The organism is Bacteroides sp. CACC 737, from assembly GCF_013874375.1.
In the GTDB taxonomy this organism is placed as follows: domain Bacteria; phylum Bacteroidota; class Bacteroidia; order Bacteroidales; family Bacteroidaceae; genus Bacteroides; species Bacteroides uniformis.
Map to the genome: position 1 here is coordinate 3400003 of NZ_CP059408.1, position 230686 is coordinate 3630688.

184 protein-coding genes, 5 tRNA genes and 3 pseudogenes (2 of these 192 running past the window's edge) are annotated in these 230686 nt (G+C 46.5%); 120 read left to right on the forward strand and 72 right to left on the reverse strand.

Features of this window, described 5'->3' with window-relative positions; all coding sequences use genetic code 11:
* Positions 1-8 carry the final stretch of a cell division protein FtsZ gene (gene ftsZ / locus H1A11_RS14315; RefSeq protein ID WP_117600200.1) on the forward strand. The gene continues 1306 nt to the left of window position 1, outside the view, so only the last 8 of its 1314 coding nucleotides appear in the window; its start codon lies beyond the left edge, outside the window; its stop codon occupies positions 6-8.
* A gap of 69 nt (positions 9-77) precedes the next feature.
* Entirely contained in the window at positions 78-527 is a 450-nt protein-coding gene (locus H1A11_RS14320; protein ID WP_005830410.1) for a GatB/YqeY domain-containing protein, read from the forward strand.
* A gap of 150 nt (positions 528-677) precedes the next feature.
* Here H1A11_RS14320 and recO read toward each other — a convergent pair whose 3' ends face one another.
* Positions 678-1406 carry a DNA repair protein RecO gene (recO, locus tag H1A11_RS14325; protein WP_138344667.1) on the reverse strand — a complete coding sequence of 243 codons (729 nt, stop codon included), beginning with the start codon at positions 1404-1406 and terminating at the stop codon, positions 678-680.
* A 288-nt stretch (positions 1407-1694) separates the two neighbouring features.
* On the opposite strand from recO, the gene H1A11_RS14330 reads away from it, so the two are divergent.
* The 3 genes from H1A11_RS14330 to gyrB all read left to right on the forward strand — a co-directional run bounded on the left by H1A11_RS14330 (position 1695) and on the right by gyrB (position 4230).
* Positions 1695-1766, forward strand: a tRNA-Glu gene (locus tag H1A11_RS14330).
* 41 nt (positions 1767-1807) lie between these two features.
* On the forward strand, positions 1808-2062 hold the full coding sequence (rpsT, locus tag H1A11_RS14335; RefSeq protein WP_005830420.1) for a 30S ribosomal protein S20: 255 nt from the start codon (positions 1808-1810) through the stop codon (positions 2060-2062).
* Positions 2063-2268: 206 nt separating this feature from the next.
* On the forward strand, positions 2269-4230 hold the full coding sequence (gene gyrB, locus H1A11_RS14340; protein ID WP_181757365.1) for a DNA topoisomerase (ATP-hydrolyzing) subunit B: 1962 nt from the start codon (positions 2269-2271) through the stop codon (positions 4228-4230).
* A 129-nt stretch (positions 4231-4359) separates the two neighbouring features.
* On the opposite strand, the gene H1A11_RS14345 is transcribed toward gyrB, so the two are convergent.
* A complete protein-coding gene (locus tag H1A11_RS14345; protein WP_008662683.1) occupies positions 4360-4941 on the reverse strand; it encodes a DUF3109 family protein in 582 nt (193 codons plus the stop codon).
* A gap of 112 nt (positions 4942-5053) precedes the next feature.
* Complete coding sequence (gene gpmI, locus H1A11_RS14350; RefSeq protein WP_005834542.1) at positions 5054-6568, reverse strand: 2,3-bisphosphoglycerate-independent phosphoglycerate mutase; 1515 nt, start codon at positions 6566-6568, stop codon at positions 5054-5056.
* 266 nt (positions 6569-6834) lie between these two features.
* Between gpmI and H1A11_RS14355 the strand changes: the two genes are divergently transcribed.
* Positions 6835-7761: a magnesium transporter CorA family protein gene (locus tag H1A11_RS14355; RefSeq protein ID WP_005834540.1), complete on the forward strand. Its 927-nt coding sequence runs from the start codon at positions 6835-6837 to the stop codon at positions 7759-7761.
* A gap of 6 nt (positions 7762-7767) precedes the next feature.
* Here the strand turns inward: H1A11_RS14355 and H1A11_RS14360 are convergent, their stop codons facing one another.
* The gene (locus H1A11_RS14360) at positions 7768-8376 is read right to left on the reverse strand and encodes a ribonuclease HII (protein ID WP_005834538.1); all 609 of its coding nucleotides are present in this window, start codon (positions 8374-8376) and stop codon (positions 7768-7770) included.
* A gap of 97 nt (positions 8377-8473) precedes the next feature.
* On the opposite strand from H1A11_RS14360, the gene H1A11_RS14365 reads away from it, so the two are divergent.
* The 7 genes from H1A11_RS14365 (at position 8474) to H1A11_RS14395 (ending at position 21158) form a co-directional block, all read left to right on the forward strand.
* Entirely contained in the window at positions 8474-10096 is a 1623-nt protein-coding gene (locus tag H1A11_RS14365; RefSeq protein WP_119961449.1) for a tetratricopeptide repeat protein, read from the forward strand.
* Between the two features lie 219 nt (positions 10097-10315).
* Positions 10316-13435, forward strand: coding sequence for a TonB-dependent receptor (locus tag H1A11_RS14370; RefSeq protein WP_174646652.1), 3120 nt, complete (start codon positions 10316-10318; stop codon positions 13433-13435).
* Positions 13436-13458: 23 nt separating this feature from the next.
* On the forward strand, positions 13459-14979 hold the full coding sequence (locus H1A11_RS14375) for a RagB/SusD family nutrient uptake outer membrane protein (protein ID WP_117974443.1): 1521 nt from the start codon (positions 13459-13461) through the stop codon (positions 14977-14979).
* Between the two features lie 130 nt (positions 14980-15109).
* Complete coding sequence (locus H1A11_RS14380) at positions 15110-15388, forward strand: LysO family transporter (protein ID WP_117600194.1); 279 nt, start codon at positions 15110-15112, stop codon at positions 15386-15388.
* Positions 15385-15987, forward strand: coding sequence for a lysine exporter LysO family protein (locus H1A11_RS14385; RefSeq protein ID WP_005830487.1), 603 nt, complete (start codon positions 15385-15387; stop codon positions 15985-15987). Before H1A11_RS14380 ends, H1A11_RS14385 begins: the two co-directional genes overlap by 4 nt.
* A 78-nt stretch (positions 15988-16065) precedes the next feature.
* Positions 16066-19209 carry a glycoside hydrolase family 2 TIM barrel-domain containing protein gene (locus H1A11_RS14390; RefSeq protein ID WP_181757366.1) on the forward strand — a complete coding sequence of 1048 codons (3144 nt, stop codon included), beginning with the start codon at positions 16066-16068 and terminating at the stop codon, positions 19207-19209.
* A gap of 20 nt (positions 19210-19229) precedes the next feature.
* Positions 19230-21158: a trehalase family glycosidase gene (locus H1A11_RS14395; protein WP_181757367.1), complete on the forward strand. Its 1929-nt coding sequence runs from the start codon at positions 19230-19232 to the stop codon at positions 21156-21158.
* 150 nt (positions 21159-21308) lie between these two features.
* Here the strand turns inward: H1A11_RS14395 and buk are convergent, their stop codons facing one another.
* Entirely contained in the window at positions 21309-22370 is a 1062-nt protein-coding gene (buk, locus tag H1A11_RS14400) for a butyrate kinase (protein ID WP_117600191.1), read from the reverse strand.
* 44 nt (positions 22371-22414) lie between these two features.
* On the reverse strand, positions 22415-23335 hold the full coding sequence (locus H1A11_RS14405; RefSeq protein WP_117600190.1) for a phosphate acyltransferase: 921 nt from the start codon (positions 23333-23335) through the stop codon (positions 22415-22417).
* A gap of 226 nt (positions 23336-23561) precedes the next feature.
* Between H1A11_RS14405 and H1A11_RS14410 the strand changes: the two genes are divergently transcribed.
* From H1A11_RS14410 to H1A11_RS14420, 3 genes are read left to right on the forward strand one after another with little or no spacing between them, the layout of a single operon-like run.
* Positions 23562-24500, forward strand: coding sequence for an LD-carboxypeptidase (locus H1A11_RS14410; protein WP_181757368.1), 939 nt, complete (start codon positions 23562-23564; stop codon positions 24498-24500).
* Positions 24497-25510: a M28 family peptidase gene (locus H1A11_RS14415; RefSeq protein ID WP_130080317.1), complete on the forward strand. Its 1014-nt coding sequence runs from the start codon at positions 24497-24499 to the stop codon at positions 25508-25510. The genes H1A11_RS14410 and H1A11_RS14415 overlap by 4 nt, the downstream gene beginning before the upstream one ends.
* Positions 25511-25555: 45 nt before the next feature.
* Positions 25556-25978, forward strand: coding sequence for a SufE family protein (locus H1A11_RS14420; protein ID WP_181758098.1), 423 nt, complete (start codon positions 25556-25558; stop codon positions 25976-25978).
* Between the two features lie 218 nt (positions 25979-26196).
* On the opposite strand, the gene H1A11_RS14425 is transcribed toward H1A11_RS14420, so the two are convergent.
* The 10 genes and pseudogenes from H1A11_RS14425 to H1A11_RS14470 all read right to left on the reverse strand — a co-directional run.
* Entirely contained in the window at positions 26197-26400 is a 204-nt protein-coding gene (locus tag H1A11_RS14425; RefSeq protein WP_005830522.1) for a helix-turn-helix transcriptional regulator, read from the reverse strand.
* 43 nt (positions 26401-26443) lie between these two features.
* Positions 26444-27085 carry a DUF2975 domain-containing protein gene (locus tag H1A11_RS14430; protein ID WP_119961391.1) on the reverse strand — a complete coding sequence of 214 codons (642 nt, stop codon included), beginning with the start codon at positions 27083-27085 and terminating at the stop codon, positions 26444-26446.
* A gap of 15 nt (positions 27086-27100) precedes the next feature.
* A complete protein-coding gene (locus H1A11_RS14435; RefSeq protein WP_034529397.1) occupies positions 27101-27703 on the reverse strand; it encodes a DUF2975 domain-containing protein in 603 nt (200 codons plus the stop codon).
* A 17-nt stretch (positions 27704-27720) separates the two neighbouring features.
* Complete coding sequence (locus H1A11_RS14440) at positions 27721-28389, reverse strand: DUF2975 domain-containing protein (RefSeq protein ID WP_005830532.1); 669 nt, start codon at positions 28387-28389, stop codon at positions 27721-27723.
* Positions 28386-29180 (reverse strand): CPBP family intramembrane glutamic endopeptidase, encoded by a 795-nt coding sequence (locus H1A11_RS14445; protein ID WP_181757369.1) that lies wholly within the window; start codon positions 29178-29180, stop codon positions 28386-28388. Before H1A11_RS14445 ends, H1A11_RS14440 begins: the two co-directional genes overlap by 4 nt.
* 179 nt (positions 29181-29359) lie before the next feature.
* The gene (locus H1A11_RS14450; RefSeq protein WP_181757370.1) at positions 29360-29845 is read right to left on the reverse strand and encodes a DUF3836 domain-containing protein; all 486 of its coding nucleotides are present in this window, start codon (positions 29843-29845) and stop codon (positions 29360-29362) included.
* A 225-nt stretch (positions 29846-30070) separates the two neighbouring features.
* Positions 30071-31012, reverse strand: coding sequence for a bifunctional riboflavin kinase/FAD synthetase (locus H1A11_RS14455; RefSeq protein ID WP_181757371.1), 942 nt, complete (start codon positions 31010-31012; stop codon positions 30071-30073).
* Positions 30996-31616: an HAD family phosphatase gene (locus H1A11_RS14460; protein ID WP_005830542.1), complete on the reverse strand. Its 621-nt coding sequence runs from the start codon at positions 31614-31616 to the stop codon at positions 30996-30998. The genes H1A11_RS14455 and H1A11_RS14460 overlap by 17 nt, the downstream gene beginning before the upstream one ends.
* A gap of 2 nt (positions 31617-31618) precedes the next feature.
* A complete protein-coding gene (locus tag H1A11_RS14465; protein ID WP_181757372.1) occupies positions 31619-34303 on the reverse strand; it encodes a calcium-translocating P-type ATPase, PMCA-type in 2685 nt (894 codons plus the stop codon).
* A 90-nt stretch (positions 34304-34393) separates the two neighbouring features.
* Positions 34394-34812: pseudogene (locus H1A11_RS14470) on the reverse strand (sensor histidine kinase); the annotation flags it as partial.
* A gap of 141 nt (positions 34813-34953) precedes the next feature.
* Here H1A11_RS14470 and rd point away from each other — a divergent pair.
* A complete protein-coding gene (gene rd / locus H1A11_RS14475) occupies positions 34954-35115 on the forward strand; it encodes a rubredoxin (protein WP_181757373.1) in 162 nt (53 codons plus the stop codon).
* Here the strand turns inward: rd and H1A11_RS14480 are convergent.
* Positions 35112-36809, reverse strand: a complete 1698-nt coding sequence (locus H1A11_RS14480) for a Na/Pi cotransporter family protein (RefSeq protein WP_005834507.1) — start codon at positions 36807-36809, stop codon at positions 35112-35114. The genes rd and H1A11_RS14480 overlap by 4 nt on opposite strands.
* An 83-nt stretch (positions 36810-36892) precedes the next feature.
* On the opposite strand from H1A11_RS14480, the gene H1A11_RS14485 reads away from it, so the two are divergent.
* Together H1A11_RS14485 and H1A11_RS14490 are read left to right on the forward strand one after the other, a co-directional pair.
* Positions 36893-38566: a nucleoside kinase gene (locus tag H1A11_RS14485; protein ID WP_005834505.1), complete on the forward strand. Its 1674-nt coding sequence runs from the start codon at positions 36893-36895 to the stop codon at positions 38564-38566.
* A 42-nt stretch (positions 38567-38608) separates the two neighbouring features.
* The gene (locus tag H1A11_RS14490; protein WP_117600184.1) at positions 38609-40114 is read left to right on the forward strand and encodes a HAMP domain-containing sensor histidine kinase; all 1506 of its coding nucleotides are present in this window, start codon (positions 38609-38611) and stop codon (positions 40112-40114) included.
* Between the two features lie 83 nt (positions 40115-40197).
* Here H1A11_RS14490 and H1A11_RS14495 read toward each other — a convergent pair whose 3' ends face one another.
* Positions 40198-41571 (reverse strand): aminopeptidase P family protein, encoded by a 1374-nt coding sequence (locus H1A11_RS14495; RefSeq protein ID WP_117600183.1) that lies wholly within the window; start codon positions 41569-41571, stop codon positions 40198-40200.
* 305 nt (positions 41572-41876) lie between these two features.
* Here H1A11_RS14495 and rpoN point away from each other — a divergent pair, with 305 nt between their 5' ends.
* From rpoN to H1A11_RS14525, 6 genes are all read left to right on the forward strand, one after another.
* Complete coding sequence (gene rpoN / locus H1A11_RS14500) at positions 41877-43367, forward strand: RNA polymerase factor sigma-54 (protein ID WP_117600181.1); 1491 nt, start codon at positions 41877-41879, stop codon at positions 43365-43367.
* A 93-nt stretch (positions 43368-43460) separates the two neighbouring features.
* Positions 43461-44123 (forward strand): hypothetical protein, encoded by a 663-nt coding sequence (locus H1A11_RS14505; protein WP_117600180.1) that lies wholly within the window; start codon positions 43461-43463, stop codon positions 44121-44123.
* A 68-nt stretch (positions 44124-44191) separates the two neighbouring features.
* Positions 44192-44572 (forward strand): glycine cleavage system protein GcvH, encoded by a 381-nt coding sequence (gene gcvH / locus H1A11_RS14510; RefSeq protein WP_117600283.1) that lies wholly within the window; start codon positions 44192-44194, stop codon positions 44570-44572.
* Positions 44573-44674: 102 nt separating this feature from the next.
* Positions 44675-45184 carry a 5-(carboxyamino)imidazole ribonucleotide mutase gene (gene purE / locus H1A11_RS14515; protein WP_008662630.1) on the forward strand — a complete coding sequence of 170 codons (510 nt, stop codon included), beginning with the start codon at positions 44675-44677 and terminating at the stop codon, positions 45182-45184.
* A 91-nt stretch (positions 45185-45275) separates the two neighbouring features.
* Complete coding sequence (locus H1A11_RS14520) at positions 45276-47141, forward strand: 4-hydroxy-3-methylbut-2-en-1-yl diphosphate synthase (RefSeq protein ID WP_117964677.1); 1866 nt, start codon at positions 45276-45278, stop codon at positions 47139-47141.
* 12 nt (positions 47142-47153) lie between these two features.
* Positions 47154-48068 (forward strand): glutaminase, encoded by a 915-nt coding sequence (locus H1A11_RS14525; protein ID WP_005834492.1) that lies wholly within the window; start codon positions 47154-47156, stop codon positions 48066-48068.
* A gap of 6 nt (positions 48069-48074) precedes the next feature.
* Here H1A11_RS14525 and H1A11_RS14530 read toward each other — a convergent pair whose 3' ends face one another.
* From H1A11_RS14530 to H1A11_RS14605, 16 genes are all read right to left on the reverse strand, one after another.
* A complete protein-coding gene (locus tag H1A11_RS14530; RefSeq protein WP_005834489.1) occupies positions 48075-49076 on the reverse strand; it encodes a metallophosphoesterase in 1002 nt (333 codons plus the stop codon).
* A complete protein-coding gene (locus tag H1A11_RS14535) occupies positions 49073-49843 on the reverse strand; it encodes a prolyl oligopeptidase family serine peptidase (protein WP_005834487.1) in 771 nt (256 codons plus the stop codon). Before H1A11_RS14535 ends, H1A11_RS14530 begins: the two co-directional genes overlap by 4 nt.
* An 8-nt stretch (positions 49844-49851) precedes the next feature.
* On the reverse strand, positions 49852-51576 hold the full coding sequence (locus H1A11_RS14540; protein ID WP_117964764.1) for a family 43 glycosylhydrolase: 1725 nt from the start codon (positions 51574-51576) through the stop codon (positions 49852-49854).
* Between the two features lie 44 nt (positions 51577-51620).
* Positions 51621-53351, reverse strand: a complete 1731-nt coding sequence (locus H1A11_RS19220) for an alpha-L-fucosidase (RefSeq protein WP_171030404.1) — start codon at positions 53349-53351, stop codon at positions 51621-51623.
* 37 nt (positions 53352-53388) lie between these two features.
* Positions 53389-54963: a sulfatase gene (locus tag H1A11_RS14550; RefSeq protein WP_005834483.1), complete on the reverse strand. Its 1575-nt coding sequence runs from the start codon at positions 54961-54963 to the stop codon at positions 53389-53391.
* Between the two features lie 222 nt (positions 54964-55185).
* Complete coding sequence (locus H1A11_RS14555; protein ID WP_117600177.1) at positions 55186-56037, reverse strand: endonuclease/exonuclease/phosphatase family protein; 852 nt, start codon at positions 56035-56037, stop codon at positions 55186-55188.
* A 55-nt stretch (positions 56038-56092) separates the two neighbouring features.
* Positions 56093-57409: a glucoamylase family protein gene (locus tag H1A11_RS14560; RefSeq protein ID WP_181757374.1), complete on the reverse strand. Its 1317-nt coding sequence runs from the start codon at positions 57407-57409 to the stop codon at positions 56093-56095.
* A gap of 10 nt (positions 57410-57419) precedes the next feature.
* On the reverse strand, positions 57420-59060 hold the full coding sequence (locus H1A11_RS14565; RefSeq protein WP_117600176.1) for a glucoamylase family protein: 1641 nt from the start codon (positions 59058-59060) through the stop codon (positions 57420-57422).
* Positions 59061-59085: 25 nt separating this feature from the next.
* Positions 59086-59922, reverse strand: a complete 837-nt coding sequence (locus tag H1A11_RS14570; RefSeq protein ID WP_117600175.1) for a LamG domain-containing protein — start codon at positions 59920-59922, stop codon at positions 59086-59088.
* Positions 59923-59944: 22 nt separating this feature from the next.
* Positions 59945-61465 carry a RagB/SusD family nutrient uptake outer membrane protein gene (locus tag H1A11_RS14575; RefSeq protein WP_117600174.1) on the reverse strand — a complete coding sequence of 507 codons (1521 nt, stop codon included), beginning with the start codon at positions 61463-61465 and terminating at the stop codon, positions 59945-59947.
* A gap of 19 nt (positions 61466-61484) precedes the next feature.
* Complete coding sequence (locus H1A11_RS14580; protein ID WP_165491363.1) at positions 61485-64487, reverse strand: TonB-dependent receptor; 3003 nt, start codon at positions 64485-64487, stop codon at positions 61485-61487.
* Between the two features lie 438 nt (positions 64488-64925).
* Positions 64926-67217, reverse strand: a complete 2292-nt coding sequence (bglX, locus tag H1A11_RS14585) for a beta-glucosidase BglX (protein WP_119961447.1) — start codon at positions 67215-67217, stop codon at positions 64926-64928.
* A 167-nt stretch (positions 67218-67384) separates the two neighbouring features.
* Positions 67385-70219: a hypothetical protein gene (locus H1A11_RS14590; protein ID WP_119961378.1), complete on the reverse strand. Its 2835-nt coding sequence runs from the start codon at positions 70217-70219 to the stop codon at positions 67385-67387.
* Positions 70220-70336: 117 nt separating this feature from the next.
* Complete coding sequence (locus H1A11_RS14595; RefSeq protein ID WP_171030405.1) at positions 70337-71737, reverse strand: DUF5723 family protein; 1401 nt, start codon at positions 71735-71737, stop codon at positions 70337-70339.
* Between the two features lie 229 nt (positions 71738-71966).
* Positions 71967-73658 (reverse strand): S41 family peptidase, encoded by a 1692-nt coding sequence (locus tag H1A11_RS14600; RefSeq protein WP_138344678.1) that lies wholly within the window; start codon positions 73656-73658, stop codon positions 71967-71969.
* A gap of 22 nt (positions 73659-73680) precedes the next feature.
* Positions 73681-74664 (reverse strand): adenosine kinase, encoded by a 984-nt coding sequence (locus H1A11_RS14605; RefSeq protein WP_119961375.1) that lies wholly within the window; start codon positions 74662-74664, stop codon positions 73681-73683.
* Positions 74665-74745: 81 nt separating this feature from the next.
* On the opposite strand from H1A11_RS14605, the gene H1A11_RS14610 reads away from it, so the two are divergent.
* The 3 genes from H1A11_RS14610 (at position 74746) to H1A11_RS14620 (ending at position 75706) form a co-directional block, all read left to right on the forward strand.
* Positions 74746-74819: transfer RNA gene (locus H1A11_RS14610), tRNA-Asn, on the forward strand.
* A 21-nt stretch (positions 74820-74840) separates the two neighbouring features.
* Positions 74841-74914, forward strand: a tRNA-Asn gene (locus H1A11_RS14615).
* A 186-nt stretch (positions 74915-75100) separates the two neighbouring features.
* Positions 75101-75706 carry an outer membrane beta-barrel protein gene (locus H1A11_RS14620; RefSeq protein WP_119961374.1) on the forward strand — a complete coding sequence of 202 codons (606 nt, stop codon included), beginning with the start codon at positions 75101-75103 and terminating at the stop codon, positions 75704-75706.
* A 1-nt stretch (position 75707) separates the two neighbouring features.
* Here the strand turns inward: H1A11_RS14620 and H1A11_RS14625 are convergent, their stop codons facing one another.
* Genes H1A11_RS14625 through H1A11_RS14635 form a run of 3 tightly spaced genes read right to left on the reverse strand, consistent with a single transcriptional unit; the run spans position 75708 to position 77748 of the window.
* Entirely contained in the window at positions 75708-76412 is a 705-nt protein-coding gene (locus H1A11_RS14625) for a ComF family protein (RefSeq protein ID WP_119961373.1), read from the reverse strand.
* Between the two features lie 53 nt (positions 76413-76465).
* The gene (locus tag H1A11_RS14630) at positions 76466-77263 is read right to left on the reverse strand and encodes an inositol monophosphatase family protein (protein ID WP_181757375.1); all 798 of its coding nucleotides are present in this window, start codon (positions 77261-77263) and stop codon (positions 76466-76468) included.
* Between the two features lie 11 nt (positions 77264-77274).
* Positions 77275-77748: a hypothetical protein gene (locus H1A11_RS14635; protein ID WP_138344680.1), complete on the reverse strand. Its 474-nt coding sequence runs from the start codon at positions 77746-77748 to the stop codon at positions 77275-77277.
* A gap of 792 nt (positions 77749-78540) precedes the next feature.
* Here H1A11_RS14635 and H1A11_RS14640 point away from each other — a divergent pair.
* The 9 genes from H1A11_RS14640 to H1A11_RS14680 all read left to right on the forward strand — a co-directional run bounded on the left by H1A11_RS14640 (position 78541) and on the right by H1A11_RS14680 (position 89598).
* Positions 78541-80448: a serine/threonine-protein kinase gene (locus H1A11_RS14640; protein WP_181757376.1), complete on the forward strand. Its 1908-nt coding sequence runs from the start codon at positions 78541-78543 to the stop codon at positions 80446-80448.
* A gap of 6 nt (positions 80449-80454) precedes the next feature.
* A complete protein-coding gene (locus H1A11_RS14645) occupies positions 80455-80829 on the forward strand; it encodes a LytTR family DNA-binding domain-containing protein (protein ID WP_009037653.1) in 375 nt (124 codons plus the stop codon).
* Positions 80830-80845: 16 nt separating this feature from the next.
* Complete coding sequence (locus tag H1A11_RS14650) at positions 80846-81556, forward strand: FHA domain-containing protein (protein WP_119961369.1); 711 nt, start codon at positions 80846-80848, stop codon at positions 81554-81556.
* A gap of 136 nt (positions 81557-81692) precedes the next feature.
* Positions 81693-82337: a hypothetical protein gene (locus H1A11_RS14655; RefSeq protein ID WP_117958803.1), complete on the forward strand. Its 645-nt coding sequence runs from the start codon at positions 81693-81695 to the stop codon at positions 82335-82337.
* 31 nt (positions 82338-82368) lie between these two features.
* Positions 82369-83469, forward strand: coding sequence for a leucine-rich repeat domain-containing protein (locus tag H1A11_RS14660; RefSeq protein WP_131225583.1), 1101 nt, complete (start codon positions 82369-82371; stop codon positions 83467-83469).
* Positions 83470-83482: 13 nt separating this feature from the next.
* Positions 83483-83851, forward strand: coding sequence for a hypothetical protein (locus tag H1A11_RS14665; RefSeq protein ID WP_129643329.1), 369 nt, complete (start codon positions 83483-83485; stop codon positions 83849-83851).
* Positions 83852-83856: 5 nt separating this feature from the next.
* On the forward strand, positions 83857-85446 hold the full coding sequence (locus tag H1A11_RS14670; RefSeq protein ID WP_226791250.1) for a serine/threonine-protein kinase: 1590 nt from the start codon (positions 83857-83859) through the stop codon (positions 85444-85446).
* A gap of 52 nt (positions 85447-85498) precedes the next feature.
* Positions 85499-87418 carry a serine/threonine-protein kinase gene (locus H1A11_RS14675; protein ID WP_138344686.1) on the forward strand — a complete coding sequence of 640 codons (1920 nt, stop codon included), beginning with the start codon at positions 85499-85501 and terminating at the stop codon, positions 87416-87418.
* The gene (locus H1A11_RS14680; protein WP_181757377.1) at positions 87415-89598 is read left to right on the forward strand and encodes a serine/threonine-protein kinase; all 2184 of its coding nucleotides are present in this window, start codon (positions 87415-87417) and stop codon (positions 89596-89598) included. The genes H1A11_RS14675 and H1A11_RS14680 overlap by 4 nt, the downstream gene beginning before the upstream one ends.
* 81 nt (positions 89599-89679) lie before the next feature.
* Here H1A11_RS14680 and H1A11_RS14685 read toward each other — a convergent pair whose 3' ends face one another.
* Complete coding sequence (locus tag H1A11_RS14685; protein WP_094582489.1) at positions 89680-90819, reverse strand: IS481 family transposase; 1140 nt, start codon at positions 90817-90819, stop codon at positions 89680-89682.
* 141 nt (positions 90820-90960) lie between these two features.
* Here H1A11_RS14685 and H1A11_RS14690 point away from each other — a divergent pair, with 141 nt between their 5' ends.
* The 10 genes from H1A11_RS14690 to H1A11_RS14735 all read left to right on the forward strand — a co-directional run bounded on the left by H1A11_RS14690 (position 90961) and on the right by H1A11_RS14735 (position 100555).
* Positions 90961-92595 (forward strand): serine/threonine-protein kinase, encoded by a 1635-nt coding sequence (locus H1A11_RS14690; protein WP_138344689.1) that lies wholly within the window; start codon positions 90961-90963, stop codon positions 92593-92595.
* 30 nt (positions 92596-92625) lie between these two features.
* Complete coding sequence (locus H1A11_RS14695) at positions 92626-94287, forward strand: serine/threonine-protein kinase (protein ID WP_138344691.1); 1662 nt, start codon at positions 92626-92628, stop codon at positions 94285-94287.
* Between the two features lie 12 nt (positions 94288-94299).
* Positions 94300-95004 carry a DUF3298 domain-containing protein gene (locus tag H1A11_RS14700; RefSeq protein WP_171030406.1) on the forward strand — a complete coding sequence of 235 codons (705 nt, stop codon included), beginning with the start codon at positions 94300-94302 and terminating at the stop codon, positions 95002-95004.
* Positions 95005-95145: 141 nt separating this feature from the next.
* Complete coding sequence (locus tag H1A11_RS14705) at positions 95146-95631, forward strand: hypothetical protein (protein WP_119961491.1); 486 nt, start codon at positions 95146-95148, stop codon at positions 95629-95631.
* A gap of 34 nt (positions 95632-95665) precedes the next feature.
* Positions 95666-96574: a hypothetical protein gene (locus tag H1A11_RS14710; RefSeq protein WP_119961490.1), complete on the forward strand. Its 909-nt coding sequence runs from the start codon at positions 95666-95668 to the stop codon at positions 96572-96574.
* Positions 96575-96586: 12 nt separating this feature from the next.
* Positions 96587-97030 (forward strand): caspase family protein, encoded by a 444-nt coding sequence (locus tag H1A11_RS14715; protein WP_181757378.1) that lies wholly within the window; start codon positions 96587-96589, stop codon positions 97028-97030.
* Positions 97014-97313, forward strand: a complete 300-nt coding sequence (locus tag H1A11_RS14720; protein ID WP_181757379.1) for a caspase family protein — start codon at positions 97014-97016, stop codon at positions 97311-97313. The genes H1A11_RS14715 and H1A11_RS14720 overlap by 17 nt, the downstream gene beginning before the upstream one ends.
* Before the next feature lie 19 nt (positions 97314-97332).
* Positions 97333-97896: an FHA domain-containing protein gene (locus H1A11_RS14725; protein WP_117600149.1), complete on the forward strand. Its 564-nt coding sequence runs from the start codon at positions 97333-97335 to the stop codon at positions 97894-97896.
* Between the two features lie 19 nt (positions 97897-97915).
* Positions 97916-98968 (forward strand): PP2C family serine/threonine-protein phosphatase, encoded by a 1053-nt coding sequence (locus H1A11_RS14730; protein WP_165491365.1) that lies wholly within the window; start codon positions 97916-97918, stop codon positions 98966-98968.
* A gap of 9 nt (positions 98969-98977) precedes the next feature.
* Positions 98978-100555, forward strand: coding sequence for a bifunctional serine/threonine-protein kinase/formylglycine-generating enzyme family protein (locus H1A11_RS14735; protein ID WP_165491366.1), 1578 nt, complete (start codon positions 98978-98980; stop codon positions 100553-100555).
* A gap of 37 nt (positions 100556-100592) precedes the next feature.
* Here H1A11_RS14735 and H1A11_RS14740 read toward each other — a convergent pair whose 3' ends face one another.
* Positions 100593-101084, reverse strand: a complete 492-nt coding sequence (locus H1A11_RS14740) for a 3'-5' exonuclease (protein ID WP_131225589.1) — start codon at positions 101082-101084, stop codon at positions 100593-100595.
* Positions 101085-101190: 106 nt separating this feature from the next.
* Here H1A11_RS14740 and H1A11_RS14745 point away from each other — a divergent pair, with 106 nt between their 5' ends.
* The 4 genes from H1A11_RS14745 (at position 101191) to topA (ending at position 109074) form a co-directional block, all read left to right on the forward strand.
* Complete coding sequence (locus H1A11_RS14745) at positions 101191-101730, forward strand: NUDIX domain-containing protein (protein ID WP_131225590.1); 540 nt, start codon at positions 101191-101193, stop codon at positions 101728-101730.
* 104 nt (positions 101731-101834) lie between these two features.
* Positions 101835-104879, forward strand: a complete 3045-nt coding sequence (locus tag H1A11_RS14750; RefSeq protein WP_138344695.1) for a tetratricopeptide repeat protein — start codon at positions 101835-101837, stop codon at positions 104877-104879.
* A gap of 15 nt (positions 104880-104894) precedes the next feature.
* Positions 104895-106526, forward strand: coding sequence for a TonB-dependent receptor (locus H1A11_RS14755; RefSeq protein ID WP_131225592.1), 1632 nt, complete (start codon positions 104895-104897; stop codon positions 106524-106526).
* A gap of 145 nt (positions 106527-106671) precedes the next feature.
* Positions 106672-109074: a type I DNA topoisomerase gene (gene topA / locus H1A11_RS14760; RefSeq protein ID WP_005834437.1), complete on the forward strand. Its 2403-nt coding sequence runs from the start codon at positions 106672-106674 to the stop codon at positions 109072-109074.
* A gap of 141 nt (positions 109075-109215) precedes the next feature.
* On the opposite strand, the gene argS is transcribed toward topA, so the two are convergent.
* Positions 109216-111033 (reverse strand): arginine--tRNA ligase, encoded by a 1818-nt coding sequence (gene argS / locus H1A11_RS14765; RefSeq protein ID WP_117703823.1) that lies wholly within the window; start codon positions 111031-111033, stop codon positions 109216-109218.
* Between the two features lie 155 nt (positions 111034-111188).
* Positions 111189-111455 (reverse strand): HU family DNA-binding protein, encoded by a 267-nt coding sequence (locus H1A11_RS14770; protein ID WP_117878811.1) that lies wholly within the window; start codon positions 111453-111455, stop codon positions 111189-111191.
* Between the two features lie 246 nt (positions 111456-111701).
* On the opposite strand from H1A11_RS14770, the gene H1A11_RS14775 reads away from it, so the two are divergent.
* The 5 genes from H1A11_RS14775 (at position 111702) to secDF (ending at position 119658) form a co-directional block, all read left to right on the forward strand.
* Positions 111702-112385, forward strand: coding sequence for a rhomboid family intramembrane serine protease (locus H1A11_RS14775; RefSeq protein WP_171030407.1), 684 nt, complete (start codon positions 111702-111704; stop codon positions 112383-112385).
* Positions 112366-113256: a rhomboid family intramembrane serine protease gene (locus H1A11_RS14780; protein WP_117964656.1), complete on the forward strand. Its 891-nt coding sequence runs from the start codon at positions 112366-112368 to the stop codon at positions 113254-113256. The genes H1A11_RS14775 and H1A11_RS14780 overlap by 20 nt, the downstream gene beginning before the upstream one ends.
* A gap of 92 nt (positions 113257-113348) precedes the next feature.
* A complete protein-coding gene (locus H1A11_RS14785) occupies positions 113349-114449 on the forward strand; it encodes an endonuclease/exonuclease/phosphatase family protein (RefSeq protein WP_117600125.1) in 1101 nt (366 codons plus the stop codon).
* Between the two features lie 41 nt (positions 114450-114490).
* Positions 114491-116575, forward strand: a complete 2085-nt coding sequence (locus H1A11_RS14790) for a M3 family metallopeptidase (RefSeq protein WP_181757380.1) — start codon at positions 114491-114493, stop codon at positions 116573-116575.
* An 83-nt stretch (positions 116576-116658) separates the two neighbouring features.
* Entirely contained in the window at positions 116659-119658 is a 3000-nt protein-coding gene (gene secDF, locus H1A11_RS14795; protein ID WP_129643589.1) for a protein translocase subunit SecDF, read from the forward strand.
* A gap of 65 nt (positions 119659-119723) precedes the next feature.
* On the opposite strand, the gene H1A11_RS14800 is transcribed toward secDF, so the two are convergent.
* Positions 119724-119795 (reverse strand) — tRNA-Arg (locus H1A11_RS14800).
* A 165-nt stretch (positions 119796-119960) separates the two neighbouring features.
* Between H1A11_RS14800 and H1A11_RS14805 the strand changes: the two genes are divergently transcribed.
* The 8 genes from H1A11_RS14805 (at position 119961) to H1A11_RS14840 (ending at position 133224) form a co-directional block, all read left to right on the forward strand.
* Positions 119961-121808, forward strand: coding sequence for a 2-oxoacid:acceptor oxidoreductase subunit alpha (locus H1A11_RS14805; protein WP_131225596.1), 1848 nt, complete (start codon positions 119961-119963; stop codon positions 121806-121808).
* Between the two features lie 113 nt (positions 121809-121921).
* A complete protein-coding gene (locus H1A11_RS14810) occupies positions 121922-122926 on the forward strand; it encodes a 2-oxoacid:ferredoxin oxidoreductase subunit beta (RefSeq protein WP_131225597.1) in 1005 nt (334 codons plus the stop codon).
* Positions 122927-123575: 649 nt separating this feature from the next.
* Positions 123576-126956 (forward strand): SusC/RagA family TonB-linked outer membrane protein, encoded by a 3381-nt coding sequence (locus H1A11_RS14815; protein ID WP_370528672.1) that lies wholly within the window; start codon positions 123576-123578, stop codon positions 126954-126956.
* Positions 126957-126987: 31 nt separating this feature from the next.
* Positions 126988-128670, forward strand: a complete 1683-nt coding sequence (locus H1A11_RS14820; RefSeq protein WP_181757381.1) for a SusD/RagB family nutrient-binding outer membrane lipoprotein — start codon at positions 126988-126990, stop codon at positions 128668-128670.
* 301 nt (positions 128671-128971) lie between these two features.
* Positions 128972-130480, forward strand: a complete 1509-nt coding sequence (locus H1A11_RS14825; protein WP_138346263.1) for an amino acid adenylation domain-containing protein — start codon at positions 128972-128974, stop codon at positions 130478-130480.
* 8 nt (positions 130481-130488) lie between these two features.
* On the forward strand, positions 130489-130731 hold the full coding sequence (locus H1A11_RS14830; RefSeq protein WP_005830717.1) for an acyl carrier protein: 243 nt from the start codon (positions 130489-130491) through the stop codon (positions 130729-130731).
* A gap of 3 nt (positions 130732-130734) precedes the next feature.
* On the forward strand, positions 130735-132123 hold the full coding sequence (locus H1A11_RS14835) for an MBOAT family protein (protein ID WP_174646624.1): 1389 nt from the start codon (positions 130735-130737) through the stop codon (positions 132121-132123).
* A gap of 12 nt (positions 132124-132135) precedes the next feature.
* On the forward strand, positions 132136-133224 hold the full coding sequence (locus tag H1A11_RS14840; protein WP_174646623.1) for a histidine kinase: 1089 nt from the start codon (positions 132136-132138) through the stop codon (positions 133222-133224).
* On the opposite strand, the gene upp is transcribed toward H1A11_RS14840, so the two are convergent.
* Positions 133167-133826 carry a uracil phosphoribosyltransferase gene (gene upp, locus H1A11_RS14845; protein ID WP_009037624.1) on the reverse strand — a complete coding sequence of 220 codons (660 nt, stop codon included), beginning with the start codon at positions 133824-133826 and terminating at the stop codon, positions 133167-133169. The two genes, H1A11_RS14840 and upp, sit on opposite strands and share 58 nt — an antisense overlap.
* A gap of 384 nt (positions 133827-134210) precedes the next feature.
* Here upp and pckA point away from each other — a divergent pair, with 384 nt between their 5' ends.
* Together pckA and H1A11_RS14855 are read left to right on the forward strand one after the other, a co-directional pair.
* Positions 134211-135818: a phosphoenolpyruvate carboxykinase (ATP) gene (pckA, locus tag H1A11_RS14850; protein WP_008662559.1), complete on the forward strand. Its 1608-nt coding sequence runs from the start codon at positions 134211-134213 to the stop codon at positions 135816-135818.
* A 137-nt stretch (positions 135819-135955) separates the two neighbouring features.
* On the forward strand, positions 135956-136603 hold the full coding sequence (locus H1A11_RS14855; protein ID WP_181757382.1) for a nitroreductase: 648 nt from the start codon (positions 135956-135958) through the stop codon (positions 136601-136603).
* Between the two features lie 91 nt (positions 136604-136694).
* On the opposite strand, the gene typA is transcribed toward H1A11_RS14855, so the two are convergent.
* On the reverse strand, positions 136695-138494 hold the full coding sequence (gene typA, locus H1A11_RS14860; RefSeq protein WP_005830735.1) for a translational GTPase TypA: 1800 nt from the start codon (positions 138492-138494) through the stop codon (positions 136695-136697).
* A gap of 158 nt (positions 138495-138652) precedes the next feature.
* Between typA and rpsO the strand changes: the two genes are divergently transcribed.
* From rpsO to H1A11_RS14890, 6 genes are all read left to right on the forward strand, one after another.
* Positions 138653-138922 (forward strand): 30S ribosomal protein S15, encoded by a 270-nt coding sequence (gene rpsO, locus H1A11_RS14865; protein WP_005830737.1) that lies wholly within the window; start codon positions 138653-138655, stop codon positions 138920-138922.
* A gap of 92 nt (positions 138923-139014) precedes the next feature.
* Positions 139015-139902, forward strand: coding sequence for a helix-turn-helix domain-containing protein (locus H1A11_RS14870; protein ID WP_181757383.1), 888 nt, complete (start codon positions 139015-139017; stop codon positions 139900-139902).
* Between the two features lie 13 nt (positions 139903-139915).
* On the forward strand, positions 139916-140404 hold the full coding sequence (locus tag H1A11_RS14875; RefSeq protein WP_181757384.1) for a DUF4251 domain-containing protein: 489 nt from the start codon (positions 139916-139918) through the stop codon (positions 140402-140404).
* 56 nt (positions 140405-140460) lie between these two features.
* Positions 140461-142872 carry an outer membrane beta-barrel family protein gene (locus tag H1A11_RS14880; RefSeq protein WP_255461459.1) on the forward strand — a complete coding sequence of 804 codons (2412 nt, stop codon included), beginning with the start codon at positions 140461-140463 and terminating at the stop codon, positions 142870-142872.
* A gap of 177 nt (positions 142873-143049) precedes the next feature.
* Positions 143050-143625 carry a helix-turn-helix domain-containing protein gene (locus H1A11_RS14885; protein ID WP_005830747.1) on the forward strand — a complete coding sequence of 192 codons (576 nt, stop codon included), beginning with the start codon at positions 143050-143052 and terminating at the stop codon, positions 143623-143625.
* 80 nt (positions 143626-143705) lie between these two features.
* Positions 143706-145352 (forward strand): AMP-binding protein, encoded by a 1647-nt coding sequence (locus H1A11_RS14890; protein ID WP_034523303.1) that lies wholly within the window; start codon positions 143706-143708, stop codon positions 145350-145352.
* A 110-nt stretch (positions 145353-145462) separates the two neighbouring features.
* Here the strand turns inward: H1A11_RS14890 and H1A11_RS14895 are convergent, their stop codons facing one another.
* Both H1A11_RS14895 and H1A11_RS14900 read right to left on the reverse strand, forming a co-directional pair.
* Positions 145463-145954 carry an S-ribosylhomocysteine lyase gene (locus tag H1A11_RS14895; RefSeq protein WP_008662549.1) on the reverse strand — a complete coding sequence of 164 codons (492 nt, stop codon included), beginning with the start codon at positions 145952-145954 and terminating at the stop codon, positions 145463-145465.
* Positions 145955-145978: 24 nt separating this feature from the next.
* Entirely contained in the window at positions 145979-146683 is a 705-nt protein-coding gene (locus tag H1A11_RS14900; RefSeq protein WP_005830756.1) for a 5'-methylthioadenosine/adenosylhomocysteine nucleosidase, read from the reverse strand.
* A 244-nt stretch (positions 146684-146927) separates the two neighbouring features.
* Here H1A11_RS14900 and H1A11_RS14905 point away from each other — a divergent pair, with 244 nt between their 5' ends.
* From H1A11_RS14905 to H1A11_RS14915, 3 genes are all read left to right on the forward strand, one after another.
* Positions 146928-149438 carry a YfhO family protein gene (locus tag H1A11_RS14905; RefSeq protein WP_181757385.1) on the forward strand — a complete coding sequence of 837 codons (2511 nt, stop codon included), beginning with the start codon at positions 146928-146930 and terminating at the stop codon, positions 149436-149438.
* Positions 149439-150109: 671 nt separating this feature from the next.
* Positions 150110-150442 (forward strand): 30S ribosome-binding factor RbfA, encoded by a 333-nt coding sequence (gene rbfA / locus H1A11_RS14910; RefSeq protein WP_005834378.1) that lies wholly within the window; start codon positions 150110-150112, stop codon positions 150440-150442.
* A complete protein-coding gene (locus tag H1A11_RS14915) occupies positions 150442-151677 on the forward strand; it encodes an FtsX-like permease family protein (RefSeq protein ID WP_117601397.1) in 1236 nt (411 codons plus the stop codon). Before rbfA ends, H1A11_RS14915 begins: the two co-directional genes overlap by 1 nt.
* Before the next feature lie 8 nt (positions 151678-151685).
* Here the strand turns inward: H1A11_RS14915 and H1A11_RS14920 are convergent, their stop codons facing one another.
* The 3 genes from H1A11_RS14920 to aroQ all read right to left on the reverse strand — a co-directional run bounded on the left by H1A11_RS14920 (position 151686) and on the right by aroQ (position 154331).
* Positions 151686-152315: an O-methyltransferase gene (locus H1A11_RS14920; RefSeq protein ID WP_005834376.1), complete on the reverse strand. Its 630-nt coding sequence runs from the start codon at positions 152313-152315 to the stop codon at positions 151686-151688.
* A gap of 118 nt (positions 152316-152433) precedes the next feature.
* Complete coding sequence (gene pyk, locus H1A11_RS14925; protein ID WP_005834375.1) at positions 152434-153891, reverse strand: pyruvate kinase; 1458 nt, start codon at positions 153889-153891, stop codon at positions 152434-152436.
* A 20-nt stretch (positions 153892-153911) separates the two neighbouring features.
* Positions 153912-154331, reverse strand: coding sequence for a type II 3-dehydroquinate dehydratase (aroQ, locus tag H1A11_RS14930; protein ID WP_005834372.1), 420 nt, complete (start codon positions 154329-154331; stop codon positions 153912-153914).
* 118 nt (positions 154332-154449) lie between these two features.
* On the opposite strand from aroQ, the gene xerD reads away from it, so the two are divergent.
* The 4 genes from xerD (at position 154450) to H1A11_RS14950 (ending at position 159994) form a co-directional block, all read left to right on the forward strand.
* Entirely contained in the window at positions 154450-155403 is a 954-nt protein-coding gene (xerD, locus tag H1A11_RS14935) for a site-specific tyrosine recombinase XerD (RefSeq protein ID WP_117601398.1), read from the forward strand.
* Between the two features lie 136 nt (positions 155404-155539).
* A complete protein-coding gene (locus H1A11_RS14940; protein ID WP_117601399.1) occupies positions 155540-157234 on the forward strand; it encodes a tetratricopeptide repeat protein in 1695 nt (564 codons plus the stop codon).
* Positions 157235-157345: 111 nt separating this feature from the next.
* Positions 157346-158419, forward strand: coding sequence for a TlpA disulfide reductase family protein (locus H1A11_RS14945; protein WP_117713748.1), 1074 nt, complete (start codon positions 157346-157348; stop codon positions 158417-158419).
* A gap of 36 nt (positions 158420-158455) precedes the next feature.
* Positions 158456-159994 carry a YifB family Mg chelatase-like AAA ATPase gene (locus tag H1A11_RS14950; protein ID WP_117713747.1) on the forward strand — a complete coding sequence of 513 codons (1539 nt, stop codon included), beginning with the start codon at positions 158456-158458 and terminating at the stop codon, positions 159992-159994.
* 73 nt (positions 159995-160067) lie between these two features.
* Here the strand turns inward: H1A11_RS14950 and H1A11_RS14955 are convergent, their stop codons facing one another.
* Positions 160068-162128 carry an acetate--CoA ligase family protein gene (locus H1A11_RS14955; RefSeq protein ID WP_117601402.1) on the reverse strand — a complete coding sequence of 687 codons (2061 nt, stop codon included), beginning with the start codon at positions 162126-162128 and terminating at the stop codon, positions 160068-160070.
* A 167-nt stretch (positions 162129-162295) separates the two neighbouring features.
* On the opposite strand from H1A11_RS14955, the gene H1A11_RS14960 reads away from it, so the two are divergent.
* Positions 162296-163228 carry an acyltransferase gene (locus H1A11_RS14960; protein ID WP_117601403.1) on the forward strand — a complete coding sequence of 311 codons (933 nt, stop codon included), beginning with the start codon at positions 162296-162298 and terminating at the stop codon, positions 163226-163228.
* Positions 163229-164072: 844 nt separating this feature from the next.
* On the opposite strand, the gene H1A11_RS14965 is transcribed toward H1A11_RS14960, so the two are convergent.
* Positions 164073-164924 carry a PepSY-like domain-containing protein gene (locus H1A11_RS14965; protein WP_181757386.1) on the reverse strand — a complete coding sequence of 284 codons (852 nt, stop codon included), beginning with the start codon at positions 164922-164924 and terminating at the stop codon, positions 164073-164075.
* A gap of 166 nt (positions 164925-165090) precedes the next feature.
* On the opposite strand from H1A11_RS14965, the gene metG reads away from it, so the two are divergent.
* From metG to H1A11_RS15000, 7 genes are all read left to right on the forward strand, one after another.
* A complete protein-coding gene (metG, locus tag H1A11_RS14970) occupies positions 165091-167133 on the forward strand; it encodes a methionine--tRNA ligase (protein ID WP_009037611.1) in 2043 nt (680 codons plus the stop codon).
* Positions 167134-167225: 92 nt separating this feature from the next.
* Complete coding sequence (locus tag H1A11_RS14975) at positions 167226-168671, forward strand: lipopolysaccharide biosynthesis protein (protein WP_117713744.1); 1446 nt, start codon at positions 167226-167228, stop codon at positions 168669-168671.
* Positions 168668-169579 carry a beta-1,6-N-acetylglucosaminyltransferase gene (locus H1A11_RS14980; protein WP_087333210.1) on the forward strand — a complete coding sequence of 304 codons (912 nt, stop codon included), beginning with the start codon at positions 168668-168670 and terminating at the stop codon, positions 169577-169579. The genes H1A11_RS14975 and H1A11_RS14980 overlap by 4 nt, the downstream gene beginning before the upstream one ends.
* A gap of 64 nt (positions 169580-169643) precedes the next feature.
* The gene (locus H1A11_RS14985; RefSeq protein WP_005834345.1) at positions 169644-170513 is read left to right on the forward strand and encodes a phosphorylcholine transferase LicD; all 870 of its coding nucleotides are present in this window, start codon (positions 169644-169646) and stop codon (positions 170511-170513) included.
* 15 nt (positions 170514-170528) lie between these two features.
* A complete protein-coding gene (locus H1A11_RS14990) occupies positions 170529-171545 on the forward strand; it encodes a hemolysin activation protein (protein ID WP_181757387.1) in 1017 nt (338 codons plus the stop codon).
* 40 nt (positions 171546-171585) lie between these two features.
* Positions 171586-172851, forward strand: coding sequence for a glycosyltransferase family 4 protein (locus tag H1A11_RS14995; RefSeq protein WP_008662500.1), 1266 nt, complete (start codon positions 171586-171588; stop codon positions 172849-172851).
* A complete protein-coding gene (locus H1A11_RS15000) occupies positions 172844-173590 on the forward strand; it encodes a glycosyltransferase family 2 protein (protein ID WP_117964630.1) in 747 nt (248 codons plus the stop codon). Before H1A11_RS14995 ends, H1A11_RS15000 begins: the two co-directional genes overlap by 8 nt.
* 198 nt (positions 173591-173788) lie before the next feature.
* Here the strand turns inward: H1A11_RS15000 and H1A11_RS15005 are convergent, their stop codons facing one another.
* Positions 173789-174505 (reverse strand): NAD-dependent deacylase, encoded by a 717-nt coding sequence (locus tag H1A11_RS15005; RefSeq protein WP_117601410.1) that lies wholly within the window; start codon positions 174503-174505, stop codon positions 173789-173791.
* Positions 174506-174687: 182 nt separating this feature from the next.
* Between H1A11_RS15005 and H1A11_RS15010 the strand changes: the two genes are divergently transcribed.
* The 5 genes from H1A11_RS15010 (at position 174688) to H1A11_RS15030 (ending at position 177347) form a co-directional block, all read left to right on the forward strand.
* Entirely contained in the window at positions 174688-175281 is a 594-nt protein-coding gene (locus tag H1A11_RS15010) for an FKBP-type peptidyl-prolyl cis-trans isomerase (protein ID WP_138346247.1), read from the forward strand.
* An 18-nt stretch (positions 175282-175299) separates the two neighbouring features.
* Positions 175300-176166 carry an FKBP-type peptidyl-prolyl cis-trans isomerase gene (locus H1A11_RS15015; RefSeq protein WP_138346245.1) on the forward strand — a complete coding sequence of 289 codons (867 nt, stop codon included), beginning with the start codon at positions 175300-175302 and terminating at the stop codon, positions 176164-176166.
* 229 nt (positions 176167-176395) lie between these two features.
* Positions 176396-176860 carry an Lrp/AsnC family transcriptional regulator gene (locus H1A11_RS15020; RefSeq protein ID WP_005830846.1) on the forward strand — a complete coding sequence of 155 codons (465 nt, stop codon included), beginning with the start codon at positions 176396-176398 and terminating at the stop codon, positions 176858-176860.
* A 9-nt stretch (positions 176861-176869) separates the two neighbouring features.
* Positions 176870-177181, forward strand: a complete 312-nt coding sequence (locus H1A11_RS15025; RefSeq protein ID WP_005830847.1) for a DUF4491 family protein — start codon at positions 176870-176872, stop codon at positions 177179-177181.
* 92 nt (positions 177182-177273) lie between these two features.
* Positions 177274-177347 (forward strand) — tRNA-Ile (locus H1A11_RS15030).
* A 496-nt stretch (positions 177348-177843) separates the two neighbouring features.
* On the opposite strand, the gene H1A11_RS15035 is transcribed toward H1A11_RS15030, so the two are convergent.
* From H1A11_RS15035 to H1A11_RS15050, 4 genes are read right to left on the reverse strand one after another with little or no spacing between them, the layout of a single operon-like run.
* Positions 177844-178758 carry a BT4734/BF3469 family protein gene (locus H1A11_RS15035; protein ID WP_149882456.1) on the reverse strand — a complete coding sequence of 305 codons (915 nt, stop codon included), beginning with the start codon at positions 178756-178758 and terminating at the stop codon, positions 177844-177846.
* Positions 178755-180359, reverse strand: a complete 1605-nt coding sequence (locus H1A11_RS15040) for a phage/plasmid primase, P4 family (protein WP_149883138.1) — start codon at positions 180357-180359, stop codon at positions 178755-178757. The genes H1A11_RS15035 and H1A11_RS15040 overlap by 4 nt, the downstream gene beginning before the upstream one ends.
* Position 180360: 1 nt before the next feature.
* Positions 180361-180729, reverse strand: coding sequence for a helix-turn-helix domain-containing protein (locus tag H1A11_RS15045; RefSeq protein WP_025076447.1), 369 nt, complete (start codon positions 180727-180729; stop codon positions 180361-180363).
* A 7-nt stretch (positions 180730-180736) separates the two neighbouring features.
* A complete protein-coding gene (locus H1A11_RS15050) occupies positions 180737-180991 on the reverse strand; it encodes a hypothetical protein (protein ID WP_025076448.1) in 255 nt (84 codons plus the stop codon).
* Positions 180992-181109: 118 nt separating this feature from the next.
* On the opposite strand from H1A11_RS15050, the gene H1A11_RS15055 reads away from it, so the two are divergent.
* Positions 181110-181766 carry a hypothetical protein gene (locus tag H1A11_RS15055; protein ID WP_149883060.1) on the forward strand — a complete coding sequence of 219 codons (657 nt, stop codon included), beginning with the start codon at positions 181110-181112 and terminating at the stop codon, positions 181764-181766.
* A 431-nt stretch (positions 181767-182197) separates the two neighbouring features.
* Here the strand turns inward: H1A11_RS15055 and H1A11_RS15060 are convergent, their stop codons facing one another.
* From H1A11_RS15060 to H1A11_RS15070, 3 genes are all read right to left on the reverse strand, one after another.
* The gene (locus H1A11_RS15060) at positions 182198-183439 is read right to left on the reverse strand and encodes a hypothetical protein (protein WP_149883139.1); all 1242 of its coding nucleotides are present in this window, start codon (positions 183437-183439) and stop codon (positions 182198-182200) included.
* 352 nt (positions 183440-183791) lie between these two features.
* Positions 183792-184298: a hypothetical protein gene (locus H1A11_RS15065; protein WP_149882668.1), complete on the reverse strand. Its 507-nt coding sequence runs from the start codon at positions 184296-184298 to the stop codon at positions 183792-183794.
* A gap of 225 nt (positions 184299-184523) precedes the next feature.
* Positions 184524-185747 carry a site-specific integrase gene (locus tag H1A11_RS15070; RefSeq protein WP_149882669.1) on the reverse strand — a complete coding sequence of 408 codons (1224 nt, stop codon included), beginning with the start codon at positions 185745-185747 and terminating at the stop codon, positions 184524-184526.
* Positions 185748-186334: 587 nt separating this feature from the next.
* Here H1A11_RS15070 and H1A11_RS15075 point away from each other — a divergent pair.
* From H1A11_RS15075 to H1A11_RS15135, 12 genes and pseudogenes are all read left to right on the forward strand, one after another.
* Complete coding sequence (locus H1A11_RS15075; RefSeq protein WP_005798232.1) at positions 186335-186658, forward strand: type II toxin-antitoxin system RelE/ParE family toxin; 324 nt, start codon at positions 186335-186337, stop codon at positions 186656-186658.
* Entirely contained in the window at positions 186648-187763 is a 1116-nt protein-coding gene (locus H1A11_RS15080; protein WP_025076463.1) for a HigA family addiction module antitoxin, read from the forward strand. The genes H1A11_RS15075 and H1A11_RS15080 overlap by 11 nt, the downstream gene beginning before the upstream one ends.
* Positions 187764-188197: 434 nt before the next feature.
* Positions 188198-188614 (forward strand): hypothetical protein, encoded by a 417-nt coding sequence (locus H1A11_RS15085; protein ID WP_005834337.1) that lies wholly within the window; start codon positions 188198-188200, stop codon positions 188612-188614.
* Positions 188615-188736: 122 nt separating this feature from the next.
* A complete protein-coding gene (locus H1A11_RS15090) occupies positions 188737-189516 on the forward strand; it encodes a LiaF domain-containing protein (RefSeq protein WP_181757388.1) in 780 nt (259 codons plus the stop codon).
* A 14-nt stretch (positions 189517-189530) separates the two neighbouring features.
* A pseudogene (locus tag H1A11_RS19225) lies at positions 189531-189994 on the forward strand (LytR/AlgR family response regulator transcription factor); the annotation flags it as partial.
* Between the two features lie 537 nt (positions 189995-190531).
* Positions 190532-190969 carry a LapA family protein gene (locus H1A11_RS15105; RefSeq protein ID WP_181757389.1) on the forward strand — a complete coding sequence of 146 codons (438 nt, stop codon included), beginning with the start codon at positions 190532-190534 and terminating at the stop codon, positions 190967-190969.
* A gap of 2 nt (positions 190970-190971) precedes the next feature.
* Positions 190972-192186, forward strand: coding sequence for a sodium ion-translocating decarboxylase subunit beta (locus H1A11_RS15110; RefSeq protein WP_181757390.1), 1215 nt, complete (start codon positions 190972-190974; stop codon positions 192184-192186).
* A gap of 139 nt (positions 192187-192325) precedes the next feature.
* Complete coding sequence (locus H1A11_RS15115; RefSeq protein ID WP_255461460.1) at positions 192326-193477, forward strand: hypothetical protein; 1152 nt, start codon at positions 192326-192328, stop codon at positions 193475-193477.
* A 1-nt stretch (position 193478) separates the two neighbouring features.
* Positions 193479-194246: a M15 family metallopeptidase gene (locus H1A11_RS15120; RefSeq protein ID WP_138346086.1), complete on the forward strand. Its 768-nt coding sequence runs from the start codon at positions 193479-193481 to the stop codon at positions 194244-194246.
* A 191-nt stretch (positions 194247-194437) separates the two neighbouring features.
* Entirely contained in the window at positions 194438-195685 is a 1248-nt protein-coding gene (locus H1A11_RS15125) for a class I SAM-dependent methyltransferase (protein ID WP_181757392.1), read from the forward strand.
* A gap of 273 nt (positions 195686-195958) precedes the next feature.
* Positions 195959-198727, forward strand: coding sequence for a TonB-dependent receptor (locus H1A11_RS15130; protein WP_181757393.1), 2769 nt, complete (start codon positions 195959-195961; stop codon positions 198725-198727).
* A 12-nt stretch (positions 198728-198739) separates the two neighbouring features.
* Positions 198740-199672, forward strand: a complete 933-nt coding sequence (locus H1A11_RS15135; RefSeq protein ID WP_165491369.1) for a metallophosphoesterase — start codon at positions 198740-198742, stop codon at positions 199670-199672.
* A 177-nt stretch (positions 199673-199849) separates the two neighbouring features.
* Here H1A11_RS15135 and H1A11_RS15140 read toward each other — a convergent pair whose 3' ends face one another.
* Positions 199850-201658, reverse strand: a complete 1809-nt coding sequence (locus H1A11_RS15140; protein WP_117964966.1) for a mechanosensitive ion channel family protein — start codon at positions 201656-201658, stop codon at positions 199850-199852.
* Between the two features lie 168 nt (positions 201659-201826).
* Between H1A11_RS15140 and H1A11_RS15145 the strand changes: the two genes are divergently transcribed.
* From H1A11_RS15145 to H1A11_RS15165, 5 genes are all read left to right on the forward strand, one after another.
* Complete coding sequence (locus H1A11_RS15145; RefSeq protein ID WP_117964968.1) at positions 201827-202807, forward strand: calcium/sodium antiporter; 981 nt, start codon at positions 201827-201829, stop codon at positions 202805-202807.
* 150 nt (positions 202808-202957) lie between these two features.
* Entirely contained in the window at positions 202958-204094 is a 1137-nt protein-coding gene (locus H1A11_RS15150; protein ID WP_117964970.1) for an N-acetyltransferase, read from the forward strand.
* A 117-nt stretch (positions 204095-204211) separates the two neighbouring features.
* Positions 204212-206146, forward strand: coding sequence for a DNA topoisomerase IV subunit B (locus H1A11_RS15155; RefSeq protein WP_370528673.1), 1935 nt, complete (start codon positions 204212-204214; stop codon positions 206144-206146).
* The gene (gene coaD / locus H1A11_RS15160; protein ID WP_005830918.1) at positions 206143-206601 is read left to right on the forward strand and encodes a pantetheine-phosphate adenylyltransferase; all 459 of its coding nucleotides are present in this window, start codon (positions 206143-206145) and stop codon (positions 206599-206601) included. The genes H1A11_RS15155 and coaD overlap by 4 nt, the downstream gene beginning before the upstream one ends.
* Before the next feature lie 24 nt (positions 206602-206625).
* A complete protein-coding gene (locus H1A11_RS15165) occupies positions 206626-208239 on the forward strand; it encodes a S41 family peptidase (protein WP_171030461.1) in 1614 nt (537 codons plus the stop codon).
* A gap of 73 nt (positions 208240-208312) precedes the next feature.
* Here the strand turns inward: H1A11_RS15165 and H1A11_RS15170 are convergent, their stop codons facing one another.
* Entirely contained in the window at positions 208313-208915 is a 603-nt protein-coding gene (locus H1A11_RS15170; protein ID WP_117601081.1) for a phosphatase PAP2 family protein, read from the reverse strand.
* A gap of 105 nt (positions 208916-209020) precedes the next feature.
* On the opposite strand from H1A11_RS15170, the gene H1A11_RS15175 reads away from it, so the two are divergent.
* The 4 genes from H1A11_RS15175 to H1A11_RS15190 all read left to right on the forward strand — a co-directional run bounded on the left by H1A11_RS15175 (position 209021) and on the right by H1A11_RS15190 (position 213556).
* Positions 209021-209923 carry an AraC family transcriptional regulator gene (locus H1A11_RS15175; protein ID WP_117601080.1) on the forward strand — a complete coding sequence of 301 codons (903 nt, stop codon included), beginning with the start codon at positions 209021-209023 and terminating at the stop codon, positions 209921-209923.
* Between the two features lie 162 nt (positions 209924-210085).
* Positions 210086-210784, forward strand: a complete 699-nt coding sequence (locus H1A11_RS15180) for a succinate dehydrogenase/fumarate reductase cytochrome b subunit (protein ID WP_005830923.1) — start codon at positions 210086-210088, stop codon at positions 210782-210784.
* Between the two features lie 36 nt (positions 210785-210820).
* On the forward strand, positions 210821-212767 hold the full coding sequence (locus tag H1A11_RS15185) for a fumarate reductase/succinate dehydrogenase flavoprotein subunit (RefSeq protein WP_117601079.1): 1947 nt from the start codon (positions 210821-210823) through the stop codon (positions 212765-212767).
* A 33-nt stretch (positions 212768-212800) separates the two neighbouring features.
* Positions 212801-213556, forward strand: coding sequence for a succinate dehydrogenase/fumarate reductase iron-sulfur subunit (locus tag H1A11_RS15190; RefSeq protein ID WP_005830925.1), 756 nt, complete (start codon positions 212801-212803; stop codon positions 213554-213556).
* A 138-nt stretch (positions 213557-213694) separates the two neighbouring features.
* Here H1A11_RS15190 and H1A11_RS15195 read toward each other — a convergent pair whose 3' ends face one another.
* The 4 genes and pseudogenes from H1A11_RS15195 to H1A11_RS15210 form a co-directional block, all read right to left on the reverse strand.
* On the reverse strand, positions 213695-214558 hold the full coding sequence (locus H1A11_RS15195) for an AraC family transcriptional regulator (RefSeq protein WP_117601097.1): 864 nt from the start codon (positions 214556-214558) through the stop codon (positions 213695-213697).
* A 175-nt stretch (positions 214559-214733) separates the two neighbouring features.
* Complete coding sequence (locus H1A11_RS15200; protein ID WP_117601078.1) at positions 214734-215702, reverse strand: fimbrillin family protein; 969 nt, start codon at positions 215700-215702, stop codon at positions 214734-214736.
* A 45-nt stretch (positions 215703-215747) separates the two neighbouring features.
* Entirely contained in the window at positions 215748-216731 is a 984-nt protein-coding gene (locus tag H1A11_RS15205; RefSeq protein WP_117601077.1) for a DUF5119 domain-containing protein, read from the reverse strand.
* A pseudogene (locus H1A11_RS15210) lies at positions 216728-217267 on the reverse strand (DUF3575 domain-containing protein); the annotation flags it as partial. The pseudogene H1A11_RS15210 and the gene H1A11_RS15205, both read right to left, overlap by 4 nt.
* A 518-nt stretch (positions 217268-217785) precedes the next feature.
* Between H1A11_RS15210 and H1A11_RS15215 the strand changes: the two are divergent.
* On the forward strand, positions 217786-218586 hold the full coding sequence (locus H1A11_RS15215; RefSeq protein WP_117601075.1) for a glycerophosphodiester phosphodiesterase family protein: 801 nt from the start codon (positions 217786-217788) through the stop codon (positions 218584-218586).
* Positions 218587-218605: 19 nt separating this feature from the next.
* Here H1A11_RS15215 and dprA read toward each other — a convergent pair whose 3' ends face one another.
* Genes dprA through H1A11_RS15230 form a run of 3 tightly spaced genes read right to left on the reverse strand, consistent with a single transcriptional unit; the run spans position 218606 to position 221476 of the window.
* A complete protein-coding gene (gene dprA, locus H1A11_RS15220; RefSeq protein WP_117601074.1) occupies positions 218606-219724 on the reverse strand; it encodes a DNA-processing protein DprA in 1119 nt (372 codons plus the stop codon).
* A gap of 11 nt (positions 219725-219735) precedes the next feature.
* A complete protein-coding gene (locus H1A11_RS15225; RefSeq protein WP_117601073.1) occupies positions 219736-220152 on the reverse strand; it encodes a thioesterase family protein in 417 nt (138 codons plus the stop codon).
* Between the two features lie 31 nt (positions 220153-220183).
* On the reverse strand, positions 220184-221476 hold the full coding sequence (locus H1A11_RS15230) for a peptidase U32 family protein (RefSeq protein ID WP_138346096.1): 1293 nt from the start codon (positions 221474-221476) through the stop codon (positions 220184-220186).
* A gap of 69 nt (positions 221477-221545) precedes the next feature.
* On the opposite strand from H1A11_RS15230, the gene dusB reads away from it, so the two are divergent.
* Positions 221546-222526 carry a tRNA dihydrouridine synthase DusB gene (dusB, locus tag H1A11_RS15235; protein WP_117601071.1) on the forward strand — a complete coding sequence of 327 codons (981 nt, stop codon included), beginning with the start codon at positions 221546-221548 and terminating at the stop codon, positions 222524-222526.
* Between the two features lie 336 nt (positions 222527-222862).
* Positions 222863-222988, forward strand: coding sequence for a hypothetical protein (locus H1A11_RS19230; RefSeq protein WP_005834280.1), 126 nt, complete (start codon positions 222863-222865; stop codon positions 222986-222988).
* On the opposite strand, the gene H1A11_RS15240 is transcribed toward H1A11_RS19230, so the two are convergent.
* From H1A11_RS15240 to H1A11_RS15250, 3 genes are all read right to left on the reverse strand, one after another.
* The gene (locus tag H1A11_RS15240; RefSeq protein ID WP_005830954.1) at positions 222985-223950 is read right to left on the reverse strand and encodes a phosphatase PAP2 family protein; all 966 of its coding nucleotides are present in this window, start codon (positions 223948-223950) and stop codon (positions 222985-222987) included. The genes H1A11_RS19230 and H1A11_RS15240 overlap by 4 nt on opposite strands.
* Complete coding sequence (locus H1A11_RS15245; protein ID WP_044468321.1) at positions 223941-224948, reverse strand: NAD(P)-dependent oxidoreductase; 1008 nt, start codon at positions 224946-224948, stop codon at positions 223941-223943. Before H1A11_RS15245 ends, H1A11_RS15240 begins: the two co-directional genes overlap by 10 nt.
* Positions 224949-225023: 75 nt before the next feature.
* A complete protein-coding gene (locus tag H1A11_RS15250) occupies positions 225024-225962 on the reverse strand; it encodes a cation diffusion facilitator family transporter (protein ID WP_117601096.1) in 939 nt (312 codons plus the stop codon).
* Between the two features lie 189 nt (positions 225963-226151).
* On the opposite strand from H1A11_RS15250, the gene rnr reads away from it, so the two are divergent.
* Both rnr and H1A11_RS15260 read left to right on the forward strand, forming a co-directional pair.
* Entirely contained in the window at positions 226152-228296 is a 2145-nt protein-coding gene (rnr, locus tag H1A11_RS15255) for a ribonuclease R (RefSeq protein WP_131225623.1), read from the forward strand.
* A gap of 71 nt (positions 228297-228367) precedes the next feature.
* Positions 228368-228844: a pyridoxamine 5'-phosphate oxidase family protein gene (locus tag H1A11_RS15260; protein ID WP_117601069.1), complete on the forward strand. Its 477-nt coding sequence runs from the start codon at positions 228368-228370 to the stop codon at positions 228842-228844.
* Positions 228845-228907: 63 nt separating this feature from the next.
* On the opposite strand, the gene cysK is transcribed toward H1A11_RS15260, so the two are convergent.
* A complete protein-coding gene (gene cysK, locus H1A11_RS15265) occupies positions 228908-229855 on the reverse strand; it encodes a cysteine synthase A (protein WP_117601068.1) in 948 nt (315 codons plus the stop codon).
* A 220-nt stretch (positions 229856-230075) separates the two neighbouring features.
* Between cysK and epsC the strand changes: the two genes are divergently transcribed.
* Positions 230076-230686 carry the 5' portion of a serine O-acetyltransferase EpsC gene (gene epsC, locus H1A11_RS15270; RefSeq protein WP_117601067.1) on the forward strand. 289 nt of this gene lie beyond the right edge of the window, so 611 of the gene's 900 nt are visible here — the first part of the coding sequence; its start codon is at positions 230076-230078; the stop codon falls past the right edge of the window.

Here is a 230686-nt window from a genome sequence, read left to right on the forward strand (position 1 = left end):
CCTTCTGATTTTTCCGTTCCCGATATGTAAAACCATCCTCCTCCCCTTCAGGAGAACAGGAGTAAACCTATAACAATATGGATTTATTTGAAAAAGTCAGCGAAGACATTAAAACAGCCATGAAAGCCAAAGACAAAGTGGCTCTCGAAACATTGAGAAACGTAAAGAAAGTATTCCTTGAAGCCAAAACCGCTCCCGGAGCCAACGATACCCTGAGCGATGCAGATGCTTTGAAGATTATCCAAAAACTGACCAAGCAAGGCAAAGACGCCGCTGAAATCTATGTACAGCAAGGTCGCCAGGACTTGGCAGACGATGAGCTGGCACAAGTAAAGGTGCTTGAAACCTATCTGCCCAAGCAAATGAGCGCCGAAGAACTGGAAGCAGCCTTGAAGGAAATCATAGCCGAGGTCGGTGCCACCAGCGGCAAGGACATGGGCAAAGTGATGGGTGTAGCCAGCAAGAAACTTGCCGGACTTGCCGAAGGCCGCGCCATCTCAGCCAAAGTAAAGGAACTGCTGGGATAAAGTATAGCGAAGGAGATAAGGAATATTCGGATTCAATTGCATGAGATGGGCATCTCGTGTTGTATGAGATATACATCTCATGCAGCATAAGATGCCCATCTCGCGCAATCAGGAGCTATTGTTTCATCCGACAAGCAAGATTGGCGCTCCTCAATCAAACAATTCTTTCAAGACTTCAAGAGACTTCAGCACCGGGAAATCCGGCAGGTGCAGACGATAATATTCATTCATAATGTTCAGGCAGCGGGTACGCTCCAACCGACTCATGGTGAAAAGATGCATCGTTTCATAATTCATGCGCATCAGCTGTGTCAGGCGGGCCGCCTCCTCGGGAGCGATGTAATTGGAATGAAGCTGCGGACGCAAGGGAGTGAAACAAGCATTCTGCAAATCGAAGTAATCTCCGGCATGATAATCCTCCAGGTTGGGATACAAACCGAGAAAACGGGAAAGGCGCATCAGGAAGACCAGATGGAAATTGGCAAACCCCTCCCTGCATTCATCCAGCCAGATGACGGAATGATACAGATAAGCAAACAGCGGACGGTTCTCCGCCTCCTCCCGGACGGCGCGATAAAGGAATTCCGAAAGAAACAAAGCGATGGCGGATTTGTAGGGATCGTAGGGAAGCGTGGCAAAAGGATAAAGAGACTTCGCCTCCTTCACCTTATATATAGTGGCATTAGGACGGAAATCGGCTTCAAGTTCCACCAATGCCAGCGGCTGGAAGAGTACCGGCTTCACCGCCGCCTTGCGCGAACGGGGTATGGACACCATGAAGGAAGCCCTGCCAGCCACCTCTGTATAGATGTCTGCAATGAGAGATGTATCCTTATATTTCAAGGTATGCAGTACAATTCCCTGTGTTTTCTGTAACATTCCCGATTTCTTTATCTGGTTTCAATCTGATAACAAAGCTACAAAAAAAGCCCGAAAGAAGAGAAACAAAAGGAGAAGAATAAAAAAACAAGGTAAGGAGTGTAAAAAAATAAAAGCATATATTACACTGATTTTCAATAGATAACGCTCCATTCTAAGACAAAAGACAACAAAAAGCTATATTTTTTTCTTGCGAATGTTTTGGTAATTCAAAAATAGTTTCTACCTTTGCATCCGCAAACGAGAAATAAAGACTCTTTGCAAGAGCGGAAACGCTCACCAAAGGATGGCCCGTTCGTCTATCGGTTAGGACGCAAGATTTTCATTCTTGAAAGGGGGGTTCGATTCCCCCACGGGCTACAAAATAAAAAAATAAACGAATTAAAAAAAGATTAGTCGAGATGGCAAATCATAAATCATCACTGAAGAGAATCAGACAAGAAGAAACAAGAAGACTTCACAACAGATATTATGGCAAGACCATGAGAAACGCTGTTCGTAAGCTTCGTGCTACTACAGACAAAGCTGCAGCAACAGCAATGTATCCGGGTATCACAAAACTGTTGGATAAATTGGCTAAGACTAATGTAATCCACAAGAACAAGGCTAACAACTTGAAATCAAAGTTGGCTATCTATATCAACAAGCTGGCTTAAGTTGACTGTTACACAAAAGATATTACAAGGCTGGACTTTTTTAGTCCGGCCTTTCTCATTTATACCTCTCTATTTACCTGCTTCCACACAAGTTTCTTTTCTGTGCTAAAAAGCTGTAAACTACCCGAATTTATCCGTTTGTTTAGCACCATATCCCGAGGATTTTCACTATATTTGCTCTGTTATTACAATAAGGAAAAAAGATTATGACTGAAGAACAGATTCACTCCAATAACGGGAGCTATTCTGCCGAAAACATCCAGGTACTGGAAGGTTTGGAAGCAGTGAGAAAGCGTCCCGCGATGTATATTGGCGACATTAGCAGCAAAGGACTTCACCATCTGGTGTACGAGGTTGTGGACAACTCCATCGATGAGGCACTTGCCGGCTATTGCGACCACATCGAAGTCACCATTAACGAGGACAACTCCATCACCGTACAAGACAACGGACGTGGTATCCCGGTAGACTATCACGAAAAGGAAAAGAAATCCGCGCTGGAAGTTGTAATGACCGTACTGCATGCCGGAGGAAAGTTCGACAAAGGTTCCTATAAGGTATCGGGAGGTCTGCATGGTGTAGGTGTATCTTGCGTAAATGCCTTGTCTACACACATGACTACCCAGGTTTTCCGTAACGGAAAAATCTATCAGCAGGAATATTCCTGCGGACATCCGCTCTACTCCGTCAAAGAAGTGGGCACAACAGACATTACCGGTACACGCCAACAGTTCTGGCCGGACGGTACCATCTTTACGGAGACAGTCTACAACTATGATATTCTTGCCACCCGCATGCGCGAGCTGGCGTATCTGAACGCAGGCATCAAGATTTCACTGACCGACCTTCGCGTAAAGGACGAAGGAGGAAATGCCAAGAAGGAAATCTTCTACTCGGAAGAAGGCCTGAAGGAATTTGTGCGCTACGTGGACTCCTCACGCGAACACTTCATGAACGATGTAATCTACATCAACACCGAGAAGCAAGGCACACCGGTGGAAGTAGCCATCATGTACAACACTTCTTATAACGAAAATGTACACTCTTACGTAAACAACATCAATACCATTGAAGGGGGTACCCACTTGGCAGGTTTCCGCCGTGCACTGACCCGTACGTTGAAAAAATACGCCGAAGACAACAAGATGCTGGAGAAAGCCAAGGTAGAGATTGCAGGCGACGACTTCCGCGAAGGACTGACTGCCGTTATCTCCATCAAGGTGGCAGAGCCTCAGTTCGAAGGACAGACCAAGACAAAGCTGGGTAACAACGAAGTGATGGGCGCCGTAGACCAGGCTGTGGGCGAGGCCCTCACCTACTACTTGGAGGAACACCCGAAGGAAGCCAAGCTGATTGTAGACAAGGTGATTCTTGCCGCCCAGGCACGTATCGCCGCACGTAAGGCACGCGAATCCGTACAACGCAAATCGCCGATGTCGGGTGGCGGCATGCCGGGCAAACTGGCCGACTGCTCCAGCAAGGACCCGGAAGAATGCGAATTGTTCCTCGTCGAGGGTGACTCGGCAGGCGGTTCAGCAAAGCAAGGCCGTAACCGTGCGTTCCAAGCTATCCTGCCGCTTCGCGGTAAGATTCTGAATGTGGAAAAGGCCATGTGGCACAAGGCATTCGAGAGCGACGAAGTAAACAATATCATCCAGGCGCTGGGCATCCGTTTCGGCGTGGACGGTGAAGACAGCAAAGAAGCGAACATTGACAAGCTGCGCTACAAGAAGATTATCATCATGACCGATGCCGACGTCGATGGTTCTCACATCGACACGCTGATTATGACGCTTTTCTTCCGCTACTTCCCGCAAGTTATCCAGCAGGGTTGCTTGTACATCGCCACTCCTCCCCTTTACCTTTGCACCAAAGGCAAGGCGAAAGAGTATTGCTGGACAGACCAGCAGCGCCAGAAGTTCATCGACACTTACGGCGGCGGTTCGGAAAACGCAGTACACACCCAACGCTACAAAGGTTTGGGTGAAATGAACCCGGAACAGTTGTGGGAAACCACCATGAATCCGGAAAACCGCATGCTGAAGCAGGTGCATCTTGAAAATGCAGCTGAAGCCGACTATATCTTCTCCATGCTGATGGGTGAAGACGTGGGCCCGCGCCGCGATTTCATCGAAAAGAATGCAACGTATGCAAATATTGACGCTTAATTAATTTAATAACCAACCTCACATCTTACAACGAGGAAGCCCCGGACGGGCAGGATAATCCTGCTGACCGGGGCTTTTCCTTTATCCCTCTTCTCTTCCAAAGAAGAGACCCGTCTCCATACAGAAGAACTATAGGATTCCTTGTTTCTTCATCTCTTCCACTACCAATTCCAACTCTGCATACCAGTCCTCACCAAACTTACGGATAAGCGGCTCTTTCAGGAACTTGTACACGGGCAGATTTTCCTTTTGTCCCAACAACATAGCGGCTTTGCAGACATCCCAACGATGATAGTTCACTGCCTTATAGAGTCCGTAGTTCCCCACCCTTATCGGATAGAGATGACAGGATATGGGTTTGTAGAAGTTGGTCCTACCTTCACGATAAGCCTTTTCGATGGCGCAATAGCAACAGCCTTTATCATCATAGCAGGTAAAGACGCAATCCTTGTTGTTCACAATAGAAGTCACCAGGTCACCTTCACAATCGGTATAGACCACACCTTGCTCCTCTATCACGGTGCGGGCTTCGGGAGAAAGCTCGTCCCAAATCAGCGGAAGCACCTCTTCCAGTTTCTCCACCTCGTCCAGCTCTACGGGAGCACCGGCATCGCCCTCAATGCAACAAATCCCCTGACAGGCACCCAAGTCACACAAGAACTTCTCGCGCAAGACATCGAAAGAAACCACAACATCACCAATCTGTATCATAATCATTCTATTAAAAAAAGACGCGGATTATCCGGATTGCACAGACTCAACTTTAAGAGCATCCGTGGAATCCGTATAATCCGCGTCTAAATATTGTTACGGCCTTGACGCCTTACTTAATCAAATCCTTACCAGTCATTTCGGCCGGCTGTTCCATACCCAAGATATGCAGGATAGAAGGAGCTACGTCAGCCAATACACCGTTCTCAACCTTGGCGTCCTTGTTTGCAGTAACGTAAACGAAAGGAACGGGATTCAGAGAGTGGGCAGTATTCGGAGTACCATCCTCATTCAGAGCATGGTCGGCATTACCGTGGTCGGCGATGATGATTACTTCATAATCGTTTGCCTTGGCAGCTTCAACAGTATCTTTCACACATTCGTCGATGGCTTTCACTGCCTTCTCAATAGCTTCGTAGATACCGGTATGTCCCACCATATCACCATTGGCGTAGTTCACCACGATGAAATCGAACTTCTGGGTCTTGATAGCTTCAACCAGCTTGTCCTTCACCTCGTACGCACTCATTTCGGGCTTCAAGTCGTAAGTGGCAACCTTCGGAGAAGGAACCAAGATGCGCTCTTCAGCATCGTAGGGAGTCTCGCGGCCACCGTTGAAGAAGAAAGTCACGTGTGCATACTTCTCTGTTTCGGCAATGTGCAGCTGGGTCTTGCCATTGGCAGCGAGGTATTCGCCCAAGGTATTCTGTACGTTCTCCTTATCAAAAAGGATATGCACACCCTTGAAGCTGGCATCGTACGGAGTCATGCAGTAGAACTGCAGGCCCGGAATGGTCTGCATGCCTTGTTCGGGCATATCTTGCTGGGTGAGGACAACGGTCAATTCCTTGGCACGGTCATTGCGGTAGTTGAAGAAGATTACAACATCACCTTCCTTGATGGTACCGTCGAAGCCACCGTTCACAATCGGCTTGATGAATTCATCCGTAACGCCTTCGTCGTAGGACTCCTGCATAGCCTGGACCATATCCGTAGCAACCTTGCCTTCACCGTTTACCAATAAATCGTAAGCAACCTTCACACGTTCCCAACGTTTGTCGCGGTCCATGGCATAGAAACGTCCCACGATGGAAGCAATCTTGCCGGCAGACTTCTCGCAATGAGCAGTCAACTGCTCAATGAAACCTTTACCACTCTTCGGGTCGGTATCACGACCGTCCATAAAACAGTGGATGAAGGTATTCTCGATACCGTATTCCTTGGAAATATCGCAGAGTTTGAACAAATGGTCAAAAGAGCTGTGCACGCCACCGTTGCTGGTCAGTCCCATAAAGTGGATATTCTTGCCGTTTTCCTTTGCATATGAGAAAGCAGAAACAATTTCCTTGTTCTTCAGAATGCTGCCATCGGCACAAGCACGGTTAATCTTCACCAAATCCTGGTAAACGATACGTCCGGCACCGATATTGAGGTGACCTACTTCAGAATTACCCATCTGTCCGTCGGGCAAACCAACGTTTTCACCGCTTGCTTGAAGCTCGGAATGCGGATAAGTTGCCAACAGACTGTCCCAATACGGAGTAGGTGTATTGAAAATCACATCATCTTTGCCTTGATCGCCGATGCCCCAGCCATCAAGAATCATTAAAAGGGCTTTCTTACTCATAATATTAATCGAATTTAATTGTATAATCTTTTTGTATGATACAAACGTTCTTTATAGTAGGAACCTGTTTTTGCGCTGCAAAGGTACAAAAAACAGCTGTTAAAGCGTACTGTTTCAAATGATTTATGTACTTTTGCCACGCTTAAAAAATAAAAAACAAGAAATATGGACGATTCAAACCCACGAACGTGCAATAGTATTCACCAATAAAACGAACGGAGACGTTGACTGCAATGCCTCTGTTCCAACCTGAAAGGAGGCAAACAATGAGAAAGTATCTCTACAGTGAAAACGGCTTCACTGAAAAGGCCGAATGGCAACCCAACTGCTGGGTCAACGTAGAATGCCCGGACAACGATGATTTCAAATTCCTAACCGAAGAGCTGAAAGTTCCCGAATCATTCCTGGAAGACATAGCCGACGTGGACGAGCGCCCACGTACGGAAACAGAAGACAACTGGCTGCTGACCATCCTCCGCATCCCGATGCAGAGCAACCAACGCGGCGTGCCGTTCATCACTGTGCCCATCGGCATTATCACCAATGACGGAATCATCGTTTCTGTCTGCTATCACCACACGGAGCTGATACCGGACTTCATTCAGCACACCCGCCGGAAGAACATAGTCGTCAACAATAAACTGGATTTGATTCTGCGAATCATCTACTCTTCCGCCGTCTGGTTCCTGAAGTATCTGAAACAGATAAACAACGATGTGGCCACCGCCGAAAAAGAGCTGGAGAAAAGCATCCGCAACGAAGATCTCCTGCAACTGATGAAGCTGCAAAAGACGCTGGTCTACTTCAACACTTCCATCCGTGGCAATGAAGTGATGATAGGACGGCTGAAAAACATCTTTCAAGACACCAATTATCTGGATTTGGAATTATTGGAAGACGTGGTCATCGAGTTGAAGCAGGCATACAATACCGTAAACATCTACAGTGATATCCTGACGGGAACCATGGATGCCTTCGCCTCCATCATCTCCAACAATGTGAATGCCATCATGAAACGTATGACAAGCCTCAGCATTACACTGATGATTCCCACGTTGATAGCCAGTTTCTACGGCATGAATGTGGACATCCACCTGGAGAGTTTTCCGCACGCGTTTATTTTCATCATACTTTTGTCGGCAATATTATCAGCAGTGACATTCGTATGGTTCAGAAGGATTAAGTGGTTCTAAACAGCATCATTGTCCGAAGTTCAGCGACAACTGCCCATCCCCCAAGAGATTGAACGTCAAGCGATGATAGGGTGTAGTGCCCCGCTCAGCAATGGCGGCACGATGTTTCTTGGTGGGATACCCCTTGTTACGATTCCAGTCATAATACGGATATTCCTCGTGAAGGCGGTTCATGTAGTCATCACGATAGGTCTTTGCCAAAATGGAGGCGGCAGCGATGGAAAGGTACTTCCCGTCTCCTTTCACTACGGTAGTATGCGGCAAGTCCCGATATTTTTTAAAGCGGTTGCCGTCTATCAGCAGATGTTGCGGACGGACATTCAGTTGGTCAACAGCACGGTGCATGGCAAGAAAGGAGGCATTAAGAATATTGATTTTGTCAATTTCTTCGGGAGAGACGACGCCCACCGCCCATGCCAGAGCCTCTTTCTCAATCACTTCACGCAAGGCATAGCGTTGTTTTTCCGTCAGCTGCTTGGAGTCATTCAGAAGTTCATTCTTAAAGTCCGTTGGCAGAATAACGGCAGCGGCATAGACCGCACCGGCCAGACAGCCGCGACCGGCCTCATCGCATCCCGCCTCTATCAAGTCTTTATTCAAATAAGGTAATAACATATATATCGCTATCTTTGAGGCACAAAGATAAATCTTTTTGGAGGGAAACCTGACTTCTAAGAAGAATTAATTAAATTTGCAGAAACAAGACGATGCCATGAAGAAAAACCTATGTCTACTACTCGTATGTCTTCTGTCAGCACTTGCCCCACTGCAAGCTCAAGACATGCAGCAAGCACAGAAATTGATTGACCAAGCACAGAAATGCCTATACAACACCCCCAAACAAGCTTCCTACTATGCTGCTCAGGCTTCTGCCTTGTTTCCCGAAGATGAGCCCAGTGAGGTCCGTGCGCAGGCCATGTTCCTTTATTGCCAGGCAGAACAGCTATTGGGCAACTTTGACCTGAGTATCAAGAATCTATATGATACTCAGAAATACATCACCCCCGCAAACAAGCAACAAAGTGCCCAACTATACTCCCTCATGGGACGTGTCTACAGCAAACTGGGAGACTACAACAAAGCCATAGAACTAAACGACAAGGCAACCTCCATATTCAAAGCCATTGGTGATTCCACTTCTGTGGCCGGATGCTATAACGAACGTGGAGTTATGCACCACTTCATGAACGAATTTACCGTTGCCGAGCGTTTCTTCCAACGTGCGCTGGCCATCAACCGTGCCCAACGAAACCTGAAAGAGATTGCAACCAACCTGAACAACCTTTGTCTGTACCAGGGAAATACGGAAGAGAAACTTTCTTTCATCCAGGAAGCCATCACCATCAACAAGAATCTGGACGCCCAATGGTCTCTTGGCGAAAACTACAACAACATGGGGAAACAGTATTACTATGACAAGCAATACTCCAAAGCCCTGGAAGCCTTGCATAAAGCCTACGAGTATGCCCATAATATCGGGGCCCGCGAACTGATTTGCGACAATTACGAATATTCGTCCATGGTATATGCAGCTATAGGTGACTATGCCCAAGCCTATAAATACCTGGAGAAAATGCAGCACCTGAGCAAAGAGCTGCAAAGCAGCAACAAGCTGCGTAACATCGAGCAGGAAATTTCCTATAAAAGATACCAGGACCAGAAGCATGCCACTGAAATGCAGGAACAAACCTATGAAATAGAATTGCTGAAACGCAATCTATGGCTCTTGGGCAGCATACTTATTCTCGGTTTAGCTGTCAGTATCTTCCTATATAAATGGTATAAACGCAGAAAAGACCTGCAACTGATTGAAACCCGCTATCAGTTGGAACTCTCCGAACGCGAAGTATCCGAACTGAAACTACAACAGCAAGAAATGGAACTGAAAAACGTGCAGAGTGCTTTGGATGACAGCCGCCAGGAGGTCACCAGCTTTGCCGTATTCCTAAGAAGCCGCAATGAGCTACTCGACAAGATACGTGGGATGATTAAAGAGGGTTATAAGATGGATAACCAAACACTCATTCCCCACCTAAAAAAAGTGAATGCCTTCATCAGCCAATATCAAAGCGGAGATAAGACAAACAGCAGCTTATTGCTGAATATAGAAGAAAAGAACAAAGAATTTCTGGACCGACTTGCATTAAAACACCCTAATCTGACGCAAGGCGAAAAATACTTGGCAACTCTATTGCGCGTCAATCTGTCAACCAAAGAAATCTCCATGATAACCGGCACCATTCCCAAAACAATCAATATGAACCGGTATCGTTTACGCAAATCCTTGAACTTATCCACAGAAGAAGACTTGGTTGAATACCTCCAGAGCTTCTAAAAACGAAGCCGAAGAGAAAAGCTCTCTTGTAGATATATTATATTACAATAAAATATTATTATTCAACGTTTTATCAATCATCTTGTAGATTAAATAATAGTGCTTTCAGCCTCCTTTGTAGATATTTTATAGATAAAGGTCATAGTCAACCTTATAATTATATCACTTCCTTTGCCCTTGTGAAAAACAAAGTATTAACCTTAAAAAACTTTATCACACATGGGTAAAATTAAACAGTATTTGCAAAGAGCATTACTACTTGCTTTGCTCTTTGTATGTCTAGCGCCGCTAAGTGCATTAGCGCAAACCATCCAGCTAACCGGTACCGTAACCGATACCAAAGGAGAATCTCTTATCGGTGCCAGTATCTTGGAGAAAGGAACCGGCAATGGTTGCATCACCGACGTTGACGGCAACTTTACGTTGACAGTCTCTCCTAAAGCAACTATGGTAATCTCTTATGTGGGTTATGTAACCCAGGAAATTCCCCTCAACGGGCAGAAGAACATCAAAATAGCATTGAAAGATGATTCTGAAATGCTGGATGAAGTCGTAGTCGTAGGTTACGGTACGATGAAGAAGAGCGACATGACCGGTGCCATTTCTTCGGTGAAAGCGGAAGATTTGATGAAACGTGCCACTACCAGCGCAACCGAAGCACTGCAAGGTAAAATTGCCGGTGTAAGCGTATTGAAATCGGGAGGTAATGCAGGTGCAAGCATTTCCGTAAAAATCCGTGGTATCAAGACTATGGGTGACAATGAGCCGCTTTACATCATCGACGGGTATCCTGGCGACATCAACACCATCAATCCGCAGGATATCGAATCCATGGAAATCCTGAAAGATGGTGCCGCCGCTGCCATCTACGGTTCTGTGGCCGCCAATGGTGTAGTCATCGTTTCTACCAAGAACGGAAAGGAAGGAGAACTGAAAGTTTCCTTTAATACATATATGACGGTCAACTCGGTAGCCAAGAAGTTCGACATGCTCAATGCAGACGGCTACTTGAAAGTGCACAACATGATGTACGAGAATGCAGGGACAAACAAGCCCGCTTATCTTACGTACAAGAATGGACAGAACCCTACCGGTGCCGATACAAACTGGCAGGATGAAATGCTCCGTACCGGCATCGCACAGAACTATTATGTAAACCTCATCGGAGGTTCTGAAGTTGCTAAATATTCACTTTCTTATGGCCATGCCGACGAGAAGGGTATCTTTAAAGGTAACTCTTACATCCAGGACAATGCCCGTCTGAAACTGAATGCACACAAATATATCTTTGATTTCGATGCGAGCTTGAACTTCAAGGTCACACAAAGCAAACAGCCTCAGTATTCCTTAAAAGAAATGTACTCCATTTCGCCACTGGTGCCCGTTTACGACGAAAACCAGACATACGGATACGGTCTGACCGACATGTCGGTAGACGGTACCAAGATGGAATTCCCAACCAACCGTAATGTCATGGCAGACGACCATTACAAAGACAGAAAATATACGGGTTACGACATTACCGGCAATATCGGTCTGACCATGAACCTCGCCCCGTGGCTTACATTCAAAACAAGCTATACGTACGACGGTTACTACTACAACGACCGTTATCATCGTGCCAAATACGAAGCCAATGCACAAGAGCCGAGCCTCTATCCTTATAACTACGAGTACAACTCATACTATCGCAAGCAAACATTCGAGAATGTATTGACCTTCATGAAAGACTTCGGCAAGCATTCCGTTACTGCCATGATAGGTAACTCCATCATTTCCGCCCATCAGGATAAAAGTTCTGTCAGCGTGGAAGGCAAGAAAACCGAATATGATGTAGTAGGCGGCAGTCTGAGTTCCAGCGAGGTTCCCGGCGGATTCTTCGACCCGACATCTCCCACAATCGATGCTGGTATCGGCGGTACATTTGCCGGCACAGGTACTTTCTACGATTACAACCGCGCTTCTTTCTTCGGACGCTTCAACTATTCATACGCCAGCCGTTACTTGCTGCAAGTGACTGTACGTTCCGACGGCTCTTCCAAGTTCGGTAAAAACAACCGTTGGGGTACCTTCCCTTCCGTAGCAGTGGGATGGAGAATCAGTGAGGAAGATTTCTTCCCCAAAAACACCCCTATCAGCAACTTGAAGTTCCGCGCCAGCTGGGGACGCCTGGGTAGCGAGAGTGCACTGGGCTACTATTATGCGCCAACAATGAGTAACAGCAATACCCAATGGATGAGCTACATACAAGGTGGCAATCCTTGGGCCGGCATGTCCAACCTCTATCTGGTAAACGACGATTTGCGTTGGGAAACTACCGATACCAAAAACATCGGTTTCGACTTCGGTCTTTTCAACAATAAGTTGAGCGGTAGCCTTAACTACTATTACAACACAACGGAAGACTTACTGATTGAAAAAGTCATGCCGCCTTCTGCAGGTATCTACAATCCTACTGTCAACGTAGGAAAGATGGTAAACAAAGGTTTCGAGCTTGAATTGAACTATGGAGACAACATCAACGGTTTCGACTATAATATCGGTTTCAACCTTTCTACCATCCACAACGAAATGTTGAAGGCAGACCCGAACCAGATACTTTATGGTTCTGCCTGGAAGGGTGACGGCCACTTCGTAACCCAAACACTGAAAGGTTATCCGGTAGCCAGCTTCTGGCTGTATCAGACTGACGGCATATTCCAGACTGATGCAGAAGCTGCTGCTTACGTAAACAGTGCAGGCGAACGTCTCCAGCCGAGTGCCAAAGCTGGTGATATCCGCTTCAAGGATGTAAACGGCAATGGAAGCATCGACTCCGGCGACAAGGTATATTCCGGTTCCGGTATTCCCAAGGTGGAAGCCAACTTGTCATTCAGCGGTTCCTATAAGAACTTTGACCTTTCCTTCCAGTTCGGCAGTGCATGGGGGCACAAACTCTACAACGTAAACCGTCTGTATTATGAAGGAATGGACGCCGGTAGAAACTACTTCACAAGCACCATGAATGCATGGACACCGCAAAACGCAGGAACAAGCATGCCAAGAGCTGTACTGGGTGACCCGAATGAAAATACCCGTGAATCCGATCGCTTCCTCGAAAACGGTAACTTCGTCCGCCTTCGCCAGTTGCAGTTAGGATACAGCTTGTCCAGAGCTTTAGCTAAGAAAATGTATCTTGAAAAATGCCGCCTCTATGTCAGTGGAGAGAATCTCTTTACCATCACCAAATATTCCGGTATCGACCCTGAATTCTCTTCAAGCATTCTGGACACCGGTGTAGACTCCTTTGTATACCCGTTCACCCGCTCATTTGTAGTAGGTCTGCAAGTTACATTCTAATCACCATTAAAAACAAGAAGACAATGAAAAAAATTATATATATAGCCTCTTTCTTATGCGCCGCCTTACTGGCAGGATGCGATGATTTCCTGACGACAGAGTCTCCCGACTTTTCTACAGACAAATACTGGAGAGATAAAGCCGATGTAGAGGCAGGTCTATCAGCGGTATATGGCCAGCTGGATAACCGCACCGGCTCTTACACGGTTGCAGAAGTCAAGTTTGTTGTGGAAACCTTCCGTAGCGATGAGATGGTAAAAGGCCAGGACGTCAACAACTATCCGGAATGGGCTGCATTGTACGGGTTCACCTACAACAATGAGAACTCCAGCATCAAAGAATACTGGATGAACAATTACAATGGCATCAACTACGCCAACAACGTATTATACGGTATTGACAAAGTACAGACCAGCGGTGAGAAGATGAGTGCCGATGACGAGAACCATCTTACGGGCGAAGCTCTGTTCCTGCGTGCCTACTATCATTTCAAACTGATTATGAGCTGGGAGAAAATCATTATCCGCAATGAATATCTGACCGGAGAATCCCAGACTCACAAAGCATTGTCTACCAGAACGGAAGCATGGGACTTTATCTGTGCTGAACTGGACAAAGCAGGCAGCATGCTGCCACAAGACCGCCCTTCTTCCGAAGCGGGACGTGTAACCAAAGGAGCAGCCTACTCTTACCTGGGATGGGCTTACTTAACCCGTGCTTATGAAGAAAGTGACAAAAAGGCCGAATACCTGGGGCTGGCAGAAGCCGCTTTCAACAAAGTGACCGGCTACGAACTGGAGTCCGACTACGGAAGCATGTTCGACGGAACCAACAAGAATTGCAAAGAGTCCATTCTGGAACTTCAGTTTACCAACAGTACGGCCGACGGTACTTTCCACAAGCACGTACTCCACTTCTGGGTAGCTCCGGGCAGCATGTCCGGTTGGGACGAAATCCGTGTCAGCGACATGATGTACAACGAATTCCTGAAAGAAGGACGCATTGCCGAAGGTAACATGTACGATGCCCGTGCCTATGGTTCCATGATGTTTGATGATCCGTATTACTATGAAGGCGGGCACATTCTGGGGTACAATTACGATGACATCTATGATGAGAATTCTGCCACCCGATATAATTACCGTAAATACATGCCTTCAACTTGGAGCGACTATGCACAAAACTACGTAGGTACCAACATGCCATTGATGCGTTATGCCAATGTACTGCTGATGAAGGCTGAAATCTACAATGAACAAGGCCATCCAGAAAAAGCCATTCCATTGATTAACGAAGTACGTAGCGTGCACGGCAAACTGCCTGCCATGACCGGAAGTGACCAAGCTGCTGTTAAAGCACAGATTGAACATGAACGTCTGGTGGAATTCACACTGGAAAACTCACGCTTCTATGACCTCCGTCGTTGGGGCAAACTGGACGAAGCCATGAAGGCTGACGGCAGAACCGGATTCAGTGCATCTACCCATTCCTTCCTGCCCATTCCTCTGATGGAGATTCAGACCAACAATAAAATAAACGAATAATCCTTTTCCCAAATAGTATATCAAGGCGGCATTCGCCCCCGGCAATGCCGCCTTGTTTGCTTTGAAAGCTTTATCTTTGCACCTGCAAAAATAGACCATACTATCTTTGCCACTAAAAAACGACATAGATATGTTTACAATCATCGGACTAATGCTCACGGGAATGCTGCTGGGCTATCTCTTACGGAAACGGGACTTAAAGAAAATCCACCAAATCATCACCCTGCTCATCTGGTTGCTGCTGTTTATCCTCGGCATCGAGGTCGGAAGCAACGAGCAAATCATCAAGGGACTCCATACCATAGGCCTTGAAGCTGTGATACTCACCCTGGGAGGAACCTTGGGAAGCGTCATCGCCGCCTGGGCATTGTGGAGAGCCTTGTATAACAAGAAAGGAGGAAGGGCATGAAAGGAAGTCTTATCATAGTGGGCTTTTTCGTACTGGGTACGATTTGTGGCGTATGCCATCTGTTGCCCTTTGATATTGCAGAAACCAACATCAGCTACTACGCGCTTTGTGCGCTGATGTTCAGTGTAGGGCTGAGCGTGGGTAACGACCCGCAAACCCTGAAGAATTTCCGTTCACTCAATCCGCGACTGGTATTCCTGCCCATCATGACGATACTGGGAACGCTAGCAGGCTCCGCAGCCGTCAGCCTGATTCTGACACACCGTTCTATAACGGACTGTCTGGCCGTAGGTTCCGGATTCGGCTATTACTCGCTCTCCAGTATCTTCATTACCGAATACAAGGGAGCCGAGCTGGGCACCATCGCCCTGCTTGCCAATATCAGCCGGGAGATTCTGACACTGCTAGCCGCTCCGTTGCTGGTACGATGGTTCGGAAACCTTGCTCCCATCTCTGCCGGAGGAGCCACGACGATGGACACCACACTGCCCATCATCACACGGACAGCCGGACAGCAGTTTGTAGTAGTTTCCATTTTCCATGGATTTGTAGTAGACTTCAGCGTCCCATTCTTAGTGACATTGTTTTGTTCTATTTAGCTGAAAATGGAAAGGTGAAAGGTGAAAATTTTCCGTTTCCCATTTTCCATTTTCAACTTCCAATTAATCATTAATAATATGAAGACCAAACTTTATACCTTTCTTCTCTCTTCGCTGCTTTGCACCGGTGCCCTGGCAGACAATGAGCCGTGGCAAAACCCGCAAGTCAACGAAATGAACAGAGAACCGATGCACGCCCACTTCACTCCGTTTACGAATGAAGCCAACGCATTGAAACAACGTGCCTTGCCCGCCGACGTACGGTTCGACGTTAATTCTGCAACGGAACGCCGTATCACTCTGGACGGCACCTGGAAATTTCTTTTTTCAAAGAACAATGACCTCTGCCCCAAAGACTTTCACAAGCCCGGATTCAGTACCCGCAAGTGGAGTAAAATTGAAGTTCCGGGAAGCTGGGAACTGCAAGGCTTCGATGCACCTATCTATACAGATACCCGTTATCCGTTCCCGCCCAATCCGCCCTACGTGCCTACCGACTACAATCCCGTAGGTGCTTATATCCGCGAGTTCACCGTCCCGGCTAGCTGGGGAGGCATGGACATCTTTCTTGATTTCGAAGGGGTGGAGTCTGCCTACTATGTATGGGTAAACGGCGAATTGGCAGGATATGCAGAAGACAGCCGCCTACCGTCGCACTTCAACATCACCCACCTGCTGAAGAAGGGCAACAATAAACTGGCAGTAAAAGTATTCCGTTATAGCGACGGTTCCTACCTGGAAGGCCAGGACTACTGGAAATACAGCGGCATCGAACGGAGTGTTTATCTCTACGCCCGCCCCCAGAGCCGCGTCAAGGACTTCCGGATGACAGCGGAACTGATAAACAACTACAAGGATGGCGAACTAAAGCTGGACGTATTCCTCCATCGGCCTAAAGCCGGAGAAACGGTGGAAGTCAAGGTAATGGACAAGGACAAGGTTATCTATGACCGGAAAAAGTCCATAACCTCTGCCACAGACACTTTGTTTACCCAGCAGCAAGTGTTCCCGAATGCACGAGCCTGGAATGCCGAAACACCGAACACCTACACGCTGGTAGTCAGCACCTTTGATGCACAAGGAAAACCGCAGGAATCCTTTACGCACCTTTTCGGCTTCCGTACCGTGGAAATGATGAACGGCATGCAGATGATTAACGGCCAGGCCGTCCTCTTCAAGGGGGTGAACCGTCACGAGCACGACCCGCACAAGGGACGTACCATCACCGTAGCTTCCATGATACACGACATCCAGCTGATGAAGCAGTTCAACCTGAACGGTGTACGCAACTGCCACTACCCGAACAACTATGCGTGGTACGAGCTTTGCACGGAATTCGGACTCTATATGGTAGACGAAGCCAACATCGAGAGCCATGGCATGATGTTCCACAAAGATGAGACCCTTGCCAACTACCCCGCCTGGGAGGTGCCTTTCATGCAGCGGATGAGTCGTATGATTGCGCGCGACCGCAACTACTCCGCCATCGTGACTTGGTCCATGGGCAACGAGTCGGGCTACGGCAAGCACTTCGAAACGCTGTATGACTATACCAAGAAGATAGATCCTACTCGTCCCATACAATACGAAGGGGGTGGCTACAACTCCAAGAGCGACATCTATTGCCCCATGTACGCACGCATCTGGAGGTTGCGCCAACACGTGAACCAACGTGATGCCCGCCCCATGATTCTTTGCGAATATGCCCATGCCATGGGTAACAGCGTAGGTAACTTCCAGGACTACTGGGACTTGATTTACAAGTACGACCAGCTGCAAGGCGGTTTCATTTGGGACTGGGTGGACCAGACGTTTGCCATCAAGGACGAGAACCAGCACGACATCTGGGCTTTTGGCGGCGACATGGGATTTGTAGGCGTCGTCAACGACTCCAACTTCTGTGCCAACGGCTTGATTGCTGCCGACCGCACCCCGCACCCGCACATCTACGAAGTGAAGAAGGTATTGCAATACATCCATTTCGAACCGCTCGCCTTCACCCCGAACAAGATAAAGGTCACCAACTGGCACGATTTCATCGGATTGGAAGGATATACCCTCCGCTGGGCAGTGGAATGCGACGGCAAGACCGTTCAGAACGGTGAGATGGATTTCCCCAAGATTACTCCCAGAAACTCTGCCAACATAGAATTGCCACTGAAAGCGCTGCCTGCCGACGGCAAGGAGTATTTCCTCACACTTCGTGCATTCACCAAGCACGAAGCGCCATTAGTACCGAAAGGACACGAGGTTGCCATCGAACAATGGGAACTGCCTTCCGTCCCGTCAGCCAAAACCGTTCAGCCGGTGGAGGGAACGTTGACCGTAAACCGCAACAACGAAGCATTGACCGTGAAAGGCAATAACTTCCAGGTAGCTTTCTCTACCCGAAACGGTGAAATGACAGAGCTGAACTACAACGGAAAGAATCTGATTAAGGAAGGGCTGCAACCCAACTTCTGGCGCCCGTTGACTGACAATGACATTCCAAACAGACATCTGATACGCTGCGGCACTTGGAAAAACGCTGGACGCGATGCCAAACTACAGCATATCGAAGTTGCGGAAGCCGGACAAACGGCTACTGTCACTGCGACCTACCGCATGGAAGAACAAGATGCTGATTTGCAGACTCTCTACAAAATCACTCCCGACGGCAAGGTTCAAGTAACCATGCACTTCACCCCCGGCAAGAAGCCATTGAGTGAAATGCCGCGCCTGGGCATGCGCATGATACTCCCTGCCGAATATGAAATGATGACCTGGCTGGGCCGTGGTCCGCAAGAGACGTATGCCGACCGCAAGACGGGAGCATTGATAGGCCTCTACAACGCCACGGTGTGGGAACAATTCCATCCGTATGTACGTGCCCAAGAGACGGCCAATCATTGTGACGTACGCTGGGTGGCCCTGCGCAATGCTGCCGGTGAAGGTCTGCTGGTAGTGGGCGAAGAACCGTTAAGCGTCAGCGCCTGGAACTTCCCTATGGAGGACATTGAATACCGTCCCTCGCAGATGGAGCGCCGCCACGGTGGAAGCATCCAGAAGAAAGATATGGTATGGCTCAACATCGACCACAAGCAGATGGGCGTAGGCGGTGACAATACCTGGGGAGCACAAGTTCATCCCGAGTACACCATCACTCCGCACGAATGGAAATACAACTTCACGCTCGCCCCTCTCGCACCGGAGGATGATGCGGCGGAACAAGCGCACAAATAACCGTTAAATACCTCATTCATATGAAATACAAATTTATACGCATACTCTGCTTCACATTGTTGGCCGCAGGCATCGCAGCCTGCACCCCCGGCATGAAAAGCACTACGGAGAAACGGTATACCTTCGCCGACATACTGGACATCTCCTACACTCCCGACACCCTGCACCGCTGCTACGGTTGGTTCACCGACGCCGGCTCGTGGATGGGCTTCACGCTGCCCGAACGGCAACAATGGGTCAACGGCTTCTGCGGCCCCTTCAGCCTCGATATGTTCCGCCGCCAGTGGATGGCACAGTCAGCCGCCGTCGTAAGCTTTGCCAAAGATACACAAGAGATTTTTGTTCCGGATTCCACTTGCTATTACCCCGGCGAGCTCTATATGTCAGCACATTCCACCCACGGGAGCATCACGCAACGGCTCAACTTCACAAGTGCCTCGACCGCCTTGCTGCGCATCGAAGCCGACACGGCTGAAGACCTGCTGCTCTCCGGTAGCCAATGGGGCAAAGACATCACCGTCAGCGTAGAACAGAACTCCGTCATCGCCCGTCATCCCAGTGGCGAAACCGTGACCGTGACCTTCACTCCTAATGTAGAGCTGGCCAAGACCGACAATAACTATACAGCCCTCGTCCGCTCTCCGCGCTACCCCGTCAACGTAGCCATCTCTTTCTTCACTTCCGAAAAAGAGATGACTGCCGGCCTGCAAAACCTGCCGGGCCTGCTCAACAATCCCGCCCCCGCCCTGCAAGCCAATGCCGAACGTTGGGAAGGTTACCTCACCAAGATACTGCGCAAGGACATGAAGCCCGAATATGACCGTATCGCCGTGAAAGCCGTCACCACGCTCATCTCCAATTGGCGGACACACCGCGGCGGATTGCTTCACGAAGGCATCATCCCGAGCCATGCCGTAGGCTATTTCGTCGGCTTTTGGGCATGGGATAGCTGGCGCTTCAGTGCCGGAACCGCCAAATTCGACCCCGAACTGGCCAAGAACAACATCCGAGCCATGTTCGACTACCAGCAACCGGACGGCATGATTATCGACTGTATCTACACTGACCCCTCCGAGAACAATGCCCGTGACAGCAAACCTCCCTTGGTATGCTGGGCTGTCGATGAAATATTTACCCATACGGGTGACACCGCCTTCGTTGCCGAGATGTATCCGCAACTGCTCTCCTATTATAAATGGTGGTACGAGAAGCGCGACCACAACCGCAATGGCATGTGCGAATACGGTGCTACCGACGGAACACTGGAAGCTGCCGCCTGGGAAAGCGGCATGGACAACGCCATCCGTTTTGACGGCGCCGTGATGCTGAAAAACGAAGGCTACGAGGATGCCTGGAGTATGGATCAGGAGAGTGTGGACTTGAACGCTTATCTGGCACTGGAATGCAAACTGCTGAAGAAGTTCTCCAGCCTGCTGAAGATACCTTTCGACGCACCGGACTACAGTAGCCAGGTAGCCGACTATTTCTTTGACAAGAACATCAACTTCTTCTGCGACCGCCGTCTGAAGGACGGTTCATTCATCGAAGAGCCGGGCTGCGAAGCCTACACTCCGTTGTGGACCCGGATTGCCACACAGGCGCAAGTGGACAGCATGCTGCCCATACTTCAAGATACGGCAAAGTTCTCCACGTATATCCCCTTCCCTACCATTGCCGCCGACAATCCCAAATACAATCCGCGCGGCTACTGGCGTGGCCCCATCTGGCTGGACCAAACCTACTTTGCCATTCGCGGACTGCGCAACTACGGCTACAACCAGCTGGCAGATGAATATACGCTGCAAGTCTTCGACCGCCTAAGCGGGCTGAAAGAGGGTGCTCCCATCCACGAGAACTACGGAACCCATACCGGCGGACGCCTGAAAGCTCCCCATTTCAGCTGGAGCTCCTCACATCTGTTGATGATGTACGACGATTACGGTAAATAAACCGAGTCTCTATATAACGGAACGGTTTGTTTCCATACAGCAAGACACTTTGTTTCAAGAGAAAGAAACAAAGTGTCTTGCTGTATGGAAACAAACTATTTTGTACGCTGAGGCAAAGTGTTCCGCTAAAGAGCACAAAAAATATGCTTATTACCGATAAACCTGCACCGGAAGCTCTCCACGCAAAGCTCCCAGCGCATTCAGTACCAATGCTTCCAATTCGTCTTCTCCGGGATAGACGTGAACAGGAGCAAGGAAAGACACGCGCTCCTGCAATCGTGAAGTGATGTACTCGGAATGTGCCATACCTCCCGTAAGCAGAATGGCGTCCACCTTACCATAAAGCACAACAGCAGCAGCGCCCACACACTTGGCTATCTGATAAATCATTGCATTCAGCACCAGTTCCGCGTGCTTGTCCCCCTCCTCTATCCGCTTTACGATGGCAGGAACATCTGTCGTACCCAAATGTGCCGTCAAACCGGCACGACCGGAAATACGCTTCTTCAGTTCCTCTTTGGTAAAACGACCGGAGCTGCAAACGTCTATCAGCTGCCCGGCAGGCAAGGTCCCGGCACGTTCCGGCGAGAAAGGACCTTCACCGTCCAGTGCATTGTTCACGTCGACGGCACGCCCCTTGCAGTGTGTCCCCACAGAAATGCCGCCACCCAGATGGCAGATAACCAGGTTCAAGTTTTCGTATCGGGTGTTGTGCTCGGCAGCATATCTCCGGGCGATGGCACGCTGGTTCAGGGCATGCCAAATGGTGATACGTGGCATCAAAGGCGAACCCGTAATGCGGGCTATTTCATCCAACTCATCCACTACACCGGGATCTGCAATAAAAGCCTGGCAACCGGGAAGCAGAGCTGCCAGTTCGGAAGCAATCAGGCATCCCAAGTTACATGCATGGCTGCGCATCGCATGGGCAATATCATCCAACATGGCGTCATTCACTACATAAACACCACCCGGAATGGGTTTCAATAATCCTCCACGCCCCACGATAGCGTCAAATTCAAAAGGGATTCCATTGTTGTCCAAAGCTTCCAGTACCAACTTCTTGCGGAATTCGAACTGGTCGATGATGCGGGGAAATTGGGAAAGTTCCTCCACCGAATGCCGGATGTTGAGTACCAGACGGGGAGTTTCATCCTCATAGACAGCAATTTTTGTCGAGGTGGAACCGGGATTTACTGCCAGTATTTTCATTGATTACGATTTACAAATTACGAACTACAAATTACTAATTACAATTAAGACTCTTTCACCCCGCTGGTCAGGCAAGCCATGGCAATGCTGTAATATTTGGACAAACCAGAATCGCTACGCGACGGTAATACCACCGGACATGAGGGTCCTTGCAGCAACCCGGCCATATCGGCATGAGAAAACAGAGATACAGCCTTATAAAAAGCATTTCCCGATTCGATGTTTGGGAATATCAACACATCCGCCTCCCCGTCAATCGGTGATACAATGCCTTTGATGTTACCGCTCGTCTTCTCACAAGAGGTCTTCACATCCAGCGGACCGTCGATGATGACATTGCCGAACTCTCCGGCTTCCGCCAGTTCCACAATATTCACATAGTCCAAAGAATGGGGGAATTTGGCGCTGACCTTCTCCGTGCAATGAATCAGCGCGATACGTGGCTGCTCTATCCCGAAATGGCGGCAAGTATGAATGGCATACCAAATCATTTCAATGCGCTGTTGAAGCGTCGGGCGGGGAATGACCGCAGCATCGGAGAAAAAGAGCAGTTTATCGTAAGTAGGTATCTGCATCACGGCCAGATGGGTCAGAATCTTTCCTTTAGGCAACAAACCATGCTCCTTGTCCAGAATGGCACGTAGCAAATTGTCGGTATTGATGATGCCTTTCATCAGGATATCTGCTCCACCCTCGCGTACGATACGCACCGCCTCACGTGCAGCCTCATCAGAATCTTCTATATGCAAGGTACTGACATATTGAGGATATTTCTTCAAGGTGGGATATTTTTCCAATATGGCAGAATCGCCAATCATCAGAAATTCCGCAATCCCCTCCTCCAAGGCACGGGATATGGCATATTCTGTATTAGGGTCATTGGCACAGACTACCGCAATACGTTTCCTCTTATTCAAGGTTTTCAGGTGGGCTGTTAACTGGGCAAAGTTCCGTATTGGTTCCATAACGTTAGATTTTTAGCAAATATCTAAAAAAATGTCGAGAAATGCAGCATTTATCCCGTTGAAATTTTATATGTTTAATATCATTTTGATATATTCACTACAGATGACACGAATTTGCACAGAACATATTCCCCTCTCCTCGCTCTCTTCTGTTAAAAATCCGTGTTAATCTGTGATATCTGTGGTGAATTATGTACTTTTGCCCAAAATAGATTGATAATATAGTATGGGTAGTCTTATTTTCCCTCCGTATCTGCAGGAAGGTGACCGTGTCATTATTCTCTCCCCTTCCAGCAAGATTGACAAATCTTTCCTGAAAGGCGCCTACAAACGTTTGAAGTCCTGGGGGCTGGAAGTCGTATTCGCAAAGCATGCGGGGAGTTCCAACGGAACGTATGCAGGAAGTATCCGGCAACGCCTCGAAGACCTGCAGGAAGCCATGGACGATGAAGAAGCCAAAGTCATATTCTGTAGCCGGGGCGGTTACGGAGCCGTGCATCTGATAGGCAAACTGGATTTTACCAAGTTCAGGCAGCATCCCAAATGGCTCATCGGATTCAGTGACATCACCGCCCTCCATAATCTGTTCCAGCAGAACGGCTTCGCGTCGTTGCACGCCCCCATGGCGCGCCATCTCACAGTAGAACCGGAAGACGACTTCTGCACACAAGCACTGAAGGATGTACTGTTCGGGCAGGCATTGGGAGGAACGGAAGCATTCAGTTATGTCTGCCCGGGGCACAAACTAAATCATAAAGGAAAGGGAAAAGGCGTGTTGCGCGGCGGCAATTTGTCAGTGTTCTACGGGCTGCGCGGCACTCCGTACGACATTCCCGCCGAAGGCACCATTCTCTTCATCGAAGATGTGGGAGAACGCCCGCATGCGGTGGAACGCATGATGTACAATCTCAAACTGGGCGGTGTCCTCGACAAGCTTTCCGGCCTCATCATCGGACAATTCACCGAATACGAGGAGAACAAGTCCCTGGGAAAAGACCTATATGGTGCATTGGCCGATTTGGTGAAGGAATACGATTATCCGATATGTTTCGATTTTCCCGTCGGACATGTCAGCATGAACGTACCGTTGATAAACGGTGCTGCGGTAACATTGGAAGTTGGAAAGAAAGAAGTGAAACTAAGTTTTAATACAGAAAGAGAATGAAACGGAATTATACATTCATCCCGTTGCTGCTGTTGCTGATTGTAGCGATAGTGGCATGCAGCAACAACAGCAGCAAGTCTGCAGCCGATAATAACAGTGAGGGCGATGCGACCCAAGCGACTGTCCAAGTGCCTCAGTTCAGTGCAGACAGTGCATACCAATACATACAGACCCAAGCGGATTTTGGTCCGCGCGTGCCCAACACCGCCGCCCACAAAGCCTGCGGAGAATTCCTTGCCAAGAAGCTGGAGGAATTCGGCGCCAAAGTATACAACCAGTATGCCGACCTGGTGGCTTACGACAACACCATCCTGAAGGCGCGCAATGTTATCGGCGCCTATAATCCGGAAAGCAAAAGGCGTGTACTGCTCTGTGCCCATTGGGACAGCCGCCCTTATGCCGACCAGGATGCTGACAAGACGAAGCATCACAGCCCCATCCTGGGTGTGAACGATGGAGCCAGCGGTGTAGGCGTATTGCTCGAAGTGGCCCGCCAACTGCAACAGCAGGCTCCAGCCATCGGTATCGACATCATCTTCTTTGACGCCGAAGACTATGGCATCCCCTACTTCTATCAAGGTGCATACAAGAACGACACTTGGTGCCTGGGCTCGCAATATTGGGGACGAGTACCCCATGTAGACGGTTATAATGCCCGCTACGGCATCCTGCTTGACATGGTGGGCGGAAAGAATGCCACCTTCTACAAAGAACAGTTCTCTCAAAGAACCGCCGGTAAGTACGTGAACAAGATATGGAACACAGCCCACCGCCTGGGCTTCGGCAACTTCTTCCCCAAAGAAAAAGGCACCGAAGTGACGGACGACCATATGTATGTATACAACCTGCGGCAGATTCCCTGCGTGGACATCATCAACTATGACCCGAACTGCGACACCGGCTTCGGTGACTTCTGGCACACGATAGACGACACCATGGACATCATCGATAAGGGCACTCTCAACGCCGTGGGACAGACCTTGCTGGAAGTCATCTACAATGAGAAATAGACCATCAAATAGTAAATCGTAAATAGTAAAATAGTAAATCCCATGATAAGTATCAACGAAGTACAAGATGAAGTAATTGCCGAATTCAATGATTTCGACGATTGGATGGACCGGTACCAACTTCTTATTGATTTAGGAAACGAGCAGGAACCGCTCGACGAAAAATACAAGACGGAACAAAACCTGATTGAAGGTTGCCAGAGCCGCGTATGGCTGCAGGCAGACGAAGTGGACGGAAAAATTATTTTCCAGGCCGAAAGCGACGCACTGATTGTGAAAGGAATCATTTCACTGCTTATCAAAGTACTCTCCGGGCACACACCGGATGAGATACTGAATGCCGACCTCTATTTCATTGATAAAATAGGACTGAAGGAACACTTGTCGCCCACCCGTAGCAACGGACTGCTGTCCATGGTAAAGCAGATGCGAATATATGCGTTGGCCTTCAAAGCGAAAGGCATCTAAAGGTTACGACCGACAATATATAAACTAATAATCAGCAGATTATATTTACCGGATGTTTACCCTATAATGTAAAAGCCGTTACTCCAGAATGTAACGGCTTTTACATTATGAAGTAACGACGTTTACCATAGTATGTAAAGGCGTTTACTGTAGTATGTAAACGGAGTTTCTTAAGGCGGTAAGCATTTCAACCTCTACTTGCGCCTTCTTCTCCCCATTTATCCCTCCTTAAACTCCAGTATATCCCCCGGCTGGCAATCGAGTTCCTTGCAGATTGCTTCCAGTGTAGAGAAACGGATGGCCTTAGCCTTTCCGGTTTTGAGAATAGAGAGATTGGCAGGCGTAATATCAATCTTCTCCGCCAGTTCGCCCAAAGATATCTTTCTTCGGGCCATCATTATGTCAAGGTTTACTATAATCATATAATTGTGTTCTATTTATCAATTATTCTTTTCCCACTCACACCTAAATAGTCAAGTCCTGTTCTTCCTTTATCTTCACCCCGGCGGCAAATATCTCGGTGAAAAGAATTATAATAACCAGAGATGTGAAATCCGTATCATGCGATGCAACCACTTCATAGCCCAGCAGAGCCACTTGCTTCACTGCTTCAAGATGATTCAGCCAATCGTGCAAAGTCATCAAGCCGTACAATGCAGCAAACGAATAAGTAAAGAAACGCAACCGGGCTACATTATCCGAAGTAAACACTTCTCGCTTTGAGATGGATACCAGCAAACGTATCAGGCAATAGATTCCTACAAAGAAAGGAATGATGGCAAACATGGCAAAGAAGTTCACTATGGAACTCCAGACAGTGGGGACAATCACAGTGCCTATTCTCTTTACCTGATAAGGTACTGACTTATCGGCAAAACGATTCGTCAAGGAATCGACTGCTGTCGTTTCCAAAGGTCTTACATCCACATATACCTTATCAAATAGACCGGAATACTCCGGCTGTGGAGTTCCCGAATGCACACTTACACTATTGTAACCCTCAAGAAAACTATTCTTCATATCCACCCAGCCCGCTATCATCGCATAAGCAAACTCTGCAACAATGACCAATATAGCCAGGATACCCAATATACTTATCTTTTTCATAATCCTCCCCCCACATTAAACCGTTAAATCCTGCTCTTCCTTTATCTTCACGCCGATGGCGAATATCTCGGTGAAAAGAGCTAATATCAAAAAATAAAACCAAGGATATTTAAGCCAATAAGACTCTATTTCATAACCGGCCAAATGAATCTGAGAAACGACATCACAATATTGACAATACTGTTTCAGTTCAAGAAGTATTCCCATAAGAATGATTGTATAAATAAAAACACGCATACGAAATACATTATCACGAATAAACACTTCCCGACGGGTTACAGCCATAACCATCTTTATCAAACAGAAAAAACCATACAAGCCGGCAAATGCCACAGGAAACATCAGAATATTCAATACAACACCCCAAACGGACTCTTCCACTTGTGTCTCCAGGGTTTCAATACAATACGGAATATTCCGCTTTGCCACACTATTAAAAAGAGAATCTGCTATCAAAGTCTCATCAGCCTTCACTGCAACATTTACAGTAGAGAAGTCAAACTCCCGACTGTCTCCTGCTTGATTCCAGCCATCAACCGCACCTTCAATTCCACCTTTCAAACCAGTAAATACTAATGCTACAATAACTAATATTGCCAATATCTGAATCTTTTTCATTATTGTATCTCCTTTCATTAAATCGTCAAGTCCTGCTCTTCCTTCATCTTCAACCCAATGGCAAACACTTCACCTACAATCAGCGAACAAAGCCCAAGTACCAGCGTGGTAGTGCTCACCAATTCTGAGAGGCTCAGCTCGTAACCATGCAGCGAGAATACGGTATCGATACCTATAAAATCAAGATATGATGACGCAAAGGTACAGCAGAAGCTGACAACCAGTGCCATTCCCAACCGACGCAGCCGACGTACATTCCGCCAGTTGAAGATGTCGGACTTGTTGATAGAGATTATCAAGCGGATAAACAATACTACCGCCCAAAGGGAAAAGCCCAAATGCAGATATATCAGCAAATACTTTGCCACCACTTTCCCGACAGAATCATGAGAATCTACGCTGACCATCAACGAAGAGTAGGCTGCAGGCACATAACTCCTGCTTTTCTCATTGTAGACGGAATCCCTGAAGAAATCAAACGACTCCATGGAAGAAGGTATCAGGTTGACAACCTTCAGGTTCATCAGTTCCTTGTAGGCAGCAATGTCACTCCCTTTCTTTCCCAGCTCCAGTCCGGTCTGCGCCCCCATCTTGGCTCCCAGAAAGATATAGTACCCCTGCTCCAATACCGAGTAACTCAGTACAAGCATTACCACCAGGCAGAGAATGTTCAATCTTCTTTTCATAATTCAGTTGTTGTTGTATTAGTATCAGATATATTATATTTATTCAGTTGTTTCAAGGAGAGTAGAAGCAACAATATGAAAACCACTGCCCCAACCAGTACATACGGGTTACTCAGCAGATGTGTCACATCCTCCATTTCAGGATGTTTCAGGCTCAGATAGACAGACAAGCCATTGTTCATGATGTGTATCAGAATACATGCCATCAGACTCCGTGTCTTATAATAAAGCCAGGCAAGCAAGAAACCGATGAAGCAAGCACCTATTATCTGAGCCGGATTCAGATGAAAGATACCAAATATCAACCCGGAAAACAAGATAGCCTTTGCCGGGCTATATCTGCGAAGCAGCTCCTTGGTAATGGCACCACGGAAAAGCAGTTCTTCCAGTACGGGTCCCAAAACAGAAATACAGAGAATACCCAGCCAACCGGATTGCAGTATATCAAATGTCTGGTCCAACAAATTGGGCAAAAAAGTAAGTTCGGACATCAGAAGACCTATTATACATATGGAAGTCATTCCGGCAAGCAGGCTCCATGCCAGATAAGGGACTGACACCGGAGAATACAGATGCTTGTCTCCCGTCAGGTAGTTCTTACGCCACAAGTACAACCCCATGAAAACGAAACCCAGCAACATGGTAGGTGCCACAGCAATCTCTCCCGCCTTGCCCGCGTCAAAAGCACCATAAGCGAAATACGTATACAGCAGACAGAAAGGTCCTGCAAACAGTGCTCCTACAATCTGCATCAAAAAGTAAATCAATACTAGTTTTATTGCCGTTTTCATTGTTCTATTCGTCTAAAAGTTCGCAAAGATACACATTTTCTCTGTCAATCCGTCAAGCTGTGGCAACAAGTCCCATCAGCAGCACCATCACTGTAGAAAGTGACAATACCAATAGTGTAATACTCATGAATGCTCTTCTCATAACCTAAACCCCTCCCTCATTCTATATTGTTCTTCATTTATTTCACTGCCAGAAGCAATACGTCTTCCTCCGCAGTGGCATGTTCCACCAACAGATTCCAGTCGTTGTCCTTCTTACTCCATTTGTAACTCAAGTAGTTGATGTCATCTCCCGCCTGCAGATAAACAGCTTTTTCTTTCACATCGGAGTAGGCATTCGTCTTGTTGTCCCACAAGGCATATTCCACATCCGTACCGGCTTCCGTATAATTGTAGTTCAAGCAATAGAAGCGTTCAAACGCCTGCTCAATCTCGTTCCATTTCAACGCTTCCTTCTGTATCGTACGCCCTTGGGCATCATAGTTGAAATTGTATTTCAAATGGTTCTGCAGAAACTTACCGTTCTCTACTTTATATACAATCTGGGACTCCACCTGATTTCCGTTCATCACTTCATTATAGGCAAAGTTTTCCTGGATATTACCACCAAAAGCATTTATCACTACTGTCACTACAAAAATTGTTGTCATTACTAAAGTTTTCATACCGTTATTGTTTTATTAATTCTTTATTTTGTTTTTCGATAATCATTTATCGTTTTTCGATATGCAAATAAAAGACCTTTTTTTGATATGACAAAGAAAAACAGAAAATATTTATCGAAAAACAATAAAAAAAACGTGTTTTACGATAAATATACAGAAAACAAACACTTCAAACGGGAAAATACATAGAACTGCAAGGGGATAAATGACCTTATCGCCTTATACTTATAAAGAAAGAATGGATTTAATCTCCACCTCGTCACGGTGAAGCTGGGCAACAAGTTCTTCTATACTGTCGAATTTCAGTTCAGGACGGGTGCGGCGCACAAAGGAAAGACGCATCGGCTGCTGATAAATGTCAGCATCAAACCGGAATATATGGACCTCAATACTGCGATCGGGGCCGTTCTCCAACGTAGGCCGGTAGCCAATGCTTAACATACCGCCGTACTCCTTGCCTTCAACACAGACACGGACGGCATACACACCATCGCAGGGAATCAGCTTGTCAGGATCGGAAACACGGAGATTAGCCGTAGGAAAACCTATCTTACGCCCCACCTGATAGCCGCCGACAACCGTACCGTCCAAAAAGAAATCATATCCCAGATACTCGGCAGCTTCCGAAACGTTTCCCTCCTGCAACAGACCGCGAATAGCCGAGGAGCTGACAGTAACCTCCGTTACCGATGCTTCCTTACTATAAGCATACGCGCGCGCAAGAAGCACCTCCATACCCAATTCGCGACCATAGTGCACATAGTCCTCAAAACCCTCGCTGCGGTTATGCCCGAAACGATGGTCGTACCCCACTACCAAAGCTTGTATCTGATAGCGTTCCTTCAGTATGAACATGAATTCCCGTGCCGAAAGCCGGGCTATTTCAGGAGTGAAATCAAGCATCATGCAATAATCCACCCCAGTCTTGGCTAGTAGGGAAACTTTCTCATCACAGGTGGTCAATAACTTCAGATGATAATCGGCCTGCATCACTTTACGCGGATGTACCGGAAAAGTCACGACCGACGAAGCAAGCCCATGCCCGGCAGCTACCGCACACACTTGCTCTATCAGGTAGCGGTGTCCCCGATGTACTCCGTCAAAGAAACCGATAGTGGCTACACTTGGACGGGAACCAATGTCCGATGTTTCACAAAACAACTGCATGTCTCCAATCCTCGTGGGCCTTTGGCGTATAGGTAGAAATACCCAACGCCTCCGCTGTCCGGCAATTGGCCTCAGAATCGTCAATGAAAAGAGTCTCGTTGGGAAGAATACCAGTCTCATCCAGTACTTTCTGAAATATATCGGCATCCGGTTTTGCCATCTTCATCTCATAAGAGAGATAGATATGCTCAAAAAAGTCCTCCGCACGGAAAGCCTTGTAGCGAAACGCGTGCAGACACGACCATTGCCAATGGATTTCATTGGTGTTGCTCAGCAGATAGACCACATATTTTTTGCGCAGTTCCAACAGTAAATCCAATTTAAAAGTAGGAATACTCACTAGGAAACTGTTCCAGGCGTCATCTATCTGGGCATCAGTCACCGGTTTCCCTATCTTTCCACGAATCACTTCCCGGAACTCCGCACTGGTAATCAACCCTTTTTCATATTTCTGGAAGAAATCCTGCTGGTGATAGAGGTCCAACATGACTTCCACGTCCGGCAATCCCAGCTTTCTGAAATTCTCTAAACAGCGCTGGCGGTCCAAATCAATCAGAACTCCGCCAAAATCAATAATAAGGTTCTTGATTCCTCTTCTTTTCATCACTATTTCTGTGTTAAACGTCGGATAAGGCGAACCAGTTCACCTATCCACAAAACAAACGAAGTAGAAACGACAATCGTCATCCAAGTCATAAAATCGAGCGGCACTGTGCGGAATACAGCTCCACCAAACTGTACAATCAGTATCTGTCCGCCCAAAATGGCAAGTATAATCAGCTCCATGCCATAAGATTTAGAAATGCCCTTGAACGCCGAGTCCGAAGTGCCGAACACACGTGCATTGAACAAGTTCCAGAACTGAAGCATAACAAAGAACGTGAAGAACACAGTCAACCGATAGGTAGTCATCCCCCCCTCTTCACTGTTAAACCAGAAGAGCATTCCCATAAGTAATACCAGAAAGGCAAAGCCCATTCCCAGAATGTAATACCTCATGGACTTGGTTATAATGAAATCCGTACTCTTACGCGGCTTTTCCTTCATCACGCTCTCACTGGGTGGAATGGACGCCAGGGCCAGGGCCGCAAACGTATCCATAATCAGGTTCACCCACAACATCTGCGTGACAGTCAAAGGAAGCGTCGTACCCACCAGTGAACCCAGGAGAACGATAAACAAAGCCACAAAATTGATAGTCAGTTGAAAAACAATGAAACGCTGTATATTCTTATATAAAGAACGTCCCCACATCACGGCCGTACCTATACTGTTGAAAGAGTCATCCAGCAACGTGATGTCGCTGGCCTCCTTGGCAACGGAGGTTCCGGTACCCATCGAAAGTCCCACTTGCGCATGGTTCAACGCAGGAGCATCATTCGTGCCGTCACCCGTCACAGCCACTACCGCACCTTTCTGCTGCAACAGTTGCACCAGACGCTGTTTGTCTGTGGGGCGTGCACGCGACATTATCTTCAGGTCCATCACACGGTCCAATGCCTCCTCATCCGTCAATTCGGCAAATGCAGCTCCCGTAATGCGGTTCTTTTCCGTATCCTCCGGTTTCCACAGACCAATCTGGCGTGCTATCTCGGTAGCTGTACCCGGTGTATCTCCCGTCACAATCTTCACTCCGATACCTGCCGACTGGCATTTGGCAACGGCCGCAGGCACATCCGGGCGGATAGGATCACTGATGGCAACCACACCCAGGAATGACAAGTCATTTTCAGCAACCAATGACACACAATCAGACGCTTCCGCATCATCCACAATCTTGAATGCAAAGCCAAGTGTACGCATAGCCATATTCTGGTAGTTGAGCAACTGAGCCTCCACTGTAGAACGGTATTCCACCGCATCCACACGCTTGCCGTCCAACATGACCTCCTTGCATTTACCCAAAACAATCTCGGGAGCTCCCTTCACATACAGCACCTTCTTCCCAATCAAGGGAGATTGCACCAGAGTAGCCATGAATTTTCTTTCCGTAGAGAAAGTCAGCTGGTCGATAACCGTAGCTTTCTCACGCAACGCCAGATAGTCGCATCCTTGGCTGTTCAGCCAAAGCAGCAGTGCCACCTCCGTGGGGTTACCCACCCCTTTCGGCTTCTCGCCAGGCACCTCTTCTTCCAGGAAAGCAGTGGAGTTAGCACTGATACCTTCCATTACCAGCTTGCTGAGGTCATCATTCCCCAACTGCCCGTTATTCTTCAAACCATAGAAATTGGGTTCATGCACCTGCATCAGATTTTGGGTCAATGTACCGGTCTTGTCGGTACAAATCACTGTAATGGCTCCCATCGTCTCGCATGCATGCATCTTGCGCACCAGATTGTTGGTGGAGAGCATACGGCGCATGTTCAACGCCAGACTGAGTGTTACGCTCATCGGCAATCCTTCGGGCACAGCCACCACAATCAGGGTAACTGCCATCATAAAGTATTGCAAAGTAGCCTGCAAGGCCGGCAGCCAATCACGGAAGGTGTGGAATGAAGAAAAGTCATAGACCAGTACCACATCCTTTACAAAGAAAATGAGAAAAGCCAGACCCGCTACGGAAAAGCCAATCTTTCCAATCAGATTGGCTAATTTGGTCAACTGAATATTCAGTGGAGTAGGTTCCGTATTCTGTTCGGTACTTTGACGTGCCACTTTACCGATTTCCGTAGCATCGCCCACAGCCTCCACACGCATGGCGCCATGTCCATCCACCACCGTTGTACCGCGTAAAATGCGGTTGGAAGCATACGTAGCCTCTTCGTCAAAGTCGGCTTCTACGGTAGTTTTCGTCACTACCGGCTCACCGGTCAGATTCGATTCGTTCACTTGCAGGGAAATGGCTTCCAGCAATTCACCGTCCGCCGGAACCTCTTCACCGGTTTCCAGCACCACGATATCACCCACCACTACATCTTTACGGGGAATCTCCTGCACATGTCCGTTACGAATTACTTTCACCAAAGTTTCTTCGTTCACTGCATTCAGCAGGTCAAACTTCTTTCCGGCATCATATTCAAAGAAGAAACCGATACCGGTAGCCAGCAGAATGGCTACTATAATGCCGATAGTCTCGGCATATTCATTCTCTACAATGGAAATAATCAAAGAAAACAGAGCGGCAACCAGCAATACCCTTACTACGGGGTCCTCAAACTTCTCCAGATACAATTTCCATAAAGAAGGCCGTTTAGGAGGCGTCAATAAATTTACTCCATGTTCCTCGCGGCTCTTCCGCACTTGTTCGTCGGTCAGCCCGACATGATAATAATCATCCTTTATTGCAGTCATGCAAGTCTTTAGGTTTAATTTTGGAACGCAAAAATACAATAATAATCCGGGAAAACAATACCTATATAATGATTAGTGATTAATTGACTGTCATCGATTCTCTTTTTCCCTTACCAGTTTCGGTCCGGTTGCAGGCTCCCACGGCAATGTGAACCAGAAAGTCGAACCTGCCCCTTCTTCCGATTCCACGCCTATTTCGCCTCCCTCAATTTGCGGACAATGGTCTGGCAAATGGAGAGCCCCAGTCCGGTACCTTCCTTTCCCTGCTTCAGCTTGACGAAACGTTCAAAAACATGTGGCAACTTCTCCTAAGGAATACCGGTTCCCGTGTCTTTTACGTAGAAATAACTTTGCACAATTTCCAGTAACAGTATCTCCTCCTCGCCCGTCGATGCAGAGGCCAGCAATTCCGAGAATCCGACAATTACGTTCAACGGAGTACAGACTTCATGGCTCATATTCGCCAGAAACACCGATTTGGAACAGCCGGCATTCTCTATGGCATCCCGCATAATCGCCCAGAACAGCTTGTCGGCCATTTTCATAAATGTTGTTTTAATAAGAAACAAAAATAGACTATTTTGTTCAACAATAAAACAAAAAGGGCTTTTAAACGTTATTATAGAAGAATAAACCTAAAAAAGAAATTTATGGAAAAGTACATTTGCACTGTATGCGATTATGTCTATGACCCTGAATTAGGCGACCCTGAAAATGGAATAGAACCGGGAAGATCTTTCGAAGACCTTCCCGAAGATTGGGTTTGCCCCTTGTGCGGAGTAGGCAAAGAAGAATTTGAGAAAGCGTCCTAAGACGCTTTCTTTTCTTTTATATCGCTGCTGGCTTCCACTACATTCACCACATAGTCGCCCAGCTTTTCACATTCTGCAATGATGTCCATATAGTAAACACCCATCTGGTAATCATATTCCTTGTTATTCACATCCAAGATATTCTGATTCTTCAGCTGATTGCGGTAATTATTGATTTCGTTCTCTAAATTAAAGGACTTGTTCACATCCGCGCCCGCATGCTCCGGATGTTCCACCACGACAATCATCTGCTCCAAGGCATCATCCGTCAGCTTCATCATGAAATGGATATGCTCGTACTGCTTCTCAGTGAAATCCTGGTTGGTCTGGCGCTTGCGGTTGATGGTACGTGCCAGATTATAGCAGCTGTCGCCGATGCTCTCTATCTCCGTCACTTCACGCAGCATGGCACGTATCTGCAACTTACTTTCCGAACTCAGGCGCCCTTCGGACACTTGATTCAGATAATTGGCAATCTCCAGCTCCATGCTGTCACTGATATTCTCGTACTTCTCCACACGGCTGAACACTTTGTTGAAATCATCATCCTTCTCCGTATGCAGCAAGTCCTGCACCATTCCGAACATACGGCGGGTACGTTCGGCAAAGAGATGTATTTCCTTGCTTGCCTGCAGGATGGACAGCTCTGCCGTAGAAAGCATACCGCCCGAGATAAAACGCAAGCGATATTCCTCGTCCTGCTCCTTCATTGGAATAATGGCACAGACCGTACGTTCGATAAACTTCACGAACCATATCAATATCAGCACGTTGCAGATATTGAAGCAAGTATGGAATGCCGAAAGCTTGAAGGATACGGCCACAGCCGGATCTTTAGTACCCATCACGTTCTCTACGAACCATGACACAGCCTCGGTAAAGGGGGTGAAAAGACACAACACCCATATCACACCAAACACATTGAATACCAAATGAGCCAAAGCAGCCCTCCTCGCCTGCGTATTACCGGTCAGCGCCGCAAGGTTTGCCGTGATGGTTGTACCGATATTCTCTCCCAAAACCAGTGCTGCCCCCAATTCGAAACTAATCCAGCCGTTGGCGCACATAATAAGCGTAATGGCCATAGTTGCCGCAGATGCCTGCACAATCATGGTCAACACCGTACCGATACCCACAAAAAGGAGTATGGAGATAAAGCCCATGTCGGTATAGTCCTGCACAAATGACAGCATATCAGGATTCTGGCTCAAGTCAGGAGCATTGTTTTTCAAATAGGAAAGCCCCATGAACAAGAATGAGAAACCGAAAATAAATTCACCGACAGACTTGCGGTTACTTTTTTGAGAGAAGAGGAGAGGAATGCCGAAAGCAAGAAGAGGAAGAGCAAAGGCGGCAATGTCCACCTTGAAACCTAAAGCTGAAATAATCCATGCCGTAACAGTCGTACCGATATTAGCACCCATTATGACACCTATGGACTGTGAAAGCGTTAACAACCCCGCATTGACAAAACTTACAACCATCACCGTGGTTGCAGAGGAAGATTGTACAAGTGCTGTAATCAGCACGCCCGTCAACACACCGGTCACTCTGTTGGTTGTCATTGCGGTCAATATTTTCCGCAGTCTGTCACCGGCAAATTTTTGAAGCCCCTCACTCATAATCTTCATTCCGTAAAGAAACAGTGCCAATGAGCCGAGTAGCTTTAAAAAATCATAAAAAGAATATTCCATCTTTAATTATTTAAGGTGTTTCATTCCTTCACGTGTTATAATGTCCTATATTTAACGTGTCAACCCACTAAAAACGAGACATCATGAAACACATGTTACAAATTTGTTGCAAAAATAATAATATTTCTAAAGAATTCCCTATAGGGAGCTCACTTTTGGATATTTATTACGGTTTTAATCTAAATTTCCCCTATCAGGTAGTCAGTGCAAAAGTCAACAACCGTTCCGAAGGACTGAATTTCCGTGTATACAACAATAAGGATGTAGAGTTTCTCGACATACGTGACTCCTCAGGCATGCGCACCTATGTCCGTTCCCTCTGCTTCATTCTTTACAAAGCTGTCAGCGAGCTGTTTCCGGAAGGAAAACTGTTCGTAGAGCATCCGGTATCCAAAGGTTACTTCTGTAACTTGCGCATCGGCCGTTCCATAGAGCTGGAAGATGTGACCGCCATCAAGAAACGGATGCAGGAAATCATCGCCGAAAACATCCCCTACCATCGTGTAGAATGCCACACCACCGAGGCTGTGCGTATCTTTAGCGAACGGGGCATGAACGACAAGGTTAAGCTGCTGGAAACCTCCGGCTCGCTATATACCTATTATTACACATTGGGCGATACCGTAGACTACTACTACGGCAACCTGCTGCCCAGTACCGGGTTCATCTGGCTGTTCGACATCGTGAAGTATTACGACGGCCTGCTGCTGCGTATCCCCAACAAGGAGAACCCGAATGTACTGGAAGAAGTGGTGAAACAGGAGAAGATGCTCGACGTATTCAAGGAACACCTGCGCTGGAACTACATCATGGGGCTGAGTAACGTGGGCGACTTCAACCTGGCTTGCGAGACAGGCCATGCCACCGACCTCATCAACGTAGCCGAAGCCCTGCAGGAGAAAAAGATAGCCCAAATAGCTGACGACATCTACCACCGCGGCGAAAACGGAAACCGGGTGAAGCTCGTACTCATCTCCGGTCCATCGTCCTCCGGAAAGACGACTTTCAGCAAGCGGCTCAGCGTGCAGTTGATGACCAACGGCCTGCGTCCCTATCCCATCTCGCTGGACAACTACTTCGTAGACCGTGAAGACACCCCACGCGACGAAAACGGAAACTACGACTACGAATCACTCTATGCCCTCGACCTCGAACTCTTCAACACCCAGCTGCAGGCATTGCTCCGTGGCGAAGAAGTGGAGCTGCCCCGTTTCAACTTCAACCTCGGGAAGAAAGAGTACAAGGGCGACAAACTACGCATCGACGAGCATACCATCCTCATCCTGGAAGGAATTCATGCCCTGAACCCTGAACTGACACCACAGATTCCCGCCGCCAGCAAATACAAGATTTATGTATCCGCCCTGACCACCATCTCGCTGGACGACCACAACTGGATTCCCACCACGGACAACCGCCTGCTGCGCCGCATCATCCGCGACTTCAACTACCGCGGCTACTCGGCACAAGAGACCATTTCACGCTGGCCCAGTGTACGTGCCGGCGAGGACAAATGGATATTCCCCTACCAGGAAAATGCCGACGTTATGTTCAACTCCGCCCTCTTGTTCGAATTCGCCGTGCTCCGCTGCCACGCAGAGCCCATCCTTACCAGTGTTCCACGGAACTGTCCGGAATACGCAGAAGCCTACCGGTTGCTGAAATTCATCAAATATTTCACCCCCGTGCAGGACAAAGAAATTCCACCGACATCCTTATTGAGAGAATTTTTAGGAGGCAGTAGCTTCAAATACTAAGTTTTTATTCTAACTTTGTGAGTAAATAAAACAAACGTACATATGAAAAAAATTATTTCGATACTTCTCTTAGCGACTTTCTGCATCTTTACTCAACTCCATGCGCAAAACCGCGCGGACGAATTGATGAAACAAGCGCAAGAAAATCTTACGAAAAGGGAATACATCAAAGCCCGCTATCTTTTTTTGCAAGCCTACAATGCCTTTGCCACGCAAGACAAATATGCCCAGGCAGTGGAATGCGGCGTCAATGCCAGCGCCCTCTACCACCGGGAAAATTACTATAAAGAAGCTTTTGAGCTGTTGCGCGGTGCCGAGCAAGTAGTGGCAACCGGCGAACAGAAAACAGGAAAGGCCATGCCCAACCTGCGCTTCCGCATCAACAAGGAGCGCCTACAAATGTATATCAACTTGAAGAATCCCACACGCGCCAAGGAACAGCTGGCCAAACTGGAAGAGACCGCCAAAGCTTCTCACAACGACTCTCTGAGTAACGACCTGCTTTATACACAAGCCAATTATTACTACACCTTCGGTATGACCACACAAGGTGATGTGGCTAGCAACCGCCTGATAGGGCAATATAAGGAACAAAAGAACTACGCCAAAGTAGACGAATACTACAAGACTCTCATCAGCATTGCCCGCAAGGCAAACAATGCCGGACTGGTGGCACGCACATACGACAAGTATATCATTTGGGCCGACTCTGTAAAAGCGCTTACCTCCCAAGAGGAACTGAACGCCCTAAAGAAGAAATACGATGAAAGCCTGGCTACTATCCAGGAGAAGGACGATTCCCTGAGCGCCAAGCAGTACATCATCATCGGGCTTTGCATACTCGCCGCCATCCTTGCCGCCGCACTGGTATTCGGCGCCATCGTATTGCTGCGTTTCATCATCCTCACCCGTAAACAGAAGAAGGCCATCAGCATTGCCAATGAGCACAATGAACTGAAAACCAAATTCATCCAGAACATTTCCGCCCAGATGGAACCGACACTGGACACGCTCGACGCCTCACTGCCGGGCATAAAAGCCCTGCATGCATTCTCCAACCATATCCAGGAACTGTCCGAGTTGGAAACTACCTTGTCCGAACCCTACGAAATGCAGGAAAAGAATATCTCCACTTTCTGTGAAGGCATCATGGACAAAATCAAAGGGATGACACAAGAGGATGTCACCTTGACCGTGAACGCTCCAAAACTGAATGTGAAAATCAACCCTGAGCAACTGGAACGCGTCTTGTTGCATTTGTTGGAAAACGCCGCCGAGCACACCCCTGCCGGAGGGAAAATATGGCTGGACTTCAAGAAACGCGGTGCGCACACCCACCAGTTCATCATCAGCGACACCGGTTGCGGTATCCCCGAGGAGCAACGCGAAAACATCTTCAAGCCTTTCACCGAAGTAAAGGACTTGACGCAAGGCGACGGTCTGGGACTACCCATCTGCTCACTGATTGCCACCAAGATGAACGGCAGCCTGACACTGGACAGCAGCTACAACAAGGGAGCACGGTTCGTTCTGGAACTACACGCATAAACCATACATATTGTATTTGAAAGCCGCTTGTCACCGGCATTACCGGGACAAACGGCTTTCTGTATATATTAAAAATGTGGTTGTCAACGTAATGCCTCCACCTCTTCCGGCGTCAGCGGAATTTTCTTACCCAAACGGTGCGCTCCCGTTTCGGTAATCAGATAATCCTCCTCATTGCGGATGCCACCGAAATTACGGTATTCTTCCACCTTATCATAGTCAATGAAGTCCATAAACTTCTTCTCTCCTCTCCACAAATCAATCAACTCGGGAATGAAATAAATGCCCGGCTCAACCGTATGCACAAAGCCCGGTTCCAGAGGGATAGCAAGGCGCTGGCTCTTGCGACCGAACTGCGTACTCTTGGGCTGGCCGTCATAGCCTACCCAAAGCTCACCCAGGTTCTCCATATCGTGCACGTCCAGGCCCATCATGTGTCCCAGTCCGTGGGGATAGAACAAAGCATGCGCCCCTTCGCGTACGGCATCTTCAGCATTGCCCTTCATCAAGCCCAGCTCTTTCAGCCCTTCCACCATCACTTGGGCGGAAAGCTCGTACACCTTCATATAAGGAATGCCCGGACGGAGGGCTTTGACAGACTCTAAGTGCATGGCGTTCTGGATTTCGTAAACGGCACGCTGGCGTGGAGTAAAAGCTTTGTCCGCAGGCACGGTGGACGACATGTCGCCACAGTAACCCGAAGGAAGCTCGGCGCCGGCATCAATCAGGAAGAGGTCACCCGGCTTTACTTTATTTCCATGATAGTGGTTGTGCAAAGTCTGCCCGTTGATAGTAGCAATCGTGGCAAAAGACAGCTCGCAGTTGTTCATCTCGGCGATACGGTTCATTTCGGCCACAACCTCGTATTCGTACATGCCCGGACGAAGCACCTTCATTGCGGTGATGTGCATGTCAGCAGTCACGTCGCATGCCTTTTCTATTTCCGCTATTTCTTCTGCCGACTTGTAGTTGCGCTGTGCCACCACCGCACGGATAAACGGTACAGACCCTTCCTGACGTGCCGGAGGAACACCCAGCCAGTCCATCAGTTTCAACTTATGCTCGGCACGATAAGGGGGCAAATAATGGATGGTCTGTCCCTTCTGTACAGCCTTGTGCAGATAACCGACGATGTCGGCAAAAGGACGGGTTTCGGAAATTCCCACAGCAGAAGCCTTTTCGTGAAGGGTGGGCTGGGTACCCATCCAGACAATATGGTCGATGGTCAGCTCATCGCCAAAAATGATTTCTTTATCTTCATCTATGTCGATGAGAGCTGACAGCCCGGCAAATGACAAGCCAAAATAGTAGAGAAAAGTGGAATCCTGGCGGTAACGGAAAGTATTGTCCTCATAGTTCAAACCTTGTTCATCGTTACCCAAAAACAGTAACACTCCGGAGCCTATCGTTTTTTTCAGCTGGGCCCTGCGCTGCACATACGTTTCTTTAGCAAACATAACATTCCTTGTTTTAGTAGTTATAGGACAAAGATATAGATAATCTTTGAAAGAAGATAATACAAAAAGGAGATTAATCTATATAGTTCATAATCAGAAGACTATTTTGCCAACGTTTTTCAAGCCTTTGGCAAAGTCTTGCCATAGGCATGGCAAAAGTTTGCCAAGCTATTGGCAAAAGCTTGTTTTCTCTTTTCTTGTTAAATATCATCAGAGAGGTTTCGTGTTATCGAACTATTCACTATTTTTGCGGTAAATATCTGAAAGAAGATGCACAATGAGTGCATAGAATAATTTATAAAAATATGGCACAAGGCTCCCGACAAGTACAGACCCAAGCGCAACAGCAGATACAAACGCTGTCGCCGCAACAAATTCTGGTGGTAAAGCTGCTGGAACTTCCCGCCGTGGAACTAGAGGACCGCGTACGTGCCGAACTTCTGGAAAATCCGGCACTGGAAGAGGGTAAGGAGGATACTCCCAGCGACGAATACCCCGACACACCCGATGCGGAAACCGGCTCAGAAGATGGTGGAGACACCAGCTATGATTCTTTAAGCGATTATCTGAACGAAGACGATATCCCCGACTACAAGCTGCAGGAGAACAACCGCAGCAAAGGGGAGCAGGCAGAAGAAATTCCTTTCTCCGACGCCACCTCCTTCTATGAAACCTTGCGCCAGCAGCTCGGCGAGCAGGACTTGACTCCGCACCAGCGCGAACTGGCCGAATATCTCATCGGCTCGCTGGACGACGATGGCCTGCTGCGCAAATCGCTGGACAGTATCAGCGACGAACTCGCCATCTACGCCGGTATCGACGCTTCTCCCGAAGAGCTGGAAGAAGTATTGAAGATTATACAAGACTTCGACCCCGCCGGTCTGGGCGCCCGCACCCTACAAGAGTGCCTGCTCATCCAGATTCGACGTAAGGAAGCGCAACGGCCCATGCCCTCGCCTCCACAATACTATATAGAAGAAGATATTCTTACCCAGTGCTACGAAGAGTTCACCCGCAAGCATTGGGACAAGATTATGCAGAAATTAGGTATCAGCGAAGATACCCTGCAACAAGCCGTTAAGGAAATCTGCAAGCTGAATCCCCGCCCCGGTGCCTCGCTCGGCGAAGCCATCGGCAAGAACATGCAGCAGATTGTGCCCGACTTCCTGGTAGACACTTATGACGACGGCACCATCAACCTGACACTGAACAACCGCAACGTGCCGGAACTGCGCATGAGCCGCGACTTCACCGAGATGGTGGAAGAACACACCAAGAACCGGGCCAACCAGTCTAAGGAATCCCGCGAAACCATGATGTTCCTCAAACAAAAAATGGATGCCGCACAAGGTTTCATCGACGCTGTGAAGCAACGCCAGAATACGCTGATGACTACCATGCAGGCCATCATAGACCTGCAACGTCCTTTCTTCCTCGAAGGAGACGAGTCATTGCTCCGCCCCATGATTCTGAAAGATGTTGCCGAACGCACCGGGTTGGACATCTCGACCATCTCCCGTGTGAGCAACAGCAAGTATGTACAGACCAACTACGGCATCTACCCGCTGAAATTCTTCTTCAACGACGGCTACACAACCGAAGACGGCGAAGAGATGTCTGTACGCGAAATACGCAAGATACTCAAAGAGTGCATTGACAACGAGGACAAGAAAAAGCCTCTGACCGATGACGAACTGACCGAGCTGCTGAAGGAGAAAGGCTATCCCATAGCCCGCCGCACGGTGGCAAAGTATCGCCAACAGATGAATATCCCCGTGGCAAGACTGAGAAGATGAGAGAAAAGGATGAGCGATTAGGGATTAAGGTTTAAAGATTAGTGCATTCAAATAGTAAATTGTAAATAGTCAAATCGTAAATAAAATTAGGTTGTGGAAGAGCATATTATAGCAGATAAAACTTTAATCAGAACAGCGAAAGTGATTTCGGCGGTATTCACACCGTTCTCCATCCCTTTCCTGGCATTTCTGGTTCTGTTTATATTCTCGTACCTGCGCATCATGCCGTTGCAGTACAAGTTGATAGTATTGGGTGTGGTGTATTGCTTCACCATCCTGATGCCTACACTGACTATCTTCATCTTCCGCAAAATCAACGGTTTCAGTCCGGAAGAACTGGTGGAACGAAAAAGGAGATACATTCCCTTTATTCTGACCATCACTTCTTATGTATTCTGCCTGCTCATGATGCACCGGCTCAATATCCCGTGGTACATGACCGGTATCATACTCTCCGCCCTGGTAGTGATGATAATCTGCGTCATTGTCAACTTAAAATGGAAACTGAGCGAACACATGGCAGGCGCCGGAGCCGTAATTGGCGGACTGGTAGCTTTCAGTGCCTTGTTCAGCTACAATCCCGTATGGTGGCTATGCCTCTTTATACTGGTGGCTGGCGTGCTGGGCACCGCCCGCATCATCCTACGACACCACACCCTGGGCGAAGTTATGGGAGGCTTTGCCGTAGGGCTTGTCTGCTCGCTGCTGGTACTCCACCCGCTGAGCAACATATTGTTCCGAATCTTCCTTTTTTAAGAGCCTTGTTTAATTTTTAATTTTCAACTTTTAATTTACATAGTATCAACCCTTAAAAACTAATGATCATGAATTTCCCGACTAATGTAAAGTACACCAAAGAACACGAATGGATTCGCCTGGAAGGTGATGTAGCCTATGTAGGTATTACCGATTACGCACAAGAGCAACTGGGCGACATTGTGTTTGTCGACATCCCAACCGAAGGTGAAACGTTGGCCGCCAACGAAGTGTTCGGCACCATTGAAGTAGTAAAAACCATTTCAGACCTCTTCCTGCCCGTAAGCGGAGAAATTCTGGAACAGAACGAAGCGCTTGCTGACCAACCGGAACTGGTAAACCAGGACCCGTACGGCGAAGGCTGGCTCATCAAAATCAAACCCGCCGCTGATGCCGACTTCGACAGCCTGCTGGATGCCGAAGCCTACAAAGCGCTGATAAACGAATGAAATGAAAGGATTAGCACCGGACGGAATGATAGCGCAGTCCCTAACCCCTAATCGTTAATCCCTAACCCTTATAAAATTAACCCTTTAATAATTTAAAGATTCATGTCTCCAATCGTTAGCATCATCATGGGCAGCACTTCCGACCTCCCCGTTATGGAGAAGGCCGCGCAATTGCTCAATGACCTGCATGTACCGTTCGAAATGAACGCTCTCTCTGCTCACCGCACACCGGAAGCAGTGGAGGAATTTGCCAAGAATGCCCGCCAACGCGGCATTAAAGTGATTATTGCCGCTGCCGGTATGGCTGCCGCACTGCCCGGCGTCATTGCTGCCAATACCACACTGCCGGTAATCGGGGTTCCCGTAAAAGGGTCTGTACTCGATGGCGTAGACGCCCTCTACTCTATCATCCAGATGCCTCCGGGCATACCGGTAGCCACCGTTGCCATTAATGGTGCCATGAACGCTGCCATCCTTGCCGTACAGATGCTGGCACTGAGCGATTCCTCATTGGCTGAAACATTCGCCGCCTATAAAGAAGGGCTGAAAAAGAAAATAGTTAAGGCAAATGAGGACTTGAAGGAGGTGAAGTACGAATACAAGACTAATTGAGGGATTAGGGATAAGGGATTAGTAAGATGATATGTAGTCACTGATCCCTTATCACTAATCATTTATCACTAAACGCTAATCACTTATTACCGTGGATTTATTCAACTATTCCCGACGGGAAACATCAGAAGTAAACATTGGAGCCACCCCTATGGGCGGCTCCAATCCTATCCGCATACAAAGTATGACGAACACCGCTACGCAGGACACAGAAGCCAGTGTGGCGCAAGCCAAACGTATTGTCGACGCCGGAGGAGAGTATGTACGCCTCACGGCCCAAGGCATCAAAGAGGCTGAAAACCTGATGAATATCAACATAGGCCTACGCCAGGACGGATATATGGTGCCGCTTGTGGCCGACATTCACTTCAACCCGAAGGTAGCGGACGTGGCAGCACAGTATGTAGAAAAAGTACGCATCAATCCGGGAAACTATGTGGATGCAGCACGTACTTTCAAACATTTGGAGTATACCGATGAAGAGTATGCCCAGGAGTTGCAGAAGATACACGACCGCTTTGTCCCCTTCCTTAATATCTGCAAGGAGAACCATACTGCCATCCGCATCGGCGTGAACCACGGTTCATTATCCGACCGCATCATGTCGCGCTATGGCGATACACCGGAAGGCATGGTGGAATCTTGTATGGAGTTTCTGCGCATCTGCGTGCAAGAGAATTTCACGGATGTAGTCATTTCCATCAAGGCGTCCAATACAGTGGTCATGGTAAAGACAGTGCGCTTGCTGGCAGCCGTAATGGAACAAGAAGGCATGCGATTCCCGCTGCATCTCGGTGTAACGGAAGCCGGAGACGGAGAAGACGGGCGCATCAAGTCAGCCCTGGGCATCGGTGCCCTGCTGGCAGATGGTTTGGGTGACACTATCCGGGTTTCCCTGAGTGAAGCTCCGGAGGCAGAAATCCCCGTAGCCCGCAAACTGGTGGATTACATTGTACAACGACACGACCACCCCTACATCCCCGGAGCAGATGTACCGGAATTCAATTATCTCTCTCCCACCCGCCGCAAGACCGGTGCCGTACACCATATCGGTGGAGACAATCTGCCTGTGGTCATCGCTGCACGCCTGGACGGAGATATGGACTTCAACCCGCAATTCATGCCGGACTATATCTATACGGGGCGCTCCATCCCCCGGCAACTTCCGGAAGGCATGCAATGCATCATCGATGCCGATGTCTGGATGGAGCACAGTAACGGCGGAACGGAACCGGACAATGCCTGGCCCGCCTTCAAAGGAGACCAGCTTCCTTTCCTAAGCAGCTGCGGCGCTTCTTTGAAATTCCTCTTCATCACGTACATGGGGCTGAATGACGAAGCCATCGCCTGCCTGAAGTATCATCCGGAAGTCGTATTAGTTTCACAAAGCAATCACCCCAACCGATTGGGAGAACAACGCGCCCTGGTACACCAAATGATGAAGGAAGACCTGAAAAACCCGGTAGTATTCTTTGAACACTACGCAGAAAGCGAACTGGAAAATCTGCAAATCAAAGCGGCTGCAGACATGGGAGCACTTATCTTCGACGGTCTGTGCGACGGTATCCTTCTCTTCAACCAAGGAGAAACCATAAGCGGCAAAGTAGTGGATGCCACTGCTTTCGGTATCCTGCAAGCCGGACGTGTACGTACCAGCAAGACCGAATACATCTCTTGTCCCGGCTGCGGACGCACCCTCTACGACCTGGAAAGTACCATTGCCCGTATCAAGGCAGCCACCGGCCATCTGAAAGGACTCAAGATAGGAATCATGGGATGCATTGTCAACGGTCCCGGAGAAATGGCCGATGCTGATTATGGCTATGTAGGCGCCGGACGAGGCAAAATCAGCCTCTACAAGAAGAAGGAGTGCATCGAAAAGAACATTCCCGAAGAAGAGGCGGTGGAAAAGCTGATAGAACTCATTAGGGACAATGGCGACTATATAGAGAAATAAAAGAACTATAATATGGATTATCAGAAAATACTGAAAGGTATTCATCAAGAAATAGAGCCTTATGCCACTATTGGCAAGCAAGCTGATTACATTCCGGCACTCGCCAAAATCAATCCGGACCAGTTCGGAATGTGCATTCACACCATACAAGGCGAAACCTTCATGCATGGAGAAGCTACTACCGGCTTCTCCATACAAAGTATTTCGAAAGTATTTTCCCTTGCCATGTGCCTAAGCCTTGAAGGAGACAATCTATGGAAAAGAGTGGGTAAAGAACCCTCGGGCACTGCTTTCAACTCGCTAGTGCAACTAGAGGTAGAAAAAGGTATTCCCCGAAATCCATTTATCAATGCCGGCGCCATTGTGATGACCGACATTCTATTGAGCCATTTAAAGCATCCAAAAGAGGAATATATCCGTTTTGTCCGTTCACTCAGCAGAAACAACCAGATTGATTATAATGAAGAAGTAGCCCTATCCGAACGCGAAAACGGCTACCTGAATGCGGCAATTACCAATCTGTTGAAATATCATCATAACATAAACAATGACATAGAACGCGTACTCCGCTTCTATTTCCTGCAATGCTCCATAGAGATGAGCTGTTATGATTTGTCTAAGGCATTTTTACCTTTCGCCAACCATAAACAAGCCTTTGCGTTCGAAAACATCACTCTGACCTCCTCTCAGGTAAAAAGGATCAATGCCATCATGCAAACATGTGGTTTTTATGACGAAGCCGGAGAGTTCTCTTATCTAGTAGGCCTTCCTGGAAAAAGTGGTGTAGGAGGCGGCATAGCTGCAGTTTATCCACTGCGTTATTCAGTCGCAGTATGGAGCCCAAGACTGAACCAGAAAGGGAATTCCGTTATGGGCATCAAGGCTTTGGAACTGCTGACCACACAGACACAGGAATCTATTTTCTGAAAAATTTCAGCGTAGATATTTATCAAAGTCCACCTCTTTGAACTTAAAGTTATGATGTTCGGAGGGGTGGTAGGCTTTATTCCAAGTAGAATAGGTTTTCACATCTATCTCCCTTGTCTTCCGGTTAAAAGTTACAATACGTAAGTAGCCTTCACCTCCCAATCTACTACCTTCCACACCACGCTGATAGTTTGCCAGCATCTGATACACTTTATTTCCCTCTTTCCCTATAGAGACCAGCGTGCCGACTCCGCTTTTCAAGACATGCCCACAAAAGACAGCTATCACATTGCGATGTTTGAGAAGCAATTTCTCCCAGATTCCAGCACCATCGTTCACTGTGCGCCCAGACTCTTTGCCGATGCCATATCCTTGAGGGCGCCACCAGTCTTTCCCGTCATGCAACGTACTGTCACAATACAAATAGGCGTGTGTATTCAATATGACAAGCTTATCCGGATGAATACCCACTATGGAATCGGCCCATTGCAGAGCCTCATCAGAAGGCCCGAATTCCAGATTCAAGACCAGCCAATCGGTATCGCCCGACCTGAAATTTATGAAATAGTTATCCAATGTCTTTCCATCTGCACTACCTCCCCAATAGCTCTTCCGCTTATAGCCGGAAAGAGGAAAATACTTGTTGGCCATTGCAGTGTTATGTATGTCCGAAAACTTACCGGGTTTACTGCCAATATCGTGATTTCCCCATACGACAGAATAAGGTATTCCTGCTTGGCTGACACGATGAAAAGCTTTCTGCATATATGCCCATTCCACCGGAGAATTATCTTGTGTCAAATCTCCCACTTGGAACACGGCATCTATTTTCTTACGGTTGGCAACCAACCAGTCCACTTGCGAATCGAAGACCTCCGGACATTGCTCCAGATAAGTCTGCGTATCCGGCAATACCACAAAAGTACTTACCCGACCGGAAGTGGTGCAAGAAGTTAAAAAAGCGCCCCCTAAAAAGAGCGCTCCGATAACAGACAATATTCTCATCATTTTTTCTTCTGATTAAACAGCCACTCCATAAAATCAGGATAGTTGAAAGCCGGATTCCAACTACCATGATTACAACCAGGAAATTCAATATATTCCACATCGGCACCAATAGCTTTCAAGGCCCGATATGCTGCACGCGATCCTTCAGGAGTTACTACATTATCCGCATCTCCATGAAAAATACGGAACTTGACCGATTTGCCAGCCTTCAACCGTGCCGGATTCACTGTTCCACAAATAGGTATTGCTGCCGCAAAAATCTCCGGATAGCGGACAGCCATGTCAAATGTACCCATTCCTCCCATAGAAAGTCCCATAACATAGATACGGTCTTTGTCTATCTGCGGCATGGCCAGATAGAAATCCAACAACTCTTTCAACGTACGGAAAATAGGAGAAACAGGCACTTCCAACGGCATATCTGCCGGAGCAAAAGATGAAGGGCGCTCCGTATATGCCCAATATCCGGTTTCAGGACACTGCGGAGCCAAAATAAACGCCGGATACTTTTCGCGGTTTACAGGATTAAGCCACATCTGCCCACCATGAACCAATTGTTTCTCATTATCATTGCCACGCTCTCCGGCACCATGCAGGAAAAGCACCAAAGGATACTTTTCATCAGGTTTCATCACCTCTGGACGCAACAAACGATACAACAATGTATCTCCACGGGAAGAGATATAAGTTTCCTTTTGAAAGGTTTCTTGTGCAAACGAAAACAAGAAAAAGAATAATCCACAAAGGATGCCGATTATACGTTTCATCTTATTATTTATTTTACATGTTTAACTTCCGAACGTAAAGATACACCATTTTCATTGAAAGCCTCCACACAAAAATAATAATCCTGATCAGCAGTAAGGGTTTTCATCAATAAATCAGTCTTATCATAGACCATCCAAGAGCTGTAAAGTTTGTCCGGTGCAATGCCCCAAAGTATGTTGTAACCTTGTGCACCTTTCACAGCCTCCCAACGGATGGAGATGTCACGACGGTCTGCTTGGCGGTCAAGTACCAACTTTTTGGGTTGTTGCGGTGCCTTCCCCGTACCCAATCCAAAGACGCGAAGTTCAGATATAGCCAGATTCGGTGTCGGTATATCTATATTTTTATAACGGATATAACGGGCAGACTTGGGTAATGCCAGTTCAACATAATCATTCGGAGTATCCCTATAACTTTCCTTACGGTCCACCAATATATCCCAATTCTCACCATCAAGAGAACCTTCGATGAGATAACGGTGATGGAGTCCTTCGTAGCGACCGTACATATTACTTTGATAATCGTGATAGTTTATCTGAACAGCATACACATCAGCAGGTTTCTCTAAATCAATCATCACCCACTGCCGTTCGTCATTAGCCTCGGCAAGCCAAAAAGTTTTAGTCAGTTCATCCGTTAGGGCATCTGCCTTAAATTCGTCTTTTGTAGTAAAAGCCGTCACCGGCTTGCCATACGAGAGCAACATCCAGCCACGGAACTGTCCAGCCTTGCCCGGTACGGCAGGTGCATAACGGGGATAGTCTCCGAAACGGGTATCTACATACATAATGCCATCTTTATCAAACCCTGCCGGAAACATACAAAGGCGACGTTCCCAATTCACATTGATAGAGAGTGACATCGAAGCAAAATGCCAATACTGCCCCCCAGGACCAAGCACGGTACTTCCATGTCCGGCACCGTTCATATAACCACCCGGCTTGTAGGACACCGGATTATGCTTTTGGTAAGTATAAGGCCCCATCGGATAATCGGCCACATAAACACCATCGGCATAGACATTGAATTCCGTTCCCGGAGCACCGTATTGCATATAGTATTTCCCATTATGCTTCGTCAGCCAAGGCCCCTCAATATATCCGCCCAATACAGTATCCGTATGGTTTTCACCGAAACGTTCCCAGCCATGTTTAGGCATATCCAAATTGAAGAGTTCTTTCGTTTCTCCCTTCTTGATGAAACGCCGGTTCTTGTCCAGTTCCATTCCCCTGATAGGATACACATTGGAAGAACCCCAGAACATATACGCTTTACCGTCATCGTCAATAAACAAATCGGGATCTTGCAGATTATGCAAAATTGCCGGAACAGCTTCCCAGTTTCCTGAAGCCGGATTATCCGTATAAAGGATACTCATGGAACCGGAAGGATCACCGGTCACATAAAGTACCGAATCTTTGTAATTATGTGCCGCCGGAGCATTACACCCTTGCGGATACCAGTTCCTGCCCGGACGTACAAACTCCCAGTTCAGCAAATCCCTGGAACGCCAATAACCGTGTGAACGGGTAACAAACATATAATATTCACCCCGGAACTCCACCACAGCAGGATCGGCACCAGAACGGTAGGAGATATTCTTATCCGAATTATAAATCATGTACGTGTAATCGATATTTAAAGGATTACAATAAGTATCCATATGCATGTCTTGTGCAGAAAGGAAATTCGCCAAACACAACAGCAGCACCAAACCACTTAATCTTTTCATCATATTATCCATATTTATATTATTATACTACAGCCCTACCTACGTCACAAAGTTTCTACAACAATGGTCGTACTGATTTTATCAGGAGCGTCTAAAGGTAAAGAAAATATATGATTGTCTCCCATTTTGTCTATAGGTAAAGAAGTTTTCTTCGCATCAATCAATAAATAGGCCCGTTTTATCCCAGAGCCAAAATCCGGGACAAGAAGTTTGCCGTCTTTCGGCCAATATTGAGTAAAAACATGCAAATAAAGAAACTGTTTACCGTCCACTTCTTTTCTGGTAGCTCTTCCCCAATCGAGTTGGCTAACAAACGGACTCGGTATTGTACCATAAATAGCTTCACTGTTCACCTTCATCCAACTGCCGACTTCCTCCAAGCAATTGATGCTTTCAGCAGGGAAAGTACCATCTGCTTTCGGACCGATATTCAATAGATAATTCCCCCCTTTACTGGTAATATCAATCAATTTTTGAAGAACATCCTCTGTAGTCTTCCAGCGTATATCATGGGCAGCATATCCCCAATTGTCATTCAAGGTCATACAAGTCTCCCAATCTGTACCATCTCCATTGGAAGGCATATCAGGTATGCTTTGTTCCGGAGTTTTAAAATCACCCGTCAGCTTATCCTCCATTCGGTCATTAAAAATTAAACGTTCCGTACCAGGTATGTTCTTGATAGCTTTCATCATACGATATTTAAATTCGGGAGCGCTGCTTGCTCCCATATCCCACCAAATAAGATCAACTTTATAATCATTTATGATAGTGTGTAAATGAGGGATAACTATTTCATCCGTATATTTTGCTTTGTCTGCATAGGAAGCTTCCCGATTAGGCGCGTCATTTTGCGGAATCCATCCCATCCCCCCCGGATTATTCCAGTCCAACGCCTGCGAATAATAAAAACCTATTTTCAGACCGGCCTTCCTCGCTTCATTCACCAGTTCTTTCAATATATCCCTGCGGATATCTGTATCTTTAAAAATAGTATGCCCCACAGGTGTATTTAAAAGTGCAATGCCATCATGGTGCTTTGAAGTAATGACAATATATTTCATCCCTGCCTCTTTAGCCATCCTTACCCATTCTTTAGCATCGAATTTTTCTGCTTTGAAATCCTCCTTTGCCCGCTTCAGATACTCATCCCTGGGTATTTGAGCCGCAAACATTATCCATTCGGCATATTGCCCTCTTTTATAAGGTTTGCCTGTAGTTGGGTCTGTCTTTATACTCCCATCGGAAGATACCCATTCAGGACGATAGCATGAATAGTAATCTTTTATCATGCCGTCAGCCTCTATCCAAGGATGTTTTTCATTTGTCTGCAGAAACGTGGGTCCTGTATAATGCCCACCTAATGCAGAATAAGGGCCCCAATGGACAAACATCCCAAAACGGGCTTCACGCCACCACGCCATCCGCTTATCCTTTTGCCTTTTTGTCTCAGCGGTAGCTACATAAAGTTTCTCGCTCTCGCGACTGAACTCTCCATGACTATTCCTAGCCTTCACTGAGAAGAAGTAAATATCAAACGAATTCAGCCCTTCCACTGTAATGCGATTTTCTTTAACAGTCTTATATAAAGTATCTTCCTTGTAAACCTCATAACTTACAGCCTCTACTACATTCTCCCAAATAAGTTCTACGCTATTTGTACCTACACGACTAGCCTTCAAATGACAAGGTATGCGATTGGTAAATGGATCTTGTTGAGCAGACAACATTACACAGCCTACTACTAAAATGATTAATAAATAGATTCTTTTCATTCTAAACTTCATTTATACGTCATAATAATATGCACTATTATTTGCACAGAGATTCAGGAACATCATATTCTTCCTGCAGGCGGGCAAGTTCCGCTTTCAATTCTGCAGCAACCTTCTCCATCCCTTTTTCACCATACAAATTATGCATTTCTGCCGGGTCCTCCTTCAAATCATAAAGTTCCCACTTGTCATCCACATAAAAATGCATCAATTTATAGCGCTCCATCTTGACACCGTAATGTGCACGGACACTATGAAAACCGGGGAATTCATAATAGTGATAGTAAAGTGACTTCCTCCAGTTTCGTGGAGTATTTTCTCCCTCTACCAACCGACGAAATGACACTCCCTGCATGTCTTCAGGAATCTCAATTCCACACATATCGAGAAAAGTGGGAGCGAAATCAATATTTTGAGTTAATCCTGTTACCTGCGTTCCAGGCTTAATATGTCCCGGCCAGCTCATTACCATCGGCATACCGAAAGACTCCTCGTACATAAAACGTTTATCAAACCAACCGTGCTCGCCCAGATAGAACCCCTGGTCTGTAGTATAAACGACAATCGTATTTTTATCCAATCCGGTACGCTTCAAATAATCCAATATTTCTCCTACACTCTCGTCCACGCTTGCCACACAAGCCATATAATCCTGCAAATAACGCTGATATTTCCATTCTGCCACCTCTTTGAAAGTACGCTGTTTCGAATAAAATTCATTGTTCCGTTCACGATAGGCATCCATAAAACGGCGGCGCTCATCCGGCTCCATCGTACCAAGAAAAGCATGAGGCCACGGGTCGAATAGCAGACTGTCGCTATTCATACCCGCAACCATCTTCAAGTCGTGACCTTCGTACATATCACGGTATATATTCATCTTCTGCATTTGTGCCGCATAACGTCCTTCGTATGCATCATAATAATTGTCGGGTAAAGGGAACTGCGTGTGTTCGTACAAATGATAATGCCGTTCGGCAGGCACCCAATTACGGTGAATGGCTTTGTGATGCATCATCAGGAAAAAAGGTTTATTCTTATCCTCGCGCCCACTCATCCAGTCTTCACAATATTGAGTGATGAGGTCAGTTACATATCCTTTATGCCGAGTGGTATCTCCCTCGGTAATAAAATACGGATTATAATAATCTCCCTGATCATTCAAAATCATCCAATGGTCAAACCCGGTAGGCTTTGAAACAAGATGCCACTTGCCGATAATGGCTGTTTCATAACCGTTTGCTTGCAATATCTTCGGCAGTGTCTGCTGCGAACCGTCAAATCCTTTATTTCCATTCCTCATAAAACCATTCTTATGACTATGCTTACCAGTCAGTATGGCTGCACGACTGGGACCGGAAATGGAATTGCAACAGTAATTATTCTGAAATACCGCCCCTTCATGCCCAATACGGTCAATATGGGGAGTAGGAGCTATTTTACCTATGGGATGTCCATATATACTCATTGCTTGTCGGGCATGGTCATCACTCATGATAAAAATAATGTTAGGACGCCTGTTTCCTATTCCTTGTTTCTGTTCTTGTCCTTGCATCCAAACCGAAGGAACAAAGGGCAACAAGGCAATTCCCCAGGATAGTTTATTTTTCATGTATTCATTATTTGTTGTAATTTATCAAAGGCGTAACACCGTTTTATAATTTATTGATTATCAGCACAGTTAGAATGCAGTGCATTCAATATACAACTGAACCCTATTCAGTATACGACTGAATGGCATTCACTATACGACTGAATTAGGTTCAGTATACAAGTGTTTCTTGAGCCCTTATGATTTGTAAATAATGCAGAATAGAATTAGACGAGTGCCTCTTTACAGTTTCAAAGTAACCAATACGGGAGCATGGTCGGAAAGATAGCCATTGTCCGGCTTATCGCCAACTGTGCGGTAACGCTCCACCTCTACAGAAGCATTTACGAATATAAAATCTATCAGCCTGCGCTTCTCCACCGGAATACGTCCGAAGTCATGAAAGCTCCATGTCGGTCCGTAAACGACCTTTGCCGTGGAACAAGCGTTCCTCATTCCACCTTCCGTCAATATAGTAACCGGCTCGGAGTCTACCGTTCCATTAAAGTCTCCAGTGATAACTACCGGAAGCTCTCCCGCTATTTGCTTTATCTTCTCGAGTATTAACTTAGCGCTTTCTCGACGTGCCACCTCACCTACATGGTCAAAGTGGGTGTTGAAAGCAGCTATTTTCCTGCCACTCACCTTGTCTTTCAACACAGCCCAAGTCACGATACGTTCGCATGCCGCATCCCAACCTTTCTTTCCGATGGAATCGGGAGTCTCGCTCAGTCCGAAATCTCCGTTCTTCAAAAGCTCAAAACGATCTGTCTTATAAAAAAGGGAGCAATATTCGCCTTTCTCTTTTCCATCTGCACGACCTACGCCAAGGGCAGTATATTGAGGAAGGCGCTCCTTCAGGTCATCGAGTTGATTCTTTACCACCTCCTGCATGCCCACAATGTCCGGAGCATAATAAGCAATCATCTGTGCTGCATTATCCTTACGGTATTTCCAGTTATTCATACTGTCCGCTACATGATCCAGACGGATATTAAACGACATCACCTCCACCTTAGCTTCCGGTTGCTTGCCGCACGAGGCGACAAGCAATACGAAAGCAACCAATACACTATTGAAAAGCACGTTTTTCATGGTTATAATCCTTTTTAATCTATATAAAATTCACCAAAATCAAATCCAGCCAAACCTAATCAGCCTTATTCAAATAAGGAGACGTAAAGCCTAATCTCTTCAATCCCTTCTGTACATCGGGATGACTCATGAAAAGCTTCCAAATCAAACCGGTGCGATAGTTCTCTATCATCACGATAATCGGTCCCTGGTCAATGGCAAGATACGAAGGCGCAAACCAATCCTCAGTCAGATTAAATGCATCCTTGAAACCATATTCACCCCAAAGACGGTCACCCAGTTCTTCATAGAAATAGCGCATGGCCTCCAAAGAATATTCCGGTGCATAAGGGATGGATGAAAGGGCCGCAGTAGGCGTAATCACGCCGCGATCATTTCCGGGACTATGGGCAGAATAGCCTTTATCACCGTCACTAGCTGTCAATCCCCAGCATTTCTCACCGTAACCCTTATATCCCTTCGGATTGTCAATACAATAGGCACGGTTAATCAAGGTATGAGCCTTCATTTGTTCCTCGTAATTGGCATAGCGGTCCTTCAAACCATGCGGATCAAGCCCCATATAGGAGTAATGAGTAAAGAACAAAGGACCGCCCTTGCCGTTATTGTCCCCGAGAGGAAGCCTGATGCCATAATACTCCCGACCGTTCAGAAAAGTATTCGCACTGGCCCAGCCTTTATGATAAACGCTCCCAGCAATCGGATAAGTAGGAGAAGACGCACCCAAGATATACACAATGTGGCACTCATTATGACCTTTAATCTGGTGATTCATCGCCCATCCGTTATTGGGTGACCAATGCCAGTACATCACATCCTGCCCCTGAGTGAAAAAATTCCACTCTGCTTGGCGCCACAGATTATTAATCATTCCCCTGATACGGTTTTCCGTCGGATTATCCTTTATAAAATACTGATGGGCAGCCAACAAGCCTTCGAACATGAAAGCGGATTCTACAATATCCGCTCCATCGTCTTTACGGCTGAAAGGAATGGTCTTACCGGTTTTACCGTTCATCCAATGTGCCCACATGCCGTGATAACTGTCGGTATTCTTGTCGCTCAAGAAACGAACAATCTTCAGTATACGTTCAGCACCTTGTTCACGGGTGATAAACCCACGTTCTATGCCGACAATGATAGCCATCACTCCGAATCCCGACCCACCAATGATAGCTGTCTCGGCACCACCGTTACTCCGTTCATGCGCCAATCCGGATTCAGGATGGGCAAAATCCCAAAAATAACGGAAAGTTTGCTTCTGGACGAGGGTCATAAGTTCGTCGTCAGAAAGCTGCTTCTGCGTTTTCTGTCCCGAAATCAAATTAAAAGGATATAGCAAAAGTATCAAATATAGCAATATTCTCATCATAATCATTCTTTTAGTTTAAGCACGGACTCTGAAAGCCAAGCTTCTTCAGTCCTTGTTGGATTTCCGGTATAGACATAAATAAATTCCAAAGGAGACCTGTTCTATAATTCTCTATCATACAGATTATCGGCCCTTGGTCAATGGCTATGTACTGAGTATCGTACCAATCTGCCGTCAAATTAAAGGCATCTATAAAACCATAATCCTTCCAAAGTTTGTCTCCCATCTTATAATAGAAAAAATGCAGCGCTTCCATTGACTCCTCCGGAGTATAAGGAAATGCAGACAAAGCGGCTGTTGGAGCAATGACCCCTTTATCATTAGTAGGTGAATGAGCTGAATATCCCGTATCGCCGTCACTTGCCGTCAATCCCCAACAAGAAGCGCTATAACCCGTATATCCTTTAGGATTTTCCTTACAATAATTGTAATTAATCAATGTATGATTACGATTTTGCATCCAGTAATCGGCATATTGGTCTTCCAGTCCTTGCGGGTTAATGCCCAGAAAAGAATATTGAGATAAGAACAGCGGTCCCCCTTTATCCGAACCTAAAGGAAGAGTGATGCCATAATAAGATTTTCCATTCCTGATTCCTCCATTTTTAGCCCAGCCCGCTTCATATACAACTTTATTGATAGCATGTGTTGGAGACGAAGCAGCAAGTATATAAGTAATCAGACATTCATTCCATCCTCTTATTGCCAGGTTCTTCTCAAAACCGTAATCGGGACTCCAATGCCAATATAGTACATCTTCACCATTTTTCTGGAACCAAGTCCAGTCAATAGCTTCCCAAAGACGGGTTATGTCGGCACGCAACCTGCTTTCTACTTCCATATTTTCCTTGAAATAGGCTCGAGCGGCAAGCAAACCTTGAAATAACAAGGAGGTTTCAACCAAATCGGCACCGTTGTCTTTCTCACTGAAAGGTTTGGTTGCTCCCGTTGCGCCATTTATCCAATGTGCATAAGCACCATGATAAGCCGTACATTCCTTATCAAGAAAAGTAACTATCTTCTGCACCCGTTCAACAGCTTGCTGACGGGTAATAAAACCCCGTTCAGCAGCTACCAGCATGGCCATCACGCCAAAGCCAGTACCACCGGTAGTAACGACATCGCCCGAAGTAGTACGTTCGCGCGCCATTCCGGAATATTCATGCCCAAAGTCCCAGAAGTACTTGAAGGTCTGCTTCTGTACCAATGTCAACAAGTCCTCATCAGGAATACGCTCAAACTTATCAGTATCATCCATTCCTGTCTTAATCATACAAACCTTGCCATTGGAAAGCAGTACCCCGGAGGTGGACTTCACCCCCGGATTGACAATCAATTTATACGATGACAAGATTTTAAACCCCTCCTTAGGAGTCACCGATACTTTTTTCTCTTGCAGGAACTCATAATCGCAGCTTATAGGAAGCTCCTCATGTTTCAAAGCAATATTGTTACGGGCTGAAGCCTCATCTACAGCATCCGAGAACTCCAAAACAATGGCTACATTGGGAGCAACATTCTCAAATGTCTGTTGGTTTTGTTGGTCACCCACAATGATATTCTTCAACTCGAAAGGCTGATTCACCTCAGGTTGATTATCACCACCGCACGCAACCAACAAAAGACATACTATGAAATATAATACTTTCATCTTAGCATCAGATTAAAGTGTAGCTTCATTCTTTTCCAGAGTAAATACTCTGAATTTCGGTTGCCGTCAACACCTTGTCATATAAGCGGAACTGATCAAGCTGACCGGGAAAGTTCTTTGCCCAGGTTTGTGCTCCTGCACCCGAAGTAAGACTCGGAGTAGTGCTGAACTGAAATGCACCAACAGCCAAAGAAGCGCCTACATTATTAAACTTCAATTTCCCACAATCAGGCAATTCTTTGGTAAAGACCCCCTCACCATTACGATAAACAGTAATGGTAGAAGTATTGCCATCATACACAAAAGCCAGATGCACCCATTCGCTACCAAAAATATCATCTATTTTTGCCTCAACCCATCTTTCATCATTCTCTTTTGCTGTCTGATTGAAGATATGAACCTTGAAAAATGCCTGAGTCTCGCTATTATTATTCTCCAAGAAGATGTCGAAGTTGCCCCAGAATTTAATAGAGTTAGGGATAGAGAACAAACCTTGCGCAGAAGTATTCTTAGTGGTTCTCATCCAAAAAGCTACAGTCAAATCACCGATAGTGGGTATGTTATTTTCCAAAATAGAAGGAGTCTTGGCCAAAATGTAAGCATTTTCAGCACCTTGATAGGCCATGCCAGCGATTCCGTCTTCCACAAACTTGGCATTCCCGTTATCTGCTACCAAAAATCCCCATTCACCTTTATCCCGAATGTCCTCTTCATCAAAAGGAAGATACATCTTCAAAGGAGTAGTAGGTACTTCACCGGTACTCTCAGGGTAGTCGAAAGCAGGATGATCCATATCCTGAAAACAAGACTGCATACACAATGCAAACAGGCAAGAAGCCACAGATACTATATATTTTTTCATAAGTAGTTAGTACATTTATAGATTAATAATTGGGATTTTGAACCAATACACCATTCGACTTGTCAATTTCGTCTTGCGGGATGGGCAACAAAGCATGTCTGTCTTGATAACCGGTCTTGCCTGCAGCATGAAGTACCTCTTTAGCAATACCCCAACGAACCAAGTCGTAGAAACGGTCGAACTCCATACCTAACTCAACACGTCTTTCATGACGAATGGCCTCACGCAGTTCATTCTGATTGTTGGTCGTCACTTCCGGTAGGATTCCGATATTATTGCCACGAGCACGAGCGCGCACCATCTCCAAATAGTTACGGGCAGAAGATAAATCACCCAATTCACAAGCAGCTTCGGAAGCCATTAATACCACATCAGCATAACGTATCAAACGAATATTCACCCAATAACCTCCTTTTGTGAATTTCAAACGCATTGCCGGATCTGTATATACTTTTTTGTTAAAGTATTTAGCTATAACATCGGCATTCGAAACTGGTTTCTCGCCATAAGGCTTGTTAGCAGGTATGGACTCCGGATCGTCCTTGCCGTTGCGTATAAAATAAAGCAGGGTTTCGTCTTTTCTCGGATCACCTTCTTCAAAAGCATCTGCCAATTCTTGAGTAGCGGTGTGTTGCCCCCAACCGAGATTCCACTCGCCTGCGCCACGTACACCCTGAACGGAAGCAAACTGGCTTCCTATATCATTAGAACCTGGTTGTGATTCTGTTGCCGTACATTGCAATTCAAAAACAGATTCACTACAGTTTTCACCTTTTTCCCGGAATATGTCTTCATAAGGTGTTTTCAGATTATATAAACCGGAGTTAATCACTTCTTCAGCGGCAGCCTTCATATTCCCCCAGTCATTACGCATCATGTATGTGCGTGCATGAAGAGAACGAGCAGCTCCCCAAGTGAGACGACCTACATAAAGTTGCTCCCACGTTCTGGGCAGACTGTTTTCGGCTTCCGTAAGGTCAGAATCTATTAATTCATATATCTTTGCCACAGAAGACTTTGGAACATTTGCCTCAGCTGCATCATAAACTTTAAAGTCAATCAAAGGCACTTCACCAAAAGCGCGTACAAGGTTAAAATAACAGAAAGCACGTACAAACAAAGCTTCCCCCTTATTGACGAGGTCACCTTCTGTCAATGACGGGTTTTGGCTCATTTCATCAAGCAAATCATTTACCTTATGTATCAATGAATAGTTTTCATTCCAGTAGCTCTTAATCATCCCATTACTTGCCAAATATTCAAAGTCATCGAACATCTTGCCAGTGGCTGCTCCATCGGACAATGTGCTTCCTTTCTCTGCGTCCTCAGAACGCATACCGTGGATTGCCAATGCAGTATTGCCGCTTGTCAAATGAAAACCGCGCAACTTGGCATACATATTAAACACCTGCGTTTCATAAGTACCACCAGTCAAATCATCCTCTGTCTGCTGTCCAAGCGGTTTTCTATCAAACATATCCTCACACGAAGTTAGTGCAAAGCTTACTGCTAAAAATGCTATATAATAAAATATCTTCTTCATAGTCTGCCTTTATATAATTTTAGAAAGTCAAATTAAAACCAATCGTATAAACTGTAGGCATAGGATAGCCTCCACCATCAATACCAAACGAAATAGCACTTCCGCCCACTTCCGGCGTATATCCGCCGTTACGGCTCCAGGTCTTGGGATTCTGCACATTGGTATAAAGACGCAGTGACTGTACCTTGATACGATTCAACAGTCGTTTGTCAAAGTTATATCCCAATTCGATATTACGGATTCTGAAGAAACTGCCATCTTCGATGAAATACGTGGAAGCCTCCTGATTTATTTTGTGTGAAGGGTCGAGCAAGGGCTCCCAATTGGAAGTGCCCTCTCCATGCCAACGATTCAATTGCTCTGTGCGATAATTCAGTTGTGCATAGCTACTGCTTCCCCAATTACGGTAAATTTCATTTCCATAAACACCCATCATGTCAACAGTCAGGTCCAGATTCTTCCATCCCAAATTAACATTAAAACCGTAAGTAAAATCAGGAGTTGGATTACCTATCATTGTACGGTCATTATCAGTAATTTTGCCATTACCGTCAACATCAGCAAATTTCAAATCACCCGGTGTTACCGAACCAACCGAGTTAATCGGAGAGAAACGGATGTCGTCTTCGTTCTGATATACACCCTCAACCTTGTAACCATAGAAATAGCCAATCGGATAACCTTCGGAAACACGTGAGGGACCACTGATAATATTATAGTCTTTGTTTACCAGTGAAAGCACCTTGTTATCAATAGTGCTCAAATTAGCACCTAATCCATATCTCCAATCTTCCCCAATCTTGTCGTTCCAAGAAGCACTAAGTTCAAAACCGCGATTGCGAATCTCACCCACATTCTGTAATCCGGGAACAGTACCTGCAATACCCGGAATGGAAGTCAACATATCTTTTGTTGTTTTGTTATAATAAACCGGAGAAAGCTGCAAACGATCATTGAACATATGCATGTCAAAACCTACTTCCCATGAATAATTACGTTCCCATCCCAAAGTAGGTGAAATCAGTTTGTTGGGGCCTTTACCCGCAATGATATTGTCACCGAACACAGCTGAACCCGAACTAACAATGGTGGCGTATGCCGGATAACTGGAACCGGTATTCTGGCTGCCCAACACACCCCAAGAGCCTTTCAACTTCAAGAAGTTAATTACATTTTGGTTCTGCATAAACTTCTCTTCGGTCATTACCCAACCGGCACCGAAAGAGTAAAAGTTGTCCCAAGTATTACCTGTCTTATAGAAAACAGATGAACCGTCCCTACGGAAAGAAGCATTAAGTAAATAACGATTCTTGTAGTTATACAATGCTCTGAACAAATAAGACATGGTAAATCTGTCACTCTGAGAACCGCCATTAGTTGCCGTAGATACATCGTCGATGGTAGAGAGCCACCATCTGTCCGGGTCGTCGCCCACCAAAATGCCGTAGCCCGCAAGCTGGCTGCGTCCACCACTCAAACTGGAAGACTCATTGTAATTGGTGGTAAGACCGGCAGTCAATGTCAATCCATGATTACCAAACTGTCCGAGATAAGTCAACACATAGTCAGACTGTGCAGCAAGAGAGGTAGACTTGCTTTGGTTCACACTTTCTCTTTCAGTCAACCGTTCTTCCCCCCCCTCCACATCGGGATTATAAACATAAATCAGCGGAGAATATGAACGTCCCTGGCTAGAAGCATAGTCCATAGAGAAAGTCGCTTTGAACGTAAGGTTCTTTAGAATATCTATCTCTCCGAACACATTACCTGCCACGCGATAGTTTTCAGACTTGTTGTGAGCACCGCGCAACTCTGTTTCAATAAGAGGATTCCACACTTGTGCACGCTGGAAGTCGGGCAGCGTATGTATCAGTCCCGATTCAAGGTCATGAGTAGGAGCAATAGGAGCAGCCTTCAAAGCACCATCCACACCCTTTGCATCAGGATACTTAGCACGAACTCCATTAAGTTGGAAACCAAAACGCAGGAAATCGGTTACACTATATTCACTGTTCAAGTTTACGGTAAACTTATTGAGCTTTTCCGTTTTAATGGAACCTTCTTCCATGACGTAACCCAAACCCAAATAAAACTTGCTCTTATCCGTTGCACCTGTAATGCTCACATTGTTATTGGTCAGAAAACCTGTCTGGAATATCTCATCCTGCCAATCTGTGTTACCAGTCCATTGAGTATAATCATAAGGGTCGCTTCCTTGAGATATCAACTGCTCGTTGTACAGCATCTTAAACTCTTCGGCATTCGTCACACCTACACGGTCATAAATAACCTTCCAACCCACTGAGGAGTTGATGTTGACCATCGTCTTCCCTATTTTTGCCCTTTTAGTGGTAATGATGATTACACCATTGGCACCACGCACACCGAAAATAGCCAAAGAAGAAGGGTCTTTCAAGATTTCCATAGATTCAATATCCGCAGTGTTCAGATAATTGATATTGTCCGTGAACAGTCCATCTACCACATAAAGGGGTTTGAAACCGTTAATGGAGTTCGTACCGCGAACACGGATTTCAGGGTCTTGTCCTGCACGGCCCGTATTCACTACCTGTACACCGGCAACCTTACCCTGTATGGATGCCAGTGGATTGGTAGAAGGCTTAGAGGCAATCTCATCCGCTTTCACAGTAACGATAGAACCGGTCAAGTCGCGTTTCTTGGCACTACCATAACCAACTACAACCACCTCATCAATGAGCTGGCTGTCCTCTTCCATCTTCACATTGATAGTTGAACGCCCATTTACGGCAATCTCCTGCTCACGCATACCTATATAACTAAAAATCAAGGTAGCATTAGATGCCACATCAACAATCTGATATTTACCATTTATATCAGTAATACTACCTTTACTCTCCTGCCCTTTTACACGAACAGAAGCGCCGATAACAGTTTCGCCTGTCTTGTCCGTAACGACACCCGAAATCGTAATTTTGTTCTGTGCCATCGAAGTAATGGCAAACAATAACATCACACATGTAATTAGTAGATTTTTCTTCATTTTGTATTGATTTAAAATTCTTTTGCAAACATACCGGAGAAGTTGATATATGTCAAAAAACAAGCTACCACAAGAGTACCACAGTTCACCGGAGGGGTACATCATTGCTACTACTGCATAACATAAACAACAGATTATAAGGAATATAAAAGTATAATAAATATTTAGGTACTATTCATATAATAGAGCAAGAAGATAGAAAAGCAAAGGGGGCTTTTATCCTATTCTGAAGTTTTTTATCCCATATTCAAGAACGTCATACCTTTCACTGCCTCAAAGCCGACCATAAGATTTCCATAACCGATTGCCATTATACGATAGATTATATATCAAGTAAAAACTGCAAAACGTTTGCAGTGAAGATGTAGACAATATGCAGCAACAATGCCATCTCAACGCAGTGGCTTGAATGCTGCATATTGCCGTCTTGAGAATCAGTTAGAGTAACTTGAACGCTGCTTTCTTTACGTCCTGGCTATTTCTGCCAATCATCACCTCAAAATCACCGGACTCGCATACAAAATCAAGATTGTAGTTGTAGAACTTCAGCAATTCGGGAGTAATCTTGAAAGATACTTTTTTAGATTCGCCGGCTTTCAGAAAAATCTTCTCAAAGCCTTTCAACTCTTTCACCGGACGGGTTACACTTCCCACAAGGTCACGAATATAAAGTTGAACCACTTCCGCACCGTCTCTCTTGCCGGTATTGGTCACAGTCACGGTAGCAGTCAGTTCGCCCTTATCCGTCATGCTAGTCTTGTCCAAAGCCACGTCGCTATAAGAGAATGTGGTATAGCTCAAGCCGAAACCAAAAGGATAAAGCGGTTCATTGTCTATGTCTATATAGTTGCTGCGGAATTTCTGGAACCATGCACCGTCGGCAAGAGGGCGTCCCGTGTTCTTGTGGTTGTAGAACAAAGGAATCTGTCCCACGTTCTTCGGGAAAGTCGTAGTCAGCTTCCCACTCGGATTCACATCACCAAACAGTACATCACCGATGGCAAAACCTGCCTCACTGCCTGCAAACCATACATTCAGAATGGCCGGCACGTTTGCCTGCTCCCAGTTCAGTACCAGCGGACGACCGGTAAACAGCACCAGTACCACTGGTTTTCCTGTTTTCAATAATTCTTGTAACAGCATGCGTTGGGTGTCGGTCATTTCAAGATTCGTGCGGCAACTGCTCTCTCCACTCATTTCCGAAGACTCACCGAGCGCAGCCACAATAACATCCGATTTGGCAGCCACAGCAAGAGCCTCGTCCAGCAACTCCTTGTCCGAACGATTGTCACGGTGTAAAGAACGTCCGAACATAGTGGCACGTTTCTCATATTCGGCATCACTCATCAAATTACAGCCTTTCGCAGTCAATATTTCGGCTTTATCGCCTGCTACCGCCTTCAAACCTTCAGCCAAAGAAGTTGCATTCTTCAATACAGCAGCCACACTCCAAGTACCCGGCATATTACTGCGGCTGTCTGCCAACGGACCTACCACAGCAATAGTGCCTTTTTTGGCCAGCGGAAGCACATTACCCTCGTTCTTCAGCAACACCAAACTCTCCGAAGCAATCTTACGCGCAACGGCACGATGCTCTTTGGTAAAGATTTGCTTCTTGGCACGCTTCACATCACAGTATTTATAAGGATTATCGAACAAGCCCAACTTGTACTTAGCTTCCAGAATACGGCGACAAGCCGCATTAATTACTTCTTCTGTCACTTTTCCTTCTGTCAATGACTTCTTGAGCGTACCTACAAATGCATCGCTCACCATATCCATATCCACACCTGCATTCAGTGCCAACGCGGCAACAGTCTGCGTATCGCCCATGCCATGGTCGGTCATTTCTGTAATTCCGGTATAATCTGTCACTACAAAACCGCCAAACCCCCACTGCTTACGCAATACATCCGTCATCAACCACTTGTTTCCAGTAGCGGGAATGCCATCGACCTCATTGAAAGAGGCCATCGCACTTCCCACACCGGCATCAACCGCCGCTTGATAGGGTAACATGTATTCATTGAACATGCGCTGATGACTCATATCTACTGTATTATAGTCACGTCCTGCCTCACCGGCACCATACAAGGCAAAATGCTTTACACAAGCCATAATCTCATCATTACGGCTCATATCTTTTCCCTGATAACCACGTACCATGGCCTGCGCAATGGCTGCTCCCAGAAACGGGTCTTCACCGTTGCCCTCGGACACACGCCCCCAACGGGCATCACGGCAAATATCCACCATCGGACTGAATGTCCAGCAAATACCGTCGGCACTGGACTCAATGGCTGCAATACGTGCCGATTCTTCAATCGCCTTCATATCCCATGTACACGACAATCCCAAAGGGATGGGAAACACCGTTTCATATCCATGAATAACATCCATACCAAATAAGAGAGGAATACCCAAACGACTTTCTTCAACCGCCTGCTTCTGTACATCGCGGATACGTTCCACGCCTTTCAGATTGAAAAGCCCGCCCACTTCACCGGCACGAATACGTTTGGCCACATTACTACTTTTAGCCTGACCGGTCGTAATCTCACCGGTAACCGGCAGATTCAACTGACCTATTTTCTCTTCCAGGGTCATCTTCTTCATTAAATCGTCGATGAAACGATTCATATCGACCGGAGATTTCTGCGCATACGCACTAACGGCAGTAAACACCAACAAGACTAAAAATGATTGTAACTTGAAAAGTAAATACTTCATGTCTTTCATGCTTTTAATTTATAGAAATATTATTTTGCTGCAAATAAAAGAAAAGCATACGACAACCTCCACATCCCGCACTACAACAAAAGTACACCCATCACTAAAAAACAAAAGAGGGAGTACAATATTAATACTTCCCCCATTAATATTCCACTGTAAAACAGTTATTTAAAATTTATAAGGAAATCAGTCAGACTTTCTTCCGGAAGCAGATTGAATTTCTTGCGCAACCGGTATCTTGCAGCATCAACCCCACGTGTAGAAATGTTGAGCAACTTCGCTATCTCCTTTGTCGGCATATTCAAGCGGAGCAATGCACAAAAGCGTAAATCTCCTGAAGTCAAATCAGTATATTGAAGTTTCAGGTTTCGGAAGAAATTTTCATGTATACGGTCAAAATTAGCTTGAAACATTATCCAGTTCTCTTCATCAGACACTATATTATTGTTGACCAAAACAAGAAGTTTATCCAAATTCTTACGACTATGCTGTCCGGACAACTTTTGCTTCTGTATCTCCTCTTTCAATGAAGTCAAAAACTCCTGATGAGCGATATTCATCATTACCACGCTGGACAATTCTTTACTTTTAAAACGCAAATCGGCCTCAAGCTGCTCCTTTTCCAACTCAATAATCTTCTTCTCTTGCCGTTCAAGCTCTGCCTGATGGACTACACGCTGCTGCTCAATCACACGGTCCTTCTTTTTCTTCACAAAGCGATAAACAATATATTGCAGCAAGGCCAGCAGGCACAACCCTATCAGAATGTAGCTTCCCACAGCCCAATAAGACAAATACCACGGAGACAAAATCTCAAAGGGAAACTCCACCGATGCCAAAACTCTACCAGTATCATATATCTCCGCCCGAAAAACATAACTTCCATAAGGAAGACGGGCATACTTTTTCTGCAAATTGCGTCCATCAGGTATCCACTGATCAGAATACCCTTCCAACCGGTATCTTACTTTATAAGTATAATCGTTATAAACCGGATAGCACAATGTAAAACTCACTGTATTAAACTCATGTTCGACCTTGACTCCCGACTGCACGACCAATGTCTTCCGTTTATCACTGAATTCCTCAGTAACCTGCATCTCTGAAATCCATAAAGAACGCCTGGTCTGAGATTTATATAACGAGGAACTATCTGTTTCAATACGGGCAATGGCATTATTCAAGCAAAGATAGGAATGATTATTTCTCTTGTCATAAACCACGCTTCCTCGTTCTTCCACAGCCAGACCGTCAAACAAAGAATATGGAATCCGAAGTTCGATATTGAAAGTATTTATCGCACACTTCACCAAAAACACAGTCCTGTCGCCCACAAACCAATAGTAATCTCCGTTCGCATGACTCACAGTCTTGATTCCTTTCAATTCCATCAATTGCTCATTCATTGTTTCATAAGGAACAATCGAATCAGTCATATCTTCGTAAGTATAGAAATATTCCCCATTAGAAAAAACTACCCGACCATTGATTTTGAACAAAGTAAAACTCCCACCTTTCACTTCTCCCAAGCTCTCATACTTCCGCACATCCTTTACCTGCTTCATATCCGAATCAATCCGAAAGCGATACAAACCATTCCTTAAATGTTTCGCCCAAATATTCCCTTGATGGTCCACTTCTATATGACGAATCATGTGGCTGAACCCACGTAAGGACCGAGTAAAGCAATACTCTCCCGAAGCAGTCTCCGTATATAAATTCAGAAGCGCATAAGCTCCCTCCAACAAAAAAGATTGTTCCTTCAATTCAATCTTTTCCATACACATCCCTCCTTTTACATCAGATACCAGCTTTGATTTCAGTCCTGATATAAAGAAAGTCCCCTTGTTGTGCCCGCAGAAAATCTGTTTTCCCCATTCATCGACGAACCACGCTTGTTCTTCCAAACCCGGAACTAATTCAGTCTTTCCATCCTTAAGCCAATAAAGTCCCTGATTAGAAGCAATATAAGCTTCATTTTCCCTTACCAAGACATCATATACCATGCCTATTTTACGAAATGGAGGTTCATAATAATAGATTAAAGAATTGTTGTGTATATAGGCAATACCTTCATCCAAAGCTGTCCATATATTGTTGTCATCATCACAATACAATCTCAAAACAGTATTGTTCTGTAGTTTATTATCCGTATTGACCTTCCAAATCAGCTTTCCCTTTTTATCCAACGCATATATGCCATCAGATATTGTGCCAACAACGTAGCAACTGTCTTTGGTCATCACCGCACGATTAATGGTATGCTTCCTGAATATATCATCACATTCAGTTTCCCATTTTTCTACCCTCCCATCTCGATACAGGAAACCTCCCTGATTACGGGTAAACATTAAAACCGCATCATCATAAGGGAGCCCGGCCAGGACATCACTATCTCCAAATGCTTTTCTGGGAATAAGTTCTTTCATTTCCCTACCGGCAAAGACATAAAGTCCGCCGTTTATTCTTTGAGAATAAAAAGTATTTCCAACCTGGAACAAATTCAGTGGAAGGTTCTTCATTCGAATACCTTCTACCGAATTTCCATTATAAAAAAAGAGAGAACCGAATGATTGAAATACAATTTCTCCTTGAACGCAAGCAATATCCCAGATTTCGTCATTATGAAACACAAAATCTTTCACCTTATTTTTCAATGAATGATATTGAAGAGTGTCATAAGGAGTACGGACAAAATAACCGAATTCTTCGTAAGAGCCTACATAAATTCTTCCATCTTCACTGATATATATAGCACGCACAATTCCTTTTGTCGGTAATTCATACAGCCGCCAAGCACTTCCATCAAATTCCAACAGCCCACTGTTATTACCGAAATACATCACTCCTCTTTCGTCCTGAGCAATGGCCCAATTCTGAATACCAGCATTATAATCCGACACTGAATAGCTCCTCACTATAGGAGAAAAAGGTATGGGTGAAGCTTGCAGCAAACTACTGAAAACCAAAAACAAGAGAAACGTTATTGCAATTCTCATGAGTACTGTTTATAGGTATTTACCAGCAAAGATAAAGCTTTTTGCGTTTTCGTAAAAACAAAATCGCAGATTATCCTCTTTTATAGAAAGATAACCCACGACAACTGACAACTCACTTTATAAGATTTCAGCAGCTTTCTGTTTTCCCAAAGGAATAGAAACACCCAAATAAGCATTGACATTCTTCGTATTCTTGCCAAAGAACATATAGTCTGTTCCCGCAAAGAAAGGCCCCAGTTTCAGTGCCAGACCGAAGGTTTTACCGGCTCCTTGAAGTACGGAATAGCTGGCAGCTACATTGAAAGCATTCGTCGGACGGATGCAGGCAGAGAAAGTCAGCTCATTCAAAGTTTTCGGCTTGGCAAAACGACCGGTATACAAGGCACCCACTACCAGCCAATCATTCAGCAAGGCATATTCAGCGCCAAGAACCATTGTAGAAGTCAATCCACGGGTACGGCTCTTCTCAGAAGCTTCCTCTGTCTTGAGCTGCAACATGTCATAGTTAAGAATCTCGCCGCTGTTCACAATATTTATGAACTCCTGCTGCGAGGCCGGGTCAAGAAGATCATAAGTCTGCTCTGCATTGGCTCGCGCTATACTGGTATTCGATTTAGACCATTTGATAAAGCCCAAATCAAGAACTGAAGCAGAAAGTGTCAATTTATCCAGTAACTTGTAAGATATTCCCAAATCAATAGCCCCACCATATCCGGCAAAACCGAAACTGCCAAAATCGATTTCATCGATATAATCACCATTCTCGTTCTCGGGAAGTTCTAACAGCTTTGACGAGTTCTCCAAAGTTGCATCCACTTGAATGGAAGCTTTACTCGTCACTCCTGAAGAGCCCACAGAAGGAGTTTCCACATGAATCTGGTTAATGTTCAGCTTTAAGTTACCGATACCCAGCAGCATCTTCACCTTACCGCCTACAGCCAGTCGGTCTGTTATATTCCTTGCAAAGCCAACGCCGACTTCTGCATAGGAATTTATCTCAAGCTTCTGTCCATTAATGGTTTCGTTAATGCCCAAATAGTCAGAAATATTGTCACCAAACTCCAGGTTACTCATGTTATTCATAAACTGGAACATGGTTTTCGGTATGGCAGCACCGATATCATTACGCAACCCCACATTGACTGACCAGAAGTTCTTTCCTTTATACCACCCGGCAGACAGAATGTCGGTACTCAAATTCACATTCAAGTTATTGATAGCATCCAGTCGGTTCATAAAGTCATTGCTCATGAAATAGTCGCTATCATCACTGTTCTCAATAATGTCCATAATATCCCTATACCCCAGGGAACTGGAGTTGACGGTAGCATTCAACGAACCTATCGCGGGAATATTCAGATAACCGCGTCCCGGCATCAAGGCCGGATTGAGCTGCATACGCTGGCTACTTCCTTCCATAAAGTAGGAAGTGCGCAGAAACTGGGCTTGTCCGGAAAGAGAGAAGCAAAGCAACAATACCACAGACAGCCATACTTTCAGAGAATTCAATCGTTTCATAACCTTGTCAATATTTTCATTATCACCTGCAAAAATATAAAACAAGTTAATACCCTACAAACAACTTAACCGAATAGCCGTGTATAAAAGGCTTATACAGAGACTATCCGGTATAAATTAAGGAGCAAATAAAAGAATCCTCTTAAGAATGCCCTTATACTATTTCATCATAAACATTCTCATTTGCTCTCGTAGCGGTACTCAGAAAAACCGGGGCTGCCTCCTTTCTTTATTGCAGAGACATTGACGTCACTGTCGGAGCACTCAACATTTCCTTGTATTTTGCCGGAGCAGTCAGTATCTTTACAGCCTCTTTCAAGTCATCATCATCTTTCAACTGCTGGATAATGCTTCCACGCTGGAAATAATAACGCTTGATGATTTCTACCGCAATCATGCTCTTGATGTCCTTGGAGAAATGGTCAAGGTCACGGTCCAGATTATGCGACAATTTTTTCTCCAGCGCTTCAAACTCTTTCGAAGCATCAGTCAGATAGCCCTCAAATTCGGCCATCTCCTTCAGGTTCTTCAGCATCTTCTCTGTCTGTTGGTCGTATTTGAAGTCCGCCTTCTTCACCATCGCCTTGAAGTCCGCATAATCGGCATCTGTAATTTCAAACTTCTCTGCTGAAGGGATGGTAGGATGTTTCAGGCAATAGTCCGTTGCATAATTGAAAATAAGATTGTCATTGACAAGATAGAACAGAATGTTGGGCAGCTTCTCCTGCTTCACCGCAATGTCCGGAGTCACGCCTCCGCCATCACGCACTTCACGTCCGGCAGCCGTATGGAACACGGTAGTAAGGCTGTCCGGAATACGTCCCACACTGCCGTCCTCATTCCGGTGCTTGTAGTCGATAGCCTGCACACAACGGCCGCTGGGAATATAATATTTAGAAGTCGTCAGCTTCATGGTACCACCGTATGGCAACGGACGGGTGGTCTGCACCAATCCCTTACCGAAAGTACGGTTACCGATAATGACCGCACGGTCAAGGTCCTGCAAAGAACCCGCAAGGATTTCTGACGAGGAAGCCGTTCCGCCATTGACCAGAACAGCCAAAGGAATTTCCAAATCCAACGGTTCACGCAATGTCTTGTAGGTATTGCTGGCTTGCTTAATCTTACCCTTTGTCGTCACAAGTGTTTTTCCGCGAGGCAGAAAGAAATTGGCTATCTCTATGGACTCATCCAGCAAGCCACCCCCATTGTTCCGCAAGTCAATCACCAACGAAGTCATCCCCCGCTTCTTCAAGTCCAGAAAAGCCTGCTTGAACTCCTTGGAAGGATTCCCCGAGAAGGTGCTGAGATTGATATAACCTATATTATTATCCAGCACCGTATAATAAGGTATGAACGGCAATTGGATGGAACGGCGCACAATGTCGAAATCCAACGGTTTCTCTGTACCGGGACGTTGCACTTTCAGCTTGAAGCTGGTACCCACTTGTCCGCGAAGCATCTCGCTGACTTCCTGGTTGTTCTTTCCGGCAAGGTCTTTTCCGTCAATTTCCATCAAAATATCTCCGGCTTTCAGGCCTACATCGGCAGCAGGCATATTCTCGTATGGCTCAGATATCATGGAACGTTTCAGTTTCGGGTTCCAAGTAATCACAGAACCTATACCGCCATAGGAATTCTTCAGCATCTGCTCCAGTTCGCTTTGGTCATCTTCCGGATAATACTCCGTGTAGGGGTCCAGCGAGTAAAGCATGGCATCAATACCTTCACGGATAGTCTTGTTCGGATCAATCGTATCCACGTAAAACATATCCAACTCTTTCACAATGGAATTGAATATATCCAGATTCTTTGCTATTTGGAAACTACGGCTATCACCACTCTTAAACCCCCAAAAACAAACGGCTCCCGCTACAATCAGCAAGGCAACCATCCAGCGTATCTTTAAAATTCTTCTCATAATATGTCTATGTGATAATATGCTAATTAATTAATAAAATTTCTTCCTTGATTTTTTCCCATTGTGCTGCCTGAAGCTCCGTACCCACCACTTGTATCACATCTTTGGAGAGAAGGGAGCCTATCTTGCCACATTTCTCCAGCGAATAGCCACACGTCAGTCCATACAAGAAACCTGCTGCAAAATAGTCGCCCGCTCCTGTAGTGTCCACCACTTTCTCTACCGGAGCCGCTTGTACCTGCACCATCTCTGTACCTTTACGAATCAGAGAACCACGGGCACCCACCTTTACAATGGCTATGCTACACATTTTGGCAATGATGTCCAATGCTTCCTCCGGTTCCTTACCTGTAAAGGCCTTTGCCTCTTCTTCATTGGCAAAAACAATATCCACATATTTGTTGACCAACAGAGAGAAAAATTCAAGGTCTCCTTCTACTATATTGTAGCTCGCCATGTCCAAACATACTTGTAAACCAGCCTCTTTAGCCAGCTCAATGGCACGGAGAATCATATCATGGTCTTGCACCAGATACCCCTCTATAAACAAATAAGCATATCCTTTGAACATATCCAGCGAAAGATCTTCCGCCTTCAATGTAGAAGCCGCCCCCAAATAAGTGCCGAAAGTACGCTCTCCATCAGGAGAAATGAACGTAGAGGCTACACCGGACGGAAGGGTAGTGGAAAGCAATAAATCCGCCTCTGTCCCATGTTCCAGCAGACTATCCCGAAAAAAGTTACCGTAAAAATCATTGTTTACTTTTCCGATAAATCCCGTACCTGCACCAAGGCATGCCATTGCCCGAATCGCATTTCCGGCAGAACCTCCGTTAGCCAGATGCGTCTTTATCCGGCTGAAATATTCACTAATTTTCAAGAACTTATCTTCATCAATCAGAGTCATACTTCCTTTCGGGAGCTGCATCTCCGTCAAAATATTATCATCCTCAATGATTGCCAGTGCATCAACCAAAGCATTGCCCAACCCAATTATTTTATCCATCTTCGATATTTTTTTTGCAAAGATATTGCATATTTCAAAATATCCTATTACTTTTGCAGCGCATTTGAGAAAAAACAACATTCTTCCTTAGCTCAGTCGGTTAGAGCATCTGACTGTTAATCAGAGGGTCCTTGGTTCAAGTCCAAGAGGAAGAGCGAAAAAACTTGAATGCATATTCTTCCTTAGCTCAGTCGGTTAGAGCATCTGACTGTTAATCAGAGGGTCCTTGGTTCAAGTCCAAGAGGAAGAGCGAAAAGGTTCGTCAATCAGGCGAACCTTTTTTGTTTTCCCACATTATCCCACACAAAAGACAAACACTTCTATTTCATTTTCAAAGATTTAACATACATTTGCCAAATGTAAAGTAAGGAATTTCATAAAAGCACCTGTCTTTATTTATTAGAAAGACATATCTTAATCCAAGCACCAAACTACAATGAAAACTCTTTTATTCTTTTTAGTCATAGGATTCAACCTATGTACCGCAGGTAAAGCACAAACCTCTCTTGTTTCTGCGCGGGAAAAATTCCGCCACCATGAAATATCCGTCAGTTACGGCTTCCTCCCCATTACCGATGCTAATAGTATAGCCGAAGAGTTTATTGCTCCGACAGCAAGTTTTGGAATCTATACACGCGAGAAGACCAGCTATTACGGTGCTCTGAACATCAGTTATATTTATAGATTCAACCGCAAAATCAGCCTGGGCGTAACCGGAGGAATAACCGGTAATAGAGGAACGGCCAGTAGCCTTTATGAAGTTTTGGATGAAAACACCAAAGACAACCGAAGGTATCTGTATGTTCTTCCCACCTTCCGGTGGCACTGGTTTACCCGCCCCAAATTCTCTCTGTATACCTCAGCAGGGCTCGGTGCCTATTTCCTCCGGAACAGTTTTGGAGGAGAAGTCTTTCACAAGACAAAATTCTCTTATCAATTCAGTTTCCTAGGCATCGAATACGGAAGCCGGTTTGCCTTCTTCACAGAATTCGGAGTAGGATATACCGGAACAATCGTAGCAGGCGGCCGTTATCGTTTCTGACTTATGAGGCCGCCACCGCCAGTGTCAATACACTGATGCGCACGCCCTCCACTTCCTTGAGCGCATCGGCACAAGCCGTAGTGGTGGCACCGGTAGTCAATACGTCATCTATAATCAGTACATGCTTCCCTGCAAAAGCATCAGCACGACGCAGACAGAAGATACCGTCCACATTCTCCCACCGTTCATAAGAGGATTTACGGGTCTGCGTTTCCGTATGCTTCATACGGGCAACGGAAGCAGTATCTACGGGAATACCGGTGACAGCGGAAATGCCGCGAGCTATACATTCGCTCTGATTGTACCCGCGCATTTTCTGCTTACGCGGATGCAGAGGAACGGGGACAATGACATCCACATCACCGAAGAAACCGGCAGTCGACAACTCCGCCGCCATAAACCGCCCCATCACTTCGCCAAGGTCTTTCCTCCCTCCATATTTCAACTGATGGAGAATGCGGCGGAAATCACTCCCTTTATGGTAAAAGAAACAAGATGTGGCATATTCCAGAGGTATCTTCCCCCAAAACATACGTTCCACCGGATTGTCCTTACGAAGATGATAGTTTGTCCGGGGCATATCCATATTGCACTTCATGCAGATGCCCTCTTCACCCTCTTGCAAGATAGCACCACACACGGCACACTGACGCGGAAAGAAGAGATGGACAAAAGAAAAGAACCAGGTTTTAACTATGTTTTTCATCGTATAGTATTAAAAAAACGGCAACAGAGCAATACACTCCATCGCCTTGTTTGCTATAATGGCGAGACCTCACCTGCCAGCTTCAAGAACAACGGATGCAGCGGTCCGTTAGTGGCAATGATATGATGTCCGTCCAAAAAGGCGTCACTACCGCAAAAGTCAGTGACTCTTCCACCAGCCTCCAGCACCATCAGCGCAGCCGCAGAAAAGTCCCATTTGCCGATAAACGCCTCAAGCCAGGCATCAAAACGTCCGGCAGCCACATAGCAGATGGCAAGCGCAGCGGAACCGGTCATGCGGATGCCTGCCACACGCCCGTAAAGTTCATGAATCAAATGCTCACCGGTACGTGCATACCGGTCGGAATTATAAGGAAGTTCCGTCACTACAAAGGCATCCTCCACCTGCTGGACAGACGAGACCTCCATCCGTTCTCCATTCACATAAGCGCCACCTCCCTGCCAGGCATAAAAACATTCATCCCGGCAAGGGTCATAAACAACTCCCAGCAGCAGAGAATCTTTGTCGCGCAAAGCGATGCTGACACAATAGGGGACATTATCATGAATATAATTCGTTGTCCCATCCAACGGGTCCACTACCCAACAGTAGGGTTCATCGTGATAGACAGCAGAACCTTCCTCAGCTATAAATCCAGCCTCGGGAAGAAGCTCCCGAAGCGCAGCCACCACCCGTCTCTCCGACTCCTTGTCTACATAAGAGACATAATCATGGGCTTGTTTCTTCTGTACCGCTTCCCGGCTGAAGTTTTTCCACTCTTCTTTCAAGAAATATCCGGCTTCACGGGCTATGCAGCAGACAGACTCTGTCAATATCTTCAAATCCTCCATTTCTCTACATATTAGTTCCCCGCAGCCTCTTCCGCCTGCCGGTAAATAAGCCGACCGCGCTGGCTGACCGTCCATCTTCCATCTTCCAAACGCACATTCTTTGTATCATCATCTTCCACATTCCAAGCATATCCCCCCGAAGGAAGACCACGGCGCTCCAGAATCTCGTTCGGCATTTCCTCTTCCGAAAAGAACAGTTCCACTTGGGTAGAATCGGGACTGAACACCAGAAACAACACCTTCTCCGCATCATCCACAGCGTTCATACGGACTCCTTTTTCCCACAGACGGATACAGTCTTTCTGAACCTCACTCCAGGTATATCCGGCAGATGCAATGCAACCATGCTTATCCTTATCACCACCAACGACATGTACCGTATCGGCTTGTTCAGCAACTTCCACAGTCTTTCCCCTCTTGCTACCACAAGCCACAAACAGCGCTCCGGCACATAGCAAGCATATAGATATTCCTCTTACATTCATCTTTTCTCTTTTTAATTGCTTTTTGCTTGACAAAGTTAAGAACAAATCGGCAATTTAAAAAGTTTCTTTTCCATTATCATCAGTGCTCCGGCAGTATATTCCAAGACTTTGCAAAAGATAAATCCACAAACAAGAATCTATTCAAGTTCTATACTATAACTTTATCGCACATTCTACTTGCATGCTTGCATAGACACATATAGCAACCTACTGCACAGAGCATTAAGTTATGTAAGCAACCACCATGCAAGTATGTAAGCAGATTTTGCTTACATAACCGTGTCCTCTTACAAAAAAGCAGGCTTCTCTTATACAAGAAGCAGGTCCTCCTTGCACAGAGAAGAGTACTTTCCTACGCCAACACCACATCAAAAACAGTTGCGCACAGTTGTGATACGCCTTCTTCACATTAATGAGAAAGTTATTCCACAACTGTGAAGAAAGCGTTCCACAACTGTGCGCAACTATAAACTACAAATATCCGGATGACAAACAGCAGGTATTTCAGCCAAGAAGTGCCCGTCCCTTTTACTCCAGCTTACAGTCCTCTTGTGTTCAACTGTAGGAAATATCCGTCCCAGAAGAGTAGAGCAGAAAAGTTTGTCACACTTAACATCATATTACAGCCACATAACCGGAAAATATGCATAATAGTACAGTTCCCACATTTCTTGCTTTTGAATTCATTAACAAGTTCTATAACTTTGAACGGCTAAGACTCTGCCCAATCATATGTTTTCACAGTGAAATAAGAGGCAAGTATCAGCAACAATTAGACAGACATATAGATTCATGCAAAGCAGCATTCACACTTTATCTTGTGGAACTATACTCCATGGCCATTCCTACAACTACCAAATTAAAGGTGTATTAGGTCATGGAGCATTCGGTATAACCTATTTGGCTTCAATTTGCCTGAAAGGCGAATTAGGCATCTTGAATAGCAATGTATCCGTAGCCATCAAAGAATTTTTTCTACAAGATGTAAGTGCCAGAAGTTCATCAGGAGATATTTATGAGCCATCTCCCAATAGCATTGCATACAAATATGGAAAGAAATTTCAAAAAGAGGCCTTAAACCTAGCTCGCCTCAACCATCAAAACATCGTTAAGGTTTTAGAGTCTTTTGAAGAGAACAACACCTACTACTATGTAATGGAGTATATCGAAGGGAGCAGTCTGGATGCATATATATTGGAGAAAGGAGGGTTGCCGGAAAAAGAAGCGCTACAATATGTAGAGGAGATAGGAAAAGCATTGCAATATATGCATTCCCAAAAGATGCTGCACCTTGACTTAAAGCCTAAAAATATCATGCGACGTACTGATAACACTTTGTTTCTGATAGATTTTGGGCTATCCAAACAAATCGACAAAAACGGAGAACCGGAATCAAGCACTACTATTGGCCTTGGTACTCCCGGTTATGCCCCCTTAGAGCAAGGTTCGCAAGAATATGGGAAAATACTCGCACCCACATTGGATATCTACGCTTTAGGGGCCACTCTCTTTAAAATGCTGACAGGAAAGACCCCGCCCAAAGCCTCTGAAATACTAAATGAAGGATTTGCAGAAGAAGAGCTACGGCAAAAGCACATAAGCGCGCAAACAATATCGGCCATAAAAAAAGCAATGGCTCCCATGAGGATAAAGCGCCCTCAAACAGTAAATGAGTTCGTGGCTTTAACCCATAGCACTACGAACTCCCATACTGATGAAAGTGCCAAACACACTTCCTACAATAAGCAGCATGCCACATATCAAGGCATTGCCTTTTATTACGTCCAAGACGACAAACTGGTTTATTTTCTGAATGACAATATTTATGAACTGCCCCTGGAAGGAAAAACACAGGTAGAAGAGATAATAGAAAAGCCTATAAATCCGGTAATTGTACATTTCAACACCTCACTGGATGCATTCATCAAGAAAAATCGCCAGTTTATACAAGACAGCCGTTTCAAGGTCATAACATATAGGAAAAGTCTGTGCCATTATTTTAATGTATTAAGATTTATCAACAAGTACTTTGACAACGATAAAACATCAAAGATACGGGTTACTGAAGAAATCCATATCGCCTCAGCGGTACCTTGCATCATCCATTCAAATGACATGCCTATCTGCATCTGCTCCAAAGAGGAATACTGCATTGCCGAATACGGAGAAGGCCTTTATGAGGCCGAATACTCCGGAGTGGGAACTGCTGAAGAGCACATCTTACAAGAATATGATGTAACATCTCCCGCCATACCTATGACCGATTTAGAACTATACTGGAAATTCTTGCCTAAAGCCCTATCTATATGGTATTCATCTGTTATTGGCCAGATAAGTTCATTTGCCTTCCTTGATTGTCTGCCTTTTAAAGTATTGGCGGGGTATACACTAGAGAATCATGTCAGAGAATGCTCTTTTTTATGCAATTTCTGCAGCTTCCCTTTAAGGCGCAGCGCCACATTTCCCGGAGACGGTGACTCCTACTTTATGGAAATAGACAGTAGACGTTTTATCATTCCGCTAAAGGATTATTTAGGATATTCTCCTGAAACAATAGAAATCACCATCGATATAAGTTACTTTTTATGTGACATCATTATCGAAGATGTAAAGTACAAAAAGCGAGTAAAAATTCCTCTAATCGGATTAATATCAAACAGCTATACAGAAGAGGATACATTAAAAACAAATAATAAATAAGTTACAATGGATACGACAACCAACTTCTTGTTTTTCAATTCACGCGATGAGCTTCTTAGATTGGACATTTCCAAGATTGTATATTTTGAGTCTGATGGAAATTACACCAATATAATACTTACGAACAAGCTACGCGGTATTATTTGCTTGAATTTAGCCCAGACCGAAAAAGTCCTTGAAGAGCGACTGAAAGAAAAGGCACGCTGCTTTGCCCGTATCGGCAAACGGTTCATCATTAATCTGAACTATGTTTACCAGATAAATGTCATCAAACAGCGACTCGTTTTAAGTGACTATTCATCATTTGCATTTCAACTGGAGATTTCCAAAGAAGCACTGAAAAAACTGAAAGAAATATTCCTCAATATAAAATCTGCATAATAAAAACAATAATGCCATGGAACTTATCATAGGAAGAGAAGCCGGTGCATCCCGCCTGCGTATCAGCATAAACAACCAAGACCGTTTTTGGGGGAACGCCAACAGCGTACCCAAATCCGTCAGCCGCCAGCACTGTAAAGTGGTGACCGATGACAAAGGAGGCTATATCATTACCAATCTGAAACCCGAAAACGTCACTTACGTCAATGGTGTGCAAATCGAGTCCAAGCACATTTCCGGAAAAGACCGCATAGAGCTGGGGTCAGACCGTTACTTCATGGATATAGCGGCCATTATAAAAGGGCTGGGAGCATCAATACCCAAATCGTTCTCTATCCGTCACCTACAAGAAGTATGGGACGAATTTCACGACACCAAACTCCAGATACAGATAAAAGAAAAGAAGTCTGCAGCAATCCGTTCTGTAACAGGCGTATTTTCCATGTCTGCCATTTTCTGCGGATTTATTCCGGGCATTGCCGACCTGCCGGCTTTGCGTGTCATTCTATATTCTGCAGGACTTTTATTGGCCATCTATTTCTTTGTGATAACCTACCGGTCATCTTCTACACTTCCCAGGTTTCTGGACGACCTTGATAAGAAATTTCATAAGGACTATGTGTGCCCCAACCCGGAATGCCATCATTTCATGGGATATCAACAGTATGACGACCTGAAAAAGATGACGAGCTGTCCCTATTGCAAATCCAAATTTACCGAGAAGTAAGAATCCCTTGAAAAATGAGGGATTGATACCTTAAACCGCAGGGTTTATGTAGTATACTTTTTGAAATTTGCCATTGTATGCCTCTCTTTATATTTTTGTTGCAGAATAAGTTATAAACCATTAAAAATGAGCAACTATGAAGACTAAAAAAACAAACCAGGAAAGCACTAATTCCACACAGAAAAATGTGGAACAGAAAAGTTACAATTGGCAAAATGGCGCCAGCTCATCCATCGGAGCTGCAATAGGCGTAGCGGCCGGTTCAATGGCCCAGACAGCTTTTGCAACAGAGCCAGTCACCGAAGGACCGGTACAGCCTCCCCACACTGATACCCCTACAGTAACTTCGGAAGTACCTTTAACCAATGAGCCAATTGCCCCTCAGAAGCCTGATACCCCTGCCACACCTATCATGCCCGGAAACAGCAACGATGAACCGCATAACGAAGATACCATCAGTGTGGTCTCCTATGAAACGGTTACGTGCGAAGACGGCTCGCAAATGGATATAGCCGGTGTTATTGTCAACGGACAAGAAACTCTTGTCGTTGACATCGACCGGGATGGAATAGCAGATGCCATGGTGGCAGATATGGACAATAATGGAATAATTACAGACAATGAGGTCATCAATATAGAAGAGGCAGGCATTCGCATGGAAGGATTGTCTATGGCAACCACACAAGCAACCGGCGTAAACGAGGATGCTACATTGCTGGCAGACAATGACCCAATACCCGACTATATAAATGATGCCGACGTAACCGGCTACATGGCCTAATTCTATTCATCACACTATATTTACTAAAGCTATGAAACGAACAAATATAATCACATTCATCCTATTATTGGGAAGCACCTCCCTGCTCTACGCACACGATTTCACCGTCACCGGAAAAAGTGGAGAGAAATTCTTCTTCAACATTGTAGATGCAAAGAAACAACATGTGGAAGTTACCTACCAAGGGAACATCTCTGCCCCCCAACCCTCTCTGTATACCGGTGAGATATCCGTTCCGGCAAGGGTAAAGCACAACAACACGATATACCGTGTTGTCGGCATTGGCAAGAAGGCATTCAGTAATGCAGCTTCCCTAAAAGGCATTGTACTGCCTTCCGGGCTTTCGTCCATAGGCGATTTTGCCTTTGAAGGTTGCAGCGGATTAGAGAAAATCGTATTTCCCGGCAACAGCGTCCGCTTTGGTGAAGGAGTATTCTTCCGGTGTACAGCAATCGGGCAGGTAACGTTGGGCAGCGACTGGACACAAGTGAACCTCAAAATGTTCCGCTGGAGTGACCGTTTGACCTCCATCGTCATCCCGGCAAAGCTCATCAGCCTGCAGAATTTGAAATCATTGAAACAGTTGCAAAGCATAGAAGTGGATGCCAATAATCCAAACTTTACTTCCATAGACGGAATGCTCTATAACAAAGACAAAACAATTCTGTTAGGTTGCCCCCGCGGACGCTCAGGAAAGATACGTATTCCCGACGGCACCACCGCTATACGCTGGAAGGCTTTAATCGATTGTCCCAATATAACCCAAATCGATTTGCCTGCTTCATTACAGATACTCTCGTACCGGGAGTTCTCCCAGATGGAACACCTGGAGCAAATCATCATGCGCAGAACAGAACCGATATCCACCGCAGAGCTCAACGGACAAAAAGTATTCCTGATAAAAATTGCCGGCAAGCTGAAAATCAAACTGCTCATCCCCCAAACAGCACTAAGTTCCTATAAAGAGGCACTTTGCTCCACAGAAGGAGAATATGCTGAAGTTTCGGCCAACACTCCCGAAGGATTCCCACCCGAATATGCCCTGATACCCTCAATAGTGGAACCCACTAATATGCTGGGGAAAAGCATGTTATCCGGAGTAAAAGATTTTTCAAAATATGATAAACCCTAAATATACAGAAACAATGAAGCCGCAAAATATTATAATCGCCTCGTGCCTATTACTGATGTGTTGTATCATGAGTAATCTGCACGCATCCACATTCCACCCCCAAAATGTACGCAGTAATAACGACACAATTCAGGCCGTCAGGCTAAAAGCTTTGAGTGCTCAGGAAAAGTCTCTTCAGAAGAAGATACAGGAACAAGACAAAAAGCGGAATGCCACCTACAATGATGTCTCCACTGAGACAATGGAGAGATTAAATGACCGGCAAGACTCTATCTGCCTGGATTTACGTTCCCAACTCGTAACGATACAATTAGAAATGGCAGAAATAAAGAAAGAGAACTTGAAAAAAGTACTGAATAACTGGGAAAAGAAAGGGAATTGATTGATATGCAGTTGATAGAGGGCACCCTTCTACAAGAGGGTAAATACAGAATAGAGGGAATACTTGGGCAAGGCGGCTTTGGCATCACCTATTTAGGATGGCAAACAAGACTAAACCGTAGGATAGCCATCAAAGAGTTTTTTATGAAAGAGTATTGCAACCGCAACGCCGATACGTCACACATTACCATCGGGACGGAAGGAAGCCGTGAACTCGTAGCTCGTTTTCAGCAAAAATTCATAAAAGAAGCACAATCCATTGCCGGACTTAACCATCCTAATATTATCCGTATACATGATGTGTTCGAAGAAAACGACACAGCTTACTATGTGATGGAATATATAGAAGGAGGTTCTCTGCAAGAATATGTGACGCGATACGGTGCACTACAAGAAACGGAAGCGCTGCATTACATCCATCAAATAGCAGGAGCATTGAACTATATCCACCAACGGCAGATGAGCCATCTGGATGTGAAACCTGGAAACATTTTGCGGAGAGAAGAGGGAGAAGTAGTGTTGATAGACTTCGGACTATCCAAGCGATACGATGAAAGCGGGCAACAGACCAGTACTACTCCGGTAAGTATCAGTACCGGATATGCACCAATGGAACAATATGTAGCTGGAGGAGTGCAAATATTCACACCAACTACAGATATTTATTCATTAGGTGCTACACTCTATAAATTGCTGACCGGAACGACACCGCCGGCTGCCAACATTGTGTTCGATGACGGACTACCAGCCTTACCCGCAAACATATCGGCAACTACCGAACGAGCGATTCGTGCTGCCATGCAACCCAAAAGACAACGTCCACAAAGCATAAAAGATTTTTTAGAATTGTTGAATAAACCGGAAAGAGAGGATATTACCATCATTGCCAAGAAAGAAAAGTTGCCTCCCCAAAAACAGCCCTCCAGCAGTAACAAGTTACCCATATTTATAGGGGTTGTCGTCGCACTTTTGTTAGCAACAGTTGTCTGGTTTACTCAAAAACCAAGTGATACCACTCCTCTTAAAGAAGAAGCCTTTGCTACGGAAGTAATTCCAACTGAAAACAATCCGGTAGATCTTGGCTTGAGTGTGAAATGGGCAGCCTATAATGTCGGAGCATCTTCTCCCGAAGAATACGGAGGACTATATGGATGGGCGGACCCGACCGGAGAAAAAAAAGCAACAAATAGTAACGATTCTCTCAGTGGCACTCCCCCTTTCAACATTAGCGGCACTCAATATGACATTGCTCGTGCTAAATGGGGAGAGAAATGGAGGCTACCTACACAGCAAGAATTAAAAGAATTATCTGATAAATGTATATGGAAATGGACTGAATACAAAAAAGTTGCAGGCTATATGGTAACAGGACCGAATGGAAATCGAATCTTCCTCCCTGCATCAGGATACTGCTACGCTTACGGTGGAACGGTATATGGTCGAGGAAGAAATGGCCGCTATTGGTCAGGAACACGAAAGACAGCTAATAGCACTTCTAGTAGCGCCTCCAGCCTCGTCTTCAGTATTAACGGCTGGAGTCCGTTGTACAGCGACTATTGTAAGGAGGGAAATTCCGTTCGCCCCGTATCAGAATAAACTGTTATAGTTTGCATTATTTTAATTTTAAATTCCGCCAAAATAAAAAACTATGCAATTACAATCAGGTTCTTTCCTTCAAGGAGGAAAATACAAGATAGAGTCCATATTGGGACAAGGTGGCTTTGGAATTACTTACCAAGCCCTTCAGACCGGATTGAACCGTCAAGTAGCCATCAAAGAATTCTTCATGAAAGACTACTGCGAACGCAATGAGAAGACTTCACATATCATTATGGGTACCCAAAGTAGCCGGGAGTTAGTAGAACGATTCCGCCAAAAGTTTATCAAAGAAGCCCAAATCATTGCAGGATTGGCGCATACACACATTATATCCATCTATGATGTATTTGAAGAAAATGACACAGCTTATTACGTAATGGAGTATATAGATGGCGGTTCTTTAAAAGAACGGATTGAAACCAATGGAGCAATGTCCGATTCTGAAGCATTAAGTTATGTCCTCCAGATAGCTGATGCGTTGGAATATCTTCATCACCGTAAAACCATGCACCTGGACGTAAAGCCATCCAACATTCTGCTTCGGAACAATGGAGAAGCTGTACTAATAGACTTCGGTATATCCAAACGTTATGATGACACCGGTAACCAAACAAGTAGTACGCCAATCGGTATCAGCAAAGGATATGCACCTTTGGAACAATATAAGCAAGGTGGAGTAAAAACATTCTCACCAGGTACAGACATTTACTCTCTCGGAGCAACATTGTTTTATTTGTTGACAAGCCAACAACCGCCAGAGGCCAGTGATGTGAATGACGAGGGACTGCCAGCATTGCCAACAAAGATAAGTCCATTGATAAGAAAGGCCATACAAGGTGCAATGCAACCTCGATGCAAAGATAGACCGCAAAACATTAATGAATTTCTCACATTATTGAATGAAGGGATAAAACCTGGTTTGGAAAATGAAACTACAATATTAGATACCCCTAAAAATGAATTTGTAGCAAAAGAGCATCCTTCTTCCATTCCAAAGCCTCAACGAATTTTCTTATTCAAAAAAGAATGGCTTTGGGGAGTTATAGCTCTAATCCTTATATTATGTACTATTTGGCTCAGCAGAACCAACAAGACGAGTAATATCGCACAAGACAACTCTTTAGCTATTGGGCTTGACAGTACTGTATCCGACAGTGCTATACTTACATCGCCTATATCTATGAATAATTCGGCTCTGCATGATTCATCTATTCGGTATGAGAACTCTAATACAGAAATTGGGCAAACAAGAACCAATGTTCAACACAATGAAATCTCAACAGATCAAATTGTAGATTTAGGTTTAAGTGTAAGATGGGCCGGGTGGAATCTCGGTGCCTCAACTCCTGAAGAATATGGGAATTTATACTACTGGGGAGATTCCACGGGAACAGCCAGCAGTGGACCTACCTCTATTAACATTTATGATTTTGATGATATTTGTGGCTCGGAGTATGATATTGCCCGAACTCAATTAGGGAAATATTGGCGTATGCCAACAGCAAAAGAATTCATGGAACTTAGAGATAAGTGCAAGATAACATGGACCACTTACCAAAAAATAGGGGGATACAAAATTACCGGACCCAACGGCAACAATATATTTCTGCCTGCTGTCGGTATCAAAAACGGACAAAATATAGAAAATCGCGGTTCCATAGCATATTATTGGACTGGTTCCGTAGCTTTAATAGGAGGGGGATTTGTCAAATTCAAAAGAGGACGCGCTTTCCTATTGAAAGATTCAGTTAGGGTTATGCCCAATAATGTTGCACTCCCCATTCGCCCTGTTATCCCCAAAGAAGAAAAACAAAAGAAAGAAGAGCAACAAAGAAAGAAAAAAAGAAAGAGCCTTGAAGAACGAGTTCCCAAATTTGCATCTTCTCCAGCAGATAGATTTAATTCAGAGATTTGTTACAATTGTAACATAAATAATAACAAACAAACAATCAACTACTTAATAATATGAGTAATATAAATAATTATGCACTTAAACAAAATACCATTTTATATGGTAAATCACATACCTATACCATAGAAAAGATATTGGGTCAAGGCTCTTTCGGCATCACCTACTTGGCTATGACCCAAGTCAAAGTTTCCGGAGCATTGGGTGAACTCGAAACAACCATACAAGTTGCCATCAAGGAGTTCTTCATGAAAGACATCAATGGACGAGAAGAAAATACTGTTACTTGTGGAAGCAGAGGAGGGGTCTATTATGACTACAAAAAGAAGTTTTCGCGCGAAGCCGAAAACCTGAGTAAGCTGAACCATCCCCATATCGTTAAAGTGCTGGAATACTTCGAGGCCAACAACACAGTCTACTACGCCATGGAATATGTAGATGGAGGAAATCTGGATACATACATCACACAACAAAAAGGCTTGACGGAAGCAGAAAGCATTATGTATGCCAAACAGATAGGAGACGCTCTATCTTACATGCACGCTCATAAGATGCTTCATCTGGACTTGAAACCTGGAAATATTATGCTCCGTAAGAATCAGGAAGCCGTACTTATCGATTTTGGCTTGTCCAAGCAATATGACGAAAATGGGAAACCGGAAACAAGCACTACAGTGGGAAGTGGTACCCCCGGATATGCACCGATAGAACAGAGTAATTATCATGAAGGTAAAGACTTCCCGGCAACGATGGACGTGTATGCGCTTGGTGCAACTATGTATAAGATGTTGACGGGAATCCGTCCACCAGAGGCTTCAGAAATATTGAATAACGGTTTTCCTGCATATGAGCTACAAAAACATCAAGTAAGCGATTCGTTAATAGCCAGTATCGCAAAAGTCATGTCGGCTATGAAAAAAGACAGACCGCAAAGTGTAGCCGCATTTTTAAGTATATTGGAAAATAAGGATACGGAAACAACTCCCAAAGAAGATATAGGAATAACGCTGGAGGAAGCTACGGTTATCCAAACATCCGCCAATGAAGAACAGACTATGCCTTCAAGTGACGACATATCTTCCCAGCCCCACCCCAAAAATCTAAAATATATTATTCTTGTCCTAATAGCTGTTCTGTCTATTGGAGGAATTATAGCCTATATTACTTCCAGAACAGGTTCCAACTCCGATACAGATACAGAAACAGAATGGCTGTCCGCAACAGACACTGTAACAAATTCTGAACCGAATAACGCATCATCAGTAACAGTACATGCAAGCACATCTGCTGAAAATATAAACCCGAATTCTCATGTAAAAGAAAATGCAGCGACCGGGAATGTAGAACGCCCTGCGCAACAAAACACCGAAACAGCAAACCTGAGTGCCATGAGTGCCAATATGCCTCCAAAGAAAAAGAACGGCTTTAAGGAAACAGCCAAAGCAGCAGAGCAAGGGAATACAGAGGCCCAATATGAGTTAGGAAGAATGTACTTTCTTGGTCGGGATGTCGCAAAGAATGCTACTGAAGCTGAAAAATGGTATCAAAAAGCAGCAAATCAAGGAAATGCAAAAGCCCAAAATGAACTGGGGAACTTGTATTATACGGGACTTAATGTTACGCGAAATTATTCGGAAGCAATAAAATGGTATCAAAAAGCAGCAGAACAAGGCATTGCAAGTGCCCAATATAAATTGGGATATATGTACGATTATGGGCAAGGTATTTCTCAAAATAGGGTAGAAGCTGCAAAATGGTATAAGAAAGCGGCAGAACAAGGAAATGTGGATGCACAGTATAGACTAGGCAATATGTTTTTCTACAAGGTAGGCATTCCAGAAGATATAGACGAAGCTATAAAGTGGTATAAGAAAGCTGCAGAACAAGGAGATATTAAAGCCCAAAAAAAATTAGGAGAGATATATTCCAATGGAGCCAGAAAAAAAGACCCAGAAGCTATAAAATGGTATAAAATGGCTGCAGAGAGAGGGGATGCTGAAGCCTTAAAACGACTAGGAGATATATACGAGAAAGAAAATGCCTTGGAAGCAGTAAAGTGGTATAAAATGGCAGTAGAACAAGGCAATGCTAGTGCATCTTTTTATTTAGGGCTAATATACGAATATGGAAAACCCGGTATTCCTAAGAACAAGGCAGAAGCAATAAAATGGTATAGGAAAGCAGCAGAACAAGGAAGTGAAACTGCCCAAAAAAATCTACGCAAACTTGAGAATGAGTAATAGAGTTCGCGTAGAGATAGCAGGTACTTCCTTCTATACGATTATTTGTAATAGTCAAGACTTGTTCTGACATTTGTTTTACTATCGGACAAAAAAACTGTCAGATGTTTGTTGCGAAGTTACACAAGTTTCATCATCCTCACAACCGAATGAGATTTTATCCTGCTCATTCGGTTTTATCATTTCCTGATTTTGCAGTTGATACTTTCTTGCCACAGCGATTCCTTCGATAAAAGTTTGCATGGGCGTTTTCCCGAAACAGTACTTTCCAGAGTGTGTTCTTTGGGTATTGTAGGAGTTCATCCACATATCAAGGTCTGCTTGCAGCTGTTCGATAGAGGTATAGATTTTCTTTCTGAATGCAATAGCATAGAACTCATTCTGCACGGTTCTGTTAAATCGCTCACATATACCGTTTGTCTGAGGGCTTTTCGCCTTAATCTTAGAATGATCAATGTCTTCCACAGCCAAATACAATTCATACTCATGATTTTCTCTGTTTCCGCAGTATTCTGTTCCTCTATCTGTTAGCATACGCATCAGTTTCAAGTCATGCTGCTCGAAAAAAGGAATAACCCTATCGTTAAGCATATCGGCAGCAACAAGCGCATTCTTTCTGTCATACAACTTGGCAAATCCGATTTTGGAGTAAGTATCAATGACGGTCTGCTGATAAATGTGTCCCACACCTTTGATATATCCTACATAATAAGTGTCTTGGGCAAGTAGAAAACCGGGATAATAAGTTTCTATCTCTCCATGAGCCTGCTTTTCTTCTTTTGCTTTTTCCAATGCCGCCACTTGGTTCTCATCAAGGATAATGCCCTCTTGTTCCACTTTGGCTGACAATGCTTTCAGGCGTTTCTGGAAGGTCTCCATATCGTGCCGTAGCCAAATGGAACGCACTCCGCCCGGCGAAATAAGAATACCTTTCTTACGTAGCTCATTGGATACACGGACTTGCCCCAATGCAGGATTGTCTATCGCCATCTGTACGACTGCCTGCTCGATGTGTTCTTCCACACGGTTCTTTATGACAGGCTTACGGCGAGAAATCTCCTGCAAGGCGACTTCACCGCCTTGTTCATACAACTCTTTGAAACGATAAAAACTGTCACGACTGTAGCCCATAACCTTACAAGCACGTGATACGTTTCCTAACTGTTGGGAGAGTTCAAGCAATCCCAGTTTGTTCTTGATGACCTTTTCTGATGTTGTCATAACTTAATCTGTTTTCTGTTACAAATTTATTCTTTTTATACGTAACTGTCAGATTAAGTCTTGACTAATTCAGATTATTTCATACAAGAATCGCCATCTGTATATAGATTACCATTTCAATTTCCACCAAAATAAAAAGCTATGCAATTACAATCCGGCACTCTCCTCCAAGGAGGAAAATATAAAATAGAAACAGTCTTGGGACAAGGCGGCTTTGGCATCACCTATCTTGCCACACAAGTGGCCTTAGAACGCAAGGTAGCTATTAAAGAATTCTTCATGAAGGAACATTGCAACCGTGACGTTGCAACTTCCCATGTATCAGTCGGTTCACAAGGCAGTCAAGAATTAGTAGCACGTTTCCGCCAGAAGTTCGTAAAGGAAGCCCGGATGATAGCCGGGCTGAATCATCCTCACATCATTCGTATCATTGATGTGTTCGAAGAAAATGAGACAGCCTACTATGTAATGGAATACATGGGAAATGGCTCTCTTGCAGAATATCTAAAAAGGAATGGAGCAGTCAGAGAGTCTAAGGCCCTCCATTATATCTACCAGCTGGCTGATGCCTTAAAGTTTATTCATCAGCACCAAATGAACCACCTTGACATAAAGCCAGGGAATGTATTGTTAGACAATAATAACAACGCCACCCTTATAGACTTTGGACTATCCAAACGCTATGACGGTGAAGGGCATCAAACCAGTACAACCCCTATAGGCATCAGTGCCGGGTATGCTCCAATGGAACAATATAAGCAAGGAGGCGTCAGCACCTTTTCTCCTGCAACAGATATCTATTCTTTGGGAGCAACTTTATACAAGCTCTTGACAAATGAGACTCCACCTGATGCCAGTGATGTGAATGACGACGGGCTTCCTCCACTTCCACCGAGTATATCCCAATCAACGGCCTATACAATTGAGAAAGCCATGCAACCGCGCCGTAGAGACCGTCCACAAAGCATTGATGAATTTTTATCGTTATTGACTAATAACAATAAGCCATCAATGCAGTATAATGAAGAAGAATCTGAAACAACTATAATTCCCTCTATCTCCCCAAAGGCAGAAGAAGAACCGGGTTCACCCAACATTCCTCCCAAACGAGCCAATCATCTTTCAAACCGGGAAATATGGTTGATTGCAATATTAATATTGTTGGTAACCTCTATTTTTGTAATAAACAAAACAAGCTACAATGTGCCTGCTCAGAACTCTGATACAGCAGTTGCAATAGAAAATCCAATCCCTAATCTTCCGGCCCAACCAATTGATTTAGGATTAAGTGTAAAATGGGCAAGTTGGAATGTAGGTGCAAGTTCTCCGGAAGATTATGGAGGCTTATATGGCTGGGCAGACCCAACAGGAAACAATACATCTACAAATAATACTGATTATCCCAACAACAATCCACCCTCCAATATATGCGGCACCAATTATGATATAGCTCACATTAAATGGGGAGAAAACTGGCGTTTACCCACAAAAAATGAAGTGTTGGAATTATGCGAGAAATGTTCATGGAAATGGACTTCATATAAAGGGAGCAATGGGTATATGATAACAGGCCCCAGTGGAAATTACATTTTCTTACCAGCAGTAGGTCAACGCTATGGCACTAACATTGGCAGTCAAAAAAACTTTGGCTATTATTGGTCAGGGACTTTATACTCCACGGGATATTCAAACTACCTTTCTTTCAGCAACACCCAATATCAGCTAAGCTTCACCCTTCGCTATCTTGGATGTTCTGTCCGTCCCGTTTCAAAGTGACCAACATTTAAAACAAAATTCAAAGTTAATATGCAAGGAACTCAACAATCATTAAGAAAAGGTACTATTCTATCTGGTAATTCCTACAATTACAAGATTGAAGGTATTTTAGGCCAGGGGGCTTCCGGTATAGCCTATCTTGCTTCAATACAACTTCAAGGAGAGTTAGGTTGCCTAAATACCCATACACAAGTAGCCATAAAAGAATTTTTTCAGAAGAATTTCAATGGTAGGGAGGGCACTACTGTAACTTGTTCCAATGAAAAGGCTTTTAAAGAATATAAAACAAAATTCCTTCGGGAAGCCAAGAATCTTTCAAAACTCAAACATCCACATATTGTAGACATTCTGGAAGCTTTTGAAGCAAACAATACTTGCTATTACGTAATGGAATATTTAGAAGGCGGGAGTTTTGATTCTTATATAAAAACAGAAAACGGTCTCTCCGAATCAGAAGCTTTGACATGCATCCGTCAAATAGGGGAAGCACTGCAATTCATGCATAACAATAGGATGTTGCATCTTGATCTAAAACCGAAGAATATAATGCGGCGTAAAGATGGTTCTATAGTATTAATCGATTTCGGCCTTTCCAAACAATACAATTCACAAGGAGAACCTGAAACAAGTACTGCCATCGGATATGGCACCCCAGGCTATGCCCCAATTGAACAAAGCTGTTATCGCGATGGAGAAGGTTTTCCTATAACAATCGATATTTATGCCTTAGGAGCTACATTATTTAAAACATTGACCGGAAAAACGCCTCCCAACGCTTCTAATATTATGAACTATGGCTTTCCGGAAGCCGAATTGCAAGAAAGAAACATCAGTAACAAGACCATTACTGCCATACAGCATGCAATGAAACCAGAAAAGAATGCAAGAACACAAACTGTAGAAACTTTTATCCAGGAAATTGAAGGAGGTCATGCAGAAGACACCATTCTTATTGAAGATAATTCATTGATAGTTTTGCCGGAAACAAACAAAATAACCCTATCATTAGAAAAGGTATTCATGGGAAGTGATAGAAATTTTTCTACAGATATTATAATCACCGCAAACTCTATTGCACTTACCGTAAAAGTATTCACTATACCAGAAACCAAGATACAGACTTATACTTATCCATATACCTCTCAAAAATTCAAAAAACTATTATCAAACCTACGAGAGTTAAGTTTACAAACAGCTTATGACTCATTCAATTATGAAGTGGATAATGCACCAGATATTTTTTACCGCATGCGATTCTCCCTCTTCTCTACAAAAAAATCCTATGCAGATATAAAGGTGGAGTATGAGGCTTTAGATGAATTACGCACCAATGAATTGCCCAAAAACTGGCATGGCATATTCTCAAGGCTTCAAAGGGCCATCACTTCCCAAATTCCTTCTTTCAACGAAACTGTTCTCACAGTAGTTTCTAATAAAACGCCCCCTGAAGAGGGAGCAAAGGTCATAAGCATAGCAAAAGAAAGCTTTATGGCCATCTTTGCTGGAGTCATGACTCTAATGCTAATAATTGGACCCAACATAGGAGTAGGAGGAATTATCACCATAACAAGCCTTGTCATCTTACCAGACTTGCTCATATTTTGGTTATCACCTCGAAAGAAGCTTCATGCGATTTTATTTTCTGCAACAATCATACTACTACTCGCAATCAACCATATAACACATCAATAAATCTTATAGATTATGCAATTACAAAACGGAACTCTTCTGCAAGGAGGAAAATATAAAATAGAAACAGTCTTAGGACAAGGAGGGTTCGGCATCACCTATTTGGCCACCCAAACGCTAACCGACAAAAAAGTCGCTATAAAGGAGTTTTTCTTTAAAGAATATTGTGAGCGTGACAATGTGTCGGGCACAGTAACAGTGCCAACAACCAGTAAGAAAAAATTTGTAGAGAAGTTTCAAAAGAAATTTCTAAAAGAGGCTAAGATTAGCTCAGACCTCAATCACAAGAATATTATACGAGTGCTTGACGTATTTCAGGAGAATGACACTTCCTACTATAGCATGGAATATATCATTGGAAAATCGTTGGCACAAGAAATTAATGCCAAAGGGAAAATTGATGGAAAAAAATTCTCAAAAGACATGATTATGCGCCCTTATGCGATACAAAACGACATAAAAGCTGGTTTGAAAAAATATTTCGGGGTGGTGACCGATGACGAGCTGATGGACAACCTTCAACTGAACAACGAATTATACAATATCAACAACCTCCCTCTGCCCGAAACAGACCCATGGATTACAAAAGATGGTGTTTTCTTCTCGTATGCTCCCTATGAAATTGCCAGTTACGCAGCAGGCGCTCCCTCCATTGTGATACCCATCAGCAAAGTCAAGAACCACGTCACTTCTACAGCAAAAACATTCTTTGATGAATAAAACGACCTCATCAGCTTGAGAATGACCACCTATACGGTTATTTCATACAAGAATCACCGCATTTCATGTAATATACACAAATCCTTATATAGGTTATCATTTCAAATCAATATCTTTGAAACATAAAAGAAAACATTGGTTATGGAAAAGAAGCAGTTAAAAGTCTCAGAATCAGAATACGCTAAGAATCTTGGAGTAGCTGCAAGCGCGGGAGCAGCAATAGGAGGAGCGGCTTTTGCAGCAGCAGCTTATTCAACAAGAGCATGGGAAACTGACTCTAATGAAGACAACGAGACACTGGAAATTGCAGAGGAAAGCAGCACTGATGAGATGATACAACCAGAAACTGTATCTATAGAAATATCAGATCCCGTCACTGCAGACATAGCCTACACCATAGACCCTCTTTCTCCGGCTGAAAGTGAAGCGATAGACATGGCCAGTACGGAGAATGATGAAATTGTCATCGAAGACATTGAATATCCAGACGAAGGAGATATCTTTCAATCAGATATGCAAGACGTCATGGACTGGGTAGCAGGAGAAACGATGGATATTCCTTTGCTGGACAATGCTATATACAGTGATGATACCATTGTAGAAGACAGTCAACTGTTTTCTATATGAAAAGACATTATTAATACTAAAAAATATCAGCCTTATGAACTCAGAAGACACCATTCTTAACCAGCAACAGAACGACAACGAAGAAACATTGCCGAACAACAATCAGAGCACCTCAAAGGAACAGCCTGCGAAAAAAGCCAGTTCATGGAAACATGTAACAATAGGTGGCATATCTGGAATTTTATTAGGTGGCGCCAGTACCTTTTTCACCAGCTCTTCCAGTGCCGCCAATGACAGTGACGCTCCCAGCCACGGCAGCCAGTCAGCAACAAGCCATGGCTCTACTCCCGTTTCTCCAGACTCACACATCTCTGTAGAAGGGTTACCGGTTGCAACAGTCAGTGACGATATGTCTTTCAGCGAAGCCTTTGCAGCAGCGCGCCAGGAGGTAGGACCGGGAGGAGTCTTTGAATGGCACGGTGACGTATACGGTACATATTACGCCAATGAATGGAGTGACATGACACCAGAACAGCGGGCAGAATTCGGAAGTCGCGTTTCCTATGGAGCAAGTGGTTCGGGAAATCACGAGACAGCAGAACACGCTACAGAAGAGAGCCATAATGTAGCGGAACATCATGCAACGGAAGAACCGGAAATAGTCAATGTGGAACATGAAAATGCACACGTTGAAGATGAAGTTCAGATTGTAGGAATCAGTGATGAAACCATGGATGACGGCTCGATGGTTACCATCGGACAACTGGAAATAAACGGACAAGAAGTTTATGTGGTAGATGTGGATCATAACGGCACTTTCGACCTGATGGGAGCCGATGTAAATGGAGATGGAGTAATCAGCGAAAATGAAGTCTACAACATACAAGACCAAGGACTGGAAGTTGCCGATTTGCAGCAGCAGATGGATGCAATACCCTCGGATGATTATCTGGCAGATATGCCTGATTATATTAATGATGCTGACTCCAGCGGATTTGCCTAATCAACGGACAAGATGAGAATGAAGCGGATATTATTTTCACTGATATGCATATGCTTGTTTAGCCTGCAAAGCCTGGCACAGAATATATATTTAGTTTCCGTAGGCATTGCAGACTATCCCGGCACAGAGAATGATTTAACATTGCCTGCCAAAGATGCAGAGACCATACAATGGATATATCAGAAAAATCAGAAAGCAGAAACAATATTATTAATCGATGCACAAGCCACCCGAAGTAATGTATTAAGCAGTATGACGCGAATTTTCAATAAAGCCTCAGCCAAAGACATCATTGTCCTTTTTTTTAGTGGTCATGGATATAAAGGTGGATTTGTGGGCTATGATGCAATGATTACTTATCAAGACATCAAGAAAACAATGGCAAAAAAGTGCAGCCAAGAACAAAATGATATTTGCAGATGCATGTTTCTCTGGAAAGATGAGAGAACCACGTAGAAACTCATCGAATATATCCCCCTCTTCATTAAAAGTAATGCTGTTCCTTTCTTCCCGTGAAAATGAAGTCTCTATAGAGTCTCCTTCCATGAAAAACGGGTTCTTCACAACATGCCTGCAACGGGGACTACGAGGCGGAGCCGACGTAAACCGTGATCGGATCATCACAGCTAAAGAGCTTTTCGAATTTGTCAGCCAAGGGGTAAAAAAGCTGTCAAGGGACAAGCAGCACCCTGTCATGTGGGGTAAGTTCAGCGATTCTATGCCGGTAATGATATGGTAACAATAATAGAATAGAACAAATGGAATCAGAATTATTAAGAATCAAGTGTCCGAACTGCGGTGCCGTTCTGACTATAAAAAAGATAGCAGGCCTGGAAACCAAGAGTATTCCATGCCCAGTATGCAAAAAGGCATCAAAGTACATTGACTACAAAGTTCCCAAACAACAATATACTCCACCGAATGAAAATGATGACACCACCATGGGAGATGAAACCCACATTGACCATTCAAAAAATCAGAGTATCGGCAAACTTCAGAAAATTGGCACAAGTCATATGTATACTTTATCCCTAGGGATAAATACAATCGGACGAAAGGCACAAACATCAAACGCCACTGTACAGATTGATACAGATGACCTTACAATGAGCCGTTCACATTCCATTATTGAGGTACGCAAACTGAAAACCGGTGGTTATATACACTATTTTTCGAATGCTCAAAACAAAAATGCCACTTATATCAATTCTGGATTAATTGAAAATGGTGACCGTATCATACTGCATGGAGGTGAAATCATAAAAATGTCGAATACGACATTGAAATTCATACTTCTTTCTGAAGATGATACAATCATTTAAACCTAAAACAAAATTGGATATGAAATATGTTTTAAACCCCTTAACTATCTACGAATTGGGACAACGGAGCAATCAGGAAGATTCCATCTTCCCCGTATCAGGTGAAGTAACGGCAGAAGACCGCCTGTTTATCGTATGCGATGGAATGGGTGGTCATGAGTCGGGTGAGGTTGCCAGCCAGACAGTATGCCAAACGATGAGTGAATACATCTTGTCACAAACTTCACCGGAAGGGGCTTTCACAGACGAGCAATTTAACGAGGCGCTCAATGCAGCCTATGATTCATTAGACCAAAAGGATAATGGTGCCGCCAAAAAGATGGGGACCACCATGACTCTTCTGAAATTTCATAGTGGCGGATGCCTGCTTGCCCATATCGGTGACAGCCGCATCTATCATATCCGACCTTCTGAAAGATACATTTTCCACACAAGAGATCACTCGTTGATAAACGACCTATATGACATCGGTGAAATCACCCTTGAAGAGATGAAAACCTCAAAGCAGAAGAATGTCATTACCCGTGCCATGCAACCCAACCTGGAAAGACGTCCTAAAGCAGACATAAAACATATTACAGACATCCGCCCCGGTGACTATTTCTTCATGTGCTCGGATGGCATGTTAGAGGAAACTGACGATAGTGACTTGCTGAATATCCTCTCTGACCCTGACACAACAGATGATGAAAAAATACAAATCCTGACCAAGGTCAGTGAAAACAACCGGGATAATCATTCTGCATTTCTTATTCATATTTTAGACTTAATTCCGGATAATTATACAAAAGAAGAAAAAGGCAAAGAAGAAAGTCCTATAGAATCCGTTCCGGACAACCGTGTCATGACTGCTGGAACAAGGACAATCGAAAGAGAGGGGAAAAAGAGCGCTGAAACTAAAGAGGATAAGAGACAAAAGCGCAGGCTGCCGATTGTCAAGATTCTTGCATTCGCCATATTACTTTTTATCGTTATCTACGCCGCTTCTTTCGTTCTGTTGAAAGCTATAAAGGGGGAGAAAGAGCATTCCAAAACAAATCACCAAATAGAAAACACTATATTACAAAAATAATCCAAGAATATGCAGCTACTATCGGAAACATCTCTGCAAGGAGGCAAATATAAAATAGAAAAAGTACTTGGCCAAGGTGGTTTTGGCATTACTTACTTAGGGCTTCAGACGGGACTGAACCGGTCTGTCGCCATTAAAGAGTTCTTTATGAAAGAATACTGTGAACGCGAAGAGACTACTTCCAAAGTTCTTCTGGGCTCACAAGGTAGTCGAGATATAGTGGACCGTTTCCGAATAAAATTCATAAAAGAAGCTCAAACCATTGCCCAGATGGACAATCCGCATATCATCCGCATTCATGACATTTTTGAGGAAAATGCAACTGCATATTATGTAATGGAATATATTGACGGAGACTCTTTGGACAGGTTAATACAGAAGCAAGGGAAGTTAGACACCGCGGTAGCATTAAACTACATCTGCCAAACAGCTAAAGCATTACAGTATATCCATCAAAAGAAGATTTTACACTTAGACATCAAACCTTCCAACATTCTGCTCAGAGGTGAGGAAGATGCTGTATTAATAGATTTCGGAATTTCCAAACGATATGATATAGACGGAAGTCAAACGAGCACCACTCCTACAGGAATCAGTAAAGGTTATGCCCCCATAGAACAATATAGACAAGGTGGTACAAGCATGTTCATGCCCAGCACAGACATTTATTCATTAGGCGCTACCATGTATAAGTTACTGACAGGAGAAACACCGCCCGAAGCTTCTGACATTGTAGACGAAGGATTAACAATTCCAGATTATATAGCTCCCAGAATAGCAACTGCAATAGAAAAGTGTATGGCTCCAGCACGCAAACAAAGGCCACAATCTATTACAGAATTTCTGTCCCTGATAGCAATGGAGCCTCATGAACATCCTCAAGACGGTACATCTTCTTCTAAGGAAAACACGGTTATACAAAAAAGGACAGACCACCAATATCTATCAATTGACGTAAAAGGAATTTTATTCAAAATGTGTTTCGTTGAAGCAGGAACTTTCATGATGGGAGCTACTTCAGAACAAGAGCACGAAGCCTATAGTGACGAAAAAAGCAACAAAAGAGTGGATATACAGAACTTCTACTTGGGAGAAACCACTGTTACCCGGAAATTATGGAATGCGATTATGGGAAACTATCAATCGGAATCCAAAGAGGAGAATCTTCCTATCGAGAATATATCATGGATTGACTGCATAGATTTTATTCAAAGACTAAACAATGTTACCGGACGCAAGTTCCGTCTTCCAACCGAAGAAGAATGGGAGTATGCGGCACGAGGAGGAAATCAAAGCAAAGGGTATAAATACGCCGGTTCAAATTCTATTGATGAAGTTGCATGGTATGATGAGAACAGCGAACATCACACCCATCCCGTGGCTTTAAAAAGACCGAATGAATTGGGATTGTATGACATGAGCGGAAACATTCAAGAATGGTGTTCCTCTTTCTACGAATATGGCTCAAATCGGACTCTACGAGGCGGATGCTATTTATCATCACCACGAAGATGCCGTGTTTCATGTAGAAACAACAATAGCCAAGTGTATCATGATGCAAGCATAGGATTACGATTGGCTTTATAAACAGCTACGGAGCGGGATTCCACATGAACTTCCTCCTTTATATGACTTGTTTGGCTATCCATGCACAAGCCTCCGCATCCGCCAATGCATGGTGGTGTTGCTCCAGTTGGTAGCCACAACAAGCTGCCACTGTGTGCAACTGATAGTTGGGCAATCCTTTCAGGACGCGACGTGATGCCTGCAAAGTACAATGAAACTCATAATCCGGATAATCCATGCAGTAAGTACGGAAAACAGCTTTCAGGCAGCTTTCATCAAAGGCCTTGTTGTGCGCTACCAATGGCAAGCCTTCAATGCGAGGAGCTATTTCCTGCCACACAACGGGAAAGATAGGAGCATCCCGGGTATCTGCCAACGTCAGACCATGCACGCGGGTATTCCAATAAGTGTAATACTCCGGTTCGGGACGGATGAGGTTATAATAATGGTCCACAATCTCTCCATCACGTACGATAACCACTCCTACACTACAAACGCTGGTACGCTGTTCGTTGGCCGTTTCAAAATCAATGGCAGCAAAATCTTTCATCCGATATGGTTTTATAGTCGCCAAAGATACGAAAAATTCACTCTGTTCCTTTCATTCTACACCTGGTTTCCATTATCTTTGTCCCCCGGACAAAGGCTAAAATATCATGGAACATCCACTTTCGCAATTCAAATATTGTCCGAAATGCGGTTCAGCCCATTTCGAAGTTCATAACGGGAAGTCAAAGCAATGCGCCGACTGCGGTTTCGTCTACTACTTCAACCCCTCTTCCGCCACCGTCGCCTTAATACTGAACGAATGCGACGAACTGCTGGTTTGCCGCCGTGCCAAAGAGCCTGCCAAAGGGACGCTGGACCTTCCCGGAGGCTTCATCGACATGACCGAGACCGGCGAGGAAGGCGTTGCCCGCGAAGTGAAGGAAGAAACCGGCATGAAGGTGGCAAAGGCCGAATATCTCTTCTCCCTGCCCAACATCTACATCTATTCCGGCTTCCCCGTACACACGCTGGATATGTTTTTCCGTTGTACGGTGGAGGACACCTTGCACTTCAAGGCGATGGACGACGCGGCAGACCTCTTCTTCCTCCCCTTGAAAGATATCCGTACGGAAGAGTTCGGGCTCGGCTCCATCCGCAAAGGAGTGGGTATCTTCCTGGAAGACATGCGAAAGAACAAAAGCGAATGATTATTCGTTCCTATTATGGTATATATCCTAAAAAAGCCAAACAAGTGTAACATTTCCGGGTTAAAACCCGTATTTTTGTAAAATACCTATTCTAACAAAAGAAGATGAAACATAAAATCTCCCGAATATTGTGCACAGCACTCTGTTGCGCACCTTTACTCGCCTCAGCACAAACAAGCGAGAAGAGTACTTCTCCCAAGCGACTCTACCAGGAAGGACAGACGTTGTTCCAACAAAAGGCCTATGCCGCCGCCATCTCCCCGTTGCAAGCCTATGTACGCCAGATGAATGCAGACGGCAAGCCTCTGCCCGACACGGGCGAGCGACAGGAAGCGGAATACATGCTGGTATGCGCCGCATACGAACTCAGAGACCCCAAAAGCATAGACCTGCTCCGTGCCTTCCTGGACGAATATCCCGATACTCCCCATGCCAACCGCATCTACGCACTGATTGCCTCCGCCTACTTCTTCGAAGGCAATTATGACGATGCCCTCGCCATGTTCAACTCCGCCCGCCTCGACCTGCTGGGTTCCGAGGAGCGAGACGACATGACCTACCGCCTTGCCACCTGCTACCTGAAAACGGGCAACGTAAAGGAAGCAGCCATCTGGTTCGAGACTCTGCGTAGCACCAGCCGCAAGTATGCAGCGGACTGTGCTTACTACATCTCTTATATCCGATATACCCAAGGACGGTATGACGAAGCGCTCAGCGGTTTCCTGCCTTTGCAGGACAATGCCAAATACAAGGACTTGGTTCCCTATTACATCGCCGAAATCTATCTGTTGAAGAAGCAGTACGACAAGGCGGAAATCGTGGCGCAGAATGCACTGTCAGCCCATCCCGACGGTCTGAGCTACACCCACACGGCGGAGCTGAACCGTATCCTCGGTACAGCCGAATACCATTTCGGGAAGTATCACGAAGCCGTAAAGTCCTTCGGACAATATATAGAACACAATGCCGAATCTGCCGCTCATAGAAGGGATGCCCTTTACATGCTGGGAATGTCCTATTATCAATGCGGCGTGTATTCGCAAGTCCCCTCCGTCCTCGGCAGAGTGACTGCCGAAAACGACGCCCTTTCGCAGAACGCATACCTGCACATGGGACTGTCTTATCTGCAACTGGCAGACAAGACCAAAGCGCGTATGGCTTTCGAGCAGGCTGCCGCCTCCAACGCCGATATGAAAGTCAAGGAACAAGCCGCCTATAACTACGCCTTATGCATCCACGAGACCTCCTATTCCGCTTTCGGCGAATCGGTGACCGTCTTTGAGAAATTCCTGAACGAGTTCCCGAACTCTCCTTATGCCGAGAAAGTCAGCAACTACCTGGTGGAAGTGTACATGAATACACGCAGCTACGATGCCGCACTCAAATCCATCGACCGCATCTCCCATCCCAGCAAAGCCATTCTGGAAGCCAAGCAGAAGATTCTGTTCCAACTCGGGACCCAGTCTTTTGCCAACACACAGTTCGAGCAAGCCATCGGTTACTTCAACCAAAGCGTCACGCTGGGACAATACAACCTCCAGACCAAGGCAGACGCCCTCTACTGGCTCGGCGAGTCTTATTACCGCCTGAACCGGATGAGAGAAGCCGCCCGCAATTTCAACGAATATCTGTCACTCACCCGGCAGAGGGATACGGAAATGTTTGCCCTTGCCTACTATAACCTGGGCTACATCGCTTTCCACCAGAAAGACTATTCGACGGCAGAGAACCGTTTCCGCAACTTTGTCCAACTGGAGAAAGGCGAAAACCCGACCGCATTGGCAGATGCCTACAACCGCATCGGTGACTGTAACCTGCACGTCCGCCGTTTCGAGGAAGCCAAGCAATACTACGCCAAAGCTGAGAACCTGAACACTCCCGCCGGAGACTATGCCGTCTATCAATTAGCACTGGTATATGGCATGCAGAAAAACTATACGGAAAAGGTGAGCATGCTGGACCGACTTGCAGCCAAATATCCCAACTCGCCCTACGCCATCAATGCCCTCTACGAGAAGGGACGCTCCTACGTACAGAGCAACAACAGCCGCCAGGCTATCGCCACCTTCCGCGAGCTGCTTGCCAAATACCCCGAAAGCCCCGTCAGCCGTAAAGCCGCCGCCGAAATCGGCCTGCTTTACTACCAGAACGACGACTATGACCGTGCCATAGAAGCCTACAAACATGTAGTCACCCAATATCCCGGAAGCGAGGAAGCCCGCCTTGCCATGCGCGACTTAAAGTCCATCTACGTAGATGCCAACCGCGTGGATGAGTTTGCCGCCCTTGCCGCCCAAATGCCGGGAGAAATCCGCTTCGAACCCAGTGAGCAAGACTCGCTGACTTACATCGCTGCCGAAAAAGTATATATGAAAGGCGAAGCCGCACCTGCCAAAGAGAGCTTCACCCGCTATCTGCAAAGTTATCCGGGAGGCGCTTTCAGCCTGAATGCACACTACTACCTCTGCGTCATAGGCAAAGAGCAGAAAGATGACGAGGCGGTATTGGAACATGCCGGAAAACTGCTGGAATACCCCGATAACCCATATTCTGAAGAGGCTTTGCTGATGCATGGAGAAATTCTGTTCAACCGCCAGCAATATGACCTGGCATTGGCCGACTACAAGAAATTGCAAGCCAAAGCCACCACGGCAGAGCGCCGCCAGCTTGGCGCTATCGGTGTACTGCGCTGTGGAGCACTGATGCATGATGATGCGGAAGTCATCAACGCCGCCACAGCCTTGCTTGCCGAAGCCAAGCTGTCTCCGGAGCTCCGGAACGAGGCATTGTACTACCGTGCCAAGGCATACCTCAACCAGAAAGCCGACAAGAAGGCAATGGATGACCTTCAACTGCTGGCCAAAGACACCCGTACCCTTTATGGAGCCGAAGCCAAATATCTGGTGGCATTACAATGGTACAACACCGGTAATTATGCCTCTGCAGAAAAGGAAATCCTTAATTTCATCGACCAGAGCACACCGCATGCCTACTGGCTGGCACGCAGTTTCATCCTTCTGTCTGATGTATATGTAGCCATGGACAAAAAGCTTGATGCACGCCAATACCTATTGAGCCTGCAGCAGAACTACCAGGCCGACGACGATATAGCAAGTATGATTGACGAAAGACTGGAGAAATTGAAGTAAGAAATATAGCACATTATGAAAAAGAAACAATATATCCTCGCAGGAACTATGCTTGTCTCCCTCTCTTGGGGAGCACAAGCCCAGACACAACCCCAAGACACCACCATGAACCGTACGGTAGTCGTGGAACAAGAATATAATCCGGACATCATGGACGCCTCCAAAGTGAACGTGCTTCCCAAGGTGGAACCTCCTACCGTCAGCAAAAAGCCGGTGGAATATGACGCCACCCTGATGCCGGCAACCCATATCCCGGCAGGTATCATGCAAGCCTATACCGGAAAAGAGACGCAGGCGAAAGCGCTGCCCGGATATGTACGCTTGGGATACGGTAACTACGGTAACCTCGATGTACGCGCCAACTACCTCTTCTCCTTATCCCCCAAAGACCGCCTCAACCTGACATTCACAATGGATGGCATGGATGGCAAACTGGACTTGCCGGATAATGGCGGGACGTGGAATTCATTCTACTACCGTACCCATGCTGCCATGGATTATGTACATGCCTTCAGCAAAGTCGATTTGAATATTGCCGGAAAGTTCAACCAAAGCAATTTCAACTTCCTGCCCGACTTCGTCAGCAACAAGCAGAAATTCGTTTCGGGTGATGTACATTTCGGGGTAAGTTCCATGAGCGACGATATGCCTCTCCAATTCCGCGCCGAAACCAATTTGTTGGTCTACCAGCGCCAACACGACCTCATGGTGAGCAATATCAAAGAAAATATCGTGCGTACCAAAGCCGATGTCACCGGTTCCATCTCCGATGAGCAGACCATCGGCATCGCTTTTGCCATGGACAATACATTCTACAGCGACGGACGTTTCGAGAATCACACCGACGTAGACTTCAATCCATACTATCTCTTTCAGAATGACGACTGGAAAATACGTCTCGGCGCACACGTCGACCTGGCTTTCGGTTTCGGCAAGAAGTTCTGCGCCGCTCCCGACGTAGAAATACAATACATCTTCTCGGACAGCTACATCCTCTACGCACAAGGTAAGGGAGGACGGCTACAGAACGATTTCCGCCGTCTGGAAACCATTACGCCTTATGGCATTACAAACCAGCAGCTTGACAATACCTACGAACAGCTCAACGCAGCCATCGGCTTCAAGGCAAGCCCGGTCAGCGGATTGTGGTTCAACCTATACGGCGGGTATCAAGATTTGAAAAACGACCTGATTGACACTCCGACTGTCAAGTACGACGGGATAAGCAATGTTTTCCTCACAGAAGACACCAAGAACCTCTACGCCGGAGCCGACCTGAGCTACAACTACAAGGATGTTTTCTATCTCGCCGCCAATGCCGTCTATCGCCATTGGACAACAGACTCAGACGGTCCTGATGTCGTAGTAAGCTTCAAACCGGCCGTAGAAGGCAATCTCAATCTCAAGGTACGCCCCATCTCCCCACTGCTTGTCGGCATCGGCTATCAGCACATCTCACGCCAAGGCGTGGAGGGCAACAAGGCAGACCCCGTCAGCAATCTCTATCTAAACGGCAGTTACGAACTCTTCAAAGGAATCTCCGTGTATGCGCGCGTGAACAACTTGCTGAACAAAGATTACCAGTACTACTGGGGATACCCTTCAGAAGGTCTCAGTTTCTTAGGTGGAGTAAGCTTCCTCTTTTAATAGGGGCAGCACAAGCCGGAGCTCTAATTTGAACAAAAAAGGTCATTTTTGCTAAATTCTCCTTATATTATAAGGTGGGAAGAATCTTTTTTTCCTACTTTTGCGGGCGAATTCAGTGGCGGGAGTCACTAAAAAACAGAAATTTATGCAGAAAAACCTTGTCATAGTCGAGTCTCCGGCGAAAGCAAAAACCATCGAGAAATTCCTTGGAAAAGATTTCAAAGTCCTTTCCAGCTACGGCCATATACGTGATTTGAAGAAAAAAGAATTCAGTATTGATGTAGACAAAGACTTCAAACCGCATTACGAGATACCGGCGGATAAAAAGAAACTCGTAACCCAGTTGAAAGAAGAAGCCGAGCAGGCAGAAACCGTATGGCTGGCTTCCGATGAGGACCGCGAAGGGGAAGCCATCGCATGGCACTTGTACGAAGTGCTGAAACTGAAACCGGAACACACCAGACGTATCGTCTTCCATGAAATCACCAAAGGTGCCATCCTGAAAGCGATAGAAAATCCCCGTGACATTGACATCAACCTGGTCGATGCCCAGCAAGCCCGACGTATCCTGGACCGTATCGTAGGTTTTGAACTTTCACCGGTATTGTGGAAGAAAGTGAAACCTGCCCTTTCTGCAGGCCGTGTACAGTCCGTAGCCGTCCGTCTCATTGTAGAGCGCGAACGCGAGATACATGCATTCCAAACCGAAGCATCCTACCGTGTTACCGCCGTATTCCTCGTTCCGGACACTGACGGCAAAACAGTGGAAATGAAAGCCGAACTGGCGCACCGGCTCAAGACAAAGGCAGAAGCCCGGAAATTGCTGGAGAGCTGTAAAGCAGCCACGTTTACCATCAGCGACATCACTACCCGTCCGCTGAAGAAAACTCCCGCCGCCCCGTTCACCACCTCTACCTTGCAGCAGGAGGCTGCCCGCAAACTGGGATTCACCGTGGCACAGACCATGATGGTGGCGCAACGTCTGTACGAATCCGGATTGATAACCTACATGCGTACCGACTCCGTCAACCTTTCCGAACTTGCCGTCAACGCCAGCCGTGAAACCATCTCCAACCTGATGGGCGAACGTTACGTACACAACCGTCACTTCGCCACCAAGACCAAAGGAGCGCAAGAAGCCCACGAAGCTATCCGCCCCACCTATATGGAGAATGCCAAGATAGAAGGTACCCCGCAGGAAAGAAAGCTGTACGACCTCATCTGGAAACGTACCATCGCCTCGCAGATGGCAGATGCCGAAGTGGAAAAGACAACCGTAACCATTGCTATCAGCAACGAGACGGAGACTTTCACTGCAACCGGCGAAGTGGTGAAATTTGACGGTTTCCTCCGTGTCTACCGCGAATCATACGATGATGACGTAGAAACCCAGGAAGATGAGGCACGCCTACTGCCCCCTCTGAAAAAAGGACAGAAGCTCGAACATGAAGGTATCACCGCTACCGAACGTTTCACCCAACACCCTCCCCGCTACACGGAAGCAAGCCTTGTGCGCAAATTGGAGGAACTGGGTATCGGACGTCCGTCTACCTATGCTCCGACCATTTCCACCATCCAGCAACGCGAATACGTGATAAAAGGAGAAAAAGCAGGTGAAGAACGCACCTACAATGTGCTTAACTTGCAGGGTAATGAAATAACGGACAACAACCATACAGAAATCACCGGAGCTGAAAAGTCAAAACTGATGCCGACAGACACCGGTATTGTGGTCAATGACTTCCTGATAGAGTACTTCCCGGACATCCTTGACTACAACTTCACTGCGAGCGTCGAAAAGCAATTCGACGAAATAGCCGAAGGTGACAAGCAATGGACCGCCATTCTGAAAACATTCTATAAGAAATTCCATCCTTCAGTAGAAAACACACTTGCCGCGAAAACCGCCCACAAGGCAGGCGAACGGATTCTAGGAACAGACCCCGTCAGCGGAAAACAAGTGTCTGTAAAAATCGGACGTTTCGGCCCAGTAGCACAGATAGGTACTGCCGAAGATGAGGAAAAGCCCCGTTTCGCCCAGGTAAAAAAAGAAATGTCCATCGAGACCATTACGCTGGAAGAAGCGCTGGAGCTGTTCAAACTTCCCCGTACTCTCGGAGAGTATGAAGGCAAGAATGTAGTCGTAGGTGCGGGACGTTTCGGACCTTATATCCAGAACAACGGCTTGTATGCCTCGTTACCCAAGACAATGGACCCGATGACCGTTACGCTGGAAGAAGCTATTGAACTTTTGCAAAAGAAACAAGAAGCAGAAGCCCAGAAACATATCAAGAAGTTTGAGGAAGAACCGGAACTGGAAATCCTGAATGGACGCTATGGCCCTTACATCGCTTATAAAGGCAGCAACTACAAGATTCCTAAAGACATCATCCCTCAAGACCTGAACCTTCAGGCTTGTCTGGAAATTGTGAAACTGCAAAGCGACAAGGATACGGGCAAGTCTAAGCGGACTGCAAAGGCGGTGAAAGCAACGAAAACGACTAAAACAACCGCCAAGGCAACTGCCAAAACAAGCAAGACAAAATAGGACTTAGTCTACACGTATAAAATGGGAGAAAGGAGGCGATAATTTAAACTTCTATTATTTATACCACAAGAATAAAAATTGTACTATAAAAGAATAAGCCCGAAGAAGTATCCCCGGGCTTATTCTTTTATAGTGCGATGTTTACATCCTATCCGGCACCTCAATTCCCAGTAAGCCCATACCTAAGCGTACCACTTTGGCTACATTCTCGGACAATGCAAGGCGGAATACCTTCACTGCTTCGTTCTCCTCACGCAAAATGCTGAAGTCATGGTAGAACTGGTTATATTCCTTCACAAGGTCATACGTATAGTTTGCAATGATGGACGGGCTGTAATCCTCACCTGCCTGCTTCACAATAGCGGCAAAGTCGGCAACCATCTGTATCAATCCCTCTTCCTTCTCACTCAGTTCAATGCCGGCAGGCAACTGAGCAGGGATTTCGATACCGGCCTCTTTTGCCTTGCGGAGAACAGACTGGATACGTGCATAAGTATATTGGATGAACGGTCCCGTATTACCATTAAAGTCGATGGACTCTTTTGGATTGAATGTCATGTTCTTGCGGGCATCCACTTTCAGGATGAAGTACTTCAAGGCACCCAGACCAACGATACGGGCGATATTGTCCGCCTCTTCCTTTGTCAGACCATCCAGCTTACCCAGTTCATTGCTGGTTTCCTTGGCTGTATCAATCATCTCCGCCATCAAGTCGTCAGCATCAACTACTGTACCTTCGCGGCTCTTCATCTTGCCCTCGGGAAGTTCCACCATACCGTAAGAGAAGTGCACCAACCCTTTACCCCATTCGAAGCCCAGTTTGTCGAGCAGGATGGACAATACCTGGAAATGGTAATTCTGTTCGTTGCCTACCACATAAATCATCTTGTCGATGGGATAATCTGCAAAGCGGAGTTTGGCAGTACCTATATCCTGCGTCATGTAGACGGATGTACCGTCCGCACGCAGCAGCAGCTTGTGGTCCAGCCCCTCCCCCGTGAGGTCCGCCCATACAGAGCCATCTTCTTTCCGGTAGAAAAAGCCTTTCTCCAGGCCTTCCATCACCTTCTCCTTACCTTCGAGGTACGTGTTTGATTCGTAATATATCTTATCAAAAGTTACACCCATCATACGGTAAGTCTCGTCGAAGCCTGCATACACCCAGTCGTTCATCTTCTTCCAGAGCGCACGTACTTCCGGGTCATTGGCCTCCCACTTTACCAGCATTTCACGAGCCTCCTTCATCAAAGGAGATTCAGCTTCTGCCTTGGCTTTGGCTTCTTCCTCATTCATGCCTTCGCTTTGGAACTTGGCCATCAGTTCTTTCACTTCCGCTTTATAATGCTTGTCGAAGGAAACATAGTAATCGCCAATCAAGTGGTCTCCCTTCTTGCCGGATGATTCGGGAGTTTCACCATTCCCGTACTTCTGCCATGCCAACATGGACTTGCAGATATGAATTCCACGGTCATTGACAATATTTGTCTTTACTACCTTATTACCGTTGGCAGCCACTATATTAGCCAGCGCATTTCCCAAAAGATTGTTGCGTACATGGCCCAAATGAAGCGGTTTGTTGGTGTTGGGAGAAGAATACTCAATCATCACCAATGGAGAGTTGTCAGTAGCAGCCACGATACCGTACTGCTTGTCCGCATGAATGCCATTCAACAATTCTATCCACGCAGAGGAGGCAATGGTCAGGTTCAGGAAGCCCTTAATGACATTAAATGCTGCAACCGAAGACTCGTTTGCCTGCAAGTATTCACCGATTTCCTGGGCCGTCTGCTCCGGTCCTTTCTTGGACATACGGAGGAAAGGGAATACAACCAGCGTGAGGTGTCCCTCAAATTCTTTCTTGGTTTTCTGCAACTGCACTTGTGCGGCAGGAACATCCTGTCCGTAAAGCGCTTTCAGTCCGCCGATGACGGACGATACCAGTTTCTGTTCTATATTCATGATTCAAATGTATTTTCCTGCGTGCAAAGATAGCGTAAACCGAAATCAGTACAAAACAAGCAGGCTTGTTTTTATTGACTCACAAGATATTCAACATACAAAGAGGGGACGCTCCTTGTAAAACGTCCCCTCTTTGTATGTTGAGTATACTGTTCTTATTCAGCTGTCAATTCCGCACCTGGTTTGAATTTAACAACTTTCTTTGCAGCAATCTCGATAGGCTTTTTAGTAGAGGGGTTGATACCCATACGCGCTCCTCTTTCCACCACACTGAAAGTTCCAAAACCAACCAATGATACTTTATCACCGGCCTTCATTGCCTTAGTGACTGATGCGATAAATGCATCCAATGCTTTCTTTGAATCAGTCTTTGACAAACCAGACTCCGCTGCCATAGCGCTAATAAGTTCCGCCTTATTCATAATGCTTAAAATTAATTAATATGTTACACAAAAGATATTTTTACTTTTCATCACAAACCTCCACAAAAATAGAGCAATATTTCTGAATATCAAATAAAAACATTAAAAAAATATTGGAAAACAACGAAAAAGAAGGAATAGAATCTGCTTTTTCTGTTATAGAACAGAATTTATTCGTATTTTTGCCGGAGAAAGCAAAAACAGGCAACTGTTTTTGAACTGTAAAATGAATTGAAACAACAGATTATGAATACTATACCTACTGTAACCAAGAACCTTTTAATCATTAATGTGCTGATGTTTCTGGGTAGCATTGTCGCCCAAAGCTACGGCATCGACCTCGCCCAATATCTGGGATTGCATTTTTTCCTTGCCGAAGATTTCAATGCAGCACAATTGATAACATATATGTTCATGCATGCCGGATTCGCGCACATATTTTTCAACATGTTTGCCGTATGGATGTTCGGACGTATTTTAGAGCAGGTATGGGGGCCTAAACGATTTCTGTTCTACTATCTGGCATGCGGTATAGGAGCCGGAATTATTCAGGAGGTGGTACAGTATATTCATTATGAGACAGTGCTTTCCGCCTATGACAGCGTGAATACCGGCATGGCCATCATCCCGATGGAGGAATATCTCAATATGATGACTACCGTGGGAGCTTCGGGAGCAGTATACGCCATTCTGCTGGCATTCGGCATGTTGTTCCCCAACCAGCAAATGTTCATCTTCCCGTTACCGGTTCCCATCAAGGCCAAATATTTTGTTATCGGATATGCCCTGATTGAGCTATATGCCGGATTTGCAAATAACGCAGGAGACAATGTGGCACACTTTGCACATCTGGGCGGTATGGTATTCGGTTTTATCTTGATTATGTATTGGAGAAAAAAGAACAGAGGAAATGGCTACTATTATAACTGATTTGAAAGAAAACTTTCGCAGAGGAAATATCTATATCCAGTTGATTTACATCAATGCAGCGGTATTCATATTCACCACTCTGACTGAAGTCATGCTCCAATTGTTCAATCGGAGTATGATGGGAATATTCGAATGGCTGGAATTACCGGCATCACTTTCACGCTTCATTCTGCAACCGTGGTCACTGCTGACGTACATGTTCATGCATGCAGGATTCATGCACATTCTTTTCAACATGCTGTGGCTTTATTGGTTCGGAGCACTATTCCTGAACTTCTTTTCTGCAAAGCATCTGCGTGGTGTGTACATTTTGGGAGGAATCTGCGGTGGTTTGCTCTATATTGCCGCCTATCATATTTTCCCGTACTTCCACCCCATGATAAATTACTCTTTCATGCTGGGTGCCTCTGCTTCCGTGCTTGCCATCGTAGCTGCCACAGCCTATCGTGAGCCCAACTATCCGATACATCTATTTCTTTTCGGAACCATCCGACTGAAGTATCTGGCGCTTATCGTTATAGGCACCGATTTGCTATTCATTACCTCCAGCAATGCCGGTGGACACATCGCACATTTGGGAGGTGCGCTGGCAGGGTTATGGTTTGCTGCCAGCCTCAGCAAAGGCAGTGACCTGACCTCATGTATAAACAAATGTCTGGATGCTTTAGTTTCCATCGTCAGCTTTAAACCCCGAAAGCCGAAAATGAAAGTACATTACGGTACCAGTAAACAAAAAGATTATGATTACAACGCACGGAAAAAAGCCCAATCCGACGAAATAGACCGCATTCTCGACAAATTAAAGAAATCGGGATACGAAAGCCTTACTACGGAGGAAAAGAAAAGCTTGTTCGACGCAAGTAAACGTTAAACAAATGGAAAACGGAAAGTGGAATATGGAGAATGAGAAAATAGCCGCCACTCTTATTTTCAGTTTTCACCTTTCAATTTTCAATTATTATAATGAAGTATTTAGGTAATTTTGTCGCCCTCCTGATTTTGGCGGTCAATGCCTTGTTTACGGGCTTGCTACTGTTTACCGCCTATAGTCCGCACATACAGCCGGTCACACATCCGGTGCAGTCGTGCCTGGGACTGACATTTCCCGTTTTTCTGATGATAAATATAGGCTTCTTCATCTTTTGGCTGGTCATCCAGCGTTACAAAACCGCATTGCTTCCCTTGATAGGATTACTACTTTGTTATTCACAGACACGCACTTATCTGCCCATCAACTTTCATACAAACAAGTTGCCTGAAACAAGTTTCAAATTACTCTCATACAACATCATGGGATTTGACGGAGCCATCAAGCAGAATGGCAAGAATCCCATACTGACTTATTTAAAAGAAAGTAATGCCGATATCCTCTGCCTCCAAGAATACTCCACGACAGAATCATCCCGGCACCTTTCGCAAAAAGATGTGGAACAGGAACTCAAGGCATATCCATATCACCGCATCAACACGGTGGGCAGGGAAAAAGGGCATACCAACAAGATAGCATGTTATTCCAAATATCCGATTCTCTCGGCACGTGTACTAGATTATTCCAGCGAGTACAACGGTTCGGTACTGTATGAAGTAAAAATAGGAGAGGATACAGTCACCCTCATCAACAATCATTTGGAGTCCAACAAATTGACCAAAGCCGATAAAGCCGTGTACGAAAACATGCTGAAATCCCCTGAAAAAGAAAAGGTGAAAAGCGGTATGCGCCTGCTCATACGTAAATTAGCAGAGGCATCAGCCATCCGCGCACCGCAAGCTGACACGATTGCACACGAAATAACAGCTTCACCACATCCTTGTATCATTGTATGTGGCGATTTCAACGACACCCCCATCTCTTATACTCATCGTACCATCGCCCAAAATCTGGACGATGCATTCACCAAATCAGGACGGGGATTAGGAATTTCTTACAATCAGAACAGATTCTATTTTCGGATAGACAATATATTGACCAGCAAGAACCTGAAAGCCTACAATTGTACAGTAGACCGTTCCATCAAGGATTCAGACCACTATCCGATATGGTGTTATATCACCAAAAAGAATTGAGAATTGAGAATTAATACTTAACATTTAATACTTAGAAAACAATGTTCAAAAAATGTATTCTAATTTTAGCAGCAAGTTGTATGATGTACTCCTGTGCCACCCAGACGGAAAGCAATCCGTTCCTTACCGAGTTTCAAACACCCAATGGAGTGCCTCCATTCGATAAAATCAAGTTGGAGCACTATGAACCCGCATTCCAAAAAGGTATAGAAGAGCAGAATGCCAATATCCAAGCCATCATTGCCAATACGGAAGCTCCCACTTTCGAAAATGTCGTTGTTGCTCTCGACAACAGCTCCCCAACTCTGGACCGTGTAGGCGGTGTATTCTTCAACCTGACGGAGGCCGAAACTACCGATGAACTGACAGCCCTTTCCATGAAACTGGCCCCGACATTGGCCGAACACGAAGACAACATCTCACTCAATCAGGAGCTTTTCAAGAAAATAGATGCTGTCTACAATCAGAAAGATGCTCTCGGTCTGACCCGTGAGCAACAAAGACTGCTGGAAAAGACTTATAAGGGTTTTGTCCGTTCCGGCGCCAATCTTCCGGCCGACAAACAAGCCCGCCTGCGCGAAATCAACAAGCAGCTTTCCACGCTCGGAATCACGTTCAGCAACAACATCCTGAACGAAAACAACGATTTCAAGCTTTATGTAGAAAAAGAAGAAGACCTCGCCGGACTTCCCCAATGGTTCCGCGAAAGCGCCTTGGTCGAAGCCCGTGCCACCGGACAAGAAGGCAAATGGCTGTTCACCCTGCACAATGCAAGCCGCCTGCCTTTCCTGCAATATTCAGCCAACCGCCCGCTGCGCGAGCAGATGTACAAAGCCTACATCAACCGTGGCAACAACAATGACAAGAACGACAACAAAAAAATCATTGCCGACATCGTAAGCCTGAGACTTGAAAAGGCGCAATTGCTGGGATTCGATTGTTACTCCAACTTTGTATTGGACAATACAATGGCAAAGAATTCCGCTACCGTGATGGACTTCCTCAACAATTTATGGAGCTATGCACTCCCCAAGGCAAAAGCCGAAGCAGCCGAGCTGCAAAAGCTGATGGACAAGGAAGGCAAAGGAGAGAAACTGGAAGCATGGGACTGGTGGTACTACACCGAGAAACTGCGCAAAGAAAAATACAATCTCGAAGAAGAAGAAATCAAGCCCTACTTCAAGCTGGAAAATGTACGCGAAGGCGCCTTTGCCGTTGCCAACAAGCTCTATGGCATCACACTGACTAAACTCGAGGGCATCCCCGTCTATCATCCCGATGTGGAAGTGTTCGAAGTGAAAGCCGCCGATGGCTCACAACTGGGCATTTTCTATGTAGACTACTTCCCCCGCCCCGGCAAGAGTGGCGGAGCATGGATGAGTAATTACCGTGAGCAACAAGACGGCGTACGCCCATTAGTATGCAACGTATGCAGCTTCACCAAGCCGGTAGGCGACACTCCCTCCCTGCTGACTATCGACGAAGTAGAAACTTTGTTCCATGAGTTTGGCCATGCTCTGCACGGATTGCTAACCCAATGCCAGTATAAAGGTACTTCAGGCACCAATGTCGTACGCGATTTCGTGGAACTCCCCTCCCAAATCAACGAGCACTGGGCCACCGAACCCGAAGTGCTGAAAATGTATGCCAAGCATTACAAGACTGGCGAAGTCATCCCCGACAGCCTGATTGAAAAGATACTGAACCAAAAAACGTTCAATCAGGGTTTCATGACTACCGAGTTGCTGGCCGCCGCCATCCTCGACATGAATCTGCATAACCTGACTGACACCGAAGGTCTTGATGTCGTTGCATACGAAAAAGAAGCAATGGACCAACTGGGGCTGATTCCGGAAATAGCTCCCCGTTATCGTACCACGTACTTTAACCACATCATTGGCGGCTATGCGGCAGGCTACTACAGCTATCTCTGGGCCAATGTTCTAGACAATGATGCCTTCGAAGCCTTCAAAGAACACGGTATCTTCGACAAGCAAACAGCCGACCTTTTCCGCCAAAATGTTCTGGAAAAAGGAGACAGCGAAGCCCCGATGACTCTCTATAAGAACTTCAGAGGAACTGAGCCTCAATTAGACCCGATGTTAAAAAATCGCGGTATGAAGTAAGATTTGTGAAAAAAAAGCTATATTTGCAGCCTTGTATGCAACAGAATTTAATTAAAAAGTAATCATAATAAACTAAAAGTAACATGCAAAACAAAGGATTTGTAAGGGTTTTTGCGATATTGCTCACACTGGTGTGTGTGTTCTATCTCTCCTTCTCTTTTGTAACTCGCCATTACACAAGTAAGGCCAAAGAGTTTGCAAAAGGCGATGTGAAAGTAGAGCAGGACTACCTCGATTCTCTGGCTAATGAGAAAGTGTATTTTGGCAATTGGACGCTGAAACAATGTCGTGAGATGGAGATCAGTTTAGGTTTGGACTTGAAGGGCGGTATGAACGTCATCCTTGAAGTATCCGTACCCGATGTCATCAAAGTATTGGCTGACAACAAGACTGACGAAGCATTCAACCAAGCATTGGCCACTGCCGCCAAACAAGCTACCACAAGCCAGGATGACGTGATCACCTTGTTCGTCAGAGAGTATCACAAGCTTGCTCCGGGTGCTCCGCTGTCACAGCTGTTCGCAACCCAACAATTAAAAGACAAGGTAACTCAGAAATCTACCGACGCAGAAGTTGAAAAAGTATTGCGCGAAGAGGTAAAGGCGGCTGTTGAGAATTCCTATAATGTACTCCGTACCCGTATTGACCGTTTCGGTGTAGTTCAGCCTAACATCCAAAGTCTGGAAGACAAGATGGGGCGCATCATGGTGGAACTTCCGGGTATCAAAGAGCCTGAACGTGTAAGAAAATTGTTACAAGGTTCCGCCAATCTGGAATTCTGGGAAACATACACAGCAAAAGATGTTACTCCTTATCTGCAAGCTGCCGACACCAAGTTGCGTGCCATCGTTGCAAGCGAAACTCCGACAGAAGAGGCAGACAGCGCAGCTACCGAAACTCCTGCCGTAGCACAAGCTACCAGCACAGCCGACAGTCTTGCCGCTGCTTTAAAAGGCGAAAACAAAACACAAGCTGTTGACCTTGCGCAGATAAAGAAAGAACACCCGCTGTTCGCCATCCTGCAGGTCAACCCCAGCGGGCAAGGTCCTGTTGTTGCTTATGCCAACTACAAGGATACTGCTGAAATCAACAGATACCTTTCCATGCCGGAAGTTCAGGCCGAAATGCCGAAAGACTTGCGTCTGAAGTGGGGCGTATCTCCTTATGAATACGATCCGAAAGCCCAGACTTTCGAACTTTATGCCATCCGTTCTACAGAACGTAACGGCAAGGCGCCTCTGGAAGGTGATGTAGTGGTTAGCGCCAAAGACGAATACGACCATTACGGTAAACCTGCCGTAAGTATGTCTATGAACACTGACGGTGCCCGCCGTTGGGCTCAGCTCACCAAACAGAATATCGGCAAAAGCATTGCTATCGTGCTGGACGGTTATGTTTACTCAGCACCGAACGTAAACAATGAAATCACGGGCGGTAACTCACAGATTACCGGTCACTTTACTCCGGAACAAGCAAAAGACTTGGCAAACGTGTTAAGATCAGGTAAGATGCCGGCTCCTGCACACATCGTACAAGAAGATATCGTAGGTCCTTCACTGGGACAAGCTTCTATCAATGCCGGTATCATGTCATTCATCGTAGCATTGATTCTGCTGATGGTTTACATGTGCTCTATGTACGGATTCATTCCGGGTATGGTTGCCAACGGTGCTCTGGTACTGAACTTGTTCTTCACATTGGGTATCCTTTCTTCTTTCCAAGCAGCATTGACGATGTCCGGTATTGCCGGTATGGTGCTGGCACTGGGTATGGCTGTAGATGCCAACGTATTGATTTACGAACGTACCAAAGAAGAACTCCGTGCAGGCAAGGGTGTAAAGAAAGCATTGGCTGACGGTTACTCCAACGCCTTCTCTGCAATCTTCGACTCCAACTTGACGTCTATCATCACCGGTATTATCTTGTTCAACTTCGGTACAGGTCCTATCCGTGGTTTTGCTACTACATTGATTATCGGTATTTTGATTTCGTTCTTTACTGCCGTATTCATGACGCGTCTGTTCTATGACCATTTCATGAGCAAGGACAAACTCCTGAATCTGACATTCTCTTCCAAGATTTCAAAGAACTTGATGGCGAATGTACACTTCGACTTCATGGGTAGAAACAAATTGTGGCTGACCACTACCGGAGTTATCATAGTTATATGTATCGCTTTCCTCGCTACCCGCGGATTGAGCCAGAGTATCGACTTCACTGGTGGACGTAACTTCAAAGTACAGTTTGAGAATAAGGTAGAGCCAGAACAAGTTCGCGAGCTTATCTCCAGCAAGTTCGGCGATGCCAATGTCAGCGTTATCGCCATCGGCACGGACGGCAAGACAGTACGTATCAGTACCAACTACCGTATCGAAGAAGAAGGTAACAACATCGACTCTGAGATCGAAGCATACTTATACGAAACATTGAAACCGTTGCTGACTCAGAACATCACTTTGGAAACCTTCATCGACCGCGAAAACCATACGGGCGGAAGTATTATCAGTTCCCAGAAGGTAGGTCCGAGTATCGCAGACGACATTAAGGTTTCAGCCATCTGGTCTGTTGTACTTGCATTGATTGCCATCGGTATCTATATCCTGATCCGTTTCCGCAATATTGCATACAGTATCGGTTCAGTATCCGCATTGGCTTGTGATACTATCATCATCCTGGGTGCCTACTCCATCTGTTGGGGCTGGATGCCGTTCTCTCTGGAAATCGACCAGACCTTTATCGGTGCCATCCTGACAGCTATCGGTTACTCTATCAACGACAAGGTGGTAATCTTTGACCGTGTACGTGAATTCTTCGGTCTCTATCCGAAGCGTGACAAGTTCCAGTTGTTCAATGACTCATTGAATACAACTTTGGCACGTACCATCAATACTTCACTGAGCACCTTGATTGTGTTGCTGTGCATCTTCATCCTCGGTGGTGATTCCATCCGCAGCTTCGCATTCGCCATGATTCTGGGTGTTGTATTCGGTACACTGTCTTCTCTGTTCGTTGCATCTCCTATCGCATATCTGTTGATGAAAAACAAGAAAGGTACTGAAGCAGCTGTAGAAGTAGCCAAATAAGAATTTAGACAAAAAACTATAAACTAAAAAAGGAGGAAATCCGAAATGGATTTCCTCCTTTTTTGTAGTCTCGCCGGGAATCGAACCCGGATCTAAAGTTTAGGAAACTTCTATTCTATCCGTTGAACTACAAGACCTTTTGCATAGATTCTGCATATTGCAGTAGATTGCGAATGCAAAGATAATGTATTCTGTCGATTTTCCGAAAAAAGTTTTGTTAATCCGATTAACTTTACGAAATTTGTCGGTCAGTGATAGAATACAGTAACCCCCAAAAATTAATCTATAGTAATTCGTAAGTTATGGCAAACGACATGATGGTCAAAGAACTGGAGCAAGTGGTAGTCCGCTTCTCCGGAGACTCCGGCGATGGTATGCAGCTCGCCGGCAACATCTTTTCAACAGTTTCGGCTACCGTGGGCAATGATATCAGTACATTCCCCGACTATCCGGCAGATATCCGCGCCCCGCAAGGTTCACTTACCGGTGTTTCCGGTTTCCAAGTACATATCGGTGCTGAGAAAGTCTATACCCCGGGTGACAAATGCGACGTATTGGTAGCGATGAACGCCGCCGCACTGAAAACCCAATATAAGTTTGCTAAATCCACTGCTTGTATCATTATCGATACAGACGCTTTTCAGAAATCAGACCTGGAAAAGGCGGCTTTCAAGACCGATAATCCGATAGAGGAAATGGGTATTAAGCAGGATGTCATCGCCGCCCCCATCTCAAAGATGGTGAAAGACTGCCTTGCCGACACCGGAATGGACAACAAATCCATGCTGAAATGCCGCAACATGTTTGCAGTAGGTCTGGTATGTTGGCTGTTCAACCGCGACCTAAAGATAGCCGAAGATTTCATCCGCGAGAAATTCGCCAAAAAGCCCGAAATTGCCGAGGCAAACATCAAGGTTATACATGCAGGATATGATTACGGACACAACACCCATGCTTCCGTAGCCCACACATATAAGATTGAAAGTAAAACCACCGTTCCCGGCAGATACATGGATATCACGGGTAACAAAGCTACTGCTTACGGCTTCATCGCCGCAGCTGAAAAGGCTGGCCTGAAGCTGTTCCTCGGCTCCTATCCCATTACTCCGGCAACCGATGTACTGCACGAACTCTCTAAGCACAAGTCTCTGGGCGTGATGACCGTGCAGTGTGAAGACGAAATTTCCGGTTGCGCCACTTCTATCGGCGCCGCTTTTGCAGGCGCGCTGGCTGTGACCTCCACTTCAGGTCCCGGTGTCTGTCTGAAATCGGAAGCCATGAACCTGGCAGTCATTACAGAACTTCCGCTGGTTGTGCTCGACGTGCAACGTGGCGGCCCTTCTACCGGTCTGCCCACCAAGTCAGAGCAGACAGACTTGTTACAAGCACTGTTCGGCCGCAACGGTGAAAGCCCAATGCCCGTCATCGCTGCCTCTTCACCCACAAACTGTTTCGATGCAGCCTACATGGCAAGCAAGATTGCATTGGAACACATGACTCCGGTCGTATTGCTGACCGACGGCTTTGTTGCCAATGGTTCCGGCGCCTGGAAGCTGCCCAAACTGGCAGACTATCCCGCCATCACTCCTCCCTATGTGACTCCCGAAATGAAGGACAACTATACTCCGTACAAACGCAATCCTGAAACGGGTGTCCGCTACTGGGCCATCCCTGGACAAGAAGGCTATATGCACATCCTCGGAGGTCTGGAGAAAGACAGCAATACCGGTGCCATCTCCACCGATCCCGAAAACCATAACTTGATGTGCCACCTACGTGCCGAGAAGGTGGCCAAAATCCCCGTACCTGATGTAGAAGTGCAAGGCTGTGCAGACGATGCCGATTTGCTGATTGTCGGTTTCGGCGGTACATACGGCCACTTGTATTCGGCCATGGAAGAGATGAAGAAGGCAGGCAAGAAGGTTGCCCTCGCCCACTTCACTTATCTAAACCCACTCCCCAAGAACACGGAGGCTGTTCTGAAGAAGTACAAGAAGGTGGTAGTTGCCGAACAAAACCTCGGACAATTTGCCGGTTATCTACGTATGAAGATAGACAACTTCACCCCGTACCAGTTCAACGAAGTCAAAGGACAGCCGTTCGTCGTTGCCGAGCTGGTGGCAGCGTTCAATAAATTAATTGACAATTGACTGTTAACTATTGATAATAACCATGCGTAATATGCGGATTATCAATGACCAACCACCAATTATCAACTATCAATTATCAACTATCAATTATCAACTATCAATTTAAAAAGATTATGTGCGAATATACAGCAAAAGACTATAAAAAAGGACAACCTCGTTGGTGTCCGGGTTGTGGTGACCACTTCTTTCTGGCCTCACTGCACAAAGCAATGGCAGAAATCGGCAAAGCTCCTTGGGAGAATGCCGTCATCTCAGGTATCGGCTGCTCCAGCCGTCTGCCCTATTATATGAATACGTATGCGATGCAGACCATCCACGGACGTGCTGCTGCCATCTCTACAGGTGCCAAGGTTGCCAATCCCAACCTGACGGTATGGCAAATCTCCGGCGACGGTGACGGTCTGGCCATCGGCGGTAATCACTTCATCCACGCCGTACGCCGTAATATCGACCTGAACATGATTCTGCTGAACAACCGCATCTACGGTCTGACCAAAGGTCAATATTCCCCGACCTCTCCGCGTGGTTTCGTCAGCAAGTCGTCTCCCTACGGTACGGTAGAAGATCCATTCCACCCGGCAGAGCTTTGTTTCGGTGCCCGTGGCCGTTTCTTTGCCCGCGCGGTAGCTACCGATGCTCCGGGGACAGTGGAAATATTGAAGGCAGCCATGGCTCACAAAGGGGCTTCCGTTTGCGAGATTCTGCAAAACTGCGTTATCTTCAATAACGGTACGCATGACTCCGTAGCCAAAAAGGAAGACCGCTCCAAGAATGCCATCTACCTGAAACATGGCGAACCGATGTTCTTCGGCGAGAACAACGAATACGGCCTGATGCAGGAAGGCTTTGGTCTGAAAGTCGTGAAACTCGGTGAGAACGGCATTACAGAGAAGGATATCCTCATCCACGATGCCCACTGCATGGACAACACCCTGCAACTAAAGCTTGCCCTAATGGAAGGTCCCGACTTCCCGATTGCACTCGGTGTTATCCGCGATGTGGAAGCTCCTACTTACGACGATGCCGTTCATGAACAAATCGAAGAGGTGTCTGCCAAGAAGAAGTATCACAACTTCGAGGAGTTATTGATGACGAACGATACGTGGGAAGTAAAATAAACCACTAAGATTTTTGCATAAGTTGCTTCCACACTTCCACTCATCTGCCGAAATTTCTTATCCAACGGCATTTCAGATGCTGTGGAAGCAACTCAAAAGTATGGAAGCGCATTTTGCTTCCACACTTTTGAGTTGCAATATTAATAGCTTGTATCATTTCTTATTAATATTATGTTTGCACGAAACAAATAAGGTGCAAACATGATATTAATTTCCCAAAAGTAAGAGTACCTACCTATCCTTTCTCTCACAAACCGCAGGCTGATGGTTCCTTCGTTCGAGTAATCCTTCCCAGATAAAGGTCAAAAGCACTCCCACCCTGAAAAGAAAATGCAACCACTGCAACTGCACCAGATTTTATTACAGCGATAGAACATACCTCCGACGAACAAGGCTACCAATAAGGGCCGACAACAAGACTTCAAGGGAAGAGAGGGAAATTGTGGAATACCTACTGTGGATTTTTTCCACATCTCCACACCACAAACACCCGAACTTCCCTTTTCCCAATTAAAAATAAACGATTGATTATCAACATTATTCATCCTTGAAAGGATAGCTTGCCTTTCGTTTGGCATATCTCTTGCTAAAATATCCGCCGAAAGGACGTAATATTTATAATAAGATAAATCAATTATTTTTCAGTAGTATGAAAATCAGGATGAGAAAACGGTGTGACATTCCACATTCAGTGTCGCACTTCCAAAAAAGTTTGATTATTGCAAGTTGGTTATTAGCATTTCTTTTCACCGGAACAGCCTTCGCACAAGAAAACCGAACCATTAAAGGCATTGTGAGAGATGTAACAGGAGAACCGCTTATCGGTGCCAGCGTCATACAGAAAGGTACCAACAACGGCGTCATTACCGATGTGGACGGCAACTTCACACTGACCGTTCCTGCAGATGCAACACTCTCTATCGCTTACATGGGCTATGCCACCCGGGAGATAAACCTGGCAAAACGAAAAAAGCAAGGCGACCTGAAGATTACACTCAGCGAAGATACCCAGCAACTGAAAGAAGTCGTAGTAACGGCAATGGGTATCAAAAAAGATACGAAACGTGTCGGTTATGCCATCAGTACCATCAGTGCAGACGAATTGGTAAAGGCAGGAGCACCCAATTTTGCCTCTGCCATGTACGGTAAAGCACCGGGAGTCCGCATTACACAAACACAGGGCGGTTCTGCCGGAGCTGTCTCCATCAACGTACGCGGCCTGACCTCTATCACTGGAAATAACCAGCCACTCATCATTCTGGACGGGGTACCCATCCGCAACGGCGGCACGGGCAAAAGCACGGACTTCGCTGAATTTGGCAACGACGGACAAATCCGTTCCAATGGTCTGGTAGACATCAACCCAGAGGACATCGAGAGCCTCAGTATTCTGAAAGGAGCTTCCGCCACAGCTCTCTACGGCTCGGAGGCTGCAAACGGTGCGGTAGTCATCACCAGCAAACGCGCCAAAAGTGGCAAGCTGACGGTGGACTTCAATGCCCAAGTCATGGCAAACTTACCGGCTTATCTGCCAAAAGTACAGACCGTATACGGGCCGGGAACCTACAACACCGCATACAGCGATTATGAGAAACAGACGGGAGGCTTCTATCAGAGAACCCTAAACGGACAAAGCTACAAAAGCCTCCGTTCCACCACCTTGTCCTTCGGCCCGAAATACGACGGTAGCGAGGTACTTTACTGGGACGGGAAGATGCGCCCCTACCAGGCACTGACCGACAACCCGTGGAAAGAGTTGTTTCGCACCGGCTGGACCCAGACTTACAATCTCGCCATCTCACAAGGGACGGAAACCACCAGCAACCGCTTCTCCTACACATTCATGGACGAGATTCCCAATGCCTTGACCGGAAGCTTCACCAAACACAACTTCAAGCTGACCGGTTCGTATCAACTGGCGAAACCGCTGAAACTGGAATACTCCCTTAACTACATCGTACAGAATGTAGAAGACCGTCCGCAAACCTCGCTCAACCTATACAGCGGTTTCGGCAACATGTTCTCCACCTTCCTGGACATTCCCTATCTGAAACAAAGCTACGTCACCAGTCTGGGATACCGTAATACCTTTGTCGGAGGAAACGCCACGCTGACTCCTGAGGAATCATGGGCCTACGACCCCAGTTACGCCACCGGAGTGAACAACATGCTGTGGAATATGTACCATCACCATAGCGACGAGACAGAGAATCGGCTCATCGGTATGATTCGCCCCACCTGGCAGATAACCAACTGGCTGAGTCTGCGCGCCCAGGTTTCAACTGATATCACAGATGTGAAGCAAACACTGAAATATGAAAGCGAACAACCCAATTCCCTATACGACCCCAACGGTAGCTTCCAGTCCATCAACCGCCGTTACGACATTGTCTATGGAGATGTTATGTTGAACTTCAACTATAATATCAACCGCTTCGACATTGCCGCCACCGTAGGCTGGACCGGACGCTACGAAAATATGAACAATATGAGGGTCTCCACCAATGGCGGGCTTGTCACGGAAAACTGGTTCGACCTCAATGCCAGCCGCTACACGCCAAGCAGTACCCTGCAACGTATGGAACTACTGAAAACCGGCTATATGGGTACACTGAGCCTGGGATGGGACAACTATCTATTCCTTGAACTGACCGGACGCCAGGAACGCTCGTCTACCCTAAAAGACCAGAGCTTTTTCTATCCTTCCGCTAATCTGAGTTTCCTCTTCACCCAAGCCTTCCACATGCCGTCATGGTGGAACTATGGAAAACTGCGCCTCTCATACGGTATCGTAGGAAATGCTCCTGAAACCTATACCGCCAATATCGTCTACGAGCAAGGTTCAGACAACGGATTCACCTGGAACACCATTCCCTCTTCATGGGGGAATGCAGATATCCGTCCGGAAAAGAAGTACGAATACGAGATAGGTCTGGAAAGCAAGTTTTTAAACAACCGGTTGGGTATAGATATATCCTACTACAACAACCGTGTAAAGGACCAGATACTCTCCACGCCGCAACCTTCCACATCAGGCGTAAAGAATGTGTTGATGAATGTGGGCGAGGTAGCCAACCACGGCTGGGATATATCAATCAGTGCCACTCCCATACTGACCAGAGATTTCCGCTGGGACCTGACAGCCAACTATGGTGTATATAAGAACAAAGTAGTGAAACTGGCCGATGGAGTGCCCTATCTGGAAATACTCAACTCCGGAGGCAGCGGAATAAAAATACAAGCTGTGGAAGGCCAGCCAATGGGTGACATCTATGCACAGGTTCCCCAGGTGAACGAAAACGGTGAGTACCTCGTTTCCGATAAAGGTCTTTACCTCAACCAAACCGAATTGCAGAAAGTCGGCAACATCAATCCGGCAGGCGTAGGAGGTCTATTCAACTCTTTCTCCTACAAGAATGTATTCCTCGATTTCAGTATCGACTTCCGCATCGGAGGAGATGTCATCAACGAAATGAACCAATATGCCACCGCAGTGGGTCTGACACCCGAATCCCTGAAGTACCGTGATACGGAACACGGCGGACTATCCTATTACTATCCGGGCGACAACAATTCCAGCGGAATTCCGGTACAAGTAGACCCTTCCACGAGTGCCGGCCCCAACGGAGAGATAATCTACCACGACGGCATCATCCTTCCGGGTGTAGTGGCCTCCACTGGCGAAAGAAACACACGTATCATTCCGGCAGGCTATTACTACAACACCACCTATAATTGGGGAACGGAGGCCGAACAGCTGACATACCGCCATTCGGTATTCGACAATTCTTATGTCAAACTGCGTGAATTGACCATCGGCTACCAGTTTCCCGAAAAGATGATTTCCAAACTGGGACTGGGCCGGCTGAGTGTGTCGGTCTTCGGACGTAACCTCTTCTATTTCTACAAAGCACTGAAAAACTACGATGCGGAGTCGTCCGTCGGAACATCCTGGGCCAACCAGGCTACCGTGGGAAGTTCTACCACAGCTACCCGCAGTTTCGGTGTTTCACTTCGTGCAAGTTTCTGACAAAACAACCATCCAAAAAACAAAAAAGAGTATGAAAAAGACAAAGATATTATCTCTTGTTTCATTGGGAGCATTCCTCCTGACAACATTAGGCTGTACGGATTATGACTTCGACAGCAAATACGAAGACCCCTCCAAAGTAACCCAAGTCACCATCAGTAATCTGATGGTAGGAGTCTTCCAAAAAGTAAAGGACTATGATGTTTACGAATACAACCGGTTCTTCGGATTCGATTCACAGTTTACAGGCAAGTATGCACAAACCTTCGGCTACTCCAACACTACAGATATGTATACCCCCGGCTATATACCCGCCATTGACGGACAGTGGGACAATGTGTATTCGGCACTGGCCCAGTTCCGCAAGCTGGAATCTCTCTACAAAGAAGAAAGCGCGGCAGAGCAAGCACAGGATGAGGCATTCTATCTTGCCGCCAAAGTACAGCTGTACGATTTTTTCGCCGCCACAGTGGACATTTTCGGGGATATGCCTTTTTCGGAAGCTTGCACACTACCGCTTACCAACGATGTAGGTAAATCGTATGCTCACTATGACAAGGCCGAGAATATATATAAAACCATTCTTGACGAGCTCAAAGAAATTGCTCCGCGATTCCGCTCCATCCCCACACCGAGGAACTTCAATACACAAGACTTTATCAACAACGGGGACATGGACAAATGGGAACGTTATGCAAACTCCTTGCGACTGCGCCTTGCCATGCGCGTAGCCGCGCAAGGAGACTTGCAGACGGAAGGCCGTACCGCCATCAAGGAAATCCTGGAAAATCCGTCGGCCTATCCGTTGATAGAGGAACAAGAAAACAACATCCTCATTGTCAACCAGAAGTCTGGGCAACTGAACTTCACTGCAGGCCACGGACTGGGTGACTGGGTAACCAACCGACTCGCTTCGGGCGCCATCATCGACCGCATGCTGGGCCATGGCAACTACGATATGACCTGCAATGACCCACTGAGCGGCGTTTATGTGAAAGGAGAAGACGACCCGCGCATCCTACTCAACTTCAATCCCGTGAAGATTACCAACCAGAACACCGGTCAATTGGACGAACACCGTTATCTGGGCACAGACCTTACCGTGGCAGATGAGCTGACGGAATATTACAACTCGCAGGCACAAGACGAAGTCAATACCAGCAACACCGGTTTCTCACAAATCACGCAGAAAGGTTTCTTTTGGGAAAACGACAAATTCGACATGCTGATAATGGCCTCACCCGAAATCCATTTCCTGAAAGCGGAAGCCTATGAAATGGGGTATGGAGTGGCAAAGAATGAAGCAAAAGCGGAAGAAGAGTTCAAAAAGGCTGTCAGCCAGTCCATCACGCTTTACTACTATTACGACTCGGTAAGTACGGGTGAAAACGCACGCCGGTATAATGCCCCCACTGCCGAAGAAACAGCCTCTTTCGCTGCTGCCAAATGGAACAGCACGGAATATGCAGACAAGCTGGATGCTATCATTACCCAAAAGTGGCTGCATTTCGGTTTCCTGGCCAGTCGCGAGGCATGGAGTGACATCCGACGTACCGGCTATCCGTCCGGCCTGGTCTTCCCCGAAGTAGCCGGTACCATCACAAATGTGCCGAACCGCTGGAGATACCCGAATACGGAAGTCAACTACAATCCCTACTATAAAGAGGTGTCGGCCGAAGACACTTACTACCACAAACTGTTCTGGGCAAAATAAGGACTTTGTTTGCAAACCCATTTTGCCCGAAGAGTATATCATACTCACCACAGAATAACACAGATTAACACAGATTGCCTTAGGAGTTCTGATAATAAAGAGTTTTTAGCAGTGTTAATCCGTGCTATCCTGTGGTGAGTATGTATTTGCCCCCTCTGTTTCTTTTATTCCGAACAGTATCCCTCCTTTTTTAGAAATCTTAAGGATTTCCCGGTAGGGAGATTGCGGGAAACCACTGTCTTTAATAAACGACGGACAAACATCGCTTCCGCAAAAACTGAACTATAACATAACGGACTAAATGAAAAAATATCCAAATGACTTGATTGGCGACATCATGAAAGCCTTCGGCAAATATGCCGACCGACCAGCATTCGTCATCGAAGACACGGCCTGCACTTATGGAGAGCTGGCAACTTGCGTACAGAAAATATCCTCCCTATTCAAGGACAGAGAAGACAAAATTATCGGCATCGTCGCAGAAAACAGACTGGAAACATACGCATCCATACTATCTGCACTGATTTGCGGAAAGACATACGTCATCCTCCATCCTTCCTACCCCAAACATAGGAACGACAGAATTGCCGACTCGGCAGGCATTCGCCTCGTGCTGCATACCGAGAATATCCATATCTTGAACCTCGACACCCGGAATCTGGAACTGATATGTACCTCCGAAATAGAGCAGGCAGAGAACTCCGCCACGTTCCATGCCGCAGAAGACATCCTCCATACGGCAGAAGAGGAAAATGCCTACATCATCTTTACCTCTGGAAGCACGGGCGAACCCAAAGGAGTACCCATCTCCCGCCGTAACCTAAATGCTTTCTATACCGCCTACCACCGCCTCGACTGGCAACTGGACGAAAACGACCGGATGCTGCAGATGTTCGAACTCACTTTCGACGTTTCCATCGTATCCTTTCTATATCCGCTGACGCTGGGTGCTTGCATATACACCGTTTCTCCGGAAGGCGTGAAATACATCAACGTAATTGAAACTCTGGAAAAATACGACCTGACCTTCGCTGCCGTGGCCCCTTCACTGCTCCAGCTGCTACGTCCCTATTTTCCGGAGATACACCTCCCCGCACTTAGATATCTAGTGGTTACTGCCGAGGCTTCTGACGCGGAGCTGTTGGATGCTTTCAGAAAATGTGTCCCCAATGCCTCTTTCATAAACCTATACGGACCGACAGAGGGAACCATCTACTGCACTGCCTACCGGATACCCGTCACCTCCTGCAAGCATCACAACGGCATGACCGCTATCGGAAGGCCTTTCGAAGGCATCGATGCCCTAATTATGGATAACGACGGTCGCCCGCTGCCTACCGGAGAAACCGGCGAACTATGGATTAGCGGCAATCAAGTGATGGGTGGATACTGGAATGCTCCCGAAAAAAACGGGGAATGCCTCGTAGAGACCGCCAATGGAAAAGTATACTACAAGACGGGAGACCTCTGCCGGATGGATGCCGACGGTGACATCATCTATTGCGGACGAAAAGACTCACAGATAAAGATACAAGGATTTCGCATCGAGCTGAGCGAGATTGAACATGTGGCAAAAAACTTTTTCAACGGTGAATGCCGTGTAGTCGTCATTCCCAAATACGACAACGGCAATCAGTGCGAACTACATCTCGTCGTAGAGAAGAAACAGCTCGACAAACAGCAGATGGAGGAATATCTGTATAGCAGGCTTCCCTACTACATGATTCCCAAGCATATGCATTGCCTGGAACAGTTTCCGCTGAACACCAGTAGCAAAACAGACAGAAAGAAAATACAAGAACTAATTTAAACTTGACAATGGATACACAGACTATTTTGAATGAAATGAGCCTCATCTTTCGGGAGGTACTGAAAAGAGAGAACATTGTACTTGACAATGAGACCACCGCCCAGGATGTGGAAGGATGGGATTCACTGACCAACATGCAACTGATAAACAAGATAGAGAAGAAATTCAATGTACGCTTCACCTTCAGAGATATTGTAAAACTCAAAAACGTGGGAGACATCTGCCATGCCATTTTAACCAAAACCAACTAGGAAATGTCATTCATATCCCTGAACTTCGTCGTACTGTTTGCGTGTACTTTCATTCTATACCATACGCTTCCTTCACGATTCAGAAAAGCGACCTTACTGACAGCCAGCTGCCTCTTCATAGGCTTCTACCACCTCACTTTTCTGATAACGGCCCTCATCCTCACGCTTACCACCTTCTACCTTGGCAAATGGATAGGACAGACCAAGCGGGAAAGCAGCATGAAGGGAATTTATTTTTCAGGTGTGTGTTTTCTGGTCGTGAGCTGGTTGGCATTCCGGTATGCCGACCGGCTTACAGACTGCCACATCCTTTTTCCGCTGGGAATCTCTTTCTATACTTTCCAGGCCATTTCGTACCTGACAGAAATCTATTGGCAAGAAGAAGAACCGGAAAAGAGCCTGCCCGACTTCATGATATACATGCTCTTCTTCATGAAGTTCCTTTCCGGTCCCATAGAAAGGGCAGGTGACATGCTCCCCCAACTGAAGTCCTGCAAAGCTACGGACTATGCATCCATGGTCTACGGAATGAGACTGATTGTCGTGGGACTGATAAAGAAACTGATACTGGCCGACTCCATCGCCCCATACATAGACGGTGTCTTCGGGTCGGTATACACAGCCTCAGGCGTGCAATTGCTGATGGCATGCCTCCTATATCCGATAGAGCTGTATGCCGACTTCTCCGGATATACCGACATCGCATTGGGAGGAGCGCGCATGCTGGGATTCAAGCTCAGCCCAAACTTCAACCGGCCGTTCATTGCGCAGACCACTGCCGACTTCTGGCGCCGATGGCACATGTCGCTTTCATTCTGGGTACGCGACTATCTGTACCTCCCGTTGTCCTCGAGCCTGCGTGGATGGGGACAATGGGGCGTATTTCTAAGTCTGGCGCTGACCTTCACGGGACTGGGTATCTGGCATGGTGCCGGATGGAACTTTGCTGTCTACGGACTAATTCAAGGTGTCATCATCTTCTACGAGATGAAGACCACGACATTTCACCGCAGACTGAAAGCCCAATTGGGGAGCCGCTTATATGCCACACTATCCGTCGTAAGGACCTACCTGCTTTTTGCCGTCTCTCTGATATTCTTCCGGGCGGGCTCCATGGCCGAAGCGTTCCACTACATCAGCCACCTCTCCTTCGATGTGCATTACAGCTGGAAGGAAATGAACATCGGAATGCCGGACCACAACAGCATTGTGGCAGGAAGCGCACTCGTACTGATATTGGTTTACGAATATTTCATGTCCAAGCATGATTTGCTGGAAGCCTTCGGACGACAGCCGGCAGCCGTAAGATGGAGTATCTATTATCTGCTCGCCATAATACTCTTCACACTGGGACAGTTCAACTCGGACAGCTTCATATATTTACAATTTTGACAATAAAGACACATGATGAAGAAAAACAGCGAACGGAACGCAGCCATACGTTTCATGAAAAAGCTATTTATCCTTTTTATCCCTTTTATAGCCCTACTGGCAGTCTATTTCCTGGACGACCCTTTCATGGTCCTGAAGAACTATGAACGATACGACCAAACCCCGGTTGTACTAAACGAAGGGCACGTGGGGTGGCAGATGTATCTGAACAACCGGGATACTATCCCCATCGACTCCTATATCATGGGAAACTCCTGCACTATGGCTTATCAATGCCATGAATGGGAAAAATACCTCCACGGTGGAAGAGCCGTACGGTTATTCGGAAATGCCGAAAGCCTTGCCGCCGTCTGCCTAAAGCTGAAGGCACTGGACAAGGCAGGTGCAACAATCAAGAACCTGCTGCTGATTATCGACAAGGAATCATTGCACAACGACCGCTGCCTGACCGGACATTCCAACATTCTGCCGCCCGTCATATCGGGAATAAGCAACTTCAAGTTCCAGAAGGAATTCTGCCAAGCCTTCTTCTACCCGAACTTTCTCCTCCCCTATCTGGACTACAAGCTGTTCCACACCTATCGCCCTTACATGAAAGGGGTGATAAATCCCTATGGCTCCACCCGAAACCCGGTAACCAATGATGTGCTGAATCCCAGGGAGGAAATGATAAAGGAAGAGGGAGATAAGTACTGGGAAAACCGGAAAGGAGAATTCACCAAAGAGAAAATGAAGAATTATAGAGACGGGAAATACCGGGAAGCCCCCCAAGTGCTCAGGGAAAAACAAGTCAGCTTGTTGCAGGAAATAAAGTGGATTTGCCGGAAACATGATACCGATGTAAAAATCATTATCAGTCCCGACTACCTGCAAGTCAACATAAACCCTGCCGACGTAAAGACACTGAAGCGCTTCTTCGGAAAACGGAATGTATTTGATTTCACCGGTATCAACGAATACACGGAAGACATCCACAATTATTATGAACCGGGTCATTATAGGCCCGCACTTGGAAAAAGGCTGATGGAAAAGATATATGAACCTTATATCTTGTCACCGAACGCCAAATCTCCGGCATCTCCCAGCCCGGGAACGATATAGGAATGCTCGTTCATCTCCGGGTCGATTGCTGCACACCACAAGGTCACTTCATCTCCAGGGAACAGCTTTTCCAGATGCTCTACGCCCTGCTGGCTGGCTATGACACAAGCTATCTGCAACTTGGCTGGCATCCCCTTGGTAATGAAGGCCTTCCAGGCCAATTCCATACTTTCTCCCGTGGCAAGCATCGGGTCTACAATCAATAATGTCTTCTTGGACAAATCCGGAGTAGCGATGTATTCGATGTGTACATCCACCGTGCGGCATTCCTTATCCTTATAATAACGGTAAGCGGAAACAAAAGCATTCCCGGCATGGTCGAACATATTCAAAAACCCAGTATGCAAGGGCAGCCCAGCACGGAAAACAGTGGCAATCACCACCTCGTCATCGGGTGTGCTGACCGACGCCACTCCCAAGGGAGTCTGTACCTGCTTGACAGAATACGTCAGTTCCTTACTCATTTCATACGCCATTATCTCTCCAATGCGTTCAATATTACGGCGGAAACGCATACGGTCGCCCTGGACTGCTACATCACGAATTTCCGCCACGTATTGGTTCAAGACAGAATTTGTCTCGGCAAAGTTGATAACCTTCATAACTATAAATGTGCTAATGTGCAAATATGCTAATGTGCAAATGTGGTGTACGTAATGCCGCATGGCAATTAGCACATTGGCATATCAGCACATTAGCACATTAAAATCTGCTGCAAAGTAAACGAATTTCACTCAATTTGCAACATTCAGTTAGCAGATATTGTTATGGTTTTATAAAAGATTTCCTATTAGAGAAAAATTTCTCTAATAGAGCTTTTCTTTAAAAAGAAAGTATTACTTTTGTAGGCGAAAAACAAGGGACCTGCTGAAAAGCAGGAAAAAAAGAGCTTTTCTACACCCGTTTTCCCTTGTAAATCAAAGGTAAAAAGAGATTAAGGAAAGAGATTATAAACCAAATACCAACATTTTAAATCATTAAAAGAAATGGCAAATTTAGATTTAAGCAAGTACGGTATCCAAGACGTGAAGGAAATTATCCACAACCCGTCTTACGATGTACTGTTCGCAGAAGAAACCAAACCAGGTTTGGAAGGTTTTGAAAAAGGTCAGGTAACTGAACTGGGTGCTGTAAATGTAATGACAGGTATCTATACCGGTCGTTCTCCTAAAGATAAATTCTTCGTAATGAATGAAGCCAGCAAGGATTCTGTATGGTGGACTTCTGAAGAATACAAAAACGACAACAAACCTTGCTCTGAAGAAGCTTGGGCTGACTTGAAAGCTAAAGCTGTTAAGCAGCTGAGCGGCAAGCGTCTGTTTGTTGTTGATACCTTCTGTGGTGCCAACCCCGCTACTCGTATGAAAGTACGTTTCATCATGGAAGTGGCATGGCAGGCTCACTTCGTAACTAACATGTTCATCCGCCCGACTGCTGAAGAACTGGCTAACTACGGAGAACCCGATTTCGTATCATTCAACGCTTCTAAGGCAAAAGTTGACAACTACAAGGAACTGGGTCTGAACTCTGAAACAGCTACTGTATTCAACTTGAAGACCAACGAACAGGTTATCTTGAACACTTGGTACGGCGGTGAAATGAAGAAGGGTATGTTCTCTATCATGAACTACAAGAACCCGTTGCGTGGTATCGCTTCTATGCACTGCTCTGCCAACACTAACATGGAAGGTACTGACTCTGCTATCTTCTTCGGTCTGTCCGGTACTGGTAAGACTACCTTGTCAACTGACCCGAAACGTCTGTTGATCGGTGACGACGAACACGGATGGGATGACGAAGGTGTATTTAACTACGAAGGTGGTTGCTACGCTAAGGTTATCAACTTGGATAAAGAAAGCGAACCCGATATCTACGCTGCCATCAAGCGTGACGCTCTGTTGGAGAACGTTACAGTTGCTGCTGACGGCAAGATTGACTTCGCTGACAAGAGCGTAACTGAAAACACTCGTGTTTCTTATCCTATCTACCACATCAATAACATCGTTAAGCCGGTTTCCAAGGGTCCTCACGCTCACCAGGTAATTTTCTTGTCTGCCGACGCATTCGGTGTATTACCTCCGGTATCTATCCTGAACCCTGAACAAGCTCAGTACTACTTCTTGTCTGGCTTTACTGCTAAGTTGGCTGGTACAGAACGTGGCATCACTGAACCGACTCCGACATTCTCTGCTTGCTTCGGTGCTGCTTTCTTGAGCTTGCATCCTACTAAATATGCAGAAGAATTGGTTAAGAAGATGAACAAGGTTGGTGCTAAGGCATACTTGGTTAACACTGGTTGGAACGGTAGCGGCAAACGTATCTCTATCAAAGATACTCGTGGTATCATCGACGCTATCCTCGACGGTTCTATCGACAAGGCTCCGACGAAGGTTATTCCTTTCTTCGACTTCGTGGTTCCTACTGAATTGCCTAATGTAGATCCGAAGATTCTTGATCCTCGCGATACTTACGAATGCGCTTGCCAATGGGAAGAAAAAGCAAAAGACCTGGCTGGTCGCTTCATCAAGAACTTCGCTAAGTTCACTGGCAACGAAGCTGGTAAGGCTTTGGTTGCTGCTGGTCCGAAGCTCTAATCTGACAATAAAGTTAGAAACATATGGAAAAGGTATCTCCTCCGGGAGATGCCTTTTTTCTTTTTTAATATCTCTATCTCATTGATAATCCGAAAGTTTTAGTAGTTTTGCAGAAACCATTATTCAAATAAAGCAATATGAAAAGTATCAGATTGATGTTGGCAGGTGCAAGTTTGTTACTGCTCTGCAGTTGCGGTGCCCAGGTCCAGAAAGAGACCCAAGTTGCCAATGCAAATGAAAGCAAAGAGAATGCGGTGATTGAAACCATCATGTCACGCCGCAGTATCCGCCAGTACAAACCGCAAGCCGTGAATCGCGACACCATGCAGATTATCCTGGATTGTGGTATCAATGCACCCAACGGACAGAACAAGCAATCGTGGGAAGTGCGTGTAGTGGATAACCCGGATTTTATCAACGGCATTACGGAAATCTACAAGAAGGAAAATCCCAAAGCCGCCGAAGACCCGAAATTCAAGAACATGTTTCGCAACGCTTCTACAGTAGTATTTATTGCCAATGACCCGTCTTATGACCTTTCGCAGATTGACTGCGGACTGCTGGGTGAGAATATGATTCTATCAGCCTGGTCCATGGGAATCGGTTCTTGCTGCTTGGGCGGTCCCACGCGCTTCATGACCTCTACTCCGGCTGTTGCCGAATACCTGAAGAAACTGGATATTCCGGAAGGCTATCAGCTACTTTACTGTATCGCTTTCGGCTATCCGGATGAAACGCCCGCTGCCAAACCCCGTAATGCGGCAAAGGTAAAATTCATCGATTGACTTTCGTTTGAATGACGACAATAAACAAGGAGTGCCTCACCTTTCGGCGGGGCACTCCTTTCATATATAACAACTAAAACTCTTCTGTTTATCAGTTCTTGTTTGCGCGTTTACGCTCAAGCTCATCGAGGATAACCTTACGCATACGCATTGATTTAGGAGTAACTTCCACGTATTCGTCTTCCTTGATGTACTCCAGTGCCTCCTCAAGAGAGAACTGTACGGGAGGAATCAGACGTGCCTTATCATCCGAACCACTGGCACGCATATTGGTAAGCTTCTTGGACTTCGTTACATTAATCACCAAGTCGTTGTCATGGGAATGCTCACCCACTACCTGGCCTGCATAAACCTCTTCCTGCGGAAAAATGAAGAATTTACCGCGGTCCTGCAACTTGTCAATGGCATAGGCAAAAGCCGTACCGGACTCCATGGCAATCATAGAACCGTTGGTACGCCGTTCAATTTCACCCTTATACGGCTGGTATTCCTTAAAACGGTGTGCCATAATAGCCTCGCCGGCAGAAGCGGTCAGCACGTTGGTACGCAGACCGATGATACCGCGTGACGGCATGTCGAACTCAAGGTTTACACGTTCGCCGGCACTTTCCATCTTCACCATTTCACCTTTACGACGGGTCACCATATCAATCATCTTGCTGGCATATTCTTCGGGAACATTGATGGTCAGCTCTTCGATAGGTTCGCATTTCACGCCGTCAATCTCCTTGAAGATTACCTGCGGTTGCCCTACCTGCAACTCATACCCTTCACGACGCATGGTCTCAATCAGTACGGAAAGATGAAGCACGCCACGGCCGGAAACAATCCACTTGCCGTCTTCCTCGCTCTTGCGCACGCGAAGTGCAAGATTCTTATCCAACTCCTTCATCAAACGGTCATGGATGTGGCGGGAAGTAACAAACTTACCTTCCTTACCGAAGAACGGAGAGTCATTAATGGTGAATAGCATACTCATCGTAGGTTCATCAATGGCAATAGGCGGCAACGCTTCCGGATTTTCGTAATCGCAGACAGTATCTCCGATTTCGAATCCTTCGATACCTACCAACGCACAGATGTCACCGGAAGACACTTCCTGCACCTTTACACGGCCCATACCTTCAAATGTATGCAATTCCTTGATTTTTGATTTCACGATACTCCCGTCACGCTTTGCCAAAGACACATTCATGCCTTCTTTCAATATGCCACGGTGCACGCGGCCTACAGCAATACGCCCAGTATACGAAGAATAATCCAGCGAAGTAACCAGCATTTGCGGTGTACCTTCCAACTGTTCGGGGGCAGGAATATTCTCCAAGATACAGTCCAGAAGCGGATAAATGTTATCAGTCGGCTGCTGCCAGTCAGTACTCATCCAATTATTCTTGGCAGAACCGTAGATAACGGGGAAATCCAGCTGGTCCTCGGTTGCATTCAAGCTGAACATCAAGTCGAACACCATCTCGTACACTTCTTCGGGACGGCAGTTTGGCTTATCCACCTTATTTACAACAACGATAGGTTTCAGACCAATCTGCAGAGCTTTCTGCAATACAAACCGTGTCTGCGGCATAGGACCTTCGAAAGCATCCACAAGCAGAATGCATCCATCCGCCATATTCAATACACGTTCCACTTCACCTCCGAAGTCACTGTGTCCCGGAGTATCAATAATGTTAATCTTGGTGTCCTTGTAGTTGATAGAAACGTTCTTTGAGAGAATCGTTATACCTCGTTCACGCTCCAGGTCATTGTTATCCAACATTAATTCACCTGTGCTCTGGTTGCTGCGGAAAAGATTTCCGGCCAAAAGCATCTTGTCAACGAGCGTCGTTTTCCCATGGTCCACATGGGCAATAATTGCAATGTTTCTAATCTTTTGCATATAATACCTATTATTTTCAGGCGACAAAGTTAGTGATTTTGGATTAGATATGCAGTATAGATATGATTTTTTTGCTGAATATCATTGTGATATAAAAGTTTATCCCTATCTTTGCAGCCCCGAAAGGGAATATTTATAATAACTTTTAATTAAACATTATGTATTTAGACGCTGCTAAAAAGCAAGAAATCTTCGGCAAATACGGAAAGTCTAACACTGATACTGGCTCAGCTGAGGCTCAGATAGCTTTGTTTTCCTACCGTATTGCTCGTCTGACTGAGCACCTTAAGCTCAACAGAAAGGATTATAGTACAGAAAGAGCTTTGACTATGTTGGTAGGTAAACGCCGTGCGTTGCTGACTTATCTGAAGGACCGCGACATCACCAGATATCGTGCTATCGTCAAAGAACTCGGCTTGCGTAAGTAATCTACTTGCGGCAAAACCACCAAAAAAGGAAGTTTTCCAAAAGGAAACTTCCTTTTTTGTTTATAATCCGATTTATACCTAATTTTGTATCCATGAAAAGAAAAGTATCAGCAGCAAATCTTTCGATAGCAATCACTTTTCTATTGATACTGCTATCATTCGGCTTTGGTTATCGCAGCTATTCGCAGGCAGAACAACGTGTGGTCTCTGACCTGAACCAGGCACTGCAACGCACAGTATTGCAGAACAAGGGATTATGGTTGAATGCGGACACCATCCAAACCTATGCAAAGTTGCAAGAAGTGATGGGTACTCCCGTTTCCGTAAGCGGTTTCCACAGAGCCTTTACCGAAGCATTGTCCGTCACCGGATTGAAAGATGTCTCCACACTTTCGCTACATATACTGAAAAAGAATGCTCCCGCCACCGTATTCAATGAAATTCCTGCCGGATGTCTTGCCAGCGACACATTAGTATGGCTCTCCACCACAGCCGATGCATCTGGACTGACGCTTTCTTTCCGAGGATATGCCCGCTGCTCAGCTGCCATGCTGTTCAGTTTATCCAAGCAGACAATTCCGGCAACATTGCTATTGGCAGCCTTGCTGTGGGGAGGATTCACTTTCTTCTATTTCCACCGGCACACAAAGACTAATGCCAGTAACGGGCAGCAACAAGAAAACTTCATTACCTTCGGCAACCTTTCGCTTTCCCTCCAGGAAGCCTGCTTCTATAACGAACAGCAGGAAAAGCTAAAACTCACCCCCATGCAGTACACACTGATGGAGATGTTCTACCTTTCTTCCTCACACCTACTTTTCAAATCCGACATCTGCCAATCGCTATGGCCGGGAAAAGACAATGCAGACGAAACGCTTTACACATTGATACGGCGTCTGAAGCCCATTGTCGAGGACAACAGCAACCTCAGAATAACAACAGATCGTGGCCGCGCCTACGGACTGGAAATAAAAACCTAAACATTATAGAATCATGAAGACTAACAAACTTATCCTATTAGGGCTAATCTGCCTGACTGTCGCAATGCCGACAACCGCCCAAAACCGTAACGAAAAGAAAGCGCGCACTGAACGTGCTGTAAAAGAAGCTATTGCTGCTAAACAATACAAAATCAACGTAGATCGGATGCAACCGATGAGAGGCGGTAGTCGTAACCTGACCACCAACTACACACTGGAAATCAGAAACGACTCCGTTTTCTCTTACCTGCCTTACTTTGGAGTGGCCTACAATGCTCCGTATGGAGGAGGCAAGAACCTGAATTTCAATGCATCCATCACCGCATACACAACTAGAGCACTCAAAAAAGGCAAAATCCAAATAGACTTCAAGACCCGTAGTGATGAAGACAATTATGAGTACCGTCTCACCATCTTTCCCGATGGTTCTACCAGTATCCATGTGCAACCCATGAACAAACAGTCCATCTCGTTCACCGGAGAGATGGATACAAAAAAGTAATCATCTTCCCCCTTTAAAAGGACAAAAGAAAGTATTGTCAGTCTATTGTCAGGCAAATGTCAGACAACTATCCGCTTTTTGTTTCTTCCATCCCGGCAGAAAGCGGATACCTTCGTGTCCCGAAATCAAACAACAACCGGAACATGAAACAGATAATATGTATTCTTGCCCTGCTCCTAATGAGCGTCACGACAACAAAAGCACAAACCAGCCCGGCAACACCCTCCATCCAAGGTAAAATTCTCACAGAGGAAAAGCAACCGATAGAGTTTGCCAACATCGCCCTCCTTTCCGAAGATTCCACCTTCATACAAGGAACGTGTAGCCGAAGCGACGGTAGTTTTGAACTTCTCCCTCCCGCTCCCGGAAACTATCTACTACAAATTTCTTCCATCGGTTACAAAACCCTTTGCCAGCCTTGCCCCACCGGGAGTACCCACAACTGGATATTGCAAACCGATGCCGTGCTACTTGCGGAAACCGTCATCACCGCCGCCCGTCCCGTTTTCCGACTAAAGGGCGGAAAGTTGGAGACAAGCGTACGGCAAACCCTGCTTGCATCCTTGAATGATGCCAACGACGTATTGAAACATATCCCCGGACTGCGCTCCTCTGATGAGGGGTATACCGTTTTTGGCAAAGGGACACCGGTCATCTATATAGACAACCGCCTTCTGCAAGACAACTCCGAGCTGCAACGCCTCTCTGCCGCCGATATTGAAAAAGTGGAGCTTATCACCAACCCGGGTGCAGAGTACGATGCTACCGTTAAAGCCGTTGTACGCATACGCACCGTACGTAACAAAAGAGACAGTTTTGGCGGTAATTTCCGTGCAGGAATCACCCAACGGAGACGCAGCAGCCATTACGGACAAGTCAATCTGAATTATCAGAAGAAAGGACTGGCCCTACTGGGCATGCTGTACACCAATTATGAAAACAGAAAACGCCACCAGGAGGTTCGCTACCAAATACCGTCCGAAATACAATGGGATGTAAATAACCGGGTTCACTTATATAATAAGGGACTGCTTGCCGGAGGAAAAGCAAGCGCCAGTTACGACTTCACCCCCCAACACAGCCTCGGTGCCTCCTATGAGTTTCATCGTACCCCCGATTATCACAGCAGTGACCATTCGACATATACCGTCCGGGCGAATGAAGAGTTGGCCGATCACACCATACATTCCTCTCAAAACTTGCAGCAAACCAGCCGGCACCAGCTGAATGCCTACTATCAAGGCAGCATAAAGCAACTCTACATAAACTTCAACACCGACCTGGTATACGGCAAAAGTTATAATCACCAGGAGGCTCAAGAAGAAAGCCAGACCGAAGGCAATCGCGACATCAGCTCTTTCAACCACGCCGACAACCGCCTTTATGCCGCCAAGTTGATTCTGACCCATCCCCTTTGGAAAGGTGAACTGAAGACCGGCGCCGATTACACCTTCATCCGGCGAAATGACAATTTCCTAAACCGGCAGCACATACTTCCCGATACAGACAGTCGAATCGACGAAAGCAAGTCCGCCGTCTTTGCCGAATACTCACTGACATTAGGAAAAATCAGCCTTCTTGCAGGACTGCGCTTCGAGCATGCCGTCTCCGACTATTGGGAGCAGGAAGAGTACGTGCCCGGTCAAAGTCGTACTTACAATGACTGGTGCCCCAACCTATCGGTAGACTTTCCTCTCGGCAAAGCCCAAGCCAATCTCAGCTATACAGCCAAAAGCAACCGCCCCAGCTTCTTCCAGCTACGTAGCACACTGAGTTATAACAACCGTTTCATCTACGAAGGCGGAAACCCGCTGCTTACCCCCGAAACCAACCACGACCTGCAGTTCACGGCCCTTTACAAGTGGGTACAATTCGGACTTAACTACCAATACCGCCGCAATGCCATTGCCTTCATGACCAAAGAATACGAAGACAATCCGGATGTTGTCATCTTCACTACCGGAAATTTCAAACGGATGCAGTATCTCACCGCCTCTGCCCATCTGTCACCCACCGTCGGCATCTGGAAACCGGAGCTCGGCATCTACTTCGCCCAACCGTCCTTCAAAGTCACCAATCAAGGCAGTAGCAAGAATATGAACCGCGGCAGCATTTACCTCTTTCTGCAAAACAGTCTCCAGCTTCCGGACGAGTGGATTCTCTCCCTTGATGCCGACTACCAGAGCGAAGGCAACTTCGGCGCCATGCTGCAACGTTCCTATTGGGGCATAAACGCCGGCATCCGCAAAACATTCTTCAACAAAAGGCTGACGCTCGGACTGCAAGCCAATGACCTGTGGAATTCCCGGTATGGCTCCTTCATGCTGTTCGGTCCCCGGCTGACCTATACGAAAAAGGCAAACCCGGACTCGCGCAGCTTCTCCCTGAAGCTAAGCTATCGTTTCAATGCAGCAGGCAAAGCGTACAAAGGAAAGCACGTATCGGAACAAGACTTGAAGCGGCTATAAACAGAACTTTGGGGAAGAAAGAGAAACAGAACAGAAGAATATTATACAAATAAGCCGACCACCGGAGATATTTCAGCAATATTTTCCCTCAGAATGTTGCATCAAGTAAAAGTTTCTCTTATTTTTGCGGTTTAAGAACTATAAATTATAACTTTTCGACCCCAAAATACTATCATTATGGATACCAGCAAAATTGTAGGAGAAAAAATAAAATCACTCCGTGAAAGCCAATCCATCAGTATGGAAGAACTGGCACAGCGTTCGGGACTTGCTATCGAACAGATTGAACGTATAGAAAACAATATCGACCTTCCGTCACTGGCTCCCCTCATCAAAATAGCGCGTGTACTGGGTGTACGTTTGGGGACTTTTCTTGACGACCAAGATGAGAACGGTCCCGTAGTCTGCCGTAAGGACGAATCGCAGAACAGCATCAGTTTCTCCAACAATGCCATCCACAGCCGCAAGCATATGGAGTATCATTCACTCTCCAAATCCAAAGCCGACCGCCACATGGAGCCGTTTATCATTGATGTGGCCGCTACGGACGACAGTGACTTTGTACTCTCCTCACACGAAGGCGAAGAATTCATCATGGTGATGGAAGGGACCATGGAAATCAGTTACGGCAAAAACACCTACCTGCTCGAAGAAGGTGACAGCATCTATTACGATTCCATCGTTCCGCACCACGTACACGCCTATGAAGGGCAGGCAGCCAAGATACTTGCAGTAGTTTATACACCAATTTAAATTAATGGAAAATTGAAAGGTGAAAATGGAAAATGATAAATACTTTCTATTTTCACCTTTCCACTTTCAACTTCCACATCATGTTATACGAACGCACCCTCGGCCAATGGTTGGAACATTGGGCCGAAACAACACCAGACAAAGAATATATCGTTTACTCCGACCGCAACCTGCGTTTCACCTGGAGCCAGTTCAACCGCCGGGTGGACGACATGGCCAAAGGACTTATCGCCATCGGCGTGGAGCGGGGAACACACGTAGGTATCTGGGCAGCCAACGTACCCGACTGGCTGACCCTATTATACGCTTGCGCCAAGATAGGTGCCGTCTACGTAACGGTAAACACCAACTACAAACAGTCCGAGCTGGAATATCTCTGCCAGAACTCCGACATGCATACCCTCTGCATCGTCAATGGCGAAAAGGACAGTGACTTTGTGCAGATGACCTATACCATGCTTCCGGAACTGAAGACCTGCCAACGCGGACACCTGAAAAGCGAACGTTTCCCCTATATGAAAAATGTCATCTACGTGGGGCAGGAGAAGCACCGGGGCATGTACAACACGGCCGAAATACTTCTCTTGGGCGACAATATAGAAGACAGCCGCCTGAATGAGCTCAAAAGTCAGGTCACTTGCCACGATGTAGTGAACATGCAATACACCTCAGGCACTACGGGATTCCCGAAAGGCGTCATGCTTACCCACTACAACATTGCCAACAACGGTTTCCTTACCGGTGAGCACATGAAGTTTACCGCCGACGACAAGCTCTGCGTCTGCGTACCATTGTTCCACTGCTTTGGCGTGGTACTTGCCACCATGAACTGCCTGACACACGGCTGTACGGAAGTAATGGTGGAACGCTTCAACCCGTTGGTAGTGCTCGCCTCCATCCACAAGGAGCGCTGCACGGCACTTTACGGTGTACCCACCATGTTCATTGCCGAACTGAACCATCCGATGTTCGACATGTTCGACATGTCCAGCCTCCGTACGGGTATCATGGCAGGTTCCCTCTGCCCAGTAGAGCTGATGAAGCAGGTGGAAGAGAAAATGTACATGAAGGTAACCAGCGTTTACGGGCTGACCGAAGCTGCTCCCGGAATGACCGCCACCCGGATAGACGACCCGTTCGATGTACGTTGCAACACTGTAGGACACGACTTTGAACATACGGAAGTAAAGGTTATCGACCCCGAAACCGGAGAAGAGTGTCCCGTAGGCGTACAAGGTGAAATGTGCAACCGCGGATACAACACCATGAAGGGTTACTACAAAAACCCGGAAGCCACAGCCGAAGTCATTGATGAGAACGGCTTCCTGCACTCGGGAGACCTTGGAATAAAGGACGAGGACGGCAATTACCGCATCACAGGACGCATCAAGGACATGATTATCCGCGGTGGTGAAAATATCTATCCCCGCGAGATAGAAGAGTTCCTCTATCAACTGGAAGGCGTAAAAGACGTGCAGGTAGCCGGTATTCCCTCTAAGAAATACGGTGAAGCCGTAGGCGCTTTCATCATCCTGCACGAAGGAGTGGATATGCACGAATCGGATGTACGAGACTTCTGCATCGGCAAAATATCCCGCTACAAGATACCCAAGTATATCTTCTTCATCAAAGAATTCCCCATGACGGGAAGTGGCAAGATACAGAAATTCAAGCTGAAAGACCTGGGATTACAGCTTTGCAAGGAGCAGGGGATTGAGATTGTGTGATAATAAAGGATAAGGGATTAAGGGTTAGGGATTATTGGGGTCGCATAGACTTTAATATAGGCATAAACCCATTCCTAATCTCTAATCCCTAGTCCTTAATCCATAACCCCTTATTTTTCTTCTTTTTCCGGATATTTCATATTCTCCTCTTTCATCTGTTCCAATACCTCATGCAGGTATTTGGCAGACTCCCATTTAGCCATCGGAAGGTCGTGGAGCAGGTAGTTGCCGCAATCTTGCGGAGCGGCACCGGGGACTTCACCTTCATATTCGGCAACAAAGCGGAAGGTGTCCTGCATCAGCGCCAGTATGTCCTGCGGCTTCAAGTCACCTTTCATCAGCAGATAATTACCGGTGAGGCAGCCCATGGGGCCCCAATAGATAATCTTGTCCTGCCACTGCGGGTCATTACGCAGGTAGGTGGCGGCAAGATGTTCGATAGTATGCAGAGCACCTTGTCCCAAGGCAGGCTCACGGTTGGGCTCTTTCATACGGATGTCGAAAGTAGTGACTGTTTCTCCGTTCACTTCATCCTGGCGGGATACGTAAATACCGCGCAACAAGCGGATGTGGTCAATTGTAAAACTGGGAATCTTCTTCATGAGTTATGAGTTATAAGTTATGAGTTATAAATTGCTGGGAAGGGTGGAGAGGAAGGTCCATATCGTGAGGAACGAACGCTCTGCCATGGTTCCCCAGAAATCGGCATACTGCGAAGCATGGTCCTCTACTCCGGGTGTGTCGCTGATGATGCGGAAGCTGAGAAAAGGAACATTGTACAGATAGCAAGTCTGCGCAATGGCGGCAGACTCCATATCAACGGCAAGACCGTCGGGGAAACGTTGCTTGATGGTATCCAGCTCCGTACGGTTGGTGATGAACTGGTCGCCGGTACAGACAAGTCCGCTGTGGATGCGGCTTTCCATTCCGGCTTCGTTCAGCGACAAGGCATGTTTCAACAGAGAGGAACATCCCTCGTAAGAGGCGGGAAAACCTTGCACTTGTCCGTACTCGTTACCGTCGCCGCACCAGACGTCGTGATACACCAGACGTTGGCTTGCCACTACATCCGTCACCTTCAGGCAAGCATCAATGCCGCCCGCCACACCGGTGCTGACGATGCAGTCCGGAGAAAAGCGCCGTATCAGTTCCGAAGCTCCTACCGCTGCACTCACCTTACCGATGCCGCATTGCGTCAAGATTACATGGTTACCGCCCAATGTACCTTCCACATAGCGGAAACTACCATCGCCCGACGTATTCTTATCCTGCAAGCGCTCCACCAACCGGCGGTGTTCGCTGTCCATTGCACTGATTATCCCTATTGTCATATCTATAATAATTTAAGCTTGCATATTACCATTAAAGCACTTTAATCTTTTTTTGGAAAGGCAAAGGTACAACATTCTGCCGATAACGTGACAATAACAATCTGCATTTATGTATCTTTGCCACAAAAGCGAAGATAGGCTGCACCTCAACAGAACTTTTTCATGCAAGCATGAAAGTTCTGTATTCGGTTTGCACTATCTTTGCCCCACAATTGATTAATTGATAACTCATAACTTATAACTCATGAAGAAGCTTCTTCCCGACCTTATTGCCATCTTGGCATTCGTCCTCCTTTCCTTCGCCTACTTCTTCCCGGCGGATATAGAAAACCGTATTCTCTTTCAGCACGACACGGCTGCAGGAGCAGGGGCAGGACAAGAAGTCAAGGAGTATTACGAACAGACGGGCGAACGCAGCCGTTGGACAAACTCGCTGTTCGGCGGTATGCCCATGTATCAGATAGCCCCTTCGTATGACTCCACCAAGTCACTGCAGTGGGTACAGAAAGCCTACCAACTCTTCCTGCCCGACTATGTGTGCCTCACATTCATGCTGATGCTCGGCTTCTACATCCTGCTGCGCGTCTTCGGCATACCGGTCTGGCTGGCCGGACTGGGCGGTATCATGTGGGCATTCTCGTCCTATTTCTTCATCCTAATATCTGCCGGACACATCTGGAAGTTCATCACCCTTGCCTACGTGCCGCCCACCATAGCAGGCATTGTGCTCGCCTATCGTGGGAAACTGCTGTGGGGAGGCATCCTCACCGCCTTGTTCGTGGCCCTGCAAATCACCTCGAACCACGTGCAGATGTCCTATTACTTCTTCTTCGTCATCCTTTTCTTTGTGGGAGCCTACTTCGAGAAAGCATGGCGTACCAAGACATTGCCCCAGTTCTTCAAGGCAAGTGCCGTACTGATTGTGGCAGCCCTCGTCGGCATAGCCGCCAACGTATCCAACCTCTATCACACCTATGCCTACAGCAAAGAAACCATGCGCGGCAAAAGCGAACTGGTGCAGACCGGCGACGCTGCCAAGCAGACCAGTAGCGGGCTGGACCGCGACTACATCACCCAGTGGAGCTACGGCATCGACGAAACACTGACTCTGCTGGTGCCCAACTTCAAAGGCGGAGCATCCGCCGCTCTCAGCCAGAGTGAAACCGCCATGAGCAAGGCAAACCTGATGTACAGCAGTCTGTACGGCTCACTGACACAATATTTCGGTACCCAGCCCATGACGTCGGGTCCCGTCTACGTCGGAGCATTCGTCTTGTTTCTGTTCGTACTGGGATGCTTCATCGTGAAAGGACCGTTGAAGTGGGCATTGATAGGAGCCACCTTCTTCTCCATCGTCTTGTCCTGGGGCAAGAACTTCATGCCGCTGACGGATTTCTTCATCGATTACGTCCCGTTGTACAACAAGTTCCGCGCCGTGTCCTCCATCCTTGTCATAGCAGAGTTCACGATACCTTTGCTGGCTATCTTTGCCCTGAAACGCCTGCTCGAAGAGCCGGAAATCTTAAAGCAAGAAAAGAAGCCCCTCGGCATCAGCCTGCTGCTCACTGCAGGCATCGCCCTGCTGCTTGCCGTTGCCCCGGGCAGCATCGGCTCCGGCTACGTGCCCGCCCAAGAGGCACAGATGCTGCAGAATGCCGTCAACCAGCAGATGATACCCGCCAACGAACTCTCCGGCATCCTTGCCAACTTGGGAGAGATGCGTGCCGAACTCGTCAGCAGCGACGCCCTGCGTAGCTTCATCATCATAGGCATCGGCTGCAGCCTGCTCTGGCTCTATGCAAGCGGCAAGCTGCGCAGCTCGCTGACCATTGCAGGTATCACCATACTCTGCCTGGCAGATATGTGGGGGGTCAACAAGCGCTATCTGAATGATGCCCAGTTCGTGCCCCACTCCATCCGTACGGAAACCTTCACCAAGACGAATACAGACGAGCTGATACTGCAAGATACCAGCTTGGACTATCGTGTATTGAACTTTGCCACCAGCACCTTCGATGACAACAACACCTCCTACTGGCACAAAAGCGTCGGCGGTTATCACCCGGCCAAGCTGCGCCGCTACCAGGAAATGATAGAGCATCACATCTCTCCCGAAATGCAGGCGGCCTACAAGGCCATTGCCACCGCCGGAGGTGAGATGGACAGCGTGGATGCCAATAAGTTCCGCATACTGAACATGCTGAACACCAAATACTTCATCTTCCCTGCAGGGCAGCAAAGACAAACCGTTCCCATCCTCAACCCGCACGCCTACGGCAATGCATGGTTTGTAAACAAGGTGCAGTATGTGAACAACGCCAACGAAGAGATTGACGCCCTGGACAGCATCATACCCACAGAGACAGCCGTAGTGGATGCCCGCTTCAAGGATGTACTGAAAGGTACCACGGAAAGTTATAAAGACAGCCTCTCCAGCATCCGCCTGACAAGTTACGCACCTAACCGCCTGACGTACGAAACAAACAATGCCCAAGACGGTATTGCCGTATTCTCCGAAATCTATTATCCGGACGGCTGGCACGTAACCATCGACGGACAGCCTGCCGAACTGGCACGCGCCGACTATATCCTGCGCACAATGTATGTTCCTGCCGGACAGCACACCATCGAAATGCGCTTTGACCCCACCAGCCTGCACGTGACGGAAGGCATCGCCTACGGAGCACTGGCACTGCTGGTGATAGGTATCATCGTGGCAGTGCTGATAGCTAAAAGGAAGTATGTAAAGGCATAAAAAAATATCATATCATTCCCCCATAAGCACTCGACGCATTCCGTATCAGGGTATGAATAGCGGAATGCGTCGAGTGCTTATGTCCGTTCCGTTATCCCCTCATGTTTGTTCTGTCATTCCCTTATGTCTGTTCTGTCAACCCCTATATATTGATGAAAAACCACGGCTGTGAAGCATATTCTTCACAGCTGTGGCACGTCTTCTTCACGACTGTGGAAAAGGCGTACCACAGCCGTGCGCACATGATAAACCCAAAGGCTTCTCAAGACAAACCACCGTGCAAAACACAACAGAAGCCTATGCAAGAGACAAGAAAGCCCGGTCAGATGCGCAAAAAAACCGTTTCTACCCTCCCGGGTAAAAACGGCTCAAGTCAATAATACATGAAAAAACGCTATTTAGAGAGAGTCTCTTCTATAACGGAATGGTTCTCTTCCTTCTTCACTCATCATCAGCAGTTCTCCGAACTGACATCAAAGTTAGGGAAGCATAACAAGAACAACAAATAGAATCTACGAAAAGGCATATCTCATCGACAGAACGGAAAAGAATGAACCCTACAATAGGGAAAAGAATGAAAAAAAAGCTATAAACAGTCGGCAGAACGATATATTTCAGTAACTTTGCTAACGTGAAAACAGGCTGCACCCCAGCATAAAAAAATGAACAGTATGGAAACTACCAGACAAAATAAAATAGCCCGTCTCCTGCAGAAGGAACTGAGTGATATCTTCTTGTTGCAAACCAAGTCCATGCCCGGCATACTGATTTCCGTCAGTGCCGTACGCATCAGCCCCGACATGAGCGTGGCACGCGCTTATCTCAGTATATTCCCCTCGGAGAAAAGCGAAGAAATCGTCAAGAACATCAACGGAAACATGAAGTCCATACGCTTTGAACTGGGTACCCGCGTACGCCACCAACTACGCATTATCCCCGAACTGAAGTTCTTCGTAGACGACTCACTGGACTATCTGGAACGAATTGATGAACTGCTGAAATAATGTCCCTTCCCTTCTTTATAGCCCGCCGCTACCTCTTCTCCAAGAAGAAACACAATGCCATTAATATCATCTCCGGTATTTCGGTGTGTGGGGTGGCATTGGCTACGTTGGCGTTGGTATGCACCTTGTCCGTGTTCAACGGTTTTCAGGACATGGTGGCAGGCTTTTTCACAGCCTTCGACCCGGAACTGAAAATCACCGTCCGCGAAGGTAAGGTTTTCGACCCGCACGAAGCGTGCATCCGGCAAGTACACGCCCTGTCCGAGATTGACGTGTGGACGGAAACACTGGAAGAGAATGCCATGGTGCAGTACAAGGACCGCCAGGCAATGGCCGTCATCAAGGGAGTGGAGGACAATTTCGAACAGCTTACATCCATCGACAGCTTGCTCTATGGGACGGGAAAGTTCCTACTGAGCGACTCGGTGGTGGACTATGGTTTTCTGGGTGTGGAACTTATATCCGAGTTGGGCACCGGCATTCAGTTCGTGGACCCGTTGCAGGTCTATGCCCCCAAACGGAACGTACGGGTAAACATAGCCAACCCCACTGCGGCTTTCAACCGGGAGTATCTCTTCTCGCCCGGCGCCATCTTTGCCGTCAACCAGCAAAAATACGATTCACGCTACATACTGACGTCACTCGACTTTGCCCGCCGTCTGTTCAATTATGACACGGAAGTTTCTGCCATTGAGATGAAACTGAAACCCGGTTCCAACATCGGCTCCGTACAAAAGAAAATAGCAGGCATTCTCGGCGACCGGTTCATTGTACAGAACCGCTACGAGCAGCAGGCCGATGTTTTCCGCATCATGGAAATAGAGAAACTCATCTCTTATCTCTTCCTCACCTTCATTCTGGGTATCGCATGCTTCAATGTCATCGGTTCGCTGTCCATGCTGATACTGGACAAACGGGAGGACGTGGAGACACTGCGCAACCTGGGTGCCGATGACCGGCTCATAGCGCGCATCTTCTTGTTCGAAGGCAGGATGATTTCTGTGTTCGGCGCCCTCTCCGGCATCGTTTTAGGATTGTTGCTGTGCTTTCTGCAGCAACGTTTCGGGTTGATTTCATTGGGGGGAGGAAACGGAAGTTTTGTAGTAGACGCTTATCCGGTAAGTGTACATGCCACGGATATTATTCTGGTATTCGTAACGGTCATCACTGTAGGCTTCTTGTCCGTATGGTATCCGGTGAGATACCTCAGCAAGCGGCTGCTGAGAAAAAGATAGAAAAACAGTTACTTCTTACGGATAATCGTCAATCCGTCACGCAGGGGAAGAATGACTTTCTCCACACGCGCATCCCGCGCCACCAAATCATTGAAGGCTTTGATACTGATTGTCTGCAGGTCTGTGCGATGGGGTTGTTCTTCCAGCACATGGCCATCCCACAAGGTATTGTCGGCAATGATATATCCACCGCCGGAAAGACGGGCGAGCACCATTTCATAATACTCTATGTATTTACGCTTATCTCCGTCAATAAAGGCAAGGTCGAAAGTGAGGTCCAGTTGCGGTACCAGTTCCAAAGCATCACCGATGTAGAACCTGATTTTATCCGCGTAATCGGAATTCTCCAGCCACGGACGGGTGAAGTCCTCCTGCTCGTCGTTGATTTCAAACGTATGCAGCATCCCGCCCTCCGGCAGTCCTTCTGCTATGCAAAGTGCGGAATATCCGCTATAAGTCCCTATCTCCAGCACCTGCCGGGGACGAATCATCCGGACAAACATCTTGAGCATACGCCCCTGCAAATGTCCGGAAGCCATGCGGGGATATAGCAACTTGACATGCGTGTCGCGATAGAGCGCTTTCAGGTAATCGCCCTCATCATCAATGTGCTGCAAAATGTATTCGTCAATCGTCACTTTGTTAATGAATTATAGGTTAGGGATAAGGGATTAGGGGTTAGGGATTAGGGGTTAGTTCTGCGCACAATTATTAATTAATCATTAACCGCTAATCCCTTATCCTTAATCCCTTATCCTACAAGTATCTGTTACTGTTGGGCAACACACTATCTTCAGCATGCTTCAAGGCATCTTCTACGACATTGATTTCAAGGAAAGAGGTCTGTGTGCCTTCCTTACCGCTACTCAGGTAGCCCACCATGTCCGTAGGACATAAACGGCCTTCCTTCAACAAGCGGCGCAAGGCTGCAAAGTAATATTCCTGCCCGTTGGCAAGTTCGGGCATATAGATAGCTTCCACACCGTAGGAAAGGGCAAGGTGCCGCATAGTCTTTTCCTTGTAGCAGATGGCCAACACCGGATATTTGCCACGGAAAGCGGCAAGGTTACGGGCAGTGCGGCCGCTGTAACTGTCGGTGATGATTGCACGGATTTTCAGTTTGGTGGTAGCCTTTACCGCTTGTTTGGCCAGGAACGCAGTCACGTCGTTGCTGTTCTCGTCCAGCGGAATACGGATATCGTTGTCAGACAACTTGTCTTTCTCCGCTTGGGCGGCAATCTTGGTCATCGTCTTCACTGCTTCTACCGGATACTTTCCATAGGCGGTTTCACCGCTCAACATCAAGGCATCCGTACGATAATAGATGGCATTGGCAATGTCCGTTACCTCCGCACGGGTGGGACGCGGATTGGAAATCATGGTATGAAGCATCTGTGTGGCAACAATCACCGGCTTCTTGGCAAGAATACACTTGCGGATGAGCACACGCTGGATGCCCGGAATACGTTCCTGCGGAACTTCAATACCGAGGTCACCGCGAGCTATCATCACACCGTCGGCTACTTCCAGGATTTCATCGATATTATCAACGCCTTCCTGGTTCTCAATCTTAGCAACAATACGGATATCGCTGTTATGAGCGTCAAGAATTGCCTTGATGTCGAGTATATCCTGCTTATTGCGCACAAAGGAGTGGGCAATGAAGTCTATGTTCTTCTCAATGGCATAAAGGATATTGGTGCGGTCCTTCTCCGTCAGAGAAGGCAGATTGATGCGGACGCCGGGAACGTTGACGCTCTTGCGGCTGCCCAGAGTAGCCTCATTCTGTACTTCGCAGAGCAGATAGTCGGGGGTCTTCTCTACAACGACCAACTCTAAGTCACCGTCATCAATAAGGATATGGCCGTCCACATTCAAGTCTTTGACGAAATGGGGATAGGATACCGAGATACATTCACGGGTAGTCTCCTGCTCCGGGTTGCCTACCACCTTCACGCGGTCGCCCGCCTTGAAAGGAATGGGCTCAGCCAGAACCGTCGTACGGACCTCCGGTCCTTTCGTATCCATCAGGATAGCGATGCGGTTGGAAACCGAACGCACATTATTAATCAACTTCTCGGCACCTTCACGGCCAAGATGTGCAGTATTCATACGTACAACATTCATACCTGCATCGAACAACTGCTTTATAAAATCAACATCACAGCGCTGGTCAGAAATCGTTGCGACAATCTTCGTTTGCTTCAATAACATAATCTATATACCTATTTTATTTAATAATCTTTTAATGCCTCCATGGCCAGACGGTAGGAGTTCAGCCCGAAACCGAGAATGACACCCTTGCAAGCGCAGGAAATCATGGACACATGACGAAAAGCCTCGCGGGCATGTACATTAGAGATATGCACCTCAATCACTGGAGAAGTGACCGAACGGATAGCATCTTGCAGAGCGATGGACGTGTGAGTGTAAGCACCCGCATTCAAAATGATGCCGTCCACATCAAAACCCACCTGCTGAATCTTGTCTATCAGCTCTCCCTCAATGTTGGACTGGAAATAGTCAATCTGTACATCCGCATATTTCTTACGGAGTTCGGCAAGGTAGTCTTCAAAAGTAACGCTACCGTAAATGGAAGGTTCACGTTTGCCCAAGAGATTTATATTGGGGCCATTAATAATCTGTATCCTCATAACACAATTTTTTATACCTTTGCGGTGCAAAGATAGTGCAAACCGAAAGCAGATGCAAATTTATTTGCAATTTGCTGAAATGCAGTCTATTTTCGCGAAGCAAAGGTAGAAAAAAGAAATGAAATCAGAAGAAAAATCCACGAATAAGGAGAAACAAACGCTGATAATCAGAAAGTACCACCAGTATCTGAAACTGGAAAAAGCACTCTCACCCAATACAGTGGATGCTTACCAAACAGACTTACAGAAGCTGCTGCACTTTCTGGAAGGAGAGGGTATCGCTATCCTTGACACTACCCTGGATGACTTGCAGCATTTTGCCTCCGGACTGCACGACATCGGCATCCATCCCCGCTCGCAGGCACGCATCTTGTCGGGCATCAAGTCATTTTTCCATTTCCTAGTCATAGCCGACTACCTGGAAGGAGACCCCAGCGAACTGTTGGAGGGTCCCAAAATCGGATTCAAGCTTCCAGAAGTATTGACGGTGGAAGAGATAGACCGCATCATCTCCGCCATTGACCTAGGCACAAACGAGGGGCAACGCAACCGGGCCATCCTCGAGACTCTATACAGTTGCGGCCTACGGGTATCGGAACTGTGCAACCTGAAAATCTCCGACTTGTATTTCGACGAAGGCTTCATCAAGGTAGAAGGTAAGGGCAGCAAACAACGCCTTGTACCTATATCGTCCCGTGCCATCAAAGAAATAAGGAACTGGTTCGTAGACCGTAATGGAGGCTGGAAAATCAAGAAAGACTTCGAGGACTATGTATTTCTGGCACGCTGGGGCAAAAACATCTCGCGCATCATGGTATTCCATCTTATCAAAGAACTGGCAGAGAAGGCCGACATCACCAAAAACATCAGCCCACACACCTTCCGCCACTCCTTTGCCACTCACCTGCTTGAAGGAGGCGCCAACCTACGCGCCATACAAAGTATGCTGGGGCACGAATCCATTGCTACAACAGAAATTTACACACACATCGACCGGAACAGATTGCGCAGTGAAATCATAGAACACCATCCCCGCAATATAAAGTATCGCAAAGAACGGGAAATTCATTAAATTATGATAAAATTACTGCGAGGGTTAACAAACTGTAATAGGATTTAATATCTTTGCGTTGTTATGTTCATGCCCAAACAGCACACTAACATGGAATAGACAAATTTCAATTACAAACAATTAATTTATACCTAAAATGACTAAGAAATTGTATCTGCCGTTTTTAATGGCAATGGTTGTTGCATTAATGACATCATGCAGCAAAAAAATGGGTGAATTGTCATCTGATTATTTCACCGTAACTCCTCAAGTTCTGGAGGCTGTAGGTGGTAAAGTTCCCGCTACAATCAACGGAAAATTCCCCGAAAAGTACTTCAACAAGAAGGCTGTGGTAGAAGTGACTCCAGTATTGAAATGGAACGGTGGCGAAGCTAAGGGCCAATCTGCCGTATTCCAAGGCGAAAAAGTGGAAGGTAACGACCAGACTATCTCTTACAAGATGGGCGGCAGCTACACGATGAAAACATCTTTCGACTATGTACCGGAAATGGCAAAATCCGAACTGTATCTGGAATTCAAGGCTACAATCGGTAAAAAGACTGTCACCATCCCTGCTGTAAAAGTAGCTGACGGTGTAATTTCCACTTCTGAGATGCTGGAACAAACATTGGGTAGCGCTAACCCCGCCAACGGTGACGACGCTTTCCAACGTATCATCAAAGAAAAGCATGACGCCAACATCATGTTCTTGATCCAACAAGCCAACGTACGCGCCAGCGAATTAAAGACTGCCAAAGAATTCGGCAAAGAAGTGAAGAACATAAACGAAGCTGCCAACAAGAAGATCAGCAACATCGAAATCTCCGCATACGCTTCTCCTGATGGTGGTGTAGACTTGAATACTACATTGGCTGAAAACCGTCAGGACAACACAGCTAAAATCATCAACAAAGATTTGAAGAAAGCCAAAATCGATGCAGCAGTAGACACCAAGTATACAGCTCAAGACTGGGAAGGTTTCCAGGAACTGGTATCCAAATCAAACATCCAAGACAAAGAATTGATTCTTCGCGTTCTTTCCATGTATCAGGATCCTGAACAAAGAGAACAAGAAATCAAAAACATCTCTTCTGTTTATAAGACTTTGGCCGACGAAATCCTGCCGCAACTGCGTCGTTCACGCCTGACTTTGAACTACGAAATCATCGGTAAGTCTGACGAAGAAATCGCAAGCCTCGCCGACAGCGATGCCAAGCAGTTGAACATCGAAGAATTGCTGTATGCCACTACCTTGACTAAAGATGCTACCAAACAAGAAGCCATCTTCACAAAAGCTACTCAAATCTACCCGAACGATTTCCGTGCTTACAACAACTTAGGTAAACTGGCTTATCAAGCTGGTGATCTTGACAAGGCTGAAAGCTACTTCAAGAAAGCTCTCTCTATCAAGGATGCTCCTGAAGTCAACATGAATCTTGGTCTGATTGCTTTGACCAAGGGTGACAAGACCGCAGCAGAAGGCTACCTGAGCAAGGCTTCCGGTTCTAAGGAGCTGAACGAGGCATTGGGTAATCTGTATGTTGCTCAAGGTCAGTACGACAAGGCTGTCAACTCATTCGGCGATACAAAAACCAACAGTGCAGCTTTGGCACAAATCCTGGCTAAGGACTACAACAAAGCAAAGAGCACATTGGCCGCTATCGAAAAGCCGGACGCTTACACTGACTACCTGATGGCTGTACTTGGCGCAAGAACCAACAATACATCTATGGTAACCAGCAGTCTGAAAAATGCCATTGCAAAAGAACCGGCTTTGGCAAAGAAAGCTGCTTCTGACCTAGAATTCGCCAAATACTTCACTAACACTGACTTTATGAATATCATCAAATAATAAAGGTTAGACTGAAAAGAACGTGCCCGGCATAGAAATATGTCGGGCATTTCTTTTTATTCACACCAAAAAGAAGTATTTTCGCGACGAAGTATCAGAAAAAGAACCGGAATGAAGAAAATCTATCTTGCATACCTTCTGCTTATTATATTGTCTGCCTGCGGCAGCAAAAACACGAATTCAGTCCACCTAAGCGGTGAAATCAAAGGGCTGGGGAATGATACCCTTTATATATATGGTACGGACAAGTTCTATAACCGTATGGACACACTGCTTGTCAAGGATGACAAGTTCTCTGCAACCCTCACCACCGACACACTTGCCTCTACATGGTTGCAATTCAGCGACGGTACGGAATATCCGCTTTACCTGGACAAAGGAGACAACATAAAGATAAAAGGTTCTGCCGCCGAGCTTACTTCACTGGAAATCACGGGAAATGTCCCCAATGAAGAACTAACCGCCTTTCAGAAAGAGTTGAAAGGCTTGAGTACTCCCTCGGAGAAAGCATTGGAAGAAAAAGCAGAAGCCTTCATCAACAACCATCCTTCTTCACTGGTAAGTATCTATCTGCTGGAGAAATATTTCGTGCAAAAACCGCAACCGGACTTCGCCTTAATCAAAGAAATGACAGCAAACATGACCGGAGGCTTAAAAGACCGTCCGTATGTGGACGAACTGCTTGATCTGATCCAAGAAGAAGAGAAGATATCCATCGGGAAAACTATCCCTTACGTCAACCTGCCCAATGCCAAAGGTACACAAATCAGTCGCACCAGCTTTAAAGACAAATATCTGTTGATACATTTCTGGGCATCTTGGGACCCGCAAAGCATGGAAGCCAACGCTGCCCTGCGCCGGATTTACAAGAAAGAAGAAAAGAACAAACTATTTGCCCTCTGGGGTATTTCCTTGGACATCGACAGAAAGGAATGGGAAGAAGCAATCAAAAGAGATACCCTGAGGTGGGAACAGAGTTGTGATTTCTCCGGATGGAACACAGCGCCCATCAAGCAGCTCGCCATACAAGCATTGCCTGCCAACCTGTTCCTTAGCCCTTCCGGAAAAATTGAAGGGAAGAATATGAGTGAGGAAGACATCAAGAAGAAACTGGAGGAGATAGAGCAAAAGGAAAAAGAGAAGAAAGAGAGTGAAAAAAAACTCAAAAAACAAAACCGACGGTAGCCTATCCTGCCATCCTAACCCCTAATCACTAAAAACGTGCTCATAAAAGTTTTTGGAGCGGCTGTTCAAGGTATTGACGCAACCCTCATCACCATTGAAGTCAACAGTTCCAGAGGCTGTATGTTCTATTTAGTCGGTTTACCGGACTCTGCGGTCAAAGAAAGCCATCAACGTATCATATCTGCTTTGCAAGTCAACGGTTACCGGATGCCTACCAGTAATATCGTCATCAACATGGCACCGGCAGATATCCGCAAGGAAGGTACAGCTTACGATTTACCTTTAGCCATCGGCATACTTGCCGCCAGCGAAGTTATCCAGTCCGATAAGCTGGAACGCTATCTGTTGATGGGTGAACTAAGCCTTGATGGTAGTCTGCAACCTATCAAAGGAGCACTCCCCATTGCCATTAAGGCCAGAGAGCTGGGGTTTGAGGGTATGATAGTTCCTTGCTCGAACGCACATGAGGCCGCTGTAGTGAACAACCTAAAAGTCTACGGCGTGGAGAATATCAAAGATGTCATTGAGTTCTTCAACGGAAAACAAAAATTATCCCCGACACAAGTCAATACCCGCGAAGAGTTTTACTCCCAACAAAGCTCTTTTGAACTGGACTTTGCAGAAGTGAAAGGGCAGGAAAATGTAAAGCGAGCGCTGGAAGTAGCCGCCGCAGGCAGCCACAATATTCTTCTCATTGGGGCCCCGGGTAGCGGAAAGTCTATGCTGGCAAAACGTCTTCCCTCCATACTTCCTCCTTTATCATTGGGAGAAAGCCTGGAAACGACCAAGATTCATTCTGTTGCCGGAAAACTCGGTAAAGGTGGCGGACTTATCTCAAAACGGCCATTCCGTGATCCGCACAATTCCATTTCCACAGTAGCCATGACTGGTGGAGGCAGTTTCCCCCAACCCGGTGAAATCAGTCTGGCTCATAATGGAATCCTATACCTCGACGAATTGCCTGAGTATAACCGCAGCGTTTTGGAGGTTCTCCGCCAACCGCTGGAAGATAGAAAAATTACTGTATCACGCATTCGATGCAATGTGGAATATCCTGCCAGTTTTATGCTGGTAGCCTCCATGAACCCATGCCCATGCGGATACTACAACCACCCGACCAAAGGCTGCGTTTGCAGTCCCGGGCAAGTACAGAAGTATCTAAATCGCATATCCGGACCTTTACTCGACCGCATAGACCTGCAAATCGAAGTTACCCCACTTCCTTTTGAAAAGATGGCAGACACTCGCCCGGGTGAGTCGAGCGCAACAATACGAGAGCGTGTGATACATGCCCGACAAATTCAGGAAACAAGGTATGCAGACATTCCCGGTGTATATTGCAATGCCCAGATGAACAGTAAACTGCTTGCCTGCTACGCCCGTCCGGATGACAAAGGACTTGCCATGCTCAAAACTGCCATGAACCGGCTGAACCTTTCGGCCCGCGCCTACGACCGCATATTGAAAGTATCACGCACCATCGCCGACCTGGAAGACTGCGAATCAATACAGCCGGCACACTTGGCGGAAGCTATCGGATATAGGAATCTGGATAGGGAGGACTGGGCAGGATGAAAAAGGGATTAGGGATTAGCGGTGAGCGATTAACAGTCAGCCCCTTTAATCTCTAATCCCTAATCTCTAACCCTTATTTCTCTATCCGAATGCGCGCATCCACCGCTATCACCTGCTTTTCAGTCGCCAACAATGGATTGATATCCATCTCCTTGATTTCCGTTGCAAAGCGCAGCAAGGTGGAAAGCCGTACAATAATTTCGGCAAATTTATCTTCATTCACACCCTTCTGCCCGCGCGTACCTTTGATAATCTTATAGGCACGCAACGAGTGAATCATGGAGTAAGCCTCCTCATAGGACAACGGTGCAAGACCGGAAGATATATCCTTCAGCACCTCCACAAAAATACCGCCCAGGCCGCAGAGTACCACATGTCCGAACTTCTCTTCATATTTGGCACCGATAAACAATTCCGTCCCTTTCAGCATCGGCTGCACCATAATAGCACTGGCTTCGGGAATCTGCATCATACGGTCGAATTCCAATGCCAAATGCTGTTCACTTTTGATATTGAGCACAACACCGCCTACATCCGACTTATGCACCGGCCCCACCACCTTTGCCACCACCGGGAATCCCGTGCGGCGTGCAAAGGCAAGCACTTCTTCCTTGTTGTCCGAAACAAACTCCTCCACAATAGGAATACCTGCAGAGCTGAGCAATGCCTGCACATAGTGCGGTGCGATATAACCGTCCGCAGGAATGGAATCTATAATCCGGCGGATACGGGGAACATCCACTCCAAAGAGCTCGATTTCATTATTGGCAGGCCTCGGGGCATTCATTATCCGAGAAAGTGCCGTGCCCAAAGTCACTTCATCGGCAAAGTTCACATGGCCTTTTGCCAGAAAAGCAGCAACCTCGGCTCCTGCCGTATTGATGGAAGGAAGAATCGGAAAAATCGGCTTCTTGCAATGCTGCATCTTCTCATGCAGCACGTCATACATTTCAAACATGGTCACCAGTCCCGGAGTACCGAAAATAGCCATTACAGCATCAATATTGTCCAACTTCTCCTCACAATACTCCAGACAGAGGCGCAGATGTTCCGGCGTACCCGTAGCCAGAATATCAATGGGATTCCCCACAGCCGCACCGGGGAAAAGCTTGCCCTTAAGTTCCTCCGCCACCGGTCCTTCCAGTTTCGGGACATTCAGTCCGCCCTTACTCAACGCATCGGTCAACATCACTCCCGGACCGCCGGCATGGGTAATGATGGCGAAGTTTTTCCCTTTCAGTTCCGGCAGTGTAAAGATACAACCTACGGTTGTCAGCTCCTCGCGCGAATAGCAACGCACAATACCCGCCTTACGGAACAAGGCCTCTACCGCCGAATCGCTACTGGCAATGGCCCCCGTATGCGAACTCGCCGCCCGGCTGCCGCTTTCGCTACTGCCCGCCTTGATGGCCGCAATCTTGCAGCCCTTCTTGATGAGCGAGGATGCATGAAACAGCAGACGGTCGGGATCACCGATACTCTCAATATAAAGAAGTTTTATTCTGGAATCCGCTTCCGGATTGAAGTGTTCGTCCATGTATTGCAATACATCCTCCACACCGATTTGCTTGGCATTGCCCACAGACCATACAGAGTTGAACTGCAAGCCCTTGGTCACAGCGCTCTCCAATATGAACACCGCTGTGGCACCGGAGCTGGAAATCAAGTCTACCCCTTGCGGATGCAGTTGCGGGATGGGCTGGCTGAATACACTGTGATGCCACGAGTTCATAAAACCGATACAGTTGGGGCCTATCAGAGAGGCTCCATACCGGTTCACCGTTTCCAGTATGCGATCTTCCAGCACAGCACCCTCATGGGTCTCCTCACCAAAACCGGCAGAAAGAATAATGAACGCCTTCACCTGCTTCTCCGCGGCAAGCACCTCCACCGCATCGGGACAAAGCGCGGCAGGTATGGCAAGGATGGCAAGGTCCGTATCGGGAATGTCCTTCACATCCGCAAAGGCAGCAACACCCTGCACTTCAGTCTCTTTCGGATTCACGGCACGAAGCTCACCGGTATATCCGCCACTAAGCAGATTTTTCAGGATAGCTCCTCCGGGTTTGTGTACATTGTTAGATGCTCCCACTACCACAATACTGGCCGGGTGAAGCAATTGGCTTGTTATCATAGTTGTTTTTACATTAAGTTAGTGATTCATGCACAAATATACATTTTCCATACATAAAAGCAATCGGTAAAAGAGAAAATAAGCTTAATCCCTTGCAAAATATAAATAAGTTTACGGAAGTATATATATTTGTGCCATCAATAACAATACGCAGAAAACTACCCCATATGGAAAGCCGTGTCAAAGAGATAGATTATCTGAAATGCATCTTCATCACCCTGATGATTATCTTCCACCTTGTATATATAGGTGACAAGTATCCGTATGCGAAACAAATCGTCTATACGTTCCACATGTCCGCTTTCCTGATTATTTCGGGCTATCTGGCCAATAACCGGAAGGATGCCCGAAGCTTTCTCCGCAAGTTTCTATGGATTTTCATTCCGTATGCCTGCATGGAGGCGGCCTATACGGTGATGTCGCATTTCCTGCCCGTACGCGAAAGTGTAGATGCCATTACTCCTGCTATATTACTCGACAAGATATTCCTCCATCCGATGGGGCCTTACTGGTATCTGCATACACTGATTCTGTGCAGCCTCATCTATTATATCACATTCCGCTATGTACGGCTGTCGGTTGTCTCCCGGCTGGTTGTGGCCGGTGTCTGCCTGTTTGCCCTTTCCCATTGGGGAGGATTGATGAACTTCTCCAATGCCCTCTATTTCCTTATCGGCATGACAGTGAGCCAAAGCGGGCTTCGTTTTACACAAGTCTTTCGCGCCACAACCTTCGCCATTGTTCCATTCGTAATACTATGCTGCTTTCCCGCCAATCTGGATAGGGGTACTCTGGCAGGAGTCGCCATCACCTGGCTTTCCATCAGCCTGTTGTTGGCAGTCTACAATTATCTGCCGGCACAAGCCAAGCGGCTTTCCTTCTTTATAGGACGCAATACGTTGGTCATACTCCTTTTCTCGCCCATTTTCACCATTCTGTCCAAAGCGTTTCTACCCGTATTTGCCTTCGACCCTACGGGGATACTGTTCCTTGTCACTGCTACCGTCTTCACTCTTAGCGGCTGCATGAGTATGGCATGGGCTATGGACAAGATGCACGTTTCCAAATTCTTCTTCGGGAAAAGGAGTATATTGTGCTGAGACGAAATCATCAGATGATAAACAGTAATTCAAGGCAAACTTTTCAGCCAAATCCCCATAGATAGACTGGAGCATTCTCTTCCAGCACCCCAGCCAATACCCGCTCCGCCTGCCCTACCTCGATCACCGTTTCATATTGCTAGCCAGTTCAGCAATGTCTGCATATACCAGACATAGCCTTCGAAACGCCGATACAGCCATATAATCGAAATTCTCCTTCAAAGTCTGCTCGGACTTATCCGGTACAAAATTCAAAGATACGGTAGGTATAGCTCATCAGTACTAACCACCGGACGGCAAGAACGGGAAAAAACCAGTTTGTGCAACACTATTTCACTAAGCGTATCCAACTGTCCAAGTACTGTTTTTGCCAGCAAGCAAACAGAAGCAGGCAAATTCCGCGTGGCAAATATGTCCATATAAAAAACAAGCAACATCATCTTTCGCCTGATGCTGCTGCATATTATAGAACACGTCTTTATGAACCCCGTTTTTCCAATACGCCGGAAAGTAATCAAGGCAATGTTTCTACCATTCTCCAATGCAGAAAGCATCTTTTCCGTTTCCTCCGTTTGGTCGCAAAAGTATCGGAGAGAGGCATAGCCATAAATCAGAAAAGGATTTCTCAGTTCTAAGCCGACTTGTTTCACACCTAATGATTCCACGTTTTGCGTTACACATTTTACGTAATGCAAAATATGTTTACATGATAACTCCAGTTACCCCAACGGTAACTCCATTTACACTATAAGGTAACGACCGTTCATGGAATAAAAGCCGTTACACCTTACAGTGAACGGCTTTACATTAGAAGGTAAGCAATCGATAAATACACTGTATAAGACTATGGCAGTATTTCACCTTCCGCTGTCACCTTTACGTAGATTTCCCTTTCCCCTTGCTCCATCTCTACCAAAAAGTAACTGCCATCGGGAGTCTCAATAAAGTCGGCATCATCAATGACATAACCGGGATGGGCAGCCGTAACGGCGTTCTTCACTACATCCTCCAGATGTCTCTTACTGATGTCCCAGGTAGTATAGGCCCATGCACCCTCAGCGGTGAACATCACATCCTTGCTGATATTTCCATGCACGATTTCGACTTCCGTCATGCCGTTCTTTTCTTTTTCAATATCCACAATGCGGGCATTGGGATATTTCTCTGCTATAAAATCTTTGATGGCAGCGGAAATATCAGAAGGGAGATAATCTTCGGGAGAACCGCCGTTGTGCGCATCGGCCACTTCCTTCACCAGAATGCCGTCCTCCGAATAATAGAGGTCCATTTCCTGATTACCTTTCTCCACTTCGATGATGTAGACAACAGCCATTTCCTTACGTTCCAGCTTGTCTACATCTTCCACCTTCCATACATTATAATAGGTACTACTCTCGTAAGAGCTTCTCACCGGAGCGGGAAGGTCTGCATAACGGAGGTCGGTTTCGGTCATCTGCCATACACCGTCTTTGGTGAACCAGGCCTCCTTTTCGAAATTGTCCTCATGGAAATCAGCCACATAATATGCACCTTTTGTTTCCCATTCTATACGCTGGGCATTGGGATGCTCCTTGGCCAACGCATTACTCAGTTCCGCGGGCACGGAGATTCCGTCGTTGTCGTCATCATCACAGCTTTGCAAGGCAAAGGCAAACACGCCTAACGCCAATAATAAGAAGTACTTTTCCAGTTTCATAGTCATTTCGTTTTTTTACATTATCAATACCAAGTTTGTTCATTTTGTATGGCAAAGATGAAGCCTAAATCTGGAAAGAATCTGGAAGAATACTCATATTTTGCAGAAAACAGCTATCTTTGTGCCACTAAAAGCGTTCATAACAAAAGAGATACATAATAACACAATGGAAAAGAAATTCAAACGTACCACCGTGACCTCGGCATTGCCGTATGCCAACGGCCCGGTTCATATCGGACACCTGGCAGGCGTTTATGTTCCTGCCGACATTTATGTCCGCTACCTGCGACTGAAAAAGGAAGATGTAATCTTCATCGGCGGCTCCGACGAACACGGAGTGCCCATCACCATCCGCGCCAAGAAGGAAGGCATCACCCCGCAAGACGTGGTGGACCGCTATCATACGCTTATAAAGAAGTCTTTCGAAGAGTTCGGCGTTTCCTTCGACGTGTACAGCCGTACTACTTCAAAGACGCATCACGACACGGCTTCCGACTTCTTCCGCAAGCTGTACGATAAGGGAGAATTCATCGAAAAGACCAGCATGCAGTATTACGACGAAGAAGCCAAGACCTTCCTTGCCGACCGCTACATCACCGGCGAGTGCCCCCACTGCCATGCCGAAGGCGCTTACGGCGACCAATGCGAGAAGTGCGGCACCAGCCTCAGCCCCACGGACCTGATTAATCCGAAGAGTGCCATCAGCGGCAGCCAGCCCGTGATGCGTGAGACGAAGCACTGGTATCTGCCGCTGGACAAACACGAGGAATGGCTTCGCCAATGGATTCTGGAAGACCATAAGGAGTGGCGTCCCAATGTTTATGGCCAATGCAAGAGCTGGCTCGACATGGGCTTGCAGCCGCGTGCCGTGAGCCGCGACCTGGATTGGGGTATTCCCGTTCCCGTAGAGGGCGCCGAGGGCAAAGTGCTCTATGTATGGTTCGACGCCCCTATCGGCTACATCAGCAACACCAAAGAGTTGCTGCCCGACACATGGGAGAAATGGTGGAAAGACCCCGAAACGCGTCTGGTACACTTCATCGGAAAAGACAATATCGTGTTCCACTGCATCGTGTTCCCCGCCATGCTGAAGGCAGAGGGTAGCTACATCCTGCCGGACAACGTGCCGAGCAACGAGTTCCTGAACCTGGAGGGCGACAAGATTTCCACTTCACGCAACTGGGCGGTATGGCTGCACGAGTATCTCGTTGACTTCCCCGGCAAGCAGGATGTGCTGCGCTACGTGCTGACCGCCAACGCACCGGAGACAAAAGACAACGACTTCACCTGGAAGGACTTCCAGGCACGTAATAACAACGAGCTGGTTGCCGTTTATGGCAACTTCGTGAACCGCGCCCTGCAACTCACCAAGAAGTACTTCGACAGCGTAGTGCCCGCCGCAGGCGAACTGAACGACTACGACCGCGAGACGCTGAAAGAATTTGCCGACGTCAAGGCAGAAGTGGAGAAGTTGCTGGACGTATTCAAGTTCCGCGACGCACAGAAGGAAGCGATGAACCTTGCCCGCATCGGAAACAAATACCTTGCCGACACCGAGCCGTGGAAGCTTGCCAAGACAGACATGGAGCGCGTAGCCACCATTCTCCACATCTCGTTGCAGTTGGTCGCCAACCTTGCCATTGCTTTCGAACCGTTCCTGCCCTTCAGCAGCGAGAAGCTTCGCAAGATGCTGAACATGGACAGCTTTGACTGGGCAGAGCTGGGACACACCGACCTGTTGCCTGCCGGACATCAGCTGGGCACCCCCGAACTGCTGTTCGAAAAGATAGAAGACGACGTCATCCAGGCACAAGTAGACAAGCTGCTTGCCACCAAGAAGGCAAACGAAGCCGCCACCTACAAGGCAAACCCCATCAAGCCGACCATCGCCTTCGAAGACTTTGAAAAGCTGGATATCCGCGTAGGTACAGTGCTTGAATGCGAGGCAGTGCCCAAGATGAAGAAGCTGCTGAAGTTCAAGATTGCCGACGGGCTGGAAAACCGCACCATCGTCAGCGGCATTGCCCAGCACTACAAACCGGAAGAACTGGTAGGCAAGCAAGTGCTGTTCATCGCCAACCTCGCTCCACGCCAATTCAAGAACGGGCTGGTAAGTGAGGGGATGATTCTCTCTGCCGAGAACTATGACGGTTCGCTGGCGGTGACTTCACTGCTGAAAGAGGTGAAACCGGGCAGCGAAGTGAAATAAAACAGTAACAAGGTAACGAGTTAACAAGGCTACAGGGAGGAAGGAAAAGCCTCGTGGCCTTGTTAACTCGTTGCCTTATCAACCAATAAACTATGTCCGATACATCACTCAAAGAAAAAACAGCCAAAGGCCTCTTCTGGGGAGGATTCAGCAACGGCATACAGCAGTTGTTAAATCTGGGATTCGGAATAGTCCTTGCCCGTCTGCTGGATGCTTCGGATTATGGTATGGTAGGGATGCTTACCATTTTCTCCGCCATTGCCGCCGCCTTGCAGGAGGGTGGGTTCATTTCGGCACTGACCAACCGGAAGGAGACTTTGCACAAGGATTACAACGCCGTGTTCTGGTTCAGCCTGATGTGCAGCACTACTATATATATATTACTCTTCTTTGCCGCACCGCTGATTGCCGACTTCTACGATACGCCCGAGCTGATACCGCTGTCCCGTCTCTCTTTCCTCGGATTCGTCATCTCAAGCATGAGCATCGCACCGAGAGCGTATCTGTTCAAGAATCTCAGAATCAAGGACACTACCATCATCTCCATTTCGAGTCTGATAGTCTCCGGCATTGTGGGCATCACACTGGCTGCCAACGGATTCGCCTATTGGGGGATTGCATTGCAAAGCATCTCTTTCATCACCGTAATGACGATTCTTAACTTCTACTTCTCGCGTTGGAGACCCCACTTCCGGTTCGACTTCACACCCATTAAGGAGATGATAGGGTTCAGCAGTAAGATAATCATTACGAATATCTTCACCATAATCAATAACAATTTGTTTTCCGTCTTGTTGGGTAAGTTCTACTCGGAACGGGAAGTGGGTAACTTTACGCAGGCAAACAAGTGGAACGGCATGGGACATACCACGATTACGGGCATGATAAACGGCATTGCACAACCCGTCTTTACCCGTGTTGCCGATGACAAGGCACGGCAACTTGCCGTATTCAGAAAGCTGTTGCGCTTCACCGCCTTTATCTCTTTCCCCGCCATGCTGGGATTGAGTTTGGTTTCGAAGGAACTGATTGTTATCACTATCACGGAGAAGTGGCTGCCCAGTGCCGATATCTTGCAACTGTTATGTATTTGGGGAGCATTTATTCCCGTCATCAATCTGTTCTCCAACCTGCTCATCAGCCGGGGGCATTCTTCTATCTATATGTGGAGCACCATCAGCTTGAGCCTGCTGCAAATAGTAGCTGTATGTGCCATATACCCATACGGGTTGGAGTGGATGCTGCGTATTTTCGTCATTATCAATATCGGCTGGCTATTTGTATGGTTCCGTTTTGTCAAGAGGGAGATAGGATTAAGACTGCGCGATATGCTGAAAGACATCTCTCCTTATCTCTCCCTATCCATTGTACTCGTAGTATCAACTCACTATGCCACTCAGCCCATAGAAAACCTATACTTAAATATGGCAGCCAAAATCATTATGGTAGCTGGGCTTTATGCACTGGTTTTGTGGAAACTACAATCTACCATCTTCCGGGAAAGCATTGAATTCCTCTTAAAGAAAAAAAGAGCATGAGCCGCATAGCCTACATCATATCCGCCTACAAGGATGCCCCACACTTGGCACGCCTGGTTGCCGCACTGGATGACCGGGCAGACTTCTACGTGCACATCGACCTCAATGCCGATATACACCCTTTTGAAGAAGCCTTGGGAGACAAGGTCACTTTCGTGCCCCGCCACCGGATAAGCTGGGGAGGATGGGAACAAGTGGAATACCAGAAAGAATTGCTTGCTGCCGTATTGCACAGCGGTATCCCCTATACCCGCGTAGTATGCCTGAGCGGGCAGGACTACCCATTATGGAGCAACAACGCCATCCACCGCTATTTTGAGGAGCATCAAGACACTGAATTCATCGGCGGTTTCAACCTGACACACTGCACCGTGAAACAGCAGTTGCACAAGATAACCCATTACCACCCTTTCCGTGACCTGCCTTGGAAGAGTATATGGTGGAAGAACAAACTCATCGTAGCATCGCGCAAGCTGGTACAGATACTCCCCATCCGGAAAGCCCCTTTTGCACCCTTGGAAGGCAAGCAGGCAGATGTCTATTTCGGTTCCGACTATTGGGCCATCACGTTGCCCTGCGCACGATATGTATATGAAAAGTTGTGCACGGAGGAGAAGCTGGTGAAGTATTTCAGAACCAGCTTTGTACCCAGCGAACTGTGCATACAGACCATCGTATTCAACTCCCCTTTTGCCTCAAAAGGGCTTCTTTTAGAGGGAGAATACCCCGGACTTACCCGTCTCACCCCCTTGCACTACATAGACTACGGCGCATCCATCCGCGTGATGACACTCGAGGACCTGCCGGTATTGCAGCAGTCTGGAAAGATGTTCTGCCGGAAAGTGGTAAGCGGGGAGTCCGACACACTGATAGAAAAACTCAAGTCCGATTTCGCAAAAGAAGATTGAAATGGAAAGTGCTCCTTTCAACTATTATCATTATTTTTGCAGACATCAATCAAAAATGGTATCCATGGTGAAGCAATATACCCCAGAAGAACTGACCCAACTACATCAGGTGCTATACGAAATACTGGAAGAGATTGTGCGCATCTGCGACAAACACAATATTCCCTATTTTGTAATCGGCGGAACAGCAATAGGGGCACTCTATGACAAAGCGATTCTTCCTTGGGATGACGACATAGATATAGGTATGAAACGGGAAGACTACAATAAGTTTCTCCAGATAGCCTCCCAAGAACTGAGAGAACCATACTTTCTTTCATGGATACATACCGACCCTCATAGTCCTTATTACTTTGCCAAAGTCAAGAAAAACAACACCTTGTTTGTCGAAGAGATGTTTAAAGATGTACCTATGCATCAGGGAATCTTTGTCGATATATTCCCTTTTGACCGTATTCCAAACAATAAGCTATTAAGGAAGATACAATATGAAGCCGTCAACTTTCTGAAATGCTGCCTGATGGGAAAAGAGGTATGGCTATGGAAACACTTCGGAAAATGTCAAATATCCAACCCTACCAATCGTGGAGCTGTTGCCTGCCTTCTGAACCGGATAGTTGATATGACACTCTCTAAAAAGACAATCTACCGTTTGATGGTGATAATGCAAAGTTGTTTCAACTCATGGAAAACTTTGTATTACAACAATGTGATTACCACTACCGACCATGTTTTGGAGACGAGTCTCAACCATTTACAACCAATCAAATTCGGTCCACTTTATCTGAAAGCACCTGATGGATTGGAAAACTTTCTACGGTACAACTATCCCACTTTACACCGGTATACAGAAGAAGAGCAGGACAAGATAAACAATCATTATCCGGCAGTTCTTTCTTTCAACATACCAAATGACCATATAGCCACCTCCTAATCCAACAAAATTGCCATGAAACCAGCCCTTGTAGATGTATCTGTACTGATTCTTTTCTTCAACCGCCCCAAACTGCTGGCGCAAGTATTCGAACAAGTGAAGAAAGCACGCCCCGCACGACTGTTTCTCTATCAGGACGGCCCGCGCGGCGAGCGTGACATGCCGGGCATAGAAGCTTGTCGCAAAGTAGTGGCAGACATCGACTGGGAATGCGAAGTACACCACAACTACCAAGAGAAGAACTACGGCTGCGACCCATCGGAATACATGGCACAGAAGTGGGCATTCTCCTTGTCGGACAAATGTATCGTGCTTGAGGATGACGACGTGCCCGCCGTCTCTTTCTTCGGCTTCTGCAAGGAACTGCTCGACAAGTATGAGCACGACACACGCATCAGCATGATTGCCGGATTCAACAACGAGGAGATTACACCCGACATCACTTCCGACTACTTCTTCGCCACCACCTTCTCCATCTGGGGATGGGCGAGCTGGCGGCGGGTGACGGACCAATGGGATGAATTCTACACCTTCCTGGACGACAAGGAGAACATGCGGCAACTGAAGAACCTCATCCACACACGGCGCTACCGCAAAGACTTCATCTACATGTGCCAACGCCACCGCGAACACGGGAAAGCCTATTACGAAACCATCTTCCACGCTTCCATGTTGTTCAATTCGGGTCTGAGCATCGTGCCCACCCGCAACATGATAAACAATCTGGGAGCCACTGCCGACTCCACCCACTTTGCCGGCTCCGTGCACACCATGCCGCGCGGTTACCGCCGCATCTTCACCATGAAACGCCACGAAGTGGGGTTTCCACTGAAGCACCCTCGTCACGTCATCGAGAACACAGCCTACAAGGATAGCGTTTACCGCATCATGGCATGGCGGCATCCCTGGATAAAGATTGCACGGTCGTTCGAGGAACTGGCGTTGAACCTACGGTACGGCAACTTCACCATCATATGGCAAACGCTGCAAAAGCGTATCCGGAAATGGATGAAACAAGACCGGCATCTGTAACAAGAAAAAACATTCAAAAAAGAAGAAACGAACAACAGTCATGAGAGTACTACTTATCAATACATCCGAACGCATCGGCGGCGCAGCCATCGCCGCCAGCCGTCTGATGGAATCACTCAAGAACCACGGCATCAAAGCCAAGCTGCTGGTACGCGACAAGCAGACCGACCAAATCTCCGTTGTGTCACTGGACCATAACTGGCGCATGGTGTGGAAGTTCGTCTGGGAGCGCATCGTCATCTGGAGCGCCAACCGCTTCAACAAGAAGAACATCTTTGCCGTAGACATTGCCAACACGGGGACAGACATCACCTCACTGCCCGAATTCCAGCAAGCAGACGTCATCCATCTGCACTGGATAAACCAAGGGATGCTCTCGCTGAAGAACATCGAGAAGATTCTCGCCTCGGGCAAGCCCGTCGTCTGGACCATGCACGACATGTGGCCCTGCACTGGCATCTGTCACCATGCCCGCGAGTGCACCCACTACCAGCAGGAATGCCACAACTGCCCCTTCATCCACGGAGGTGGAGGCAAACGTGACCTTTCCTACCGCATCTTCCACAAAAAGCAGGCATTGTATCGCAACCGTCACATCAACTTCGTCACCTGCAGCCGCTGGCTGGAAGAACGTGCCCGGACAAGCGCCCTCTTCTGCGGGCATGCCGTGACATGCATCCCCAACCCCATCAACACCAATCTCTTCAAGCCCCGAAACCGGCAGGAAGCCCGCAGCCGTTGCCTACTGCCGCAAGACAAGAAACTCATGCTGTTCGGCTCGGTGAAGATTACGGACAAACGGAAAGGCATCGACTACCTGATAGAATCGTGCCGACTGCTGGCTGACAAGCATCCCGAACTCCGGGAACAGTTGGGTGTCGTCGTCTTCGGCAACCAATCGCAACAACTGGAAAACCTGCTTCCATTCAAAGTCTACCCGCTGAACTTCGTCAGCAACGAACACCAACTGGTGAACATCTACAATGCCGTGGACATCTTCGTGACCCCCTCGCTGGAAGAGAACCTGCCGAACACCATCATGGAAGCCATGGCATGCGGCATTCCCTGCGTCGGATTCAACGTGGGCGGCATCCCTGAGATGATAGACCATCTGCACAACGGCTACGTGGCACAATACAAATCCTCGGAAGACTTTGCCAACGGCATCTACTGGACGCTGACCGAACCCGACTACCCCAGCCTCTCGGAACAAGCCTGCCGGAAAGCCATCTCCCACTATTCGGAGAACGTCGTCGCCAAGAAATACATTGACCTTTACAACAAAGTGACCGGAAGAAATGCATAACCACCCCACCCCGAAATTCAGCATCATCACCGTGACCTACAACGCCGAAGCGGTACTGGAGGACACGATTCAAAGCGTTATCTCGCAAACCTACCACCACGTGGAATACATCATTGTGGACGGTGCGTCCAAAGACGGCACGCTCTCCATCATCGACCGTTACCGCGACCGCATCACCCGCATCGTGAGCGAACCGGACAAGGGACTGTACGACGCCATGAACAAAGGCATCCGCCTTGCCACCGGCGATTACCTCTGCTTCCTCAATGCCGGCGACAGCTTCCACGAGGACGACACCTTGCAGCAGATGGTGCGTTCCATCTCCGGCAACGAACTACCCGACGTGCTGTACGGCGAAACGGAGCTGGTGGACAAGGAAGGCCACTTCATCCGCATGCGCCGCCTCGCCGCCCCGGAAGTGCTTACCTGGCGAAGCTTCAAGCAGGGCATGCTGGTCTGCCATCAGGCCTTCTTTGCCAAAGCTTCCCTTGTAGAACCCTACGACCTGCAATACCGCTTCTCCGCCGACTTCGACTGGTGCATCCAGGTGATGAAGAAGGCACGGACCTTGCACAATACCCATCTCACCCTCATCGACTATCTGGAAGAGGGAATGACCACCCAGAACCGGCAAGCATCCCTGCGCGAACGCTTCCGCATCATGGCGCGGCATTACGGACTGGCGAGTACCATAGCCCATCATGCCTGGTTCGTATTACGGGCCGTGATAAAGAAATAGCACAAGTTTCGAGGGCAAATATACTTTGTTCCCGCAAGACCTATACCTTGTGGGAATCCCCCCCCTATACCCAGCTCCCTACAGTATAGGAGTGAGTACCCAAAACATCCCCATGTTTTCACCTAAAACATCCGGATGTTCTGCATATTAAGTCCTATACCGTGAGGGGTTAAGTCCTAAGACGTAGGAGATTAAGTCCTAAGGCAAAGGAGGCTGGGTAGCTGCAAGCAGCGCCTTCAACTCTTTTACCCCTTCCGAAGCTCCCTTTTGAATGACATGTATCGGACGCATGACGTGCGTGTCCACCGGCTTGGGGTCTATCAGATACACTTCGGCGGCACGGGGCACGTAGTTCAGCAGTCCCGCAGCGGGATAAACGTTCAGGCTGGTGCCGATGATGACGAAGATGTCCGCCTGCTCCACATACCGGATGGCAGTTTCAATCTCCGGCACCGACTCGCCAAACCACACGATGAACGGGCGGAGCTGCGTACCGTCGCCCGCCTTGTCGCCCAACTTTACTTCATATTCCTCCGGCGCCAGTTCCTTGACGAAATGCGGATTATAAGGGTCGCGGCTGGAACAAACCTTCGTCAGTTCCCCATGCAAGTGTATCACGTGCGTACTGCCGGCACGCTCGTGCAGATTATCTACGTTCTGGGTGACGACCGTTACATTGAAATCCCTCTCCAGGTCGGCAACGCCCAGATGCCCGGCATTCGGCACCACATCGAGCAACTGCTTGCGACGTTCGTTATAGAAATTAATGACCAGTTCCGGATTACGTGCATACCCCTCGGGAGTCGCCACCTGCTCCACCGGATATTTGTCCCACAGTCCGCCCGCATCACGGAATGTGCTGATGCCGCTCTCGGCGCTCATACCGGCACCCGACAATATGACCAAGTTCTTCATTTTCTGCTCCTTTCCTTTATTAAAGTAAGACAAATATAAGAAGAATGTTCAAGTTGTGATATAAATAAGAAAAATTAAATACTTAAAAGTCTTATCATTCAAATAAAAGACGTACTTTTGCCATTCGTAAATTTGCAATAGACTGGAAAAGAAACCAATCCGGTCGTCAACAAAAGAATCTTATGGATAAATTCAGTTATGCTATCGGCCTTGGAATAGGTCAGAATCTTTTAAGCATGGGTGCCAAAGGCATTGCAGTAGATGACTTTGCACAAGCAATCAAAGACGTTTTGGAGGGCAACCAGACGGCAATCAGCCACACAGAAGCCCGTGACATCGTCAACAAGTACTTCGCCGAACTGGAGGAGAAGATGAACGCAGCAAACATAGAAGCCGGCAAAAAGTTCCTGGAAGAGAACAAAAAACGCGAGGGAGTTGTTACGCTTCCCAGCGGACTTCAATACGAAGTTATCACAGAAGGAAACGTCGGTCACTATGCCAAAGCAACCGACCAGGTACAATGCCACTACGAAGGCACACTGATTGACGGAACGCTGTTCGACAGCTCCATCAAGCGCGGCCAGCCTGCCACGTTCGGTGTAAACCAAGTGATACCCGGTTGGGTGGAAGCCCTTCAGCTTATGCCCGAAGGTGCCAAGTGGAAACTCTACATCCCCAGTGATCTGGCATACGGAGCGCAGGGTGCCGGCGAGATGATTCCCCCCCACAGCACGCTCATATTCGAAGTTGAATTACAGAAAATTTTATCTAAATAAACAACAAGTAAAAGCAAAATGAAAAAAGTAACATTTCTCATGGCTCTTGCAGTAGCTGCCGGCATGGCATCTTGTACTGCTCAAAGTCCGAAAGCTGATTTAAAGACGGACATCGATTCATTGTCTTACGCCATCGGTATGGCACGTACAGAAGGTTTGGACCAGTATCTTGCACAACAAGGCATTGACTCAACCCAGATGTCAGAATTCCTAAAAGGTTTCAACGAGGGTGCAGCCAAAATCGATAAGAAAGACGTGGCCTACATGACCGGCCTGCAAGTAGGCCAGATGGTCAGCAAGCAATGGGTAGAAGGTTTCAACCAGCAAATCTTCGGTAATGACTCTACACAAAGCATCAGCCGCGAAAATATGCTGGCAGGTTTCGTCGCAGGTGTCATTGGCAAGGGTGGTGCCATGGATATGATGAAAGCTCAAGAGTACATGCGCACTCAGATGGATGCCATCAAAGAAAAAGCGACTGCAGAGAAGTATGCTGACAACAAAGCTGCCGGTGAAAAGTTCCTGGCTGAGAACAAGACTAAAGAAGGTGTAGTAACTACTCCGAGCGGTCTACAATACAAAATCATCACCAAGGGTAACGGTGCCGTTCCCGCTGACAGCAGCAAGGTGAAAGTAAACTACAAAGGTACACTGATTGACGGAACAGAGTTCGACAGCTCTTACAAGCGCAAAGAACCTGCTACCTTCCGTGCCAACCAAGTAATCAAAGGCTGGACTGAGGCCCTCACTATGATGCCCGTTGGCTCCAAATGGGAACTCTATATCCCCTACGACCTGGCATACGGTTCAAGAGAAACCGGTAGCCAAATCAAGCCGTTCTCTACTTTGATATTCGAAGTGGAACTGCTGGGTATCGAGAAGTAATGTAACAATCCGAAGGGAGGGGCAAAACCCTCTTGATACTTCTTTTAGGCGCGGATTACGCGGATTTCACGGATTTAGTTTACCAAATCCGCATATTCCGCGTAATCCGCGTCTTATCGTTACCCCTCACTTTTATTCATTTTTCTGTCCATTTTCATAGATAAATTAAAATAAAGTCCTATATTTGCTTACTATTTGATAACAACAAGAACTTTACTTATTTACTATTATGGAAAAAATAGACAATCTTGACCGGCAGATTCTGGAAATCATTTCCCAAAATGCCCGTATCCCTTTCAAGGACGTAGCCGCTGAATGTGGCGTGTCACGTGCCGCCATCCATCAACGTGTACAGCGCTTGATTGACCTTGGCGTTATTGTGGGCTCAGGCTATCATGTAAATCCCAAGTCTCTTGGATATAGAACCTGCACTTACGTAGGAATCAAGCTGGAAAAGGGCTCCATGTATAAGACGGTAGTTGCCGAGCTGGGCAAGATTCCCGAAATTGTTGAATGCCACTTCACCACTGGTCCGTACACCATGCTGACCAAGGTATATGCCCGCGACAACGAGCATCTGATGGATTTGCTGAACAACAAGATGCAGGAGATTCCTGGCGTAACCGCTACCGAGACCTTGATTTCCCTGGAACAGAGCATCAAGAAGGAGATTCCTATTTGCCCCGAGAAATAACGAACAACAATGGATTTCTTGAACGAATATCATCTGTCGGGCCTTGTCATAGGTATCTGCACATTCCTCATCATCGGCTTGTTTCACCCCATAGTTGTGAAAGCCGAATATTATTGGGGCACCAAGTGCTGGTGGATTTTCCTTTTACTCGGCATCGGCGGCATCATTGCCTCCCTTTATACGGAGAACATCATGATAGCCTCCCTTTTGGGCGTCTTTGCATTTTCCTCGTTCTGGACCATCAAGGAGATATTCGAGCAGGAAGAACGAGTGAAAAAAGGCTGGTTTCCCAAGAATCCAAAACGAACTTATAAGTTCTAAGGACAAAGGTTATAAGGAATTTTATCCAAAAGTCTTGCATATTTCAATAGAAAATGCTACTTTTGCCCCCGCTATCCAAGCAAGGATGCATCGGACTTGTAGCTCAGTTGGTTAGAGCAACAGACTCATAATCTGGAGGTCCCTGGTTCAAGCCCAGGCTGGTCCACGAAGCATAAAACAAAGAAAATCAAGCCGTTACAAGCAACCTTGTAGCGACTTTTTTCTTGCACACTGAAACTCCTTGCACACAATTTGCACACAACCTTTGGAAAGTGGTGATAATCAATGACAAACGTGACACACCGGTAAATGATATTCTTTTTCTTTCTGTTTCTTCCTTTGGTATAGGTTATCCTTGGTTTCGGTATTTTGCACACAAATTGCACACATTTTGAGAAGAAAAAAAGGGATAAGCTACATACCGGTAGTTATCCCTTTTCTTCACGATAAAAGCAGGTGGGAAAATACGCCTCATGGTTTCTTCGTTTTCATAAGCTGCAATGTCTCGAAAGTATAGCTCATACCTGAACAATGGTTGCCAGTCAGTATAACACGAACATTTTTTGAGAAAAGTAATTTCTCATTCTGTAGAGCATGTGACTCCTTCTCTAATTTAAGTTTATCATTCATCATAATTAAATAATTGATAGTTAGAATAAAATTTATATCATACCGTATTCTTTGCACCAATAATAGAACGTTCTTATCGTGTATTTATACTTGTTATAGTTCTTTAGGCATGAATCATACATGATGTCGGTTTCTTCACGAGTGTATTGATAACTTTCCGTCTTATAGAACCGGCTGACTGCATGGAAAATGTATCTGCCCTCTTCCCCATATTCTCCGGCCAAAGCACAACCAATAGAAAACCAACGTAGATGATTACCCGTTATATCCATTTGATTATCTCCTATTCGTTGTAGTATGGGTGTCATAATCATGGGAATATTCTGGGGTGTTTTTATTATAGGAATACCTTGCATATTCTCATCATTTGTATGTTGCTTAATTAGCCTAATAGGCTGTTCTATTCTATCTGTAAAAGTTGAGGCATTGGAATTCAATATAGGATTTGCATCATAAGAAGCCCCCCTTAACCTTGACACATTCTTACATGAAGTATCAATTACAATGCCTCTGCCTCGAAAGAACTTTTCCAAAGCATAAAAATGCTCTTTATGATAGCGAGGATGCTCAATCGGTATCAGACAGAACACACCATTCCCACTAATTGACAAACCGCAATATGCAATATATTCAATACTTGACAAATCCTGTTTTAGCTTCTCAAAATCTGTAATTTTTGGATTATCCTTGCCACCGTCTATATCAATGCAGATATAACCGCTATGCAAATCCAAGTACTTATCACTACAATAAGAAAATATACCACTCGGAGTGATACAAGGCAATTCTGCCTTGTACTTCCGTTGTTCGCTTTTCTCTGAAAGAGAGCGAATGTATTTCGCCTCTTCTTTGTAACGTTCACTACATACCCAATCAAATAGCTTCACTTGCCCGATTGGAAGTTTCTGCTTGTAACTTTCAAACAAACTGACTGTTGAATTTTTCATTTTTCTTCATTTAAATTGTCTATAAATCTCTCCACATAGCTTTTTGGAGATTGCGTATCATCGGAAACTGGAATATCCTTCTCTTTAGGCTTATCACAAAACACCCATGTAGCATTATTGGTACTTCTCGTCTGGACATAAAATAGTTTTCTAATCCTCTCATTAAATGTGATATTATTAGCTGGATGCATTCCATTGCTACGACAGAAATCAATATATTTTTGGTATAAAAATGAAAGTTCTATATGTGGAACATTCGCATATTTACGTTCGGTATTTTCAGGAGGAACAACGGCAAACCACCCCTCTTTTTTTACCCAGAACAAAACAGTATTTGAACGAATTTTATATTCTTCAAGTGTACGGTTTACCAATTCCGATTCCGTAAAGTCTTCCCTCTCCAATAACCGTTTGATACCGGATATTACACGATTAAAAATGCCGGGAAGTTCTTTTTTTAGTTTGTCCGGAAGTTTTTTGTCTCGCTTTTCCTTCGCGATTGTGACATCAAAAGGTAAAATAATCCATCTTCTAAAAAAAGCGACATTCGCTTCTGTTTCTTTAGGTAAAGAGTTAGTGTTGAACATGAACTTACATGTATAGTCTTGCATAGTCCAAACATCTTTGTAGAGTGTTTTTACCTCCACGTCCTCACCGCTTATCAGCTTCTTAATCATATCAGGATTACATTTTCCACCTAATTCAGATGAATAGTTAAGAAGTTTCCCACTAAGCTGTGCCCTTGTATTCGCATCAAATGAAAGAGCAGCCATGGAGAATCCTGTCACATGTTCTTTACCAAGAATTTCTTTCACTAGTTCGTAAATTACTCCTTTGCCATTGGCTCCTTCGCCATACAGCATCATACTTCTTTCCAACTTCAATTTGCGGGTAGGAATAAAACAGTACCCTATCATTTCCATAAGAACATCTTGAGCTTGTTTTTCAGGTAATACATAATCAAGAAATTCATCAAATTGTGGACAAGTCGCATCAGGATCGTAATCAAAAGAAAGTTGGTATCTCAACATATCTTCTTTTTGAAAATCTCGAAGTGTAAACTCTCCATTATTATATTTCAGGGTTCCATTTCTTAGATTGACAGAGATGCTTAAATCATCATCTTTCGTTTGGATGGGAGGACACTTATAATCAGCAATAAATTGTCGCAATAGTTTCTTTTTATTGTTTTCCTGCTGAGCCTCAACAGGCAAAAATCCTGCTTTTTCTGCCGCCATAGAAATACAATCCGAAGCAACGGATTCATCAATTTTCTCCCAATAAGCACCATTGAAATAATGCAAAAAGCCATCCAATATCAGAAAATCAGAATTATGTTCCTCCGCAACTTTTTTCAAAACTTTAGATACATACACACACTTCTCTTCAATTGTTATTTTTGTATGCTTTGCTCCTGTTTTTTTATTCTCATACAATAAATCTTCCCGACCCTTACGTATACATTCCCCTATTTTTACTTTTTCAAAAGGGATTTCGGGTATTGCACTGATAATACGACCTAGTATTCTATTTTCTCTAATGAATTCTTGCATAGGAGTGTCTGATAGACAGATATTGATAATATTGAGATCCGTTTTCATTTTATTTCCTGTTTTTATATTGAGCCGTTTTTATAATAAATTGTTTTGATTGGTCTGAAAAGTTCTGGCTCGTTTCACTTTTCTTTTCAATCTGGCTAGACAGCCAACTATCCAACTCCTGTGGAAAGAAATAAATCCGGTTATCAGATTTATGACATGGGATATTATTTCCAGAGGTTAACTTATATAGTTTTGACCTGCTAATTAAAAATCCTAACTTTCCCAAATAGAGCAGTGCTTGGTTTATATCCAAATATTTCGGTATCTCTTCGGGGTTTCGAATCCTTTGCGTTAATAACTCTTTTATCCCTGCTATTTCCGAAATCAAATAATCTATTCGTTCTGGTAAGTTGTTATAATCCGTTTTCATATCTTATTCATTTAATTCTGATGCAAAAGTCCGAAAACAGAAAAATGCAGGTTAGTGGCAAACTCTTCTTTTCTTGATTTTTGATGTTTTTTTTGCTTGCTGATGTTTCTTTTATTGCATCCATTATTTCTTTGTTTAGAATTATGATGCAAAGGTCGGCATCTCGGCAGGAGCAGGTTAGTGGCAAACCAGAATAATTGGTATTTAAGTGATTTTTTCCTGGTTTCGATTGCTGCATTACATCATCCTTTAATTTGTCCATAGCTCATTAATTTTGAATTATGTTGCAAATTAACCGGGATTTCAAAAAGCAGGTTAGTGGCAAATTTGACGGGATGAAATTTTTATTGTACTTTTATGGAAATTTTAAATGACGAATTATGGGAAGTAACAGTTATAAATATGATAAAGAGCTATTTGAACTTTTGAAACAGGAGTATAAGGAGCGGTTAAAAATCCAATTAACTCTCGGAAGTTATGAGAAACTCCGCTCTTTTATCAACAAAGAGACATTAGATGAGGAGCTCAATAGGATTGACAATAAGAAAAAAGGGCATAAAAGTGAGGATAAGGTAAGCGAGGATTCAATAAAACGCCATTTCGGACTAATCAATAGCAAAACTAAACCTAGTCTATCCAGTTGTTCTTTATACGCCAGAAAACTAGGATATTTGAGTTGGGATGATTTCTGTGAGAAAGCAGAACAGAAGTATGACGTAACAAAAGGTTTCAGTACGATTGACTTCTATAAATTCAGCACTTTGAATGAAAGTGACGAAATAACCATTGGCTGGTATCCAAAAAAATATTGTAGATTGAAATTTTTAGGAGAGTATTCCTTTGAGGTCGTTGAATCTTATGGTATGCACAGTAAAATTGGACGAAAATTTGAAACTGCCGGTTTTCGACTAACACCGATTTCCAATAAAGTAGAACTACCAGAAGTCATAATAGAGCCATTGTTTGATGACGATCCATTATGGACAATTATAGAAAACTTCGATACTGACTTCTGCTGTACAGACCTTTTATTATAAAAGTGAAGTAAATGAATGAAGTGAACAGCTTTTTTATACTCTTATATAAAAATCTTTATATATTATATTAATATACTCTTTTATAAAAAGTTTAGGTATAAAATTAGTTCATTTCATTCATTTACTTCACTATGTAAGAATTTTCTACTTTTAAATTTATTCTTTCATATTTGAGATATATTCTTGCTTCTTTATACCGAGTATTGGAGGCAAGAGAAAAGCTCGATACAGGAGACGAAAGCAGCCTTATTTGGGATATGGGTATATAGTAAGCTCGGATTTATGGAGCTAAATAAGAAACGTAAATATTGCTTGATTTAGAGAAACATAGCACATATAGAACTCTCGTTTTTCCGATAGTTCAGATTTTAAGGCATAAAAAATCCTCTTGCTGCATAGACACAACAAGAGGATATTATTTTGAGTTGATATTAGTTCAACGAAATAAGATTGATGATTTTGTTTCCGTTTTCTGCAACATTATCGATAACAACTTCATCTGATTCTGTGATAGTTCCTACAACATTGGCGCCGTCCGAATATCTGAAACCGGTGAATGTGATATTAGAACTTTCAGAATTTGCCGAAAGACTTTGTATTTCATAATCCAAAATTTGAAACTGAGATTCTTGATAATCTTTCATTGCTATTTTTGAGAAAGTTGTATTGCTACGGTTGTACCATGCTTTATTTGTGCGAATATCTCCAATATTAATCTGCTTATCAAGTTTTGTACATTTTTCTCCGTCAAACTCATAATATTCATTCAGCAACAGTGTTTTGCGCACATGATTAGGAACAGCAAATTCCCCATACCCAGTGAATTGTTCATCAGATATGGTGCATATTATTTTTTCTTCTAAGTCATTATTTCCAATAGTCTTATGTTGAATAATCGCATTATTGCGAATGGAATATAAATTACCGTTAAAGATGAATGTATAAGTATCTGAAATCGGATAAATTCTGCCACCCGGACATTTCACACGGCAATTCTGTTGTTGTTCTTGACTACTCCAATACACAACAAAACCATTATCGGTTACAGTGAAATTATTACATATAACTTCATCAGGTAACATTTTCTGCATTGTGAAATCTGAAACATTCAATTTGTATATTTGTCTATATTCTGGATAATTTGAATTAGAAGAAGAAGCAATATAAATATTTCCTTGATTATCCAATATTGTTTTCAATGAACCGTAATACAAATCAATATGTACATCTTTCGGCCATCTGTATAACTTTTCTGTTTGAACATCTACTATTGAGAGATACCTAATACTTTGATTGCTAACAGATATATAATCATCATCAGGGCCGGGTTTATAAAACAAATCAACAATATCTTGTTCAACAGGATTCACCAGAATAATCTTATCACTCAGTTTGACAACCTTACTAATACCAATATTATGGTCTTGCCCGTCCTCTCCCTTGATTGACAACTTTACTTCATTGCCTGATAAATCAAGTTTGTAATAAGAGTCGTCCCCTGTTGCTCTTGTTGCGGATGATTTCTGATAAATCATCTTGGCGTCACTCACATTCAAATTCGTAAGGTATTTATAACCTTCTTCATAATTGATATTGCCACTACCGGAACCACCGTCATCACTACATGCAGTAAATAAAGCTACCGCACCTAACATTAATAAAAATTTCTTCATAATTACCAGAATGTCGTTTCTCCCTTAGCCCCAAATCAGAAGAGTTCATAAATGCAGAAAGCGTGAGGCCATTAACTTATTTTATACGACGGGCTCTGGTAAGACCTTGAACTAAAACAAGCAACAGTCCCCACGCCATATACGGATATGACGCGAGAGATGCCAACTTATTCCCGTTCTACAGATAGTTTACCAGACTTCGTCGTAGAGAATCAGTTAAACACTTTCGTGTACCTTAAATTTCTAATATGTCCGCCATGTTGCCATGACGATGCAAAATTAGAAAAAATAAGGCACATCACAAAGTTACATCTCATAAAGAGACTGTTACAGGTTACAAAATTAGATATTCTTATTCATTCAGCATTTCATCAATGGCGAATTCGTGAAGTTCATGCTCCAGCTCCATTTCTTTAAGCCGTTCTTCTTTCTTCTGAAAATAATCATCGCCCAAACCTTTTTCTTCGAGTGCCTTGTCGAATTTATCAAGTATTTCATCTGAAACACATTCTTCATCGTCATTATCGATTGACTCGTCCAATACAGCAAGCATATCCTCCATTGTGTATTTCTGTTCTTGTGAAGAAGTATCTTCCGTTAATGAAAACTCTGTATCATCCTCACAATCAATATCCGGCCCTAACATATCTATAAGCTCATCGATTGTATAATCTTTGTCTTTAAAAGAATCTTTCGTATTTTCTTCTTTGACAATCGGCTCTTGAACACCGGTTTCCTGTATGCTTTCTTTTTGAGCAGACATTTTAGTCTTTGGTGCTTTCTTTGAAGATTTCTTTTTAGTCTCTACAACTTCGGCAGTCACCGGTTGTTCTTCTTCTACTTTTTTCTTTCGTGCCATAACTTTATTTATTTTTGAATTTAGTAATACTCCGAATACATGAATCATCGGACATTACATATATCCTCTTTTTTGTCGGAATATAAAAGAAAAAGGTATTTTAACTATATTCTTAACCAGAATTAAGCTCTCGCACCGGTAATTTTGCATAAAGAAAGCCCGATTTCCTAATGAATAGAATTACCGGGCAGGAAAGTAAGAAGAACCCCATATAGGCTATATAGGCTACAAAAACGAGGTCAAAAGGTTAGTGTTCTTAGCACGCTCCTCTTTCTCGAAACTCGCCAGATATGCTTCCGTAGTCCTCAGGTCGGTATGTCCTAAGGATTCACTTATATAAGAGATATTGGCTCCGCTTCGTTTCAATACGGTAGCGTATGAATGTCTTGCGGTGTATGTGGTGATATTGCCGATACCCAATTCTTCACCTATCAACTTCATACGTTTGTTGATTCGCTTGACAACATCGCGTACAATCGCTTTACGCTCTATAGCCGTTTCATGCCCTTTCATATAAGGAAATATGTAATTATCGGGTAACGGTTTGTTTCCCCACTTGTCAATTATTGTCTGTAATTGGGAAGAAACAACCGCACGTATCTCTTTCCTATTCTTTGTCGTGCGCTCTGTTTTCTGTCTCACAAAACATATTTCACCGTCCACAATATCCGAGAACTTCAATTTCAGCATGTCTGTCGGATTGATACCGTTGCACAAGTAAATGAATATCCAGAGGTCTTTATATCTGTTAGTGGTTTCATTTTCACTCTTATAATCGAAAATGGCCTTCAACTGTTTCTTTGTCAATCCTTTCTTTCTTCCGATACCGGTCTTTATCTCGAACAGACCTTTTCCGAATGGGTATTGCGATTCTTTGATAACGCCGGCTCTCTTGGCTTCATTCATCAAAGTACGAATATTTCTCATGTGCATACCGATTGTAGAAATACTTCTCGTTTTCGACCAAAGTCTTTCGCATTTTTGTAACCATTCAACCGTAACGGCACTAAATGGAATATCTTTGCCGCCGACTTCCTCAACCATTACCAATGTAGTTTGATAGAACTGCATTGTCCCGATTCTTTCTTCGTTTTTCAGTTCCTCAATCTTAGCTCGTATGGCACTGTTCAGAGTATCACCGGTAGCTTTTCCCAAACGTAAATTGAGCGTATTGAAAGAGAATGTTCCTTTCTCTGCCAAAGCTTCAACATTCATACGGACTAAAGAAAAACTACTTTCAATGGCTTGTCTGATTTTCTTGCTTTCAGAAGATTTGCTATCCGGCAGTTTGTTCCATTCTTCTTTTGTCATGCAGATACCAATAGAATAATACTTGGGCTTTCTTTGATAATAAACCTTGATTTTAATAGGATATTTGCCTTCTTTGTTGGCAGTACGTGCATCAAGTACCGTAGAGACTACGATACCGTCTTTTGAAAAATTATACATGGTTTTAGTGATTACCCGTAAGCGGAATTGCTTACGATAGTCTATATATCCTCATTTGAATGGAAATATAAACGTTTTGAAGCCTTTTGAATATTGGTTTTGAGCAGTTTAGATATTAGTTTCAAACGGTTTAAAACGATAATAGCAAAACATAGTATATATATTAGTCTGTAAATAAGAATTATACGCTTCGCTCATTTCAAGAACATTATTGAGAAGTATCACTAAAAGTCGGAAAAATACAGCTATCGATAAATAGATAATAAAAGTTAAACATTCAAAGCCATTGAATCCGATTCTTCAATTTTAAAGAGTTCGCATTGATTTTCAGATTATGTTTGAAGATTCCGAGCATAAAATAAACATAGAAAATAGAATAAGTGCAGCATATTAATTGAATTAAATGGTTTGCCAATCATTAACACACCAATAATTTTGAAAAGATGTTTTTCACGAAACAATATATCCTTTTTTATTGTTTATTTGAAAAACAATATCATGTAATTATCAAATTTGATAATTTATTCTATGATATATATTATCATAAAGAATAAAATACTTATCTTTGCAGAAAGATAACGAATTGCATGAATATCTATACAGAAGATGAAGCACTAATTGAGTTATTGGAAGAGGGTTGCACCAATGACAAAAGATACAAGAGACTTCCTAAGGATGTAATCAAAGGTTATATAAAAGCATATAATCATTTAAAAGCAGCCACAAGAATAGAAGATTTATTCAGAATCGGAAGTCTGCATTATGAACGATTGAAAGGTGACTTAAAAGACTTTGAATCGGTTAGATGTACCGGACGTTGGAGATTAATATTTCAAAGTTCCACAATAGACGGTTCATTGATAATTACTGAAATAGAATTAATAGAAATATCCAACCATTATGGCGACTAAAATCAAATTAAACGATTGCGTACCTTGTATAGCCATTCATCCGGGTGAAATCATTAAGGATGAATTAGATGCAAGAGAAATGAAGCAAAAAGAATTGGCTTCACTTATGAGCATGCCTACTTCCGTACTCAATGATATTATAAAGGGACGTCGTGCTGTAACTCCTGAAGTTGCTGTTTTGCTACAGGAAATTTTAGGAATAGATGCTTCATATTGGTTATCATTACAAAATCAATATGATATAGACCAAGCAAATATAAATAAGAAAATAGTAGAACGAAAAAAGAATATTGAGATATGGAAAGTAATTTCTCAATATTGTTCTGTCAAATATTTCGAGAAATTAAATGTTATTGGAACGAAAATATCAGAAAACATAAAAATAATATATTCAATTTTCGGCGTAACTTCAGTTGAAGAACTAATAGCTTCGTTTTCTTCAGAAAAGGAACTTTCTTATTTTAAGAAATCTGAATGTTTAAAGAGCGACCCAATTAACATTTTCTCATGGAAACATTTTGCTTTCTATCAAAGTTCACAAATGCCGGATGTTGCCGATTTTGATGAAAACAGTTTAGAAAGACTTGTGCAGGAATTGAATCAAATGTTTGTTGTAAACATAAACACTATTGATAAGACAAAAGAAATTCTGTCACGATATGGAATTAAATTTATTATAGTGTCTAAATTCGACAAAACACCGATTGATGGATTTTCTTTTTGGCAAGGAAAAAATCCGACCATTGTATTAACATTACGATTAAACAAAATCGATAATTATGCTTTCGCTTTATTGCATGAGATATACCATGTTTATATGCATCTTATTAACAATAGAGAACAGAAATACATTGCCATAGAAGGAGCTGAAATAAATAAATGCGAGGAAGAAGCAAACAAATTCGCCAAGTGCTCTTTAATTGGTAAAGACTTATGGAATACATTCCTCAAGCAACATTCCATGATTTCTCCACATGCAATGCAAATGAAAATAAAACAATTTGCTCATCAACATAATATCAATGAGGCTATTGTTTTAGGATTTTATCAGCATGATATTAATTTGTATTCTATTAAAAGCTCAATATCAAGAGAGATAAAATAGAATATTCAAATACATTTAGTATATTTGCAATTAATATGACCTCCCACGCTTCCCATTTGAATAGCGCACCCGGGGAGGTCTTCGAGTTTTATATAAGATGACAAGCTTCCTATTATTGATATAACCCAATATTACCGTACAAATCTAATTGCACACAATTTGCACACATCTTAGGAAAATAGAAGAAAACAAGAAATATTATTTGAAAAGGAAATATTATCTTTGGGCTTGGAAATCAAGATGTATGGATATGAAAAGATATAAAATGCAAATCGCTGAAAATCAAATATTTGCGACTCATAATCTGGAGATCCCTGGTTCAAGCCCAGGCTGGTCCACAAACAAGAGGCTCATTCTTAATAGAATAGAGCCTCTTTTAATTTTTGGACTCCGCTATACAAGCCCGGTATTTGTGTAATAAAACAACCTTCATCATGAAATACGGAGTATCTCCAAATACACTGCTCATAACTGCCGGAACCATATGGTCATTGGCAGGAGTCAATATTCTGCGTATAGGCCTGACCTGCTGGATAGATGACGGACATTATTGGCTATTCAAAGTCTGCGAAGCCAGCCTGGTATTCCTGCTATTCTTCGGCATCATTTTCCATAGGCTATACAAGAAACATACTCTCCGTATCTCACAGAAGAAAGGGAAGCACTGCCCCTTTTCCTTTTTCGACGTAAAAGGATGGATTGTCATGATAGGCATGATTGCAATGGGAATTGTAATACGTACCTGCCACCTTCTGCCCGACTCCTTCATCGCAGTGTTCTATACCGGACTTTCTCTCGCACTTCTCGGCACCGGACTACGCTTCATCTGGTATTGGTGGAGGAACAGATAACTCCGGATTCACCGATTCCCATCCGGCATTCATCGGTTTTTCTGCCGGCAATCACCCGGAAAGTATTTGGCAGCATGCAAGTTAGCCCTATCTTTGGACCATCAATCATAAAACCAGAAACAATGGAAGAAAAACAAAAATTCCCATCCCATGCAGGCTCCGGCAAAGTGCTGACCGCCTCGCTCTTTATCCTTTCAGGCCTATTGCTATTCGCACGCAATATGGGTATCATCACCAAAGAATGGTTCAATATGCTGGTTGCCTGGCACTCCTTATTTATAATAGCAGGTATCTATACCATGATACGCAAGCACTATCTGTCAGGAGGTGTCCTATTGCTGGCGGGACTCTACCTCTTGGGAAGCAAACTCATGCTATCCCCCGGCAATTTCCAAGCCATGCTGTGGCTCTTGGCCCTTATCCTCATCGGCATTTTCTTTCTCAGACATCACCATAGGAGAAACTGGACACACCAAAGGACAGTGCATCGCCGTGCCAAGATGGTACAACGGATGATGAACAAGAGAATGGGAGAGCAAGAGGAACAACAATGCCAGTCTGACGACGGATTCCTCTGCTCCAACAACTCCCTGAGTGCCGTACGCCACGTCGTACTCGACGAGCTTTTCAAGGGAGCGAACATACACACCTACTTCGGCGGTACTACCATCGACCTGCGCCACACGAACATAGCACCCGGAGAAACCTATATAGACTTGGACTGCAGTTGGGGAGGAGTGGAACTGTACATACCCGCCGACTGGCAAGTACGCATAGAATGCAGTTGCTTTTGCGGCGGATGTGAAGACAAACGCTGGCAAGGCACACCTGCCAAACAAGAATGGTGCGTACTTGTGATACGCGGAAACATATCCTTCGGAGGTCTTGAAATAAAAGATTAAGCAATGGAAGCAGGTTTATTGTAGGCACCGTCTCCATGTATAGAACGAATGTCATCGTAGCATCGCCGGCATTCTCTTCTGGCTGGCTGGTAGCTTCATGATATGCAACATAATGGTAAGAATAGCCGGAATAGCATACATCCCCTTTGCCCCCACCATTCCTTTCCGCCTCTTGTTCGGTATTCTTGCCTGGATCGCTATCCTTTTGTGGTATCATCTGCAGATTGTGGCAGACACTTAAACAGAAGATTTCACCGCCCCCGAGGCAGAAAAGGCCGCTCCCCTGCCACAAGAAGAAAGTATTGACCGGATCACGGTAAAAGACGGCTCCCGAATTCACATCATCAAAGTGGAAGACCTATTATACATCCAGGCTTGTGGGGACTACACAACCCTGGTGACACCCGACGGAGAGTACATCAAGGAACAGACCATGAAATACTTCGAGACCCATTTGCCAGCAGATAACTTTGTCCAAAATTATTTATTCCTTTACTTTGCTATGATGAAACATCTGTATTACATACTTATGTTTACTTTCCTCTGTCTGGGTTTGACTGCCATCTCCCAGGAGGAACAGCCAAACTCACGGAATACTGCCGGGAGTCCGGCCTCCGAATGCTCTTTTACCGCCTACACACAATGTGCATCGTACACAGTCACCCACCGTTCACTTTTCAATGACGAAAATACCGACTGCTGGACCAACGAAGCGTTGTGTCCGAACAGTCTATACACACATAACCACGCCTCTCCGAAATTCTTGAAGATGAGAATTCTGAAACTAGCCGGGCAACTGGAGCATCTGCTTTCCAGCCATCTGTCTGCCGGAGAGAGCGCCAACCTTTCATTCAATCCCAATGCTCTCCGCTATTCCTGCGGATACTATATCTATGCACTGCTGCATATCCTGATTTAGACTTTATCGGACTTATTGCAAACCATTACCGGAGGTGTACTGCATGTACATCTTTCGCTTTTTTATTATCCATTTCATCACATTAATATCATAACTATGTCCGATTTATTCCTCCCCACCCTTGAGATGATGGGGCTCACTTTTGCAATCGGTTTCTTTGTGGCATTCATCATCAAACTGATAGCCAGCGCAGCCGATTCACTCGATTTCTACAGTTCCCACCAGCAGGAGTTACTCCGCCTGCGCCGCATAAAGAAGTTCCGCCAGAAGATGGAACTGATGCTACACACCCCCTCCATGCACGGAAACATCTTCGGCAACGACACGCGCGAAGACTACAGCCGGGGGGTGGACCGTGAAAACGAAAAGCCTCGAGGCTATTACCACGGAGTAAGCCACGGTGTCTCCAAAAGAAACCTGGTAGACTACTTCTACCCAGAAGATACCCTTATGATGTATCTGGAAGATGCCATCAACCACCGTGACAACAAGAACAAGACTAAAAAGAACAACGACACCAAAAACAAAGACTAATTATGGAGAATATAGATTTTGCAACCTTGTTCCAAGGATTCGGAACAATGATGGAAAGCGGCTGGCTACTCTCCTCTGCCCGTGTATTTCTAATAGCCCTGGGCCTGCTGCTCATATACCTGGGATGGAAAGGCGTACTGGAGCCGATGGTCATGATTCCCATGGGACTGGGTATGGTCGCCATCAATTGCGGCACCCTTTTCATGCCCAACGGTACATTGGGGAATCTCTTTCTGGACCCGATGCTTTCGGATACGGACGACTTGATGAATACCATGCAGATAGACTTCCTGCAACCGGTCTACACCTTGACCTTCAGCAACGGATTGATTGCATGCTTCGTATTTATGGGTATCGGCACCCTGCTCGACGTGGGCTTCCTGCTGCAGAAACCGTTTGCCAGCATATTCCTTGCCCTATGTGCCGAATTGGGAACTTTCTTGACTGTACCCATCGCATCTGCATTGGGACTGTCCTTGAAAGAAAGCGCTTCCGTAGCCATGGTAGGAGGTGCGGACGGGCCGATGGTGCTTTTCACTTCCCTAGCCCTGGCCAAACATCTGTTTGTACCCATCACGGTAGTGGCCTATCTCTATCTGGGACTGACGTATGGCGGTTACCCCTATCTGGTGAAGCTGCTGGTGCCGAAACGCCTGCGCGCCATCAAGATGACGAGCAAGAAGCCGCCCAAAAACTATGATGCCAAAGTAAAACTGGCTTTCTCGGCTATATTGTGTGCTGTACTGTGTTTTCTGTTCCCGGTTGCCTCACCGCTGTTCTTCTCCTTATTCCTCGGAGTGGCAGTACGCGAATCGGGGATGAAGCATATCTACGATTTTGTAAGTGGTCCGCTGTTGTATGGTTCTACTTTCATGCTCGGCCTGTTGTTAGGCGTACTTTGCGACGCACATCTGCTGCTCGACCCTAAAATTCTTAAATTGTTGGTATTGGGTATGGGCGCACTGCTGCTCTCCGGTATCGGCGGAATCATTGGAGGGTACATCATGTACTTCATCAAGCGGGGCAATTACAATCCGGTCATCGGAATTGCAGCCGTGAGCTGCGTGCCTACTACGGCGAAGGTTGCCCAGAAGATAGTAAGCAAGGACAACCCCAATTCCTTCATCTTGGGAGATGCCCTGGGTGCTAATATTTCAGGAGTAATCACTTCGGCCATCATTACGGGTATCTATATTACTATAATTCCCTATCTGTAGCCTGCGTAGTGGGTTTAGGTGACGGAAAGAGGTTATGGCAATCACAATCTCTTTCTTTTTATGATACATGGGGCAAGCTGTTGCATTTCAGATAAAATCCTTTACCTTTGCCGGCAAACACATTTATCAAGATATCAGGATGAAGAAAGTACTTAAATTGGCCGGAGGATTCATGGTCGGGGCATGCATCGGCTTTGTAGGAATAATAGGTATAAGAGTCCTGGTTTGGGGAGACTCGTTCGACGGTTTACACAGCAAGTTTGCCGAAACCGGCATGCTGGAGACAGTAGGAGTTTCCTTGTTAGCCATACTGATTCTGCTATTCTCCATCTTCCTGCAAGTACTTCTGCACGAAGGCGGGCATCTTGTCTGCGGACTGGCAACCGACTACCGCTTCGTCTCCTTCCGCATCTTCAACCTTACCTTCATACGGAAAGACGGGAAATTATGCATCAAGCGTTTCAGCCTTGCCGGAACGGGAGGCCAATGCCTGCTTACCCCACCCGAAAGGACTCTTGAAGATATCCCGACCACCTTGTACAACCTGGGTGGAGTGCTTGCCAACCTGCTGACCGCCATCCTTGCCTTCCTCCCCCTGCTGACCGTAGACGGGCTGCCTTACCTGCTGAAATTCTTCCTTCTGATTCTTTCTCTAATTGGCATTCTCCTTGCAGGGATGAACGGCATCCCCATGAAGATGGGCGGCATCGGCAATGATGCCGACAACATGCGCCTGCTTCTCAAGGACAGCAAGAGCAAGCAGGCACTGGTCACCCAGCTGCGCATCAACGCACTGGTGCAAGAGGGCATGCGTCCTAAGGACATGCCTGCCGAATGGTTCAGCCAAACGGAAGACATCAACTACAAAGATGCCCTGCAGGTCACCATAGCCTTGATGAGCGCCTCACGCCTGCTCGACTGCGAAAAATGGGAAGCCGCCTACAATGCATTCGAGAAAATAATGAGTCACCGGCACGAAGTCATCGGACTTTTGATAAAGGAAAACGCTTGCGAGCTGCTCTTCACCGCACTGGTGACAAAGAGGACCGCACGGGCAAAAGAATTATATACCGATGAGCTGGATACCTACATCCGGCAATACAAGGATGTGACCTCTTCCAAACAGCGGTTGCTCTGCGCCCTGGCGCTCTACCGGGACAAGGACACAGCAAAGGCAAAGGAGATTTACGAAGCCACCTGCCAACGGAAAAACAAATACCTGATGCAGGGAGAAGTACATTCGGACATAGCCTTGATGAAATCAATCCTTACCGCCAAGAACGCCTTGTAAGATGGAACGATATTTCTTTTACTCGTTATATCTGCTGCTTGGCTGCTCACTATACGGTTGTAGCGGAAAACAAGCGCCAAAGCAGATACAAAACCCGGGTACGGAAGCCACCATCCCGTACGCCGACACCGTAGCGGCATCCGTCCCTCCGGCTCCAGCCAAAAGCCTGACAGCCCGCTACCTGGACTCCCTCGGTTTCGTCAACATCGCCGAAGCGGACAGCAGCATCGCCATCGACTTGATGTACACCCGTGCCGACAATTTCACCGGAACCCTATTGTACGAAGACCTGAAAGAAGCCTACCTGCACCCCGATGCCATGAAAAGCCTGAAGCAGGCACAACGCCTGCTGAAAGAGCGGCGCCCCGGCTACAGCCTCATCGTCTACGACGCAGCACGCCCCTTGTCCGTACAGCAGAAGATGTGGGACGTAGTGAAAGGAACCTCCAAATACATCTATGTCTCCAACCCCTCGCGCGGCGGTGGCCTGCACAACTACGGACTGGCAGTGGACATCAGCATACTCGACGATAAAGGAACCCCTCTGCCCATGGGCACCCCGATAGACCATCTGGGCAAGGAAGCCCACATCACGGAAGAAGCCACGCTCGTGGCACAAGGCAAGCTGACGGAACAAGAACGTGAAAACCGCCTGCTGCTCCGGCAGGTAATGAAAGAAGCCGGATTCCGCCCGCTATCCAGCGAATGGTGGCACTTCAATCGCGTCGGCAGGCAGACGGCGAAGGAGCGATACCGGGTCATCCCTTAACTCTCACCCCCAGCTTGTCCGAAAACTTAATTTTGCTATCGCTTTGACGCAGATGACACGGATTTTAATCTTCTTAATCTGCGTAATCAGCGTCATCTGTGTCTGAAAAATAATCAGACAGAAAGCTACGAATTCATGCCTTACTTTGCCCTTTTTGAGATAACTTTGCATCAGAATAAATAAGCCAAGCCATGCCTTTATCCCAAGACACCCTCCGTTTCATTCGCGAGCATCGTCGCGACGACGTGCGCAGCCTTGCTTTGCAGGCACGCCGCTACCCTTCGGTAGACATGCCCGCTGCCATCACACAAATTTCCGGCTGGCAGGTTGCCAAAGAGAAAATACCCGCATGGGCGAAGAACGACGACATCCTCTACCCCGCCCACCTCTCATTGGAGCAATGCTCCTCCCAAGCAACGGCACAGTATAAAGCGGAGATCATAGCTAACCTGCTATGCACAGAACAAGAGCATCCCGCAAAGGACAGCGCCCCTGCACCAGCCGCCACTTTTACCGACCTCACCGGAGGTTTCGGCATCGACTGCTCCTTCCTCTCCTGCTGCTTCGGGCACGCCACTTACGTAGAGCGCCAGGAAGCCCTCTGCCAGATAGCCGCACACAACTTTCCTGCCCTCGGCCTAAATCACATCTCCGTCTGCCACGCAGACAGCGTCCACCATCTGCAAGAGATGGAACCCGTAGACTGCATATTCATAGACCCTGCCCGCCGCGACGGACACGGCGGAAAGACCATAGCCATCGGCGACTGCGAACCCGATGTAGCCACCCTGGAAGACCTGCTGCTCCGGAAGGCACGGCACGTACTGATAAAACTCTCCCCCATGCTCGACCTCACCCTTGCCATGAACGATTTGAAACATGTCCGCCAGGCACACATCGTCTCCGTAGGCAACGAATGCAAGGAGCTGCTGCTCTTGCTGGGACAAGGCGGAAGCCTGCCAACAGACGACGTCCCCATCCATTGCGTCAACTTCACCTCCGCCCCGGCTCCCCAAACCCTTGTCTTCACCCGCGGGCAAGAGAAAGAGTGTGCATGCCCCTACACTCCTCAACTGAAATCGTACCTCTACGAACCGAATGCCTCCGTGCTGAAAGCCGGAGCGTTCCGCAGCCTTTCCTTATTATATAAGGTTAAAAAGCTGCATCCCAACAGCCACCTCTACACTTCGGACAGCCTCCTTCCCGACTTCCCCGGCCGCAAGTTCCGAATCTCCTCCTCCTGCGGCTTCAGCAAGAAAGAAATGAAAGAGATGTTGGCTGCCGAGAAAAAGGCGAACCTCACCGTACGCAACTTTCCCGCCACCGTTGCCGAACTGCGCAAACGGCTGAAACTGGCCGAAGGGGGAGACTCTTATCTCTTTGCCACTACCCTGGCAGACGAAAAGAAGGTACTTATCCGCTGCCAGACTACCGGATAAGACACCAAACCCTATATCTTTCCTTGCACAAGATGTACATCTCATACTGTTCGAGATGTACATCTCATGCAGTCTGAGATGCGCATCTCGTGCATCCTTAGCATTAGTCTGCCAGACGACGACAAAAAGAGATAGCGCCGAAAGAGTACTACCTCCAAGAGCTTATGTAACTTCATTGTAACCGAATCGTTACCTGTTCTTCAACTCTCTGCAAAATCCGCGTAACGGCAACCTCCTACTTTTGCGGCAGATTATTAACAGATAATAACAATTATGAAACAGATCTTGAGAGCATTCTTATTCCTGCTCTTATTCACCGCCACCGGCAATACAGCCATGGCCGACGAAAAAGCAAATGTCACGAAACAAGGAACTGTACGCGGGCGTATCATTGACGCCACTAAACAGACTCTCCCGGGCGCTTCTATCTACATCGAGAAACTACACACTGGCGTGACGAGCGACGTCAACGGCTTCTACACTTTCTCTAACCTTGACCCGGGAACCTATACAGTAAAGGTGAGCTACGTGGGCTACTCGCCCGTAGAACTGAAAATCACCATCCCCGCAGGCCGCACACTGGAGAAAGACGTCGTGCTAAACGAAGGTGTGGAGTTGCAGGAAGTGGTGGTAGGCGGCGCCTTCCAGGGACAGCGCCGTGCCATCAACTCACAGAAAAACAACATGGGGATTACGAATGTAGTCTCTGCCGACCAGGTAGGCAAGTTCCCCGACTCCAACATCGGTGACGCCCTTAAACGCATCTCCGGCATCAACGTGCAGTACGACCAAGGCGAGGCACGCTTCGGGCAAGTGCGGGGCACGAGTGCCGACCTCAGCTCCGTCACCATCAACGGCAACCGCGTTCCCTCTGCCGAAGGCGATACGCGCAACGTACAGCTCGATCTCATTCCGGCAGATATGATTCAGACCATCGAAGTAAACAAGGTGGTCACTGCGGACATGGACGGCGACGCCATCGGCGGCAGCATCAACCTCGTCACCAAGAACTCCCCCTACAAGCGCACCATTGCCGCCACTGCCGGAACCGGCTACAACTGGGTGAGCGAAAAGGCGCAACTGAACCTCGGATTCACCTACGGCGACCGTTTCTTCAACGACAAACTCGGCCTGATTGTATCGGCCTCCTATCAGAACTCGCCTTCCGGCTCCTACGACACCGAATTCGTGTGGGAGCAGGACGATGACGGCAAGACGTACGTCAACGACTACCAAATCCGCCAATACTACGTCACCCGCGAACGCCAGAGCTACTCTGCCGCACTGGACTGGGACATCAACGCCAACCACAAACTGACCTTCAAAGGCATCTTCAACAACCGCAACGACTGGGAGAACCGCTACCGCACCACGCTGAAAGACCTTGATGCCGACGGCAACGCCACCGTACGCATACAGACCAAAGCCGGTACGCCGGACAACCGCAACGCCCGCCTGGAACGCCAGCGCACCATGGACTTTGCCCTCGGCGGCGAACACCTCTTCGGCTCACTCTCCATGGACTGGCACGCCAGCTATGCCAAAGCCAGCGAAGAACGTCCCAACGAACGCTACATCGACTTCCAACTGAAAAAGCAGAAGTTCGACATGGACCTGAGCGACGAACGCGAACCGTTTGCCAACCCCAAAGCAGGCTCTACCATGACGCTGAACGATGAATTCAGCCTGAAAGAGCTGACGGAACAGCAGGAAGACATCAAGGAGCAAGACCTGAAGTTCTCCGCCAACTTCAAACTTCCCTTCAAGAACGGCAACAAACTGAAATTCGGCGCAAAGGTGGTGCGCAAGACCAAGGATAAAGAAGTGGACTTCTACGAATACTCTCCTCTGGACGAGGATGCCTTCATGACAAACAGCCTGGCAAATACAGTGGACCAAACCAACAAGAACTTCATGCCCGACAACAAATACCAGGCAGGCATCTACGCTAGCAAGGAATACACCGGCTCTTTAGACTTGAACAACGCTTCCCTCTTTGAGAAAGAGCAGGTGCAGGAAGAACTTGCCGGTAACTTCGATGCCCGCGAAACCGTGACTTCCGGCTACCTCCGCTTCGACCAAAAACTGACAAAAGACGTGGAACTGATGACCGGACTCCGCATAGAGAACACCAACCTTGCCTATACGGGACGCACCTACGATGCCGACGAAGACCTCACCAGTAAGACCGACCGTCAGCGCAACAGCTACATCAACTTCCTGCCGTCGCTGCTCGCCAAGTGGAATGTAAACGATGACTTCAAAGTGCGCGGTTCGTTTACCCAAACCTTGTCACGCCCCAAATACTCGGCCCTCGTGCCCAGTGTGAATATCAAGCGTTCCGACAACGAAATCACCATCGGAAACCCGGAGCTGAAACCTACCGTCTCCTACAACTTCGACTTGAGTGCCGACTATTACTTCCGCAGCATCGGTCTGATAAGCGCCGGCATCTTCTACAAGAAGATAGACGACTTCATCGTAGACCAGGTGAGCACCAACTACGAATACCAGGGTAACACCTACACCCGCTTCACCCAACCCAAGAATGCGGGCAACGCCAACCTGGTAGGGGTAGAGTTATCCTACCAGCGCGACTTCAGCTTCATTACTCCCGCTCTGAAATGTGTAGGTTTCTACGGAACGTACACCTACACCCACTCCCGTGTGGAAGACTTCAACTTCGAAGGCCGCGAGAATGAGAAAGACTTGAGCATGCCAGGTTCTCCGGAGCATACCGCAAACGCTTCCCTATACTTTGAGAAAGGCGGCCTGAACCTGCGTCTGAGCTATAACTTCGCTTCCGACTTCATCGACGAAATGGGAGAAAGCACCTTCTACGACCGCTACTACGACAAAGTGAACTATATGGACGTAAACGCGAGCTATACCTTCGGAAAGAAATTCAAGACTACCTTCTACGCCGAAGCCAACAACCTGCTGAACCAGCCACTACGCTACTACCAGGGCACGAAAGACCGTACCATGCAGGCAGAATACTACGGCGTGAAAGTGAATGCAGGAGTGAAGATTAATTTTTAATGATGACTGATTATGAAGAAACTATTCCTTTTATTATTGGTTGCCCTACTCGGCAACGCGGCTATTGCCCAAATTACCGATTACTCCATCTTCGACAAGAAGTTCAACTTCTACGTAGCCAACGACCTCGGCCGCAACGGCTACTACGACCAGAAACCCATTGCCGAACTGATGGGACAGATGGCAGAGAACGGCGCAGACCCCGAATTCGTACTTGCCACCGGCGATGTACACCATTTTGAAGGTGTACGCAGTGTGAACGACCCTCTTTGGATGACCAACTACGAACTTATCTACAGCCATCCGGAGCTGATGATAGACTGGTTCCCCCTGCTGGGCAACCACGAATACCGCGGCAATACGCAAGCTGTGCTCGACTACAGTAACGTCAGCCGCCGCTGGACAATGCCTGCCCGTTATTATACCAAGACATTCGAGGATAAAGGCGCTACTATCCGCATCCTTTGGGTAGACACCGCCCCGATGATTGACAAATACCGCAATGAAAGCGATACCTATCCCGATGCCTGCAAGCAGGACTACCGGAAGCAACTTGCCTGGGTGGACTCCGTACTGAGCGCCGCCAAGGAAGACTGGGTTATCGTTGCCGGACACCATCCCATCTATGCCGAAACCCCGAAGGACGAGAGCGAACGCGCGGATATGCAGGCACGCCTCGATCCCATTCTGCGCAAGCACAAGGTGGATATGTACATCTGCGGGCACATCCACAACTTCCAGCATGTACGCGTGGCAGGCAGCGACATCGACTATATCACCAATTCCGCCGGTTCGCTCGCCCGCAAGGTGAAGCCCATCGAAGGAACCGTATTCTGCAGCCCCGAACCGGGTTTCTCCATTGTATCGGCCAGCAAAAAGACACTGGAACTGCGCATGATTGACAAGAAAGGAAATGTACTGCACACGGTGACGCGCAGCAAATAACCTACTAAACTCTTCGCGACAGAAAATCCGGAAATGTTGAAGAAAATACAGTCACACTGAAGAATACATCGAAAAGTTTTCAAAACAAAACAGAAAAGGATCTTGCAGGAGATAATAGATGAACTGTAATATTATCACCGAATACGAAAAAGCTTGTACTTGCGGGATAAAGGGAAATCATGATTTCCCTTTATCCCGCAAGTCATCCTTGGGTATGGTCGTCTCACTGCCGTCACGCGTAGCTATGTAGTGAGGAGACATGATTTCGATGCCTGCTTCGTTGAAAACATCCTGGATATTCTGATGCAAATCAGAGTAAATCTGGCTAAGGCTGTTGGCATCCCTGATATAGGCATTCACTTGATAAACCGGATAATAATCCTGAAGGGAAGTTTCCAATATAAACGGGCGGGGATCATCTATCACTCCAGGGGTATTCAATGCAGCCTCTATCAACAGCTGGTGTGTCTTCCGCCACGGAACATCGTAGCCAATACTGACCTCCGAATGGATAATCAATCCATACTCACGGGCAGACTGGCTGTAATTGACCGTATGGGAAGACATGATGAAAGAGTTCGGAATGGTCACCACCTCATTCTTCGGGGTACGGATGCGGGTGACAAGCGGCGTTTTCTCAATGATGTTGCCCGTAGTGTCGTTCAGCTTGATGCGGTCACCCAGCTTGAAAGGTCGCATGTAGGTTATGACCAGCCCTGCAATGATATTGCCGATAACTGTACTGGAGCCGAGCGAAACAATCAAGCCGACAAACACAGAGATTCCCTGGAAGACTCCCGACTTGGAACCCGGCAAATAAGGGTAAATCATGGCAATCATAAACGCATAAAGCAAGAAGCGCACAATGTGATAGGTAGGAATGGCCCAATCCGGATAGAAGCCGTTTATCTTCAGCCGTTCAGCCTGCACCTCATTGGCAAGATAGCGCACCAGTCTGACTAAATACTTCACCGCATAGCATATCACAAAGATAGTGAACAGATTGGGTATATAGTCGGTTATTCCATTCAGAATGACCTTTATAGGATTCCAGATGTAGGAGAATAATGTATAAGCCAAACTCTTGGTCTGAGGGAAAATGGAGAATAACAGTGGAACTGTCAGCAACAACTGCAACAGCATGACCACATAACGCACCAGATTGGCAGCAAACACCAGCAGGTTGACCTGCTTCTGCGTATCCAACAATTCATAATCCTGAATGGAGATCGGTTTCAGTTTGGTATCCTTCAGTTTCTGGATGCGTAGTTTGAGCTTTCTGAACAGCCAGTTAGTAAACTTGAATAGGAAGAATTGTCCTACAAGCACCAGGATAAAATACAAGATGCGTTTACCCAACTGCCACAAGCTATGCTCCTTCTGCATGGCTTTTAGTTTGTCCACCACGACATGCCTCTTGCTGGCGGCCAGCTGGTCGCGAGTACAGTTTTCCCACAAAGCATCCTGATCGGTAAAGGAAATGATGACCTTTTCGCCATACATCAAGTCCGTAACAATATCCGTACTCTCCAAATAAACAGAGTCCGGACGCAGACTGAAACGCGTGCCCAATGCTTCGATGACGCTACTTACATCCTTGGCCCGCTGCTGAGGCGTATGCCCTCCACGCTTGGCATATAGATAGAACAAGGTGTCCTTCTCTACCACCACCGGAATACCCGGCGTCACCGTCCGCAACGAATCAATGCGTTGTTTCTGCAATGCCAGTTTCACCGAATCGGCCGCATAGCCCGCCAACTTCATCTGCTCCATTTCCATCCGCAAATTCGCCTCGTTCAGCCGGGCTGTTTCCAACTCCCGCCGGACAAGCGACAACTGAATCGAATCGGAGTCGGTCCTTGCCACTGTGACACTCCCCACACTATCCTCCCCTAAAACACTGAGCACTTTATCTACCAGCTGAGCTGACACTCCGCCCGCCAGCATCAACAGCCAACTAAGACAGAAAGTACGGATAACCTTCATATATAAACTTCTTGATTTGATTCTTTAATTATGCAAGCATACCCAATAAATGCTCCAAACATACAGAATGTTTTTAACTTCCTATCCTAATCAACATAACTTTTTCATGCAAACATGAAAATTCTATATCCAGTTTGCATTATCTTTGTACTCAAAATTGACATACTTATGGATATATTGTTTCTTGTCGGAGGACTGCTCCTCATTCTTTTGGGTGCCAATGGCTTGACAGATGGTGCCGCATCCGTTGCCAAACGTTTCCATATACCGTCCATCGTCATCGGGCTCACCATTGTTGCCTTCGGTACTTCCGCACCGGAACTCACCGTCAGCATCTCCTCTGCTCTCAAAGGCAGTGTAGACATTGCCATTGGTAATGTGGTGGGAAGCAATACGTTCAATACCCTGATGATTGTGGGTTGTACAGCCCTTTTTGCCCCGATAGCCATCACCCGCAATACACTGAAACGCGAAATACCCCTTTGCATCCTTTCATCCTTCGTCCTGCTGATTTGTGCCAACGATGTCTTTCTGGACGGCGGTGGGGAGAACATACTCAGCATCACCGACGGCCTATTGCTGCTATGCTTCTTTGCCATTTTCCTGAGTTATACTTTTGCCATCGCAAAAAGGGATGGAAGTATGAAGGAACCGGAAAAAGAGCACTTGCAGGAAGAAGACGAAATCAGACTGTTACCCGCGTGGAAGTCTACCCTATACATTCTCGGCGGACTTACCGGCCTCATCATCGGAGGTAATTTCTTTGTAGACGGCGCCAGCGGCATAGCCCGCGGATTGGGTGTCAGCGAATCCATCATCGGCCTTACGCTCGTAGCAGGCGGCACATCACTGCCCGAACTTGCCACCTCCATCGTAGCCGCCTTGAAGAAAAACCCCGAAATAGCCATCGGAAACGTCATCGGAAGCAATCTCTTCAATATATTCTTTGTGCTGGGTTGTTCGGCCTCCATCACTCCACTGCGTCTGACGGGCATCACCAATTTCGATTTGTGGGTACTTGTTGGGGCCAGCCTCCTGCTTTGGCTGTTCGGTGTCTTTTTCGGGAAACGCATCATCACCCGGCTGGAAGGGAGCATTCTGATTCTCTGCTACATTGCCTACACAGCGGTACTGATATACAACCTCTAACAGCAAATTTACAGACACTCTACGCGGTATTTTAAAGATTATCACGTATCTTTAAATAAGGCAAGCTGCATCTCGGCATAAAAAATAAGCAAGCTTATTTTGTTCTACTCTCAGTTTGCATTACCTTTGCCACCTCAATATTGAACAACTATGGCAATTACAATCAAGAAAGTAACCACAAGACGGGAATTGAAACGCTTTATCCGTTTCAACTACCTGCTATACAAAAACAACCCTTATTCCGTCCCCGACCTTTTCGATGACATGCTCAACACCTTCAACAAGAAGAAAAACGCTGCATTTGAATTTTGTGAAGCCGACTATTTCCTGGCTTATCGGGAAGGTAAAATCGTAGGACGTGTAGCTGCCATCATCAACCACAAGGCAAACCAAACCTGGAACAAAAAGGAAGTCCGCTTCGGCTGGATAGACTTCATCGACGATGCGGAAGTCTCCGATGCCCTGATTCGCACCGTGGAAGAATGGGGAAAAGAACGGGGAATGACACATATACAAGGCCCGCTGGGATTCACAGACTTCGATGCCGAAGGTATGCTTATCGAAGGATTCGACCAGCTCAGCACCATGGCCACCATTTATAACTATCCCTACTATCCGCAACATATGGAGCGCATGGGATTTGAGAAGGATGCCGATTGGGTGGAGTACAAAATCTACATTCCGGATGCCATACCCGACAAGCACAAGCGCATCTCCGACCTCATCCAGCGCAAGTATAACCTCAAGATAAAGAAATACACATCGGCCAAGAAGATTGCCCAAGACTACGGTCAGGCCATCTTCGAACTGATGAACGAAGCCTATCAGCCCCTCTACGGTTATTCTGCACTGAGCCAACGGCAGATTGACCAATACGTCAAGATGTACCTGCCCATCCTCGACCTTCGCATGGTGACACTGATTACCGATGCCGATGACCAGCTGCTTGCCGTAGGCATTTCTATGCCATCCCTCGCCGAAGCGTTGCAAAAAGCCCACGGGCGCCTGCTTCCTATGGGTTGGTATCACCTGGCCAAGACCATCTTCTTGAAGAAATATCCCAAAATGCTCGACTTGCTGCTGGTTGCCGTAAAACCGGAATATCAGAACAAGGGCGTCAATGCACTGCTGTTCTCCGACCTTATCCCCGTCTATCAGCAACTTGGTTTCGAGTATGCCGAAAGTAATCCGGAGCTGGAATTGAACGGCAAAGTACAAGCGCAATGGGAGTACTTCAAGACGGAACAGCACAAACGGAGAAGATGCTTTGTGAAGGGAATAAAATAAATTCTAAATCCAGAATATAAGCTTGTCAGAAGTCCATAAAAGACATTATTTTTTTGCGAACCCCCGAATTTCTCATTACCTTTGTCGCAATGCGCAATATGAAGGAATAACGTACTTATGGAAGATAACAACAATATGACCCTGCCGCTGGAAGAAGCAGACAACAATATCACAGAGAGCCCCGTTTCCAGCGTAGAATATACCGACGACAACATCCGCCACCTGGACGACATGGAGCATATCCGTGTCCGTTCCGGTATGTACATAGGCCGTCTGGGCGACGGCTCACAGAACGACGACGGTATCTATGTGTTGCTGAAAGAAGTGATGGACAACAGCATCGACGAGTTCAAGATGGGTGCCGGAAAGCGTATAGAAGTGACTATAGAAGACGGCCTGCGCGTCAGCGTGCGCGACTATGGACGAGGCATCCCGCAAGGCAAACTGGTAGAGGCAGTCAGCAAACTGAATACCGGGGGTAAATATGACTCGAAGGCTTTCAAGAAAAGTGTCGGACTGAATGGCGTGGGCATCAAGGCGGTCAATGCGCTGAGTAGCCGTTTCGAGGTACGCAGCTACCGCGACGACAAAGTACGTACCGTCATCTTCGAGAAAGGAACGCTGTTGAGTGATGTGACCGAAGACTCGACAGAAGAAAACGGAACTTATATCTTCTTTGAACCGGACAACACGCTCTTCTACAACTATTCCTTCCAGAACCAGTTCGTAGAAACCCTGCTGCGCAACTACACCTACCTGAATACGGGCCTCACCTTCATTTACAACGGACAGCGCATCGTCTCCCGCCACGGGCTGGAGGACTTGCTGAAAGACAACATGACCAGCGAAGGCCTTTACGACATCATCCACTTGAAAGGAGAGGACATCGAGATTGCCTTCACACATACCAATCAATACGGTGAAGAGTACTACTCCTTTGTCAACGGGCAGCACACCACCCAAGGCGGTACACACCAGACTGCCTTAAAGGAACACATTGCCCGTACCATCAAGGAATTCTACAACAAGAACCAGGAGTATGCCGACATACGCAACGGACTGGTAGCCGCCATCGCCATCGACGTGGAAGAACCCATGTTCGAAAGCCAGACCAAAACGAAACTGGGCAGCAACAACATGTGGCCTGCCGCGCCGCAGGAGCACAAGCCCGCCGGCCCCACAGTAAACAAATACGTAGGAGACTTCATCAAGACGGAAGTGGACAATTACCTCCACAAGAACCCGCTTGTGGCCGAAGTGATGCTGCAAAAGATACAGGACTCCGAGAAAGAGCGCAAAGCCATTGCCGGCGTCAACAAGCTGGTACGCGAGCGCGCCAAGAAAGCCAACCTGCACAACCGCAAGCTGCGCGACTGCCGTTACCACTTGAGTGACGGTAAAGGCAAGGATCAGGAAACCGAATCCTGTATCTTCATTACCGAGGGAGACTCTGCCAGCGGCTCCATCACCAAGAGCCGTGACGTGAATACCCAAGCAGTATTCAGCCTGCGTGGTAAACCGCTAAATACCTACGGACTGACCAAGAAAGTAGTTTATGAAAACGAAGAATTCAACCTGCTCCAAGCAGCCTTGAATATAGAAGACGGCATAGAAACACTGCGCTACAACAAAGTCATCGTAGCCACCGATGCCGATGTGGACGGCATGCATATCCGCCTGCTGATTATCACCTTCTTCCTGCAGTTCTTCCCCGACCTGATAAAGAAGGGACATGTATACATCCTGCAAACTCCGCTCTTCCGCGTGCGCAACAAGAAGAAGACAAGCTATTGCTACACTGAGGAGGAACGTGTGAAAGCCATTGAAGAACTGGGTCCCAACCCCGAAATCACCCGATTCAAAGGTCTGGGAGAAATCTCGCCAGACGAGTTCAAGCATTTCATCGGCAAGGACATGCGTCTGGAGCAAGTGTCGCTGCGCAAGACAGACCTCGTAAAGGAACTGCTGGAATTCTACATGGGTAAGAATACCATGGAACGGCAAAACTTTATTATCAACAACTTGGTTATAGAAGAAGACTTGGCATCATGAGAAGAGCTATCTTTCCGGGAACATTCGACCCATTTACTATCGGACACTCCTCGGTAGTGAGCCGTGCACTAACTTTCATCGACGAAATCGTTATAGGAATCGGCATCAATGAAAACAAGAACACGTATTTCCCCCTGGAAAAGCGCGAACAGATGATACGGGACTACTACCGGAATGAGCCGCGCATCATTGTGCAGTCATACGATTGCCTGACCATCGACTTTGCCCGGCAGGTAGATGCCAGCCTAATTATACGCGGCATACGCACCGTCAAGGATTTCGAATATGAGGAAACCATTGCCGACATCAACCGCAAACTGACCGGCATAGAAACCATCCTGCTCTTCACCGAGCCGGAACTTACCTGCGTCAGCTCCACCACTGTGCGCGAACTACTGCAATACGGCAAGGACATCAGCATGTTCATACCGGAAGGAATGGAGATTAGGGATTAAGGATTAGGAATTAAAATGGAGATGATGAAGAAACTATTTACTATTATAATATGTATATGCGCGATGACGGCGCAAGCGCAAAAGCCGAATAATGAAGCCCTGCGCAAACTACAGATGGCAGAGTTTGCCATCACCAACCTCTATGTGGACAAGGTGGATGAAGACAAGCTGGTGGAAGAAGCCATCATCAAGATGCTGGCACAACTCGACCCGCACTCCACCTACAACAATGCCGAAGAAGTAAAGAAAATGAACGAGCCGTTACAAGGCAATTTCGAGGGCATCGGTGTACAATTTCAGATGATAGAAGATACCCTGCTTGTGATACAACCCGTCAGCAACGGTCCTTCCGAGAAAGTGGGTATCCTTGCCGGTGACCGTATCGTAGCCGTCAACGACAGTGCCATTGCCGGAGTAAAAATGAGCACGGAAGATATTATGAGCCGCCTGCGCGGACCGAAAGACTCGGAAGTGAAACTGACCATCGTACGCCGTGGCGTGGAAGACCAGCTGTACTTCAACGTAAAACGTGACAAAATTCCCATCCTCAGTCTGGATGCCTCTTACATGATACAACCCAAAATTGGCTATATACGCATCAACCGCTTTGGAGCAACCACTGCTGAAGAATTTGCAGAAGCCCTGAAAAGCCTGCAGAAAAAGGGGATGAAAGACCTAATCCTCGACCTGCAAGGAAACGGAGGAGGGTATCTGAATGCCGCCATCGACCTTGCCAACGAGTTTCTCAAGCAAAAAGAACTCATTGTCTACACCGAAGGAAGGGCTTCGCGCCGCAGTGATTTCTTTGCCAAAGGTACGGGCAACTTCAAGAACGGACGCCTCATCGTATTGGTGGACGAGTACTCCGCTTCTGCCAGCGAAATCGTGACCGGGGCCATTCAGGACTGGGACAGAGGTGTGATAGTAGGGCGCCGCACATTCGGTAAGGGACTGGTACAGCGTCCTATCGACCTGCCGGACGGTTCCATGATTCGTCTGACCATAGCCCGTTACTATACCCCTTCGGGGCGTTGCATCCAGAAGCCTTACGACAGTACCGCCAACCTCGATGGTCGTCTGAGTGGAGAAAACAGTCAGGATAAATATAATCAGGAACTGATAGACCGCTTCAATCATGGAGAAATGATTCATGCGGACAGTATCCATTTTGCCGACTCCCTGAAAGTGCAGACCAAACGTATGGGGCGTACCGTTTACGGAGGTGGAGGTATCATGCCCGACTTTTTCGTCCCCATCGACACTACCCAGTACACAGACTATCACCGCAATCTCGTAGCCAAAGGCGTGGTTATCAAAGCCACTACCGGCTACATCGAGAAACACCGGAAGGAGCTGCAGAACAAATACAAGAAATTTGAAGCCTTCAACGAGAAATTCGAGATAGACGATAACTTCCTTGCCGAAATACGTGCGCTTGCCGACAAGGAGAAAATCAAGTTTGACGAGAAACAGTACCACCAATCCCTACCGCTCATCAAGACACAACTCAAAGCCTTGATTGCCCGTGACCTATGGGACATGAACGAATACTTCCAGGTGATGAACAATACGAACCAGAGCGTACAGCAAGCTCTAAAAGTGTTGAATGACGACATTTACAGTACCATTATTCAATAGCCGGCTTGAAACCGACATTAGGCGCGGATTATGCGGAATACGTAAACTAAATCCGCGTAATCCGCGCCTAAAATTATTCTCCAAACAGCCATTTATTCAACCACTTGTTGACATAGATATTGACCACAGCACATCCTGCACCGATTGCAGCCCCCGCCAATACATCCGACGGATAATGCACTCCCTCGTTCATACGGGAAACTCCCACGGAACAAGCCCACAAGGCAGACGGAGCTATCACATACCATTTAGGATACTTCACACTGAGCGAGGTGGCAAGGGCAAAAGCCGTTGCCGTATGCCCGGAAGGAAAAGACGGGCTGCCTTCATGACTATATGCATGTACTCTGTCGGGATATTTATCATAAGGACGTTCACGACCCACCAGATACTTCATTCCATAAGTCACAACAAAAGCCCCCGCCACACTTGTACCTACGTAGACCGCATCTTTCAGCAAACCCTTATCATGTTTTATCCAAGCGGCAACGGCCATCGCCACCGGAACACCGACAGCAATATAGGGCTCCGAACGTGAAATTATCTTATTATAGTTACGGACAAACTTGCCATCCCAACTGTTAACCCGGTGCAAAGTGTTGATATCCCAATTCTGTGCCGAAAGACCGGATACAACAAGGCAGATAAAATATACAAAAAAAACAGCCTTTTTCATAAGTCCTTTATACTAGTTTGACGCAAAGATAGGACAAATAGATAGAGTTTTCACAAAAAAATTCTATCTTTGTTGCCACATTTATAATAATTTGCTAATCATTTCATGAGACTGGAAACTTACTGCAACCGACAGATTGATTGTGTGGTATGTCCTCAAAAATCAGAAGAAGTATTGGTTTACCGCCACTATCCCAAGGGACAACATTTCTCTGCTGAAAAGTGCACACAGAACTGCATGATATTTATGCTGAAAGGCGAATTACTTGTAAACAGTAACGAATATCCGGGCACCACTCTCCAAAGTCGCCAGCTCATCCTGCAAGCCATCGGCTCCAAAGTAGAGCTCTTGGCTCTAACCGAAGTGGAATATATTGTCTATTGGTTCACCGAGCTCCCCCTAATTTGCGAAGAGCGTTACAAAGAGATACTGAAACGCTCGGAAGCCCCCCTGATTTACACCCCGCTTACAGCAATTCCCATGCTCGAAGGACTTCTGAAAAGCCTTGCCTGCTACCTCAACGAGCAGCCTTATGCGTGCAGCAAATACATTGAAATGAAATGCCAGGAACTGGCATACATATTAACATGCTACTATCCACTACACCAAATCAGTACATTTTTCTACCCCATCAGCACTTATACGGAAAGCTTCCAGTATTTCGTCATGCAGAACTACGACAAAGTGAAGAATGTGGAGGAGTTTGCCCACCTCGGCGGATATACCACCACCACATTCCGTCGTATGTTTAAAAACATGTATGGGGTCCCGGTATATGAGTGGATTCTGGACAAGAAACGCGAAGGAATTCTGAACGACCTGCAATATACCAAACAACGCATTTCAGTCATCAGCGCCCGCTATGGCTTTGATTCCCTATCCCACTTTGCCCACTTCTGCAAAGACTCTTTCGGAGACACACCCCGCGCCCTGAGAAAACGTTTGGCAAACGGAGAAAAGATTTCCATTATCTGCAAAGAGCAAGGCAAAGACCAGGAGGACGAGTAAACCTTTTACTTGTCCGCAAACTTCGCATCCTGCCGGATTACGGAATTATTTCTTTAATCGCTTGCTTTATCGCTGGATTTCTCCTATTTTTGCGAAACATTTACAGAAGTATCCTGATAGAACAAATTTTCAAACTATTAAATAACTTAAATTCAATCATTTATGTGGTTAAGTAATTCATCTGTAGGAAGGAAAGTGGTGATGAGCGTTACCGGTATCGCCCTTGTCCTGTTTCTGACATTTCACATGGCGATGAACCTGGTTGCATTAGTCTCGGCTAATGGCTACAACATGGTTTGTGAGTTCTTGGGAGCAAACTGGTACGCATTGGTGGCTACGGTAGGTCTGGCTGCCTTATTCATCATCCACATCATCTACGCTTTCTGGTTGACTATGCAGAACCGTAAGGCACGTGGTAGCGAACGCTATGCCGTTACGGAAAAGCCCAAGACTGTGGAATGGGCTTCTCAAAACATGCTCGTATTGGGTATCATCGTAATCGTAGGTTTGGGCCTGCACCTCGTAAACTTTTGGGCTAAAATGCAGCTTCCCGAGTTGATGCACAACATGGGCATGCATGCCGACACCCTCACGCTGGCATATGCAGCCAACGGTGTCTATCACATTCAGAACACCTTCAGCAATCCGGTATTCGTAGTGCTTTACCTTGTTTGGCTGGGCGCATTGTGGTTCCACCTCACTCACGGTTTCTGGAGCTCCATGCAGTCTTTGGGCTGGAACAACAAAGTATGGATTAACCGTTGGAAATGTATCTCCAACATCTATTCTACTATCGTTGTCCTCTGCTTCGCTCTGGTAGTTGTCGTATTCTTTGCAAAATCATTGTGCGGCGCTTGCTAAATTCAAATTGTAAATGACTAAATTGTAAATTGCATTATGACTAAGATAGATTCTAAAATACCGGAAGGACCGGTGGCTGAGAAATGGACCAATTATAAGGCTCACCAAAAATTAGTAAACCCTGCCAACAAACGTCGTCTGGACATCATCGTAGTAGGAACCGGACTTGCCGGTGCCAGTGCTGCCGCCTCTCTGGGCGAAATGGGTTTCAGAGTATTCAACTTCTGTATCCAGGACTCTCCGCGCCGTGCACACTCCATCGCTGCACAAGGTGGTATCAATGCTGCTAAGAATTACCAAAACGACGGTGACTCTGTGTACCGTCTGTTCTACGATACAGTAAAAGGTGGCGACTACCGTGCCCGCGAAGCCAACGTTTACCGTCTGGCTGAAGTATCCAACAATATTATCGACCAATGCGTTGCACAAGGTGTTCCTTTCGCCCGCGAATACGGCGGTACACTGGACAACCGTTCTTTCGGTGGTGCCCAAGTATCACGTACTTTCTACGCTAAAGGTCAGACCGGACAGCAGCTGTTGCTGGGTGCATACTCTGCATTGAGCCGCCAGGTGAACGTAGGTACCGTAAAACTGTACACCCGCTACGAAATGGAAGATGTTGTCCTCATTGACGGACGTGCCCGCGGTATCATTGCAAAGAACCTCGTTACCGGTAAATTGGAACGTTTTGCCGCCCACGCTGTGGTAATCGCTACCGGTGGTTACGGCAATACCTACTTCCTTTCTACCAATGCAATGGCATGTAACTGCTCTGCTGCAATGGCTTGCTACCGTAAAGGTGCCTGGTTTGCCAACCCTGCTTACGTACAGATTCACCCCACTTGTATTCCGGTTCACGGTGACAAGCAGTCCAAACTGACTTTGATGTCCGAATCTCTGCGTAACGATGGGCGTATCTGGGTTCCGAAGAAGCTGGAAGATGCCAAGAAACTGCAGGAAGGTACACTGCAAGGAAAAGATATTCCCGAGGAAGACCGCGACTACTACCTGGAACGCCGTTATCCGGCATTCGGTAACCTCGTTCCGCGTGACGTTGCCAGCCGCGCTGCCAAAGAACGCTGCGACAAGGGCTTCGGCGTGAACAACACCGGTCTTGCCGTATTCCTTGACTTCTCCGAAGCTATCAACCGCCTGGGTAAAGATGTCGTTGCACAACGTTACGGCAACCTCTTCGATATGTATGAAGAAATCACTGATGTCAGCCCATACGAAAACCCGATGATGATTTATCCGGCTATCCACTATACCATGGGTGGTATCTGGGTTGACTACGAACTGATGACCTCCATCAAGGGACTGTTCGCCATCGGTGAATGTAACTTCTCCGACCACGGTGCAAACCGCCTCGGTGCTTCCGCCCTGATGCAAGGTCTGGCCGATGGTTACTTCGTATTGCCTTACACTATCCAGAACTATCTGGCCGACCAGATTACAGTTCCCCGTTTCTCTACCGACCTGCCCGAATTTGCAGCTGCAGAAAAGGCCGTTCAGGAGAAGATTGACTGGATGATGAACATCAAGGGTAAGAAGTCTGTAGACTCTATCCACAAGGAACTGGGCCACATTATGTGGGAATATGTAGGTATGGGACGTACGGCCGAAGGCTTGAAGGAAGGTCTGAAGAAGCTGAAAGAAGTCCGCAAGGAGTTCGAGAAAGAACTGTTCATCCCGGGCGACAAGGAAGGTATGAATGTAGAACTCGACAAGGCTATCCGTCTGTACGACTTCATCACTATGGGCGAGCTGGTTGCTTACGATGCACTGAACCGTAACGAAAGCTGCGGTGGTCACTTCCGTGAAGAATATCAGACTGAAGAAGGCGAAGCCAAGCGTGACGATGAAAACTACTTCTACGTGGCTTGCTGGGAATATCAGGGTTCTGACGAAAAGGAACCGGTATTGCTGAAAGAGCCGCTGGTTTACGAAGCAATCAAGGTACAGACTCGTAACTACAAGAGCTAATCGGGAAGTTGAACATTTAAAGAATTAAAGAAAATGGATAAAAATATATCATTTACGCTCAAGGTATGGCGCCAGAAGGGTCCGAAAGCAAAAGGCGCTTTTGAAACATACCAAATGAAAGATATCCCGGGCGATACTTCATTCCTCGAAATGCTGGATATCCTGAACGAACAGCTGATTTCTGAAGGTAAAGAACCGGTTGTATTCGACCACGACTGCCGCGAAGGTATCTGCGGTATGTGTTCGCTCTACATCAACGGACACCCCCACGGTCCTGCAACCGGCGCTACGACTTGCCAGATTTATATGCGTCGTTTCAACGACGGCGATACCATCACTGTTGAACCGTGGCGCTCTGCCGGTTTCCCGGTTATCAAGGACTTGATGGTCGACCGTACGGCCTACGACAAGATTATGCAGGCAGGCGGCTACGTCAGCGTACGTACCGGTGCTCCCCAGGATGCCAACGCTATCCTGATTCCGAAGCCCATCGCTGACGAGGCTATGGATGCTGCCAGCTGTATCGGTTGTGGTGCTTGTGTGGCTGCTTGTAAGAACGGTTCTGCTATGCTGTTCGTTTCTGCCAAAGTGAGCCAGCTGAACCTGTTGCCCCAAGGCAAACCGGAAGCATTGCGCCGTGCCAAGGCTATGTTGAGCAAGATGGACGAACTCGGTTTCGGTAACTGTACCAATACCCGTGCGTGCGAAGCTGAATGCCCGAAGAATGTTTCCATCAGCAACATTGCTCGTTTGAACCGCGACTTTATCATTGCGAAACTGAAAGACTAATCCGGTCTTTCTGCAAATAATATAGGATGCGCTTCGGATAAACCTTTTGAGCAAGCTCAGATTTATCACTCAGCTTTCACTATATTTGATTAATATCACAAGAGACTCCTCTGCCGGGAAACCGCCGGAGGAGTTTTTTTATGACATGCCGCTTACTTCAGATAAATTGCCGGCACGCAAGCTACGGGGAGAAGCCCCGAAATTCTTTTTGCAGAAATTGGAAAAATGAGGCAGCGATTCAAAGCCATATTTATAGCAAATCTCTGATATGGAAGCATCCGTATAACGAAGTTCATAAACCACACTTTCCTTCCTCCGTTCCATCATCCACTCGTACACCGGTTGATGAAAAACAGAATTGAATATACGCCGGAAAGTAGCCACTGTATATCCTCCCAGCTGGGCAAATTCCTCTACTGTCTTGACTTTGGCATGATTCTGCAAGACAAAGTAATGGAAGGAATTAGTATACTGGGCAAGAGGATGTATCAGCATGGAAAGCTCATAGTCGGAGTAATAATTTCCAAGAATGAAAGCAAGTTCTTTTCGTTTGAAACAAAGCATTTCCCGGCAAATTTTCTCCTCGGACAAATAGGCCTTGGAACTTTCCAGAAAGAGCTGCAATTCGGGAGTAATGGTCAAAGGACAGAATATCAATGGAGGGGTAATCTCTTTCATGATATGGTTATACCGGTCCTCACAGAAGAATTCAGGCTTACTGAACCGGTAACAAACGCATTCCACATCCGTCATGGCAAGTATTTCGTACTTGGAACCAATAGCTTGAAGGATGAACTCACCTGCATGCAACACAGTTCCCGCATACTCCTTACTGTTAACAAGCACTTCTCCTTGCAGCAGAAAAATTACAATATTTTCCTCACACTTCCGTGCCGGCAGATGGAATCCTCTGGGGTGAGAAGCATATATTATTGCATTGTCCACAGCCTTGGGACATTGAGCGCATTGTTTTTTACCTCCGCAAGCAGAAGAGTTGGGCATCGGCAAGTAGATTTGTTTGTTTGTTGCAGTGACAAAAATAGATAAATAATACTCATAAAAGAAACATTCCCCGAAAACTTTCATAAAGAAGTCTCGGGGAATGAATAAAATAGAAGCAATTCAGTTTTGCGGACAGTACCCGTTTCTATTTACACAAAATTATGGATACTGCCTTTTATTTTTCCACATTCGTATCATCAGCCGTACTCCACGGACCAACTTCAGGTACAAAGGTTACTTTTGCCGCCTTATTGGCCAGCGTCAGCGTATAACGTATCTTTTTGCCTTCACCCCAGGCTTGTGTACCATCCAAGTCAATGGCGGAAGTTACAGTATCAAGAAGAACGTCTTTCTCATAGATGTCATAGACAACATTGATTTTGGCGTTCGTATCCAACGTCTGGGGCATCAACATCCAGGCTGTATTCACTTCCACACCCGTTGTATTCACTTCCAATGCACCACCGTCAATCGTATGTGCATAAGTAGCCGTTCCTTCCTGTGACTTCCATGTTGAATCATCAAAACCATAAGTTCCCTTATTGTGCACACCGGATATTGTAAGTGTTTTCAGTTTATAAGTCAAAGCGTCGGCTGCCTTGACAGTGAAATTTATTTGCGTCAGTATATGGCCGAATTTCAAAGATACCCCACTGGCATTTGATGCCTTGGTTGCATCCATCGCTTTCGCGGCTACCAAGTCCGTTTGGGTAACTACATCCGCTACCGTATAAGTAATGGAAGGATATATAGCACCAGCAGCCGGTTGATTGTACGTCAAGGCCCCGGTACCCGGATTCCCGTAAGCAAAGAACTGCAAGTTATCCGTCATTGGCCAATAATATGTTCCCCCAGTCAAACTCCAGTCGGGAGCACTATAAGTTACCTTAACATCTGCCATGAATTCCTTCATTGCATCAAAAGTCGCAACAGAGGCCATTGTTGTTGCTCCCGTATTATAAGCATACACAGTGAACCCTACCTTCTGCAATTCCGGCAAATCAGTCACTGCGGCTCTCGTAGTGTTACCCACTACTGTTCCCAATTTAATCTCCGCCTTTTGTCCGGCATTCTCTATCTCCTCACTTTCCGAGCAACTCATTACTGCTGCTGCAGCCAAAGCCAAAAATAAAACCTTCTTCATAATTGTCTGTTATTAAAGTTAATATATTTATTTGTCTGTTTGCTATCAATTCACCGGTAGCTCCACATCCGTCTCATCATCCCAATCATCCACATCGCCACCAATCCCTCCATCTCCTTCATCGGTTCCCGGTTCCAAATCATCCACCACAACCTTGTCCTCCGGTACGGGAACCTCGATATGGATTTCCGACCCAGGAACGCCCACATCAGGTTCTTCTTCGCCTCCTCCCGAGGGAGGAGCTGTTTCAATCACTTCCGTGATATCCACCTTCACCTCTTGAACCGTTTTATCTCGTTTCACAATCTTCAATGTCAGCAACATAGGACTATCCGCACGGGTCTTGGCATCTTTCAGTAATACAAAACTGGAGAAATACCCCCATAAAAGCCCGTTTTCACGCTTTGTATTCACACATATAGGTACCTCGCTCAAATGGCAAGCACGGTTGCCTATAAAGTAACTTCCGTTCAAGCCGTCCACATGGCAGATGATGCTCGATATTCTATCCCATCCTTCCACCTTTATATCAAAGGAATAATGGTTCACTACCGCTTCCGGCTTCCAGTTCAACGGAAGCGCCACATCACTCTGCCTTATTTCCACCTCGTCCAAAGCCACCACATACAAAGGGTCGGGCGACCAAACCATATCTTCGTGTATATCCAGCCCCGTACAGTGTCCCGTAAAAGCCTCAATCGTCTCATAACTCTCGTCGCCCCGTATCTGTATACTCTCCGTATTGAAGTTATAGGCCACCACCGCATACCTCCCCGGCGGTACCTTCACCTCACCCCCTTCGGCAGGCAGATAACTTTCAACCTTTCTCCTCTGAGTATCTTTCGGATAGAAGATAATCCGCATGGTCTGCGGCAGCTTATCCGTCACCCCTTTCCAATCCAATTTAATCTGTACTCCGCTAACGGGATAATCATCCAGCATATCGCGGAAGTCACAGCTTCCCAGCATTGGCAACAGTCCGAAGAACAGCCAGAGAATCATATGCCGTGCATCTTTCATACCACTCATCTCCCCGACGTTAGAAGCCACACCAAAGAAACTTTTGCTTTTGTCGGCCCGATAAAGTGATACTTTCCACTGCTGACCCAAACCAAGTCATTTCCATAAGAAGTATATTTCCGGTACTCCGTATCCAAGTATCCAATACCCACACTGAATTCAATCGCCAGATGCCGAGCCAGTGGACGCACATATCCATAAGTTATTCCAGCAGCAGCGTAATACTTCCCCCGGTATCCCTTCTCCTTTTTCAACTGAAAATCATAGGTACCTCCTTCGGCATATGCTCCCAGGAAATGTCCGAACAATATTCCATGCGTATAGCGGTTTCCCAACCAGTAACGTACCTCTGTCCCTCCCGAAAGGAACTGATAACAGAAACCACATCCGCTGTCAGACCACCAAGGACATTTGTACTCAACATTCAAAGACCACCTCTTTCTCAATGGCAGCTCCACTTCTATGTTCGGAGCCAAGGCCAGGTCGTAAAGCAAATTATTTTTTAACGCCAGCACCGTTTTACAAGTATGGCTATGAGATTCCGCCGACTTATTCTGCCCTATTACCTGCCCCGACATCATGCAAAAAAGGAGTAGCCAAAGAACATATATAAGAATGCGTTTTCCCATAATTTCGCGTTGTATACAAACAAAAGTAGAAGATAATTACCGAATAAAATCCACTTTCCATCACTCTTTTCAAAGGCTGAAAGGTTCTGTGAAACGATTGAAACAGATTTGCAACTTTTGCCTTATCCGGGACGCTGTGAATAGATTCTTTCCATACTCTCTCAAAAAGTCAATCCGTGTGCGAAAACAGTAAAATTCAGTGAAAGAAATACAAAAGAAGTAGCAGAATCATTCTGAAATTTGGAAGATAACAATGGAAACCTTACATTTGCAATGTGATTTTTTTCATAGTATTAGATTTAAGGTTAACAAAGGTTGGAGTACGGCGGTACTCCTTTTTTTATACCCATACGTTTCTCCGAATGACAAAAAATAGCTATCTTCGATGGCTTTTATAACTGTTAAAGAAGAAAACATCACCACTTGAGCCCATTATGAAAAAACCGGTACTCGCATTGCTTTCCATAATCCTACTTACCGCAGGATGTTCCCAACGGCCTGCCACCACCAAGATACCCCTGACCAGCGCACACCGTGGTGCGGCCACCATTGCTCCCGAAAACACAATGGCATCCGTAGATTCGTGCATCAAATACGGTGTAGGCAATATAGAATGCGATGTCTGCATCAGTAAGGACAGTGTCTTCTACGTACTGCACGATTCCACCCTCGACCGTACCACCAACGGTACCGGCGCCATCTCCCAATGGCTGTCCGCCGACATCGACACACTGGATGCCGGCTCTTGGTTTGCGCCCCGATTTGCCGGACAACGGGTACTACGCCTTACCGACCTGCTACGCAAGGCCAAAGAGCACGGTTTAAGAATCACCATCGACTACCGCAACGGCGGTCTGCACCAATTACTGAATCTGATAAAGGACGAAGGCATGCTGGAAAACTGCAACTTCACCTTCAGCAAGGAGTATCATGCCAAATGCTTCAGAAAAATGGCACCCGAGGTAAGAACCCTGCAAGCCTACATCAAAAGTGAAAAGGACATAGAGCATGTCGTAAAGGAACTGCATCCCGACATCGCTGTCGTCTGGATTGACTCCCTTACCCCGCAATTCGTAAAGAAATGCCGTGAGCACAACCTGCAGGTACTGGCACTTGTCCTGGGGCTGGACGACAAGACGGAAGAGAACCAGAAGGCGGTCGACCTGGGGGTAGACATCATAGCGACGGACCATCCGGAAAAGTTCATCATGAAATACGGGCAACCGTCCATATAAGGCAAGAGACCTGCCGCGCTCAGGTCAGCAAATGATAGACACCGCCCACCATTGCCTTGACCACTCCTTTCATCTCCAATTCAAAAAGCAAGGCACTCATCCGGTTGACGGGTATATCCGCTTCCACCACCATCGCATTGATATGGAGGTCTCCTTGCCGCATAAGGATGCGTACAACAAGCTCCTCCTCTTCCGTCAGTTCCGGGAAGAGATTACGCTGAATACCTTCTGTCCGGGCAGGCTGCTCCGCTACGGACCAGCCCATAATCTGCACAAACTCTTCCGCATTCTGGATAAGGGCAGCCTTGTTGTCGCGTATCAACCGGTTGCAACCGATGGAAGATTCGTCCGTAACACGTCCCGGAACAGCAAAACAGTCACGATGATATCCCTCCGCCAACTCTGCAGTGATAAGGGAACCTCCCTTTGCGGCAGACTCCACCACAATGGTAGCATCACTCATACCCGCCACAATACGGTTGCGGCTGACGAAATTATGCTTGTCCGGATTCGTCCCGGTAAGGAATTCGGTCAGCAGTCCGCCTTGTGCCAGCATGTCGATGGCTGTTTTCCGGTGGACATACGGATAGATGCGGTCCAGTCCGTGAGCAAGGACAGCAACGGTAGGGAGATGATTTGCCAAAGCGGCCCGATGGGCATGGATATCTATCCCGTAGGCCAGTCCGCTTACTACCAGCACATCGGGACAAAGAACGGCCAAATCGCGCAGGAAGTCGATACAGAATTGCTTGCCGTAATCGGTGGCACGACGTGTACCTACCATATCGATGACATGCAGGCGGTTGAAATCGGTGTTTCCTTTAAAGAAAAGTACAATCGGCGCATCTTCACATTCACGCAAGCGCGAAGGGTAAGCCTCATCCTTCAACGTCAGGCAGGAAAGACGATTCTTCTCTACAAACTCCATCTCCTGCTCGGCACGCAGAAAGGCAGCGGGACAATCAAGAGCCGTCACTACCCCCGGATTCACACCGGGCATGATTTCGGGAAGCTCCTTCCGCCGACTGAATACTTCGGCAGCACTGCCCATACCCTCTATTAAACGCTTTGCCCCGATATGTCCTATACCGGGGCAAAGTGTGAGAGCTATACTGCAAATCCGTTCGTCACTGTTCATTCCACCAAAAATTACACGGACTTACACGGGTTGAGATAAGGGGCAAAAAGGCGGTCGAACAGTTCGCTGTCGCTCAACCGGCCATTGACTACACACACGGTCTCTACCACGCCTTTGAGGCAGACCTTACCGTCGGAAACACGGAAGATATCTTGATAGAAGACGTACTTGATACCTTCCTTCTTCATATAAAGTTTGGAAACAAACTCGTCACCACTCCTCAGGGGAGTCTTGAAAGCCATATTGATACGTGCCACTACCGGGTCTACCCCCTGCTCGTGCAGTCCGGCAAAGCTGACGCCGGCACTCAACAGAAACTCATGGCGCGTATGCTCCAGATAATGCTGATAATTGGCATTATTGACGATGCCTTGCAGGTCGCATTCATAGTCGCGCACCTTCATGGGAAGTTCATAGATATAATTCATATTTAGTATTGGACTATTTACTATTTGATACTTAGCCACGTTGTTTCTCCACATCCAAGCCTTTGAACTTCTTCAGTTCCTCTACGCTGACCAGCTTGTAGAGTTTGTCACTGGGACGTATTTTCACCGATTTCATCGAGAAATGCTGGCCTTTCTTTACAGTCTGCACGGGTTTCAAATCGACGCGTGCCTCGTCCAAAGTGACGAATTCGGCACCCGTTGTGGGACCCGTAATCAGCAACTTGTCGCCTACGCTCACTTCGGCTGCTTCTACCAGGAACTCCGCCACACCGATGTTTGAGAAGTAGCGGATGCCCTTACCCACATAGATTTTACGTTCCGTAGCGGCAGAGCCGTAGTTCTTGGTCCATTCGCCCAAGCGTTGTCCCAGGTAGTAGCCGTCCCAGAAACCACGATTGAAGACCGTCTTCAAACGTTCATCCCACCGGGCAATCTTCTCATCGGTGAATGTATCGTCCAGATAGGAACGGATGGCTTCTTTGTAACACTCCACTACCGTGCGCACGTACTCGGGTCCGCGGGCACGTCCTTCAATTTTGAAAACACGAACACCTGCATCCAGCATCTTGTTCATGAAGTGGATAGTTTTTAAGTCTTTGGGGGACATGATGTACTGGTTGTCCACCTCCAATTCCACATCCGTCTCCTTGTCGCGCACCGTGTAGCTGCGGCGGCATACCTGCATGCAGGCACCGCGGTTGGCGGAGTGGTTCATTTCATGCAATGAGAGATAACACTTTCCGCTGACTGCCATGCAAAGGGCACCGTGGCAGAACATCTCTATACGTATCTGCTCTCCGCTGGGACCGCAGATATTCTCCTCACGGATATGTCGGTAGATTTCTGCCACCTGCTCCAGATTCAGCTCACGCGCCAGCACCACCACATCGGCAAACTGCGCATAGAAGCGCAGGGCTTCCACATTGCTGATGTTGAGCTGTGTGCTGAGGTGTACCTCCTGCCCTATCTGACGGGCATAGCTCATCACTGCCACATCGGCGGCAATGACAGCCGAGATACCTGCCGCCTTTGCCGCATCTACAATGGTACGCATCAGCGGAATGTCATGGTCGTATATGATGGTATTGACGGTAAGATAGCTTTTCATACCATGTTCATCGCACATCCGGGCTATCTCCCGCAAATCGTCGATAGTGAAGGTATTGGCCGAACGGGCACGCATGTTCAGGTTCTCGATACCGAAATAGATGGAGTCGGCATCTGCTTGTATGGCTGCTGCGAGAGATTCGCGCGAGCCTACCGGTGCCATGATTTCGAAGTCACTGATTGAGTGTTTCATCATTTCTTTTTGAATTAGAGTATGCAAAGGTAGGCTTTTTTCTGTACTTTTGCGGACAAATCCGCTTAGATTATGAAGATTAAAGATATAGACCTGGGCCCACGCCCCGTATTCCTCGCCCCGATGGAGGACGTCACCGACCCTGCTTTCCGCCTGATGTGCAAGCACTTCGGAGCAGACATGGTATATACCGAGTTCGTTTCTGCCGATGCCTTGATACGCTCCGTAGGCAAGACCCAGCAGAAACTGAATATCAGTGATGAAGAGCGGCCCGTAGCCATACAGATATACGGACGGGACACCGTCACCATGGTAGAAGCCGCCCGCATCGTGGAGCAGGCACACCCGGACACGCTGGACATCAACTTCGGCTGCCCCGTGAAGCGCGTTGCCGGCAAGGGTGCCGGTGCCGGTATGCTACAGAACATTCCGCTGATGCTGGAAATCACTCGTGCCGTGGTAGATGCCGTGAAGATTCCCGTCACCGTGAAGACCCGCCTGGGCTGGGATGCCAACAGTAAAATCATCGTAGACCTTGCCGAGCAGTTGCAGGACTGCGGCATTGCCGCCCTCACCATCCACGGCCGTACCCGCGCCCAAATGTATACCGGTGAGGCGGACTGGACACTTATCGGCGAGGTGAAAAATAACCCACGCATGCACATTCCCATCATCGGCAACGGTGATATCACCACTCCCCAACGGGCCAAAGAATGCTTCGACCTCTACGGTGTGGACGCCATCATGATAGGCCGTGCCAGCTTCGGCCGCCCGTGGTTCTTTAAGGAAGTGAAGCATTATTTGGAGACGGGCGAAGAACTCCCTCCGCTGAGTTCCGAATGGCGGCTGAACGTACTCCGCCAGGAAGTGGAAGACAGCGTCAACCTGCTGGATGAACGACGGGGCATACTGCACGTGCGCCGCCACCTGGCAGCAAGCCCGCTCTTCAAAGGGATTCCCAATTTCCGCGACACCCGGATAGCCATGCTGCGGGCAGAGACGAAGGAGGAACTGTACCGCATCTTCGAAGAGATAGAACCGTTGCTGCCATAGGAGAAAACCGCATACGATTTTTACCATCGAGTCCGATACTTGAGCAATCATCCTCACGCCCCTTCTTGAATAGCTTCTGAGAGGGGGGGGGAGTATTCAGACGCAGATGACACGCTTTGTTGCCATCCGCATAACTCACTGTCTGTCAGCAAGAAATTTTGCCAACCACTTGCCTTGCCCTTGGCAAACTTTTGCCATGCCTATGGCAAAGCCTTGCCAATGGGAAGGCAAAACCTTGCCAACAAGGAGGCAAGAAAAAAAACATTGTTTCTTTGGCAGAAAGAAACAAGTCCCTATATTCGTCTTCCCAAGAAAGAATCCCATAAATATGTCTTTATGAAAAAGAAAAAACTACTCAAACAGCTCATCGTAAACTTCCAGCATTCACTTCCGGCAGAAGTTTATCCGCGTACATTGGTATTGCCCACAGACAGTGGAAAGATAATCACCGTGCCCGACTAGCGGAACATCGGCTGCGCAAACCATCGCTTGAACATCCACGTGGCCAGGATATAAATGCCGAAAGCCGATACGAAACCCACGATAGAGTCTATCAGGTAATGTGCCTGGATATAGACCGTAGCCCCACACAACAGCAGATAGAAAGGAAACAAGCAGGCAAACAGACGCTTGCTGCCACGCCATGCCATAATCATCAGTACCGTAGACATTCCGACGTGCGAACTGGGAAAAGCAGCCGTGGGGCGCTCACCCACCTGCTGGGAACTCTCCACCAGGTTGTAGAAGAAGCCGTGCTCATAGCCCGGACCGGGAAGAAGTTCCTGATGGTGATGGAAATAATCACCGATGGACGGGAAGATACCTTGCGCCACATGGTCGCTTCCAATGGCGGGGAAGTAGAACTGCGGCCCGGCAACGGGGACGAAGATATAAATAAGGTAATAGATGAAGAAAGCGGTGACGATGACGAACGAAACCTTCTCGAAAAGGTCGAAACGATAAAGGAAATACCACACCACCACCAGCAGAATCATCGGATAATAGAAGAAGTATCCCATATTGAACGGCTCGCTCACCCACATCTGCGGAAACCTTTCACAGAACCATACAGCAGGCTGTCCGCCAAACATCCACTGCTCCACCGACGCGAACACGTGGTCGAGATTGGGGAATATCCGGTTGAACTCAAAGGTGTCGGGATACCAATAGGAAAGCAGTGACATCTGGATGGCTATGCGCACAAAGGCAGAGAACTTGCAGGGTGCCAGCCGGTAAAGATACATCAGCAGGAACGTCATACCCGCAATGACAACACGGTCTGCAAGCATCTGCACCGGATGATCCATTTCCTGAAAAAGAAACAGAATGAGAATGGAAGTCAGCAAATTGTATATCAGCGTAATCTTCTCTACCGCAAAAAGCCCCTTACGGGTTTCTACCCTTTTAAATAAATCTAAAGCCATCCCTTATCCTTATACCAGGCAATGGTTTCCTTTACACCCCGTTCCAGGTCGTACTCAGGACTGAAGCCCAGTTCCTCGACGGCCGGTGTGATGTCACACTGCCAGTTGCGTTGTTTCATTATTCTATACTTGTCCGAATTGAGCGTACTGGTCTTGTTCTGCCGCTTCGCCCAAAATTCAGCGAGCAAAGATACGACTTTCAATACAATTAACGGACATCTCAGGCGAATAACAAACGGGTTGCCCAATTCTTTCCTTATCAAATCGGAAAAAGCACGGCTACTATACACCTTCCCGTCAGCCAGAAAATAGGCGCGGCGGGACACCTGCTTCTCTATCCCGAGGAAGACGGCCTGCACGATGTCCTTTACATATACAAACGTCAAGTCCTGGCGGCGGAAGCCCACAGAAAAGTCCGTATGCTGCCGGATGGACTTTGCCATAAGATAATAATCCTTCTCACGCGGCCCGTATACACCCGTCGGCCGGTAGATGACGTAGGGGAAACCCGGAATACTCTGCAAATAAAGTTCTGTTTTCAGTTTACTGAGCCCGTAGGCGGTATTGGGTGAAGGGGGGTCACTCTCCATAATCGGGTCGTAGGTCCTCTCGCGTACCGGACCGAACACACTCAGCGTACTGATGAAAATAAACTGCTTGGGAATCATGTTCAGCTCCCTCAGCGTATCGATGAAGTATTTGGTCTGCAGGTAATTCACCAAATCGAATTCGTTCTTGTCCACGCACTTCGTCACACCGGCACAATGAACAATATAATCAAACTTATTGTAGGTCCCTTTATGTCCCGAAAGCTGCGCCCTCAGTTCATTGGGATGCGCAAAGTCCAGTTCGAGAAAATGTATCTTGCGGTCACGCAGATACTCGCGGCTGCTGGACGAGCGTACACCCGCCCACACACCGAACTTGCGCTTCAACGCTTCCTCCACGATGAAACTTCCGATAAATCCGCTTGCTCCTGTAATTAAAATCGATTCCACTTCTTCAGTTACAAATTACTAATTACTTTTCATCCGATTACTTTTCATCCAATCCGTCACCTTGGCGCTCCTTTATTACTTTGTCGCCTCGTTACTCTTCTTCACCGGCTCCACATGGATGCTGACCAGTGTTCCTTTGCCGAACTGCCTTTTCAACTTGTTCTCCACCGCCGTTGCCGTCTCGTGAGCTTCCTCCAGCGAGATGCTGCCATCCATACGCACATGCACCTCGATGGCACAATAACTGCCGATGCGACGCGTACGAAGGTGATGCGGCGAGCTGATACCGGGAAAAGAGAGAATTGTCTTTATTATCTCATCCTCTACCTCGGCAGGCAATGATTTCTCCAACAGTTCGTCCACACACGGTATCAACAATTGCACAGCCACCTTCATAATGAAGAAGCTGACAATAACCGCCGCCACCGGGTCCAGCACCCGCCAATGGTCACCCAAAAGAATGGCTCCACCTATCCCCACTGCCGTGCCTATGGATGAAAGCGCATCACTCCGGTGATGCCAGGCATTGGCAACAACCGCCTGCGAATTCAACTTCCTACCCTTGAAAACGGTATATTGATAAAGCACTTCCTTGAAAACGATGGATACCAATGCAGCCACCAGCGCCAGCATACCGGGCTCCTGCAAAGAACCGCCTTGCAGGAAACGGTAAATGGAGGAAGCCCCGTTCCAGAAAATGCCGAATCCCACAAACAACAGAAAGACACCGATAATGGCAGTTGCCAGCGTCTCGTACTTGCCATGACCGTAATCGTGCCCCTCATCCTCGGGCTTTGCTGAGATGCGCACAAATACAATGACAATAATATCTGTAATGAAATCCGACAAAGAATGCACCGCATCCGCCAGCATGGCGGCACTGTGCCCCACAATACCTGCAAAGAACTTGAAGACAAGCAAGAGAAAGTTTACCACACTTCCCACAACCGTCACCCGGTAAATGTCTTTTTCCCGTGTGGCATCTGCTTTTTTGTTCAGAGTTTGCATTTCCATCTGCTTTTCGTCTAAGGTACAGCCTATCTCGCTTTTTGTGCAAATATAGTACATAAATCCATTACAATCTGTCGTCTCTTCATTATTTTCAATAGAATGATAATATTTTGAAGTCTGAGTGAACGAAGGAACGTATTTATTTGTTTACTTTGCAAGAGAGAACAATGTGCACATTAATTCATTATCATTATGGCCAAAAAGAAAGAAAAGAAAGCCGGCAAACGCATGAAGAAGAAAGAACTCGTCAAAGTGTTGCTTGAATTCTTCCACACAAAGCAAGACGAAGTATTATCCTTGAAATACATCTTTGAACAACTTCACCTCACCACACATCCGCTGAAGATGCTGTGTATGGATATCTTGTCCGAACTGTCAATGGACGACTATATCACAGAAGTGGACAAACACAAGTACAAGCTGAACAACCACGGTGTGGAAATGACCGGAACCTTCCAGCGCAAAAGCAATGGCAAGAACTCCTTCATCCCCGAAGATGGAGGTGAACCGATATTCATAGCCGAACGCAACTCGGCACATGCCATGAACAATGATAAAGTGCGTATCGCCTTCTATGCCAAGCGCCGCGGACGCGAAGCCGAAGGAGAAGTCATCGAGATACTGGAACGTGCCAACGACACCTTCGTGGGTACCCTGGAAGTTGCCAAGTCATACGCTTTCCTTGTAACGGAAAACCGTACGCTTGCCAACGACATCTTCATCCCCAAAGAGAAACTGAAAGGCGGCAAAACGGGCGACAAAGCCATCGTAAAGGTGGTGGAATGGCCCGACAAAGCCAAAAACCCCATCGGTCAGGTAATCGACATCCTGGGACACGCCGGAGACAACACCACCGAGATGCATGCCATCCTCGCGGAATTCGGGCTGCCTTATGTCTATCCAGCCGCCGTAGAGAAAGCCGCTGACAAGATACCCGCCGAAATCTCCGCCGAGGAAATAGCCCGACGCGAGGACTTCCGGGGCGTAACCACCTTCACCATCGACCCCAAAGATGCCAAGGACTTCGACGACGCCCTCTCCATCCGCAAACTGAAAGAGGGACTTTGGGAAGTGGGCGTACATATCGCCGACGTGACCCATTACGTGAAAGAGGGCGGCATCATAGACAAGGAAGCCGAGAAGCGTGCCACATCCGTCTACCTCGTAGACCGCACCATCCCGATGCTCCCCGAACGGTTGTGTAATTTCATCTGTTCACTCCGCCCCGACGAAGAGAAGCTTGCCTACTCTGTCATCTTTGAAATGACGGAAAAAGGCGAAGTGAAGAACTCACGCGTGGTACATACCGTCATCAAGAGCGACCGCCGCTTCACCTACGAAGAAGCCCAGGAGATTATAGAAACCGGCAAAGGAGACTTCCAGGAAGAAGTGCTCCAACTGGATAAGCTTGCCAAAATATTGCGTGAGAACCGCTTTAAGGCAGGAGCCATCAACTTCGACCGCTACGAAGTGAAGTTCGAAATTGACGAGAAGGGCAAACCCGTCAGCGTCTACTTCAAGGAGTCGAAAGATGCCAACAAGCTGATAGAGGAGTTCATGCTGCTTGCCAACCGTACCGTAGCCGAAAAGATAGGCCGTGTGCCCAAAGGCAAGAAAGCCAAAGTGCTGCCTTACCGTATCCATGACCTCCCCGACCCGGAAAAGCTGGACAACCTGGCACAGTTCATCGCCCGTTTCGGCTACAAGCTGCGCACCAGTGGCACAAAGACCGACATTTCCAAATCCATCAACCACCTGCTGGATGACATCCAGGGCAAGAAGGAGGAGAACTTGATTGAAACCGTCTCCATCCGCGCCATGCAGAAGGCACGCTACTCCGTACATAACGTGGGGCACTATGGTCTGGCTTTCGATTACTACACCCATTTCACCTCGCCCATCCGCCGCTATCCGGATATGATGGTGCACCGTCTGCTCACCAAGTACTTGGACCAGGGAGGCCGCACCGTGTCCGAACAGAAATACGAAGCCCTCTGCGAGCACAGCAGTAACATGGAGCAGATAGCCTCCAACGCGGAACGCGCCTCCATCAAGTACAAGCAAGTAGAGTTCATGACCGAACGCCTGGGACAGACCTTCGACGGTGTCATCTCCGGTGTAACGGAATGGGGCCTCTACGTGGAGCTGAACGAAAACAAATGCGAAGGCATGATTCCCATCCGTGACCTCGACGATGACTATTACGAATTCGACGAAAAGAACTACTGCCTACGCGGGCGCCGTAAAAACCGGATATACAGCTTGGGAGACGCCATCACCGTCAAAGTGGCACGCGCCAATCTGGAGAAGAAACAACTGGATTTTGCACTGGTATAGAATAACCCTATAATTTAAAATCATCCCCGATCCCTTTCTTTCAGAGAGAGACCGGGGATGAGACCTGCACGATGAAGACGATTACTATTACGGACCCTACACAGATTGAGGAAATTATCCGCAAATGTCCATATTGCATAGTGGGCATCACAGACCTTGAAGGAAACCCATATGCGGTTCCCATGAACTTTGCCTATCAAGACGGAGTGATATACTTGCATTCCGGCCCGGAAGGTAGTAAAGTGGAGATGATAACAAAGCACCCGCAAGTTTGCATCACCTTCTGCGAAGGACACGAACTGGTCTATATGCACCGGCAAGTGGCATGCAGCTATAGCATGAAGTCGCGCAGTGTCATCTGCCATGGAAAAGTACACTTCGTGGAAGACATGGAAGAGAAGCGACGCGTACTCGACATGCTGATGAAGCAATACACGGAGAATGAATGCAAATATGCCGAACCTGCCGTACGCAATGTCAAGATATGGGAAGTGAAAGTAGAGAAAATGAGCTGCCGGTCGTTCGGGTTAAGACCAAGCGAACTATAAATACCATCTGCCAGCTACCTGCTCCACATTGATGGAGCGGATAACCGGCAGAAATGTTTGCTCTTACAATGGGTATTCCTCAAACGCATACAACAGCGTCGAAAGATACCGTTCTCCCGTATCGGGCAGCAGCGCGACAATCGTCTTGCCCTCATTTTCGGGCAACCTTGCCAGGCGGGCAACCGCAGCAACGGCAGCCCCCGAAGAGATGCCGACCAGCAATCCCTCATACTTCGCCAGTTCGCGACCCGTACGGATGGCATCATCATTGGATACCTGCAGCACTTCGTCTATCACGGCACTGTTATAGTTCTTCGGCACAAATCCCGCACCGATACCTTGTATTTTATGGGGACCGGGCTTTCCGCCGGAAAGTACGGGAGAATCTTCGGGCTCCACAGCCACAATCCTTACCTTCGGGTTATTGGCTTTCAAGGCTGCGCCCACTCCGCTCACCGTGCCTCCCGTACCTACACCTGCCACAAAAATATCCACCCGACCGTCCGTATCACGCCAGATTTCCTGTCCCGTAGTACGCTCGTGCATTGCCGGATTGGCAGGATTATCGAATTGCTGCAAAATCAACGAACCGGGGTTGGCGGCCTTCAGTTCCTCGGCACGGGCTATGGCGCCTTTCATACCGTCAACACCCGGAGTCAGCACCAGTTCCGCACCGAGAGCTTTCAAGAGGTTGCGGCGCTCCAGACTCATTGTGTCGGGCATTGTCAGTATCAGCTTGTAACCTTTGGCGGCGGCTACAAAAGCCAGCCCTATGCCCGTATTGCCACTGGTAGGTTCGATGAGGGTGGCACCGGGCTTCAACAGCCCTTTTGCCTCGGCATCTTCTATCATGGCAAGCGCCACGCGGTCCTTCACGCTACCGGCAGGGTTAAAATATTCCAATTTGGCGATAACACGGGCTTTCAAACTTTTATTCTTGTTATAATTATTCAACTCCAACAAGGGAGTGTTGCCTACCAGGTCGGTAAGGCGTTCTGCTATCTTCTTCATAATCCAACTGTTTTAAAAACCCTCATTCCCCCTAAGGGAAAAGACTAACAATCCGGAGTGGAATGAGGTACGTTATTTCTTACAAGACAAAAGTAGCGCAAAATCGGTTCGTGGGAAATACCACAAATATGGTAAATATGTACTATAAATGAGGGATATGTAGGATATTTGACGAGTATTTCCTATCTTTGCCTCCACTTTTAAACTTAAGGATATCATAATGAGTCCACTCAACTTTACCCACATTTTGACACAAGCAGTCGATGAGCTATCGGAAAGCGAATCATACAAGGGATTGTTTCACCAGCATACGGACGGCAATCCGCTGCCTTCGGCAAAAGCGCTGCGCGACATCATCGAACTGGCGCGGGCCATCATCTTCCCCGGATATTTCGGAAATTCCACGGTCAACAGCCGCACGGTGACTTACCATATCGGTGTCAACGTGGAGCGCTTGTTCGACCTGCTGACCGAACAAATCCTTGCCGGACTCTGCTTTGCAGGCGATGGCGAATGCAATTGTTGTACCGAGCTCCAACGGGAAGAAGCCGCTTTATTGGCTGCCAAATTCATCAGCAACCTGCCGGCCATGAGACGGGTGCTTGCCACAGATGTGGAGGCTGCCTACAATGGTGACCCCGCCGCACAGTCGTTCGGCGAAGTCATCAGCTGTTATCCGGCCATCCGAGCCATCAGCAACTACCGCATTGCACACGAACTGCTCAAGTTGGGTGTCCCCCTCATTCCCCGCATCATCACCGAGATGGCGCATAGTGAAACAGGAATCGATATCCATCCGGGAGCGGAAATAGGCGGTTATTTTACCATCGA

Bases quoted from the DNA above. Each gene is read 5' to 3' on its own strand.
- H1A11_RS15025 (WP_005830847.1), top strand. From the start codon at position 176,870: ATGGATTTCTTGAACGAATATCATCTGTCGGGCCTTGTCATAGGTATC.
- H1A11_RS15130 (WP_181757393.1), top strand. From the start codon at position 195,959: ATGAAACAGATCTTGAGAGCATTCTTATTCCTGCTCTTATTCACCGCC.
- H1A11_RS14960 (WP_117601403.1), top strand. From the start codon at position 162,296: ATGGAAAGCCGTGTCAAAGAGATAGATTATCTGAAATGCATCTTCATC.
- H1A11_RS14835 (WP_174646624.1), top strand. From the start codon at position 130,735: ATGTCATTCATATCCCTGAACTTCGTCGTACTGTTTGCGTGTACTTTC.
- upp (WP_009037624.1), bottom strand. From the start codon at position 133,826: ATGAAGGTTATCAACTTTGCCGAGACAAATTCTGTCTTGAACCAATAC.
- H1A11_RS14390 (WP_181757366.1), top strand. From the start codon at position 16,066: ATGAAGACCAAACTTTATACCTTTCTTCTCTCTTCGCTGCTTTGCACC.
- H1A11_RS14975 (WP_117713744.1), top strand. From the start codon at position 167,226: ATGTCCGATACATCACTCAAAGAAAAAACAGCCAAAGGCCTCTTCTGG.
- H1A11_RS14655 (WP_117958803.1), top strand. From the start codon at position 81,693: ATGAAGACTAAAAAAACAAACCAGGAAAGCACTAATTCCACACAGAAA.
- aroQ (WP_005834372.1), bottom strand. From the start codon at position 154,331: ATGAGGATACAGATTATTAATGGCCCCAATATAAATCTCTTGGGCAAA.
- H1A11_RS19220 (WP_171030404.1), bottom strand. From the start codon at position 53,351: ATGAAAAGAATCTATTTATTAATCATTTTAGTAGTAGGCTGTGTAATG.
- H1A11_RS15185 (WP_117601079.1), top strand. From the start codon at position 210,821: ATGACTAAGATAGATTCTAAAATACCGGAAGGACCGGTGGCTGAGAAA.
- H1A11_RS14595 (WP_171030405.1), bottom strand. From the start codon at position 71,737: ATGAAACGATTGAATTCTCTGAAAGTATGGCTGTCTGTGGTATTGTTG.
- H1A11_RS14740 (WP_131225589.1), bottom strand. From the start codon at position 101,084: ATGAAAGATTTTGCTGCCATTGATTTTGAAACGGCCAACGAACAGCGT.
- H1A11_RS14685 (WP_094582489.1), bottom strand. From the start codon at position 90,819: ATGACAACATCAGAAAAGGTCATCAAGAACAAACTGGGATTGCTTGAA.
- H1A11_RS15040 (WP_149883138.1), bottom strand. From the start codon at position 180,359: ATGAAAACGGATCTCAATATTATCAATATCTGTCTATCAGACACTCCT.
- H1A11_RS14985 (WP_005834345.1), top strand. From the start codon at position 169,644: ATGGTGAAGCAATATACCCCAGAAGAACTGACCCAACTACATCAGGTG.
- H1A11_RS15115 (WP_255461460.1), top strand. From the start codon at position 192,326: ATGAAGAAAGTACTTAAATTGGCCGGAGGATTCATGGTCGGGGCATGC.
- rnr (WP_131225623.1), top strand. From the start codon at position 226,152: ATGGCCAAAAAGAAAGAAAAGAAAGCCGGCAAACGCATGAAGAAGAAA.
- H1A11_RS15020 (WP_005830846.1), top strand. From the start codon at position 176,396: ATGGAAAAAATAGACAATCTTGACCGGCAGATTCTGGAAATCATTTCC.
- H1A11_RS14710 (WP_119961490.1), top strand. From the start codon at position 95,666: ATGAACTCAGAAGACACCATTCTTAACCAGCAACAGAACGACAACGAA.
- H1A11_RS14640 (WP_181757376.1), top strand. From the start codon at position 78,541: ATGCAAAGCAGCATTCACACTTTATCTTGTGGAACTATACTCCATGGC.
- H1A11_RS15120 (WP_138346086.1), top strand. From the start codon at position 193,479: ATGGAACGATATTTCTTTTACTCGTTATATCTGCTGCTTGGCTGCTCA.
- H1A11_RS14525 (WP_005834492.1), top strand. From the start codon at position 47,154: ATGGATTATCAGAAAATACTGAAAGGTATTCATCAAGAAATAGAGCCT.
- H1A11_RS14600 (WP_138344678.1), bottom strand. From the start codon at position 73,658: ATGAGAAGAATTTTAAAGATACGCTGGATGGTTGCCTTGCTGATTGTA.
- H1A11_RS14580 (WP_165491363.1), bottom strand. From the start codon at position 64,487: ATGAAGAAAAATCTACTAATTACATGTGTGATGTTATTGTTTGCCATT.
- H1A11_RS15110 (WP_181757390.1), top strand. From the start codon at position 190,972: ATGGAGAATATAGATTTTGCAACCTTGTTCCAAGGATTCGGAACAATG.
- H1A11_RS14995 (WP_008662500.1), top strand. From the start codon at position 171,586: ATGAGAGTACTACTTATCAATACATCCGAACGCATCGGCGGCGCAGCC.
- H1A11_RS14820 (WP_181757381.1), top strand. From the start codon at position 126,988: ATGAAAAAGACAAAGATATTATCTCTTGTTTCATTGGGAGCATTCCTC.
- H1A11_RS14980 (WP_087333210.1), top strand. From the start codon at position 168,668: ATGAGCCGCATAGCCTACATCATATCCGCCTACAAGGATGCCCCACAC.
- H1A11_RS14665 (WP_129643329.1), top strand. From the start codon at position 83,483: ATGAAGCCGCAAAATATTATAATCGCCTCGTGCCTATTACTGATGTGT.
- H1A11_RS14480 (WP_005834507.1), bottom strand. From the start codon at position 36,809: ATGGAATATTCTTTTTATGATTTTTTAAAGCTACTCGGCTCATTGGCA.
- H1A11_RS14660 (WP_131225583.1), top strand. From the start codon at position 82,369: ATGAAACGAACAAATATAATCACATTCATCCTATTATTGGGAAGCACC.
- H1A11_RS14495 (WP_117600183.1), bottom strand. From the start codon at position 41,571: ATGTTTGCTAAAGAAACGTATGTGCAGCGCAGGGCCCAGCTGAAAAAA.
- H1A11_RS14435 (WP_034529397.1), bottom strand. From the start codon at position 27,703: ATGAAAAAGATTCAGATATTGGCAATATTAGTTATTGTAGCATTAGTA.
- H1A11_RS14880 (WP_255461459.1), top strand. From the start codon at position 140,461: ATGTCAGACAACTATCCGCTTTTTGTTTCTTCCATCCCGGCAGAAAGC.
- H1A11_RS15170 (WP_117601081.1), bottom strand. From the start codon at position 208,915: ATGAAAAAGGCTGTTTTTTTTGTATATTTTATCTGCCTTGTTGTATCC.
- H1A11_RS14430 (WP_119961391.1), bottom strand. From the start codon at position 27,085: ATGAAAAAGATAAGTATATTGGGTATCCTGGCTATATTGGTCATTGTT.
- H1A11_RS14395 (WP_181757367.1), top strand. From the start codon at position 19,230: ATGAAATACAAATTTATACGCATACTCTGCTTCACATTGTTGGCCGCA.
- H1A11_RS14625 (WP_119961373.1), bottom strand. From the start codon at position 76,412: ATGAAAAACATAGTTAAAACCTGGTTCTTTTCTTTTGTCCATCTCTTC.
- H1A11_RS15140 (WP_117964966.1), bottom strand. From the start codon at position 201,658: ATGAAGGTTATCCGTACTTTCTGTCTTAGTTGGCTGTTGATGCTGGCG.
- H1A11_RS14620 (WP_119961374.1), top strand. From the start codon at position 75,101: ATGAAAACTCTTTTATTCTTTTTAGTCATAGGATTCAACCTATGTACC.
- H1A11_RS14550 (WP_005834483.1), bottom strand. From the start codon at position 54,963: ATGAAAAATAAACTATCCTGGGGAATTGCCTTGTTGCCCTTTGTTCCT.
- H1A11_RS14485 (WP_005834505.1), top strand. From the start codon at position 36,893: ATGAAACACATGTTACAAATTTGTTGCAAAAATAATAATATTTCTAAA.
- H1A11_RS15045 (WP_025076447.1), bottom strand. From the start codon at position 180,729: ATGAAAACGGATTATAACAACTTACCAGAACGAATAGATTATTTGATT.
- H1A11_RS14755 (WP_131225592.1), top strand. From the start codon at position 104,895: ATGAAAAAGAAACAATATATCCTCGCAGGAACTATGCTTGTCTCCCTC.
- H1A11_RS15060 (WP_149883139.1), bottom strand. From the start codon at position 183,439: ATGAAGAAATTTTTATTAATGTTAGGTGCGGTAGCTTTATTTACTGCA.
- H1A11_RS14690 (WP_138344689.1), top strand. From the start codon at position 90,961: ATGCAATTACAATCCGGCACTCTCCTCCAAGGAGGAAAATATAAAATA.
- H1A11_RS15015 (WP_138346245.1), top strand. From the start codon at position 175,300: ATGAAAAAAGTAACATTTCTCATGGCTCTTGCAGTAGCTGCCGGCATG.
- rpoN (WP_117600181.1), top strand. From the start codon at position 41,877: ATGGCACAAGGCTCCCGACAAGTACAGACCCAAGCGCAACAGCAGATA.
- H1A11_RS15090 (WP_181757388.1), top strand. From the start codon at position 188,737: ATGGAAGAAAAACAAAAATTCCCATCCCATGCAGGCTCCGGCAAAGTG.
- H1A11_RS14540 (WP_117964764.1), bottom strand. From the start codon at position 51,576: ATGAAAAGATTAAGTGGTTTGGTGCTGCTGTTGTGTTTGGCGAATTTC.
- H1A11_RS15190 (WP_005830925.1), top strand. From the start codon at position 212,801: ATGGATAAAAATATATCATTTACGCTCAAGGTATGGCGCCAGAAGGGT.
- H1A11_RS15000 (WP_117964630.1), top strand. From the start codon at position 172,844: ATGCATAACCACCCCACCCCGAAATTCAGCATCATCACCGTGACCTAC.
- H1A11_RS14720 (WP_181757379.1), top strand. From the start codon at position 97,014: ATGAGAGAACCACGTAGAAACTCATCGAATATATCCCCCTCTTCATTA.
- H1A11_RS14875 (WP_181757384.1), top strand. From the start codon at position 139,916: ATGAAGACTAACAAACTTATCCTATTAGGGCTAATCTGCCTGACTGTC.
- H1A11_RS15195 (WP_117601097.1), bottom strand. From the start codon at position 214,558: ATGCCCAACTCTTCTGCTTGCGGAGGTAAAAAACAATGCGCTCAATGT.
- H1A11_RS14375 (WP_117974443.1), top strand. From the start codon at position 13,459: ATGAAAAAAATTATATATATAGCCTCTTTCTTATGCGCCGCCTTACTG.
- recO (WP_138344667.1), bottom strand. From the start codon at position 1,406: ATGTTACAGAAAACACAGGGAATTGTACTGCATACCTTGAAATATAAG.
- H1A11_RS15105 (WP_181757389.1), top strand. From the start codon at position 190,532: ATGTCCGATTTATTCCTCCCCACCCTTGAGATGATGGGGCTCACTTTT.
- H1A11_RS14360 (WP_005834538.1), bottom strand. From the start codon at position 8,376: ATGTTATTACCTTATTTGAATAAAGACTTGATAGAGGCGGGATGCGAT.
- H1A11_RS14805 (WP_131225596.1), top strand. From the start codon at position 119,961: ATGGCAAACGACATGATGGTCAAAGAACTGGAGCAAGTGGTAGTCCGC.
- cysK (WP_117601068.1), bottom strand. From the start codon at position 229,855: ATGAAGAAGATAGCAGAACGCCTTACCGACCTGGTAGGCAACACTCCC.
- H1A11_RS14370 (WP_174646652.1), top strand. From the start codon at position 10,316: ATGGGTAAAATTAAACAGTATTTGCAAAGAGCATTACTACTTGCTTTG.
- H1A11_RS19230 (WP_005834280.1), top strand. From the start codon at position 222,863: ATGAAAAAGAAAAAACTACTCAAACAGCTCATCGTAAACTTCCAGCAT.
- H1A11_RS14345 (WP_008662683.1), bottom strand. From the start codon at position 4,941: ATGATACAGATTGGTGATGTTGTGGTTTCTTTCGATGTCTTGCGCGAG.
- bglX (WP_119961447.1), bottom strand. From the start codon at position 67,217: ATGAAGTATTTACTTTTCAAGTTACAATCATTTTTAGTCTTGTTGGTG.
- H1A11_RS14645 (WP_009037653.1), top strand. From the start codon at position 80,455: ATGGATACGACAACCAACTTCTTGTTTTTCAATTCACGCGATGAGCTT.
- gpmI (WP_005834542.1), bottom strand. From the start codon at position 6,568: ATGAGTAAGAAAGCCCTTTTAATGATTCTTGATGGCTGGGGCATCGGC.
- pyk (WP_005834375.1), bottom strand. From the start codon at position 153,891: ATGTTATTGAAGCAAACGAAGATTGTCGCAACGATTTCTGACCAGCGC.
- H1A11_RS14715 (WP_181757378.1), top strand. From the start codon at position 96,587: ATGAGAATGAAGCGGATATTATTTTCACTGATATGCATATGCTTGTTT.
- H1A11_RS14725 (WP_117600149.1), top strand. From the start codon at position 97,333: ATGGAATCAGAATTATTAAGAATCAAGTGTCCGAACTGCGGTGCCGTT.
- H1A11_RS15065 (WP_149882668.1), bottom strand. From the start codon at position 184,298: ATGGCACGAAAGAAAAAAGTAGAAGAAGAACAACCGGTGACTGCCGAA.
- H1A11_RS14790 (WP_181757380.1), top strand. From the start codon at position 114,491: ATGTTCAAAAAATGTATTCTAATTTTAGCAGCAAGTTGTATGATGTAC.
- H1A11_RS14555 (WP_117600177.1), bottom strand. From the start codon at position 56,037: ATGAAAAACGTGCTTTTCAATAGTGTATTGGTTGCTTTCGTATTGCTT.
- H1A11_RS14695 (WP_138344691.1), top strand. From the start codon at position 92,626: ATGCAAGGAACTCAACAATCATTAAGAAAAGGTACTATTCTATCTGGT.
- H1A11_RS15145 (WP_117964968.1), top strand. From the start codon at position 201,827: ATGGATATATTGTTTCTTGTCGGAGGACTGCTCCTCATTCTTTTGGGT.
- H1A11_RS14590 (WP_119961378.1), bottom strand. From the start codon at position 70,219: ATGAGAATTGCAATAACGTTTCTCTTGTTTTTGGTTTTCAGTAGTTTG.
- H1A11_RS14735 (WP_165491366.1), top strand. From the start codon at position 98,978: ATGCAGCTACTATCGGAAACATCTCTGCAAGGAGGCAAATATAAAATA.
- H1A11_RS14440 (WP_005830532.1), bottom strand. From the start codon at position 28,389: ATGAAAAGAAGATTGAACATTCTCTGCCTGGTGGTAATGCTTGTACTG.
- dprA (WP_117601074.1), bottom strand. From the start codon at position 219,724: ATGAACAGTGACGAACGGATTTGCAGTATAGCTCTCACACTTTGCCCC.
- rpsT (WP_005830420.1), top strand. From the start codon at position 1,808: ATGGCAAATCATAAATCATCACTGAAGAGAATCAGACAAGAAGAAACA.
- H1A11_RS15035 (WP_149882456.1), bottom strand. From the start codon at position 178,758: ATGAAAAATTCAACAGTCAGTTTGTTTGAAAGTTACAAGCAGAAACTT.
- H1A11_RS14915 (WP_117601397.1), top strand. From the start codon at position 150,442: ATGTCCCTTCCCTTCTTTATAGCCCGCCGCTACCTCTTCTCCAAGAAG.
- H1A11_RS15230 (WP_138346096.1), bottom strand. From the start codon at position 221,476: ATGATGAAACACTCAATCAGTGACTTCGAAATCATGGCACCGGTAGGC.
- H1A11_RS14945 (WP_117713748.1), top strand. From the start codon at position 157,346: ATGAAGAAAATCTATCTTGCATACCTTCTGCTTATTATATTGTCTGCC.
- H1A11_RS15055 (WP_149883060.1), top strand. From the start codon at position 181,110: ATGGGAAGTAACAGTTATAAATATGATAAAGAGCTATTTGAACTTTTG.
- H1A11_RS15010 (WP_138346247.1), top strand. From the start codon at position 174,688: ATGGATAAATTCAGTTATGCTATCGGCCTTGGAATAGGTCAGAATCTT.
- H1A11_RS14900 (WP_005830756.1), bottom strand. From the start codon at position 146,683: ATGACAATAGGGATAATCAGTGCAATGGACAGCGAACACCGCCGGTTG.
- H1A11_RS15240 (WP_005830954.1), bottom strand. From the start codon at position 223,950: ATGGCTTTAGATTTATTTAAAAGGGTAGAAACCCGTAAGGGGCTTTTT.
- H1A11_RS14455 (WP_181757371.1), bottom strand. From the start codon at position 31,012: ATGCAGTTGTTTTGTGAAACATCGGACATTGGTTCCCGTCCAAGTGTA.
- H1A11_RS14730 (WP_165491365.1), top strand. From the start codon at position 97,916: ATGAAATATGTTTTAAACCCCTTAACTATCTACGAATTGGGACAACGG.
- H1A11_RS14365 (WP_119961449.1), top strand. From the start codon at position 8,474: ATGAAGAAAAACCTATGTCTACTACTCGTATGTCTTCTGTCAGCACTT.
- H1A11_RS14780 (WP_117964656.1), top strand. From the start codon at position 112,366: ATGGCTACTATTATAACTGATTTGAAAGAAAACTTTCGCAGAGGAAAT.
- H1A11_RS14830 (WP_005830717.1), top strand. From the start codon at position 130,489: ATGGATACACAGACTATTTTGAATGAAATGAGCCTCATCTTTCGGGAG.
- H1A11_RS15135 (WP_165491369.1), top strand. From the start codon at position 198,740: ATGAAGAAACTATTCCTTTTATTATTGGTTGCCCTACTCGGCAACGCG.
- H1A11_RS14380 (WP_117600194.1), top strand. From the start codon at position 15,110: ATGTTTACAATCATCGGACTAATGCTCACGGGAATGCTGCTGGGCTAT.
- H1A11_RS14855 (WP_181757382.1), top strand. From the start codon at position 135,956: ATGAAAAGTATCAGATTGATGTTGGCAGGTGCAAGTTTGTTACTGCTC.
- H1A11_RS14530 (WP_005834489.1), bottom strand. From the start codon at position 49,076: ATGATGAGAATATTGTCTGTTATCGGAGCGCTCTTTTTAGGGGGCGCT.
- rbfA (WP_005834378.1), top strand. From the start codon at position 150,110: ATGGAAACTACCAGACAAAATAAAATAGCCCGTCTCCTGCAGAAGGAA.
- H1A11_RS14940 (WP_117601399.1), top strand. From the start codon at position 155,540: ATGACTAAGAAATTGTATCTGCCGTTTTTAATGGCAATGGTTGTTGCA.
- pckA (WP_008662559.1), top strand. From the start codon at position 134,211: ATGGCAAATTTAGATTTAAGCAAGTACGGTATCCAAGACGTGAAGGAA.
- xerD (WP_117601398.1), top strand. From the start codon at position 154,450: ATGAAATCAGAAGAAAAATCCACGAATAAGGAGAAACAAACGCTGATA.
- topA (WP_005834437.1), top strand. From the start codon at position 106,672: ATGCAGAAAAACCTTGTCATAGTCGAGTCTCCGGCGAAAGCAAAAACC.
- H1A11_RS15150 (WP_117964970.1), top strand. From the start codon at position 202,958: ATGGCAATTACAATCAAGAAAGTAACCACAAGACGGGAATTGAAACGC.
- H1A11_RS14450 (WP_181757370.1), bottom strand. From the start codon at position 29,845: ATGAAAACTTTAGTAATGACAACAATTTTTGTAGTGACAGTAGTGATA.
- H1A11_RS14810 (WP_131225597.1), top strand. From the start codon at position 121,922: ATGTGCGAATATACAGCAAAAGACTATAAAAAAGGACAACCTCGTTGG.
- H1A11_RS14445 (WP_181757369.1), bottom strand. From the start codon at position 29,180: ATGAAAACGGCAATAAAACTAGTATTGATTTACTTTTTGATGCAGATT.
- H1A11_RS15165 (WP_171030461.1), top strand. From the start codon at position 206,626: ATGAAGAAACTATTTACTATTATAATATGTATATGCGCGATGACGGCG.
- metG (WP_009037611.1), top strand. From the start codon at position 165,091: ATGGAAAAGAAATTCAAACGTACCACCGTGACCTCGGCATTGCCGTAT.
- H1A11_RS15070 (WP_149882669.1), bottom strand. From the start codon at position 185,747: ATGTATAATTTTTCAAAAGACGGTATCGTAGTCTCTACGGTACTTGAT.
- H1A11_RS15080 (WP_025076463.1), top strand. From the start codon at position 186,648: ATGGCGACTAAAATCAAATTAAACGATTGCGTACCTTGTATAGCCATT.
- H1A11_RS14955 (WP_117601402.1), bottom strand. From the start codon at position 162,128: ATGATAACAAGCCAATTGCTTCACCCGGCCAGTATTGTGGTAGTGGGA.
- argS (WP_117703823.1), bottom strand. From the start codon at position 111,033: ATGAATATAGAACAGAAACTGGTATCGTCCGTCATCGGCGGACTGAAA.
- H1A11_RS14630 (WP_181757375.1), bottom strand. From the start codon at position 77,263: ATGGAGGATTTGAAGATATTGACAGAGTCTGTCTGCTGCATAGCCCGT.
- gcvH (WP_117600283.1), top strand. From the start codon at position 44,192: ATGAATTTCCCGACTAATGTAAAGTACACCAAAGAACACGAATGGATT.
- H1A11_RS14815 (WP_370528672.1), top strand. From the start codon at position 123,576: ATGAAAATCAGGATGAGAAAACGGTGTGACATTCCACATTCAGTGTCG.
- H1A11_RS15085 (WP_005834337.1), top strand. From the start codon at position 188,198: ATGAAATACGGAGTATCTCCAAATACACTGCTCATAACTGCCGGAACC.
- H1A11_RS14565 (WP_117600176.1), bottom strand. From the start codon at position 59,060: ATGAAAGTATTATATTTCATAGTATGTCTTTTGTTGGTTGCGTGCGGT.
- H1A11_RS15075 (WP_005798232.1), top strand. From the start codon at position 186,335: ATGAATATCTATACAGAAGATGAAGCACTAATTGAGTTATTGGAAGAG.
- H1A11_RS15180 (WP_005830923.1), top strand. From the start codon at position 210,086: ATGTGGTTAAGTAATTCATCTGTAGGAAGGAAAGTGGTGATGAGCGTT.
- H1A11_RS14465 (WP_181757372.1), bottom strand. From the start codon at position 34,303: ATGACTGCAATAAAGGATGATTATTATCATGTCGGGCTGACCGACGAA.
- H1A11_RS14385 (WP_005830487.1), top strand. From the start codon at position 15,385: ATGAAAGGAAGTCTTATCATAGTGGGCTTTTTCGTACTGGGTACGATT.
- rd (WP_181757373.1), top strand. From the start codon at position 34,954: ATGGAAAAGTACATTTGCACTGTATGCGATTATGTCTATGACCCTGAA.
- H1A11_RS14680 (WP_181757377.1), top strand. From the start codon at position 87,415: ATGAGTAATATAAATAATTATGCACTTAAACAAAATACCATTTTATAT.
- secDF (WP_129643589.1), top strand. From the start codon at position 116,659: ATGCAAAACAAAGGATTTGTAAGGGTTTTTGCGATATTGCTCACACTG.
- typA (WP_005830735.1), bottom strand. From the start codon at position 138,494: ATGCAAAAGATTAGAAACATTGCAATTATTGCCCATGTGGACCATGGG.
- H1A11_RS14570 (WP_117600175.1), bottom strand. From the start codon at position 59,922: ATGAAAAAATATATAGTATCTGTGGCTTCTTGCCTGTTTGCATTGTGT.
- H1A11_RS14965 (WP_181757386.1), bottom strand. From the start codon at position 164,924: ATGAAACTGGAAAAGTACTTCTTATTATTGGCGTTAGGCGTGTTTGCC.
- H1A11_RS14895 (WP_008662549.1), bottom strand. From the start codon at position 145,954: ATGAAGAAGATTCCCAGTTTTACAATTGACCACATCCGCTTGTTGCGC.
- H1A11_RS14535 (WP_005834487.1), bottom strand. From the start codon at position 49,843: ATGAAACGTATAATCGGCATCCTTTGTGGATTATTCTTTTTCTTGTTT.
- H1A11_RS14745 (WP_131225590.1), top strand. From the start codon at position 101,191: ATGGAACATCCACTTTCGCAATTCAAATATTGTCCGAAATGCGGTTCA.
- H1A11_RS14320 (WP_005830410.1), top strand. From the start codon at position 78: ATGGATTTATTTGAAAAAGTCAGCGAAGACATTAAAACAGCCATGAAA.
- buk (WP_117600191.1), bottom strand. From the start codon at position 22,370: ATGAAAATACTGGCAGTAAATCCCGGTTCCACCTCGACAAAAATTGCT.
- H1A11_RS14410 (WP_181757368.1), top strand. From the start codon at position 23,562: ATGGGTAGTCTTATTTTCCCTCCGTATCTGCAGGAAGGTGACCGTGTC.
- H1A11_RS14840 (WP_174646623.1), top strand. From the start codon at position 132,136: ATGATGAAGAAAAACAGCGAACGGAACGCAGCCATACGTTTCATGAAA.
- dusB (WP_117601071.1), top strand. From the start codon at position 221,546: ATGAAGATTAAAGATATAGACCTGGGCCCACGCCCCGTATTCCTCGCC.
- H1A11_RS14885 (WP_005830747.1), top strand. From the start codon at position 143,050: ATGGATACCAGCAAAATTGTAGGAGAAAAAATAAAATCACTCCGTGAA.
- H1A11_RS14635 (WP_138344680.1), bottom strand. From the start codon at position 77,748: ATGAATGTAAGAGGAATATCTATATGCTTGCTATGTGCCGGAGCGCTG.
- H1A11_RS14675 (WP_138344686.1), top strand. From the start codon at position 85,499: ATGCAATTACAATCAGGTTCTTTCCTTCAAGGAGGAAAATACAAGATA.
- H1A11_RS15200 (WP_117601078.1), bottom strand. From the start codon at position 215,702: ATGAAGAAGGTTTTATTTTTGGCTTTGGCTGCAGCAGCAGTAATGAGT.
- H1A11_RS15250 (WP_117601096.1), bottom strand. From the start codon at position 225,962: ATGGAAATGCAAACTCTGAACAAAAAAGCAGATGCCACACGGGAAAAA.
- H1A11_RS14670 (WP_226791250.1), top strand. From the start codon at position 83,857: ATGCAGTTGATAGAGGGCACCCTTCTACAAGAGGGTAAATACAGAATA.
- H1A11_RS14575 (WP_117600174.1), bottom strand. From the start codon at position 61,465: ATGAAGAAGATATTTTATTATATAGCATTTTTAGCAGTAAGCTTTGCA.
- H1A11_RS15225 (WP_117601073.1), bottom strand. From the start codon at position 220,152: ATGAATTATATCTATGAACTTCCCATGAAGGTGCGCGACTATGAATGC.
- H1A11_RS14990 (WP_181757387.1), top strand. From the start codon at position 170,529: ATGAAACCAGCCCTTGTAGATGTATCTGTACTGATTCTTTTCTTCAAC.
- H1A11_RS14355 (WP_005834540.1), top strand. From the start codon at position 6,835: ATGAGAAAGTATCTCTACAGTGAAAACGGCTTCACTGAAAAGGCCGAA.
- H1A11_RS14460 (WP_005830542.1), bottom strand. From the start codon at position 31,616: ATGAAAAGAAGAGGAATCAAGAACCTTATTATTGATTTTGGCGGAGTT.
- H1A11_RS14770 (WP_117878811.1), bottom strand. From the start codon at position 111,455: ATGAATAAGGCGGAACTTATTAGCGCTATGGCAGCGGAGTCTGGTTTG.
- H1A11_RS14890 (WP_034523303.1), top strand. From the start codon at position 143,706: ATGTTATACGAACGCACCCTCGGCCAATGGTTGGAACATTGGGCCGAA.
- H1A11_RS15175 (WP_117601080.1), top strand. From the start codon at position 209,021: ATGAGACTGGAAACTTACTGCAACCGACAGATTGATTGTGTGGTATGT.
- H1A11_RS14560 (WP_181757374.1), bottom strand. From the start codon at position 57,409: ATGATGAGAATATTGCTATATTTGATACTTTTGCTATATCCTTTTAAT.
- H1A11_RS14825 (WP_138346263.1), top strand. From the start codon at position 128,972: ATGAAAAAATATCCAAATGACTTGATTGGCGACATCATGAAAGCCTTC.
- H1A11_RS15205 (WP_117601077.1), bottom strand. From the start codon at position 216,731: ATGAGTGGTATGAAAGATGCACGGCATATGATTCTCTGGCTGTTCTTC.
- H1A11_RS14650 (WP_119961369.1), top strand. From the start codon at position 80,846: ATGGAACTTATCATAGGAAGAGAAGCCGGTGCATCCCGCCTGCGTATC.
- H1A11_RS14785 (WP_117600125.1), top strand. From the start codon at position 113,349: ATGAAGTATTTAGGTAATTTTGTCGCCCTCCTGATTTTGGCGGTCAAT.
- H1A11_RS14425 (WP_005830522.1), bottom strand. From the start codon at position 26,400: ATGATTATAGTAAACCTTGACATAATGATGGCCCGAAGAAAGATATCT.
- H1A11_RS15125 (WP_181757392.1), top strand. From the start codon at position 194,438: ATGCCTTTATCCCAAGACACCCTCCGTTTCATTCGCGAGCATCGTCGC.
- H1A11_RS15050 (WP_025076448.1), bottom strand. From the start codon at position 180,991: ATGGACAAATTAAAGGATGATGTAATGCAGCAATCGAAACCAGGAAAA.
- H1A11_RS15260 (WP_117601069.1), top strand. From the start codon at position 228,368: ATGAAGACGATTACTATTACGGACCCTACACAGATTGAGGAAATTATC.
- H1A11_RS14405 (WP_117600190.1), bottom strand. From the start codon at position 23,335: ATGGAACCAATACGGAACTTTGCCCAGTTAACAGCCCACCTGAAAACC.
- H1A11_RS14700 (WP_171030406.1), top strand. From the start codon at position 94,300: ATGCAATTACAAAACGGAACTCTTCTGCAAGGAGGAAAATATAAAATA.
- H1A11_RS14605 (WP_119961375.1), bottom strand. From the start codon at position 74,664: ATGGATAAAATAATTGGGTTGGGCAATGCTTTGGTTGATGCACTGGCA.
- gyrB (WP_181757365.1), top strand. From the start codon at position 2,269: ATGACTGAAGAACAGATTCACTCCAATAACGGGAGCTATTCTGCCGAA.
- rpsO (WP_005830737.1), top strand. From the start codon at position 138,653: ATGTATTTAGACGCTGCTAAAAAGCAAGAAATCTTCGGCAAATACGGA.
- H1A11_RS14775 (WP_171030407.1), top strand. From the start codon at position 111,702: ATGAATACTATACCTACTGTAACCAAGAACCTTTTAATCATTAATGTG.
- H1A11_RS14705 (WP_119961491.1), top strand. From the start codon at position 95,146: ATGGAAAAGAAGCAGTTAAAAGTCTCAGAATCAGAATACGCTAAGAAT.
- H1A11_RS14905 (WP_181757385.1), top strand. From the start codon at position 146,928: ATGAAGAAGCTTCTTCCCGACCTTATTGCCATCTTGGCATTCGTCCTC.
- H1A11_RS14870 (WP_181757383.1), top strand. From the start codon at position 139,015: ATGAAAAGAAAAGTATCAGCAGCAAATCTTTCGATAGCAATCACTTTT.
- purE (WP_008662630.1), top strand. From the start codon at position 44,675: ATGTCTCCAATCGTTAGCATCATCATGGGCAGCACTTCCGACCTCCCC.
- H1A11_RS14490 (WP_117600184.1), top strand. From the start codon at position 38,609: ATGAAAAAAATTATTTCGATACTTCTCTTAGCGACTTTCTGCATCTTT.
- H1A11_RS15005 (WP_117601410.1), bottom strand. From the start codon at position 174,505: ATGAAGAACTTGGTCATATTGTCGGGTGCCGGTATGAGCGCCGAGAGC.
- H1A11_RS15155 (WP_370528673.1), top strand. From the start codon at position 204,212: ATGGAAGATAACAACAATATGACCCTGCCGCTGGAAGAAGCAGACAAC.
- H1A11_RS14415 (WP_130080317.1), top strand. From the start codon at position 24,497: ATGAAACGGAATTATACATTCATCCCGTTGCTGCTGTTGCTGATTGTA.
- H1A11_RS14750 (WP_138344695.1), top strand. From the start codon at position 101,835: ATGAAACATAAAATCTCCCGAATATTGTGCACAGCACTCTGTTGCGCA.
- H1A11_RS15215 (WP_117601075.1), top strand. From the start codon at position 217,786: ATGAAAAAACCGGTACTCGCATTGCTTTCCATAATCCTACTTACCGCA.
- coaD (WP_005830918.1), top strand. From the start codon at position 206,143: ATGAGAAGAGCTATCTTTCCGGGAACATTCGACCCATTTACTATCGGA.